This is a genomic window from Chelatococcus sp. YT9 (assembly GCF_018398315.1).
Taxonomy (GTDB): domain Bacteria; phylum Pseudomonadota; class Alphaproteobacteria; order Rhizobiales; family Beijerinckiaceae; genus Chelatococcus.
Window position 1 is genome coordinate 3,214,897 of the sequence record NZ_JAHBRW010000001.1, and the last position, 223,288, is coordinate 3,438,184.

Sequence of the window (223,288 nt, forward strand, 5' to 3'; positions counted from 1 at the left end):
CCATTCATCGCCGACGACGAGCCCTGGCGTCTGGGACACGATGTTGAATTGGCCGTTGTCCTGGATCTCGCCGATCAGCACGGGCTTCGTGATGTGGTGGTTCGGCATCATCGCCGAGAAACCGCCGGAGAGATTGGGGACAGCCACACCGACGAGCGCATCGATCACCTTGTCCGGATCCGTGGTGCCCGCCTTCTCGACGGCCTTCACCCACATGTTGAAGCCAATGTAATGGGCTTCCATCGGATCGTTGGTGACGCGCTTGTCGTTCTTGGTGAAGGCCTTCCACGCCTTGATGAACGCGGCGTTCTCCGGCACGTCGACAGACTGGAAATAGTTCCAGGCGGCGAGATGGCCGACGAGCGGCTTCGTGTCGATGCCGGCCAGTTCCTCCTCGCCGACTGAGAACGCGACGACGGGGATGTCGGTAGCCTTTATGCCCTGGTTGGCGAGTTCCTTGTAGAATGGCACGTTGGCATCGCCGTTGATCGTCGAGACAACGGCGGTCTTCTTGCCGGACGAGCCGAACTTCTTGATGTCGGCCACGATCGTCTGCCAGTCGGAATGCCCGAATGGCGTGTAGTTGATCATGATGTCTTCGGCCTTGACGCCTTTCTGCTGCAGATAAGCCTCAAGGATCTTGTTGGTCGTGCGTGGATAGACATAGTCCGTGCCAGCCAGAACCCAGCGTTGTACGCCTTCGTTCTCCATCAGATAGTCGACAGCTGGAATGGCCTGCTGGTTCGGCGCCGCGCCTGTGTAGAAGATATTGCGAGAGGATTCCTCGCCTTCGTATTGAACGGGATAGAACAGGATACCGTTCAACTCCTCGAAGACTGGAAGAACTGATTTGCGGGACACGGAGGTCCAGGCTCCGAAGACCGCAGCGACCTTATCCTTTGTCAGAAGTTCGCGCGCTTTTTCCGCGAAGAGCGGCCAGTTGGACGCCGGGTCAACAACGACGGCTTCCAGCTTCTTGCCAAGGATGCCGCCCTTCTTGTTTTGCTCTTCGATGAGCATCAGCATGACGTCCTTCAACGTCGTTTCGCTGATCGCCATCGTGCCGGACAAGGAATGAAGGACACCGACCTTGATGGTGTCGTCAGCGGCGTGAGGGGCTCCCCCGGAAATCGCCAGTCCTGCTGCCAGAGCAAGGGTGGCGCATGCACGTCTCAAGCCATTCTTCATGTTTGACGTCTCCCACCTCGGGATTGTTTGCGGGAGAAATCTCGCAAGCCCTGTGCCATGCCGCGCCAAGTGGCGGCTGCAGCCGGTGCGGCAAGAAAAATCCGGCCGCCAACCCGCCGCGCGCCGAAAGCCGACCCGAGTTTCGCTTCTCAGTGCGCCTAAATCCTAGGCAGCCTCGATCTAAGGCAGAAAATTTGCCTACGGTTTGCGCATTTAGGTCGCCGATTGGGCGGAAGCTAAGCTTTCTCCTCATTGGAGCGCGATTTTATGCGATTGCTAACTGCAAACGGGGGCCCCAAATACACGAATTTGTGAGATCGAAGTGACTAGGGGAATGCTGCCGATACCACCTGCGCAAGGAGATGGAGGTGTTTCGATCTGTCATGTAACGTAAAGTATTAATCTCAATAGTACGTGCATAACTACGTATATACGAATAACGGCCGGAGGTGATGCGCGTTTAGGCAATTTTTAGAATAAATCTAAACTAGAGTATAGTATCTTTTATTGCGTTAGACACGTTGCCTTCTCCTCCAAAGTGTGGCCATTTCCGCTCGCGCGTATAACGCTGCGAGTGCCGGCTGTGTTCGAGCCGTGGTTCGCCCAGGCGTCAGCGCGGACTGAGAGGTGGCTGTCTTCACCGGTGTTCGGGGGGAGCAGTCGTCGATCAACGGCGGAATGGGAACGGGTCAGGAGGAGTTCATGTCCATCAATCGGATCGCACGGGTTGCTTGCCTCGCCGGAATTGCGGGCCTTTCAGCAGGCTTCTCCACGGCGGTTTCGGCCGCGGAGGAAGTGACGCTCTACACAACCCGTGAGCCGGGCTTGATCAAGCCGCTGCTCGACGCCTTCACCGAGAAGAGCGGGATTCAGGTCAAGACGCTCTTCGTCAAGGATGGGCTGGCCGAACGCGTCGCGACCGAAGGTGCGAACTCGCCGGCGGACGTCCTGATGACGGTCGACTTTGGCAATCTCATTGATCTCGTCGACAAGGGCGTCGTGCAGCCTGTGAAGTCGGACGCGCTGAACGCCGCGATCCCGGCCAATTTGCGCGATGCGGATGGCCGCTGGTTCGCGCTGTCGACCCGCGCGCGCGTCCTTTATGCCTCCAAGGACCGCACGGACCTCAAGTCTTTCACTTATGAGGACCTGGCTGATCCCAAGTGGAAGGGCAAGGTCTGCATCCGCGCCGGCCAGCATCCGTACAACACAGCCCTGATCGCCAACATGATTGCCAAGGATGGCGCGGCGAAGACGGAGGAGTGGTTGAAGGGCGTGAAGGCCAATCTTGCGCGCAAGGCGGGCGGCGGCGATCGTGATGTCGCGCGCGATATCTTGGGCGGCATCTGTGACGTGGGCCTCGCCAATTCCTATTATGTCGGCTTGATGCGCTCGGGTGCTGGCGGGCCCGACCAGGTCAAGTGGGGCGAGGCCATCAACGTCATCCTGCCGACCTTCGAGAAGGGCGGCACGCATGTGAACGTGTCCGGCGCGGCTGTCGCCAAGAACGCGCCCCATGCGGCGAACGCCGTTAAGCTCATCGAGTTCCTCGCGTCGGATGACGCGCAGGAGCTCTACGCCAAGGCGAATTTCGAGTATCCGGTGAAGGCTGGCGTGAAGGCTGATCCGATCATTGCCAGCTTTGGCGAGCTTAAAATCGATCCGGCCGAACTCACCGCCATAGGCAAGAACCGCAAGGCGGCAAGCGAGCTCGCCGACAAGGTCGGCTTCGATAACTAACCGATGACGCGCCGCCCTCCTGCTTCAGGAGGGCTGTGCATATGTTCGAGCCGCGGTCCGTTACAGGACTGCGGCTTCTTGCCGTGTCAGAGCCATCTGAATGTTTCTTGGGTCGTCCGCACCTACCGATCGGACCGGCGTGACGTCCGGCCGAGCAGCCGCGCGCGGTCGCGCGCCCGGGCCGCACGGGCGCGGCTGGCTTCTTGCAGGGATTGCGGTTGCTCTTCTGGCGTTGGCCCCGATCCTGGCGATCGTGGCTGTAGCTGGCGGCGCGGCGGAAGGCGTCTGGCCACATCTTGTTGCTTATGTCTTACCCGAGGCCATGCGACAGACGGCCGTGCTCGTGGCTGGAGTCGGTATCCTTGTCGTTGTTATGGGCACCTGCCTCGCGTGGCTCGTCGTGGCTTATGATTTCCCCGGCCGCCGCTTGCTGGAATGGGCACTGCTGCTACCACTGGCGATGCCGACTTATATCGTCGCTTATGCGTATCTCGATGTGCTGCATCCGATCGGTCCCGTGCAGAGCTTCCTGCGCGCCTTATTCGGCATCACCAATCCGCGCGATCTGAGCTTTCCCGACGTGCGTTCGATGGGGGGGTGCATCCTTCTCCTCAGCATCGTGCTTTACCCTTATGTCTATGCCTCAGTGCGGGCGACCTTCCTCGTCCAGGCGGGCGGAGTGGTAGAGGCTTCCCATTCGCTCGGTGCGGGACGTTTCCGGACCTTCCTTTCCATCGCGGTTCCTCTGGCCCGCCCGGCTATCGTCGCGGGAGCAACGCTAGCGTTGCTGGAAACACTGAACGACATCGGCGCGTCGGAATTTCTCGGCGTCAGAACGCTGACAGTGTCGATCTACGCAACCTGGATCAATCGCTCCAGCCTCGCTGGCGCGGCTCAGATTGCGCTGTTCATGCTCGCCGTCGTCATTACCCTCGTCGTGATCGAGCGCATCGCTCGTCGGCACGCCGACTACGCCGATGCCGAGCCCGGCAGGCTGACTCCCAAACAGCTCAGGGGGTGGGGCGCGGTAGCGGCCACGTTCATTGCGGCCATGCCGGTTTTCGTTGGCTTTGTCATTCCGGTGCTGCACCTGTGCAACGAGGCTTACAAGCGTCTGCGCTTTGCAGGCTTCTCCCACAGCCTCCTTGATGCGATCCGCAACACCGCTTCTCTCGCACTCGTGGCAACGGCCGTGACGCTTGCGCTCGGCGCCTGCGTGATCGTCGCGCTGCGCCTTGCGGCTCACCGCGGCCCGCGGCAGGTGCGACGCGCGGGTCTCACCGCGCGCATCGCGAGCCTCGGCTATGCTGTGCCCGGCACCGTGCTTGCCATCGGCCTCATGGTGCCACTCGCCACCATCGATAACGCGGTCGACGCGGCCCTGCGCGCGAGCCTCGGTATATCAACCGGGCTGGTCCTCTCGGGAACTGTCGTCGCCCTGATCTATGCCTATGCTGTCCGCTTCCTCGCCCTCGCGGTTGGCGGGCTGGAGGCGGGACTTGGTAAGGTGCCGCTGACCCTCGATGATGCGGCGCGAACGCTCGGCGCCCATTCAGGTGGGTTGATCAGGCGCATCCATCTGCCGCTTCTGTGGCCGGCGATCGCCTCTGCCGCAATTCTGATTTTCGTCGACTGCATGAAGGAACTGCCGGCTACCCTATTGCTGCGGCCGCTTGATTTTGAGACGCTTGCCACCCAGCTCTACGCGGAGGCGTCGCGCGGGACTTATGAGGACGGGGCGATCGCCGCCTTGCTCATCGTGCTGGTCGGCTTCCTCCCGGTGGTGTGGCTGGCGCGGCTCAGCAGGCATGGCTGGGTGCGGCCACACCGCGCCACATCGGGCCGTGCCGACGATATTGATGGGGACTTGTCTGCCGGGCGACAACCTGGCTTTTGACTTATTGGCTGTTTTGAGTAGCTTGCAGCCGGCAGCAGCGGGAGAGACTCGGCTTTGTGCCGAGCGCCGAAGGAGCAACCGCCCCGGAATCTCTCAGGCAAAAGGACCGCTGCCGCACGACGACATCTGGAAAGTGAGGCCGGAGCATCGCGCTTCGTGCATCCGCCGACGGGATAACGCTCTCAGGCAAAGAAACAGATGGGGCACCACGGAGGCCGCGAGGCCGAAGGAGGTTAGCCATGGCTCCAGCGATCGCCGCGATTGCTGGTCCATGATCGGCTTTCTGAGGCGCTAAGGCCCCGGGGTAAACCATTCTGAGCCGCCTGATCCTGCGCCCGAGGTGTTATTGATGACCGATCTCGAATTTCTCCTCAGCCGGACAGGTTCCGGCTTCGCCCGCCGCCATATCGGCCCGTCCGCGGCCGATATCGCCTCGATGCTCCAAGCCGTCGGCGGCGGCAGTCTCGGCGGGCTGATTAATGAGACGCTTCCGCGCTCCATCCGCCAGGAAAAACCGCTCGATTTCGGCCGCGGGCTCACTGAGCGAGAGGCGCTGGCGGAACTCGGTCGTGTCGCGGCTCAGAACGAGGTTTTCACCTCACTGATTGGCCAAGGCTATTACGGGACGTTGCTGCCGGCTGTCATCCAGCGCAACATTCTCGAAAATCCGGCCTGGTACACAGCCTACACCCCCTACCAGCCAGAAATCAGCCAGGGCCGGCTCGAGGCGCTGGTCAATTTCCAGACTATGATCGCCGACCTGACAGGCCTTGACGTGGCCAATGCCTCGCTGCTCGACGAGGGCACGGCTGCTGCTGAAGCCATGGCTATGTCCAAGCGCGTGGCGAAATCAAAGGCCAATGCCTTCTTCGTTGATGCTGGCTGTCATCCCCAGACCATAGCCGTCATCCGCACCCGCGCCGAGCCGCTCGGCTGGGAGGTCATCGTCGGTGATCCCGAGAAGGATCTCGATCCCGCCGCCGTCTTTGGCGCCATCTTCCAGTATCCCGGCACTGACGGTCACGTGCGAGATCTCCGCCAAACGATTGCGGCGATCAAGGGCGCCGGTGGTATCGCCGTGGTGGCAACTGATCTGCTCGCCCTCACCGTCCTCGCATCTCCGGGCGACCTGGGGGCAGACCTGGCGGTCGGCACAAGCCAGCGCTTTGGGGTGCCGATGGGCTTCGGTGGCCCGCATGCCGCCTTCATGGCGACCCGCGACGCCTACAAGCGCTCGCTGCCGGGTCGGCTCGTCGGCGTCTCCGTGGATGCGCGCGGCGCAGCGGCCTATCGTCTCGCGTTGCAGACCCGCGAGCAGCATATCCGCCGTGAGAAGGCGACGTCCAATATCTGCACTGCGCAGGTGCTGCTCGCCGTCATCGCCTCCATGTATGCCGTCTATCACGGGCCTGAGGGGCTGAAGGCAATCGCCGAAAATGTCCACGCCAAAACCGCGCGCTTGGCGGCCGGCCTGTCGCAGATCGGGCATCCGGTCGAGCAGGGCACCTTTTTCGACACGGTCACCGTCAAGACCGGCAGCCGGCGGGACGAGATCATCGCCCGCGCCCGCGCGGCCCGCATCAATCTACGCGTCTATCCCGGCGACGACGGCCGCATCGGCATCAGCCTCGACGAGACCACGACCGAGGCGACCGTCGAGGCCGTATGGGCGGCCTTCGGCGGCCATATGAGCTACGGCAGCGTGCTCTCAGAGGCCAAGCTGCCGCAGGCCCTGCTCCGCCAGTCGCCTTATCTGACGCATCCTGTCTTTCATCGTTATCGCTCCGAGACGGAACTTCTGCGCTACATGCGAAAGCTCTCCGACAGGGATCTCGCGCTCGACCGCGCCATGATCCCCCTCGGATCCTGCACAATGAAGCTGAACGCCACGGCGGAGATGATCCCGATCACTTGGCCGGGCTTCTCCTCGCTTCATCCCTTCGTGCCGGCCGAGCAGGCGCGGGGGTATGCCGCGATGATCAGCGACCTAGAGGCCAAGCTCGCCGAGGTGACGGGTTATGACGCCGTCTCGCTCCAGCCGAACTCCGGCGCCCAGGGCGAGTATGCGGGGCTTCTCGCCATCCGTGCCTACCACCTGAGCCGGGGGGAAGGCCATCGCCGGGTCTGCCTCATTCCATCATCGGCACATGGCACCAATCCGGCTTCGGCACAGATGGTCGGCATGGAGGTCGTGGTCGTCGCCTGTGACGCCTCCGGCAATGTGGACCTCGCCGATCTCACGGCCAAGGCCGAGGCGCATCGTGACGACCTCGCAGCGATCATGATCACCTATCCCTCGACCCATGGCGTGTTCGAGGAGCACATCCGCGACATCTGCGACGTGGTGCATGCCAACGGCGGTCAGGTCTATCTCGACGGCGCCAATCTCAACGCCCAGGTCGGGCTGTCGCAGCCGGGCAAGTATGGCGCCGACGTCAGCCACCTCAACCTGCACAAGACCTTCTGCATCCCACATGGGGGTGGTGGCCCTGGCGTTGGCCCTATCGGCGTGAAGGCGCATCTCGCTCCGTTCCTGCCCGGACATCCGGAGCGCGCCGATCTCGGTGGGGTTGTCGGACCGGTCTCGGCAGCACCCTTCGGTTCGGCATCGATCCTGCCGATCTCCTGGACCTACATGCTGATGATGGGTGGCGAGGGGCTCGAGCTTGCGACGTCCGTCGCGATCCTCAACGCCAATTACATCGCCTCGCGCTTGGGTGAATATTATCCGGTGCTCTACTCCGGCAACAACGGCCGGGTTGCGCATGAGTGCATCCTCGACCTGCGCCCGCTCAAGGAGACATCGGGCGTCACCGTCGACGACGTCGCCAAGCGCCTGATCGACTTCGGCTTCCACGCGCCGACCATGAGCTTCCCCGTACCGGGTACGCTGATGATCGAGCCGACCGAATCCGAGTCGAAATACGAGCTGGACCGGTTCATCGATGCGATGATCGCCATTCGCGGCGAGATCCGCGCGGTGGAGGAAGGCCGTTGGCCGGTGGCGGAGAGCCCGCTGCGCAATGCGCCGCATACGGTGCATGACCTCGCCGACGACAATTGGAACCGTCCCTACACCCGGGCGGAGGGCGTGTTCCCGCTGGGCGCGCAGCGTCAGGACAAGTATTGGTCCCCGGTCAACCGCGTCGACAACGCCTACGGCGACCGCAACCTCGTCTGCTCCTGCCCTCCGATGGAGGACTATCAGCAGGCGGCGGAATAGGGACACGATTGGTTATCCCGGGACGCGCGACAAGCGCGGAGCCGGGAGTGCATGAGCACCGTCGGTGATCGATAGGCGAGCGCGGTGTTCATGGATCCCCTTCCCGACCGGCTTCGCCGGTCGTCGGGGATGACAAACTGCTCATCCACCTGCGCTTCCGTGTCATCCCCGGCGGACTGCATAGCAGCCCGGGAAGGGGATCCAGGAACCGCACGGCCTGATCGCCGACAGTGGTCATGGTGCCCGGGCCCGCCTTCGGCCGTCCCGGGATAACCTGCTTGGTTTGCCCACTTCACCCCATCGTCGGGATGGAGAACTCCGCGCCTTCCTTGACACCGGAGGGCCAGCGTGAGGTGACGGTCTTGGTCTTCGTGTAGAAGCGGACCGAGTCCGGTCCGTGCTGGTTGAGATCGCCGAAGCCCGAGCGCTTCCAGCCGCCGAAAGTATAATAGGCGATCGGCACCGGGATCGGGACATTGATACCGACCATGCCGACGTTGACCTTCGCGGCGAAATCGCGTGCCGCGTCACCGTCGCGGGTGAAGATGGCGACACCATTGCCGTATTCGTGATCGGACGGCAGACGCAGCGCCTCCCCATAATCCTTGGCGCGTACCACCGAGAGCACCGGGCCGAAGATCTCTTCCTTGTAGATGCGCATGTCCTCCGTGACGTTGTCGAAGAGGCAGCCCCCCATGTAGAAGCCGTTCTCATAACCCTGCATCTTGAAGTCGCGGCCATCGACCGCGAGCGTGGCGCCTTCCTTGAGCCCGATGTCGACGTAATTCTTGACGCGCTCCAGGGCTTCCCGCGTGACGAGCGGCCCGTAGTCGGCCGTGAGGTCGGTCGAAGGCCCGATCTTGAGGGCCTCGACCCGCGGGATCAGCTTTTCCATGAGCCGGTCGGCGGTTGCCTTGCCGACAGGCACAGCCACCGAGATCGCCATGCAGCGCTCGCCGGCCGAGCCATAACCCGCGCCGATCAATGCGTCGACGGTCTGATCCATGTCGGCATCCGGCATGATGATGGCGTGGTTCTTGGCGCCCCCGAAGCATTGGGCGCGCTTTCCTGTCGCGGCCGAGCGCTGGTAGATGTATTCCGCGATCGAGGAGGAGCCCACGAAGCCGACTGCCTTGATATCAGGGTCATCGAGGATGGCGTCGACCGCCTCCTTGTCGCCGTTCACGACATTGAGGATGCCAGCTGGCAACCCGGCCTCGATCATGAGTTCGGCAAGCCGCATCGGGACGCCCGGATCCCGCTCGGACGGCTTGAGGATGAAGGCGTTGCCACAGGCGATGGCCGGGGCGAACTTCCACATCGGGATCATCGCGGGGAAGTTGAAGGGCGTGATGCCGGCCACGACGCCGAGCGGCTGGCGCATGGAATAGATGTCGATCGACGGGCCAGCGCCCTCCGTATATTCGCCCTTCATCAAATGTGGGATGCCGATGGCGAATTCCACCACCTCGAGGCCCCGCTGGATATCGCCCTTGGCGTCGGGGATCGTCTTGCCATGCTCACGCGCCAACAGTTCCGCGAGGCTGTCGTACTCGGCCTGGGCGAGTTCCAGGAATTTCATCAGCACGCGGGCGCGGCGCTGGGGATTGGTGGCTGCCCAGGCCGGCTGGGCTGCCTTTGCGTTCTCGACGGCGGCTCGAAGCTCGGCCTTGGTGGCAAGCGCGACCTTCGCCTGCACCTCACCGGTCATCGGCTCATAGACGTCGGCGGTTCGCCCAGACGTGCCTGCCACGGTTTTCCCGCCGATGAAATGCCCGATCATACGCATAGGTTTCCTCCCGATCGCTTGTCCGTATCCTTCCGGCAGAAGGGCGATGGCCGCCAGCCTGCCAGCAATCGTGCATTGAGCTTGCTCTCTCTAGCCGCGCACAGCAATGGCGAATATTTCGCATTCAGATTGCAGAATCTGGCGTAAGGTGGAGTTCCCCTCATCCCGTCCTTCTCCCGGAGGGAAAGGGGACGCCAGCCGTTAAGCGGCGAGCGTCATAGGGCGCGGGTCACCTCTCTCCCGTGGGAAGAGGTCGGCTCGAAGAGCGGTGAGGGGGTCGACATGTGTGAAAACTTCAGGAGGCACGTGATTGGACTGGGACCATGCGCGAGTATTCCTCGCGGTTGCACGGTCAGGCCAGATGCTGGGGGCGGCGCGGCGGCTCGGGCTTGACCATGCCACTGTCAGTCGGCGACTGGCGGCTCTCGAGACCTCTTTGAAGACGAAGCTCGTCGAGCGCAGCACGCTCGGCTGCGTCCTGACCCCCGCCGGGGAGCATTTCCTCACGGCGGCCGAGCGGGTTGAGCATGAGATGGCAAATGTGCAGGCCGCGTTGGCTAATGCGGATCTAGCGCTGTCAGGCGCGGTTCGCGTCGGGGCACCCGATGGTTTCGGCACCTATTTTCTCGCCGAGCGTTTTGGGCCTTTCATCGCGCGCCATCCGGATCTCATCATCCAGCTCGTGCCGCTGCCGCGCACCTTCTCCCTCTCGAAGCGCGAGGCGGATATCGCCGTCACGTTGGAGCGCCCGGAGAAAGGCCGCCTCGTCTCGCGCAGCCTGACCGACTACGGCCTTAGCGTCTATGCAGCGCGCAGCTATCTGGACAAGGCGCCGCCGCTCGCGGCCGAGGGGGACCTCGCCGCCCATACGCTGATCACCTATGTGGACGACCTCATGTTCAGCCGCGCGCTGGACTACTCCGCCGATCTCGCCGCTGCGACCTCGCGGCGTTTCGAATGCGCGAGCGTCACCGGGCAGATGGAGGCCGTCCGCGCGGGGGTCGGCATCGGGGTGCTTCACGACTATGCGGCTCGGCGCTACCCGGAACTCGTGCGGGTCCTGCCGGATATCAGCTTCTCCCGCAGCTACTGGCTCGTGATGCATGCCGAAGGCCACAAGCTCCGCCGGGTCGCCGCCGTGGCGGACTTCATCGCGGCGGAGGTCAAGGCGAACCGGAGGCTGTTCGCCTAATCGCCGGTTCTCTGAGCGCGCACATGCTCATAGGCATCGAGCGCGCGCCTGCGCGCGGTGTCGTGGTCGACGATGGGGCGTGGATAACTCTTGCCAAGGACGACGCCGGCCTTTTCCAGCACATCCGCCGGCGCCGCCCAGGGCTTGTGCAGCCATCTGTCGGGGAGGTCCGCGAGTTCCGGCACCCAGTGCCTGACATAGGCGCCGTGGGGGTCGAAACGTTCACCCTGTAGCGTCGGGTTGAACACGCGCACATAGGGTGCCGCGTCGGCGCCACAACCGGCCACCCATTGCCAGTTGGCGGGATTGGACGCCGCATCCGCATCCACGAGGGTGTCCCAAAGCCATTCTTCGCCGTGCCGCCAATCGATACCGAGATGCTTGATGAGGAAGGACGCTATCACCATCCGCACGCGGTTATGGACGATCCCCTCGTGCCAGAGCTGCCGCATGCCGGCGTCGACGAGGGGGTAACCGGTCTCACCGCGCCGCCACGCCCTCTCTCCCTTGGCGTCGCGCCGCCAGGGCATCGCGCTGAACGCGGCGTCGAGCGGCTGGCTCGCGATATCAGGCTGGTGAAAAGCGAGACTGGCGCAGAATTCACGCCATATAAGCTCCGAGATAAACTTCTCGACATCGCGCCCCGGCACCGTCCCGGTTTCAAGCGCATGAGCCGCCGCATGCCAGATCTGGAAGGGGCTTATCTCACCGGACCTGAGATGCGGGGACAATCCCGAGACGTGACTCTTGGCCGGGAAATCCCGTCCCTCCGCATAGCCCCTGAGGCCTTCATCGATGAAGTCGCGGAGACGCGCGATCGCACCTCCCTCACCGGGAGACCAGGCGTGACGTAGCCCGCGGGCCCAGTCCGGCTCCGGATTGGGCTTTTGGCCAGGCACAAGGCCCCAGTCCCCCAACTGGTCGGAGGTAAGTCCACCAGGCGCGGGCGACAGGTGGCTGGGCGCCGGCAGCGGCGCCCTCGGCGGCCCCATGGCACGGAGGGCTTTCGCGAAGGGCGTGTAGACCTTGAAGGGCGAGCCGGACTTGCTCTTAAGGGTGAAGGGCTCCGCGAGAAGATTGGCCTGTGTGCTGACGACCTCGATGCCTGCCGTCGTGAGCGCGGCCTTGATGTCGGTGTCGACGGCCACCGCGGCCGGCTCATAGCGCCGGTTCCAGAAAACCGACGCCACTCCGGCCTTCGAACAGAGGTCGACAAGGATGTCGCGTGCCTGTCCTCGCCGCAGGATGAGGCGGCCTCCCTTGTCCGCGATAGCGGCAGCGAGGGCCGCGAGGCTGTGGTGAAGCCACCAGCGGGCGGCGGCGCCAAGCGGGCGCGGCGCGCAGGGCGCCCTTTCCAGAATATCCGAGGCCTCTTCCAGAATATAAACAGCGATGAGGGGGGCCCCCGTGTCCAGCGCCTTGCGCAGGGCCGGATTATCCGCGAGGCGCAGATCGTTGCGGAACCACAGAAGGGCAGGGGGCTTTTTGCTGGATGACTGTGTGCTGGATGGCTGTGTTCTGGACGACATGGATCAATCAATCTTCCGGCTGAGGGCAATGCCCCGCCCGGACACGCGCTGGCCGACGGCCGAAATCAGCATTTGGTTCAAGGATATGAACGAGAGGGTTGATTCATTCTGGCAAGGGCGAGGGGACGGAATCAGAATCTGAGCATTCCGTGCCAACCGACTCCACCGTTTCCGTAATCGGCTCCCGTGAATCAAATCTGAAATTGGCCGGCTTCGGCGTACCTGCTCAGTCGATGGTCGTTGTCACCGAGATACTTTAAGTATAAAATAATTGGTGTCGCAGCTTGAACGCGGGGCATCAGCCATGAAGATCACGGTAGTGGGAGGCGGGCCGGGCGGCCTGTACAGTGCGCTTCTGACCAAGAAGGCACGGCCGGACTGGACCATCGAGGTCTTCGAGCAGAACCGCGCTGATGACACCTTCGGCTTCGGTGTGGTGTTCTCGGATGACACGCTGGAGGAATTCCTTTCGCGCGATCCGGAGTCCTATGAGCGGATCCGGGACCATTTCGCCTATTGGGACGACGTCGCCATCCACTACAAGGGGAACGAGATCCGCTGCGCCGGCAACGGGTTCTGCGGCATTTCGCGGCAGGAACTGCTCAGCCTCCTGCAGCAGCGCTGCCGCGAGGAGGGTGTCGCGCTCACCTTCTCCGAGCGTATCGATCCAGCGGCACTGAAGACCCGATTTGCGGATTCCGACATCATCATCGCGGCCGACGGGATCAACTCGCCGATCCGAGAGCATTTCCGCGACTCCTTCCAGCCCAGCATGACTTTGAAGTCGAATCGCTTCTGCTGGATGGGCTCGACCCGGCCCATGGACGAGTTCAATTATTTCTTCCGGGAGACCGAGCACGGCGTCATTTGCGCCCATACCTATCAATATGAGGCTGGCCGCTCGACCTGGGTGTTCGAGATGGACGAGGCGTGCTGGCAGGGGCACGGCTTCTCGGAGTTCGACGAGGAGGGCTCCAAAGCCAAGCTCGAGGCCATTTATGCCGAGGAGCTCCAGGGCCATCCGCTCCTGCTCAACCGCTCGAACTGGCGGCGCTTCCCGCGCATCTTTTGCGAGAACTGGTGGCACGACAACATCGTCATCCTCGGCGATGCCAAGGCTTCGGCGCATTTCTCCATCGGCTCCGGCACCAAGCTCGCGATGGAATGCGCTATCGGCCTGTCGGACGCCCTTCTCGCCCATGCCGAAGAGAGCGTGGAGAAGGCGTTCAAGGCTTATGACGCCGCGCGGCGCACGCCATGCCAGATCGTGCAGCACAACGCAGATGTCTCACTCGCCTGGTTCGAGCATATGAACCGCGCCTTCGACATGGAGCCGATGCAATTCGCCATGGTGGTGATGTGCCGGGCGAAGTCGATCACCTACGACAATCTCATCGTGCGCGATCCCACTTTCGTCGAGAAGGCGGACACCGAGTTCTACGAGCGTCTTTATCGCGAGACCGGCGACGACTATCGCAAAAGCCGGCCGACGCCGATGTTCACCAAGTTCCGCCTCCGCGGCATGGAGGTGCCGAACCGGGCGGTCATGGCGCCGATGGCCCAATACTCTGCCGATGCGGACGGGAATCTCACTGACTGGCATCTCGTCCATTATACCTCGCACGCCCTAGGGGGGATGGGGCTCATCTTCGTCGAGATGACCTGTCCGTCGCCGGACGCGCGTATCACTCCCGGCTGTCCCGGCCTCTGGACAGATGCCCACGAGGCGCAGTGGAAACGGATCGTCGATTTCGTCCATGCTCATTCTGCGGCAAAGATCGTGATGCAGCTCGGCCACGCTGGCCGTAAGGGCTCGACCCAGCTGGGCTGGGAAAAGGCGGACCATCCCCTGGCGGAGGGCAACTGGCCGCTTTACTCAGCCTCGGCCCTCCCTTGGGTCCAAGGCGTCAGCCAGACGCCGGAGGCGCTCGATCGCGCCACCATGGACCGCATCAAGGCGGATTTCGTACAAGGCGCCGAGCGCGCGGCACGCGCGGGCTTCGACATGCTGGAGCTGCACTGCGCCCACGGCTATCTCTTCGCGTCCTTCCTGTCGCCGCTGACGAACCATCGCACCGACGAATATGGCGGCTCCATCGAAAACCGCCTGCGCTATCCGCTGGAGGTCTTTGCGGCCATGCGGGCGGTGTGGCCCGAGGAGCGGCCGATGTCGGTCAGGATCTCGGCGTCCGACTGGAAGGAGGGCGGCATCTCAGAGGCGGATACCTTCGCGATCGCCGAGGCGTTCCGCGATGCCGGCTGCGACCTGATCGACGTCTCGGCCGGGCAGACGGTGCCGGACCAGGAGCCGGTCTATGGCCGCATGTTCCAGGTGCAGTTTGCGGAAGCGATCCGCAACGTGCCGCAAATGGCGACGATGGCGGTCGGGGCCATCACCGAGCCCGGCCAGATCAACACGATCCTGCACACGCGGCGCGCCGACCTCGTGGCGCTGGCGCGGCCGCATCTTTGGAATCCCTATTTCACCCACCAGGCAGAGGCCTGGTACGGCGCGCGCAACCAGTACTGGCCGAAGCCTTATCTCGCCGGCAGGAACCAGGCGCATCGCGAGATGGAGAAAACCCGCGAGAAGCAGATCGCGCTGCAGATCAAGGCCCGCCCCGCTCGCCATGCGCGGCCGGAGAGCGGGGAGCGGTCGCTCGCTGCGGAGTAGGGCGCGGTTTCACCTCTCCCCGGCGGGGAGAGGTCGGCATGCAGTGCCGGGTGAGGGGGATATGGTGACTGTCGTCACCCCTCATCCTGTCCTTCTCCCCGCCGGGGAGAAGGGACGTTCACGATAGCTGTCGCGGGGATATGGACGGCAGGGCACTCACCCTTGCCAAACGCGAGAGCGCGGCGATGATGTCAGGCTGACCCCGCCGCGAAATCCGCCAGCGTCTGGCGGGCGATGATGACTTTCTGCACGTCGCTCGCGCCCTCGTAGATGCGCAGCGCGCGGATGTCGCGGTAGAGTTCTTCCACCTTCGAGCCCACCCGCACACCATCGCCGCCATGGAGCTGCACGGCCGCGTCAATGACGCGCTGGGCGTTCTCGGTGGCGACGAGCTTGGCAAGGGAGGCCTCGCGGGTGATGCGGGCGGCGCCGTTGTCCTTCGTCCAGGCCGCGCGATAGACCATCAGCGCGGCTGCCTCCACATCCGTCACCATGTCGGCGACCGTGCCCTGCACCATCTGCAGGTCCGCGAGCGGCCCGCCGAAGAGCTGACGTGTGGTCACCCGTTGCAGCGCGTCGTCGAGCGCCCTGCGCGCAAAGCCGAGCGCCGCCGCACCAACCGTGGAGCGGAATACATCGAGCGTCGCCATGGCGATCTTGAAGCCCTCGCCGGGTTTCCCAATGCGGTTAGCGACCGGTACGCGGCAGCCGTCGAAGGCAAGGCGGGCGAGTGGGTGAGGCGCGATGGTCTCCAGTCGCTCGGCGATGGTGAAGCCGGGCGTGCCTGCCTCGACCACGAAAGCCGACATTCCCTTCGTGCCGGGACCCTCGCCGGTGCGGCAGAAAACGACATACTGATCAGCAATGCCGCCGTTGGAAATCCAGGTCTTCTCGCCGGTGATCCGCACGTGGTCCGGGCCGTCCGGCTCGGCGGTCGTTGCCAGCGCCGCAACGTCGGAGCCAGCGACCGGCTCGGTCAGCGCGAAGGCGGCGATCGCCTCGCCGGTGGCGACGCGCGGCAGGTAGCGGGATTTCTGCGTGTCCGTCCCGAACAGGCAAATGGGGCCTGAGCCCAGACCCTGCATGGCGAAGGCGAAGTCCGCGAGGCCATCGGCGTGGCCCAGCGTCTCGCGGATGAGGCAGAGCGAGCGGACATCGAGTGTCGCGGCCTTGCCGCCATGGGGAGCGACGACCGCGTGGCGCAGGATGCCGGCGCGGCCGAGCGCATCCACCAGCCGGCGGCAGGACCCATCCACATCGTGATGATCGACGAGGCCGGGCACGGAGTCTCTGGCGAAGGTCGCGATCTCGTCCCGAAGCGCACGATGGATGGGCGTGAAGAATGGCCAGTCGAGAAAACGGGTGTCGACCATCTCAATCGCCCTTGAAGATCGGCTTTTCCTTCGCGACGAAGGCGTGATAGGCGCGGGCGAAATCCTCGGTCTTCATGCAGAGCGCCTGGGCGACCGCTTCCGCCTCGATGGCGTCATCCACGCTCATCGCCCATTCCATATGGAGCATGCGCTTCGTGATGCCGTTGGCGAAAGTTGGGCCCTCGACGAGGCGCTGCGCGAGCAGGGCGGCGGCCTCGGCGAGCTCTTCCGCCGGCACGATCCGGCTGAAAAACCCCCAACGCTCACCCTCGTCCGCGCCCATGGCACGGCCCGTAAAGAGAAGCTCGGACGCACGCCCCTGACCGATGATCCGGGGCAGGATTGCGCAGGCGCCCATGTCGCAGCCAGCGAGGCCGACGCGGTTGAAGAGGAAGGCGACTTTGGCCTCAGGGGCGGCGAGCCTCAGATCCGAAGCCATAGCCATGATCGCGCCGGCACCCACGCAGATGCCGTCGACCGCCGCAATGATCGGCTGGGGGCAGGCGCGCATGGCCTTGACGAGATCGCCGGTCATCTCGGTGAACCGCAAGAGATCGACCGCCTTCATGGCGACGAGCGGGCCGATGATGTCATGCACATCACCGCCGGATGAGAAATTGCCCCCCTCGCCGCTGAGAATGAAGGCCTTGACCTCGTCATCCGTGCGCGCGGCGCGGAAGATAGCCGTCAATTCAGCATAGGATTCGAAGGTCAGCGGGTTCTTGCGCTCTGGCCGGTTGAGCGTGACCCGCGCGATGCCGCCGGACACGCTGAGCAAAACATGCTCGGCTTGATAGGCAGAAAGAGGTCCGGCGACAACAGCGCCTCCGAGCATGATGCCGCTCGCCGTCATGATTCTTCTCCCCGCTTGATACCCGCCCGGACGGATGTCTTTAACTTCCCGAGCAGGCTCATCAACTGATCGATCTCGGCCGGGTCGAGATCATCAAACATCCGGCCGATCCATTCACCATGTTCATCCGCCATGGCCTTGAAGGTGCTGCGACCCTCCTCGGTCATGCGCACGATCTGCGTGCGCCTGTCCTGCGGCAGGGCGGTGCGGGTCACGTGGCCGCTGGCAAGCAGGCGTTCCACGATGGCCGTGACATTGCCGGCGGATACCATGAGGCGCTTGGAAACCTCCCCGAGAACAAGCCCATCCTCCGCCTTCTCGAGCTGAGCGAGCAGGTCGAAGCGAGGCAGCGTGAAGTCAAAATCGTCACGCAGCTTCCTGCGGATCTCGTTCTCAATCAGTGTCGTGCAGGTCAAGAGGCGAAGCCATAGGCGCAGTTCCGCTCGATGATCGGCGGGAGCCTCAGCCACCTTGGTCTCGGCGTCGATCCAGGGCTCGACATCGGTTGTGCTCACACTTCACCTCCGGCAATCACGATACACTGCCCGGTGACAGCCGCTGCACCGTCACTCGCGAGCCAGACCGCTGCACTCGCGACCTCTTCCGGTTTGATCAGCCGCCCCATCGGGTTGGATGCCGTGAAATGCGCCTTTGCCTCCTCAGGCGAGCGGTTTGTCTTTGCGACAATGCTTTTGACACTGTCCGCCACCAGATCTGTGTCCGTATAGCCGGGGCAGACGGCGTTCACGGTGACACCGGACTTTGCCATCTCCAGCGCTACCGCGCGTGTCAGCCCGACAACGGCATGTTTGGCAGCCACATAGGCGGACACATAGGCGTACCCCTTCACGCCCGCCGTGGAGGCGATATTGATGACGCGCCCGAAGCCGCGCTCCACCATGCCGGGCATCGCTGCACGCATCGCCTCGGCGGCGCTCTCAACATTGAGCGCCATCATGCGCCGGAAGAGATCGCGATCGCTTTTCAGGAACGGAGCAGTGCCGGCACCGCCGGCGTTGTTGACGAGAATATCGAAGCCGCTGCCGGCGATTGCGGTAAGCTGTCCGGCGTCGATCACGTCGATCGTTTCGCCTCGTACGGCAACGCCTTCGGCGACAGCCGCGTCGAGTGTCTCACGGTTGCGGCCCAGGATCGTGACCTCGTGGCCCGCCGCAGTTAACGCAGCGGCGATGGCCCGCCCAATGCCCCGACTTCCCCCTGTTACCAGCGCGCGCCGCGTCACCATCATGAATCCAATTTCTACCGGCGAATTGCCGCGAAGTGTAGACCGGCACCCGAATAGTTCAAGCTCAAAATAATTACGGGGCGCTTCGGTAAAGCCTGATGGAGAGCGCCCCTGCGCAGGAGAAGCGACGAGTTGCACCTTTGCTGAGATGAAGGTATAACCCTTGTCGAGCATCAGGTTGCATTTCCCTGGGGTAAGAGCATGCAGAACACGACCATTGGCGTGAAGGTCAGCGACGAGTTGAAGGCCCGGCTCAAGGCTGCCGCGGAAGCGGTTGGTCGATCCCCCCATTGGCTGATCAAGCAGTCGTTGGTCGCGACGATCGAGCGCATCGAGCGAGGGGAGCTGCGGGATTTCGGCTCCGAAGCGCCCTTCGCGCTCGATGTGCTGGATACGCCGGTGGAGGCGGAGCAGGGGCCGCGTCCCTTCATCGCCTTCGCCCAGTCCATCCAGCCGCAGAGCGTGCTGCGCGCGGCCATCACCGCTGCTTACCGTCGCCCCGAACCGGAATGTCTGCCAGCGCTGATCGCCGGTGCGACCCTGTCGCCGCAGGCGGCCGAGCTCGCCCGCGCCCGCGCGCGGGATCTCGTGCTCGCCCTGCGGGCCAAAAACGATGGCGGCGGGGTCAAGGGACTCATCAACGAATACTCGCTGTCGAGCCAGGAAGGCGTCGCCCTGATGTGCCTCGCCGAGGCCTTGCTGCGTATTCCCGACAAGCCGACCCGTGACGCGCTCATCCGGGACAAGATCTCCTCAGGCGACTGGCAGACCCATGTCGGTCAGAGCCCGTCGCTCTTCGTCAATGCAGCGACGTGGGGTCTCGTCGTTACCGGCAAGCTCACGTCGACCACCAGCGAGGGTGGCCTGTCGGCGGCGCTTACCCGCCTTATCGGCCGGGGCGGCGAGCCCCTGATCCGCAAGGGTGTCGACATGGCCATGCGCCTGATGGGCGAGCAGTTCGTCACGGGCCAGACCATCGGCGAGGCCCTTGCCAACAGCCGCTCGCTGGAGGCGCGCGGCTTCCGCTATTCCTACGACATGCTAGGCGAGGCAGCGACGACGGCTCAGGATGCAGCCCGTTATTACGCGGATTACGAGCAGGCGATCCACGCGATCGGCAAGGCTTCCAACCGGCGCGGGATTTACGAGGGGCCGGGCATTTCCATCAAGCTGTCCGCGTTGCATCCCCGCTACAGCCGCGCCCAGGCCGATCGCGTGATGACCGAGCTCCTGCCGCGCGTGAAGGCGCTCGCAGTGCTGGCGCGCGGCTATGATATCGGCCTCAATATCGACGCTGAGGAAGCGGACCGGCTGGAGCTGTCTCTGGATCTGCTGGAATCGCTCTGCTTCGATCCCGATCTCGCCGGCTGGAACGGCATCGGCTTTGTAGTGCAGGCCTATCAGAAGCGCTGCCCCTTCGTGATCGACTATTTGATCGATCTCGCCCGCCGCAGCCGCCACCGCATCATGGTGCGTCTGGTGAAGGGCGCCTATTGGGACAGCGAGATCAAGGCCGCCCAGATCAACGGCCTCGAGGGCTTCCCCGTGTTCACGCGCAAGGTGCACACGGACGTCTCCTATGTCGCTTGCGCGAAGAAGCTCCTGGCGGCACCGGATGCGGTCTTCCCGCAGTTCGCGACGCATAATGCCCGCACGCTCTCGACCATCATGGCGATGGCCGGCGAGAACTACTACGCCGGCCAGTACGAGTTCCAATGTCTGCACGGCATGGGCGAGCCTCTCTATGACGAGGTGGTCGGCCCCGGAAAGCTCAACCGGCCATGCCGCATCTATGCGCCGGTCGGCACGCACGAGACGCTGCTCGCCTATCTCGTCCGGCGCCTCCTGGAGAATGGCGCCAACACCTCGTTCGTGCACCGCATTGCCGACAAGGCTGTGCCGGTGGACGATCTCATCGCTGATCCGGTTGAAGAGGCGCGCGCCATCGAGCCGATCGGTGCGCCGCACCCGAAGATATCAGCCCCCCGCGAGCTCTATGGCCGCGAGCGGGCCAACTCGGCCGGTCTCGACCTCTCCAACGAACAACGGCTCGCCTCCCTCTCGGCGGCGTTGCTCGCCAGCGCCGAGGCAACCTGGACCGCGCAGCCGATGCTCGGCGACGGCCTCGGCGACGGTACGGCCCGGCCGGTGCTGAACCCCGCCGACCGGCGCGACCAGGTCGGCACCGTGACAGAAGCCGATGAGGCCACGGTGGCACGCGCAACAGCGCTCGCCGCCACCGCAGCGCCTATCTGGGAATCGACGCAGACTGACGAGCGCGCTGCTTGTCTGGAACGTGCAGCCGATATCATGGAAAGCCGCATGCCGACACTCATCGGCCTCATCGTGCGCGAGGCTGGTAAGTCCTTCGCGAATTCGATCGCCGAGGTGCGCGAGGCGGTGGATTTCCTGCGCTACTACGCCCTGGAGGCGCGCAGCCGGCTGAACGGTAACCACTATCGCCCGCTCGGGCCGATCGTCTGCATCAGTCCCTGGAACTTTCCGCTGGCCATCTTCACCGGCCAGGTAGCCGCGGCCCTTGCCGCTGGCAATCCCGTGCTGGCTAAGCCAGCGGAGGAGACACCGCTGATCGCGGCCGAAGCCGTTCGCATCCTGCGCGCGGCGGGAATTCCGGAAGCCGCGCTGCAGCTTGTGCCGGGCGATGGCAAGGTGGGAGCAGCGCTGGTGGCGGACGCCCAAGTGCGGGGTGTCATGTTCACCGGCTCCACCGAGGTGGCGCGCCTCATCCAGGGGCAACTGGCCGAGCGCCTGCTGCCCGACGGCCGTCCGGTGCCCCTGATCGCCGAGACCGGCGGCCAGAACGCGCTAATCGTCGATTCCTCTGCCCTCGCCGAACAGGTGGTCAACGACGTCATCCAGTCCGCCTTCGACAGCGCCGGCCAGCGCTGCTCTGCGCTGCGTATCCTGTGTCTGCAGGAGGATGGGGCAGACCGGACCCTCAGCATGCTGAAGGGCGCGCTGAAGGAGCTCACCATCGGCAATCCGGATACTCTAGCAACGGACGTCGGGCCGGTGATCACGGCAGAGGCGCGCGACACCATCCTCGCCCATGTCGACACCATGCGGCAGCGCGGCCGTCGCGTCGAGGAAAGCGCGCTCTCGGAGGAGGCGAAGCACGGCACTTTCGTGGCGCCGACGCTGATCGAGATCGACAGCATCGCCGATTGCGAGCGCGAGGTGTTCGGCCCTGTCTTGCACGTGCTTCGCTACAAGCGGGACGATATCGATCGGCTCATCGCGGACATCAACGCCACGGGCTATGGTCTCACTTTCGGCCTGCACACCCGCATCGATGAAACGATTGCCCAGGTGACGAGCCGGATCGAGGCGGGCAACCTCTACATCAACCGCAACATCATCGGCGCAGTGGTCGGTGTGCAGCCCTTCGGCGGGTGCGGCCTTTCAGGGACCGGCCCGAAGGCCGGCGGCCCACTCTATCTCGGCCGGCTGCTTGCAGTGCGGCCGGCGGAGCCGCAGCCTATCTTGCCGGTGCGCGAACCGGACGCCGGGGCGATCAGCTATCGCGATTGGCTCGTCAGCGAGGGCCTGACCACCGAAGCCGCCCGGGTGACGGCTTATATCCAGCAAGCGCAGATCGGCGGAGCCATTGAGCTGCGCGGTCCGGTCGGCGAGCGTAACGTCTACAAACTGAAGCCGCGCGGGCGCATCGCGGCGCGCGCGCAGACGGAGAGCGGATTGCTGCTGCAGCTCGGCGCCATTCTGGCAACAGGCAACAGTGCGGTCATAGCCAAGGCCGGCGAAGGAGGCAGCTCCAGTGAGGGGACCAAGCGCATTGCCAACCTGCCGGAGGCCTTGAAACGCCGCGTCTTCTTCGTGGACGACCTGGGGGCGGCAGATATGGCGGCCATGCTCTTCGAGGGCGACAGCGACGCGCTGCAGGCCGCAAACCGCACACTTGCGGGACGCGCCGGCGCTATCGTTGGCCTTCAGGGAGCCTCTCCCGCCGGCCTTGCCTCAGGGGCCGAGGACTACTGCCTGGACTGGCTGATGGAGGAAGTGTCCATCAGCACGAACACGGCGGCGGCCGGCGGCAACGCGAGCCTGATGACGATCGGCTGAGAGGCGGGTCCGGAACACCGGGGCCTGAGGTTCTCAGGTTTCGGTAGAGAGCATGAGGCCCGTTCACCCCATCTGTTTACGCAGATCAGGTGACGGGCGCGCTGGCTTTACGACCGTGAGACCGCTCTTTCCGCGGCGGTTCTCGCCGCAGCCCCTGAGCCCTTCCGGAATGAGCTCAGCTCATTTTTCGGGCTTGGCGCGAAAGTAATCTCTGAAATGCGGAACAGGTTTGTTCGACGATACCAACATGCGAAAGCGTCATTCCGCTGAGGATAATTGTTAACAAACATGGTTAACGCGTGCTCCGGCGCGACCGGACTTTGGCATCGCTTTTTTAGTAGGTAGATGTTGCCGCCCGCGAGATTTCGTGAGAAGATATCAGCGTTCTCGATACTATATTATTTAAGGATTTGCTATGGATTGTCGTCGCAGGCGTTCTCCATAACGCGCGAACATGTCAAAAATCCAGTACCATGACTGATTGGCTCGTCACGGGCGGAGCGCTGACGCGCTTTGTCGGACCAGTGACTTGCGGCGCGCCCAGCGGCGGCCCCGGCGATCGTCGCCGACCCGCAAAGTATGCCTATTTTCCTTTCTTCCAAAATAAATGGAAGTCAAAAATGAATCCGTAGATGAATTGATCTTGATTGTTTTCAGGTGCCTATAATATAAATAGATCCAAAGAATATATACTATGCCCGAATGCCGTGCATTCGCGGGACGATCCGCTACGGCATCGGATGGAGTGCACAGTAGTGGCGGCAGACCCACCGTTTTCATCGCATTTCCGCAGCCGCATGCCAATCGTTCGGTACGACTTGGCAATGTCTGACGCTGGGTGCTGAACGGCGCGTCCTGTTGTCAATGGCGTGATGTTGCCGATAGCGAAAGAAAATGGAGCTGCTGGAGCTGGAGCGCTTACGCCGCGCAGCCGCTCCGTATTTACTGTGATCAAGGTGAGAGATCTTTGCCATCTTAGGGATGTTTGAGACCGCTGAGTTTTACCTGCGTAGAGTTTGTTTGCGTGATCGCGTTATTGAAGTGTTTATTACATTGGAGATTGAAGATGAGAAAGTTCTCGTTAATCGTTGTAATATCATTGCTCGGGATCAATTCAGCGTTCGCTTATACTACTCCGGACTGTGACACTGTCGTGGCGGAGACCTCGGGCGGGCCTGGAACACTGACCGTTACTGCCAACCGGGACGCGTCTATGGGGACGAACTGGTTGATCAGCGGCGGCGGCTGTGAGATATACGACGTTCAGGCCGGCACAGGCCTTGGCGATCGGCAGACCGCTGCAATCACCGTTTCGCGGCCGATGACGAATTTGACTCAATGGCGATGCGAAGCCAAATCCGATCCTGGACGTATAGAGACTTATAAGCTGCGTGCGATCGGCATCTTCTGTCGTTTGCCATGAAGCATTGGTAGCTGTCTTGATAGGCTGAGGTGCCCCCGCCTCAGCCTATCATTGTATCGCTTACGTCGGTTCACGGCAGGGATACCGCCCTATTGGGGCGGTGGTAGCGTCAGCGAGGGAGGGGTCTCAAGTCCCTGCCGTTCGGCTGGCTGTCGCCGCTGGGGTGCGGGACGTTCCGCCACTGGCCCGCGCGGCTCGGCGCGCTCGGTCTGTTGGCGCCGCGGAACCGGCGGCTTGGCTTGCGTCGGCTTGGCGGGCTGCTTGACTGCAGGCTTTCCAGGCGCGGGGACGGGTGTCGGATCCGGATCCTTAAGCCGAAAATTGATGGGCAGGGTAACCGTGGCCGCAATGGCCTTGCCATCCTGGCTTGCAGGCGAGAAACGCCATCGACGCACGGCCAGCACAGCAGCCTCGTCGAGCAGCGCGACGTTGCTGCTGCGCGCGATGCCGATCTGTCGCGGTATGCCGCCTTCGTCGACCATCACCTGCAGCAGCACAGTGCCCTCTTGGCCGCTTTGGCGCAGTGCCTCGGGATAGGCCGGCCAGTTCTTCATCACGTCGCTGGGATTGGGGCGGGGCGGAATGACAGGCGCCACGGCAGCCGACGCAGAACCCGCGCCGGGCGGGGATTCTTGCGCCGGAACGCCAGCGGCGGTCAATGCTGCAAAGCCGAAGGCGAGTAACCCCAGGAGGGCTCGATGCGCGTGGTAAGGTATCATGCGCGGATGATTATACGGAACACCATCACAGGTCGAGACCGTAAAGAAAGATATCCAGGAAAGGGGCCTGGTTCTCTATCGAATATTGGAGGATCGACGATCTGTTCTTAAATAGAAGAATTTCAAACTGGGGTGTATCGATCAATCGCGCGGCTTGTGCTTCCCGCTCCCTGTTCGACAGGCTCCCCGCGGCATCCTGGCCGGAGCCTGCGTCGAAACCGCCGCTTGCCGTGCGAGCAAAAAGGGCGTTTCTCGATAGAGGCGAGATGGGGAGCATGTGCGGATGGAAGATCGAGGCATGGCAAGCGAAGTCGGGGCAGGGACCCTGGGAGTGCGTGACGCGGAGGAGGCCGACATGGCGGCCGTTCAGGCGATCTATGAGCATCATGTCCTCCACGGCCTCGCGACGTTCGAGGAGGTGCCGCCGGACGTCGAGGAAATGAAGCGGCGACGGCGGGAGGTGCTGAAGCTTGGTTTGCCCTATCTCGTCGCGGATATCGCGGGGAGGGTGGTGGGCTACAGCTACGCAACCACCTACCGCGCGCGCGCGGCCTATCGCTTCACTGTGGAGGATTCCATCTATGTTGCGCATGGGCTTGGGGGAAAGGGTATCGGCCGGGCGCTGCTTCGTGAGCTGATCACGCGCTGCGAGGCCGGACCATGGCGCCAGATGCTGGCGGTAATCGGTGATTCCCGCAATGCGGGCTCGGTTGGGGTCCACAGGAGCCTTGGTTTCGCCCTCATCGGCACATTGCCGGCGGTCGGCTTCAAATTCGGTGGCTGGGTCGATACGGTGCTCATGCAGCGTTCGCTCGGCCCAGGTCAGACGACGCTCCCAGAGACCCTTCACCGCTGAACTTTTTGGATATCATGGCCGCTTCCTTGTCCACGCCTACCGCCACTGCGAATTCCCCAGCCGCTCCGAATGCAGCCCAGTCCGCCTCGCCCTCCTATCGTCTCCCTGCGTTGGACCAGGATTTCCTACTGGGCGATTCCATGCGGGGGGTGCGCTTCCTGCTGGAATACGCAAAGGCGGAGGAAGCGCTGCGCGCGTGGGGTGTTCGTTCGACCATCGTGGTGTTCGGCAGCGCCCGCGTGGGCGAGAGCGGAGGAGGGCGCCACTCCGGCTGGTATGCCGCGGCGCGAGAGTTCGGCAAGATCGCTTCCGAGCGCGGCGGTGCGCTCTGCCCGAATGGAAACGAGCGAGACAACGTCATTGCGACGGGTGGCGGGCCCGGCATCATGGAGGCCGCCAATCGCGGCGCGCTGGACGCGGGGGCTCCTTCGATCGGCTTCAACATTACCCTGCCGCACGAGCAGGAGCCGAACGCCTATTCAACCCCGGATCTTACCTTCCGCTTCCACTATTTCGCGATGCGCAAGATGCACTTGGCGATGCGCGCCAACGGTCTTGTCGTCTTTCCCGGCGGCTTCGGCACGCTTGACGAACTCTTCGAGATCCTCACATTGCGACAGACGCACAAGGCTCCTCCACTGCCAATCGTCCTGTATGACAAGGCTTACTGGACTTCGGTCATCAATTTTCAGGCGATGGTGGACGAGGGAATGATCAGTGCTGCTGATTGCGAGCTGTTCGGCTTTGCCGATACGGCGGAGGCGACATGGTCGGCGCTGCTGCGGCTTGGGCTCAATGTCGTGACTGCGGCGCGCCAAACCTGACACCGAATTCGCGTTATGTAGCGGCCGCCGCTCCGTCGCACTCGACGTGTGACGGAGGCACAGGGGTGGCGACATTAAGCATTTTATGACTTGGCCATCGATTGCGCTGACCGGCAGCGTGGTGTGTGGTAGAACGGCACCGGCTAAAGCAAGATCTGCCGCTGTTCTACCTCTATGACCTGACATCGCGTGGCCGACCTATCGCCTACACTTGGATCTTAATGCTTTGGCTGTCCTCCCGCAGAGCCTGAATGGGTCTGCAAAACCGGTCTACGCCGATAGTCGCGATCCGATACCGAGAAGGAGCCGTCCAATGGCCCGAGCAACTTCGAAAGCCTCCCCGAAAGCATCAGAAAAGACCATCGCCAAGACGAAGAGCAAACCAGCGGCCGCGCGGAGCGACAATGCCGCGAGCCCCGGTTTGCATACACCCACGGATCTCTCGCAGGGTGCCGTTGCGGCTATCTCAGAGGCACTCAATGCTGTTCTCGCGGATGCTTTCGCGCTCTACCTGAAGACGAAGAACTTCCATTGGCACGTCAGCGGTCCGCATTTCCGTGACTACCATCTCCTGTTCGATGAACAGGGAGCCGAGATCATCGGCGTGACCGACGAGGTGGCCGAGCGCGTTCGCAAGATCGGCGGCACCACCCTGCGGTCCATTGGCCATATCGCGAAACTGCAGAGCATCGCGGATAACGATGCGCCATTCGTTTCGGCCGCTGACATGCTGCGCGAGCTCGTGGCTGACAATAAGGCGATGGTCACCACATTGCGCAAAGCCCACGACGTTGCGGATGAATATAAGGACGTCGCGACCGCAAGCCTGCTCGAGAACGTCATCGACGCGACCGAGAAGCGCGTATGGTTCCTGTTCGAGGCAAGCCGCTCGGGCGACAACACCGGTCACTGAGCGCCGCCCGCCGGCCTTTGGGCTGGAGCAGACCGCTTGCGCGCGCCAACGCGCCGTCATTCCGGGTTCGAGCCTGTCAGCTCGCCCTGGAATGACGACGTGGCTCCGGCACGGATCAGCGCGCGCCGGCAATTCCTCTTGAAACGCCACACTCTTGGCGGGAATCGCACGTCAAAACAGCGACTTACCTCTCCTGATCGGGTTCTCCTGACCAGAGGGCGCAAGTGCGTGTTGCATCCACGGCATGGATGAAGCGCGAGCCCTGCGCTTGCACGCGGGCCCTGAGTGTACCACCTGATCCCAATCTGATGCATGACGGTTCGTGCTGGGGAGTTGGGCTATGGCGGTTTTCTCTGTCCTTGATCTTGCGCCTGTGACGGAGGGCTCGTCTCCCGCCGAAGCGCTGCATCATTCGCTCGATCTGGCGCAGCATGCGGAACGTTGGGGTTACACGCGCTACTGGGTGGCCGAGCATCACAACATGACTGGCATCGCGAGCGCGGCCACATCGGTTGTCATCGGCTATATCGCGGGAGGCACGAAGAGCATCCGCGTTGGCGCCGGCGGCATCATGCTGCCGAACCATTCACCGATGGTGATCGCCGAGCAGTTCGGCACGCTCGAGACGCTTTATCCCGGCCGTATCGACCTCGGCCTCGGCCGCGCCCCGGGCACGGACCAGCGCACGCTGCGCGCCCTGCGCCGGGACTATTCTTCCGCCGAGAATTTCCCGCAGGATGTGCTGGAACTGCAGGCGCTGCTAGGCCCCTTGCAGCCGGGGCAGGTGGTGCAGGCGGTGCCCGGAACGGGCCTGAACGTGCCTTTATGGATCCTCGGCTCGAGCCTGTTCGGCGCGCAGCTCGCCGCCATGCTCGGGCTGCCCTATGGCTTCGCCTCCCATTTCGCTCCCGACGCGCTGATGGATGCGCTCGCCGTCTATCGCGAGCGTTACGAGCCCTCGGCGCGCAACCCGAAGCCCTACGCGATGGTCGGAGCGAATGTCTTCGCCGCCGAGACCGATGAGGAGGCGCGCCGGCTCTTCACCTCGGCCCAGCAGCGCTTCGCGGACATCTTCCGTGGCACGCGCGGCCTGTTGCCGCCGCCGATCGACGACATCGAGGCCTATTGGAGCCCGAGCGAGAAGGTACAGGCCTCGCGCATGCTCGCCTGCTCCTTTGTGGGCTCACGAGAAACGGTCCGCCGGACGCTCGGCGAATTCCTCGAGAAAACCCGCGCCGACGAGATCATGGTCTCAGCAATGATCTACGACCACGGCGCGCGGCTTCGTTCTTACGAGATCCTCGCGGAGATCGCGCGCGAGCTGGCCTAGCGCAACCTCCGCCTCAGCTCAGGCGAGCGAGTTCCGCTGCCGCCAATTCCGCGATCGCCAAATCGACTGTGCCGGGTTGATTGTCACCGATGAACCAGGCTGCGGACAGGCCGGCCCAGGCGACGATCCAGGATACGAGCCAGGTGCGATCCAGGCCCGTTTCAGCGACCGCAATGTCCAGGCGTTGGTGGAAAAATGAGGGGGCGGTCTTGATGTCCCAATCCGGATCGGGATTGCAGAAGATATTCGCGTAATCGAAGGCGCGCTCGCCGATCAGGCGTTTCGGATCGATCGCGAGCCAGCCGCGCCCCTCGAAATCAAGCACATTGTCGTGGTGAATGTCGCCATGTAGAACGACGATCTCGCGCTGGAGAGGCAATATCCTGTCCGCGATCCGCTGACATTCGCCGAGGATGCCGCCCTGCGCGCGGGCGACCGGGGCAAGATCCCGGAACCAGATATCCAACGGAACCAGGTTTCGCGGGGGAGGGAGCCTCGATGGCGGTCTGTCGGACCGACCGCTGGAATGCCCGAGGGAATGGCGATGAAGCCGCGCCACCGCTTCGCACAAGATCCGGGTTGCCTCCGCGTCGCGGCCGGACCTCGCGAACTGGGCGAGGGAGCGGGTGCCCGCGGCCCGTTCCATGAGGAGCACGCCGGCCGGATCATAGGCCAGAACAGGTGCCGCGCCCTGGCCGCTCCACCAGGCCATCACGGCACAGCCGGCCTGCTCTTCGGGCTCCAGCGCAATCTTCAGCATTGCCGGAGTTGTCCCCCGGCGCACCGGCAGGAGGCGGCTTGAATGGGTAACGACCGCCTCGCCATCCGGGACGAGATTCCAGCGCGTGAGGAAGGGGGCGAACGCCCCGTCTCCTTCCGTGGTAGCTCGTAGGCTCACGGGCGGCTCATCAAGCTCAGGCCGTCCAACCGCCATCGATCACGTGGATCTGACCCGTCGTGTAGGACGCCTCGTCGCTTGCCAGGTAAAGCACGAGCGCGGCGATTTCCTCCGGCTTGCCGATGCGGCCGATAGGCTGGCGCGCGATGAAGGCCTTGCGCGCGGCCTCGTAATCGCCCTGGGCGCGCAGGCGGTCGTCGAGCGAAGGAGACTGGACCGTGCCCGGGCAGATCGCGTTGCAGCGGATGCCGCGCGCGACGTAATCCGCCGCGACGGACTTCGTCAGGCCGATGGTGCCGGCCTTGGAGGCGCTGTAGGCAAAGCGGTTGGGCACGCCCTTCACGCTGGAGGCCACCGACGACATGTTGATGATGGAGCCGCTGCCCTTCTCCAGCATGGCCGGCAGATAGGCGCGGATGGTGCGATAGGCGGCCATCACGTTGAGCTGCAGCGCGAAGGTGAGGTCCTCGGGCGGGCACTCGAGGATCGTGCCGTTGTGCACGACGCCGGCACAATTGAAGAGAATGTCGATCGGACCGGTGCGTTCGGCGGCCGTCTGCACATCCGCGTCGTCAAGGACATTGAGCCGGAAAGGCTCGATGCCCGAATGGGCTTTTTCGAGGGCCGCGAAGGTGGTCTCGTTGATGTCGGTGGCGAAGACTTTGGCTCCCGCTTCGGCCAATGCCACTGCCGAAGCAAAGCCGATGCCCTGGCCCGCCGCCGTGATGAGTGCGGTCTTGCCGGTGAGATCGAACGCCATACCAACTCACTCCTTGTCTGCCGGCTTAAGGCCGCCGGTGGATATGCTGCATGTGCAGGGTGCTATTTAGAGCATCCTGAGCCGTGGCGATATCCGTTTGCAAGGACGCGGTAGGTACGGGTGAGGATAAAACAACCGAGCGACGAATTCTCTGCCCAGTCCTGGCAAAGCTACAAGTGAACGGACCCGCTTTCGCGGGCCCGCCGATTACGACAAGAAGAACATCAACAGCACACCGACCCGAAGGATGAGGGCCGCGACGTCGATCTTGACGGTCACGTTGACGCGAAGGTTTCGCCGCATGGGCATTTGCCTCCGGGTCGCGACCGGTCGCAGACCCGTAAGGGTTGCGAACTAGCGCCAAGTCGAACGGATAAGCCGCCGTTCACAAGAGCACCGGCCCGCCTTTGGTGTTCTAGAACCACTCCCGGCGGTCCCACGTCGTACCCCTTCTGGGGACGCGATGATCGGCGCACCGGTCGCGAAGCTAGAAGGCCGTGGGCTGCGGTTGTCCAAGCCGATGGTCCGGCTGACGAGGCCGGATTCGTTAGTGGAATCGCGCGATTAATTTATGCGAACAAAAAGTGAACGTCAACAGCCGTAGCTTTCAAACCAGCTTGTGCCGTTGTGATCGCCCCTAGCAAGACTGGCCCGCATGGCGATCACCACAATCCTTTGCTATAAGGCGCCCATCCGAATGCCGTTACGAGATGATGAAGCCTTATCGCGCTGCCCCTTTCGCCGTTGCCCCCCTCATGGATTGGACGGACCGGCACTGCCGGTTCTTCCATCGCATTTTGACGCGCCGCGCGCTGCTCTACACCGAGATGGTCACCACAGGTGCCGTCATCCATGGCGATCGCGAGCGGCTTCTCGGCTTCAGCCCGGAGGAGCATCCGGTGGCGCTGCAGCTCGGCGGCAGCGATCCGGTGGAACTTGCCGCCGCGGCGCGCATCGGTGCTGATTACGGCTATGACGAGATCAATCTGAACGTCGGCTGCCCGTCGGATCGCGTGCAGAACGGCCGCTTCGGCGCCTGCCTCATGCGCGAGCCCGCCCTGGTGGCGGATTGCGTCGCCGCGATGAAGGCAGCGGTCGCCATTCCCGTCACGGTCAAATGCCGGATCGGCGTCGATGAGCAGGACCCCGAGGAGGCCCTCGACAGCCTGACCCTCGGCCTCGTGGCGGTCGGCGTCGACGGGCTCGTCGTGCATGCCCGCAAGGCATGGCTGCAAGGCTTGTCGCCCAAGGAAAACCGGGAGATCCCGCCGCTCGACTACGGACGTGTGCATCGGCTCAAGCGGAACTACCCGGCACTGCCCATCTCGCTCAACGGCGGTCTCGCCGATGTGGAAGCCGGGCTTGTGGCTTGCGAGGGGGAGGGGGGGCGGCTCGACGGCATGATGCTCGGGCGGGCGGCCTATCAGAACCCCGAAATCCTGATGGCGGTCGATCCGCTGCTCTATGGCGAGCCGGCGCCGGTCGGTTCGGCGGAGGAGGCGATCGACGCCTATATCCCGTATGTGGAGGCCCGTCTCGTGGAGGGCTATCGCCTCAACCAGATGACACGGCATCTGCTCGGTCTCTTCCCGGGCCGGCCCGGCGCAAGGCTTTACCGGCGGCATCTCGCGACGGAGGCCGTCAAACCCGGCGCGGGTGTCGACGTCTTGCGCGCTGCGGTCGCCCATGTGACGGAGGCTACGGCGCGCCAGACCGAGCGCGCCGCGCTCGACAGCGCTGCCTGAGGCTCATGCTTCGTCGACATTCAAGAATGGTCAACGAGATAGGATTGTCATCCCCGGCGTCGCGCAGCAACGGGAAGAGGACCCATTGATTCTCGATGGATAGTTCTGGATCCCGGGCTGCTGCACAGCCCGCCGGGATGACACGGAGCGGAGAACGCACGCGTGCTTCTGATGTCGATCACCCTTAGCTCTGCGGTCGCATGATCAGCCGGTCGCCGCGGACTTCGTACGAGCCGAGGCGCTCCAGGAACGTCATGCCCAAAAGGTTCTCGAACAAGCTTCCCTTGCGGGCGACGAGGGCCGGAACGCGGCGTTCAACGATGGGTCCGACGGCCAGCGTGTCGATGGTGATGGCAGCGGCCATCGTTGACCCGTTCGCGGTACGGACAGGACGGTTGAAGGCCAGCTGGTCGACATCGAAGCCGATACGCTCCGCGGTTTCGCTGGTGAGGACTACGACGCTCGCGCCGGTGTCCAGGATGAAACGCGCGCTCCGGCCGTTGACCGTGGCTTCAAGATTGAAGCTGCCGCTGCCCGACCTGACCACCGAAATTTCGCCTGCAGGGCCGGGTACGACCCGGCCGGGCGTTAGTTCCCCCAGGATGCGGTGGCCGAACAAGGTGATGTCATCGCGGTAGCTGTAGAGGCCGACGAGGCCCACGAGCGCCACCATCCAGAAGGCAAGTCCCTGCGCGGCTCGCGACCAGTTTGAGCGAAACATGGCCGCCATCGAGCCAAGGATCACGATTCCGAAAGCAGAGAGTGCGGCGAAGCGCGCGAGCTGGTCCGGCGCCATGCCGGCAATGGTCTCCTCCCCGCTGAACAGCACGAGAAGTATGAGCGCTATGCCGATTATGGCAAGGGGAACGATCAAACGCATCAGGTGGCTCTGGCCATGGAACGTGTTACCTCCACATATGCCAAGATCTAGGTCGTCATAGCCAGCATACCAAGGAAAAAGGCCATCTCTGCTGCCTGCTGGGCGGCGCCTGCGATGTCGCCGGTGTGCCCGCCGAGCTTGGCGCGGGCGAGGCGTGCCGTGCCCCAGGCAGCAGCGAGGGCGAGGAGCGCTCCCAGGGTTGCCGCGCCTACGCCAACGCCAGCGATGATGCCCGCGAGGATGACGAGTCCGAGGCAAAGCAGCGCGGCGATGCTGAGCGCAGTGGCATCGGGCCGGCCCGCGCTCGCACTTGCACCGTCCGGTTTCGCCGGCGGCAGCACCGTCAGGGGTAGGAGGCCTGCAGTGCGCGAGATCGCAGCCGCGACGACGATGGTGGCGGCGACGGCCAAGCCGGGCACGCGGCTGGCCAGTTCGGCGAGCAGGGCTACACGAAGCAGATAGCCCAGGCAAAGCGCCGCGGCGCCGAAGGCGCCAATGCGGCTGTCGCGCATGATGTCCAGCCGTCGCTCGCGTGTCCGGGCCCCGAAAAGCCCATCGGCTGCGTCGGCCCAGCCGTCCTCGTGCAGCGCGCCGGTGATCACCGTCAGTGTGGCCACTGCGAGCACGGCAGAGGGCAGGGCACCGAGGCCGAGGGAAAGGCCGACGGCCATGATGAGGCCGCCAACGAGACCGATGATGGCACCGGCTAGCGGCAGGGCGCGGATCATGGTGCCGAAATCCGGCGCGGCCTTGCCGCTATGCGGGAGGAAACGTTGGGGGACCGGCAGGCGGGAGTAGAAGGCGAGGCAGGCGGCGGTATCGGCCGCGAAGCCGTGCCATCTGCCAGACGCGGCAACGCGGGGCGCGCCTCGATCGTTATTGGGCCCTGTCATCTGCTTCACTCGCGGCTCTGCGACCGGTATAGCTCTGGAGAATAAATCGTCTTGAAGAGGCCTTAGAGCATGTTCAGCGCTCTCGGGCGAGCCCGGCTCGCTTGTGGGAAGCATGCTTCAGATATTTGGCCGAGGAGCATGGGTAATTATGGATATGTCGGCTTCGGGCCTGCCTTTCGACGATGTGCGGCGTCTCATTCCCATGATGCCGGGGCCTGACGAGGATGCAGTCGCGACCGTGAAAGCGCGCGACCAGGACCTGACGAAACCGGCCGGCGCTCTGGGACGCCTGGAGGATATCGTGGAATGGGTGGCCGCCTGGCAGGGCAAGGGGCAGCCGGAGATCCGCCGGCCAATCGTCTGCGTCTTCGCGGGCAACCACGGTGTCGTCAAGCACGGTGTATCGCCCTATCCGCAGAGCGTGACGCGCCAGATGCTGGAGAATTTCGCGGCCGGCGGTGCTGCCATCAACCAGATCTGCGCGGCCTATGATCTCGGCTTCAAGGTGTTCGACCTGGCGCTCGACCTGCCGACCGGCGATTTCACGGAGGACGCCGCGCTCGACGAAAAGTCCTGCGTCGCGACGATGGCCTTCGGCATGGAGGCCATCGCCGGTGGTGCCGATCTGCTGTGCCTCGGCGAGATGGGCATCGGCAACACCACGAGCGCGGCCGCCATTTTCACGGCGCTCTATGGTGGCCCGGCCGCAAAATGGGTCGGCCGCGGCACGGGTGTCGACGATGCGGGCCTTGCCCGCAAGCGTGCCGTCGTCGAGCAGGCGCTGGTGACCCATGCCGGGCATCTCGACGATCCGCTGGAGGTTCTGCGCCGGCTCGGCGGGCGTGAGGTCGCGGCGATCGCAGGCGCCATTCTCGCGGCGCGTTTGCAACGCATCCCGGTGATTCTCGACGGCTATGTGGTCTGCGCGGCGGCGGCCGTGCTGAAGGCCATGGATCCCAGCGCGCTCGACCATTGCATCGCGGGACACCGATCAGCGGAAGGCGGCCACGGCGAAGTGCTGGAGCGCCTTGGTCTCGAGCCGCTGCTCGATCTCGGCATGCGGCTTGGAGAGGGCTCCGGCGCCGCGCTCGCGGCCGGCATCGTCAAGGCTGCGGTCGCGACCCACAGCGGCATGGCGACCTTTGCCCAGGCGGCGGTCTCCCGACGGCCGGACGCGTCCTGAACGCGTACCCGCGCCGCCGCCGGCCTTACCCTATCAGCGGCGGTCGTCGGAAGGGGCTGGGTCACTGGCAGCTCGTTTCGTTAGGCGCCTTGCTGCTCCTCGCCGCTGTCGGGTACTGGCAGCAGAGCGCCGAAACGGTGACCGGCATGGCCCGTGCCATCGACGGGGATTCGTTACGCCTCGGTGCGCGCGAACTGCGGCTCGCGGGCATCGACGCGCCGGAGCTTCATCAGTCCTGCGAACATGAGGCCGGCTTCTATCCTTGCGGCCGTGAGGCACAGAACTACCTTAACCGGCTGCTCGCCCGCGCCCCTATCACCTGCACGATCAGGGAGAATGACCGGTACGGCCGCGGTTTGGCGCTCTGCCGGCAGGGGGAGATGGACGTCAACGCCGAACTCGTCCGCGAGGGGCAGGCCATCGCCTACGGCCGTTTCGACGCGGAGGAGCGGCAGGCGCGCGCAAGCCGCCGAGGTGTGTGGGCCGGTCGGTTCGAGCGCCCGGCGGACTGGCGACGCGCGCACCCGCGCTGAGAACAGCGCAGCCATGTGTTTTTTCACACAGTCAAGGGTAGATTGTTAATCTAGGGTGGCTACACGGACAACCTCCGAGACCCTGGACTTCAAGCGCGGCTCCTGATTGAAGGGCCGCGTTTCTTTTTTGAGAACCTGGAAGGCCAGAGGACACGGTTGACCTTCCTGGTGGCGCGGCTCATATCCCGACCAGTGCAAGTGACGACATTGGTGCGAGGCGATGGCCGGTGAGGGGCACCGAGAGGGACCCAAGGCGCCCGGGCCTCCGAGCGAGGTAGAATGATCACGAGAGATGCAATCGTCGCGCGGCTGAACACACTGGCCGGGCCCGATGGTACGACGCCCCTCGGTCGTTCTGCCGCTCTGTCGGAAGTGGTGGTCGCGGGCGAGAAAGTCTATTTTTCCATTGCGATCGATCCAGCACGCTCACAGGAATTCGAGCCGCTGCGTCAGCGGGCGGAGGGTCTGGTACGCGAGATGCCCGGCGTTGGGAGCGTCATCGTGACCTTGACCGCGGAGGCGACTCCATCGCGTGTCGAAGGGACCCGCACCTCCCAGCGCGCAGCCGCTCCAGGAGGGGGTGAGCGCCCCCTCGGACCGAAGGCCGCGGCGCAGACGAAGGCGGGCATACCCGGTGTCAAGCACATCGTCGCGGTCGCAAGTGGCAAGGGCGGCGTGGGCAAATCCACCGTCGCCTGCAATCTCGCCCTCGCATTGGCGCGGCAGGGGCTCAAGGTGGGTCTGCTCGACGCTGATATCTACGGCCCATCACTGCCGAAGCTGCTGGCCTTGTCGGAGAAGCCGGAGATTATTCCCGGCCGCCGTATCCTCAAGCCCCTCCTGGCACATGGGCTCAGGGTCATGTCGATCGGCTTCCTTGTCGACGAGCAGGCCGCGATGATCTGGCGCGGCCCCATGGTCATGTCCGCCATCCAGCAGATGCTGCGCGAAGTCGAATGGGGCGAGCTCGACGTGCTGATCGTTGACATGCCACCCGGGACGGGTGATGCGCAATTGACCATGGCGCAGAATGCGGCCCTCGCCGGCGTCGTCATCGTCTCCACACCCCAGGACCTGGCCTTGATCGATGCCCGACGCGGCGTCGCCATGTTCCGCCGGGTCGAGGTTCCGATTCTCGGTGTCGTCGAGAACATGTCGAGCTTCATCTGCCCGCACTGCGGTGGCCGCTCCGATATCTTCGGTCACGGTGGTGCGCGGGACGAGGCGAAGGCCATGGGTGTTCCATTTCTCGGTGAAGTACCGCTGACAATGGCTCTCCGCAGAGCCTCCGACGAAGGAGACCCCATCGTTGTCCGCGATCCCCATGGTCCTGAGGCGAGCGTTTTCATGGATATCGCGGCGCAGCTCACGGAAGCGCTCGGTGGCGCGCCACGCCTGCGGGCCGCGCCGCGAATCGTGATCGAATAACGGGCGCCCGCAGGCCCGGCGTCAGAACCCCGCCAGGCATGGTACCTTTGTGCGCAGTGTTCGACGAATGGACAATCTTCGGACCGCTTGAGACTGTTGCGATCGCTAGCGGAATATGGCTCTGTGACTCCATACAAGCGCCACCTTTCCATTGAGGTATGGGCGTCCGTTTGAGCGGGAGGATAAAGAGAATGAAGCGTCGTCAGTTTCTAGCGAGCTCGGGCCTTGCGGTCGCGGGGGGCGCTGCCCTTGCCGCGCCGGCGATCGCGCAGTCCGCGCCCGAAATTAAGTGGCGTCTTGCATCGAGTTTTCCGAAGTCGCTGGACACGATCTATGCCGGTGGTGAAGTTCTGGCCAAGCAAGTTGCCGAGCTGACCGACAACAAGTTCCAGATCCAGGTCTTCGCGGCGGGTGAGATTGTGCCCGGTCTGCAGGCGCTTGATGCCACGCAGAACGGCACCGTGGAAATGTGCCATACCTGCGCCTACTACTATGTGGGCAAAGATCCGACGTTCGCCATCGGCACGGCTGTTCCCTTTGGCCTCAATGCGCGCATGCAGAATTCCTGGCTTTTCGAAGCCGGCGGTAACGAGCTTTTCAACGAATTCTTCAAGAAGTACAACGTATTCGGCATGCCTGCGGGCAATACCGGTACACAGATGGGTGGCTGGTTCCGCAAGGAGATCAAGACAGTCGGTGATCTTTCGGGCCTCAAGATGCGCATCGCCGGTATTGCCGGCCAGGTCCTGCAGAAGCTCGGGGTCGTTCCCCAGCAGATCGCCGGCGGCGACATCTATCCGGCGCTTGAAAAGGGCACGATCGACGCGGCCGAATGGGTCGGCCCCTACGACGACGAGAAGCTCGGCTTCAACAAGGTCGCGCCTTACTATTATTACCCCGGTTTCTGGGAAGGCGGACCGACCATCCATGCGATGGTCAATCTCGACAAGTGGAACGAGCTGCCGAAGAACTATCAGGCCGCGCTCATCAATGCGGCCACTTACGCCAACACCATCATGCTGGCGCGCTACGACAAGGTGAATCCCCCGGCGATCAAACGCCTTGTCGGCGCCGGCACGCAGCTGCGACCCTTCCCGCAGGAGGTCATGGAAGCCTGCCTCAAGACGACTAACGAACTCTACGCTGAAATCAGCGCCAAGAACCCGGATTTCAAGAAGATCATCGACGCCATGATTGCCTACCGCAATGAGGAATACCTCTGGTGGCAGGTGGCTGAATACACCTACGATAACTTCATGATCCGCGCCCGCGCTCGCGGATAAGATCGTCTTTCTAGATTGAGACTTGCACGGCGGCCATCTTAACGGATGGCCGCTTTTTTTAGCCGCTAGCTCGTGCCACTCGAGGCCTTAACCCACTCGGTATCTAGGATGCGGCGAACCAGAGAGAAAAAAGCCCCGGAGAAACCTCCGGGGCTTTTTTTGTCGCGGGCAAGAGCTTCTATTTGAAGTCCAGCGCGGGCGGTGGCAAGTCGCCGCCGAGGCCGGGCGGTGGAGCGAGGCCCTTGAGCTGTTCCTCGACCCGCTGCGGGTCAACCTGCACCGCACCCTTTTTGTAATGCATTACCATTTGCGGGAAGAAGATGATCAGGGCGACCATCAGCAGTTGGATGCAAACGAATGGAACCGCCCCCCAGTAGATTTGACCGGTCGTAATGGGTGCTGTGCGCTTCTTGGTGATCCGATCGATATAGGCCTCCCTGGGCGCCACCGAACGGAGGAAGAACAGGGCAAAGCCGAACGGAGGGTGCATGAAGCTGGTCTGCATGTTCACCGCCAGCATGACCCCGAACCAGATGAGGTCGATTCCGAGGTGGTCGGCGACCGGCGCGAGCAGCGGGATGATGATGAAGGCAAGCTCGAAGTAATCGAGGAAGAACGCGAGAACGAAAATCAGCAAGTTCACGAAGACGAGGAAGCCGACCTCGCCGCCGGGAAGCGCCAGCAGCAGCTCTTCCACCCACTTGTGGCCGTCGACACCATAGAAGGTCAGTGAGAACACGCGGGCGCCGATAAGAATGAAGATCACGAAAGCCGAGAGCTTTGCCGTGGATTCCGTCGCCTGTTTCAGCAATCCGAAATTGAGGCGCTTGCGGGCGAGCGCCAAGAGCACGGCGCCGGCCGCGCCCATGGCGCCACCTTCGGTCGGCGTCGCCACGCCAATGAAGATGGTGCCAAGCACAAGGAAGATGAGGCCGAGCGGCGGCACCATCACGAAGGTCACTTGTTCCGCCAGACGCGAGATGAGCCTCTTGCCGGTCGTCCGCTCGATGGCCGCGGCGATGAGAGCGTAGACCGTGCCCGCGATGAAGGCTTCCGTGAGCAGGGCCCAATAGCCGTGGTTGGAGTTCAGCAGGGCGACATAGATGCCGATGAAGACAGCGGTGATGAGGATGGTGAGGATGATACGCTGCGTGCCGAGCAGTCGGTTGAAGAGCGCTGACAGAAACGCGACGATGACGGCGACCGACATGGTCAGGACGACGAAATCAGCGCCGGCGCGAACTTCCGTCTGGCGCATCACGTAATAGGCAGCAAGCCCGGAAAATGCGACCAGCGCGCCGACCTGCCAGACACCACGATCGCCGTTGTCCTCGCGGTGGCCGATTGCCTCGTCGGGCAGGCCAGGTGCGCTGGCGGGATAGATCATGGACATGAGCCAGATGTATCCAGCATAGAGAAGCGCGAGCACGAGACCGGGGATGAAGGCGCCCTCATACATATCGCCGACCGAGCGACCGAGCTGGTCGGCCATCACGATCAGCACGAGCGACGGCGGGATGATCTGCGCCAGCGTGCCGGATGCCGCGATGACACCACTGGCGAGTCGCCTGTCATAACCGTAGCGGAGCATGATCGGCAGCGAGATGAGGCCCATCGATATGACCGAAGCGGCGACCACGCCCGTCGTCGCTGCGAGCAGTGCGCCTACGAAGACAACCGCGTAAGCCAGGCCGCCCCGGATTTTTCCGAAAAGCTGGCCTATGGTATCGAGTAGATCCTCCGCCATTCCTGATCTCTCTAGGATCAGGCCCATGAACGTGAAGAACGGGATCGCCAGCAGCACCTCGTTGTTCATGGTGCCGTAGACACGTTCCGGCAGCGCTTGCAGGAAGTTAGGATTGAACAGCCCGAGTTCTATGCCGATGAAGCCGAAGATCAGGCCATTGGCAGCCAAGGCGAAGGCGACGGGGTAGCCGAGCAGCAGCAGGACAACGAGCGCCGCAAACATGATCGGCGCCATATTGTGGACGATGAAGGCGGTCATCAGACGGTCTCCGAAACGCTCAGGCGTCGATCAGGGGCGAGAAGGGCTGTGGGGATCGATGTTCTCGAGGAGACGTTCGACCTCTGCTTCCGCTTGACCGCTACTTCCCGCGTGGGGATCGTCCATCGCACCGCGCATGATGGCGATGCGCTTGATGAGCTCCGAAACAGCTTGGAAGAACAGCAGAACGAAACCGACCAGGATAAGAAACTTCGCTGGCCATTGCGGCAACCCGCCGGCGCTGGACGATTGCTCGTTGATGAGCCAGGAGCGCTCGGCAAAGGGGGCCGTCGTCACGATCATGACGATTGTGAAAGGGAGGAGAAAGAAGACATGGCCGATGATATCGATCCAGTCGCGCACGCGCTTTGATAACTGGCCGTTGATGATATCGATGCGGATATGTTCGTTGGCGATCAGGGTCCAGGGCGCACACATCAGGAAGACGACGCCAAAAAGCACCCATTGCAGTTCGAGCCACGCATTCGAGGATGTATCGAGCAGCTTGCGCACGATAGCATTGAGCGCGGACACGACGATGGCCGCCAGGATGAGCCAGGCGCACCATTTCCCGATGCGCGTATTAATGGCGTCAATGATCCGGCTGATTGCCAGAAGTGCGGACACGTCCACCTCCCTCGAAACGTTTCTTCTTGGACCGCGATGACATGTGATGTGATGCTGGCACGGCTTGCGTCGACGCTGCAACGATTGCTGGCGACGCTATCCCACGTCACGACGCTCTTCCGCACACGCGCGAAGTGTTGCGGAATCCCGTGCTGACGCCGAGCTTGCCGGTAACGATACGGAGTTCAAATGCCATACAGGTGCAGCCCGGTGACCAAAATATGTGCGTAGCCCATCGCCAACCCGCGGACAAGCAAGGCTACAGTAACCCGGAAGGCGAATAGCGCATCCGTAGCCAAGGGACTCTCTAGACTTTGGTCGTAAATGGCCCGCTATCCGCCGGTCACGCTCATGTGGCGGCCGACCGCGGGGCGGGCCTGCCGCCGGTCGATGACGAAGTCGTGGCCCTTCGGCTTGCGCGTGATCGCTTCGGCGATTGCCTGCTCGAGCAACGCGTCGCTTTCGCTGGCACGCAGAGGCGCCCGCAGATCGGCGGCATCCTCCTGGCCTAGGCACATATAGAGGGTCCCGGTACAGGTGACGCGAACCCGGTTGCAGCTCTCACAGAAATTATGTGTCATCGGCGTGATGAAGCCGAGCCGCCCGCCAGTCTCGCGCAGCCTGACATAGCGTGCGGGTCCGCCGGTGCGATCGTCCAGATCGTCCAAGGTGTAGCGTTGCTTCAGCCCGGCCCGCACCAGCGACAGCGGCAGGAACTGATCAATACGCCCGGGCTCGATCTCGCCGAGTGGCATAACCTCGATCAAGGTGAGATCCATGCCCTGACCGTGCGCCCAGGCGATGAGATCCGGGATTTCCTGATCATTGACGCCCTTGAGCGCGACGGTATTGATCTTGATCGCGAGGCCAGCGGCGCGTGCGGCGGCCAGACCTTCGAATACCCGGTCGAGGTCACCCCAGCGTGTGATGCTGCGGAACTTCACCGGATCAAGGGTATCGAGAGATACGTTGATCCGCCGCACGCCACACGCCGCCAGGGCCTCGGCATGCCGGGCGAGCTGGGTGCCGTTGGTGGTGAGCGTCAACTCGTCGAGATCACCGGCATCCAGGTGCCGCGAGAGTGATTGAAAAAGGCTGAGAATATCGCGCCGGACGAGAGGCTCGCCGCCGGTGATGCGTAGCTTGCGCACGCCGCGTCTCACGAAGGCGCTGCACAGGCGGTCGAGTTCCTCAAGCGAGAGCAGGTCGCGCTTCGGCAGGAAATGCATGTCCTCTGCCATACAATAGACGCAGCGCAGGTCACACCGATCGGTCACAGACACCCGGAGATAGGTGATCGCGCGCCCGAACGGGTCGATGAACGGGTCTGCCCTCTCGAGGCTTGGCGACGTCGTCAGCATGGCAAGAACATTAGTCCGTTACAATACATAGCCTCTAACATGGTCTCGCCACGACGAGAATGCCAATCATTTGCCGGTGTGCAGGATGGCGCGAGTGGGCATCTCGCATGTTTGCTCACCGTGGCTTGCCGCAAGTCCCTCTTGCGCAGCCTTGCTTCGTCAGAAAATAGGCGAGCAATTCCACCGACTTGGAGGGATCGCTGATTCCATTCGAGCCGGATTTGGCCTAGAAGCTATCGGGACGTTGGAGCAGCAGGAGATGACCATGGACAACGCGCAGCATGCCGCCCCTTGGCCGACGGAACTGCGCCTTTCGTCTGACAAGCGCACGCTGACGATTGCATTCGACGATGGCCAGACCTTTGCATTGAGTGCCGAGTATCTCAGGGTCAAAAGTCCATCGGCGGAAGTGCGCGGTCATTCGCCGAGCGAACGCAAGACGGTCGGTGGCAAGATCAATGTCACCATTCTGTCGATCGAGCGCATGGGGCATTATGCCGTGCGCCTCGTCTTCGACGACATGCATGACAGCGGCATCTACACCTGGGGCTATCTCCACGAACTGGGGGCCCAGCAGCCGGAGATTTGGGCAGCCTACCTTGACGAGCTCCACCTCAAGGGTCTCAGGCGCGAGCCTACGGTTCGCGGGTAGCGCACTCCCTTAGTAAGGGAGGAGCCAACAAAAAGCCGGCCGCTCGCAGCAGATGCTCTTGGGAGCCTGAGGTGAGCCGCCGGCTTGTTATGATGATGAGAGCGGGGAACCCGCCTGTCAGATCAACGCTGAACGACGACGCGCGTTCCGACGCGCACGCGACCATAGAGGTCGATGACGTCTTCGTTCATCATGCGGAAGCATCCGGATGAGACTGCCTGGCCGATGGAGTCAGGCTCGTTCGAGCCGTGGATGCGGTACAGCGTCGAGCCAAGATAGAGCGCGCGCGCCCCCAGCGGATTGTCTGGGCCGCCAGCCATGTAACGTGGCAGGTCCGGGCGGCGCTTCAGCATTTGCGGCGGAGGCGTCCAGCCCGGCCATTCGCGTTTCTGGGTAACGGTCTTGGTTCCACCCCAGGTGAAGCCGGGGCGACCGACGCCGATGCCGTAGCGAATTGCGGTGCCGCCGGGCTGCACCAGATAGAGCCGCCGTTCGGACGTGGAAACGACGATCGTGCCTGGTCCGTAGGGGCCGTTATAGGTCACGATTTGGCGCGGGATCGCCGATGCCTGCGGCCGGAAGCTTTCCGGCTGAGCAGCAAGGGGCTGCCTGGTCAGCGGATCAATTTGGTAGGCGCTTGCGGGGGTAGCGAGAATGGCGGCACAGAAAACGCCCGCGAAAGCTACAAGCTTCGCACTCATGTTGGCCTCGAAGTTCGATGTCGCAGGAAATGAATCCGGCGACCACCTGTCCCAATTTAGGTGATTATCTGGCGGCAACTTGTCTAAAGAATGCGTAAGCTGCAACAGGGATCGGTGGTATATTTTGCTCACACCAGCGTGATCATGGCGAGCGTGTCAGGGGAGCAACAGTCTCGCTCTTCCGTGATTTTCAGTTCACGGCCCCGCATCAGCCCAGTCGTAAAACCGGTTTTTACCCTAACGTAAGAATGCCGGCCACACGGCCGGCATCATGATCGTCGATGGGGCTGACGCTCAACTCCCCTGCGTCAGCCGATCCGATTGTAGTCCGGCCGCAGGGCTAGGGCCGAGCTCCGGGAAATGGTGGCCTGCCGCCCATCGGTGGTCGTGCGGACATCGGTGGCCGGGCACCCATGGGAGGCCGCCCCGCCATGGGAGGCCGCCCCGCCATGGGCGGGCGAGCGCCCATTGCCGGGCGTCCATAAGCACCGGGCGGGCGATAGCCCGCCGCTCGGAATCCCGGCGGACGTCCTGGCCCCGGCCCCATATAGCGCGGGCCGCGGTAGCCCCTCCAGGGACCATAGCCGGGCCTCCCAGGATATACGCGGGGTGGGCCATAGGCGTAGCGGGGATAATAGCGGACAGGGTAGACCACCGGAGGCGGTGCATAGCCATAGTCCACCCACGAGCCGCTATAGTAGCCGGCGCCGCCAGAATAATAGATTGGGCCCGTGCTTCCCGAGACACAGCCGCTGAGGCCGAGAGAGCCAGCGAGCAGGAGAAATCCGGTCAGCGCTCGACGAGCGATTTTCATCGTACATGTCCCACAGCCGCGCTCAAGCCGCCCTGAGCTATTCTGCAAATGTGAGAGATATTCACGGCGAAAAAGCGTCAGCCACCCCGATTCTCCAGAGGTGGCTCGGCACGATCGAGCAGGGCTTCTATCTCGGCACGGCAGCCGAGCCGATCGGCAGCCTTGAGAATGACGGGTCGGGCGGAGCCAATCTCTATGCCGTCCCGGCTGTTGCGTGCATGCAGCGCACGGCCGCGATCGCCCGGCAAAGCGACGGGCCGGTCCGGGTCGATGGGTGCCGCGCCGCGCACCGCGGCGAAGAGATCGTCGAGGCCGGCTTGATACGACGCTGTGTCCTTCAAGCTGGCCGGATCGAAATAGATGGAGAGCATGCTGTTGGTGGGCGCTGGATCCGAGGGATCACCAGCGATGAAGCCCGCGAAGACCTCGGCGAAGACGGCGAGCCCATATCCCTTGAAACCACCGAACGCCATGAGCGCACCGGCTTTTTCCTGGAAGACACTGGGATCATCGGTCGGAAGGCCGTCGGGGCCGATGAGGCAGGCAGACGGAAGCTTCTCGCCCCGCTCCAGCGCCAGCTTGACGGTATTGCCCGAAACTTCGGCCACGGCGAAATCCAGGATGAGGTCTTCACCCGGACGCAAAGGGGCGCCCATGGCGATAGGGTTCGTCCGGAGTTTCCCCTCGCGCGCACCGAAGGGTGCGACGGGGGCCGCTCCACCGCGCCCATTGGCGAAATGCAGCGATGCTATGCCGGCGCGCGCGGCGATCTCCGGCCAACGGCCGTTGCGGCCGAGATGGCCGGAATGGGCCACGGCGACCATACTGATGCCGTGGGCCTTGGCGCGCGCTGCGCCGAGATTGGCCGCAAATTCGCCGACGACCTGCCCGAAAGCCCGGCGACCGCCGATGCGTACGACTGCGCCTGCGTCATGGACGATCTCAGGGGCCGCCACACCGTCGACCTCGCCGGCGAGTAGCCGGTCGACATACAGTCCCGCCAGCCGGACGCCATGAGAGGCGTGACCCATAAATTCCGCTTCGACGAGATGATGAGCGACTGTTTCCGCATTGATGGCCGAAGCGCCGCCGTGCGTGAGGAGCAAGGTGGCGACCCTTTCAAGCGTCGTCGCATCGTAGCGGGCTGGTGCCGCCGCCGTATCCGTGATCATCGCGCAATACCTTTGCTGTCGGACTGCCGCACCGCGCTCCCGTCCGAAATGACACCGACGCAGGTCATAATGTGATAGAGCAGACGCGCCGGCACGGTCCGCGCCAGGGTCTCGCCATGCGAACTGATCTGGTTACGCCAGAGCGGGCCGCCCGCGATGATAAAATGGTCGAAGAGCGTATGTATGAGCGCTGCAAGTGCCGACGCACTGTCATAGGCAGTGCCGTGGCCGCGTTGGCGGCTCTGGACGAAATACTTGATTGCTTCCGTCTGGGGCCATAGCAGCCTGCTGTTTCGCACCGGTGTGCCGGCCGGGTCGTGAGCTTCGATGAGAGCCGGCACATGGCCATCACCCCCATCAAAGCCGTGCTTCCAGCCGTAGGTCGCGAGGCGACGGGCGATTTCCCCCGCGCGCTTCGACTGCCTCATGTCCGCATAGGCGATGAGGAGCCATGCCCATTCGAACTGATGGCCCGGCTCACGGATGCGGCCTGCTTCCCCGGCAGAGGGCGTCCAATCCTCTGCGAAATATTCGCCGATTGCGCCGTCGCGCTCGATCAGCGGCAGAAACAGCTCCACGACCGCGTCGGACAGGGACGCTGCGTCGGCGAAGCCAGCCGCTTCGAGGGCGAGGAACGACTCGAGCAAATGCATATGCGGGTTTTGCCGCCGGGGGAGGGGCACGCCTGCGGTGCTCGGCGCGAACTCCGAATAGCCGCCATGGCGTGGCGCTGACAGGCGCCGGTCGAGCGCGACGAGCGACTTCTCGATCCATTCTGCCGCCTTCGGCTCTCCGAGACGGTGCAGCCAGGCAAGGGCTAGCAGGGCAAAACACTGGTCATAGGCGTCACAGCGCGTATCGACCGGACGGCCGTCGGGCGTCACGCTATGCAGCCATCCCCCATTGTCCCTGTCCCAGAGCAGGCTGGTCACAGCCTCGAAGCCCCTGACGGCACGGTCGCGATAGTGATCTCTGCCAGTCAGGAGTGCAGCATGCGCGAAGGTATAGACCTGTCGCGCCTGCACCCGCGTATGGAGCGCCACGATGGGGCATGGGCTTCCGGCAAAGTCCAAGTCTTCCACGAAATAGCCGGCATCTGTGACGCCGGCCTCGCTCCAGAATGGAAGAAGCACCTCGAACGCCCATCCCTTCAACCGGTTGAGCGCGGCGTCAGCGTCCGCCGATGACCGGGTGCCAGTCGGGGCGGCGGGGATCGGTGCGGAAACGGGCATAGTAGTCGCCTTTTTCTTCGTAGTAGCGCTCGTACTTGTCCATTTTCTCCGGATCAAGCTCCACGCCGAGCCCAGGACCGGTGGGGACCGCGATCGCTCCGTTCCTGTAAGGCATCAGCCCACCTGCGATGATGTCGTCGGTGAGATAATGATAATGCGCGTCCCCCGCGTAGATCATTTCAGGGATGGTGGCGGCAGTGTGCAGCATGGCCGCGAGCTCGATGCCGAATTCGCAACCGCTATGCATGGCGACGCCGAGACTGAAGGCCTTGCAGACGGCGCAGAGATCCTTCACGCCGCGTGGCCCCTCCCAATAATGCAGGTCGGTGAGGATGACATCCGCCGCGCCCATGCGAATCCCCGGGCCGAGGTCGTCGAAGCGGGCAGGGTACATGTTGGTGCCGATTGGGACGCGGATCTGCTTGCGCACGGCCGCATTGCCTTCAAGCCCCCAAGACGGATCCTCGAAATATTCGATATCGAGCGCCTCGAGACGTTTGCCGATGCGCACGGCTGTGCCCACGGACCAAGTGCCGTTGGGGTCGATACGCAGGCCGAATTCATCGCCCAGCTTCTCGCGGCAGAGTTCGAGCACGCGCGCCTCCTCGCGGGGTTCCATGACGCCCGCCTTGAGCTTCATCGCGCGTACCCCAAGCGTCTCGGCGAGCTCGACGCAATGGGACGCCACGTCCTCGGCCGTATTGTCGTCCCCGCCGCCCGGCCTGTCGTAGCGCCAGAAGAGATAGCCGATGAAGGGCACCGCATCCCGGACGCGCCCGCCCATCAGGTCGTGCATGGGCACCCCGGCGACTTTGCCCTGGATGTCGAGGCAGGCGATCTCGATCGCCGCATAGATCCGGGCATTCGATTGGAAATAAGTGTTTCGCAGGATCTTGGCCTTGATCAACTCGGTGTTGAACGGATTGAGGCCGATGATCCTGTCCTTGAGCTTGGCGAGGGCGCCGCGCTGGTCGCCACCACCAACCTCGCCAAGTCCGACGATGCCCTCATCGGTGATGAGCTCTATGATGGTGCGCATGAAATAGCCGGGATGAACCCCGGTGTTGCTCCTGAGCTGGGCATTGGTCGGAATGGCGACGCATCGCGCCTTGAGGTCGACGATCTTCATTCGGCAGGCTCCGTGATTATGGCATGGCCTTCAGCGGGACGGCCCGCCGCGACCCATCGGTTGAAACGTTCGTGGACGGCCGATGTCGGCGGGTAGATGTCGACGATCGGCTCGCCTGCGAGCACGCACATGGCGATGAACTCTTCGACCGCCTCTTTATCGACGGCCTCCTGAGCGATCTGATCGGCTTCGGCACGCGGGATAACCACGACTCCTTCGTCGTCACCAACGATGACATCGCCGGGGAAGACGCTGACGCCCCCGCAGGCGATGGGACAGTTGATCTCCACCGGGTGGTGCTTGACCATAATGGGAGGCGCGGCCGGCGCTGCGTGGAACGTCGGGATGGCGAGTTGGCCGATGGAGGGCGAGTCGCGGAAACCCCCGTCGGTTACCACGCCCGCGACACCACGCACCATCATGCGCATCATCAGGATCTCGCCGCAGGATGCAGCCTCGCTGTCACCCCGCGAATCGACCACCAGCACATGGCCGGCGGGAATGGTCTCCACCATCACCCGTTGCAGGTCGCGCCGGTTGTCCCGGTCGAAGATATTGGTTAGATCCTCGCGATTGGGGATGAGACGCATGGTCGAGGCGAGCCCGACCATGCGCCGCTTGCCGGGCGCGACGGGCTGCACCTTGCGCATGAACGTATTCTTGAAGCCGCGTCTCAGCAGCAGCGTCGTCAAGGTCGCGGTCGTCACCGCCGACAGCCGCTCTCGCGTGAGCGGATCGAGGCCTCCGGGGGAGGTGGTGCTATCCATGCGCTACTCGCTTTGTTCTGGAGAGCCTTGTTCGAAGGTACGGGAGCCAGCAACGCGGGTAGCCGCGCTGCCGGCGGCCGAGGGCCGTCAGTTGGCGATCCAGGCGCGATCGACCAGCCAGTTGCCGCTGAGCTCGCGCCGAACGCCTTTGATGTTCTTCCGCTTTACATCCTTGTTAGCGCGCCAGAAGAAGAACGTCTGATAGTATTCATCGAGCAGTTGCTTCTGGATGTCGCTGTAAAGCTTCTTCCGTTCTTCGAGGTTTGTCGTTCCGCGCGCGGCGGCGACATCGTTGAAGACCTTCTCATCCTTGATGCCGGCATAGTTCGATCCGGCGTTGCGGCTGTAGTAGGTGCTGAAGCTCATGTCCGGGTCGACGCGCGGCGTGTTGGCGCGTTGCAGGGCCATGTCGTAGTTATAGCTCAGGATCTTGTCGAGCCAGGCCTGCCGCTCCATCGTCTCGATATTGACAGTGATGCCCACATCCTTGAGCTGCGACTGGATGATCTGTGCGATCTGCGTATCGGGATCGCGCTGGATGATGGCAAGCGTAATCGGGCCGCTATGGCCGGATTTCTTGTAGTATTCCTTAGCCTTGGCGAGATCATAACTGTGTGGCTGCAGTTCCGCCGGGAAAGCCCAGGAACTCGGTGGCTCGAAGGTGGGTGCGATGACGCCCTCGCCACGCGAGACCACGCGCTCCATGGTCTGGCGGTTGATGCCATGGGCGACCGCCCGGCGGAGGTCGGGATTGTTGAAGGGCGGCTTCGTCAGGTTGAACGACATGTACTGGGCCGTGCCGACATGGTTCGGGACGAGCTCTGTATTGCCATCACGTTCGATCTGCCCATAGTCCTTGACCTGGACGAGATCGCCCAGTTGCACGTTGCCGGAGCGCAGTTCGACGATCTTGACCGTCGTGTTGGGAATGAAGCGCGTGACGACAGCGTCGAGATAAGGCAGTTGCTGGCCCTTGTCGTCCTTGCCCCAGTATTTGTCGAAGCGCTCGACAGCGATGCGGTCGCCGCCCGTCCAGCTCACGAAGCGGAAGGGACCGGTGCCGACGGGGCTGCGGGCATAGTCGGCCCCCTTGGCTTTCACCGCTGTTGGTGAGGACATCATGCCGGCTTCATTGGCGAGACCAGCCAGCACGGAGCCGGACGGCGCGGAGAAATTCACCTTCACCGTGAGTGGGTCGACTACCTCGATGGACGCCATGTCGCCGACGAATTGCCGCGCGCGTGCCTTCTGTGCCGGATCGATCACGCGATCGAGGTTGAACTTTACAGCCTCGGCGTTGAAGGGGGTGCCATCATGGAAGACAACGCCATCGCGCAGCTTGAAGACGATCGACTTCTGATCAGGCGCGATCTCCCAGCTTGTCGCAAGCTGAGGAACGAAATTGCCGGCGTCATCCTGAACAAACAGATTCTCCAGCATCTGCGTATAGACCGCCCGGTCCTTTCCGGGCGCGTTGCCATAGATCGGGTCAAGCGTCGCGGGCTCCAGATCAACGGCTTGCGTCAGTGTTCCACCCCGTTTCGGCGTGTCGTCAGCCACCGCCGGCAAAACCAGGCCACAGGCCAGGGCTGTTGAAAGCACAATCGTTCTCACGCGCTCCATGCGCTCCTCCCCACTTGTCCAAGGAATGACATCGGTTCCGGGGTTTGCCCGGGAGCCGTCACGCCCGCTTGTCTGCGGTCCATTTTTTTGCGTTGACCTTTAGTAAGATGCTCAGCATATTTCTGTCAACGGAGTTCAGACATCAACTCATCAGATCTCTTGCAGATCGATCTCGGGAAGACGGTGCGAATGGTTGATTTTGTTGGAGAGAGCCTCTTGCGCCCGCGGCTTTCGGCCGTTCTCGTCGATCGCATTACGGGCTTGATCTACAACGGCGAATTGAAGCCCGGCGACGAGCTGCCAGCGGAGGCGGAGCTGGCGCGCCGTTTTTCCGTGAGCAAGTCAGTCGTGCGGGAAGCCCTGCAGCGGCTGGCGGAGATGGGCGTTGTCGACATTCGTCACGGCCGCCCGACGATGATCCGGGAGCAGGGGCCGGAACCCCTGGCGCAGTATTTTCTCTTCGCCGTCAGGACGATGTCGGGCGGCTTGCGCGAGGTGGTCGGGCTGCGCCGGGCGCTCGAGACCTATACGGCCAGCCTGGCCGCGCAATTCATCAGCGACGAAGAACTGGACGAGTTGCGCGGCATCGTGGCGGTCATGGACAAGAACCGCACAAATTCTGAGGTCTGGATTCCCGCCAACGCGCGGTTCCACCTGCTGCTTGTGCGGGCAAGCCGCAATACGCTCGTCACCAATCTGTTCCAGGCGCTCAGCGTGCCGATCGAAGAAAGCATGCGCAAGCTGCACAGCCAGCGACATGTCCGGGAGCCGGACGAGACTTTCCGGCGCCATGCCGCCATTCTGGAGGCGATGGAAAAGCGGGATCCGAAGGCGGCTGCCGAGGCGATGCAGAAGCATTTCGATGCGACTGAACCCGCCATTCTCTCGGTGCTGTCGCGCGAGGAGGCGGACAAGGCCGGTTCTGCGGCCTGAGAGGTCCCGGCATCTAGAATAAATCGGCAAACAAAGCCGCCGTTTGATGGGAAACGCTCATGTCTTCATTCATCGTGCGGCGTCTCGTCCAGCTCGTGCCAGTGCTGCTCGTCATGTGCATCGTCGTGTTTTCCACGACCCTGATGCTGCCGGGCGATCCCACCGCGAGCATGCTGGGCGAGCACGCCACGGCCGAGGAACGCGCAGACTTGCGCAGCGAGCTCGGTCTCGACCAGCCCGTCGTCGTGCAATTTGCCAAATGGCTAGGGCGCGCGGCGACGGGTGACCTCGGCCGCTCCCTCAAAACACGGGAGCCCGTTGCCCAGATGCTGGCGGCGCGCGTGCCAGTGACCTTCGAGCTCACGCTCCTCGCCGTCGCGCTGTCGCTCGTCATCGGTGTCCCCCTCGGCATTCTCGCCGCCTTGAAGCGCAACAGCTGGATCGATACAGCGGTCAGCGCGGTGGCCATGTCGAGCATGGCGATCCCCTATTTCTGGGTCGGCATTCTGCTGATCATGTTCTTCTCCATCCGCCTCGGCTGGTTGCCCCCATCGGGTTACGTGCCGTTTCACGTGGACCCCCTTGCCAATCTCAAACTCATGCTCATGCCGGCGATCACGATAGGTACCGCTCAGGCGGCGCTCGTCATGCGGCAGACGCGCGCCGCCATGCTGGGGGTGCTTCTGCAGGACTTCATCCGCACGGCGCGCGCCAAAGGCGCCGGGGAGCGGCGCGTCATCGTCCGCCACGCCCTGCGCAATGCCATGATGCCGGTCGTTACCGTCATCGGCCTGCAGATGGGCGCCCTGATCGGCGGCGCGGTGGTCACGGAAACGGTCTTCTCGCTGCCTGGTCTTGGACGGATGATCGTCGACGGCATTTTCGAGCGCGACTTCCCGGTCGTGCAGGGCGCCATTCTCGTGGTGGTCATCGGCGTGCTCGTCATCAATATCCTGACCGATCTGAGCTACGCCATGCTCGACAAGCGGGTGCAGCTATGAGCGCCATCACCACGGCTTCCACGGACAGCCTTGCGTCTTCCGCCCCCGGCGCGTCGCGCGGCTTCTTTCTGCACACGCTGCGTACCATTTGGCGCCACCGTCTTGGGCGAGTCGCCGTGCTACTGCTGGGGGTGCTCCTGATCTGCGCCGTCACCGCGCCGTGGATCAGCCCCTACGATCCAACCGCGATCGACTATGAAGCCTTGCTCGAACCGCCGAGTGCGGCGCATTGGTTCGGTACCGACGAGCTCGGCCGCGATATCCTGTCGCGCATCATCTATGGCGCGACCGCCTCACTCCAGGTCATGGGCATGTCGATCGCGCTGGCGTTGGTCTTGGGCGTCGTCATCGGCCTCACCACGGGTTACTTCGGCGGCTGGTATGACGACATCGTCATGCGCATCATGGACGGGCTGCTCGCTTTCCCCATGATGATCCTAGCACTCGCCATCGTTGCGACGCTGGGACCAGACCTCATCAACGCGGTGATCGCGATCGCCATTGTCAACGTGCCGGGCTTCGCGCGGCTGGTGCGCGGGCAGGTGCTGGTGCTGCGCGACGCCGAATTCGTGCAGGCGGCGGAATCGATCGGCATGTCGAACCTGCGTGTCCTCGCCCGCCATATCTGGCCGAACGTTCAGAGCAACGTCATCGTTTATGCCTCGCTGAAGGCCTCGGCTGCACTCGTGACCGAAAGCGCCCTGTCGTTTCTCGGGCTCGGCGTGCAGCCGCCGACCCCGACCTGGGGCTCGATGCTAGCCATGTCTATGCAATATTGGGATGCATGGTGGATGGGCGTCTTCCCCGGCCTTGCCATCTTCTTCACCGTGCTGGCGCTGAATTTTCTCGGCGACGCGTTGCGCGACGCGCTCGATGAGCGGCTGAACGACTGACCCTTGAGCCCGAACGGGGATTTTCCGACATGACTACGATTGCCGCGTGGCCGCACGAGGTGCTCATCACGGGGGCGGCCGGCAAGATCGGGCGCGTGCTGCGAGAAGGGTTGGCGGGACGTTACCGATTGCGCCTGCTTGACCGCGCTGATCTCGGTGATGCGCGGCCGGGCGAAGCGTTGGTGCAGGCCGATATCTCAGACCAGGCCGCGATCGATGCTGCGGTGCGTGGGGTCGATGCCATCGTGCATCTCGCGGGCGTCGCGCGCATTGGTGACTGGCGGGCGATCCTCCCCGCGAATATCGCAGCGACTTATGATCTTCTGGAAGCTGCCCGCCGGCATGGCGTCAGGCGCTTCGTCTACGCATCCAGCCATCATGCCGTCGGGTTCTATGGGCGCGACGAAGTCATCGACGAGGGGGCCTTCCCCCGGCCCGATTGCGGCTATGGCCTCAGCAAGGCCTTCGGCGAGGCGGCCTGCCGGCTTTACCACGACAAGTTCGGGCTCGAAGCCGCGTGCCTACGCATCGGTACCATGAGCGAGGCCCCATACGACCGGCGGACCTTGTCTACCTGGATCAGCCCGCGTGACATGGTCCAGATCACGGCAGTGGCGCTTGAGACGCCCGATCTCGCTTATGAGATTGTCTATGGCGTGTCGGCGAACTCCCGGAGCTGGTGGCGAAATGATCGCGCCGAGGCGCTTGGCTACCGCCCCGATGACAGCGCCGACGCGTTCGCCGAGGCGATCCTCGCGAAGCCGGATGAAGAAGATGCCGTCGCCCGGCGCTTCCAGGGCGCGAGCTTTGCCGCGAGCGAATTCATGGAGCGCTAGGCAGGCCCCCGCGCCTTGAAGGACCTGTCAAATCGCCGCGGCCTTATCAGGCCGCGGCACCGATGCCGAGGTAGGCCTCCACGATCCGGGGATCATTCTGCAGATCGCGGCTGGCGCCTTGCATCACCACCTCGCCGAGTTCGAGAACATAGGCTTGGTCGGAGATGGCGAGTGCCCCGCGCGCGTTTTGCTCGACGAGCAGGATGGATACGCCGGCAGCCCGCAGGTCCTGGATGATGGTGAACATCTCCTCGACGATACGTGGGGCGAGCCCGAGGCTTGGCTCATCCATCATCAGCAGCTTCGGTGACGACATCATCGCCCGCCCGATCGCCAGCATCTGTCGCTCGCCGCCGGACAAGGTGCCGGCGAGCTGAGCGCGACGCTCCTGCAGCCGCGGGAAGCGCTCGAACACCTCCTGGAGGCTGCGGCGGACGGCTGCGCCACCTTCCCGTCGGCGGACAAAGGCGCCGAGCCGCAGATTGTCCTCGACGCTCATCGTGCCAAACAGCTCACGTTTTTCTGCGATGAGACAGAGGCCGGCCTCGAGGCGGGCCTCCGCCGGTGCCGCGCTTATGTCACGTCCCTGGAACGTCACGCGCCCTGTTGAGGGATGCAGGCCCATGAGAGCATTGAGCATCGTGGTCTTGCCCGCGCCGTTCGGCCCGACAACCGAGACGATCGATCCGGCCTCGACGACGAGGTCCACAGCATGGAGCGCCGGGACCCGACTATACCCGCACGAGAGCGACGATACTTTCAGGATCTCATTCATGCTGCGCTCGTTCCGAGATAGGCTTCGATCACGGCCGGATGCTGGCGCACGTCTGAAGGTAGTCCTTCAGTGATCTTCTGGCCGAAGTTCATCACCACGATGCGATCGCTGAGGTTCATGACGAATTGCATGTCATGCTCGACGAGCAGCACGCTTACGCCGGAAGCACGGAGTTCTCGCAGCAGCTGGGCGAGATTTTCCTTCTCCGCGTAGCGGAGACCGGCGGCTGGCTCGTCGAGGAGGATGAGGTCGGGGTCCGCGCAAAGCGCGCGGGCGATCTCGAGCACGCGTTGCTGGCCGAGCGCGAGGCTGTTGGCAGGCGCATCGAGAAGCTCACCCAGCCCCACCCGTGTCAGCTGCGTGCGCGCCTCCGCATAGAGCTTGCTCTCTTCTTCGCTCGACCGGCCGAAGGCCGCGGCAAGCGCGCCCGCATGCGTGCGGATGTGGGCGCCGAGCATCGTATTCTCGATGACGGACAGTTCCGGCACGATCTGCACGTGCTGGAAGGTGCGGGCGATGCCGAGCTGAACGATCTGCCGTGGTCCATGCTTCTCGACGGGGCGGCCATGGATCAGAATTTCGCCGGCGTCGCGATCGAGAATGCCCGTTATGCTGTTGAAGAGGGTGCTTTTGCCGGCACCGTTCGGGCCGATGAGCGAAACGATCTCCCCCCGGTTGACCTCGAAGCTGACGCCACTCAGCGCCTTCATGCCGCCGAAAGCCTTGGTGATGCCGCGCGCCGCGATGATGGGAGCCCCATTCGCAACGGCCTGTCTTTCCCGTTTGGCCAAAGGGCTGCTCGACGTGGGCAACGAGCGGCGAGCTGGCTTGGAGAAGCGCGCCAGGAGCGTTCCGAAGCCTTTGTCGCCGTTGAGCTGCAAGATGACGATGACGAGGGCGCCGAAAACGATGATCTCGTAGTTGCCGGCCTGCCCGATCAGCGAAGGAAGCGCGTCCTGCAGATATTCCTTCAGCAATGTGATGAGGCCGGCACCGATCAGAGCTCCCCAGACCTGACCCGCGCCGCCGACAACCGCCATGAAGAGGTATTCGATACCCATGTTGAGGTTGAAAGGCGAGGGATTGAGGAAGCGGAGCATGTGGGCGTAAAGCCATCCGGAAACACTCGCGAGCACCGCCGCATAGAGAAACGCGACAAAGCGCATGCGGGCCGTGTCGACGCCAAAGCTCTCGGCCGTTTCCCGGGCGTTCTTGATGGCGCGCATTGCGCGTCCGACACGCGAGTTCAACATGTTGGACAGGAGCAGGATGGCGCTGAGGGTGATCACCCAAATGAGGACATAGAACGCGCGGCCGCTTTCTATAGCCCAGGGGCCTATGGAAATGGGCGGAATGCCCGACAGGCCGGTATGACCGCCGAGTACCTCCAGGTTGCCGAACACATAGTAGGCGCTCAGCCCCCAGGCAATTGTGCTCAAGGGGAGATAATGGCCCGATAGTCGAAGGGTAACACCGCCGATGATCGCGGCAATCCCGAGGGTCAGCAGCAGCCCGGCGACAAGGCCTAGCCAGGGTGACAGGCCAAGATGCAGGCTGAGAACCGCTGACGTGTAAGCGCTCAGGCCAACGAAGGCCGCCTGTCCGAAAGATGTAATCCCGACAGCACCAGTCAACAGGACGATACCGAGCGCAACCAGGGTATACAGCCCGACATAGTTGAGAATGGTGATGTAGAACTCGGGCAGAACCCAGCCGCCGAGGGCGAGGGCCAAGCCGACCCCAAGTAGACCGGTGATTTTCATTCTCCGTCCTCCATGGGCTTCGAGGAGCTCAGCGAGCGAATGAGCAGCACGGGGATGATGAAGGAAAAGAGAATGACCTCCCTGTACGCGCTGGCCCAGAAAGCGGCGAAAGACTCGAGGATGCCCACGAAGACAGCGCCGCCAAGAGCGATGGGATAGCTCACAAGCCCGCCGATGATCGCGGCAACAAAGCCCTTGAGGGCGACGACGAAACCGGAGTCATAGTAGATCGTCGTGATCGGCGAGATCAGAATGCCGGAGAGTACGCCCGTGGCGGCGGCGATGGTGAAGCAGAGCATTCCCGCGAATTCCGGCCGGATGCCCACGATGCGCGCTCCGGCCCGGTTGATGGCCGTTGCCCGCAAGGCTTTGCCGAGGAGGGTGTTGGAGAGCGTCAACGCAAAACCCAGCATAAGGGCGAGGCTGACGATGATGACCGCGAGGCTTTGCCCGCTGATGACCATGGGCCCCAGTTCGAACGTCAGGTCGCTCAATGGCGTCGTGCGTGCGCCCTCCGGGCCGAAGGTAAGAAGGCCAATCCCAACCAGCACGAGATGGGCTGCCACGGCGGCAATCAGGAGAATGAGGATGCTGGAGCCGGCTAATGGCTGGAAGACGATGCGATAGATGATCGGGCCCAGTGGAACGACGATCGCAAAAGTCAGCAGTATTTGTGCGGCCAGGCCCATTTCTTGTAGAGGAAGAAGCCTGAGCAGCCCGAGAAGCAGAAGCGGGTAGATCAGAAAGAGCGACAGGCGCCCGAGCGAGGGGCGCTGCCGCGCCCGCACCGCCCCCAGCACCTCGTAGATCGCGGCGATACCGCCGAACACCATCAGGACATAGGCCGTTCCGGGAAACAGGCCCTGCTGCAATGTCGCGAGCGTGAGCGCGCTATAGCTGACGAATTCTCCCTGCGGCAACGAGATGACGCGCGTGACCGTGAAGACAAGGATGAGTGAGAAAGCGAGCAATGCATAGATGGCCGCGTTTATGAGGCCATCTTGCAGGAGAAAAAGGGCGATATCAGGAGACATCATCAGCACAGGCTATTGGCGCTTCAATTCAAGGAGCGACGGTGAACTTGCCGTCCTTGACGGTGATGATGACCGGCGCGTCGGCTGCGTAGCCGTTGTGGTCATCGTTTGTCATCGAAACCGGACCGGCCGTCGTGCTGACATTCTTTAGGTTTTCGATCGCGTCGCGCAGCGCCACACGGAACTGTTCGGTGCCGGGGGCCGCCGATTTCAGCGCTACAGGTGTCGCCGCCTCGAGCAGCATGACAGCATCCCACGCATAGCCCGCGAAGGCCGAGGTCGTCCCGGCGCCATGAGCGGCATCGTAGTCCTTGGTGAAGGCGAGACCAGCGGCCTTGGCCGGGTTGCTGTCAGGCAATTGCGCTGCGACGGAGAGCGGATTCGCGGCGATCAACGTTCCCTCCACGGCCTTGCCGCCCACCCGGATGAAATCCGCGTTCACAACACCGGTGGTTTGGTAGACCTTGCCCTTGAAGCCGCGTTCCGCGAGGGCGATTTGCGGCAGGGTCCCCGGAGTGCCGGAAGCGGTGATGAGAACCGCGTCAGGCCGGGCCGCCAGTACCTTCAGGATCTGGGCGGTGACCGATGTGTCTTTGGCGCCATAGAGTTCGCTGGCGACGAGCGTGATTCCTGCGGCCTCCGCGAGTGGCTTGAACTCCTTGACCCAACCTTCCCCATAGGCATCGTTGACGGCAACGGTCGCGACACGACGAATATTATTAGCGACCATGTGTTTTACAGTTGCCGCGGCAGTAATCGCGTCGTTGTAAGGCGTCTTGAACACCCATTTCTTGTTGTCATCCATCGGATAAATGATGGCGCGGCTCGCGCCGAGGCTGATCATGGGTGTTTTGCTGCGGCCCGCGACTTCGACCATGGCCAGCGAGCTTGGTGACGTGGAGGATCCGATCACGAGATCGACCTTGTCCTCGCTCGCCAACCTTTCGATGCTGCGGCGGGCCGCTGTCGGATCCGAGGCATCATCGAGCACGACGTAGCTGACGCGCTGCCCCGCGATTTCCTTGGGTGCCAGCGTGAGGGCGTTACGCTCGGGAATGCCGAGGGAGGAGGCAGGGCCGGTCGCGCTCACCACAATGCCGATTTTCATGTCCGCCAGGGCCGGCGTCGCGAAGGCCGCGAGGACAACGCCCGTCAAGATCTGTTTCATCACACCCATAACCGTCCCCTTCATTTTTGATCATAGTGGCGCCAGCAGGATCGCGGCTGCTCACCGAACGCACATGCCGGCACCGCTCTTCGAGAACGGAGGTTGCAGGGGCAACCAGAAGCGCTTCTCGTCGGGGATAGGGCGTAGAGGTGCGGCCAGTGGCATGGCCATCAAGGATGGCGATCCTGTAAAAAAATTTTTTGGATGTCCATCAAAATTTTACTGCAGAAGCGAGACGCTGGCAGCTCTCTGGGAGAGCTCACCTGAACGTCTCGATCCGCCATCATGATGTGTCGCAGCTTGCGTCGGCCAGATCAGGCGCGTGCCTCTCCAGATATCTGGAGAGCCGCAGAACACCCCTATCGTCGAACCGGCGGCCGACGATTTGCAGGCCGATTGGCTTTCCTGCGGCGTCGGTGCCCCATGGGAGGGAGGCGGCCGGCTGCTCGGTGAGATTAAAAAGGCATGTGGGTGCCCAGAGAGAAAAGGCGGTCTGTCCCTCCGGTGCCAGCCGATCGGCTTCAAAAGCGGTGTCCGCGGTGCTTGGCACCAGCAGGAAATCGACATCATCCATGAGCCGATAGGTGCGCTCGCGGAGACGCTGCGTCGCATTCCAGCTATCATAGTAGTCGGCGGCGGACAGCTCTTCTCCCCTGCGTGTCCATTCCAGGATGAATGGAGAGCGCTGTTGCAGATCTGCCCGCGCCCGCCGGAATTCGCTGAAGCAGCGGACGAGATAGTGAAGCTCGATGGGGTCAAGGTCCTCCGGCGAGAAGGGCGCCTCCGAGATTGACCGCACGTCACTGCCCGCGGTGCGAAGGACAGCAGCTGCCGCCTCGATCCCTGCCCGGACGCTCGGCGCGGTTGTCGCGCCAAGCCCGAGGTCCGGAAGCACAGCAATGCGTACACCCGCCGGATCGACGTCCTCAAGGCTCTCCGCATAGTCGTGGTGCTCCGGCGGAAGGGCCGTGAAATCCCGTGCGTCAGGATGCGCCAGAAGAGCCAGAAGCATGGCTGCGTCGTGGACATTGCGGGCGAGCGGGCCCGCGACGAGCGCCGGATGATTCGGAAAGTGGTACGGCACGCGCCCACGCGAGGGTTTGAGTCCCACAAGCCCGCAATAGGATGCTGGAATGCGAATGGAACCTACGATGTCCGTGCCGATAGAGACTGGCTCGATACCGGCCGCTACCGCCGCGGCTGCCCCTGACGAGGAAGCCCCGGTGTTCCAGTTCGTATTGCGCGGGTTTCGCGTCACGCCATGCCGCGAGCTGTTGCCGGAGGCCAGAATACCATAGTCGCACATGGTGTTCTTGCCGAGGATAACCCCGCCTGCCTCGCGAAAGCGGGCGACTGTGGGATGGTCCGTATCCGCGATGACGCCTTGCTCTGCAGCGGAACCACGATAGATCGGCATGCCGATCGCCGGCAGCGCGTCCTTGATCGACATCGGGATGCCATCGAAAGGGCTGAGCGAACTGCCCTCCCGCCAACGACGCTCGGACTCGGCCGCCGTCTTGAGAGCGCCCTCGCGATCGACGTGGTAGATCGCATTGATCTTCGGATTGATGGCTTCGATCCGGTCGAGGCTCGCTCGCACCACCTCAACGGGTGAGAGTTCACGCCGTAGATAAGCTTGCGAGATGTCACGTAGGGTCGGGAATTTCATCGGATCAGCGCGGCCAATCTCTGCGGGAAGAACGTCAGGTCTCGGTCTTCGATACGAAATAAACTTTTGCCGCGATCCGCCATTGACCCTCAAGCTTCACGAGCGTGAGATAGTCGACGAAAAAGCGCGGTTGAACCGCACATTCGACCTTCACGAAAGCAGTGCGCTCGCTCGACTGATCGATCGACAATACCCGCCCGTAGCGGGGGTGCCCCGCATCCTTCGGCGCCGTGCGCCCTGCCACCGCCTTGAGGTAGTCCTGCATGGTCATATGCGTCAGCGAGCCGTCGGGCTGCGGGCAAAACAGGCTGCATTCCGGTAGGAACATTGCGCGAGTGGCCTCAACATCACCCTCATGCAGGATCCGGAAGTAATCGCCCATGAGAGCTTCTATGGCCTGAAAGTCATTCATCTGGTCAACCTTTGCATGTCAGGCCGGAGCCGGCGGCGAATTGGTGGTATCAACTGTCCTACGCACGTGGATAGGCGGCGATGTCCATGATGTGTAAAGATCGAGGGGGCATAGGCCCGTTCATGCGGCGTGCCCGCCGTTGATGCGGGAGCGCGCGAAAATGAAATGATCGGAGATCGCTGGCTCAAGCTCCCCTCGAAGCCGGAATTCCAGAAGATCGGCGATCGTACCGATGCGCAACCCATGCTCCCGCCCAAATGTGACGAGATCGGGCAGCCGCGCCATTTCCCCATCATCGCGCATGATCTCACAAATGACGCCGGCATCGACACGCCCGGCGAGCGATGAAAGATCGACCGCCGCCTCCGTGTGTCCGGCCCGTTCGAGAACCCCTCCCGCACGGGCTATCAACGGAAACAGGTGCCCAGGTGACACGAGATCTGCGGCGGTACAGTGCGAGGACGCAAGCACCGCTACTGTTGCCGCGCGGTCGGACGCGGAAATTCCTGTCGAAATGCCGTCTCGCGCGTCGACGGATTGTGTGAAGGCGGTCGAAAAAGGGTCTGTATTCGTGGAAGTCATCGGCCGCAAGCCAAAGCGTGCGGCGCGCATCGGCGATAGGGGGAGGCAGATGAGGCCACGACCAAACTTCGCCATGAAGTTGATCACGTCCCGATTTGCCGCCGAAGCCGAAATGACCAGATCGCCCTCATTCTCGCGATCCGCGCTGTCGGCCATGATGACCATCCGGCCGTCGCGAACATCCTGCAGAATGTCCCCGATGGGGCTGATGAAGCGCTGCAACCCGATGATTGGCGGCGCGCAGGGCGGGGTAGGGCTCTCAGCCATCTCTGGATCCGGTCTTGGCGCTAAAGGGTTGACGGACCGCCGAGAATGAGCGTCGCCTGATGGGAGAGTGTTCCTCCGTTGCCATGCGCGATGGCCGTTTCGGCGCCGGCGACCTGACGCTCGCCGCCATCTCCGCGCAGCTGGGTCACGGCTTCGATGATGCAGAACAGTCCATACATGCCCGGATGCACGCAGCACAGACCCCCGCCGTTGGTATTGACCGGCAGCCCCCCACCCGGGGCGATGGCTCCGCTGGCCACAAGCCCTGACGCCTCTCCTTTCCGCGCGAACCCAAGATCTTCGAGGAACAGCAGAACGTTGAGCGTAAAGGCGTCGTAGAGTTCGACCACGTCGATGTCGGCCGGGCCAAGGCCCGCCATCGCATAGGCGCGGGATGAGGATTCCGTTGCCGCGGTGATCGTCAGGTCCGGCATCTGGGCGATTTCCCGGTGCCAGTGGGCCGCGCCACCCCCAAGCAGGTAGACCGGCTTGCGCCGCATGTCGCGTGCACGGTCGGCACGCGACACCACGATGGCCGCTCCGCCATCGCTGACGAGGCAGCAATCGTAACGGCAGAACGGAGATGCGATCAGGCGGCTGGATAGATAATCGTCCATTGAAAGCGGGTCGCGAAGCTCCGCTTCCGGATTAAGGGCAGCCCACTCGCGCGCCGCCAGGTGAACGCGGCCGAGATCTTCGCGGGTCGCACCATATTGGTGAAGATAGCGGGAGGCCGCTAGGGCGTAGCCGCTCAGGGGGACGAGAGGCTCAAAGGGGGCTTCGGTGTCCGGCGTCTCGGCCAGTCCGTTGAGATTGCGGCTCGAGCGCGCATTCGATCCGTACAAAATGAGGACGTGATTGCAGAGCCCGGCTTGAATGGCGGCCGCGGCATGCATCACGTGATTCATGAAAGAGGAGCCGCCAGCCATGTCGGCGTCGCTCCAGCGGGGGTGGACGCCCAGCATTTCCGCGGCCGTCAGCGTGGGAAAAAAGTGATAGAAGGTCGACGCGCATAACCCGTCGATATCGCCCAGCTTGAGACCGGCGTCGCCAACAGCGCGCAACGCTGCGGCCTGCATCAGTTCTGGCGCCGACCACCCAGGCGAGGCGCCTGTTCCGAAGGTCCCCACACCCGTGATTGCGACGGTACCTTTCAAACTCATGATGTCGTCACCGTCGGTATGAGCGGTCGAAACATGACCACGGCCTGGTTGCCATCTTTGAGCGGGCCGAAGTCCGGCACGCCCACGCAGGCCTGCACGCGCTGGCCGATGCGCAGTTCGGATGGGTCGACACCGACGACCCGGGACATCAGACGCGGCCCCTCATCGAGTTCGACAAGCGCGATGTTGTAGTCACCACCGCGCTCTGCGCGGCGGCCGATGATCGTCAGCGCGTAGATGTGGCCGAGGCCAGAGACCTCCTGCCATTCGAGATCGTCTGTTCCAGATCCTGGTGCTGCAACGCGCGGCGGGAAGACATAATCTCCTGTCGAGCGGCTTCTTTGGATGAGAAAGCGTCCCTGGTTGAGAGCATGCTGGAAGATGGCGAAGGGGCCAGACGTGTCAGAGGCTGTCATGGGTCACAGGCCTCATTCGCTTGGCTTTCGAGCTCGATGCACCGGTCGATGATGGCGCGCTTCTGGATCTTGCCGGTTGGTCCCTTCGGAAGCTCGTCCCAGATGAAGACCTGCTTGGGGACCTTGAAATTGGCGATCTTGCCGCGGCAGAATTCGCGAAATGCATCCGGCTCCGCGCTTTGCCCGGGCAACAGCGAAACCACCGCCACGATGCGATCGCCCCACTTTGGATCGGGGACCCCGAACACGGCCACTTCCGAGATGGCGGGGTGTTCGGCGAGGCAGTTCTCGATTTCCGTCGGGAAGATGTTGTAGCCGCCAGACTTGATACGGAACTTGGCACGGTCCTTCATATAAATGAAGCCGTCGGCATCGCGCATGGCGATGTCGCCGGTATGAAGCCATCCGTCCCGGACCGTCTCGACGTAATTCAGGTTCTGGTTCCAGTATCCGGGCGTCACATAGTCAGTCTTGATGAGCAGCTCGCCATCGTTGCCAACTGGAACTTCCTGACCGTCGTCATCGACAATCTTCGTTTCCACGTAGAACAGCGGACGGCCCGCCGAAGCAAGGCATGGATGTCCGGACTTCAGAGCCATCTCGTGGTCCGAAGCGGTCATCATCATCGCCATGCCCATCAACTCGGTTGAGCCATACATCTGCAGGAAGCTGCAGCCGAAGGCCTTCATCGCATCGCGCAGGGTCGACGGGGGCAGCGTTGAGGAACCGTAGCCGAGCTGGCGCAGCGAGCTGCAATCGAACCGCGGGATCAGGCCGGAGGCGAGAAGGTCGGAGAGCATCGTCGGCACGAGGACCGTGATGCTGCAGCGCTCCTTCTCGATGAGCGTCAATGCGCGTTCGGCATTCCATTCCCCAAGGATGGCGCATTTGGAGCCATGGAAGACGTTACGCAGCAGGTGCATGATGGGTATGCCGGCCGCCGGCATGGCATGGAACCATACATCGTCCGGCACCGCTCCTTCGCTGAGCGCAATCGCCGCCATTGATTCCATCATCTTGGCATGGGGATAGATCGCTCCCTTGGGCAGGCCGGTCGAACCTGTCGTGTAGCAGATCATGAGGGTATCGTGCGGCGTCTGTTCCAGCGGCCCCCGCGTCGCGCCCTTGGAAACGAGCGCTTCGTAGTCATGCTCCAGCGCGTGCTGGCCCGCCATTCCGACGGCTTGCGGACGACGCTTCGTTGCCCGGATCGCCGGCAGGATTGCATCCACCAAAGCGGCCTGCACGAGAACGACGTCCACGCCGGCATCGTCGATCAGAGCTGTAATCTCGGGTCCCGCGAGACGGAAGTTGAGCCCCACCCGAATGGCGCCGATCTTTGCACAGGCAATGATTGACTCGGCGACCTCGATCGCATCCTTCGAGATGATGCCGACACGGTCGCCCCTGCGGACGCCGATCTCCTTCAGCGCCCATCCCAGCGCGTCGGTGCGCTGATGGATCTCATTCCAGGTCCTTCGCCGATCGAGCTCGACGTAAGCATCATGGGAGCCCCGGCTGCGGGCTGCGCTTTCGACGAGCTTGCCAAGCGTCAGTGTCGACATCTTCGAGAATCCCGGTCCGTCAGCTGTTGACCTTGTGGATCACGCCTTCAGCGAACTCGATCAAGGCCTCCTGCTCGATGTCATCGCCGAAGTAGCCCACATGGTGCCAAAGGAAGAACTCCTCGATCTTGTAGCGCTCCGCAAGCTCCATGACGTTGTCGAGCGTTTCCTGGCGCGACCCGCCCCAGATACGACCGGTCGGAACGTGGTAGGGCGGCGCGTCATAGGCGTAAGCAAAGAGCTCGTGGAACATGTCCTGATAGCGCTTCGCCTTCTCCGGCGTTTTGCCCATCAGCAGATGAGCGCCGAGCGCAAGCACATTATTGTTGGTCGTGGATGTGCGCCCGGCCGCATGGGCCGCCTCGATGCAGTTCTCGAGGATGAGCGGCATGAAGGATTCTTTGTCAGCCGTCACGAAGGAGACCATTTTTGCGCCTTCCGCCGCCCAGAAACGGGCTGTTTCCATGGAATAGCTGAAGGGCGCATAGATCGCCGGGTAGGGGGTCTGAAGCGGCTTCGGAACAATGCCGCCGCGACGCAGAATGCCCTGCGCATCAACGGCATCAGGACCTCCCCAGTCGCGCGTCGGATTGAAGTTCCACTCCACCGGCTGGGGCATGTTCCAGAATTCGCCTTCGAAGGACGTCAGATCATCCGTCCAAAGGGATTTCACCAGGCGCCAGTTCTCATAGAGTGCGCGCCGGTTGCGCTGGTCGGCCGCCGACTTGTCGGATTCAGCGGAGGTCAGGTCGAGATGTTGCCCCATGGTCGCCGTCCAACGCGGCGTGTTCCCGCGCGAGAAGCCCGCGAAGACACGCCCACCGCTCATGTGGTCGAGCATGGCGATGTTCTCGGCGAGCACGATCGGGTTCATGGCCGTCAGGTTCATGCCGAGCTGGCCCACGAGGAAATTCTTCGTGTGCTGGGCGATATAGAGGTTCCAGAACAGCGGGTTCGTGGTGCACTCGATGCCTTCCACCTGCATGTGATGCTCGGTGAGGCAGAAGCCCTCGTAACCAAGTTCCTCCGCCAGAACCATCTGGTTTCGCAGTTTGACCATCATGGTCTGGAAGCGTTGAGGATCACGCCCGGCCAGCTGAACGTTTTCGCCATATTGGCGTGCGAAGGGGATGGCCAAAATCTTGAAGCGCACAAGTACCTCTTGCGAACGGTAGGGGCGGCAGAAGCATGCGACGGCCGCCGTGCTCAGTTGCGCCCATTGTCGATATTTTTGTTGTACATTCAACTTATTTTTTGAGGGTCACGAAGTTGGCTTCACCGCTGCTCGCGTAGCGAGATCCGCGCCCTTTTAGGGCAGGCGGCGGCTCCGCCCCCATTCCATACACCTCCGGACGGATCAATAATTTGTTGAACATTCAGAAAAAAGAATGCGATGAGTGTGGGAGGCTGGCGCGGCCGGCCCACTAACAAGATGGAGGATCATGGCAGTGCAGGCGAGTGGCGTGGCTGGCGGCGTTATTGTTTCAAGTGGGCCGTACGAGGGCTGGGAACACATTCCACACGAACCGTTCAACGATACGGCGGGACCGTTCTATCACCGCCATACCGAGGACGGGTCACTCCTATGCGGCTTCACGCCGTTGGAGAAAGCATCGAACAAGATGGGCATCGTGCACGGGGGATGTCTTTTGACGTTCGCGGACTACTGCTTGTTCCTGGCAGCTCGCGAGAAGGCGGATCCGCACGAGATCGTCACGGTTTCCATGGCCAGCGAATTCGTTGGCATGGCAAGACCGGGTGAGGCTGTCGAAGGTCGTACAGAGATCATCCGGGGCGGGCGCTCATTGATTTTCGTCCGCGGCCTGCTCAGTGGGGCAAATGGTCCGTTGCTGAATTTCTCGGGCGTCGCCAAGGTCATGCCCGACCGGAAGTAAACCCGCGAGGACGCAAGGGCCTTTCCTGCGCGAGCGAGGCGCGGGCGACGAAGCGAACTCGATCACCGGCGGCACTACGCGTCTTCGCCCAGGACGGCACGGACGAAGGCGTGGCAGCAGGCTTCGGCGCTTGCCGTGCTCACGGCCTCCGGATCGGCATTGCAGCCGATCCACAAACCCTCGACGAGTTGCGAGAAGGAGAGGGCGGTCTGCTCAACATCGATTGTCTTCTTCCGCCCTTCGGCGGCGCGCGCGAAGAGGCGTCCGACGCCGGCCCGGTAGTCGCGCCAGATCTCACGGTAGAGTGCTGCGAGCGGCGGGGACCAGCGTGCCGTACCCGTGAGCGCGACCCAGACGGCCATGTTTTCCTGCGTGCAGCCCGGCGGTGTGAAGCTCGCCGTGATCAGCGCGTGCAGGCGGTCGGAGGTGTTTGGCCCAGCCTGGTTGGCCGCATCGCGTATGGCCGAGCCGAGCTGCTCAGCCATGGCCCGGACCGCTTCCAGCAACAACGCATCCTTGCTGCTGAAATAGTGGCCGATGAGCCCTCTTGAAAAGCCAGCCTTTTCACAGATCGAGCTGACCGTAACCTTGTCGTATCCGTTCTCCGCGATGTCGCGGATCGCGGCTTCAATCAGATCCCGTCGACGCTCTTGGGCAATACGCGATGGTTTGCGGTTCTGCTTTCGCACACGACGCTGGGGCCGATGGATATCAATCTCTGTCATCGCCTGCCCTTTCTCGCTACCCGTGGGTTAGCCGATTCGGCGGCCATTATCCTGCTTTCGATTGGATGGGCAGCCAACTTTTTTGAAGCAATGGCCTTTGACCGGCCTCGCCGAGCGAAACGGCAGCCGGGAAAGCGGGCATATCCGCGGGATAAGAATGCCGCCGGATATTATAAGTACTTCTGACATCAGGTGAATGTCGGAACCGTTCGCGCGGCGTGCCATCCGATCTCAACGATGCGAGCTGGTCGCGTGGAGTGCACATGCAGAACGGGGCGGGCTATCGCGCCACCAGCTCGCTTCGTGCCGAAGAGATCATCAATTACTTGATTTTATTGGGAAAATAATGGTGGGTGCGACAGGGATTGAACCTGTGACCCCTGCCGTGTGAAGGCAGTGTATTGCGCTGTATACCTTGCCATCCCTAGCTTTTCAATACCATCCGCCACAGCTACGTTCTTATAATGTTCGTGTGAAACTGTGGCAAACTGTGGCGCCACAGCTTCGAATTACCTTCGCCCCGGTCCCGATAGAGCCTTCGAAGCGGCGGACTGGAAGTCCGGGTGATGGTGCCCATAAACGCGCTCGAACATGGCCGAGGTCATCCCGAGATAGCCAGCCGCCTCCCATACTTCCACACCGCGTTGAGCCAGCCACGTCCCGCATGTGTGTCTCAGAATGTGGGGAACGATCTCCGCCCCCAGCCCGGCATCTTCGCGGGTGCCTTCCCAGCCGGTGCGGACCTTGCTGGCGATCGCCACGCTTCCATGGTGAATGACGTGCGTGATCATGCGTCCGTCTTCTAAAGGCGCGGCACGGTCGATTTTATGCCACCTTCGAAGGTGGGCAAGCAGGCGTTGTTGCAGGCGGACAGGAGGCCTACGCTTCTTTGTCTCGCTTTCGCCCGCGCCTCGGCGGTGCATGACGCCACGCTCCAAATCAATCCATCCTGAGATTGCGGACGGCTCCCACCTGAGCCCTATCATCGCGGAATGCCGCGTTCCGGTGTAAAGGCCGATCAATATAAATCGGGCGATGTGAGCCCGGTTCGCGCGCGCGCTCTTGCCTCGCCGATGGATCGCCCCGCCTTTATCCCTATAGAAACCGAGTGCCGCGGCTAGGAGCTTGGCGGCCTGCTCGCGGTCGAGGAATGCTTGGCGAGGCTTGCTGTCTTCTGGCAGCCAAACGACCGGTAGTGCGGGCAGCGGGTGCTCAGCGTGCCAATAGTTGATCGCGGCCGATAGAACGACTAACTCGCGGCGCGCTGTTGGTTCTCTCACGGTGCGGGCACTAGTCTTGGCGTGCCGGATCCTCTGCTTTGTTCGCCATGCGACATAATCTCGACATGTCGTCCGTCTCACTTCGGAAACGGCCTTGTCTCCCCACCATTCCATGAGCTTGTCGATGCGCGCCGAGAGGATTCGCCTGTCTCCCTCCTTTTTGGGCGCAGCCTCGCTGCCATACAGGCTCAATACCTCCGCAATATAAATCGCTTCGCCTGGGCCGCGAGGTTGCCCCTTAACCTCAGAAAATTTCTTGGCTAGGTAGGAAGTGAGCGCTCTTTCAGCGCCAAGCTTGTCATCCGGGCCGCAGCCTGTGCTAACCGTAATCGGTCCATCTCTGATGACCCAGACGCCCGCGTGGGTGATTTTCCCCGACTGGTCGCGGCGTGGGGGGCGCTCATAGAGCCGTGGCCCTTTTGATCGCTGCGGCATAGCCGTAGCATCTCCTTAATTGCAGACGGCGTGACGAAGTCTTTTCCCGCCACGCGTGTGAGTGTGAGTGTGCCCTTGCGGGCCTCTGTTCGCAGGGATCGCGGCTCCAAGAGACCACCAAGAAATACTTCGCAGGCCTCTCGCAACGTCATCAGTTCGAAATCAGACCAGTCGCTCGCCAATGGACGGCTGATGCTCCTATCGGTCTTCCGCGCCATTCTCTATCGTTTCTCCTGCCAAAAGGGGTTGGGGCAAACTCTGGTACGATCGTAGCCATGAGGGCCGCAGTTGCATGAATCCTGGCTGCAGCCAGGAAACGATGGATCAAAGTCGGTAACGATACTTATCAGTTCGTCGGCTGTCTTCGAGGCCACATAAGCTCGGAGCTTTTTCCCGTGCGGGGTAAGCCACGCGTAGCGCGGTGATGTGCCATACTCTAGCGTGTCGTTTCCGCATAGGATGTTGATCAGGAGCCACGCGACTGTCGCTCCTAGCGCGTTCTCCAGTTCTTGGTAATCGTAGCCGCCTGTCTCAGGGATTAACTCCAAAAACGCCTTAAGAGCCAGGATCGTATGGGGCTCGCCTGTCCCGTAGCCGAACCCGAACGCGTCGCTCTCCCAATCCCTGAAGTAGTCGTCTAAGGATCGAAGATGCTCGGTATCCTCTGTTGTGCTAATCTCTGTCATGCCTCGTCTCTGGTTTGAACCGGTTGATATCTGGATCTCTGACAGCACGCGACGAACGGTCACGAGCGTGGAAGAAGCGGCACGGATGTTGATGGAGAAATGGCCTGAGGAATTCGCGACCTCCAAGAAACACCTCGCGGCTCGCAAGGCCTGCCTTGCGGCCCTTGCTGATCCGTCGCCTGCATCCGCCGCCAAAGCTCGCGCAGCCCTTATCAAGGCTGCTGAGGAAGCGGGGATGGGGTGAGCACGGGATCAATGTCGTCATTCCCACATCCATCGCAGTCAGGGCACACGGCGACCGCCTCGTCGCCAATGTCACCAGGCGATGGATCGAGGTATCGATCCCAATCCGTAACTATCTCGCCGTTGCCACAGCATCTCTCGCATTGGATCCGGTGGCTCATCTCACTCTCCCTTGAGGGCGGCGCGGTTGCGGATCTCAGCGAGTAGATCCTTGTAGGCCGCGTACCATTTGGTCTCGTGCTCTGGATCGAGGCTGATCTCCGCGTCCCAGAGCGCCTTCTCTGCCTTATCGGCGCGGGCTCTCGCTGCAATATAGCGCTCGCATTGCCAGTTGGCATTGCGCTGCGTTTCCGATTGGAACATCATCGCTTCGTTGAGTTGTTCCTTCATCCTGTCGGCGCGGGCTTTCTCTGCCGCCGCGGCGCGACGGGAGACCAGCAACTCAACCGCCATATCGTGCGTCTCATCCGAGGATGGTGTGCCGCGACAGATCAATTCTTCAAGGCGGGCATCTGTTACCAGCCGGTATCCGGGCGCGGTCATGGGCGGGGCTCCTTTGCGCGTGTGCGCTTGTTCCATTCCCGCGTCGCATTGCGTTCGCCGCGATGGTTCTCGGAGCTCGGATCGCAACCGTCGCCTTCGCCCGAGGGACCACGCGCCAAGCATGAGTTGCAAATGACGGCGAAGTCGCCGTAGTCCATGCACTCAACGAAACTGTCAGATGTTCCGCAGAACGGGCACGGCTTGCGTTTCGCGATCCGGGCCATTACTTCCCCTCCGGCTTGCTAAGGGCGGCGATAGATTTAGAGACGGTTTCTTGCCAACCACGATCAAGTGCGGCTGACGCATTTGTACGAATGACAGAGAGAACACCAGGATAGTCATTCTTGGTTTGTGCCAAGATATATTCGAGCGTTCCGCGTAGCTGTCTATTCTCTGCCTCCACATCCGGCGACGGATCGGGCTTGTTCTTGTACAGCGGGACGATATGCCGAGGATCAAACTCATCAGCTTCGTGCTTGTCCATAGTAACGCTAGACATGCGCCCTGTGTTGCTAGCGATTATCCCCCAAGCAATCGGCTCCGCATCCGTCACAGCCTCGGCGCGTTCCGTCTCGCGGCCGGCCTTGAACCAATATTCAGCGCGGTCCTTGTCCGATGTGGGCTTGAGCAGCCAAGGCCGCTCTTTCCACGCTGCCTCAAAATCAGCGCGCTCCTTGTCTGTGTTGGTCATGGCTTAACCTCGCGATTTGGCTTGAGGGTGCGCGGCAACGGATACGGCTCACTGCTGTTTTTGCTCGGGTTCCAGCATGTCGTCTCGCCCACGCTGGCGCGTTCGGCGCCACCCAGGAAAATTGCCGTGTCAGGGTATTTCGCTTGCAAGTCTTCCGGCAGCGTAGACCCGGACCAGAGATCAAAGGTCGTGATCCGCTGGCCTGCATAAATCGACGGCTCGATGTACTCGATATCGAACCTTCGACCGGCCATGCCTCGGAACGATCCGCTTGTACGATCGCCGGGGCGGTAGACGTGCCCCTCTATAATCGTCATTTGGCGATGCTCTTTTGCAAGCCGTTCAGCGAAGTCGCGCCAGTAGTCGCAGCCAAAGCAAAGGCGTCGTTCCAACATGTTCGTGCGATGCGGTTCGCAATATGTATTCCGAGCTTCTTTCCCGCATTGGACGCACGTGAACTCGTGATAGACGACATCAGTCTTAAAGGTCGGCGTGATAACCCTCGGCTCGCTCATGGCTTCTTCTCCGCGAGGGCTTCGATGCCAGCGAATGGCGGAAGTTTCTTCTCGATATTGTCCATCACCAAGCGCATCAGTTCGCCATACGCCTCGCGCTTTGCCTGTTCGCAGAGACGGGTGAAGGCCCACAGAAGAATAGGGCGAAGCTCTTCAGCGGTGACGCCCATCTGTTCCGGGTCGTCATCAGGGCTGGTTCTGTCCGAAAGCTCAGCTATCTCGCGGATAACCTCATCAGCAAGTTTCTCATCCCCCACATCAGGAGCGGCGGGAAGGGCGCGGGAGGCGAGGGCTCTTTCTACTTCGGCGGCAATCGTGCTGACCTTGAAAGGCGCTGTGATATCGTCGCGGTAACATTGCCGCTTTATCCATTGGAGTGCTTCCACCACGCGCCGCAACTCCGCGATCTCATCGGGGGTCATCTGGATTTTCCTTGTATGGGGAGGCGGCGAGCACTGCGTCATACGACGCATGGTCGATCGCGACCTGATAAGGGTCAGCCACGCGCTGGCGGGATAGCAAATCGGCATCCCCGTCAGAACCGCCGCGTGATTTGTATTGGACGAACCAACTCACGTAGCGGACATCGTCCGTTAGATCCTTCGGCACCACCACCCCCTCACCATCCATCAGCGCAAGTGCTGCGGCGTCGGTGAGGTGGAGGGCTTTGAGGATGGCGTCGGCCTTTCGCAAGGCGTCCGCTTTGCTTTGCGCAACAATGTCGGACGCCCATACATCATCCGAGCTTCCATCACCGACATAGGGAATGAATGAATGCGGGTCGATAAGCCTCGCCAGCCGCTCACGCGCTTCCATGGCTGGCCTCCAGCTTGGAGAGGAGGGCGCGGGCCTCGTCGCGTGTCCGCTCTATGTCCGCTCGCCCGCAAACGTGCCCGCCCTCACACTCGCATTCGTTGCTGTCGAGCCAGAAAGTTAGGTGCTTATCCACACGATGGAGGAAGGCGGCACCAACGGAAAGCTGGGGCTTTTTGGCACGCCTCGGCGTGGCCTCGCGTGTGTCAGTCGGCATGCTCAGCCTCCATCTGATCGATGTTGCAGCGGTGCGCGGAGAAGGTGTAGGCGGCAACCCAGGGGTTGGCTTCCCATGAGCCAGGACCGTTGATCTCGGTCCAAAGCGCGGCATAGGCCATTCGTGGCGTGGGGTATCGCCAACCTTCGCGGCGCCACGTCCATGTGTCGTGCATGGGGTCATCGCCGATCGCCGATCGTTCAAAGATCCCCTCCGCGATCGCGTCTTCCTCGCTGATGTCCTGGAGACGTTGGACGCGGACGTCCGTGGCGACCAGTGTCAGGCGCGATGCCCAGCGGGGCATGTGGATAGATGGCTTCCACCTGGCCTTGCCAAATTCTGGATGCTCATGGGCGTTGGTCGCGGCATAGACAATGCCGTCGCCAACCGGGCAGGCGAAACCGCCATTGGCCGCGCAGCATTCATCGACTGTTCTGCCCAACGTCTCGCCAGGAGCCAGATCCTTGATGAACGTCCAGTTCCAGCTCTCGCGGACATAGAGCCGGTCGCCCTCGTTGATCCGCTGCCGGACCTTGAAAGGCCCGATCGGCGTGTTGAAGAAGTGGCTATCCGGCTCGTCCGAGGCGTAGTGGATGCCCGCGTACCGCGCACCCTCGGGCGGCTGCGGCTTAATAATCCGCCGCGTCTGCGTCTTCCGGCCTTCAAGCAGAGCGCGGACCATCGGCCCGCTGAACAGGATAGGACGATCAGCCATCCGCCTTCTCCATCTGCGCTATCAAAGCCCTGAAGAGTGCGGTGAGGAGGGCGAGGGGTTCGGTTTTACTGGTGGCTGTTACCTTGTTGCTTTTAGAGCCGTGCCATCCCTCGCGGTCGCACTCCCACAAGGATGCCCGCGCAAGGTTGCCCCATAACGAGACCTCACGCGCCCAACCCGGCAACACCCGCTCCACGAGCGCAATGGCGGCGTCGAGGGATGAGGTGTATGGAAACGCCTTCTCTTGCTCTATCGACTTCCCGGCCTCGTCGTATCCCCATCCGCGCCAATCCACGGACCAGTCCCAAGGCTGATCCAAGGCAATGGATACGGCCCTATCGAGCCAAATATCCGCCCCGCCCGCCTTCTCAAGATCCGCGAGGACAGAGCGGTAGGCGATCAGCTTTTCTTTGACTTCGGCGCTCATCTGCTGCTGCCTCTTATAAGTTAACAATTTTACGTCAGCCGTTAACTTTCCTGTGGAAAGCAAATTTGGCTTTGCTACACTCCCGCCACGGGCGCTGGGAGCGCCTTTTCTCTTGGGGGAGAGAGATGATCTGCAATGCGGATGGACCTATTACAGTTACAACGTGGGAAATAGTTTCCGAGATTGACGGAAGCGTTGCTTTGTTTCTGCTTTCATCACGCGGAAAGTGTATTCTGAGGCCCAACAGCCCGACCGGTATCGAATGGTCGATGACCAGGGAACAAGCCTTGCGGCTTAGCGCTGATCTTGAAGCGGCGGCATCCCGCGATCCGATTGCCCTGCTTGATTGGGCTGAGGCAAGCTGATCCGGCGCTGCTTTTGTTCTTTGCGACATAGGTGTTCCTCTTTGTCGAGGATGTCCGCCTGTTCTTTGATCTTCGCCGCTATGTAAAGATCCTCAGATTTCTCGGGGTCCTGTGATTTCTTGGCGCGGTTCCAAAAGAACTTAGCGGCGTAGTGTAGGTGGTATGCCCTTGTTCCGGAGGGGCGTTTCATGACGATCTCCGAACTGGCAAGTCTGTATCCCGATGGACCAGCTGCCCGTTGACTTTCCGCTTGGTTGGGGAGTTCCTGCCATTTGGCATGGAACGCGACGATTTTTTCCACGCGCCTGTATGCTTGTCGCGCTGTCTATCGGCCTTGCGTGTGCGGCGGATATCGTCCGCAGTCTTTGCACGATGGCAGACTCGGCAGAGGAGCTGGGCGTTCTCGATAGTCGGTTCGCCTCCAAGGACGTCGGGGAGGATGTGGTCCACCTCTCCTTCGCCCGCCTTGAGTTTCGCTCTACAGCCTTCGCAGCAACCATTGGCTCGTAGGAAGACTGCGGCGCGGGTTTTCCGGCTGAACTCGGCTCGGCTCATCCCACGCCTCCAGCCTTTTTCAGCGCATCCCACACCGCCCGCTTCTCATCTTTAGGAAGCCCGGACAGGATCGCCTTATTGATCTCTATGAACTCGCGCATGGATGGCTCGTCCTTGACGAAATGTCTGATTGCCGCGGTGATGAAGCGGGCTTCGGGGGTCACGCGGCTTGGGCATCGTCACGGAAGACCACGCCGTGCTTTGCGCCGAACGCGAAGATCAGTTCGATTAGGTCCGTCATCTCGTTCTTGCTGAGATCCGACGACGAACGCCCAAGGCTCACGATCCCGTTGCCATCCAGGTTGGGCACCATCCGAACCTCTCGCTTAAGGGCGTCGAGGAACAGGAGCTTCCAGTCATCCGGTGATAACTTGATGCCGTGGTGCTTTGTCTGTGCCGCCACGTCCGTCAGCATCGCCCACATACGATCGTTCTGGGGCAGCGATCGCTTGGCTTCCTTGAACTCGATGCGGCAGCCGTAGGGGGCTTTCGTTGCCCAATTGGCGGCCTTCCTGCGATCGATGTCGCTGTGGATGACGACTAGAGCGCGGCTCATATCACACCCCTCAGAACGGAATTTCTTGGTCTGCGAAGTCATCGCGTGCAGGTGCTGAACGCTCTGTTACGCGCTCGCGAGGCTGATCGCTGGCGCCGTCGGACTTCCTGCTTTCGAGAATGACCAGATCGCCACGGAACTTCTGCAGCACGATCTCGGTAATATACCGGTCATTGCCGTCGCGATCCTGGTACTTTCTGCTCTGGATCGCACCTTCGATGTGGACAAGATCGCCCTTGTGAAGATACGCCTGAGCAACTTTCGCCAAGTTTTCATTGTAGATGACGATATTATGCCAGAACGTATTCTCCTTGCGCTCGCCCGTAGCTTTGTCTTTCCATACATCGGACGTGGCGACGTTCAGATTGGCGACGATATCGCCGTTCTGCTTGTGCTTGATCTCTGGATCGCGACCGAGGCGGCCTGTAATGAGCGCTTTATTCACTGAGCCAGCCATCTAAGCGGCCTCCCTTGTCACGGATCCATAGGAGCGGATGCGCTCGACTATGGTGTTGAGTTCGTCGTTGAATGCATCGACCGCGGCAGACATCTCAGCGATGTAGGCCTCGTCTCGATATGCTCGCTTGATCAGCGGCGGCATCTTGGGCCAGTAGACGCAGATATCGATCCACTCGCGTTCTGCTACCCATAGCGCGCCTTGGCATTGGGCCTTGTGCTCTGGTGGGAAATCGTCGCGGATCAGCGCTTCCACCATAAGCGCGGGCAGCTTGGTTTTGATCTCCAGCATGCCGCTCTCCCCGATTAAGCTGTCGGGGCTGCAGCCTTTCTGCCCGTTGCGTATGAATCCGACTTGTACCGGGTCCGCATCCTTCATGAAGGCGTACAAGTCACGAGCCTCCGGTTCCATGACCTTCCCACGTTCTGTATGGATATTCGAAATAGAGTCCGCCGGGTCTCCAGTGATTATCTCGCCGGCGAGCCTACAAAGATAGGATTTCCGGGTCTTTCCCTCGCCCTTGGCGAGGATGGCGTGGAACATGCTGGCGGTCGGGATACCGCAACGTACAGCATGCCACTCAGGAGTTCCTTGCTGAATGTCTGTGTATACGATCATTGGCCGCTCCTTATACGTGGACATGACGCCATGTTGCGCGCCGCAGAATCATGGAAACGTTTGCTGACGTAATATCCAGTTCGAGCGCGATATCCTTCAAAAGGGCGCCAGCGCGCCGCATCGAGAACGCGCGGCGGATGTCTGACTCGGTAAGCTTCGCGAGGGCATTCTTCTCGCCGACAAGCAGCGTCCCATGGCGGGATTTGTCGGCATGATTCCCCTTACGGGTATCCCACCGGAGGTTGCTAACCCTGTTGTCGGATGGGTCGCCGTTGTTATGGGCGCACTCCATGCTCGGGGGACATGGCCCAACAAACGCCTCGATAACCAGGCGGTGTACAGAAAAATACAAGTGGCGACCGTTTCGGCACAGGCGAACTCTCTTGTGGCCGCTCTTGCTCGTGGATTGGGCGAGAACCGCGCCGCGCCAGACGCGGCCATCCGTTAGCGTTCGCGTGACACCGCGAACTCGACCTTGGTCCGACACCTCGTAGAACCCTTCTAGCCCGACAACAGGCGCCCATAGCTCGGTCACGGGCGCGCCCTCTTTGCGATGAGCAGCCCACGAGCGCGGTCGAAATCGCGAGCCTTGAGATCCGACACGCTTTCGGCCTTGAAGTAGGCTAGGAACTTGTTGATGTCGGCGCCGGTATCGGAAATGAGCTTGTGGATCTGCTCGGCTTGATCGTCGGTGATCAGAACTGGGGCGCCCGCAGATGCGCCGTCGTCATCCCGATCGGCCTTCGCGCGGCTAGTAATGTTGAGTAGCGCCTTAGCCGTATAGCGCTGGCCGTAGCTCGTCGTGGAGCCAACGGCCTGAACGGCATTCTTGCTCCCGCTGGTGTCGATCGGCAGGTGGATGCTCGTTTCCTCGCTGTGGCCCTCCCGATGACTGAGGATCCCCGTGACGACGATCTTTCCGGCGTCCTGTCCGATGCGAAATCGCAGGGAAAAGCCATGCTGGGCGAGGACCGGCTTTATGGCCTCGTTGATATCTTCCCACTTGGCGTACGTGCTTTGGACCTTATCGTCCTTGTTCTTGATCCCCCCGTTCTCGTTGATGATCGGTAATTCCGGCTGCATCTGCGAAAACGCGGCATCAAATGAGGCCTTCGCCTCGCGAGCCAAGATGCGCTCCTGCATGTCCAAGAGGCGCTGCATCTTGTCGATATCGACGTTGGGGTTGAGCGCGGCACGCTCGATCACTTGGATGATTGCGGCTGGCTCGCGCTGAACCTGCCGAGGTTCAATCTCGTGCGGAGCCTGGTATGTCTCAACTGCTGTGCTCATCGGCTGATGCTCCGTTCAAGAGCGGCATTGGTAACGCGCTGTTTCTCGCGTTCGATTGGTCTGGTGGCCTTATGGCGGGCTCGCTGGGCTTGGATCTGAGCGTCCAAGGCCACGATCTTAGGCCGCTTCGGTGGTGGTGCCCACTCACGCTTGAAGAGCTGGAGTAGGGCGCATTGAACGCGAGATACGAAGCTCATGGCTGACGATCTCGACGGTAGGAGGAGGCTTCGCCGTAGGGCTCGTCATCTTCCTCGGAGAAGGGAGGCGCTGAGATAAGCCCGTGCCACGCCCACAATCCCAAGGCCACTGAGCCCCAGACTGGCGAGTACTTCAGGATGAAATAGAGGATATCCATCACGCGGCCTCGGCAACGTCTTGGATCTGATCAAGACGGCGAACGGCCGAGATGTGCTGCTGGCAGGTGCCGTCTGCGCCCCGATCAAGCCAGAGCATTTCGCCGTGCATGGCGATAACGGTGGCTTCTTCGGTTTCCGTTGCGAATGAAATCCTGACGCGTTCCCCCGGCTGAAAATTGGGGCGAACCATCTTCATCTCATCGGACGAGAAGAATAGAGGGGAACCGCCGACGCGAACGATGTAACGCTCGAACCCGATTGAAGGAGTCTGCTCAATCGTTCCGATAATGGATACATAATCTCCGCAACGAAACGTGCTCATCACGCAGCCCTCTCCTGTCCCTCGGAAAGCTCACGGGCGTAAGCCATGGCGTCGTCGAGGTATCGATCTATTTCGGAATGTGAGTGGCCAAGTTCTCGTAAGATACCCCAGCACTCTTGCCAGTCGGATAGGTTGGCGAAGTTGCTTTTCAGCTCATCAGCCATAGACGCCACAGGCGTATCGAGCTTGTTCATGCGTCTGCCTCTGCTACATTTATAAGCGCCGTGACAACGCGGTCGTAACTGGCATCGCATCTGTCCATTGTTATTGAGATCAGAAATTCAGTCGATATGTCGTCCCCGAATTCCTCCCACGCGTCTTGAAATTCTCTCTCGATTTCGCGGTCGCGTTTTGATACACGTGCCATCACGCAGCCTCCCGGCTCAGACGATCGTCACGGGCGAAGTCCGCCGCTGTCGCCGCATGAAATTCTTCCGGCTCCATGCCGTCGTACGCGTCGATCTTGTTGTCTTTCCAGAGCAATTCGATCGCTCGGCGGCACAGGCAATACCAGTCATCTTTTTGACGGAGTTCGGCGCGATTGCCTTCCTCGTCGTCGATCTCGATCTCCACGTCGTAGATCTCGGGCTCGTCGTACATCGTTGTGATGTGGATCTGCGCCTTGCCATCGACACGTGCGATCACACGCCCGTCTGTCGTAAGAAGCTTCAGTTCTTCAAAGTCGTAGATGATTGAGTGGGACATGATGTCCTCCACATAGGCCACCTACTGCAGCACTGGTTTGGGGACAGTGCTGGGGTAGGGGGTCAGACAGTTTTCCCGCCGCTCGCGATGTGTTGCTTGATCAATCCATCAAGCTCTCTCTGAGCGAATATCCCTCGCGACTTCTGAATTTCGTAGTTCAGACGGCTCTCAGCCGCGACGATTGAGTCTGTCGGTGTCCTCGACACCAAGTAGCAGCGGACGTAAGTGTCGCACTCTGTGATAGTCGCGGAGAGTTCTTTCATCCGCTCCGTGCGCTCTACCGACATCTCATCTCTCCGTTACTGGGTATGGTCAGGATTTCTTGGAGCGCTCTGCGAGCATGGCCTGCCAAGACGCGGCGATACGCTTCTCAATGGCGTCGTAGAGCGAGGCGCGGTACTTCTTTGCCAACGCGTACAGCCGCGCCATAGGCTCGCTCACCCATGGCTGAAACTCTGCGGCCGGAACTCCAGGCCCGCTCCACACTCTCAGAACAAGCCCGTGCTGGGCGTACACTGCATACGCCCCCGCCGGGTGAGAGGCGGCATAAGCATCCAGTTCGTCAAGGAAGACCTGAAGGGGCTTGGCCATCTCGTCTCTCCATCAAGCAGTGGCTGATGCATTACGTATATGCGGCGGCGCATAATCAGTCAATACGGTATTATGCGTCGGTGCATAATTTTTTATGCGTGGTGATTCGCGCCCATTGACTCTCAGGCTGCGATGTTCTTCATTTGTTCATCATATGTGGGGAGGACGTGGGGCCATGCTGGACTACAAGCAATCGCGAGCGATAGCGGTCCATGTGCTGGGGCTTATGGCGCGCGATAAGGAGGCGCTGACGCGCTTCTTCAACGTGACGGGCGCCAGTCCCGAGACCATCAGTGCCTGCGCGCAGTCACCCGGATTTTTTGAAGCGGTCCTGGATTTTTCAGTCTCGGACGCCGCTTTCCTCAATCACATTGAGGCGCAGCTGCGCTTGCCTGCGTCCGCGATAGACAGCGCCAGGGCGTGCTTTAAGGCCGAGTCAGAGGCCGATACGCGCGTGGTATCCATATCCGGATGGGCTGATCGGCAAGAGCCGCCTCGCAAGAGCCGCAAGGCTGCCCTGCCGTCTCTCCCTCCTCGGGCGCTATACGCTAGGGCGTGAAGATGGATCCGACGACGACGTGAACGCTCTCAACCTGGTCGCGGTCGAACTCGAACCTGCGTGGCGGGTTGAACTGTTCCACGATAAGGGCTTGCGGTGTCCAAGCGACGAAGCGTTTGATAAAGCCGTCTGGCGGGTCTCCGAGCCCATCCCCCTTCAACTGCACAACCACGTCATTGCCAGCATGTGGCGGGCGGCTCGGGTGAACCCACACCTGCTCACCGGGATTGAATCGCGGCATCATACTGGTGCCGGACACGAACACCCCGTAGGCGTTGGGTACTCCCTGCAGTTGCGGCGGCATGGCTACATACTCGATGACTTCCCCATTGAAGACGAACCGGCCGTCCTCTCCTCCGACCGCCCGGCCCAAAATAGGTAGCGTCTTTTCGCCGAATGTTGGAGGGGGAATCGTTACCGATGCATTTGGTTCCGGCCGAGGTGGCGCTGGTATCGGGATGTTGCCCCGCACAATAGCTTCCAGCTTCGCTTGCGCGGCCGGATCTGGCGTCTGACCACCAAGCCAGCGCGACACAGTCGACTGTTTCACTCCGACCCGACCGGCTAGGTCGGACTGGGTCCAAGAGTGTGCCGCCATGAGCGCGCGGATTTCGTCACTTGTAATCATGGTAACGATCATACGCATACGCATAAAAAAAGCACGCATATGCATCTTGACGAGATAATGCGTCTGCGCATATGATGCATGCATGTCTCCAATGGCGCATATCCGCAAGTCGGTTTTCGGTGTCTCGCAAGCGCACTTCGCTGCGATAGCCGGGGTGTCTCAAGCGACCGTTTCCCGTTGGGAGCGGTTCGAGTGGGAACCAAACCGCGATGAGCTGGCTCGCATCCGCGAGGAAGCCATGCGGCGCGGCATCAAGTGGAGCGATGCCCTTTTCTTCCAGAATGCTCTGAGGGACGAAGCAGCATGACCGCCCTCATATCCTTCTCACTCGCATGCCTAGCCATATGGCTATCCACTTACAACGCAATTGCGGGCGACCTCGTGACAGCCGCCTTTGGCTACACGTTGGCCGCCCTGCTGGTAGCGATTGAGATTGTCGCCGCGCTCCAATCGGAGGCGCAGGCTTGATCTCAGAGCCTTCTATTCCCCTTCGTCGCAGTGCGCCCCCTCGAGCTGTGACGATTGGTGCCCGGAGCATGGTTCCCCCCGAGTGCTCCGGGCACCTTCCCCCGATCGCGTGCGGTTCCTCCCGGACACATTGCCGCGCGCCACTTGCCGGGGGCCTCTTTGGTCCTCGGTCCTTTATTCCCCCGTCCGCCAATTCGAGTTCGCACCTCGATATCGCGGATTATCTCACTGGTGACGTCTCCAAGCGTTCTGAAAGTAAAGACGTCATCCCCGTCCATTCGTAACCCTCGTCTCTGCCCTGTTGCCTCAACAGAGGACAACGGAATGACGAGACCGTTCATCCACAAATCGTGGATAAATCATCCATCTGAGGCGACGATGACCACCGTCACTCTTATCGACAGAGCAAGGCAGGTAGCGGACGACCTTGAGGCGCGTGAACAGCGTCGCAACGGCGGGTCGCGATCAGAAGCAAGGGCGCGCTTAGCGCGTCGCCTGCGGGTCCTGCCCGGGACGCTCTACAACTTGGCGCGCAACCGCCTCAAGAAGCTGGACGCAGAACTACGCGACCGGCTGACGGCCGCAGCTGTGCGTGACCTGCAATCGGAAATTGCGAGTCTGAACAATGCCTTGGACGTGGCTCATCAAATGGGGCTGGCGGAAGATCATCCGAATATTTCGAAGATCAAAGGCCATCTTGCGTCTGCTCAGGCGCTCTTCGGCGAAGCTTATGAGAAGGGACGCGCATGAGTGCCATACCTGATGATTTGGCTCGCGAGGTCGCGGACCTTATTGATGCCTATGACCAGCAAATCGATGATGCGAATTCCGGCAAGCGCGATGCCTTTCAACGTATCCGCGAAGCACTAGAGACCTCAGGTCTTCGAAAAGCGGAGATTGCAATTGAAATGGCCGCGTTCAAGGACGCGATCAAAGAGCGCCGTGTGCGTCGGCAGGACCCAGAGAAGGCGGACGCACTAGACCAGCGCGAGGCTTCGGCAGCGGAATATCTCGACGTGATCCAGTCTCGCACGCGTAGCGCGCGACACGCGCGCGAGGAAAGGCAGCGCCGCAGAACCTCCGAGTCGATGGCAGATCACAAGGAATTCTCGGCAGAGCTAGCAGCGGCTGGGCTGATCAGCCCCCAAGCCCATGCAGAAAACGTACAGATAGCCGATGCAGTGGCCGCTCGTTACGGGAACGGCCCGAAGAATACACCCCAGCCCGCACAACCACCCTCAGTGCAGGACGAAGCAGAGGGCAACCAAGGCTTGGATCAGGCAGCGCAAAAAGCAGAGAGCGTACACTCTCTGTCGGCTGGGGCCGCGCAGGCGGGCTCGAAGAAGCCAGATCCGAGCAATTTCGTCACGGACACCGGGGAGGGGGAGGAGGCGCTTGCCTCCGTTGATCCCGCCCCGGTACCGGACGCAACCAAGCCAGTGCAGCCGCTCGAGGATGACCCGTGGCTGCGGAAGCGCTTCCCCGAAAAATACCAAGAGGCAACGCCATGAGCGAACCACGGTACATCGACAATGACGAGGCCGCTCGCTTGTTTCGCGTGCGCCTTCCAGCGATCCCCATGTCCGGCATCGACGCCCACCCGCTGAGTGAAGACATTCGCTATCGCAGCCTGGTCGCAGCCGCCCAGCTCGTCATCTGGGATCTACTCGCGGCAGGACACCACTACGGTCAGGGAGAGCTTGCCTTGCCTGATGGACGTCTCCCTATCCGGATCGATAGCGATGTTGTCCGAAGCTCCTCGGGATCGCCAGCGATGATGTGCGCTGAGCACGGCCGTGGCGCGGGGTCTGGAGGCTCAAGCTCTCCTTCTCGCCGGTCGGTGTCGCTCCCGCATGTCTCGATACTTGCGGAGGTTCAGCCGTGAACGTCCATGCTACCGGGTTCGCCAACGACAAGGCGATATGGTCCGACGCGACGGTTGAAGTGCTGATCTCGATGCTCGCTGCCGGTCGATCATCTCGGGATATCGCCTCCGCTATCGGTACGACGCGAAACGCTGTCATCGGCAAGGCCAACCGTCTACGCGCGCAAGGTCTTGTGCCCACCTACGAGCGCTCTCCGGCTCAGAAGCCGGGGGGAGTGGCGTCGCCTCGATCTCGAGAAAAGAAGAAGGCTGCGGTTGTTGTAGCCTCTGTGCCAAGGGTGACGCAAGGGATCCAGATCCGCCCTCTGTTGGGTTCATCCGAAATCACGACTGTCGGCATGCCGGTCGCTGAAGTGATGGGCCGGGCAGGGCGCTGCAAATATGGATTGTGGGGCGTGCGCGACTATCCAGAGCTTGAAAACAAGCTCGTCTGCGCGCAGCCGGCCATCCCCGGCAAGTCGTGGTGCCGGCACTGTTACAAGCTGGTTTATTCGCCGCGGGAACAGCGCGCTCGTCGGAGGGCTGCTTGACCGATACTGTCGTCATACAGCTCCCTGTTCCGCCCTCGGCTAATCGCATCTGGCGCATTGCCGGAACGCGTTTGACGAAAAGCGGCAAGCGCGCCCCGAACGTGATTAAGAGCCCAGCCTATCGGGCTTGGCAGGACGAGGCGGGATGGATTCTCCGGTCGCAAAGGCCGGGGCACATTTCCGGGGCTTATGACCTGACGATCACCCTTCCCAAGGTTCGCATCGATCCCGACAACGCGGTCAAGGGCGCCAGCGACATCCTCGTGAAGCACAATGTCATCGATGACGACAAGTTAGCCCGCCGGATCACGATCGAGCGTGATGACGCAGCCGAGGCGATGGTCGTAACTGTGAGGTCCGCAGCATGACAACACAGCTGCTCAATCCCGATTCCCTCGTAACGATCCCTGTCTACCAGCCTGACAAGCGTATCGTGTCGGTGCATGTTCTTCGCTCTGAAGCCGAGGCTCTTGGGCGTATCCGCGTCTTCGCGGCGTCAAGGCCTCTGGAGGAGAATTGCCCCAAGCCCATCATCCTCCCGCCGCACGAAGGGGCTATCACCCGACGCCGCTGCATCCAGATCGCAGCATGGGCGAGCCAGATTGACCGTGAGACGATCTTAAGCCCCGTGCGAAAAGGCGGTGCGGCAAAGGCTCGTCAGATTGCCTATTGGCTCATCCGCCGGTTCTGCGGCTCCACGCTCAATGAGATTGGCCAAGCCTTCGGCGGCAAGGACCACACAGCCGTTCTGCATGGTGTTCGGCGGGTCAATGCCGTTATCGCCCACATGGATCTCGACGGGCTGTCTCCAGAAGACATTGCGCGGGCTCTATGGACCGCAGACTGGAGTACCGCACGATGAACGATTGCGGTCATTCCAACGTCATCGATCTTGAGGCAGAGCGGCGCCGCCGCGAGGAACGCCCTCTGTCCCAAGACAAGGAAGATCCTCTCCCGCTAGGGGATATAGCCCGTATCGTCGTCGATCGGGCTCGTCGAGCCATGGCAGCCAAGCGCAATGCGGAGGCCAGCCGATGAATATGGCTGCTCCCGCGCCGCTCGCTTCCGACAACCAGGCTCTTGACGCTGAGCAAGCCCTTTTGGGCGCGATCCTGATGGACACATCAGCCCTGGAAAAGGCCAGATCCATCGTTGAGGCCAGCGACTTTTCAGAAGAGGTACACGCAAAGATTTTCGAAGCGATGTGCCATCAGCAGGACGAAGGCGGCGTCATCACCGCCGGGCTCGTCAGAATGGTCACGGGCAATGCCGATCTCGGCGGCGTCACAATCACCGAATACCTGACGAAGCTCTACGAAAACGCATCCTCGGTAGCGAACGCAGGGCAATACGCCAAGGCTATCAAGCGGGCGTCTCTCTTCCGTAAGATGGCAGCAGCTGGCGCCGATCTCCTCGAGAGGGCTCGCGTAGCATCCGTCATCGACGACCCGGCGGAAGTTGCTTCCGACACGATCGATATTCTTGATGGGGTAGCGTCGGCTTCCATGCCGGATTCCCTCAGGCGCGTTTCCCTTGGCGAGGCGGCCGTAGAGGCCATCGACGCTGCATGGGACGCACGAAGCGGAAAGGTTGTTCGCGGCGCTCCCTACGGCATTCCAAGCCTTGATCGCAAGACTATGGGCATGAGGCCCGGACAGTTGATCATTGTCGCAGCAAGGCCCGGCATGGGCAAGACAACCGCTGGCGTTGCCTTCGCCCTCAATTCTGCGAAGGTCGGGCACGGCGTGTTCTTCTTCAGCCTCGAGATGGTCGCCAAAGAGCTAGGCGAGCGGGCCTTGGCTGCCATGTGCTATTCGCCACAACGTGAGATGATCACCTATCGCGGCATAGCAGAGGGCTCCAGTCTTTCCGAGGAAGCCTTTAGCCGCCTCAAGAGTGCTGCGGAGCGATACAGCAAGCTTCCATTCATCATCGAACAGGAGGCAGGCCTCACCGTCTCTCAGATAGCCGCCAGAGCGCGTAGGGCGAAGGCCCAGATGGCCCAGAAGGGGCAGAAGCTATCTGTGCTCGTCGTGGACCATATCGGGCTTCTACGGGCCTCTACGCGCTATGCCGGCAACAAGGTGCAGGAAGTCACCGAGATAACCGGAGCGCTGAAGGTGCTCGCCAAGGAGCTTGGCGTGGCAGTCGTGGCATTGTCGCAGCTCTCCCGCGAGGTGGAGAAGCGCAACGGCAACGACAAGCGTCCGCAGCTTTCTGATCTCAGGGATAGCGGCTCTATCGAGCAGGACGCTGACATGGTGATGGCCCTCTATCGAGAGGCCTACTACCTGGAGCGCAAGCCGAACCTTTCTGAAGAGGAAACGCTGCGCCTGCGTGAATCTCTGGATGTGATGGAGGTGGAGATCCTGAAGCAGCGGCAGGGGCCCACGGGGCGCATTCGCCTCTATTGCAACATCTCGTGCAACGCTATTGCGGAGCTTCATCAATGACGGATTGGTTTCGCTCGTGGCACGGTGCCCCGACGGACAACAAGTGGATACTGATTGGTCGACGCGCTGGCGTAGCCCCTGGTGTCGTTTCTGCAATCTTCTGGGCGTTACTGGACCATGCTTCGCAACATGTAACGCGTGGTAACGCAGACGATTTCGACGTGGAAACCTACGCCGCTTTTTCCGGCTTCTCGGAAGAAGACATCCAGTCCGTTCTGCGAGAGCTGCGAGCAAAGGACGTCATCGTTGATGACAAGCTGGCCGGCTGGGAGAAAAGGCAGCCGAGACGCGAAGACGTTTCTAATCAACGCGTTAGGGAGCATCGCGAGAAAAAGAGAGCGCAACATGTAACGCAGTGTAACGCAGATGTATCCGGCGACACAGACGACGATCGTTCTCGACTACTACGCCAAGGTCCCGGCTCTGAGCGCATCAAATCCGACGAATTGGCTGCTCTCCAAGGCGCCGAATGCCTATCTGTACGGCTCACTGCTGGAATCAGCCTCCATGTCCGGCCCTGATGGCAGAATTCAGATCTGGGGCACGCAGTTTGACAGGGCTATGGCAGGCCTGCGCAACCAGGATCGTGGCGCACGGTATGCCCGAGGCAATGCTCGTATCATGGGGCCGACTCCATGAGTGTCACAAACTATACCGAACTCCAGGCACGTGTGGCGAACGAACTGGACAGGGACGACCTCGCCTCGCGTATCCCCGAATGGATCGTTGAGTGTGAAGCGCGGCTCAATCGCGAACTGCGCTGCCCTGAAATGGAGACGACCTCCTCTCTGACGCAGACGGCGGGCGTCTGCCCATTGCCGGCGAACTATCTCGAATATCTGTCGGTGACGATCGCGGGCAAAGGGGAGCTAAAGCCCCTATCGGCCGGGCAGGCGAACTCATTCTTCGGCGGATCGCCTCCCAGTGGAACGCCGCGGTATTTCTCGGCTGACAAGGCCACCTCGACACTGAGGGTTTACCCGACCAGTTCCGACGCCGTTGATGTCAGGATGTATGTGGCGCTCCCTCCGTTGGCGTCGAGCACGACCAACTGGCTGCTCACGAAATATCCCGAGGTCTACATCTACGGGTCGCTCCTGCCGAGTGCTTCATATCTGCTCGATGACGCGCGCATTGCGACTTGGGGCACCCTTCTGGACAAGTCGCTCTCAGAGATAGCGGGCAAGATGACGGGGTCGCGTTGGGGTGTTGCGTCCCGGACAGAGAAGCGGGTGGAGCCGTCGTGATCGCCCGCCCGATTGTAGTCGATGCCAGCGCTCCAGAATGGGTGAGCGGGGTGATCGTGGCGGTTGAGGCCGGCGACGTCGCGACAGCGCCTGCAGGTGCGCCTGATTGGGCGCAAAGCCTTGTTGATCAGATCAATAGAGACGGAAACGTGATCGCGGACGGCAGTGCCCCGCTGTGGGCCCATGATCTCGCCCTCCAGATTACCCTGTCTCGCGCCGAAGGGGCCTGATATGGCGGACGAATACTTCTCTCGGCCGGGTATGCCTGTCGACAACAAATATCGCCCTGAGAACATTCCCGGCTATCTGCGTTACAGCGACCCGCTAACGCTCGAAAAGCTGCCAGGTGGGCAGCTCGTGCCTACCGCGGACATAAGGTTTTCGAGCAACAGCGCGATCGACCAGAACATCCGCAAGAGGTTCGGGCAGAACCTTGGGGCGGCGCTTGGGCCGAAGCTGAACACTGATATTTTCGAGCGATATGATTGGGCCAATCAGCCGCGCCAGGATAGGATGAACATCGACGGGACCTACGGTTCCACGCCGATCCTGACCGAGAAAGAGAAAGAAAGCCTGCAGAAGCAGCAGCAGGCGATGCTCATCAACCAGTTCCGGGCGCAGACCTCGTTTGCTGATGCTTATGCGGAAATTGCTCGCGATCTGTTCGGGGATCAGGGTGGTGAGGGGTACGACCCGACGTATGCGGATCTTGCCTCTGTTGATCCGATGTCAATCAAGGCGTTGATGCAAGACCCGACGCAATCCAACGGGCTGCGCCAGGAAACCCTCGATCTCATCAGCCGCGTCCAGCCCTTTTTAGATCCTGCACGGTCCGCTGACATCGGGATGAATTTCTCGGATGCCTACTACAAGATCAACCCTCTCGGCTTCGTCTCGTCCGGCCTCGACCCGAACTGGAATACGACCAGCAACTACATGTTCCCCGAATATGGCCAGGCGTCCAGCAACATGGGCGATTTCTTCATGGCTGATCGGAGCGCGCAGCTTGAGGCGGATGCACGCAATCAGCAGGCCTATGACGCCTATACCATGTCCAGCGATTATGCCGGCGGATTGATGCCTGAAGGGGGCTACAAGGGTTATTCCACGGCCGCGCCCTATGAGGGGACGAATCCCTTCACCTGGGGCAATGCGCCGGAAATGCCGGCCCAAAGCACGCCCTATCAGGTCCCAGGCCAGCATCATTGGCAGAATTTCTGGCAGGGCAGTGGGCCCGGGTGGAACGGCACCGGCGGGCGCAATGCGGCCGGTGTCAAGAACGCGACCCTCAATTGGGGTGGGCCCTTCGACTTCAAAAACCCGTGGTCAGCAGCATGATTTCTTCCCCCCTCATGACCGATGACGAGATGGTCGCTGCATTCAACGCTTGGCTTGCATCCCAGGTATTCGAGGGAACGGAGGAGGAGCAGGCCGCGTCACGAGACGCGCTGATCGCGAAGCACGAGGCCGAAATGCAAGCGCGTCGGGAAGCGAGGGCCGCGGCGCAGCGCGACTACGACCGCAGGAACGGCCTCCGCTAGATGGATCAGAAAAAGATCGACTTCAGGCCGGGCGTCGTCAAGGACGATTCCCCGCTCGCCAGCGAAGGGACATACAGCGACAGCAACTGGATCCGCTCGCGCCGGGGACGGCCCGAGAATGTGAAGGGCTTCGCGAAATACATCCCGACGCAATTCACCGGCAAGGCGCGCGGGGTCAAGGCGTGGTCAACCCTGGATGGCGTCCCTTGGTTCGCGTTCGGCACGTCATCGAAGCTCTATGCCGTGCGGGATACGGCGCTGATCGATATCACGCCGCGGCGGGCGGAAGGGTCGCTTGATAACCCGTTCAAGACCACAAGCGGCTCTCCGATCGTCAAGGTCCGGCACTATGGCCATGGCCTGAAAGCCGGGCAGAGCATCACGTTTTCCAACGCGATGCCGAGCGGTGGCATCACCATCAATGGCGCGTATACGGTCACGACGGTCCTCAGCAACGACTATTACACGATCACACATTCCGCGAACGCGTCGAGCACGAACGACTACCCGGCGCCCGATCCGCTTGACCCACCCGAGGATCAGGTGTGGCCGAACTACACGCCCGTGTCTGCCGGTGGCCGTGTGGACTATGTGGTTCCCTTCGTTGCGGGCGCTGAAAACGGCTCATCCTCGACGCCTGCCACCACATGGGACCTCGACAATATCGGCGAAGTCTTGTTCGCGAACAGGACCGGCGATCCGATCTATATGTTCCAGCCGGCGCCGAACTATAACGAGATCCTGATCGACACTGGTTTCACGAGCATCGGCAGCACCGGGACGACCAGTTGGGCGACCGGCGGAACAGCCTGGACCAGCCAATCAGGCGGGGTAGCGCGCTTCGTTCGTGTCTCCGGCAACAACCCGAGCAACCTGTCCCAGAATATCCAGGGCAAGTGCAAGCCTGGCTACGTCTATGAATTCAGCGTCCAGGTAAGCACATTTACCGGCCCTGGTGAGTTTGACCTGCGGACGAGCCTGAAGATCCGCATCAATGCGGGCGATCCGGTCCCGTCGCTGATCGAGGTGGGGTCGGCGAGCCTCCCGATCACGAAGGCCGGGACATACAGCATGTTGTTCGTGTGCCCGGATAACCCGATCGATATCGTGATCACGGGCAGGGCTGGGGAGGACACGACACAGGTCAACCTCACAGCGCCAAGCCTGAAGCTTCTTGGCCGCGCGACCTACATCTCACAGGCTCCGCAGACTGTGGACCACATGTTTGCATCCCCACATGGGGATCAACCCCGCGTACACCGAGCTGTGGTGGTTCTACCCCGATGCGCGGGATTCTGGCGGGGCGAACACGGAATGCTCCCGCGCTTATGCCTATAACTGGGCGGAAAACCATTTCCATCCGCATCTGATCGGGCGATCGTCCTGGTTGCCTGATGGGATCTTCGCCAATCCGATCGCCTTTGGCACGGACGGCTATATCTATCGGCATGAATATGGCGGGACCTTCGACGGGACCGCGATGTCCGGGTTTCTCGAGACGGCCTATTTCGACATCGAGGACGGCGCCAATCTTATGCGTCTTGACCGTTACGTGGCCGATTTCACAACGCGAAAGGGCTCGGCGCCATTCGTCGGAACGGTCACGTTGAAGGGCAAGCGCAAGATGCGCCCGCACGGGTCTGAGACGACCGACACGCTTGGCACCATCACGTCATCTACGCAGAAGAACGACTTTATCTTCAAGGAATGCCGACAGATGAAGTTGCGCTGGGAATTCGCCGGGACGGTCAGCAACTGTGATCTTCGCTGGGGTGTCATGTCGGTGAGTATCAAGAAAAGCGGATCGCAGCGGTAGCTCTGCTCCACACCAATTCTATTCTATCATCCTGAGAGGCCGCGATGGCGACGACATCACAGTCCACTTATTACTATCCGTGGATGAACCAGGCGACCCAGGACGTCTACAACTGGGGCAAGGGCATGGTCAGCCCGTGGCTCCAGAACGCCCCGTCCAACGTTGTCGCCGGCATCAACCCCGACATGGAGATGGCCTATGGCTTGACCCGTGACCTTGCCCAGTCGGCTTTCGGGCGGCCGGGCGGCAGCCCCTTCGACTTCAGGACCGATAGCCAAACGACGTTCAATCCACAGGCCAGCTTGGGGCAAGCCGCGCTCGCGAGCGCAGCGACCACCAGCATGGACGATATCACTGGCATGATGTCGCCCTATATGAAGGCAGTGACGGACGTTGCCCTCGGCCGGCTGAAGGACAACAGGGCGGATGCGAATGCCGAGATCGGCGCCCGTTCCGCCGCGGAAAGCCCTTTCGGCGGGACGGGAGAGGTTCTGCGCAAGGCACAGCTCGATAAGAACTATCTGAAGCAGGTCGCGGAAACGACGGCTCAGGGGCGGCAGGATGCGTTCAACGCAGCGCAGAGCGTAGCGACCCAGAATACCGCCAACGAGCAGCAGACGAACCTGTCGAACGCCAATTCGCAGAATGCCATGACGACTGCGAATATGGGCGCTGCAAATTCAATGGAGCAGCTACGGGCCAACATGGCGGGCGATAATGTGTCCCGTCTCCTCCAGGCGTTCGGTCTGCAGAGCTCCTCTGATACCGCCTCGCAGAACCGCCAACTGCAGGCCCTGCAGGCTTTGATCGGCATCGGCAACCAGCAGCGCGGCATTTCTCAAGAGGCGCTGAATATCCCGTGGTCCATGCTTGAACGCCTCATGGCCCTTACGCCCAAGACTTACGACTCGCTCACGACGCAGACGGGAAGCGGCAACACTGCATCGACCGGGCAGCAGGCGCTCGGCGGCCTTCTTTCCGTTCTTGGGCTGGGGACCGGCGGCGGAAGCACGCTTGGTGGCTCGCTTATCACGGGGCTCGGGTCTGTGCTCGGGTTGTCCGACGAGCGGGAGAAGACCGACATCAAAAAGCTCGGCAAAGACGACGAAACGGGCCTCGATCTCTATGCCTATCGCTACAAAGACGACCCGAAGACGTATCCGAAGGTCGTGGGACCGATGGCACAGGATATCGAGAAGAAGTTCCCGCGCGCGGTGTCTGAGGTCGGCGGCAAGAAAGTCGTCAACACCAGCGGCAACAGCAATCTTGCCCGACTTCTGAAGGTGGCGTGATGGCGACATTGCTCGATCAAACCGTGCTCGGACCACAGGCGGCGCAGACCTCCACCTCTCCGCTCGCCGGGATCCTTGGCGTCAATCCAGGGGAAACGATCGGCAGCGTCCTTGGCGCTATCGGTCAGTCCCTGCTGACATCGCCATCCAAGAACCCGCTCCAGAACCTTCCTGTTGCGCTCAACAATGCGAACGCGCAGCGCCAGCAACAGGAACAACAGGTAAAGCAGAAGGCCGCGCTGAAGGCTGCCATTCTGGCTACAGGTGAGGTTAATGAGGCCATGGCCGAAACCATGGCGCAATCACCGCAGGCCGCGCAGATCTGGCTAGAAGAGCAGCGCCGGAAGCAACAGCAGGCAAACGCAGATCGTGATTATAATCTCCGAGTTCGCCAGCTTGATACGCAACAAGAGAGTATCAATCGAACCGACACCTATAAGGATCTCGTGAACGAAGGGCTTCAGCCCGGCACGCCTCAATTCCAGGAGGAATACAAGAAGCGCATCAATGGCGGCGCGGGCGGCAAGTTTGGTCTCAACCCCGTGTACGGCACTGATGCTCAGGGCAACACAGTTCTGATGCAAATCGGCCCGAATGGCCAAGCCACGCAGACGAAACTGCCGGATGGTGTCAAGGTATCCAGCGGCGTCGAGAAGATCGACCTCGGCACGCAGTGGGGTCTGCTCGATAAGCGCTCCGGCCAAATGGTTGGTTTTCAGCCAAAGGACCTTGCTGGGGCGGCACGGGAAACTGCGGTCGGGAAGGCTCAAGGCGAGGCTGTTGTTGATCTCCCGAAGGCGCAAGGGCAAGCGGACCGGGCCCTAGCCCTTATCGACGACATCGAGAAGGACCCGAACCTCTCTTGGGGAACGGGCAAGACCTCCTGGACAACTGCTATTCCTGGAACCGGGATGTACGACTTCGGCCAGAAGGTTGCGCAGCTCCAGGGTCAGACCTTCATGGAAGCTTATCAGTCGCTCAAGGGCGGTGGACAGATCACCGAGGTTGAAGGTCAGAAGGCAGAGGCCGCTATAGCACGGCTGAACACGGCTCAGACCGAAGCGGGCTTCCGCAAGGCGCTCGCAGATCTCCGAGAGGTCATAATTGCCGGCCGTGCTCGTGCAGAAGCGCGCGCTGGCAAAACGGCGGGCCCGGGTGCGCTCCCTGCAGCGGCAGGGGCGGCCTCGGGCGGGGCGCCGGCCAAGCGCCTACGCTTCAATGCCCAGACGGGAGACTTTGAATGATCGAAGTCGAGGCACCAGATGGCACGATCGTCGAGTTTCCGGATGGGACCTCGATAGATGTCATGCGCGCTGCAATGCAGAAGCGTTTTGGGGCACCGAACAACGAGCCGGTCCCGCAAGCGATTCAGGATTACGCCTCTGACGTGCTTTCAGGGGATAAGGGCCGCGCGCGGCCTGCCATCATCCGGGATCAGTTTGAGCGTATGCCCGCGGCGCAGAAGGCGCTGGTCGCTGCTGATGATATTGCGCGGCTTGCCGCTGACGGGTTGTCTCAGGGGTTCGTGGACAACGTCGGAGGCAAGATCAGCGAAGCCATCGGGATTGGGCCCACAACAGATGAGCGGCGCCAGAACACCGAGGATGCAAGATCACGGGCTGAAGCAGCCGGAACGATCGCTGAAATTGGCGGGGCTGTGTTGCCCGCCGCTAGCCTTGCCAAGGCAGGGCTTTCGACGATGCGTTTAGCGCCACAGGCCACTGCAGCCGCGAGTGCATTGCTTCCTGGCGGCTTGGCCGGTGCTGGGGGGCTCGCGGCTCGGTCTGGGCTCATGGCTGCCGAGGGTGCCGGTTGGGGCGCTCTGAATGCCCTTGGTCACGGCGAAGATGTATCAGACGGCGCCCGAACAGGCGCCATCGCAGGAGCGGCTGGCAACGTGCTCGGCGAAGGCGCGTCGAAGGCATTGGGCGCAATCGCCGGACGATTCAACAAGACACCCGACGTGCCCTCGCTTGATGCGCTGCGTGCCGGGGCCGATGATGCATATAGGGCATCGGAGAAGGCGGGCGTCGTCGTGAAGCCCGAAGCAGTGCAGCGCCTGTCTAGCGAGATCAAAGGCGCGCTGGCAGAGAAGGGCTATCTGCCGCGGCTCCAGCCTAAGGTCGCGGCCGTTCTCGACGAGTTGGATAAGGTTGCCGAGGGCAACGTAACCCTGAAGGGCGTTGACGTCCTGCGCCGCGTAGCCAATGCGGCTAAGACAGACGTGGACCCGAGCACTAAGATGCTGGGTGGCGATATCGTAGCGAAGATCGACGGGTTTCTGGACAATCTCAACCTCAACGACGTCCTCACCGGAAACAGGACCGAGGGCGTGAAGGCGCTTCAGGAAGGGCGCAAGCTCTGGTCGCAGGTTCGCAAGTCGGAGATGATCGACGAAGCCATGGAGAAGGCCGCACTTCAGGCGGCATCGAGCGGATCAGGCGCCAATGTGGACAACGCCATTCGTCAGCAGTTCAAGTCCATCCTGAACTCAAAGAAGGGTCGCAATCTGACCGCGGACGAGCGCGCCGCGATGATGGAAGTCGTCAAGGGCGGATCCATGCAGAACCTGCTGCGCTTGTTCGGCAAGCTTGCGCCCACGGGTGTTGTCTCGACGGGCCTTTCGACCGGCATTGGGTCGTTGCTTGGTGGGGCCATCGGTGCTGCTGCGGTGCCGGTTGCCGGCATGGCAGCAAAGACAGCGGCCGACGCGATCACGCCGCGGAATGTGGATCAGCTATCGCGCATCGTTCGCTCAGGGGGAAGCGCTGCGGCGACCCAAGCTGCGCCAAATGCCGTTCAACGCCTTGCCAGCTCGGAACGCGAGGCTCTTTCGCGTCTGCTCACGCAGATCGGCATCCGTGTCCCCGACATGCTTGCGCTTCCGTGAGATCCACCAAAGCATCAGCAGCAGCGTTGGGAACGCTACGTAGTCCCATCCACCGATATCCGGCATCCCGTTGGCACCAATCTTGATGCCGGCCATCATGACAATGGTGGCAATCCACCATGCCGGGCTCAGTGAGTTTGGTTCGTTGGATATGGTGTCCCCCGTGGTTGGCTGAACCATACCACAATTGATAGGAGTTCACATGCGCATAGCTATCGTAGACCTTGTGGCCAAGATCCTTCGGATCACCGTCTACATCGGCGGAGTTCGTCGGGGCGCAAAATACGGCGCTCGCGGAGGAGACTCTATGCCTCAGGAGGATTTTTCTCCATCCAAGCATTAGTACCGGAAATAGCGTTGCCGTAGTCATATTGCCCCCGGCGAATTCTTGTTACCCAAATTCTGTCATCGCTATCTACAAGTTTCTGAAAGTGTTCCCGAATTTCCTTTGCAGTGTTGTTCACGTTAAGTAAATACAGCGAGTATTGGGTCTTCTGCGCCCCCAGTTTATCCATCGCATCCCACAGCGGCTGATAATCGTGGGTGCCCTTGCCTTCGTTCACGAGGTCGTACGAAACTAAGAAAACAGCCATATCCCCCTCCCGTAGCACTTCAGCTACAGCCTAGCAGGGCAAGGGAGAGAGTCTAGGGCTCGGTCATCTCAATGGGCCAATGCTGATTTTCGTAGGCCTCGATAATGTCCGTAAGCGCCGAAAAACGTTCCGCCTCTGCGCTACCGGGCTCAGGCTCATTTATAAAATAGCGCTCTACCTCGACGAGGGCCTTATCGTAATCGGCCTCGGTGGTGATAGCTTTTATATCCATGCGTATCAGCCCCTGCGGGGGCCTATTTTTTTTGGAGCGATTTCTCCAACGCAGGGGCGTTGAACCGCTAAGAGCTGTTCTTCGGCGCGAAAACCGTGGAATTCGAGGACGCGCGCATAATATCTACGGAATACCGACAGTTTTGCTTGCTCGTGTAGCTTTCGCTGCTGACAGCGATCTCCTCGCCGTTTTTGGCGTAATAAACCCACCGCCATTCGCCGCGGTTGTCTTTGTACATGTAGTAACACGGATAGGTCAGATCAGAAGGACGAACGACCATGGATAGCTCCCCCCATTCCCTGTACGGAGTTCGCTATCGCCACAACGGCAAGACCTTTTTGGTCGCGTTCCCCGCCGAGTCCAAAGAAGACGCGGAGTCACGTCTTGAGTCAATTGCGGAAGGCGAATGCCTCGGTGAAATGATCCCGGAGGTGTCCGATTCGGAGCAGGAGAGAGTCTAGGGCCGCGACGTCGTGGAAAACTGATCGTCACCGCCCAGGCCGTACGTGATTGTATAGGCGCCGTTCGCAAGGCCGATATCGTGCGTCGAAGTCCCTCTAAACTCGGTAAGATTGATCGTAGCCATTTCCCCCTCCCAAAAGCCCTAGATCTGCCTCGATCTTAGGCATAAAGCGGGGGTCGAGGGAATGCTGTATGTTGAGAGCCGCTGCTATGCCGCAGACGATCAGATACCAAGCGATCGTGGCCTCAGTGCCCGGTAGGAGGTACCAGGAAAACGCTAACGTTAGGGCCCAAGGCCACGGGCTTGGGGAGTAACGCAATTACCAGCAGGTTCTGGCATATCCGGTGCCGATACAGCCCCTACCGTTGCTGTTCATGTAGCTACCGGTGTTGTGGTTTCCGGAAAAAGAATTCCCGCTTGAATCGAAGCCATTGTACGACCCGTCATGGTTCTGTTGGACGTTCCAAGATGATCCGGTGTTCAAGTTGTTCCCATAGACATGGGTGCCGCCGGAATTTCTCTGAACGCTGTAGCTGTTGCCTGACCGGTAATCGTAGTGGTAGCTCGATTGAGCGAGAGCGGTTCCAGCTAGGCAGCCGAGAACGGCTGATAATGCGACGGCCCTGATCATTTGTGTCCCCCTTAGAAAGGTAACCCAAGGTACACCCCGCCTCTATTGCGGGGCAAGAGGACTCGCTGTACCGCTTATCGTATCCTCGGCCCCATCACCATCGCCAAGCCAGTGTTATAGGCGTTGTTCGGGTTCGCCATGTACGCCGCGCCGTACTGGGCATTCGTCACTTCGCGCGTTGATGAGACCTGCACGCGGCAATTTATGTAGGCGTCGGTGCCTGGAACAGCGCCATAGCGGCGGCATGCGGCGTCGTCCTGAGCATCGACCTTGGCTGTAGCGGCTGCTTGCTGTCGGGCACGGTATTCCGGGTTCAAGCCGCAACCGGCAATCGCAGCGCAGGTCATCAACAATATGGCTAGGCGCATCATTCCCCCCTTGGCACCGCCGGAACCTTAAGCCTAAACTGGAGTAGGGGGAACACTGTATGGCAAAAATCTATGGTTCCGTATGGTTGGCTGGGCTGGTCGCTATCGGCTTCGCAAGCAGCGCTGCCGCGGCAGATTGCAAGTCACTCCACCAGCTCACTGATAGCGCGTGTGGGAAGTTCTCATCTCTCAATGATGCGAGCCGAACCATGAGGCCGGTACCAAAGCCGCATGTGTGCGCTACGTACAAGGCTCTCCTGGACTGCATGCATATCCAAAGTGGCTACTTCGCTCAGTGCGCGGCTGCTCATACTACGACGACTCGGGCGCGACAGGCGGAAGACTCTAAGGGTCTACAGGCGAAGTATCAGGCGACCTGCGGGGCTAAGTGGGGTCCGCCTAAGATCTGATCACTTGCTGCAAGCAGCGAGGCGCCATTCACCGGAAGCGCCCTCGGCATCAACAAGGCGGAACCAGTCAAGGCCTTCGCCGTTGCTGGTCCATTTAACGGATGGGAGCTTGTCCATATCGGCCACGTAGAAGTACGAGGCCGTTGATCCTACTGCTGCGAGCTTCTGCGCCTTCCCTTGGAAGACTAGCGCTGTGAATGGCACGCCATCCTTTGAGAAGGTTCCGATCTTCTCGCCCTTGATCTCTGTCCCGGTAGTTTCGTGACGATAGACAGCCTTGTCCTGCGGGCAGGCTGCTAGCGCCGCTACGGGCGTCGCCAAGAACCCCAGAACGAAAGCTAATCTAAACATGACCCAGGTCTCTCTTTCGGATCGGGACATAGATGCTATTGCGCGGACTGTTCAGAGTGAAGTCGGGCATTGGGCATCTGCTGATCCGAGGGGCGTTGCGGCTGTCGTCGACACTATCGTAAACCGCGCAGCTTCTCCAGCGTTCCCCGATACCATCCCTGGCGTTGTTAATCAGCGTGGCCAGTTCTCCGCCATATCAGGCAATAGGAATGCAGCGGGATCGTGGCAGAACCTGCCGGCAGCCTCGCCTGCTATTCAGAATATCGTCGAGCAGCATCTAACCGCCCGGTCGCTTGGCGCACCTAGCGTTGTGGGGACAAACCTCAACTTCGCCAACCCGAACTATTCGAGCCGAAACGCCCTATCCGGGTGGCTCGGGCAGATGATAACTGACCCTCTCTCGACGGTGTTCGGACGTCGGGGAACGGATGATGTCCACTACCACGGTACGCCGTTTGCCTTGCAGGGTGCGCGGCCGGAATCCGTCGAGATCGGTGTTCCGCAAGATGTTCTTACGGCTTGGGCCGGTCAGATTGCGCTCGGCAACACGGCCATTCCTTATGGCAACCTATTCGACACGCCACGCGAAACAATAGACCAAGAGCAGCGAAACGCTCTCTACGAGACGCTGACAAACCGAACGCAGCCAAATGTCCTCGGACAAAACCTAGCCCCGGAATTGACCGGGGCTTTTTCATTTATGGGGGATCCGGCGCTTGCTGGTTATGACTTCATGCCGGCGCCTTCGTTTGTCGATCCGGTGGAATTTGGCGGCTTCCTCCCTGACATCACGCCTTATGACGTGCCTGCAAACCTCGGACTTGCAGCGCCCGCACAGACACCGGGCACGCTTGCCGGATTTGAAGGGCTGATCAGCAGCCTTGGCCTTGCTGCCCCAGAAGTGCCGGGAGCGCTCTATGGCCTCGATGCCCCTCAAGGCTTCCAGCCGAACATGGATTACGGCGTCGGGTTCAACTTCGGCGTCCCGTCCTTCGACTGGAGCGACGTGACCTCACTGACGGCGCCTCCCTCCAACCTTGGGGTGAGCATCCCTGAAGCTCCGGCTGCGCTCAGCATGAATGATTTCGGGGGAACGGGAATCGACTGGGGAGGTCTTCTGGCGGATTCGTCCCTCGGCAATTATTCCATTGATGGCTTTGACATGTCCGGTGCTGTCCAAGATCTCGGATTGGGTGTGCCGGATGCGCCATCAGCGCTGACCGCTGCGGACTTCGGTGGGGGCACGTCGTCCTATGACTGGGGCGGCATGCTGGCTGATGCGTCGCTTGGCGACTATAGCGCCGACTTCGGCGGATATTCTGCGCCGGCATCGTCTTCTGGGCGGGGGGCGTCCACCTCAACGGCGCCCGGCTATGGTGATGTTGGCGCGAATATCTCTGCGGCGCAGGCCGCGGCGAACAACAATCTCGGGCTGTCGGCCCCGGAGGCGCCGGGCGCTCTTACGGGTCTTGATGTTGCGGCGCCCAGCGTGTCGCTCGGCTATGGCCCGCAAACGGGTGCGAGCACAGCCACGTCACCCGGTAAGGGAGACATGACGATCGGCGCGGTGAATACGGCCGCGTCTCCTGGCATGACAACGTTTGGAGCGATGAGCCCCGCGCTGTCTGGGGTTGTGACCGATGCGCCGCTGGAGTCGCGGGACTATAACAAGGATCCCCGCGCCGCTGTCGAAGCCTCAATAGCCAAGACGGCCGCTGTTGAACCGCCATCGGTCGCCAAGGCCCCGACCTTTGCGGCTATGACACCCGTTGCGCCCGCGCCAGTTGCTCCCACGCCAGCGCCTTCCATCGCGAAGGCACCGACACCCGCCCCGACAGTGACAAGGGCACCAACGGTTGCCCCGGTCACTCCGGTTGTAACCCCGGTCGTTGCACCATCTCTCGCGGCACCGATCAGCGTCCCGACCATCGACTATCCGGGAGTGACATCCTTCGATCCGGCATGGGGTGTGACGGGCCTTGCGCCTTCGGTGATGGACAACCTGTCTGCTCTTGGCGTTGGCGCGCCTCCGGATGGCTACAGCTATGGCTACAGCCCGTTCGGAGACTACTCACTCGTTCATGCGGGGGCGCCAGAATACGCGCAAATCGCGGCGTCGGGTCCAGGTCTGTTCGGTCCTCGCGGCGCGCTTCAAGCCCTCATGGATGAGATCGCCGGCCGCACGTCGGGATCCGGTGGTGGCTTCGACTATTCCGGCCCCTTCGGCTCCCAGTACGGCGGGGGCTGGTCAAGCAATGACCTAAGCGACGCGATCCAGTCCGGTGACTACGGCGGATGGGGTGGTGATAGCGGCGGGTACGGAGGAGGGGGCTACGGAGGTGGCTACGGCGACTCCGGCGGATATGGCGGGGCAGACCCCGCTGGCAACAACGGCAACTAAGACGATGCGGCGCCTAAGGGGCGCTTTTTTTATGAGGTAGCGATGGCTGGCCTTTCAGATTTTGGCGACGGAACAGAAATCCCGCCGCAGTACGGCCCTGTGCCCGGCCATCAGTGGGATGGGACCAAGCTGCGGTTGCTCAACCCGGACGGAACGCCGGGCGTGTGGACCGATCTTGAGGGACCCGAAGGGCCTGAAGGTGGAGTGGGGCCTGCTGGTCCATCCGGAGAGACAGGCCCAAAGGGTGACAAGGGCGACAAAGGCGATCCGGGTGCGACAGGCGCGACGGGCGCAAAAGGAGACACTGGCGATACCGGGCCGAAGGGCGATAAAGGCGACAAGGGAGACCAGGGCAACCAAGGCATTCAGGGCACTGCTGGCAACAAAGGCTGGTCTCCGGTCTTTGCCGGTGTCAGCGACGGCGCGCGCCGCGTCCTCCAAGTATATGATTGGACTGGTGGAGAAGGAACAAAGCCGGCGACGGGCAGCTATGTCGGGGCATCCGGCCTCACAAACACGATTGGCGATGCCGTCGATATCCGGGGCCCGCAGGGAGCGGGCGCGGGTGACGTCACAACGTCAGGGGCTGTTACGGCCGGGCATATCGCCGTCTATGCGGATACGAGCGGTGATGTCATTCAGGATGGCGGTGCGCCGTTCTCCGGCGACTACGACGATCTCTCGAATAAGCCTAGCCTCGCTCCTGTGGCGACATCTGGCGATTATGCAGATCTAGCGGGAGCGCCGTCGCTTGCGCCGGTTGCCACTTCGGGCTCCTACGGCGACCTTTCCGGGAGGCCAACGCTGGCACCCGTCGCTACTAGCGGTGCTTATTCCGATTTGTCCGGAACACCTACGCTTGGCTCCTTGGCCGCCAAATCGGCCGTCAACAACGCGGATTGGTCCGGCACCGATCTCTCTGTTGCCAACGGCGGGACGGGCGGGTCGGATGCCGCTACCGCGAGGACAAATCTCGGTCTGGTCATCGGCACCAACGTCCAAGCCTATGACGCAGACACTGCCAAAACCGACGTTGCGCAGACATGGAGTGCCGCGCAGCAGTTCGGTCAAATCGCAGGCACCACGACGGCGGTGGCTGCTTCTGCCATTGACTGCTCCCTCGGAAACGTCTTCACCAAGACGACATCCAGCAATACGACCTTCACCGTGTCGAATGTGCCGTCTTCAAAGGCTTACGGCTTCACACTGGTCCTGACCTATACCTCAGGAACGATCACGTGGTTCACGGGCGTCCAGTGGCGCGATGGGACGGCACCGACGTTCACAGGCGGCAAGGTCTATTTCGTCATCTTCGAAACTACGAATGGCGGCTCGACCTGGCGCGGTGCAGCGCTCGAATTCAATGGGTGAGCCATGGATCCGATGACGCGCTCACTGTTCATGGCGGCTGCGAGAAAAAAGCCGCCGGTGATTGTTGCTGGCGCTCCAAGCAACTACATCGTCCGCTCCGAGGATGGCGTTAATTGGAGCGCCGTCTATAATTCGGGAAGCTCTGGCCAGTACATCCAGCAGATTATTTGGGCCGGCGGGATGTTCGTTGCTGTTAGTTACGGCGGCGGCATTATCACGTCCCCCGACGGCACCAACTGGACCCAAAGGATCGGCGGTAACTTCTACAGCGTGGCCTACGGCAACGGCATGTTTATTGCCATGGGCGAGGTCTATTATTCGTCGCCCGACGGGATAACCTGGACCTCACGCAATCTGTCTACGCTGACGGGAACTCAAGGGCCGGACTTCGTGACCGCGGTGGCCTTCAACGGCAACACCTGGGTCTGCATGGGCGTTACCGGCGCGACAAGCCGCCCCTACACGAAGACGGGTTCGCCCATTTCCGGGGGCTGGACAGCGCAAGCCACCCTGACGGGGACCGATAATTTTGGGCGCATGAAGTATACGGCCGGCGCATACTACATGCTGAGGCAAAGCTCGAGCGGTGTACTGTATCGCTCGACCAATGACGGCGTGAATTTCAGCAACGCGGGCATCTCGACCGCTAGCAACTGCGGTGCGGACTGGGCATATAATGGAAGTCTGTGGGCGGCGGTCGGCACGAACGGCACGACGCCTCAACTCAAGACTTCCTCCGATATCAGCGCCTCGTGGACGACGGTCAATACATCATTCTTCACCAGCGCCGCGATCGCTGCCGTCGAGTGGGTCCCTGGCCTCGACCTTTGGATAATCGGCGGAACAGATGGCCTGATGGCCTACTCGCCTGACGGGATCAACTGGACCCTCGGCAGCGTCACAGGGCTCGGCACGCGAGCCATCCAAGCCATTGCATATGGATACATCTGATGCACGCACTCATCCAAGCAGGCGAGGTTGTCGCCTATCCCTACACAGACTGGCAATTACGGCAGGACAACCCCAACACCAGCTTTCCCTCTGCAATGGATGACACGGTGCGGGCTGGCTTTGGGATGTACCCCGTCACGGCAACTCCAGTTCCTGCTGGCAAACGTGCGATCGGCACGACGGCCGGCTATGTCGAAGGTGAGCTTGTCGAGATCCACACGCTCGAGGACATCCCGCTTGCGGAACTGAAAGCGGAGAAGCTAGCCGCACTGGCGCAACGCCGCTGGGAAGCGGAAACAGGTGGCGTCACGGTCGAGGGAGCAGTCATCCGCACAGACGCAACCAGCCAGGCCAAGATCACAGGCGCCGTCTCGCTGTTTCAAGCTGACCAGACGCTGACCTCCATGGACTGGGAGGCGCAACCGGGCGTGTACGTCGAGGTTGACGCAGCAGACATGACCGCAATCGGCATTGCCGTTGGGCGCCATGTCCAGGCGTGCTTCAGCCATGCACGCAGCTTCGCGGAAGCGATCAACGCGGCGCAAGACTTCGCCACCTTGGACAGCATCGACATCCACTCTGGCTGGCCTTCGTAGGCCTCACACAACATCACAGCAAGAAGCCGCCTCCGGGCGGCATTTTTATTTGGAGGCCAGGAATGGCAATCGCTTACGTTGAATTCGGTCAGGCAGCCTCATCGGGCATATCTAGCGGCCTTCACCTTGGTCTGCCCACATCATCCGAGAAAATCACGATCTCTGCTTCAAACGCTGTCTCGACCGGCGCGGTGGCCAATGACGCCAAGGGCGCGGGCGTCGTTCGCGTCACGGTCGATGTCGATGTGTGGATTGCGAGCGGCCTTTCTCCAGATGCTGGGGCGGCTCCGCGTCGTGTGCTCTTGGCCGGCAGTTCGATCGACCTCCTTGTACCGGCTGGCCACAAGATCGCAGTGAAGGCGCTCGACTAATGCCGGGCCTTTCGCTCTCGCTTGGCTTGGGCGTCGGGAAGCCAGGGCGATCCGGTGGGCCCAGCTATGACGCTCGCGCGAAGGCAGTCTTCGACTTCTGGGAGAGTGTTGGGGCGGCCCCGTCCGCCGGCGTGAAGTCGCTCCTCAACGAGACGATCGTTGCCCTGCAGGACTTCGGTCTCTGGTCGGAAGCCGATCTCCTCGCCTTCACCGCTGCGACCAACATGATCCATGGCGTGACGGATTTGAAGAACCCAGACGCTTCAAAGATCTTCTCTCTGTCGAACTCACCGACATGGACGGATCGGTATGGGTGGACCGGCAATGGGACTTCCAGCTACGTCGGCACGTGGCTTAATCCGGCGAGCAACGGTGTGCGCTGGACGGTCAACGATGCCGGTGTCTGGTCGTACACGGACACCGATTTGGCGGTATCAGTGCCGGATGTCGGGGCTGGCGAAACCTACGCGGCGTTCTGTATCTCGCGTGGTTCGACGGGCTCCATGGGCGGTCAGATCAATCGCGTCAGCGGTGCAACCACGCTCGCGACTGTTGCGTCGTCTGCCGGTGTGACGGGGATCTCCCGCATCGACGCGAATACCGAACGGATTTGGCGTGATGGCGTCCAACAAGCGGAGGCCACCGTCTCTGCTGTCGGACGGCCTACAGGGCAGTTCCGCATCTGCGGTCGATCACCTTCCACCTTCAGCACGCGACGGGTGGGCTTCGTGATGGCTGGCGCGTCCTGCGTCGGTAAGGAAGCGAACCTCAACACCGTGGTCCAGAACTACATCACCAAAATCAAGGTCGTTGCAGCATGAGCGTCGAGAACAAATTCATCATCACCGCCGCGCAGAAAGTTGCCCTCGAAGCGCTGAGCAACCCGACGAGCATACCCCCCGTGTACATCGCGCCTCGCGCCATCGACACGGCGTCACCGGGCGTCGGGATCAACCTGAACCCGGATGCGATCGAATTCGAGGCGGGCGCCGTCGTCGATCTCGTCGGCAAGTTCGTGGCGCCGAAGCGCATCATCGACGATCCGGCTTACATCGCCAATGCGGCGGCGATGGTGGCCTACCTGCGCGATCTGCCTTTCGCCCTCCTGGAAGACGAGACGGTACACGCGCCTGAACCGCCGATCGATATCTAAGCCCGCCCCCGGCTGCTGGCCTGAGCCGGGGAAAATGGCAGCCGAGGACGGTACCTCATCGCCGGGGGAGCGGTTTTGAGGTCGCCCCATCGGAACACGGCCTAGACCGCGCCGCAAGCTGATCTGATCTTCGGAGACACCCAAATGAAACTTTTGCTGATCGTGGCGCTAGTCGCCGCGGCCGTGAGCGCGTGCGCGTCTCGTGAGAGCAGCTACTGGGCTGGTGTTGCTCAAGGCGCAAAGCACGTCGTTGAAGGCGGGAACCGGTGAGGCTCGTCCCGAACTGGAGACGAGTGCTCCGGTACGCGTGGTCTGTCCGGCTGCTGACGATCGCGTTCTTTCTATCAGGCCTTGAGGCGGCAGTTCCGTTCCTTGATGGCGTCCTTCCCATTCCGCGCGGTGCCTTTGCGTTGCTCGCCTTCGTGGCGACCGGCGGGGCGTTCGTTGCGCGCTTGATTGCTCAGCAGAGCGTTTCCGGAGCAAATGAATGAACAGCCGTCTTAAGAAGGCGGGCGCTGGCGTCGGTGTCGTCACCGCTGCTGGCTTGCTCGCTATTCAAGTCGTGGGGGGCTTGGAAGGCCTTCGCCTCTACGCCTACCGAGATGTGATAGGTGTGTTAACAGCGTGCTATGGCGAGACGAAGGGCATTAAGCCCGGCATGAGATTCAGCAAGGCGACTTGCGACAATATGCTGATCGATAGCCTTGTCGAGCACGAGGCGGGAATGCGGCGCTGCCTCAGGGATCCTGACAGCCTGCCCACTGAAGTCTACGTCGCGAACCTCTCTCTTGCCTACAACATCGGGGTTGGCGGCTTCTGCAAATCGACGCTGGTCCGCAGGCAGAATGCGGGTGACATCCGGGGCTCCTGCGATGAATTCCGCAAGTTCGTCTATGCCGGCGGCAAGGTTGTAAAGGGTCTGCAGAACCGTCGTGAGACCGAGCGCAACCTTTGCCTGAAGGGTGCGGCATGAACGCTATCGCCTCAGCCCTCGGCATCCCCCCGATAGCCGTCTATGCCGTCCTTGCGATCCTCGCGGCTGGTGGGTTTTGGGGCTACGGCGCTCTCAAATATCACGACGGCTATGTCGCCGGAAAAGCCGAGGCATCAAATGCCGCGGAGGCCGCTCGTCTCGTCGAGCGTGAACGGCAAGACAGGATCAATGCGGACGCTCGTGAAGCCGCCCGCAAGCGCGAGGAATGGCTCGCCAAAGAAAACACCCGCCTCCAATCCCTCCTCGACGAGAACGCCAATGCGGCTGATCAAGATCCTCGCCGCGACGAGCCTGCTTTGTCCTCTGATGGCGTGCAGCGCCTCAACAAGGTTCGTCGCCTCTCCCCCAAGCCTATCTCCCCCACCGGGGAGCTTTGAAATGGATTGCCCGGATCCGGTCCAGCTTCCGAGCGGCCCGATGAAGCAACGGGACGTTGAGCGCTACTGGAGCCGGGATCGTGTCTCGCTGATTGAATGCGGCGATCGGCATGCAGCATTGCGTGACTTCTACCGGCAGCGCGACGGCGGCCTGAGGGCGAAGCCATGAGTGACGCCATCACAATCAGCAAGGATGAGCTGCGGGCAATCGTGCAGGAGGCCGTCAAGGACGCTCTCCATGACATGGGCCTTCGCGCCGATGAGCCCGCTCATATCGATGAAGCCCGTGAGGACTTCCGTTTTATTCGTCGGTTGCGCAAGGCGATCGACAGTGCTGCCGGCAAGATCGGGATGGCCATCATCCTAGCGATAATGGGCGGCCTCGGCTGGCTCATCATCTCCGGCGGCAAAGCCTTCCTCGGCAAATAATTCCCCCTCCCACATAAAGGACATCTCATGTCCCGCTGGATCGCAGCGGCGCTGGCCACTATCGGCTTTGCGCTGGCAGCTGCTTATTGCCTCGCGTCTTACGCAACGGCTACTCCCGCCCCCAAGGCCGGCTCAGTCGTCAAAGTCATCAATGGTCCCGGCCATGGTTCGGGCACCCACATTGGAAATGGATACATCCTCACAGCAGCCCATGTCATACGGGAGGCTGATTCCGTCGACATCCTTTCAGACCAGGGGCTGACGACGAAAGCCGAGGTTCTTTGGGTCAACAAGGCTTATGATGTTGCGCTAATCCGCGATGAGGCGATGCAGGCTGCGATATCCCCGCTTGCTTGCAAGCCATTGGCGGAAGGCGCTTCCGTCACGCTGATCGGTAATCCCGCAGACGTTGAATTCGTGAAGGTTCAGGCCTCGATAGCAGGCAAGTCTAGGCCATACGCCAGATGGCGTAACGTCTCTGTCGTAAGCGGGCCAATCGTGCCGGGCATGTCTGGCGGTGGGATGTTCGATAGGGCAGGGAATCTCAGGGGAATTGTTGTCGGCGTGATGCTGGCACCCACAGGAATGTTTGCCTCATCCATGGTTGGGATTGGCTATGCCGTGCCATCCTCTGCGGTATGCGCTCTGATGGGCCGGGCGGTGCCGGCATGAATCCGGGTCTGTCCGCCGCACAGATGAAAGAAGCCCTCGCGGCATACGCTGCCCATGGCAACAATATGGTTGCGGCAGCTCGATCGCTTGGCCTTCCGAGAGGAACACTCGCCAACCGCATTCGACGGGCACGCGACCTGATCAGCAACAATCCAGATATGACGGATAAACCGCCCGAAGTGGTCAGACGTGAAGTCCACGATGCTGCATTCTGGCGCAAGCGATGGAATGAAACATCCAAGGATCTGGCCAAGGCCGAAAGGCTGGTTGCGGAGATGGGTGGGATTGCAGGGCGTCCCGTCGAATCGGTGCCTTGGCTTGCCCCTTCTCGTGAAAAAACGGGGAGGGCGGCTGGCCTGATCCATATTTCAGATCTCCACCTTGGCGAGGTTGTCGACCCTGACGAAATCCTTGGTCTCAATGCCTATGACACGAGCATCGCCAAGCGACGGCTGCAGCGCCTGTTCGACGCGGCGATAGAGATCCTGCCGAGGTGGTCGACAGATTGCCAGATGGCCGGGGTTGTGGTCGCACTCAATGGCGATCTGATATCAGGCGATATCCACGACGAGCTTCGCCGGACGAACGCCCTTACGAGCCAAGAGCAAGTCTGGATGGCGACTGATTTGCTGGCAGCCGGCCTCACCAAGCTCGCGGGTGAATTCGGCGCCGTGTTCGTCGCGGTGACCCCAGGAAACCACGGAAGGACCACGCACAAGCCGGAAGCCAAGCAGGTCACGAAGCTTTCCTATGACATGATGATCGGAGAGTGCCTCCGGCGTCATTTCGAGGGGGATGGCCGCGTGACGGTTCATCTCGCGACGGGGCGCGATGCGGTCTATCCGATTTTCGCTTGGACAGTCTTCCAATCCCATGGCGATGCCATCGGGACAAAAGGCGGAATGGGCTTCGCCGGCCCCATGCTCCCGATCGTACGCGGCACGAAGCTGGTGGAGCTCCAGGGCGCCCGGGCGTCCCGGCAGTACGATCTCATTCTCACCGGGCATTATCACACGTCTGGAAACCCGGGACGAACGCTCGCGAATGGTTCGGTCGTCGGTTACGCCGAATACCCGAACGGACTTCGCTGCGCCCTCGAACCTCCCCAGCAGTGGCTTGCCCTAATGACCGAGAGATGGGGCCTGAGAGAACGCTGCGAGATCAAGCTGGAAGATCCAGTCCCGCCGCCTCTCCCTCGGGTCCGCGTTCCCGCAACCATGGCGAGGTCGGCATGATCGTCACTCGCTATGCCAAACCCACTTTAACAGCGGCCAACGCTAATAAAGCCTCAGGCGATTCGTTTTACCAAGTGGCCCCGAAACTCGACGATCTCCGCGATCTGCCGGGGTTCGTCTATCTAGGCCAGCCATTCACGATGTATCAGCATGGTCACCGAGCCGCCGCCTATGACGGGTCGCGTGCCGCCGCGAAGCTAATCGAACGGGGGTTCCGTGTCTTTGCCCCCATACCGCATTCCCACCGGATCGCAGAGGTCGGCAACCTCTCCCAGACCGATCAAACCCTGTGGGAATACCAGGACAAGCCGTTTGTCGACGCGGCCTCCTCACTGATTGTTCTGATGCTTCCCGGCTGGGACAGGTCCAAGGGCCTCGCTCATGAGATCGATCAGTTTGAGAAAGCCGGGAAACCCGTAGTTTACCTCAGCCTTTCGGATCTGGATTAAACCGATGAAAGCAGGATGCATCGCATCAACCGCTGCCGAGCTTGTGTCTGGAGACAGGGACAGACAGCACGGACAGAAGCGGGATAATTTCGAGAGGATCGCCACCCTCTGGAACGGCTATCTTCAGATCCGCCGCGATCCGGAGGCGCCGCTTGATCCGGTGGACGTTGGGCACCTTATGGTGCTGATGAAGCTGGCACGGACGCAGAGCGGTTCGTACAACCTAGACGATCACCTCGATATGGTTGGCTATGCGAGCTGCGCCGGGGAGATCGCCTCGGAACCCTTCACGCCTATCGCGTGAACCGTACCATTTAGGAACCGGCTTGACTCATCCGTTCTTATTTTGTTCCATAGCGGCGGGGCTATGGAGATCGAGCCATGAAGATCACATTAACCATGGACGTGCCTGGCGCCACCAAAGAAGAAGTCAGGCGCGGCCTGCACGCTGCGGCTGCGGTGTTCCAAAAGCACAATGTGTCACCGCTGGACTCGCTGGACGGCTTCTTTGCGCTAGAAGGATGGACAGATACCCACGGGCTTATCCCTTATAGTGAGGAAGACGACCGGGCTATTGATGTCTGGCATGAAGCGGATCGAGCCGCAATCGAGGCGATATGCGCAAACTGGCCAGCCGATCGAGAACGTCCGGAGACGTCCGGAATGGATGTCGTGAAGCCCGAAGGTGGCTGGCCCGATCAAGGTCCTGAGGGTGAGGATGACCCTGACGACGACGGGCAAAGCCAGTATGACTACGAGAGCCACCGCCGCTTCAAAGAACAGTACGACGAGGCCGTCAAAGAGACGGAAGCGCCTCGTCGGTCTTGACGCCTCGCGCCACGATTTGCAGCGAGCCGTCCGGGAGCGGGCGCTGTAGGTCCTTGGCCTCGCTCCACGGCGCCCGCATCCAGATTTCCCGCTCCGCCTCGGTGGTGAGGATGACGGGCATGGCCTTCGGGTGGACCGCTCCGACCTCAGCATTCGGGTCCGTGGTCAGGAAGGCGTAGAGGTCGGCAACCTCCATCCCGGTCTTGACCTTGCGGACGCTCGGCCAACGCTCCGTCCAGATACCGGCGAAGAAGGCGAGAGGGCGCTCATCATTGAACGCGAACCAGATGTCGCCGCCGGCCTCTCTGTTGAACTCGCTGAATGAGGTGAAGGGCACGAGGCACCGATTGTCTGGCCCAAGCCAGCGCTGCCAGTGCTTGCTATCCGTATTGCGGACATTGGTCGTGCCGCTGTCCGGCTCCATCTTCAGCAATTCCTTGAAGTCGACCGCCAGGCCCTTGGCCTCGAGCTTCTCGGCGCGCTTCTTCGCGGCTTGCATCAGTGCGAACTGGGACGACGGCATCCCCCATCGTGCTAGAGCCAAGGCCCGCCCGTTTGGCCCATGGCGCACGATCGGCGCTGAATAGTCGGGGAAGACGCCCGGCATGCGCTGCAGGTTGCCCGTGTAATCCTCGAACGCCTTCGCCAGCTCGCGGATAGCCTGCTGGCCTTTGGTCACGGAATAAAGATTGCACACATCAGCCTCGCCGCTTTGGTTTTGCCGTTCCCTTCTTCCACTGCGCCCATGCGTGCCCCCGGCCACGTTCGCGAGGGTCGCAAATCTCGCCCCCGAACCTGTGCGCGAACACAAGAGCATGGGCCTCATCTGCGAAGCAAAAGACATTGTACCACTCGTCTTGATAGCAGACGGAATGGCCGCGCGGTGGGCAATTTTTATCCTCGCGGAAGGCCTGGATTTCATTGTAGCGGCGACGCGTCACGAGATGATGCAAGGCCACCTGATGGGGCCAATCCCGGTCGATCGTGCTCGCCGACAGTTCGCCTTTACGCTTAGTCATCCTGGCCCTCGTCACCGATCATTTTCATCATCGGCGAGATACGGTGAAACTGCCGTGTCCGGCGCAGATGCCAGACCCACGGCTTGGTCTCGGCGCTGACGCTCATCCCGCCGCGACGCAGGCACGTCTGACAGCGAAAGCGGCTCGTTAGCTCCTTGATGTCGAGACTGTCAGGGCCGGGCACTCTGGTCGGGTCGACACTAGCGCGGTGGCTGCACAGGGGGCAGCTGACGGAAAGGGGGACGCTCGCCTTTCGTAGTTCGCCAAGTCTCACGGGCGGGAGGTCGACCATTTCTACACCGGGTTTCGCGACCCCATGGCCGCCTCTCGGCGCAGTCTCGCGGAGGTGGAGCGCTCTGTCTGTGCGGAGAGTCACACCGTGAACGGAACGGGAACGTGCAGCGCCTCAGGTCAGCAAACTGTGGCGCAAACTGTGGCGGACCCAATTTGCTGATTCGGGGGTGCCGTCTTAACGAATTGAAATCATTGGGAAAATAATGGTGGGTGCGACAGGGATTGAACCTGTGACCCCTGCCGTGTGAAGGCAGTGCTCTCCCGCTGAGCTACGCACCCATCAATAGGCGACACCAAAAGCATAGGCGCTGGCTGAAGGCAAGCCCTATGGTCCCTTCACGTCAAAAAAGGTGGGGACGCTCACGCCGCTGTGAGGTGCGATAGAGTGGCTGGCGCCTGCAACCTTGCGGGCGCGGCATAGGCAATGAGAATTGTCTGCATCACTTGCCAGCCAAGCGATCTTTGTAGCATTGAGGCAGAGCGTTTGCGCGGGGTAGCTAGGACTGTATCCCTACTTTCAAAGGATGCACCGTGGTTGTTGATGAGACCGTTCGAAAAATGGGGCGTTTCGGCGGGGCAATATTTCAAGATGCCAAGCGGATGGATCTCGCCGTTTTCATTTCCACGGCAATAGCAACCATTCTCATTTATCTCAGCGCTTATCGCCACAGTCCGATAAAGCCGCGCGCGGCCATGGAAGGGAGTGGCTGGTGGGCCTGGCATGATCAGTGGAAGTATCTGCAGTCTACGCTCGCCTTTTCGCAGGGGAATCTGGAAGCTGGGCATCATTGGTATCTGCCGGGTTATTCTCTCGTGGGCGTGCCTTTTGTCCATCTGACGCCCGCAAATCCTTTCCTGGTCCCCAATCTGCTCTGCCTGCTTGCGGCGCTTTGGCTGTCGGGGGCGTTGCTCGCCGCCATTCTGCCAAGCTGGCGTTGGGCGCGTATCACCGGATGGCTGACGTTTTTTGCGACGACTGTCCTGTACCCCATCAGCCTGAACGCCTGGGTGATCCCTTGGACGACGACGCTTGCGGTGCCGTTGGTGTTGTTGTGCCTTTGGGCCCTCGTAAGGGTAGCGAGCGGAGGACGCCCCGCGGTCCTCGGTGCCATCGCTGGCGTATCCGGGTCCCTGATCGCCGCCGCGCGTCCTGTCGATGCGCTCGTGGTGCTGGGTGTGGCCGGCACCGTGACCTGCATGAGCCTCCTGTGGCAACGTGCTCCTATTCGGTCGGGGGCCGCTTTTATCCTTGGCGGCATTGCCGGAAGCGTGGTTGGCGCTGTGCTTCTCGCGGTTCCCTATCTGCTGATCTATGGTTTCCGGCTGAGCGACTATGTGGCGATGAGTGATCGCATCGGCTTTGAATGGCGCCTCCTGCCGGTGCGCTGGGTGACCTTGGTCATCAGCCCGTATCCGCTCTTTCCCGACGCTCTCGGAAAGGGGCTGGCGGAGCGTTTCCCCTGGATCATCTCAGGTTTTGCCGGAATGATTGCGTGCATCATAGTCACGCCTGGAGCGGCTGCACGCTTCCGCCATCTCATCGTCATTGGAGCGACTGTCGCGTACTTTCTCCTGTATTTGACATATAGAGATCTTCTTCCGGGCGGGATATGGCATTATGGGAATTATCACTATTTCAAATGGACACTCGTTATACTTGGGATATACAGCGTAGTACTAGTTCGCGAACTTTTTGCGCGACCATTGCGGCAGGGGCTCACCGTCGGAGTGATCGCCCTGATCTCGGTCGTGCTCCTGTTCGGTTGGCGCGCTTCGATCAAAACCATCGGCAATTTTGAGACTTCGATCAAAGAGCCGCGTTGGATCGACTTTCCCAAGGGCCTCGTGAGCGTTCACGAGGGGCTTGCTATTCCGGCCGTCGGCACCTGGCTCAGCTTCTACAACGGGCCTCATGCGATCTATCAGGGAGATCGCCATTGGCTGTTCGGCGACTATAAGGCGATGCCTTATCCGGGTGGCTTCGTAATCCTGCCACTGCGTCCATTGCCCCTGGAGCCAGCCTTCCTGCATTTTGGCGTGGATGTCACCTTGCTCAAGCGCGCAGCTGTCAAAGTGTGTCAGCGCTTAACCTTTGGTCTGCCGTGCTGGTTCGGCCGGTGGTCGCGCGCTTGTGCGGTTGCGTTGCCCCTCGTGCCCGATACCGCGCGAATTGGCGAGACACTCTCTGTCGTTGATTCCAGGGCAAGTGTCTTCACGTTCGATTCCTGGGATGAGCCCGAGGCCGCCGGCCGATGGACGAACGGCGGAGAGGCGTCCCTTGTCTTCAATGTGGATGTGCCGGAGGGACAGGGTCTCAAGATCGAGATGGAAAGCCAGGCTTTCGTGCCTGAGGGGCAACCCCCAACATCCGTTGCGGTGGCAGTCAACGGCAAAGCGTTGACGGACTGGGCGATCGATCGCGGCGAACCGGAGTGGTTTTCAGTGGATGTACCGGCGCATCTTCTAAGGCAAGACGGCATTGTCATCGTCCGTTTGACGATTGCCAATCCGCGCATACCCCTGGTCTTTGACCGCACGAGCGCCGACACCCGTGAGCTCGGCATGTTCTTGCGCAACGTGCGATTCAAGCCGCTGCCGCCGGAGGCGCTTGCCCGAACCCGCGAATAGCGAATGCGTCCTCGTTCGCCCAATCAGCCGGCGGCACGACCCAGTGTCAGACGCACTAGGACGCGGTCACCTGGATGGGCAGGCTGGCGACTGCGTCCCAGAGTTCGTCGAAATGATGGATGATGCGATCGGGCCCGAGCTGGTCCACAGGCACCTCCGTGTAGCCGAAAGGAACGGCAATGACGGGAATACCTGCGGCCTTCGCGGTCTTGATGTCGGTAAGCGAGTCGCCCACCATCACCGCCGTCGCGGGATCGCCACCAGCCCGCGCGATGGTTGCAGTCAGATGGCGGGGGTCTGGCTTGTAGACGTCAAACGTATCCCGTCCGCAGATGGCCGCGAAACGATCGGCGACGCCGAGCAGCTCCAGAAGCTTGATGGACTGTGCTTCGAACTTGTTCGTGCACACCGCGAGCGCCCAGCCTGCGTCCGAGAACCGCTTCAGGGAAGCTTCGACGCCGGGAAACAGCTGGCTCATGTCGGCGAGGTGATCGCTGTAATGGACGATGAAATCGGAGAAAAGCCGCTCGAGCTCTTCGGGACTCGCTGTGCGGCCGCTGGCTGCGAGGCCGCGCTCGAGCAGCGCGCGGGCGCCGGCGCCAATCAGATCGCGGGCCTGCTCGAGGGGCAGGGGCGGCAAGTCCTCCCGGGCGAGGATGACGTTGAGCGTCCCGATGAGATCGGGCGCGGTGTCGGCCAACGTGCCGTCGAGGTCGAAAGCCAGAACGCGGGGCGTGAGCTTGTGCATGCCGCGCAGCTAGCCGAAACAGGAGGTTCGCGCAAGGGTGCATATGCGCGAGTATGGACGCCGATACGCCCTTCAGTGAGCGGCTATCCCAATGAGGCCATGGTCATGGGAATGGTGCGGGGGAGGATGGTAGAGTGAGGCGAAGCGATTCGGCGCCGGAGCAGGCGGCCGAACCGTCATGGTCTTCAACGGAATTGAACTGCACGCGTCAGGAAGCGCCTATGATCACATCACCGTTCTTGCTAGCGAAGCGCATCGGCATCGGCCTTTTTGCCGGGGTCGCCCTAGCGGGCGCGGCTCCCTTCGAATTCGTCCCGGCTCCGCAAACCGATCTCAACCGCGTCTATCGGATCGACCGTGTTACGGGGGAAGTGGGAGCGTGCCAGTATGGCCTGAAGGAGGGCACCATCGGCGTCACCTTCTGCTATGCTCCCGGTGAAGGGGCGGGGAAGCAGGTGCCAGGCGAGTACGGTCTGGTTGCATCGCGTCACGAGCGTGAAGGCGGCGTCTTCCGCGTGAACCTCCGCACCGGAGAAATGAGCGTCTGCTACGTGTTCAACGATCAGGTGGTCTGCACGCCGCAGGCAACAACCACGAGCGGTCCGGCGGTTGTTCCCCCGTCCTCTCAGTCCGAGGGGCAGAGCCCGCGCTGATCGCGCGGGTTCTCGGGTGCTCGGCAAGATCAGATTTTTATAGCCATATCAACGCCAGCTGAGCGGGGATCACAGGTCCCTCGCTCCACCTCGTCCATGATGATACGGCGGGTCATTTCCTTGAATGCGCCCCATTCGCCCAGTTCGGCGCCGCAGCCGGAACATCTGACAGAGCTGTGATCGGTGAGGGTTTCGGGAAGCATGATCGCTGAACAATTGCAGGTTTCGCAGGCGTAGTTTGACGTCAGGGCAAAGCCGCTCATCGCTCAGGTCCGTTTTGTGCTGGTCCGTAGTCACTGATGCCACGGTAACCTGCCAAGTCCGCGATGGTTCCCGCAGAGGGCGAGATAACAAGGGCCGCCGGAACGCCTTCTGATTTCTGATGTCCGCTGGAGAAGCAACAGCGGCGCTTTGCGTGCCGGACAGCGCATGCTAGAGGACGGGCTCGTTTATTGAAGACCAGGGAGGCTTCGTCATGCAGCTCAAAGATTCATCCCTACTTGTCGAAGCCTGTTTCGTGAATGGAGCCTGGATCGGCGAGGCGCAGACCCCCGTTACCAATCCCGTGAACGGCTCTGTCATTGCCAAGGTCCCGCATTTCGGTGCCGAGGAGACCACACGGGCCGTCGAGGCGGCCGGCGCGGCGCAGGCTGGATGGGCAAAGCGCACGGCGAAGGAACGGGCTGCCATCCTGCGCCGGTGGTTCGATCTGATCATCGCCAACCGTGACGATCTTGCGCTGATTATGACCTCCGAGCAGGGCAAGCCTCTTGCCGAGGCCCGCGGCGAGATCGACTATGCCGCGGCTTTCATCGAGTTCTATGCCGAAGAGGCCAAGCGCCTCTATGGCGAAACAATCCCCTCGCCATGGCCGAACGCCCGCATGGTCGTTATCCGCCAGCCGGTCGGCGTCATCGCGGCGATCACGCCCTGGAACTTCCCTGCCGCCATGATTACCCGCAAGGTCGGCCCGGCGCTGGCCGCCGGCTGCACGGCCGTGGTCAAGCCTGCCGGCGAGACGCCGCTGACGGCCCTGGCACTTGGGGTCCTCGCCGAACGTGCGGGTCTGCCGGCCGGCGTTCTCAACATCGTTACGGGTTCCGCGCGGGACATCGGCAAGGTGATGACCGAGCATCCGCTGGTCAAACTCATCAGCTTCACTGGTTCCACGGAGGTCGGGAAGCTCCTGATGCGGCAAGCGGCTTCCACCGTGAAGAAGGTGGGCCTCGAACTCGGCGGCAACGCGCCCTTCATCGTGTTCGACGATGCGGATGTCGATGCTGCCGTTGAAGGCGCCATGGCGTCGAAGTTCCGCAACATGGGCCAGACCTGCGTCTGCGCGAACCGCCTCTATGTGCAGGCGGGCATCCATGATGCTTTCGTCGAGAAGCTCACCGCGCGTGTTGGCGCTCTGAAGGTGGGCGACGGCACTCAGGCCGGTATCGAGCAAGGTCCGCTCATCACTGCGGCGGCCGTGTCGAAAGTCGAGGAGCATATCGCCGATGCGTTGTCTAAGGGCGCGGAGGTTCGCGTCGGCGGCAAGCGCCACGCCCTCGGACAAACCTTCTTCGAGCCGACGGTGCTCACTAACGTCAAGAAGGACATGATGATCGCGCGCGAGGAGACCTTCGGACCGCTCGCGCCAGTCTTCCGTTTCGAGACCGAGGCGGACGTCATCGCCCAGTCCAACGACACCGAGTTCGGCCTCGCAGCCTATTTCTTCTCGCGCGACATCGGGCGCATCTTCCGCGTCGCGGAGGCATTGGAATACGGCATTGTCGGCGTCAACTCGGGTCTCATCTCGACTGAGGTCGCACCGTTCGGCGGCATCAAGGAATCCGGGATCGGCCGCGAGGGCTCTCGTCACGGTATCGAGGAGTTCACGGAGCTGAAATACATGCTGCTCGCGGGGCTCGACAAGTGAGCAACGAGGACGCCAAGCGCCAGGCTGCGGCACAGGCCGTCGCCCTTGTGGAAGATGGCATGCGCCTGGGCCTTGGCACAGGATCCACGGCGAAGCACTTTGTCGCTCTCTTGGGAGAGCGCGTGCGTGGCGGCCTCAAGGTGATCGGCGTGCCGACGTCGGAGCGCACGCGCGCTCAGGCCGAGTCCGAGGGTATCCCCTTGTCGGATCTCGATGCGACGCCGGAGCTCGACCTGACGGTCGATGGAGCTGACGAGATCGACGAGGATCTGCGCCTCATCAAGGGCGGGGGCGGCGCTCTCCTGCGTGAGAAGATCGTGGCGGCCGCAAGCGCGCGCATGATCGTCATAGCCGACGACAGCAAGCGCGTGGCCGTGCTCGGCCGCTTTCCACTGCCGGTTGAGGTTGTGCCCTTTGGCCTCGCTGCAACGACGCTCGCCGTGCGCGATGCTGCGGCCGCCGCCGGATGCCGTGGCGATCTCCGGCTCCGCAAGCAGGCAGATGGCACTCCGTTCATCACCGACGGCGGGCATTATATTCTCGATGGATCATTCGGTGCGATCACCGAGCCGGAGCGGCTTAGCCAAGCTCTGCTTTCAGTTCCCGGCGTCGTGGATCACGGGTTGTTCATCCGCCTGGCGACCGGCGCGATCGTTGCGTCGCCCCACGGCGTCTCCACTTATGGGGATCTTACAAAAACGCGCATGGTGCCAAGGAGTTAGAAAGTCATGATACGCGCTTTCAGCCGCATTTCGTTCGCCGCGCTGGCCTTGGCGCTGACAACCGCTACAGCGGCCATCGCACAGCAGCCGGCACCGCAGGCCCCCGCCCAGGCGGCCCCGCAGGTGACGCAGAGCCATATTGCCGTCGCGCGCGACGTCATTATCGGATCAGGCATGGCGCGCTCGTTCGAAGCGCTCGTCCCGACCTTTGGTGAGCAGATCAAGCAGCTGTTCGTAACGCGGCCAGAGCTGGCCAAGGATATCGATGCAGCGCTTGTGCAGATCCGGCCGGAGATCGAGGCTCGCAAGCAGGAGCTGATCACGAATTCCGCACGCATGCTGGCCACACACCTTAGCGAGGCGGACCTGCAGCAAATCAATACGTTCTTCAGTTCGCCGGCGGGCAAGAAGTATGTTGAAGTGCAGCCGCTGCTGTTGAACGATATTTTCGATGCGATGCGCGAATGGGCCAACGAGACCGCCGACTTCGCCTTGCAGCGCGTCCGTGCGGAGCTGCAGAAGAAGGGCCACACGCTCTAAAGTGCTTTCCCTCGGATCGCGCGGCCGGCCCGGCGCCCGGATTGGGGTAATCACAGAGATTTGCGGCATGTTCGGCGGATACCGCTGACCCGCGTGCTCCAGGCCCGTTACGGGTTGTGTACGCCACGTGCAACGCGCCCGGGGCGTCGCCCTTAGGTGCTGATGGATCCATCGTGACAGAATAAAATCTATAACAGCCGCGCCCCTGCGCGGCTGTTCGCGTTTCATGCATTGATCATCTGCGCCATTTGCCAGTCTTTTGCTGCATTCGGAAGCGCGCTATGTGAAGACGCGATGGTAGATATATTTTGCGTATCGCGCAGATATATCCTATCAGTTTCACCGAGGTTAGCGTGAGTTCACAAGTATATTCTCAAAATTATGTTGGCAAAGGTGGTCGATTGGTCTCGGTCATCACCAGTGATCCGTCCCGGTATTCCGTGCCCGTGTCTTGCTTGGCTGGCGTATTTGAAGAGGCTCAGGTTCATCTGCCATACGGCTTCGTCAAGCCTACCATTTCTGGATGCAAGGATGTCGGCGTCGCCGGCACGGGTCGTGAGCAGAGCACAGGCCGACCTCTATTTTGGGCGCTCTCGGGAGACCGGCCCTTTTTCTGGGCCACGCCAGCCACAAAATCGACGACCTTCGATCTTGGAGCAAGCGCAGGGGTGGAAATACTCAAGGTCGGGCATTACCCGGGTGAGTTGATCCTCCGAAACATGCCGACCTCGACGCGTCTGGGAATTGTCGGCACCACGCATCGCCTGGAAGTACAAGTAAAGCCGGAAGATACGGACAATATGCTCGACGTCGTCATTGCGGGTATCAATCAAACCGTTGCCCTGAGCGGTATCAGCAACGTCCATATGCTGGTATGGTCTGCCTCCAAGGTGACGTTGGACAGTCGCAGCTTGAAATTCCTGTCGATCGAGGGAGCGCGGGACCTCGATCTCTCCATTCCCCAAGGTGGAATGGAGCGTCTTGAAGATATCTCGGCCGCGCGCGCCACGGGGCAACTCAAGTTCTCCGCGGAGCAGACGCGACCCCTGACGATGGCAGGTTCTCAAGGTCCGAACGTGATCAAGCTCGGTGGGGAGGGGGATGTCATTCTGGTCACCGGAGATGTCGATGATGTGGTCTATACGGGTGCCGGTAATGACTATGTCCGGACCGGCAAAGGCGACGACGTCATCTCACCCGGCGCGGGCCGCAATTTTGTTGAGACTGGGACGGGTCACGATGTCGTGGTGATCGCACGCGCCGAACATTCTGTGCTCCCCAGCGTCAAGGAGAAAATGCTCACGACGATCACAGATTTTGATCCGGCAAATGACATCCTCCGCTTCGCCTTCTTACGCGAAGGGCGGCTTCTCGACCATGATCGGACTTTGACATTAGAGCAAGAAGTAGCCACCAGTAACGCGACAACTCTCGAAGACGCTGCTGCGACGATGCGAGCCCACATGAATACAAATGAAGTCGCTGCGCTTCATTGGGATGGAATAACCTATGTGCTCGTCGACAACGCGGAACAAACGACCGTTCGGCTCCATGGTGTCGTAGACATACAACCTGACTCGATCACGTTTGGTTAGAAGCTGAAGCTTGGCAAAGGCCGCTAACGGCGCGAACGCCACCTTTGCTGTGATGTGAGGCTTCTGCCTTATAGAGGCGCTTGCAAGTTTTGCGCCTCCGCGAAGCTCGGTGGAGTCCGGCTCACATCGCAGCTTCAGTCCTCATCAGCCTTGAAGCGATCGAGGCCCTTCAGCACGAAGGGAGCGATGAGCGCCAGAAAGGCGAGACCGAGGAGAGCCGCGGCGAGAGGACTCTCGACCAGCGCGATGGGATCGCCGAGGCTGATCGCCAGCGCGCGCCGCAACTGCTGCTCCGCCATGGGGCCGAGGATGAGCCCGATGACCACCGGCGCGACCGGATAGTCGTATCGGCGCATGAGAAAGCCCAGGATTCCGAAGACGAGCAACATCGACAGCTCGACGACGGACGGCTTGGCGGCGATCGTGCCCATGGTGGCGAACACGAGAATGCCCGCATAGAGCCAATGCTGGGGAATGGCGAGAAGCCTGACCCAGAGGCCGACCAGCGGGAGGTTGAGGACCAGCAGCATCGTGTTCGCAATGAACAGGCTGGCGATGAGCCCCCACACGAGTTCCGGACGCTCGGCGAAGAGGAGCGGGCCGGGGTTCAGATTGTACTGCTGGAAGCCGGCGAGCATCATCGCCGCCGTTGCGGAGGTCGGCAGGCCGAGGGTCAGCAGCGGCACAAGCGTGCCAGCGGCGGATGCATTATTCGCGGCCTCCGGACCGGCGACGCCCTCGATTGCGCCCCGGCCGAATTCCTCCGGATGTTTGGATAGCCGCTTCTCCGTCGCATAGGAGAGAAAGGTTGGGATTTCCGCACCCCCGGCGGGGAGCGCGCCGATGGGGAAGCCGAAGGCGGTTCCGCGCAGCCACGGCTTCCAGGAGCGCTTCCAGTCCTGAAGGGTCATCCAGAGCGAGCCGCGGACCGGCTCCAACGTCTCCGGCGCATGTTTGTGTTTGGAGGCAACATAGAGTGCTTCGCCCACCGCGAAGAGCCCGACCGCCAGGGTCGTTACCTCGATCCCGTCGAGAAGGTCAGGCACGCCATAGTGCAGGCGGGCTTGGCCGGACAGCTCGTCGATGCCAACGAGCCCGAGCGCCAGCCCGATGAACAGGCTGGTGAGGCCCCGCAACGGCGAGGCGCCGAAGGTTGCCGACACGGTGACAAACGCGAGCACCATCAGCGCGAAATAGTCCGCCGGACCGAAATTGATGGCGATCTCAACGAGCCACGGCGCGAGGAAGGCAATGCCCAATGTCGCGATGGTGCCAGCGACGAACGAGCCGATTGCGGCCGTGGCGAGCGCCGGCCCGCCGCGCCCGGCCTTCGCCATTTTGTTGCCCTCGATCGCCGTCGCGAGGGAGGCGCTTTCACCCGGCGTGTTGATCAGGATCGCCGTTGTCGAGCCGCCGTACATGCCGCCGTAATAGATGCCGGCGAACATGATCAGCGATCCCGCCGGATCGAGCTTGTAGGTGACGGGCAGGAGCAGCGCGACCGTCAAAGCCGGGCCGATGCCGGGCAATACGCCGACGGCCGTGCCCAGAAACACGCCGATCAACGCGAATACAAGATTCATGGGCTGGATGGCGACACTGAGCCCATGCAGTAGGGAGGGGAAGGCTTCCATCGATCCGCTCTTAGAAGAGATGTTCGAGCGGCCCGCTCGGCAGGGTAAGGGTCAGGAGTTTGGCGAACACGAGATAGGCGCCGAGCCCGAGAGCAAATCCCACGGCGAAGTCGACGGCAAGGGCGCGACGCCCAAAGGCGCGCGACGTCATCGCGAACAGGACGGCGCTGGCCAGAATAAAGCCGCCACCGAGCCCGATGATCCCGATCACGGCCACGAAAGCCAGCGTGATAAGCGCGACCGGCCCCCAGTCCGCAGCTTCCGGTTCCACTCCTCCACCGCGCCAGGCGGTGTATGCGGTTGCAAGCCCCAGAACAAGGATGCCGAGGGCCACGACGTTGGTTGCCGCCTCCGGGCCGATGCGCGCATAGGCGGGCGCGGCCGGCATGTTGCCGGCATCAAGACGCAAAAGGATGGCGATGCCGAGCAAACCGAGCGCTATGAGCAGGCCGCTGATGTCGAGGCGTCGCCTGTGCTTGTCGTTCATGCCGACGATCCTGAGAGGCGGGGGGAGGCGAAGCCGAGGCGAGACGTGTCGATCTTCCGGCGAGATCCTGTGGGAGATGGTCGGCCGGCGTTGCCGGGGAACAAGAACCGCTGGCGGGCGATCCTGCCAACGTTGACGGCGGCCGGCACACCGCGCGAGGGGCGCGGCGTGCCCGCAGGCCCTATTGCGTGAGCCCGATCGTCTTCAGTACGTCGGCGATGCGGGTTTGTTCGTTCTTGAGGAAGCTGGCGAAGGCGTCCCCGGCGAGATACGAGTCATCCCACCCCTTCGCCTTCAAGGTGTCCTGCCAGGCTTGGGATTTCACCATCTTGTCAATGGTGGACACAAGGTTCGCCGTCTGCTCCTTGGTGAGGCCGGGAGGCGCGACGACGGAGCGCCAGTTGATGAGTTCCAGATCGACGCCCTGTTCCTTGAGCGTTGGTCCGTCGATATAGGCGACGCGTGCCGGCGCCGCGATGCCGATCAGCCGCAGCTTGCCTGCCTTGATCTGGCCCTCGAATTCCCCATAGCCGGAAACGCCCGCTGTCACCTTCGAGCCGAGAATGGCGGCAAGGGCTTCACCACCGCCGGAGAAGGGAATGTAGTTGATCTTGGTGGGATCAACCCCGACCGCCTTCGCGAATAGTCCCACCAGAATGTGGTCGGTGCCGCCGGCCGAGCCGCCTGCCCACGTCACCTTGGCCGGATCTGCCTTCAGCGCGGCAACAAGGTCCTGCGCGTTCTTGATCGGAGAATTTGCCGGTACGACGATGGCCTGATTCTCAGCCGTGAGACGGGCGATCGGCGTGACCTGGTCGAGGGTGACCGGTGATTTGTTGGTGAGGATCGCACCGACCATCACGAGGCCGTTCACCATGAGCTGGGAGCCGTCTCCCTTGCCGCTATTGACGAATTGCGCGAGCCCGACGATGCCGCCGGCGCCGGGGACATTGACGACCTGCGCGCCCTTCACGATCCCTGAGGTCGTCAGCGCCGACTGCACCGCGCGAGCCGTCTGGTCCCAACCTCCGCCCGGAGCCGCCGGAGCCATGATCTTCAGTTCGGCATTCTGCGCCGAAGCCGTTCCGCCTAGAGCTAGGCCCCCCGCCACAAAGGCCATGCTGGCCACTGCTGCCATGACGGCAAGCGAGCGCCGGTTGATCCGCGTGCGTGCAGCACTGCCGGTTCCGACCATGACATCCTCCCAATTCCGTGTTGGCAACTTCCTGTTGCGCGTAAAGTGACGGTAAAGCCGCTGCATTTTACGAGCAAGATGCAGCTTTATTCGCCTTAAGGCTATGGTCATCCTGTCCGGCTCGATAACTGGAAGGGTACGGCCATGCGTGCGCTAGCGCATGGGCACGGCGAGCGCTCTCGTTTATAGGACAGGGGGGCATCGTCGCGGCTGCGTGGGGCGCTGCCTCGGCCACAAGGATGCGCTGGATTGGAGCTTACGATGACGACCGGTGATTTCGATGTCGATCTCTTCGTTATTGGCGCGGGCTCGGGCGGCGTCCGGGCAGGCCGCATAGCGGCGGGCTATGGCGCGCGCGTGATGATCGCCGAGGAATCACGTGTTGGCGGTACCTGCGTCATCCGGGGCTGCGTGCCCAAGAAGCTTTATGTCTACGCCAGCCGCTTTCAGGATGCTTTCGCGGATGCCGCCGGCTTCGGCTGGAACGTGCCCGAGGCGAGCTTCCATTGGCCGACGCTGGTCGCCAACAAGGAAACAGAGATTACCCGCCTCGAGGGCATCTACCGCCGCAACCTCGCCAATGCCGGCGTCGAGATCATCGACAGCCGCGCGGTCGTTGAAGGGCCCCATACCGTGCGTGTCCTGGCCACTGGGGAGCGCATATCGGCCAAGATCATCCTGATCGCCACCGGCGCGCGTCCGTCGATGGAACCGGCGGTGCCAGGTGGCGAACTCGGCCTCGTTTCCGACCAGATCTTTGATTTGCCGGAATTGCCGCGCCGGCTGCTCATTATCGGCGGCGGCTATATCGCCGTGGAGTTCGCGGGAATCTTCGCCGGGCTCGGTGTGGAGACCACGCTCCTGCACCGCGGTTCGCGGCTTTTGCGCGGGTTCGACCATGATCTCGCCGAGGGGCTCGCCGCGGCTTATCAGGGGCGGGGCATCGAGCTCCTGCTGGAACGGCGGGTCGAGAGATTGGATCGGGCAGGCACTGATATCACGGCCACCCTGTCCGACGGCACGACGCGCCGGTTCGATCAGGTGCTGGTGGCGACCGGTCGCAAGCCGCATACCTCCGGCCTCGGCCTCGAAACCGTGGGCGTCGCCATGAATGAAAAGGGTGCTGTCATCGTCGATGGGGACGGCCGCACCAACGTGCCGTCGATCTATGCGGTCGGCGATGTGACCGACCGCGCCAACCTCACACCGGTCGCCATACGCGAGGGCCATGCCTTCGCCGACACCGTGTTCGGTAACAAGCCGACCGGCGTCGATTATTCCCTCGTCCCGACCGCGGTCTTTTCGACGCCGGAACTCGGCACGATCGGGCCGAGCGAGGAGGCAGCGCGGGCGCTTTGCCCCAAGCTCGTCGTCTACCGCACGCGGTTCCGCGCGATGAAGGCCACCCTGTCCGGTCGCGGCGAGCCGGTGATGATGAAGGTCCTCGTCGATGGCGAGACCGACAAGGTTATAGGCGTCCACATCATGGGAGAGGCCGCGGGCGAGATGATCCAGCTCGTCGGCATCGCGGTGACGATGGGCGCCACCAAGGCGGATTTCGACCGAACGATTGCCGTTCATCCGACGGCGGCCGAGGAGCTTGTGACTCTCCGCACTCCGGTCAGCTAACGGAAAAGCGCGCGTGGATCAAGGCGATCCAGCGCTTTGCGGAATCAATTTCGGAGGCGGACGGCAGTCGTCATGTCGTCTGCGGCTCGATCTGTCCAAGCGGCTGCCCAAGCGGCTGCACCTCGGTATCGACAGGTGGAGGCGCCTTGCGGGAGATGCGCCACAGCACGTAAAGGCCGAGCACGCAGTGCACCACCGCGTTGTGCATGAACAGTGCACCGTCCCCGAAGCGTGCCATCAGGAACGAGGCGAGGGAAGGGCCGACGATCGCGCCAAAGCAATAGAGGAAGAGCAGCGTGCTCGACATATGCATGGCGCCGCCCTCGATGTTGCGATCATTGGCATGCGCGGCGATCAGCGGATAGATCACCGGCACGAAAAAGCCCATGCCGAGCGCCAACCCATAGAGGGGCCAGACCGAAGGGCTTTGGGACACGAACACGAGCGCAACCTCGACGGCGACCGCGCAACCGCAAACGATTGCGATCATCCACCGACGGTCCATGCGGTCGGAGAGACGCCCGAGCGGAAAGGGACTCGCGGCCGAGCCAAGGATGAGTATCGTCATGAAGGTCGCCAGCACGGTTGTGCCAAGTCCCGTGCGTTCAATGACCGCGGGCACCAGACTCCACAGACTGCCATTGGCGAGGCCGACGCAGATCACCCCCATCACGGCAATCGGGCTGCGGCGCGCGAGCCCGAGAATGTCCAGCTTCGCCTTCACCGGCAACGGCGGGGGCTCGGCGCGAGTCAGCGCCATCGGCACCAGCGCCAGCACGATCGACATGGCAGAGACGGAAAAAAGGGTGAAGGACTGGGCGGGAGCGATATTCAGGAACTGCTGGCCCGTCGCCGAGCCGCCGAAATTCATCACATTGTAGAGGCCGAGCATGCTCCCGCGATTTCGGTCGGTCGCCTTGGCATTCACCCAGCCCTCGACAAGCGCGTAAAGGCCGCCAAAGCAGAAACCGATGATGCAGCGCAAGACCATCCACATCAGAGGTTCGACGATGATGGCAAAGCCGAGGACGGCGCTCGCTGCAATGGCCGCCAGCGCCGCGAAGGCCCGGATATGCCCGGCGCGCCTGACGATGCTCGGTGCAAGCCAGGTTCCGCCGAGCATTCCCACGAAGTAGGTCGAACCAATTGCCCCGATCTCGGCTGGAGAGAAGTTCTCCAAGACCCCTCGCAGGGGCACGAGTGTGGTGACGAGGCCATTGCCGACGACGAGAATGAAGACGGCAATCAGAACAGGCGCGACGGAGGCAAGAGAGGCTGGCACGGAATCGGACGCCGTAAGGGGGCTGGAACGCTCACATCACATCCGATCACGGCGAAGTTACGGCTGCAACCATAAGCGGCGCCTTAATTCGCATGGAATTGCCTAACAGATTGGCCTACGAGCCATGCTCCAAGCGCACATCATCTCGGATTGCCTGCCGAGAGGTCATGAATAGGCAAATTCCACCCCTGAATTCTGCCCTCCCGGACGGCCGTGCAGCCCGTGGGATGGGTCCGTTCCGACGTCACGATGGCCTGCTCTAAAGTCATCTGGCCGGGCTGACGCCCTGGATGCGCTTGAGGGCGGGGAAATGTTCCGCGAGTGGCGCGGCGTCTTGGTGCTCGCTTTTCCGGGCATTGTGCGTATATAAGCCGCAGATTCCCCGGCGAGGTCGGGGGATTTTTGCAACAACGGTCCCAGGATTGGGCGTCGGGAGTTTGGAGAGATGAGCGAGCGTTGGACACCGTCGAGCTGGAGATCAATGCCGATCCAGCAGGTGCCGCTCTTTACGGATGCTGCGGCCCTCGCCAGCGTCGAAGATCAACTCGCCAGCTTTCCCCCCCTCGTTTTTGCGGGCGAGGCGCGCAAGCTCAAACGGGCGTTGGGCAAGGTTGCCGCCGGTGAGGCATTCCTGTTGCAGGGTGGTGATTGCGCGGAGAGTTTCGCCGAGCATTCTGCCGACAATATCCGGGACTTCTTCCGCCTCTTCCTGCAGATGGCGGTGGTGTTGACCTTCGCCGGCTCCTCGCCGGTGGTAAAGGTCGGCCGCGTCGCCGGCCAGTTCGCAAAGCCCCGTTCGGCACCGACCGAGACGGTGGATGGCGTCGAGCTGCCGAGCTATCGCGGCGACATCATCAACGGCATCGATTTCACCGAGGCGAGCCGCGAGCCGGATCCTCGCCGCCAGCTTATGGCCTACCGGCAATCCGCTGCGACGCTTAACCTGCTGCGGGCCTTCGCTTCGGGTGGCTATGCCAATCTCGACAACGCGCATCGGTGGATGCTCGGCTTCGTCAAGGATAGTCCGCAGTCGGGACGCTATCAGGAGTTGGCGGACCGGATCACCGAAGCGCTTGATTTCATGCGCGCCTGCGGAATTGATCCGGAGTCCCATCCGGAAATGCGCACCACGGATTTCTACACGAGCCATGAGGCGCTCCTGCTCGGCTACGAGCAGGCGATGACCCGTGTCGATTCCACGTCCGGTGACTGGTACGCCACCTCCGGCCATATGATTTGGATCGGTGACCGTACGCGCCAGCTCGACCATGCCCATGTCGAGTATTTCCGCGGCATCAAGAACCCGATTGGCCTGAAATGCGGCCCGTCCCTGAAGCCGCAGGACCTCGTGAAGCTTGTCTCCGCGCTCAATCCTGAGAATGAACCCGGCCGGCTTACCCTCATATGCCGCTTCGGTGCGGACAAGGTGGCTGACCATCTTCCCGGGCTCATTCAGGCGGTGAAGGCAGAAGGGCAGACGGTCGTGTGGTCGTGCGATCCGATGCACGGGAATACGGTCAAGGCGGGCTCCGGGTACAAGACACGGCCGGTAGATCTGATCCTCTCGGAGGTGAAGCAGTTCTTCGGAATTCACAAGTCTGAAGGCACCTACGCTGGCGGCGTCCACCTTGAGATGACGGGCAAGAACGTCACCGAATGCACGGGCGGCGCCCGCGCCATCACCGACGAGGACCTGCATGATCGCTACCACACGCATTGCGATCCGCGTCTGAACGCCGAGCAGGCGATCGAGCTGTCTTTCATGGTGGCTGAACTTTTGAAGGACGAGCGGACCCCGAAGCTGCGTGAACGTCAGGCCGACGCGGCAGAGTAGGCGAGCTGGGGGGGCCGGCTTTGCTGACACCCCATTGATCATCGAAGGCCCGTGCGCAGGAGCACGGGCCTTTTTCAATTGAGGGCGGCATTGCCCGGTCGCCTGCCGCCAACATCGCCTTTCCCTTTTCAAAATCATGGTCTAGACCGTGATCATGAGCGCATCGTCCGATCTTCTCCGCATTGCCCTCGCGCAGCTCAACCCAACGGTTGGCGACGTCAGCGGCAATCTCGCCAAGGCCCGCGCGGCGCGTGCAGAGGCAGCGCGGCTTGGCGCTGACGCGGTGATGTTCCCCGAACTCTTCCTCGCCGGCTATCCGCCGGAGGATCTCGTCCTGAAGCCGGCGTTCCTGGATGCCTGCCGTGATGCATGCGAGGAATTGGCGACAGACACCGGAGACGGCGGTCCGGCGGTGCTCATCGGCTTGCCATGGGCCGAAAACGATACCGTCTACAACGCCTATGCCATTCTCGACGGTGGCATCGTGAGCGCCGTGCGCTTCAAGGTCGACCTGCCGAACTACGGCGTATTCGACGAGAAGCGCGTCTTTGCGGCGGGGCCTTTGCCAGGACCAGCCTCATTGCGCGGTGTGCGCGTCGGCTTGCCGATCTGTGAGGATATATGGGGCGAGGATGTGGTGGAATGCATCGCTGACACCGGCGGTGAGATCCTGCTTGTCCCCAACGGCTCTCCCTATGCCCGCGACAAGATGGACGTGCGTTTCAACATCGCCGCCGCGCGGGTCGCGGAGAGCGGGCTGCCCCTGGTTTATCTCAACCAGGTCTGCGGGCAGGATGAACTCGTCTTTGACGGAGCCTCCTTCGTCCTCAACGGTGACGGTTCGCTCGCCATTCAGATGCCTGCTTTTGTCGAGGCCATGTCGCTTGTCACCTTCGAGCGCACGGCCGATGGCTGGCGCTGCAAGCCGGGCGAAAAGGCTCTGCTGGAGGAAGACGACGAAGCCGACTACGCGGCCTGCGTTTTCGGGCTCCGCGACTATGTTCGCAAGAACGGCTTTCCCGGCGTGGTGCTCGGCCTGTCCGGTGGCATCGATTCGGCGATCTGCGCGGCGATGGCCGTCGATGCGCTCGGCCCGGAACATGTGCATTGCGTCATGCTGCCGTACCGCTACACGTCCGGCGAGAGCCTCGCCGACGCATCGGCCTGCGTGAAGGCGCTCGGTATCCGCTATGACATTCTGTCGATCGCCGATGCGGTCGAGGGGCTGACAAGGGTGCTCAAGCCTCTCTTCGCGGGTCTCAATGCCGACACCACCGAGGAAAACCTGCAGAGCCGCGCGCGCGGCACGCTGCTGATGTCGATTTCGAACAAGTTTGGAGCGATGGTCGTGACCACCGGCAACAAGTCGGAAATGTCGGTCGGCTACGCCACGCTGTATGGCGACATGAACGGTGGGTTCAATCCGATCAAGGACCTTTATAAAACTCAGGTCTACCGTCTGTCCGCGCTGCGGAACCGCTGGAAGCCCGCGGGCGCGCTCGGACCGGACGGTGTCGTAATTCCCGACAACATCATCACCAAGGCGCCGACCGCGGAACTCCGGGACAACCAGACAGATCAGGATTCGCTGCCTCCCTATGATGTGCTCGATGACATCCTCGTCGGGCTTGTAGAGGAAGAGTTGCGCGTGGCCGAGATCGTCGCCCGAGGCCATGATCTTGCAACCGTGAAGAAGGTTGAGCGGCTGCTTTATCTCGCCGAATATAAGCGCCGTCAGGCGCCGCCTGGCGTCAAGGTCACCGCCAAGAACTTCGGGCGTGATCGTCGCTATCCGATTACCAATCGCTTTCGTGACAGCGGGACCGTTGGTCCGCAACGACGAAGCTCCATCGTCGTGACGACGTCAGCCAGTCAGGCTGATATCTGAACGCCGCGCCTTCACGCGCGACCCTTCCCTGGAGGCCCCACGGGCCGACCAGGGGACCGGCCAGCGCCGACTGACATCGACAGCCTGAATGGCCCATCAATGACTGCGCATTCTACTCCCGTCGTCCGCTTCGCCCCGTCACCCACGGGCTTTCTCCATATCGGCAACGCCCGCCCCGCGCTGCTCAATTGGCTCTTCGCGCTCAACCACGGCGGGCGCTTCGTGCTGCGCCTGGACGATACCGATCTGGCGCGCTCCACGAAGGAATATGCCGACGCGGTGGCTGAAGACCTCGCCTGGCTTGGAATCGAGCCCGACGTGTTCGTCCGGCAGTCCGATCGTCTCGACATCTATGACCGCGCGGTCGAGAAGCTCAAGGCGAAGGGTGTGCTCTATCCCTGCTACGAGACCCCGGACGAGCTCGATCGCCGCCGCAAGCGCCAGCTCGCCCGTGGCAAGCCGCCGATTTATGACCGGGCTGCGCTCAACCTCACGGCAGAGCAGCGCGCCGCCCTCGAGGCCGAGGGGCGTACGCCGCATTGGCGTTTCCTGCTCGATCATCGTGTCGTGCGATGGACCGATCTCGCGCGTGGGGTCATAGAGGTCGATACGGCTTCGCTGTCGGACCCCGTCCTCGTGCGCGCAGATGGCACCTATCTCTACACCCTTCCGTCCGTGGTCGATGATCTTGACCTCGGCATCACCCATGTGATCCGGGGAGAGGATCATATCACCAACACCGCCGTGCAGATCGCGCTGATCGAGGCTCTCGATGGCGCGGTGCCGACCTTCGCCCATACCAATCTCCTCACCACCGCCAGTGGTGAAGGGCTGTCGAAGCGTCTCGGACATCTCTCGCTGAGGGGCCTGCGGGAACAGGGCATCGAGGCGATGGCGGTTGCCTCGCTGGCCGTGCTGGTAGGCTCGGCCGAGGCCGTGCGGCCGGTCGCATCAATGGAGGAACTGGCGAAGCTCGTCGATCTCGCGCGTCTCTCCCACGCGCCCGCGAAATTCGATGAGGCCGAGCTCGCCTCCCTCAATGCCAAGCTGCTGCACAGCTTCTCGTATGGAGCTGTGCAGCGGCGTCTCAGGCTCCTCGGCGTCGAGGGCGGGGAAACCTTCTGGCTCGCGGTGCGGGGCAATCTGGAGCGGCTGGCCGATGCGCGGGAATGGTGGCGGGTGGTTGCCGGCCCGATCGATCCCATTATCGAGGATCACGCTTTCACCGCGACGGCCGCGGACCTGCTGCCGCCGGAGCCCTGGAATGCCACGACGTGGAAGGATTGGACGACCGCCCTGAAGGCCGCGACGGGCGTTGGCGGACGATCGCTGTTCATGCCGCTCAGGTTGGCCCTGACAGCCCATGACCACGGGCCTGAACTGGCGGCATTGCTGCCTTTGATCGGTGGTGCCAAAGCGGCCGCGCGACTGCGGGGCGAACGCGCCTGAGGCCGGCAGACCTCCGAGGGTCGTTGAGAACGCTGTTCTCGTCAGCGCGCTTGCCCCGGTGATCCTCCGATGGAGAAGACCCTACGCCTCTTCGGTCGGGCGCGGGAACACGCCCGGCTGACAAGAGGTCTCACCGATCCAGCGCGACCGTCGGGGACTATCGCGGGTTGATCAGGACGGAGTTTTGCGGGCTGGCGACGAGGTAGGGCGCGACGATGCGCACCTTGCGCCGCTGACCGTCCGGCCCCACTTCCTCGCGCAGCGTGCCGTCATCCTGATCGACGGTGGTCACCTCCGCGATGGATTGTGGACCGATGCCGGACGATGCTGCGCTCGCGGTCGGAACAACAGAAGGATCGTTCGCGGCGGCATTGTCGGCGGCATCCTCGTCATCGTCCGCCTTCGCCGTTGCGGCGGCCTTGGCCGCGGCAGCCGCTTGGCGTTCGTTGGCACGCTGAGCAGCGGTGGTCTTGGGGCGTGATAGTTCCTCGGCCTTTTCAGCGGTCACGATGATATCGCTCTTGCGCCGCTCCAGCATGAATTCCGCAGGCTGGAGCGCTTGCGCCCAGCTCTCTCCCATGGGGCGGCAGGAAACCTCGGGATTGAGGGTCCGCTCGTATTGCAGAGCGCTGGGGAGATCGGAATAGGGCCGTCCGGTGGCGCTGACAGCCTGGGCGACATTGCCGCCCTGGGCCATGAAGAAGAGTTCTGTCGGTGAAGCGGGGCATTGCGCCTGGCAGAGCTCCTGGGCGCTGCTTCGGCCGGAGGCGGGGCCGCCCAAGGGGAAGAAATAGCCATCGGCCAGCCGCACGCAAACGGCACGCGAGCCGCCCAGGCGTTTTTCGCCGCCCCCTTCACCATGGCTGGGAGGCGCCTGACCGTCGAGATCAGCCTGTGAGGGTTCTTGTTCGGGCTGGCCGCCGCCAAAGAGCATCTCGAAGAAGCCACGCTGGCGCGGAGCCGCCGCTGTGCGAGGGGCACAGGCTTCCGCCGCCGCCGCGCTCAGTTCGCGCCGCCGCGCCTCCGTCTGCGCGTCGCCGCCGCCGGCGCGCGAGCGAAGGAGGTCGTAATTGGCCTGCATCTGCGACATACGTGCTTGCAAGCCGCCGCACTCTGCCGGTCGCTGCCAACCGAACAGTCCGCCACCGCGGTCGCAGCCGAGCTGCTGATAATACCCACGAGTCCGTTCGAGTTCCGAGCGCTGGCGCTGTGCGGCCGCCGCATATTGCTGGCCCTGCCCTCCGCCGCGGGGGAGGGAGGCGAGTTCCGCGCGGTAACGCTGGCACGCGGCGGGCGACACCACTTCCTGCGCATAAGCATGACCCGTGAACAGGGTGCAGACAAATGTGGCTGCGATGGCATATGCCGCGCGGCGGCTGATCATGATGCGTCCTGTCATTGCCCTCAGCGGTAGCGGCATGAGGATGTATCTGTGTGGAGATTGACTAAAGTGTGTCGCTACGATCGAAAAGGGGTAAGCGGCGAATTCGCGAACACAAGGGATTGAGGTCGAGCGCACCTTGCCTAGCTCGCGTTGGCTCGCGCTGTCGCCCGAGGCGGTGTCGCGCCTACATATCCATCTCGGGAGGCGCATCCACCGGGATGCCGGAACGCTGCATCAGAACTTCGATGACCCGATCGAAGGCTGCCAGCTCTTCAGGGGGAATGTCTTTAGTCAATTGTTCCGCATAGCTTATTGCGAGCGGAATGATCTCCGTATAAAGCGCGCGTCCCTGATCCGTCAGAGACAGGAATGCTTCCCGGCGATCCCGCTCGTTCGCCCTGCGTTCCAGCAGTCCGCGATCTTCCAGGGCCGCTGTGGCGCGCGACACCTTCGTCTTGTGCATGCGGGTATGCGCGCCGATGTCGCGCGCTGTCATTTCGCCGAGTTCCCCAAGCAGCGCGATCGTACGCCATTCCGGCAAGCCAAAACCGAATCGCTTTTCGTAGATGCGGCCGAGACCTTCCGCGACGACCTGCGCCAGCACGTTGAGACGGTAGGGAATGAACCGGCTTAGCGTCAGCGTCAATGGCGCGGTCTCTTCATTCGAGCTCGCTCCGGAGGCAGTGCTAGCAGAAGGGGGAACGCCACGAGATACTGGGGAGGACATGGAACTCGATTACCGTTGGTCGGGTGGAACGGGGGCAGTTAACAACTTTTAGCACAGCAACGGATGCCAAGGTCCAGCGGACCCTGCCTGAAATCTGTGCGACGCGGGCCGAAGTGTTGTGCGCCTGTGCCCGCTCGACTCAGCGATGGCGCCAGGGAAACCGGAGAGGAAAACCATCTCCAGTGCCGCAAACCCGTTGATAGCTCCCGAGCTGCCGCTTTGGACGGGCCTCCGCATGTGCGGTCGTCGGCCTACCGATACCCGCGATATCGTGATTCCCGGAGCGGCGGCCGCCGGGGCGGTCATCGGCTTCCGGGCAAATGCTCGGTGGCCGGAGAACGCTGCGGTGAAGAGCCATCCTGTCCCGACAGAGCCAACGCGAGAGACATCGGCTTGGCCCGTATCGCTTGAGAGGGGCCGATCACCTGCGTCATGCTGAGAATGGCAACCAGGCTCACCCCCAGACAAAGCCCCAATTCGACGGGAGCAACGTGCCTGATACGATGTCCCTGAGCTACGATGCGCATGTCGGTCTCGCCTGTATCCAAGGGCCCGCTATCAGCGGACCGGCCGGAATACTGAACGCCACGGAGCTCTCGCATGGCGCGCATGCGTGTCCCGAGGAACGATGATTGAACAACTCTCGCGATCCTAGCGTCTGACAGATAAAAGTCAATTGCGGCAATAGTTTAGATGTATTCTCAATCAATGGTGGGCGCGAATGGGCTCAGGATAGATCACTGGCCGCTTCTGGCGCTGTACCCTGTGCCGGAGCGCTTGCAATCACAGCCGCTTGCAAAAAGGCCGGGAAAGACAGACATGCGGACAGTGCGGTCGTTGACCGGATCATGCCCACCATTTTCGGCTTGGCGCCACGAGGAGTGTTCGCGATGAAACGTCGCAGAAGAGACGGAACCGGCAGCTCGGGTTGGTTGTTTGCGCTCGGCCTCGGGGCGTTGAGCCTGCTCGTGCCCGCAGCACCGGGCGTTATGGCGCAGAACGGACCGGATCTGATTTTCCGCAAGTCGACCGTCTGGAAGATGCTGACACCGGACGATACGCTCGCGGTCTATGGCATTGATGATCCGGTGGTGGAGGGGGTGGCGTGCCACTATACGCTGCCGGAGCGCGGCGGAATCAAAGGCATGTTCGGTGTCGCGGAGGAAGTTTCCGACGTCTCACTCTCTTGCCGGCAAGTCGGCCCGATCACCATCAAGCAGAAGTTCGAGCAGGGCGAGGTTGTCTTCAGCGAAAGACGCTCGCTCGTCTTCAAGCGAATGCAGATCGTTCGTGGTTGCGATACCAAGCGTAATGTACTGGTCTATCTCGTTTATTCGGACAAGCTGATCGACGGTTCGCCGCAGAACTCCACATCGAGCGTCCCAATCATGCCTTGGGGCGCCAATGTCAATGTGCAGGCCTGCGCGGAATGGCTGAAGAAATAACGCCGAGCCCAATCCGCCGTATGCTGCTTTCCAAACGATATCAGCGCGTTGCACGGCTGTTCTGAATCGAACTCGGAAGATCGAACTCGGAAGCAAGTGGGGTTGAGCAGAGGCTGCGTGGCCTGCCTCGCTTCATCGTGGGCGGCCGGAACCGCTTGGCAACGGACCAAGCGGCGAAGCTGCTGTATTCGGAAGCCGTGCGAGGACTGAGAGGGCTCTAATTGTCGCAGGTGATGGCCATGGCCGCTGCGGTCGAACGCGACGCGCCCGTCGAGCTCGTGATGTCGCTCGCCGGCCCGAAGGCACTTGCCGCCCGATAGCCCTGGGCGACGCACCAGGCATTGGCGACCCCGGTGGCGCAATCGCCGCCGGTCGCGAGGCAATCCGCGACGCCGTAGCCATCATTGGCGGGAATGATAAAGGTTGCCGCTGCTGTCGCCGCACTCGCGGGCTTCGGCTGGGGCAAGAACGACACCGCCGCGACAAGAGCAGCGGCTGATCCGGCGAGGAGAAGGACGCGACGCATGGCCTGCAACATTCAAGGGTTAGGAGATTGGCAGAGCAATCTCATTCATTTGCGTAAATAAATTTTGAAACCGTAGGTTCCGCAGTGTGTCTGCACACATGCTCGTAAGGAGCGCACGCTCTTGACGGATTCGCGGGAAAAAGGCAATTATCCCGGCCATGATGGCGAGCGTCCGCACAACCCGGATTTCGATTATTTGCAGCTAGCGTAACCGCTGGCTGTTGCCGTCTTTGTCTTTCCCTTGAGATCGATCAGAGCGCGCCGATGGCCAGGGCAACCGGTGGCATGTGGCGTTCCTCATCTGGAAATGGGGTTGCGTTGGCGAAAGCCTGGGCTTCCGTCGATCGTCGCAATGCGCGCGAGCCTGTATCTTTGTTGTGGATGACGTGAGCTGAGGTGGCCTTTGATCCGGCGAGTTTCGACGGAGCGGGCGGAAGAGGGAACGGACATGGTGGCGGCCTTGGGCAGCGGCGAAGCCTTCGACAAGGGCTTGACGCTCTACAACACGCTGACGCGCGCGAAGGGAGCATTCGCGCCCATCGACCCAACGAATGTGCGGCTCTATGTCTGCGGCCCGACGGTCTACGACTACGCTCACATTGGCAACGCCCGGCCGGTTATCGTCTTCGACCTCCTCTTCCGGCTGCTGCGCCACCATTATGGCGCCGATCGCGTGACCTATGTCCGCAACATCACGGACGTCGATGACAAGATCAACGCCCGTGCCGCGCGCGATTATCCCGACCTGCCGCTGAACGACGCGATCGCCAAGGTCACGGCGCTGACGGAAGAGCAATTCCATCGCGACATTGCCGCGCTTGGCGTGCTTCCCCCAACTGAGGAGCCGCGCGCCACGGCGCATATCCCTGAGATGCGGGGCCTGATCGAGCGGTTGATCGCTCGGGAGGTCGCCTATGTCGCCGAGGATCATGTGCTTTTTGCCGTCGCCGCGATGGAGCACCTGCCGAAGGCTCCGCGTTACGGCGCGCTCGCCCGTCGTTCGCTCGACGAAATGCTGGCGGGCGCCCGCGTCGATGTGGCGCCCTATAAGCGCGACCCGATGGACTTCGTGCTGTGGAAGCCCTCGAAGCCAGGCGAGCCGGGGTGGGAGAGCCCGGGCGGCATCGCCGTTCCCGGCCGTCCTGGCTGGCATATCGAATGCTCGGCCATGTCGATGGCAAAGCTCCTGACGCCCTTCGGCGGCGGGCTCACCTGCGATGATCCGGCGAAGAACACCTTCGACATCCATGGCGGTGGCATCGATCTCGTCTTTCCGCACCACGAGAACGAGATCGCCCAGTCCTGCTGCGCCTTTGACAGCGGCCGCATGGCCAATGTCTGGATGCATAATGGCTTCCTGATGGTGGAAGGCGAGAAGATGTCGAAGTCGCTCGGCAATTTCATCACCATCAATCAACTCCTGGAAACCGACAGCTTCGGCGGCCGCCAATGGCCGGGGGCGGTGCTGCGTTTCGCGATGCTCAAGACCCATTATCGCCAGCCCATCGATTGGACGGTGAAGGCGCTGGAGGAGAGCGAGGCCGTGCTGACCGAGTGGTGGCAGGCGGGCAGAGGAAGCAGGCCGGCGGACCGCGTGCCGGCCGAAGTCGTCACGGCGCTCAGTGACGACCTCAACATGGCAGAGGTCATCGCAAGCCTTCATCGCATGAAGCGTGCTGGGCAGTTCGAGGACATGAGGGCAGCGATGCGCTTCCTCGGCTTCGAGCGCGTCATCGAGGCCATGATCGCGCTGCGGGGCCAGGCGACTGTTGCGATCAACAACAGCCCCGAGGTGCAAGAGCTTCTGGCGGAACGCGCTGCCGCGCGCGCCGCCAGGAACTGGGCCGAATCCGACCGTATTCGTGATGCGTTGGCGGCAAAGGGCATCCTGGTGAAGGACAATAAGGACGGTACCTACACGCTGGAGGCAAAACGCTGATGGGCACGACCAGACCCACTCCCGCATTGCGGCCCTTCCTGCCGTCGGACCTCGCCGTCGTCACGGCGATCTTCCAGGACAGCATCGAGGAGCTGACGGAGGACGATTATAGCGAGGCGCAGCGCGCCGCCTGGGCGGAAAGGGCGGACGAGCAGGATTTCGCGGCGCGTCTGACCGCTTCGCTCACGCTCGTCGCGACCATTGATGGGTCGGTCGTCGGTTTCGCCTCGCTCAAGGACAACAAGCACATCGACATGCTCTATGTGCATCCGGGTTTCGCGCGGCAAGGCATTGCGACGCTGCTCTGCGATGCCTTGGAGAAGCTCGCCGGCGGGCGCGGCGCGTCCGCCCTCACGGTGGATGCGAGCGATACCGCCCGGCCATTCTTCGATGGCAGGGGCTATGTGGGTGAGAGCCGGAACACGGTGCCCGTGGGCGAGGAATGGCTCGGCAACACCACGATGAAAAAGACGCTCGTCGCGTCCGACGGATCACTATCATGAGCACTTCAGCCGACGGCCGCGAGCGCCTCTATCTCTACGACACGACGCTACGTGACGGAGCCCAGACCACCGACGTCAACTTCTCGCTCGCCGACAAGCAGCTGATCGCCGGCATGCTGGACGAGCTCGGCATCGACTATGTCGAGGGCGGCTATCCCGGTGCCAACCCGCTCGATACGACCTTTTTCGCCGAAAAGGCGACCAAGAAGGCGCATTTTGCCGCCTTCGGCATGACGAAGCGGGCAGGGCGCTCGGCGGCCAACGACCCCGGTGTGGCTAGCTTGCTCGATTCGGCGGCCGACGTCATCTGTTTCGTCGCCAAGTCCTGGGACGAGCAGGTGAAGGTCGCGCTTGAGATCAGCCTTGACGATAATCTCGCCGGTATCCGCGAGAGCCTCGAGGCGGCCCGCGAGAGCGGCCGGGAGGCGATGCTCGACTGCGAGCACTTCTTTGACGGCTACAAGGCCAACCCGACCTATGCCTTGTCCTGCGTCAAGGCGGCCTACGAGGCCGGCGCCCGCTGGGTCGTGCTCTGTGACACCAATGGTGGCACGCTCCCGGATGAGGTCGAGGCCATTGTCCGCGAGGTTGCGCGACATGTGCCCGGCGACCACCTCGGCATTCACGCGCACGACGACACTGGTTGTGCGGTCGCCAATTCGCTGGCGGCAGTGCGCGCGGGCGCCCGGCAGATCCAAGGCACGCTCAACGGCCTCGGCGAGCGCTGCGGCAACGCCAATCTCGTCAGCCTCATCCCGACACTGGCGCTGAAATCGCCCTATGCGGAAACCCTCGCGATCGGTGTTGATGCGGAGGGCCTGCGTGGGTTGACCCCGGTGTCGCGGGCACTGGACGAGATCTTGAACCGGGCGCCGAACCGCCACGCGCCCTATGTCGGCGCCAGTGCCTTCGCCACCAAGGCGGGCATCCATGCCTCAGCCCTGCTGAAAGATCCCCACAGCTACGAGCATGTGGAGCCCGAGGCTGTCGGCAACCAGCGGCAACTCCTGGTCTCGGACCAGGCTGGCCGCTCGAATCTTATCGCCGGTCTCGCCCGCGTCGGCATCACCGTCGACAAGGATGACCGCCGGCTGACGCGCCTGCTCGCGGTGGTGAAGGAAAAGGAGGCGCAGGGCTATTCCTATGAAGCCGCCGACGCCTCGTTCTTTCTGCTGGCGAAGGGCGTGCTGGGTGGGGTGCCGACCTTCTTCAATGTTGATCGCTTCAGTGTGAATGTGGAGCGGCGCTATAACGCGGTCGGCGAGCTGACGACGGTGGCGGAGGCCATCGTCAAGGTCGAGGTCGACGGCGAGGTGCTGATTTCGGCGGCCGAAGGCAATGGGCCAGTGAATGCGCTCGACGTCGCCTTGCGCAAGGATCTCGGCAAGTACCAGCGCTTCATCGAGGGCATTCACCTCCTGGACTTCAAGGTGCGTGTCTTTCAAGGCGGCACGGACGCCGTCACCCGCGTGCTCGTGGAATTCGGTGACGAGACCGGCGCGCGCTGGTGCACCGTCGGTGTATCACCCAATATCATCGACGCGTCGTTCCAGGCGCTCAACGATTCCATCGTCTACAAGCTGGTGACAAGCGGGGCTTGAGCCGCCGCTGGTCCCTCCCCCAAGGGGGAGGGTGGCCTCGCGCCAGCGAGGTCGGGTGGGGTCAATGATGCTTCCGGGGCTATGCAGGTGCTGACGGACAACCCGGCAGCTCCAGGACGCACCCCACCCGGCGCCTGCGGCGCCACCCTCCCCTGAAGGGGAGGGATCGGCACGGCGTCGAACCGCTTACCCCGCTTGTTCCGAGAGTGATGGTGATTGTCTCCGAAGCGGGGTTCCCCCTCACCCGCGCCTGCGGCGCGGCCTCTCCCGATGGGAAGAGGTGAGGGGGCGTTGATCGTTCAGAATTGGGTGACGATCGCGGCGTCTTCGCGCGGGCTCGTAGTCGACACCGCTGTCTCCAGCTGCACGATGGCATCGCGTGCACTATCGGCCACGAGATAGCGGACCTCGAGCCCCGGGCGGATGAAGCCGGATTGGCTCATATGGGCGAACAGATCGAGCAGAGGTTGCCAGAAATTCTGCGTATTCAGCAGAAGGATCGGCTTGGTATGGCGTCCCAGTTGGGACCAGGTCAACTGCTCGACTAGCTCTTCGAGCGTGCCGATGCCGCCTGGCAGGGCGATGAAGGCGTCGGCGCGTTCATACATGATCTGCTTGCGCGAATGCATGTCGGGCACGACGATCGTTTCCTGGGCGTCCTCCAGCAGGATCTCGCGATCCTTCAGAAAGGTTGGGATGACGCCCGTCACTTCGCCCCCGGCCTCAAGCACCGCGCGGGCGACTGTACCCATCAGTCCGATATTGCCGCCTCCATAGATGAGCCGGATTCCCGCATGCGCCATCGCCTGCCCCAACGCAGTGGCGTCCGAGGCGAATGCGGGATCAATTCCTGAGGCTGAGCCACAATAGACACAGATAGAGCGAATTGCAGTCATATCAAACGATGTGGCTGCCGCGGCGACGGTCGTCAAGCCCATCATCGCCAGCTCTCTCCATGGAACCGCCGCGAATGGCGATTAAGGTGTTTTTTCCGCCACGTGGGTGGAATAATGAGCTTGCTGCCATGAGAAAGTCGTTATCCGTGGAGCGAGGCTCTGGAAGCCGCCTATCTAAATGGATAGCGTCACAACAGAGGGTCATACGAGGTTCGGGGGTCTAGGGACAGAATGGCGCGCTCTCGCGGGATTCAGGTTGCTGTAGCCATCGGCGCCGCAGTAATTCTGGCGGTGCTCATCTATGTCTGGGGCGTACCCCGCCGCGCGGCGGAACCGACCGCACCCGCGCCGGTCGCTTCAGCACCCGCCGCCCCGTCCACGACGGCGACGCCTGCTCCTCAAGGAAGCGCCGGTCCGCCGGGGCAAGCCGTCTCGCCCGCGGGCGCCGGTGCTCCCCAGCAGGCATCCGCACCCCAGGCACCTGGCTCTCGGGGGCTTGGCTCTCCGGCACCCGGCTCTCGGGCACCCGGCCCTGAGATACCTGCGTCCCAATCGCCCGGCCAGGGCCAAGCCTCGACGCGGCCACAGCCTTCTGCCACCGCCCTGTCCTTCGATGTGGTGCGTGTTGAGCCCGATGGCTCGTCGGTAATCGCGGGGCGTGCCCCTCCCGGCTCCAAGGTCGAGCTTCTGCGCAACGGTCAGCCGATAGGCACCGTCGTCGCCGACGCAAGCGGGGCTTTCGCGATGGTGCCGCCCCCGCTGGAGCCGGGCACGCACGAGCTTTCGCTCCGCTGCAGCCTCGACGGCAAAACGCTGGAATCTGGCGATACCGTCTCGGTTGTCATCGCCGATGATCGCAAGACGGCACCTATGGTCGCGCTGCTATCGCCGAACAAGCCGGCCCAGGTCCTATCGCGCCCAAGCGGACAAGCAGCAGCGGCCATGACGTCTGCAGGAACCCGGACCAACGCTGCTGCGCCTCTGCCGTCCCCGGCAGCTACGGGAGCACGGCCTCAACCGGCGGCGCCGACCGCTGCTGCCGCACCCGCCGCCGGCGCATCACGGAGCGGGGTTGTCGTGGACACAGTCGAGGCGGAGGACGGTCGGATGTTTGTCTCCGGCCGCGCCGCGCCGTCGGCCACTGTCCGCCTTTATCTCAACGATAGCTACGTCGGCTCTGCCGTCACCGGGCCGGCCGGTCAGCTCTCCTTCACCATCGAGCGCGGGCTCGCGCCGGGCGAGTACCGCGTCCGACTGGACGATGTCGAGCCAACGAGCGGAGCCGTCAACTCCCGCGCGGAAGTCGCGTTCACGATGCCGGCACCGGCGGTCGTGGGAGCGGTCTCGGCACCCGCACCGGGACTCGGGGGGCCGGTGGCAACGGCGCCGTCGGTCGCGGGCACAGCTCAGCCCTCGGCAGCAGGCGGGTCTGTTATCGCTAAGGCTCCGGCAGAGAATGCGGCGTCATCGGCCGTCGTCATTCCCGAGGTAAATACGACGACAGTTGTGCGTGGTGACAACCTTTGGCGCATCAGTCGACGCGTTTACGGGCGCGGGGCCCGCTATACGGTGATCTACGACGCCAATCACAACCAGATCCGCAATCATCACCTCATCTATCCCGGCCAGGTTTTCGTGCTGCCACGCGGTTGAACGGCGAAGACCAGCGGTGCGTGCGGCCCTCGTAGACGGCGCGCGCGTCTTCGGGGCTGCATAGGCGGCCCTTTGCGCCTATATAGGGGCCGACTTAAACTTTTGGATTGTCGATCATGTTAGCGCCTACAGCCGGCGGGGCCGACCAGCAGCCCCAGTCGGGCAAACGTGCTTCCTCCGCCTTTGCGGCTACCGCCCAGCGGCTCTGGCCCTATCTCTGGCCGCATGATCGCGCGGATCTGCGCGTCCGCATCTACCTAGCGGTCGGTCTGCTTGTGATCGCCAAGCTCGTCACCATCCTGATGCCTTACAGCTTCAAATGGGCGATCGATGCGCTGACGCTTGATGCGAAGGCTGTTGAGGCAGGTGAGGCGACCCCGCTGTGGGGCAGTGCGATCGCTCTCACCGTGCTTTATGGGGCCCTGCGCATCGCCATGGCGGTGCTGACCCAGGCGCGCGACGGGCTGTTCGCCTCTGTCGCGATGAATGCTGTGCGACGTCTTGCTCTGCAGACCTTCGAACACATGCACAGGCTGTCCCTGCGCTTTCACCTCGAGCGGAAGACGGGGGGCCTGACGCGTGTACTCGAACGTGGTCGCAACGGTATCGAGGAACTCGTTCGGCTAACGGTTCTGCAACTGCTGCCGACGATCCTCGAATTCGTGCTGGTTGTCGCCATTCTCTGGCTTCAGTTCGACTGGCGCTTCGCCGCCGTCGTCGTCGCGATGATCGCCTGTTATCTCTACTATACCTACAAGGCGACCCAGTGGCGCATCAGCATACGCCGCCGCATGAACGACTCGGATTCGGACGCCAATACAAAGGCCATCGACTCCCTGCTCAACTATGAGACGGTGAAATATTTCGGCGCCGAGAAACGCGAGACTGCGCGCTACGACGTCTCCATGGAACGCTACGAGCACGCCAGCACGCAGACCTATACGTCGCTTGCCGTGCTCAATGCCGGGCAGGCCACCATTTTCACCATCGGTCTGACGCTCGTCATGGTGATGGCGGCCATCGACGTGAAGCAGGGACAGGCGACCATCGGCGATTTCGTGATGGTCAACGCCATGCTGATCCAGCTCTATATGCCCCTCAACTTCATGGGCATGCTGTATCGCGAGATCAAACAGGCGCTGATCGATATCGCGGAGATCTTTGAGATTCTCTCCCGCAGCCCCGAGATTCAGGATGTGCCGGGCGCGCAGCCGCTCGTCGTCAAAAAAGGCGAGGTGACGTTCGAGGACGTGCATTTCGCCTATCATCCCGAGAGGCCAATCCTGCAGGGCGTGTCGTTCAGCATCCCCGCGGGGCATACCGTCGCGATCGTCGGCTCGTCGGGCGCGGGCAAGTCGACGTTGTCGCGCCTTCTGTTCCGCTTCTATGCACCGTCTAAGGGGCGCATCCTCATCGATGGGCAGAACATAGCCGAGATCCAGCAGACGTCGCTCCGGGCGGCGATCGGCATGGTCCCGCAGGATACCGTGCTGTTCAACGACACCATCGGCTATAACATCCGCTACGGCCGCTGGGACGCCACGAAGGAGGAGCTCATCGCCGCCGCGCGCGACGCGCGGATCGACGGCTTCATCAGCAGCTTGCCGGAAGGCTACGACACGCCTGTCGGCGAGCGCGGGCTGAAGCTCTCGGGCGGCGAGAAACAACGCGTGGCCATTGCACGAACCATCCTGAAGGCGCCGCCCATCCTGGTTCTCGACGAGGCGACATCGGCCCTCGACAGTTTCACAGAGCGTGATATCCAATCGGCCCTGGAACGCGTCAGCCGGGGCCGCGCGACGCTGGTCATCGCCCATCGCCTGTCCACTATAGTTGCGGCCGATGAGATCCTCGTGTTGGATCAAGGCCGTATTGTCGAACGCGGCCGACATCTCGACCTGCTCGCCAGGAATGGCCTCTATGCCGCGCTGTGGAACCAGCAGCGCGAGGCCGAGGAAGCGCGCGAACGGCTGAAACGCGTCTCGGACGCTGAGGCGATGGAGGCGGCTGCCGCCGAAAGTCTGCCGGTGCCGCAGGCCTGACGGCGTTTCGGCTTCATACGTTTTGGATTGCGCTGCAATGCAGGTTTCGCCTGACAGGCGGCATGCTTAATGTGCGGCAAGGCCGTGAATTGCGGTTTTGCCTGACCAATGTGATAAAGCGCGCGAACTGGAGACATACCTTGTCCGTCTACGATTCGATCCGCAGCGGGCTCGCGCCCATTCATAAGGAAGGTTATCCCTTCATCGCCATCGCGGCGGTCGCCTCCCTTGTTCTCGGGCATCTTTGGACGCCCTTTGGGTGGATTGGCGCGTTGATCACGCTGTGGATCTGCTATTTCTTCAGAGATCCGGAGCGCGTGACCCCAGTCAGCCCAGGCCTAGTCATCGCGCCCGCGGACGGGCGTGTGAGTGCCATCGCCACTGTGCTGCCGCCGGCCGAGCTTGGGCTGTCGGAAGTTCCGATGACCCGTGTTTCGATCTTCATGAACGTCTTCGACTGCCACGTGAACCGCAGCCCCGTCGACGGACGCATCGAGCGCATCGTTTACACGCCGGGCATCTTCATCAACGCCGATCTCGACAAGGCGAGCGAGGATAACGAGCGCAACGGCCTCGTGATCTCGCACGGGGACCTGCGTATCGGCGTGGTGCAGATCGCGGGCCTTGTCGCGCGGCGGATCGTTTCCTTCGTGCGCGAGGGGGACACGCTGGCTGCGGGCGAGCGCTTCGGCCTCATCCGCTTCGGATCCCGGGTCGACGTCTATCTGCCGCAGACAGTCGCGCCGCTGGTCGGCGTCGGCCAGCGGTCCGTTGCCGGTGAGACTGTGATCGCCGACCTCGGCGTCCGTGGCGAGCCGCGCCTGTATCGCCAGAGCTGAATGCCAGCGCCATTTCCAGCCAACGCCGGGAGACCCTGGGAAGCCGATGAGTGATCTGTTCCCGCCCTTCGCGCCGGATCCGGACGAGCCCAAGCGACGGCTGTTCAAGCCGATCCCGCTGCGTCTGCTCGTGCCGAACCTGATCACGCTGCTTGCGCTGTGCCTGGGGCTGACGGCAATCCGTCTCGCGATTGAGGAGCGCCTCGAGCTGGCGATCTTCGCCATTGCCGTTGCGGCCGTGCTCGACGGGCTGGATGGACGCATCGCGCGGCTGCTCAAGGGCACCTCGCGCTTCGGCGCCGAACTCGATTCCCTTTCGGATTTCGTGAACTTCGGCGTCGCGCCGCCGATGCTGCTCTACGTCTTCATCCTGCACGACATGCGCTCGCTCGGCTGGATCGCGGCACTCGTCTTCGCCATTGCGGCCGCCCTGAGGCTCGCGCGCTTCAACGTCATGCTCGACGATCCCAATCGTCCTGAATGGCAGAAGCAGTTCTTCGTTGGCATGGCCGCCCCCGCGGGCGCGGTCACGGTGATGCTGCCGCTCTATCTCAATTTCGTCGGCATTCCCGGCGGCGGGTTGCCGGCGCCGGTTGTCGGGGTCTACGTGATCCTCATCGCTTTCCTGATGGTGAGCCGGATCCCGACGTTCTCCGGCAAGACATTCGGCAGTCGCGTGCCGCGCGAACTTGTGCTGCCGCTCTTCGTCTTGGTGGTCCTCTTCGCGGCCCTGTTCGTCAGCTTTACGTTCGAGGTGCTGGCGGTCTGTACGCTTGCCTATCTCGGCGCGCTACCCTTCGGATTCATGCGCTATCGGGCCCTTGAGAAGGCGGACAGGCTTGAGAAATCAGCGCTGCGTGCCGATGGCGTGAAAACGTCGTCGGGCCCTGATGGTGCACCGCCCGCCGTGTGATCGCGTGGCCCCAGTCAGTGAGTTTTGCACGACCGAAGTGCGGCGGCGGTTGCATTCGTCGGCCGGGCGGTCCACTGAAAGATGATGTTGAGCTGACAAATATGTCGATTCGCGTTGAAATCGGCTATACCTCTGCGCTCAGCATCCCAGGTTCACAATATGTCGCGTATCGAGTAGGGTCCGCGCCGTCCCATTGTGACCAATAGTGACCGCAAGGAATCGAATGTCGAAAGAAGAGCTCCTCGAGTTCCCGGGAGTTGTGACGGAACTGCTCCCCAATGCGATGTTTCGCGTCAAGCTCGAGAACGACCATGAGATCGTGGCCCATACCGCCGGCAAGATGCGCAAGAACCGCATCCGCGTGCTGACGGGCGACCGCGTTCTCGTTGAGATGACGCCTTATGATCTGACCAAGGGCCGGATCACCTACCGTTTCAAATAGTTTATTGCCTGACTGCAGCGCATTTGGCCCGGGAGAGCTACGCCTTGGTTTCCACCCTCGACGCATCCTTGTCGGCGAGTTGGCGTCCTAAGCTCATATTGGCCTCGGCTTCGCCGCGCAGGCTGGCTCTTTTGCAGCAGGTCGGCGTCGAGCCGGACGCGTTGATGCCCGCCGATGTCGACGAGACCCCGCTGCGCGGCGAGAAGCCGCGCGACGTCGCCCGCCGGCTGGCGCGCGACAAGGCGGAGGCCACCCGCCGCTTGGCAGAGCGGCAGCAGGAGCTTGCGAGCGCCTTCATCCTCGCGGCCGACACGGTCGTTGCCGTCGGCCGGCGTATTCTTCCCAAGGCTGAAACCGTTGAGGACGCCGCCCAGTGCCTGCGCATGGTGTCGGGGCGCGGACATCGCGTCTATTCTGCGGTGCACCTCATCACCCCGCAGGGCAAAAGCCGCCAGCGGATTGTGGAGACGCGCGTGCGCTTCAAGAACCTGTCACAGGACGAGATGGAGAGCTATCTCGCCTCGGGCGAATGGCGCGGCAAGGCGGGTGGCTACGCCATTCAGGGGCTCGCCGGTGCCTTTGCCGTGAAGCTCGTTGGCTCCTACACGGCCGTGGTCGGCCTGCCACTCTATGAAAGCGTCAACCTGCTGGCCGGCGAGGGGTATCCCGTTCGCCTGTCATGGCTGAACGCGGCGTGAGGCAATGGTGCCGATCGCTGACAACGACAATGCAAGCGGCGCGGACCACCCTGGCGGCAGCGGGGCTGACGATACCAAGCCCTGCCCGATTTGCGGGAAGGCCTCGACATTGCGGTGGCGGCCGTTCTGCTCCAAGCGCTGCGCAGATATCGATCTCAACCGATGGTTGTCGGGGGGGTATGTGATCCCCGCGCGCGACGACGACCCCCTCGACGACGAGAGCGATGAAGGACCAACGACCGAACGTTGAGTCCGGTTATCCCCTCAGGAGCTGATATAGCGCGGCACCTTCTTCATGAGCAGCGCGATCAACAGCGGGTCCATGAAGTCGTAGTGGTCGGGAATGTCGAGGCTCGCTACGCGCTTGCCTTTGAGATGCTTGCCAAATCGCGCGGTCAGCTGGGCCTTATGCGCCCGCTCCATGACGAGAATCGTGTCCGCCCATTCAATATGCTCTGGCGACACTCTTTCGTCCGCGTCCGGACTGAGACCCGCTGAGGCTGTCTCGATGCCGGGCTTCTCTGCACTGGGCCAAGAGGCGAATATCTGCTCAGCGGTGGGGCTGCGCAGCCTGTTACGCCGACAGATGAAAAGTACGCGCTTCATAAGGGTCCGTTGGAGGGAATAGCGCCATCGATAGGCAGGCGTGAGCTTGGCTGATATAGACACCGTGCCTTCGGGATGGAACGTCTTTCGGAATGGAACGCTATGGTCGACCCGCTGCCAATTTACGGCATCAAGAACTGCGACACGATGAAAAAAGCACGCTCCTGGCTTGAGGGCCACGGCATCGCTTATACCTTCCACGACTACAAGGCCGAAGGCATAGACGCAGGGCATCTTAAGGCCTGGGTTAAGGCGGTCGGTTGGGAAAAGCTCCTGAATCGGGCGGGTACGACATTCCGCAAGCTGCCAGACGGTGACCGCGCGGATCTCACGGAAGAAAAGGCCATAGCGCTGATGCTCGCTCAGCCGTCGATGATCAAGCGCCCGGTGCTGTTGGTCGGCGGGAGCCCGCTCGTCGGCTTCAAGCCCGAGGAATATGAGAAGCGGCTCCTATAGGGCGGCTTCCATCGAATTCGCGGAGCGCCAGGATGATGCCCGACTTGCACCCGCTCGGTCTGCGATGGCTGGCCGGTGTTCCCGCATCAGCAGATCCTGTTTTTCACGGCTTCGGGGCGACGACGTTGATGTTGACGCCAAAAACATTCACGCGGTCCCCGGATGTCACCGTATAGCTCGCGCTATCGGTCGCGCCCACCCGGGCCGGTGCCTGATAAAGAACGATACGCGCGGGAAATTCCTTCCCGGCGCAGTTGCCGTTGCGTACCCGCACTTTCGCGTCGCGGACCGCCAGCGTGCCGGCGGATGGAATTTTGTCGACCCGGATGTCGACGAGGGGCTTGGGACTGCAATCCGGAAAGGCGCCGGAATGAACCGACAGCTGGCTGGTCTTGCCAGCCGGCACGTCGATTGTTCGCAGTGTCTGGTCCTGCGCGAGAGATGGCGTGCCCGTTGCTAAGCTGATGTACAGGGCGGCAGACAGGATCGGTATGCAAATCTTCATGGCGGTACCTCCCGCATCGATCATAGCAAGTCTTGCGATTTCCGACAGGCGACCACCGCGGAAGGGCCGTTATCGCGCCGTCATATCCGCTGCCTAGGGTGCGCGGACGTCCTGGAGGATCCGTCCATGCTGCGCCTGTCACTGCTCGCTGCTACCGCTATCGTTACCGCCTTTGCCACGCCCGCGCCATCGCTGGCGCAGGGTGCGGCCGCGACCGCCACCGTGATCGCGCATCGCGGTGCGAGCGGCTACCGGCCCGATCACACCATCGAAGGCTATAAGCTTGCGATCGAGCAGGGGGCGGATTTCATCGAGCCGGACGTGGTGTCGACCAAGGACGGCGTGCTCATCGTCCGCCATGAGCCCATGCTCTCGGGCACCACAGACGTTGCCGATCGTACGGAGTTCGCGAGCCGCAAAACGACGAAGAAGCTTGACGGCGTGGATGTCACGGACTGGTTCGTCGGCGATTTCACTCTCGCCGAGATCAAAACCCTCTTCGCGAAGCAGCCGATGGCCGGCCGCGACACGAGCTTCGACGGCAAGTTCCGCATTCCCACCCTCCAGGAGGTCATCGACCTCGCCAAGGCCGAGAGTACCCGCCTCGGGCGGCCGATCGGCATCGCGCCGGAAACCAAGCATCCTACCTTCCATCAGCAGGCTGGCCTTCCGCTGGAGGACAAGCTCCTCGCCATGTTGGCCGCCGCTGGATGGACATCGAAGGACGCGCCCGTCGTCATTCAGAGCTTCGAGGTCGGCAACCTCAAGTATCTGCGCGGCAAGACCAATGTCCGCCTCGCGCAGCTTGTCGATGCCGACAACGTCGGGCCGGACGGCGAGATCGTCCTCGCCGTGCCGCTGGCGCAGCCCTACAACTTCGTGGTCGCCGGCGACAAGCGCACCTTCAAGGATCTCGTCACCCCGGAAGGGCTGAAGGAGATCGCCACCTATGCCGATATCGTCGCGCCCTGGAAGCCTTACATCCTCTCGGCGAAATATTCGGACGTCAATGGCGACGGCAAGCCGGACGATCTCAACGGCGACGGCAAGCTCGACTGGGCCGACCGCACGCTCCTGCCGCCGACCGAAGTGGTGAAGAACGCCCATGCACAGGGCCTCAAGGTCTTCACCTGGACATTCCGCGCGGAGCCGCGCAACCTGGCCTCGAACTTCAAGGGCGATCCGGTCGCCGAAATCCGCGCCTATATCGACCTTGGTGTTGATGGCGTGTTCAGTGACTTCCCGGATGTGGCGGTGAAGGCCGCACGTGGCCACTAGCCCGGTCGTTGCCGGCGCATCTGGTATTTTCCGGCGGCCTGCGCCGATGTGCGGGCCGGCCTTGCCTCCTGGTAACCATTGGCGATATGGCCCCTGAATGTCTCGCGCGATGCCGTGCGCGTCCGGGGCGCGCTGGGGTAGGCGTTGCGGCAACCGTCTGGTAGTATTTTTTATTACCATAGGGACCGGAGGCGACCGTGGTTGATTTCACCGAATATTTCAAGACATCTGCCCATGATGTGGTTGATATCGGCGTGCCGAACTCCATTACATACGGTTTGGGAGGGAATGATCGGCTGAAGGGTAATACAGACGCGGTCTTCGTCGTAGCTGCGGGGGGCTGGGGAGACGATATCTACACGTCCGCCAAAGGTCTCATGGTTGTGGCCGACCACGGCGGGGGCTATGATAAGATTGATCTCAGCGATTTCCTATCATCAGGTGATAATACGAAGGCCGGGACGATTGACGGCGGCAAGCACTTGATATTGATCAACGAAACTACAGTGTCTGCCGTTATCATCGCCAACTGGCGGGATGCGAACTACAAGGTCGAAGAGCTTCACGCTGCCGGACAGGTGACCTATATCGACCAGTTCATACAGATCGTCGACCAAGATCCGACCATTTTCCCCGACATGAAGTTTTCCGACCTCGCGACCGCTTACGATGGGAAGTTTGCCGCAGTGGCTGACAAGGCCAAGTTCGAGTCGATGCTCGGCCTCATAGAAAGCCATGACCTCGCGGCGACATTGCAGGCTGAGGCGCAGGGCGTCGGCCGCCTCTACGAGGCTGGTCTCAACCGGATGGCGGATATCGGGGGGCTCAACTTCTGGTACGATGCCTACATGGAGTGGGGACGCGACAAGATAACACTTGCAAGGGCAATAATCGAAAGCGCTGAGTTCCAGCAGAATTTTGGGAATGCTTACACGCAATCCGCGGAAAGCTATATCAACGTGCTTTATCTGAACGTTCTCGGAAGAAAGAGCGATGCAGCTGGTGCCTTTTACTGGACGGAGCTGTTGAATACGGGCGGCATTTCGCGAGAGGGCGTGCTGATGGCCTTTGCTGACAGTGCCGAGAACATGGCTCAGAGCACCTATCTCGCCGGCATCGTCGATGCGGGCGGCGGCGAATGGGCGTTTAGCTGACGCGTCGAGACGCTCGGGCGCTTATGGATGCGCTGGCGCCTTCGCCGTCGTCCGCACGGTGACGGGCTGGTTGCGGCCTCGGATCGGCACCTCGATGACTTCGGGAAAGTTGTCGATCGTGCCGCTTCGGCTTGCGGCCCGCACGATGTCGTCGGTGACGACAGTCGTCACGTTGAGGCTCTTGGCGACCTCCTGCAGGCGGCTTGCCACATTGACCGTATCCCCCGTCGCCGTGACCTGCTGATGGCTATGTCCGCCGAGGCGCGAGACGATGACGGGTCCAAAATGCGCGGTGAGCCGGGCGAGAGGCTTCCCGCGCGCTTCGCTCGCGGTGGGCATGACCCATGTTCCGAGCTTCTCCCGGAGGTCGTCCAGCGCGCGCAAGGCCCGCGCTGCGTCATCGTCGTGACGCTCGGGAAACCCGAAAAGGATCATCGCGCCGTCACCCATGAAGGTTGCGACGAAGCCACCGTGGGAATCGACCACCTCATCGACAAGCATATGGAAGCTTTTCAGCACCTCCCGCGTGCGCTCGGCCCCCAAAGCTTCCGACAACCCGGTGTAGCCGGCCAGATCCACAAAGATCACTGCCGCATCCTGTGCTATGGGTTCGGCGAGGAAGGCTGGGTCCTGCGTCAGCCGTGCGGCTATCGGACGGGGCTGAAATGGCATCAGACGCTCCTCAACGCCGACGAGATAGCGCACGGTTCTGCGTTCCTGCCACAGCCGTAGTGCCCCATACGCCATGGCGACGGGCAGCATCGCGACCAGGGGCAGCGTTGTGCTGAGCCAATAGCCGTGGGCGAAGGCGGCAAGGGTGAGTGCTATCCAGGCGGCGGCCAGCAGCACGCAAAGCCCAAGACCCGCCACCGGCCGGCGCGTGCCCATGAGGATCACGGCCGCCACCGCAAGCATCACGGACATGGCCGCATCGAACCAGCGTATTGCCTGGCTGCGGAGCAGCCCATCGCCGGCGAGAAGGTTGCCGATTGCTGTCGCCAGCACCTCCACCCCAGGCACGACGGGTGAGAAAGGGGTTGGGAAAGTGTCACCACTGCCCGTCGCCGTCGTGCCCACGACCACGGTCCGGCCAGCGACGTCCGGCGGCGAAGAGCTCATGAATTTCGTGGCGCTTATGGTTGGTATCGTGCCGCGCGGCCCATAGAAGCGCAGCGTGAGATGCTGACCCAAATCGAGTGCAATGCTGTGAGCGCCGAGGTTCAGGCTTTCGCCTTCAAGGCGCGGCGTCGTGCTGGTCGCGAGGGCCGCGGCAAGCAGGACGAAGGAGGGGATCACGCCGTCTCGTCCGCGATAGATCATCGGCAGGTGGCGGGGCATGCCGCCGACATCCGTGGCGACATTGACGAGGCCGACCTCCGCCGCGTTTGCGAGCGGAGCGACGGGCCACATGATGCTGCGCGGGCGCGGGACGGGGGCCGTCACACTGCCGGTGAACGGCCGTTTCGCTTCTGCGGCATCGAACAAGGCTGCCGCAGCGATGACGGCGGGCACGCGGGCAAGTGCCTCTGCCAGAGCCTTGTCCTGTGCGGGGGTGCTGCTATCGACAAACAGGAGATCGACGGCAACTGCTTTCGGATTGCGCCGCGCAATTGCATCGATCAGGGAGGCAAGCTTTTCGCGGGGCAGGGGGTACGCCCCCATCTGCCTGACTGCCTCGTCGTCAATGGCGACGACGATCACCTCCGGGGGAGGGGCCTTGCCGGGTGTCATCAATGCACGGAGATCAAGCGTTACTGCCTCGATCCGGTCGAACACGCTGGCACGCCCGGCCACATGCCAGTGCACGACATATGCAGCCCAGCTGATCGCCAGCCCGATCGCGAGCGCGAAGGACAGCTGCGCGACGTGGCGGCGGCGCATGGCGTCAACGCCCGAAGCGTGCGAGCAAAGCAGCCACGCGGGCGGCACCCCAACGGTTGACGACGAGCGGCGCGCGGCCGGGGGCGACGTCGACACCTTCACCAGCGGTCAGAACCACGCCGCGCCCACCTCGGGCGCGTGTGACCCCGACGCGGCCCTCCTGTACGAAGACGGCACTTTGCGCAGGCGTGACATCGACAGCCCAGGTTGTGCCGCGCACCGATGCGACGGCATGCGGGGTCTGCACCTGGAAGCGCCTTTGGCCGGAACGTTGATACACGATATAGATCGCGCCAGCGCTGACTTCCACTGCATCGGGCTCATCATCGCCATTGTCGTCGACGAGCCCGGCGCTTGCGCCGCTGGCGACCTCGATGGTGACGCTGCGGCAGCGCAGGACGGTTTGGCCAGCGGAGCCGGCGCTCGTCGCGCAACCGGCCGACTGGGCGTGGACCGGGCCGGGACTCGCGATACCGATGCAGGCGGCGAGCGATGCCCCGAGAAGCCCCGTTGCGCGCGTGATGCTCGCCGCTTGCCGCAAGGGGCCGTAGCGAAGGATAATCATTAACGCTACTCCATGGCCGTCTGGAAAACCTCGACGGCCCGTTGTAAATCTTCGGCAGCCGCCTCACGCGCTGTGAACGGAGGTGCTGCGGAAGCATCATGATCTTCTCATGAAAAGGCTGGCCTTTCACGTATATCCGGCGAAAGCTGTAGTGTCTGGTACATTCCCCCTGTGGGTGAGCGATGCAGAGAAACGATCATGATCGTTGGCTCGCTTCTTCTGCCATTTTCGGCGGGCTCGATGAGGCTTGCCTGACGCGGATCGCGCAGGAGGTGCAGGTGCTGCGCTTCCCCGCCGGGACTTGTCTGTTTCGGCAGGATGATGAAGCCGACGGCCTGTACATCCTCTCCGAGGGACTGGTGAGAATTCATATAGGCCATCGCGACGGACGCGAACTGACGTTAGCCTTGCTGGATCCCGGCGACGTAATCGGCGAGATCGCACTTCTGGACGGGCTACCCCGTACGGCGACGGCTACTGCACTCGCGCCGACGCGTACCGTCTTCGTCGGACGGAAGGCTTTCCTCCGGCTGTTGGAGGAAATCCCTCAGATCGCGATCCACGTAATTCTGGTTCTGTGCGACCGGCTCCGGCAGAACACCGAGCAACTCACGGCAAACGCATTTCTCGACCTGCGTCAGAGATTGCTGAAACTGTTGCATGATCTCGCGGTTGCCCACGGTCATATCGATGCGCAGCGCGCGACCGTTCCCACACGCTTTACCCAGACGGATATCGCGCAGATGCTCGGTGTCACGCGAGAGGCGGTCAACAAGCAGTTCCGCGCCCTCTCGCGTGACGGCGTGATCGAGATTTCTGCGGGGGCGATCGTCCTGGCTCGTGGCCGGGAGGGATAAGCCGCCCGAGCCCCGAATTGTGGACCATGTGCCCACTGCGGGCAACTTCAGGAAACCCGGGCGATGAAATAGGCATTCATCGGATCATGCGGCAGGCGATGTACGACGATGTCGGAGAAGCCGGCCTCCCGGAGCATCTGCTCGGCGAGTTCCACGCCCCACATGGCGCCGAGGCCTGCCCCGCCTTGCCCAAGCGAAACCGCCATGCAGTGCATGCAGGAAATTGTGTAGAGGAAGGCTCCGAGCGGGCGCCCGCCGTTTCGTTCGAGGTGACTTGAACCATCGATGTCCTGCATCAGATAGATGCCTCCGGGCTTCAGCGCTCGCGCAAAACCGGACAACATGCCTGCGGGATCCTTCTGGTCATGAACCGCGTCGAAAGTCGTTATGAGATCGAAGCGTCCGGCCTCCTCATAGGCGGTCATATCCCGAACATCGAACCGGATGTTGTCGAGCCCCAGGGCTGCGGCCGCCGCGCGCCCGGCAGCCAGCGCATCGTCGTTGAGATCGTAACCGACGAAACGCGAACGGGGAAAGTGCTGGGCCATGGCCACAAGCGCGCGGCCGGAGCCACATCCGGCATCGAGTACGTCAATGCCCGCTTCGAGCCTCTCCGGGAGCTCAGGCGCGAGCGGCAGAATGTGCTCGAACAGCGGCGCCACGACGGTCTGCGCGCTCTCTTCCGCCATCAGGGCGTGAAAACCGGCATATTCGCAGTAACGGGTACCGCCGCCCCGCCGGAAGTGTTCAATGATGGCATCTTCCGAGCGCGACAGCATAGGGACCCATTGCGCGGACACAGCAAGATTGTTCGGGCTTGCCGCTCGTGTCAGCCAAGCCGCATGCTCAGGGGGAAGACTGTAAAGCTTCTTGAATGGATTATAGGCCGCTATTCCAGCAGTCACCATGGCGCCGAGCCATTCCCGGACATAGCGCTCGTCAAGGCCGGCTGCCGTGGCTATTGCGTTGGAGCTAGCCGGCTTCATCGATGCCATGACATCGAAGAGGCCGGTACGATGGCCGACCGATGTCATAAGTGTCACAGCTGCTTCGTTGATGGTGTTCATCATCCGCTCGGCAAAGGCTTCCGAGCGGGCGCTGTCGAATGCTGCCCCCGCGGATTGTGCGGCGTTCTCTTGCATACTCACTGTCGCGCTCCCTATGCGTGAGCCGGCCGAGGACAGGCCGGCTGCTCGAAGGGAAAGCTACGCGGATCAGGCGGAATGCGCTGTGAACGCGTTCACGCCGAAGCGGCCCCAGCCACATGGTCGATCCTGGGGGGAGGGATCGTGCAGCTGGAGCCTACCCTCGGGGGAGGGTGTGCGAACCTAGCATGGCTTGCTGAATGCGACCTGAATATGGTCGGGTTCAAGTTGTGAAAACCGGTCCCGCGGGACTGTCTTAGGAGGCGCGGCCCGAGAGCCAAATACCAGAGCAAATCGGCCGGCCGGGGCCTTCATACCGGCGCTCAGGATTTCAATGCGATGCTTGAGCCGGGGAACGACGGCGTCCCGGGTGCGCCCTGTTCCCGGGCATCATCCGAAACACGCTCGATACTGCCGATCTGATCCAGCTTTCGCAGCGCGTGCACAAACAAATCATCAAGATCGGTATTGCATTGCAGGGCAATTCTTAGCGCATCGCCTGCGCCTTTTAAAATCGGGTCATCCATACGCAATAGGCTTTCGAATTTAAAAGGTTCGCTATCCTCCAGCTAGCTACAACTTCAAGCGCGCACATTTGTTCCGCGCGACAGGCCGGCCATGTGGAGTTTTCCGGCGGTTACTGCGGTGCCGTTTCGCTCACGTTCGCCATCTTGGTTGCAAGTTCATAGCGAAAACCCCCCGGTTCATACCGCAGCAGGACTTCACCTCCGAAGTCTTGCGCGACGATCCGCTCGAGGAGACGAGATCCGAAGCCGGTACGCCGGGGTGTCTCGACCGGAGAGCCATCCTCCTCAACCCATCGGAACATAATAGATCATCACTGCTCGGCCGCCCGATCTTCCACGACACATGGACGCGGCCATCGGGAACGGACAGGCGCCGGCATTGCGCTCGGCGAGTACGCGCGAGGTCGTTTCGATCACCGTATCCATGATGCCGGCAATATGACCCTGCTCATCCCGGAACGGGCTGTAGCAGAATGTGAACCAGGCTTGCTCAGGGTAGGCGTCGCGTTCAAGGACAAGTGGAAAATCCTCAACGAATATGGCTTCCCCCGCGTAGGCGTTGTCGATGAGGAGACCGATCTCCGACCACGCTTCAGACCAGATGGCGCTGAGTGAGCGTCCGAGGCAATCGCCCTTGTCGCGGAGGTCGGGCGAAAGGCATCATTGAAGAGAGCGGTATAATCCGGTCTCGAGACGATGCATTTCGGGAAGCGCGAGTTCACCATCATACCAACGGCGGTTTTGAGGGCGGTCGGCCACCCTTGGATCGGGCCAGGCGACGTTGCGCTCCAGTCAAAGGAGCGGATCGCCTCGCCCACCTCGTCACCGCCGTTCAGAAATTTTGTTGGCAACAGCATCGCTCCCGATTGCAGTTCGCAATTAGGATGAACGCCGGCCATATGGAAGATTGAGCCTCAGGAGCGTCGCCGCACGCGAGTCTGATCCGCTGAACGCTGTGCTGACAGACCAATGTGCCCTCGACGGCGGATGCCAGAGAACATGACGATGTTGCCGGCGAGCGAACCAGCCTCGGCGTCACTCCGCGGTGTCTCGATGGTCATGGGCTCCTCGGTAGCGGCCTCACCGGAAACGATCTCTCCGGGACCTCCGGCGGGGTCGCTTACCTCCCGTTCGAGGGGAGCGATTAGCTGCTCAGCGTATCATCTTGGAGAAATCCCTCCTGAACACCGACCTTAGCCACGGGGGCGCCACTAGCGGCGGGGTTAACCTCAAGCGTTAGCTGCGAGATCGGCACCTGCCTCGGTTCTAGCCAGCCTTCGAGCTGAAGCTCGACCGTTTCTGTGATGGGATCTGGTGCGGCGGACTGCAGCTTGCGGAGGTCTATGGTTTCGCCGCCCGCGAACTCAATCAGTTCGACGTTCGTGATCTTCTTGTGCTCCATAGACCCGGCGTCCAGCTGGCGCTTGATATGCCATTCGGCCGATCGACCATCTCCGGTTACCGTGTATTCCGCGCGGGTGAGTGGCAGCCTGATGGTGTCCACGTTACCGCCGCCGTCGAACTTGTCATCGCCTCCCTTCGCCACAAAGTAGTCCTTGCCCTCGTAGCCGCGGATCATGTCCGGGCCGTCGCTACCCAGAAAGGTATAGTTGTGGTCCTGATCGACCCCGTAGGGCGTCGCGTAGCCATTGAAGCGCGCGATCGTCGTTTTGACAGAGTGCTGGCCAGGCTCGGGATCATCCTCTCCATACTTCACAAACCCCAAGGTGTCGCCGACATCCGTGAGAAATGCGGCTCCGAGCATTCCCGAAGTCGAAATCTCTTGGCCGTTGAGGGTCTGTCCATCGTAATGCAGGACAGGCTGAAGAATCGCGATCGCCTTGTCTAGGACGTCGCCGAACGCTTTGCCCTGGGCGTCCGGGGAGGCGAGAAACTGCTCCTTGCTGGTAATGCCGTACTTGCCGGTCCAGCCGCTGCTGTAATCATTATCCGTAGCATCGTGGTCTGGACGGACCATTCCGATCAGCTCGAGCCACAGCTCATCGAGCGCGAACCGGCCCAACCGGTTGGAGGCATCTACGGCCTTGTAATCGTTGGATGACCGATATTGGCCGATCGTATTGATGAAGTCATTGAATTGCCCGCGGTTCATATGAATATAATCCATCTATGTAAAATACAAGTACAGATAATATTTATACGTTCCATAATATGCATCTCATATTGTGCATTGTGTCGTGCGCTATCGGCGCGCGACTGGAGCGCGGTGAGAGCGATGCGCATGGGGGCTTTGCGCTCGCCGAGGGTGCCAGCGCCGGAAGGCAGGGTCTGATAGGCGGACTGTCAAATAGCGGCGTTCGTATCCCGGTCTGCGGCGCTGCGAGCACTCTGCGTGCATCGCGGGTTGCCGCCAGCGCACATATCCCCGCGCGGAGGGAAACGGCAGAGGTCAGTCGCGCGCCTATTCTGATCGTTGGCCCGGATCCTCGGTCGCGGCTTGGCCGGAAGCGATCCCATCGGGGCTTCTGGCCGCTTACGAGATCTAGCCCCTAAAACGCCATGACGTTCACAGCGATTCAGAGGCCGATAAACGGGTCCTCTTGTCCATCGCTGCTCCCGACGCCGACCGGTGTACCGCGCATGTCCCAGCCTCCAGATAGTATGGCGGGATGACCCGGGAGATCGCTTTTTGCTGCACGTTCCAATCGGCCTCGATGCTTATTTTTGGTAGTTGGCATGGAAGGCGGCAGTCCGCGCAAGTCGATGCTTTCAGGGAGCTCGAACGTAATCAATTCGACATTCCTGATAACCTTATGTTCCTTGAACGAATGCTCTGAGCCCTGTGAACGTCAGCGTGACGGATTTCTGCGCGCAAAATTCTCGAAATGGCTGTATCTCAGGCTGGCCGCGGTAGCCCGCGTGCGACGGGAGGTGCCAAAGCGCTCTCTATCAACAGGGAATGCGCTTATCCGGAGAGACTTGTGTGAAGATCCAATTCTGCCTCTGGACAGAGCGGAAGAGCCTCTCTATAAGCCCCCCTACGTTCTGCGGTTCGATCCATTCGAACGGCAGCAGCGCCCGGGTAGCTCAGTTGGTAGAGCATGCGACTGAAAATCGCAGTGTCGGTGGTTCGATTCCGCCCCCGGGCACCACTTGCCCCTCCCCAGCTCGTTTCAGCCTAGCTCAATTGGTGGCAACGCGCCCCTGAAACCCTTCCCGCGCAAAGGCTTTGCCGTCCCTAACGGTGTTCAGGTCGTTTCAGCCATGCCTAGCTGAAGGCAGCCCAGCTCACGCATTTGACGGTACTTTTCGACCAGAATACCGTCACCCTGATTTTCAAATACCGTCAGGGGGTCCATTCAATGTCGTTGACAGACACCGCGGTTCGCAACGCCAAGCCAACCGGTAAGGCGATCAAGCTCACGGACAGCGGCGGCCTCTACCTCTATGTCTCGCCAACCGGTGGCAGACTGTGGCGGATGGACTACCGTCACCTTGGCAAGCGCCAAACCGCATCGTTCGGCGCATATCCGGCGGTTGGACTGGCGGACGCGCGTCGGCGACGCGACGAACTCAAGCAGCAGCTTGAACAAGGGATTGATCCAGCCGCTGCGAAACGAGCGGCGGAGCTCGCAGAGCGACATTCCGCCGCTAACACCTTCGAGGTGATTGCCGACGAGTACCTGGCAAAGCTCGCCCGGGAAGGACGAGCCGACACCACCATGAACAAGGTCACCTGGCTCCTTGATTTTGCGCGTCCGGCGCTGGGTCGGCGGCCGATCACCCAAATCAGCGCTGCGGAAGTCCTCGAGGTGCTCCGCAAGGTGGAAAGCCGTGGGCGTTTCGAGACGGCCAAGCGCCTGCGAAGCACCATTGGCAGCGTGTTTCGCTATGCGGTCGCGACATCGAGAGCCGATAACGACCCAACGTTCGCGTTGCAAGGCGCCCTCGCCTCGCCTCCGCCGAAGCCGAGAGCCGCTGTCACAGATCCGAAGGCATTTGGCGGCCTGCTGCGCGCGATCGATGCCTTTGACGGCCAGGCCACGACCCATGCAGCCCTGAAACTGATGGCAGTGCTGTTTCCTCGACCAGGCGAACTTCGCATGGCCGAATGGGCTGAGTTCGACCTGGCAAAGGCAATCTGGACCGTGCCGGAGAAGCGCATGAAAATGCGGCGACCTCATCGCGTTCCGTTGCCTACGCAAGCCGTGACAACACTGACCGAGCTGCAAAAAGCTACCGGCAACGGCAAGCTCCTCTTTCCGTCCGTCAGAACGGTCCGCCGCCCGATCTCCGAGAACACGCTCAACGCCGCTCTTCGGCGGCTTGGCTACGACAAGGATCAGGCGACAGCCCACGGCTTCCGCGCCACCGCGTCCACCCTGCTCAATGAGAGCGGACTTTGGAACCCGGACGCGATCGAGCGCCAGCTGGCGCATATCGAAAACAACGACGTGCGCCGCGCCTATGCGCGCGGCGAGCATTGGGACGAGCGGGTGAGAATGATGCAGTGGTGGGCCGATCGTTTGGACGATCTGCGCGCTGCTGTTTAAGGTGGTGACGGGCGCAGGAACCCGATGTTCAAGACACAGCGTCCCAACTATGGGGCATCGCCGTCACCGCTGATAGGAGGATGGGCCGATGCCCAAACGAAGGACCGAGAGCATCGAGGACCCCGACAATCCCGAATGGACCGACGCGATGTTCGCGCGCTCGAAGCCTGCGAGCGCGCTTCCGCCGGCGATCCGGAGCGCCTTTCCAAAGACCCTGCGTATGCGCCCTTTAAGCAAGAGGACGACAGAGACGGTCACGCTCGACCTCGACAAAGAGCTCCTGGACTTCTACCGCTCCGGCGGAGAGGACTGGCAAACCCGGATCAATGACGCGCTTGTCGAGGTTATGCGCGCGGCGAGGAAGCGCGGACGGCCTCCCAGGGAATAGCGGTCGCTACCTCTCCCGCAACAGCCGCCTGCACGATCGGCTCCCGCTCATCCGGCGGCATCTGCGCCAGCGCGTCCAGCTCGACGCCCTTGTCGAGGCTCGTCCCGGCAATCCGCTGGAGGGTGTCGGGGCCGAGCGCCTTGCCGCGGCGCGCGGCTCGCTCGACCGTGTCACGGCTTTTCCCGGTAGCCCTTGCGGTGGACGTGGTGAACGCAGGTTTCAAATCCGCAATTTGCGGTTTTGATCTCCGGTCCCCACCAGCCCTTACCTCCGGATGCTCCTCCTCATACAGCCCCTTCCGGCGCGCCATGAGCCGCGCCTGGAGCGCGGGCATGAGCTTCCTGAGCGCTTGGTTCTCGTCGATCTCACTGTTTTCAGCCCAGCGACGAACGTCTGGTGGTCGGCGTTCTCTAATTGACTTTGCCGTTGCCTCGCGATTGCCTCTGAGTGGGGTATCGGGGGGTAGCGCATGCGTGCCGCAGCTATTGCAATCACAATCGCGATCACTATTGCCGGTTGCGGAGCCCAACAAAAACGCATCTCGACAACCGCGCCTCCCGTTCAGCCCGCGGCGGCAGTTGTTCAAACACCATCTCGTCCTTTAGGGCCTGCGGCGGGTGACATGTTCTCCGTCTCTTTCCAAAGCGGGGCGGCGAACTGCTATGGCTCCTATCAAACCCTGAACGGCGTCTCGGATCTTATCGCCCGCCTTGTCTGCGACGATGGCACTAGAGGCGTGGCAGTGGCATCGCCTCGGGGGGGCACCACAGCGCTCCTCTTCGTCGGAAATTCGACGGTGGAGGCCAAAGTGGATGGGCACCCAAGAGGGACGGGGTATATCACGTCGCTGGCGGGAGAGGATCTGGCGGATCTGGAGCGTGTCAATGCCGCCCTGGAAAGATCAAACTTGGCACCGACGTCAAGCTCTCCTCCAGTGCAGGGCGCGTCAGTCGCAGCGGCAGAACCTACTGTGATACCTGCGCCGGCAGCCGCTACGGCGGCGCCATCGACTTACGTTCCCCCTACGACCTACGGTAGCCGGCCCAGCTCGAGCAACGGCTGCGAAAGCCTTGGATGCTATGGCCAAATCAGTACCGTTACAGGTTTGCCTCGTACTAACTACGTAAGCGGGTACACAAGGAGAGACGGCACCTATGTGCGCCCGTACTATCGTTCAAGGCGATAGTGGGTTCTCGCATTCTTTTAGATGATGGATCCGGCATCTGATGGCGCCGTAAACGTGCGCTCGACCCAACTCTTCAGGGATTATCGATCGCTACCGGCTTTCAACAAGGCAAAAGCTTTCTTCGCTTGCGGATCGCGAAAGGTTGATGTTTTGCTGATGCATCTCTGAGATGGTGCCGGCCCATTGCAAAAGCTCTTTCCGAATTTTCCTAAGTTTTTTCAGCGACGCTTGAAAGATGTTGGGTCCCAGTGGGGCGCGGCACCTGCCAAAATTCCATTGGACGAACTGACGGCGGCCTTCCTTCGCTTTTATCGACGGAGGCTAAAGAAGGGCGCAGTAAGTGGTGTTTATGCCAAAGTGGCGCGTGTTGGACGGAAAAGGTATGCACGCCGGAAAACCCGCGAAATAGCAAAACGATTACGGCGCGGTGCGAGGGTACCACTGCCCAGGGCATTGCTCCTATCGAGATACAGACCTTCTCCACTGCTTACTGGATTGTATCCCGATCGTGAGGCTAACTGGCGGCCGGTCACAAAGCGTCGTGGCAAATTAGGCTATCAAGATCTTTCGCTTAGTAATTTCTCATTGATTGACTACCCGGCCGAGACCCTGAAAGCTATTAAGAAGCTAGCAGCCATCGAATGCGAAGCAGCGACCGCTCATCTGCACTTCGACGACGATCATTGCATAGACATTGCGCCGTATCTCGTCCTAGCGGAAATTTGGGACGATATGGCCCATGTTTTTCATGGGGGCCGTATGTCGATGCCGGTGCAGAAGGTCGTTGAAGCCGTCGGGCTGCGAAAGCCACTCGGGATGCGCCTCGAGCTTGCTAGCGACTTGAGCGACGTTTGGGCGTTTCCATTGCGGAGGAGGCGACCACCGCGGACATCCAAATCCCCGGATCGCGATCTGGCTCCTCAGCCGAGGGAGAAGGTTTCGGACGATTTTTGCGACGCCATTGATGAGTGGCTGCTCGAGGCGGCCGAGCTTGGGCTAACCACGAGCGGCAAATCACAATTCTCAAACATTATCGGGGAACTGTTAGATAATGCTGAGCGACACAGTGATCCAGTTTCCAAGGATGGGAGCTGGTCTGTGGCCGCCTTTATGGCCAGAAGGCGCGAAGGTGGTGAAGAGGTCTTTCGTTGCCACATGGCATTCCTGTCAGTCGGAGCTTCGATTGCAGAAAGCTTGGACACGGCCGAGAAGAGAACTCAAGACGACATAGTTGCCTATGCGACGCGACATAAGCGCACCGGACAGTCAGCCGCAACTTTGGCCACATTGATCGCATTGCAAGACGGCGTTACCCGTGACGCTGACGCCTCCGCTCATTCTAGGGGGGGCGTTGGATTTCAGGACGTTTTCGAATTTGTAAGTGGTCTTGGGGCTACGACCGAGCCGAACAGGGAGCCGCGCATAACGATTGTGTCAGGCTCCTCTTGCATTCAGCTCCGCCCCCCGTACCTACTAGGAAGGCGAGGTGACGCGTTCAGGCCTCGTGTGTTATGGTGCAACGCGAACAATAGCCCGGATGAGCCGCCCGATCGCCAGTTCGTGTTCGACCTGGAAGATCGTTTCGCGGGGACCGTCATTGGGGTGTCTTTTGTGCTGGATGTAGAGTTTTTGAAGGCGGCGGTCGATGTTGGAGATCAAGCTGAGCGAACTGACGGGCAACGGTGAGGTTCGGAACCTATCGGGTCACGAGCGCGGTCTCGCTGCGCGCAAAAAGTTTCAGCTCGAGGCAGCAGACGAGCGTGGTGAAGAGGTGCTCGTAGTCGTACCCCATGAGGTCTATACGCTTACCCCCTCCTTCTTCCAGGGTATGTTTGCTGAGAGCGTGCGCCGTGCTGCATCTCGTGAAAAATTTTTAGCTCGATATCGCTTTGATGCCGATCCTGTTGTCTTGCGGCAAGTCGAGAGCGGCATAAGTGCGTCGCTGATGCGTAGAGGCTCCATTCTAGCTGCATGACGTCCGGCGCCCCTGAAACTCACTCGCTCTGGTTGCAAGCTATCCCTTGGGCGGCGACATGGCTTGGATTGATTGTTACGTTCATTTTCAACGTAATAAATTACAGGCGGACGAGTAAAATCAGGGACGATAGCGTTAAGCTTGATGAGTTCAAGAGGATGCGAACGCCAGTGGACTTGGCACTCGGCCTGCTCGGTGAGTGCCGCCTAACACTTCGGAGCCTTGAGGCCTCCGGAGCGCTAGTAGATGCTGTAAGAGACACAGCTGGTGATATCAATCGAGAGGTTTCAGTCGCATATAACCGCCTGGAACATGCCTTCACAAGATTTGATGAAAGCGAATTCGCCCTAGGATGCGATTGGGTACAGTCTCTCCAAGATCCTTGGGAAGCTTTTGTAGCTGAAATGGATCGGGTATATGCCCCTCACAAATCTCTTGATCAAACTAAGGAAGTTATCCGAAAGGCGGCTGATCAGCTCGGCGTATTTATTTCCACCGTCAATAACCGTCTAGACAAAGAGCTGAAGAGATATACTGGTTAGTAGGTCGTTCCGGCCCGTTTCTTCTAAGCCGTTTCACACCCCACTGGGCCTCGGCTGGCGGTGGCGCTCGGTCGCTAGGCCATGGTAGGCAGCATTATGAGCCGCCATTTCAGTCCCGAAGCTTGAGCATGATCCGCGCCATCCCCGCCAGCATGGACCCCGCGACCGTCGCGCTGATCTAGGACGATCTGCGCGAGAAGCCGGGCGGTCTAATAGGCAGATAGCCGGTGAACTCGGCGTCGACGATAAGACCGTAGGTAGCGCCAGGGCGCGGCTACAAGGACGTGCGGAAATTCCGCACGTCGCGACCGTCACCGACACCAAAGGCAGGAGGCAGCCGGCGCGAAAACCCAAGCCTCCGGCTCCTCCGACCAACGTCACCGCATTCCCCGCGCGCAGCTCGGGCGAGCGCCCGATAGAGGAGAGAGCGCCGCGTCATGACAAACGGCTCGACGATGGTAATATCCCGCCGTCCTCGCTCCCCCGAGGGCAGGCCCCGGCCGCGAGATCGCTTCCCCGATCAAGCTAGAAGGCCGGGGCCATCCTTTTGCAAAGCCAATCCGACAGGAGGAGGAGCTACCTAAAGCGCTCAATTACGCGCACATGCGTGAGCCGTCGTCGATCCACGACGAATTCCTGCTCATGCGAACCAGCCCAATGATCATCGCGGGCGTAGAGGATGGCTTCCGGTTCGGCGAGTTCCTGTAGGACCACAGAACCGGAACCTGCGCGGATCCTACGCGTATCCAACGCAAAGGCTCGAGCCACGTCGAGGCTCAAACCTAAGCTGGCGCGAGCAACGGCACAGCCCTTCCAGTATGGATCGCCACTGCGCACATTGTTTCAGGCGCGCCGCGCGAAGCAGTTTTGCACAGCGCGCCGCGTCCCTCACTCCATATATCTGGCCAGGCTGCCTTTGACCTCGATGCGGTAGGGCTGGTACGCGACCGTCCTGTGGACGATCACGGACCCGACGAGATCGCGTATCCTTTGGACAATCACTTCATTGACCGTCCCTGGAGCGTGGATGAGCTGATCGAGAGATCTGAGGCTTTCCGCATACCTTTGCTGGGTCGGATCCGTCGCCGGCGGCTTCATGGTCGCCGCGCCAGAACCTCGCTTTGATTTCGCGGCCTCCGCGCTGGCGCGGCGGCGGCGCAGGTCGGCCATCTCTGCCGCCACGTCCTCGTCCGACATGGCACCGGCCGCCACCACCTTGACCAACCGCGCGATCGCAGCCTTGATGTCTGCTATCTCGCGATCGAGCTCAGCCTCGGCACGCTTGGGCGCAAAGCCCACACGCCGGTATTCTGCCGCATAGGCAGCCTCGAACGTTGGACCGAGCGCAAGATCGAACAAGGCTGCGCGCAGCGCATCGAGCACAGGGCGTTCGATCTTCTCGATATAGTAGCGACGGCTGTTCGTGCAGGTCCGGCTCTCCTTGTGGGTGGAACAGAAGACGCGCGGGCCGCCACGGTCGGGACCGGCTGCGGCCAACCCGCCGCCGCACTCCGCGCAGCGGAGCAGCCCAGAGAGGAAGCGGGCGTTCTTGGGCGTCGGCTGCCCATGAGCCCAGCCACGCTTTTTCTTCCGATCGGTGGCAACGGCCGCGGTTGCCTCATCCACGATCCGCAGATGCGGCACGTCAGCGGTCTGCCATTCAGCCTCGGGATTGACCCGGGAGACGCGCCTGCCCGTCTCCGGGTCGCGGACCATGCGGACGCGGTTCCAGATCAGGCGCCCCTGATAGATCGGGTTCTGAATGATCCCATTCCCGCGCTTCGTGTTGCCGTTGATCGTGGACGAGTTCCACCGGGCGCCGCGTGGCGGTGGTACGTCCTCGTCATTGAGCATGCCGGCGATCGCGCGCGGCGAGATCCCATCTCGATACAGAGCAAAGATCCGCCGGATGACCTCGGCTTCCTCCTCGACGATCTGGAGCTCTCCGGGCTTTCCCGAAACAGGCCGATATCCGTATGACCTGCCGCCGGCGTTTCGGCCGTCCCGGATCACGCCGGACATGCCGCGGCGCACCTTGCGCGCGTTGTCCTCACGATAGAGCTGGCCGACAAGGCCGCGCAGGCCGACGGTTACGGTATCGGCGCGACCGTCATGGACCGCGAGGATATCCACACCGGCGAATGTCAGCCGCTTGTGGATGGCAGAGAGGTCTTCCATATCGCGAGAGATGCGGTCCAGGGCTTCGACGACCAGCACGTCGAACTGGCCAGCTCTCGCCGCCTCCATCATCGCGAACAGGCCGTCCCGGCCGATGACAGATCCGCCAGATCGAGCGCGGTCGGCGTATTCGGCCACGACCGTGAGACCGTTTTTCGAAGCGTACTCTCGACAAAGCGCCTGCTGATCCTCAATCGACCTTTCGGTCTGAAGCTCGGTCGAGAACCGGCTGTACGTCACCGCGCGGGCGTGGGTCGTCGTAGTTCCTGTCACTGGGTACCTCCATTCCGGCCGTTCTTGCGTCGATGCGCGCCTGCCTACGGGCGAGCGCTTCCACCAATTCGGCGAAAGCAGGAGGTGGCTTTTCTCGTTCCAGGGTCATGTCGTCTCCAGTCCATAAGAAATGGACCGGAACCTTCCCAGCCGCCGACAATCTGTCCAGCCCGGGCGCGATTGCACGGCGCGCAAAAAAAAGGGCCCGGCCGCCATAGCGGACCGGGCCCATCACAGGATCGCTGGAAGAGACAGCGGCAGGGTCGCCGCTGGGCGCGCTACGTCAGTGCGGCGGACGGCTGGCGCCGCTCCTCTTCCCTCAACCGCGCCGCATCGCGAGCCGCGCTCTCGATTAGGCGGAAGTCGCGCTGGTCAACCCATTCACCGCCCAGGAGATCGATGGCGTGGATCAATTTCTCTGCCAGTTCATCGACCGACACCGCCGGCGTGGCGACTAGCCGGTCGATGACCGCTCCTTTCCGATCGGCGATCATACGAAACACGGGGCTCTCTTGATCCCGTTGCGCTGCCTTGGCAATCGGCTCGTCGAAGGCCGCATCGTCCCAATACGCGTAGCGATCCAGAAGCGCGGCCACGGTCGTTTCATCGGCGACAGCTGGGGGCAGCAGGCGCGCGGCAAGCGCGGCCTGCTCGGACCGTGAGAGCGACGGAAGGTCGAATGGATCGGACGGCGGTTCGTTGGGGGGAAGCGATATCGACATGGAAGGCCTCGGTCATCAGGGCGAGCGAAAGCGTTTGCCGCGCACAGGGGTCGCGGCAGCGGTGAAGGCAAGCAACGTTTTCCGTTGTTTCTAAAAGTTAACCACGAAGCTGATCGCGGTCCATCTTTTTTCGTTGGTTCTGGCTACTATTTCGCAATGCGCATATTGTGCGCGCATGATGACAGCATCCCAATGCCGCGCCGCCAGGGCGCTCCTCAATTGGTCGCAGGTCGACCTCGCAAACACCGCGCAGGTCGGCATCTCGACCGTGCGGACCTTCGAGGCCGATACGGCGATCCCCCGGCGGGCGACGCTCGCCATGATGGTGCAAGCGTTCGAGAAGCACGGCATCGTCTTTCTCGCAGCCGGCGACCCGGCGCTTGGCGAAGGCGTCAGCCTGCGCCAGAGTGCCGATGAGGGACTGAAGCCTGAACAGCTCAACGCTGAGAACGACGGGTGAGCAAGCGCCTGGAGCAGATGCGCCGCAACCCGCAATCCGACTGGTCGATCGCCGATGTCGAGGCGGTCTGCCGGGAGCATGGTATAATCTGTGCGCCATCGCGATCAGGCAGCTCTCACTACAAGGTGACGCATGATGCGATGCCGGAGATCCTGACCGTGCCTTTCAAGCGACCAATCAAGCCGGTATATATATGAAAGCTCCGTCGCATTCATCGACGCGGTAAGGAGGTCCCAATGACCCGTCTTGAATACCCGGTCGTTGTCGAGCCACTTTCCGCTGAGGACGGTGGGGGCTTCGCGGCGATCGTCCCGGATCTGCCAGGCTGCATGAGCGATGGTGAGACGCCGGAAGAGGCGATCGTCAACGTGCAGGACGCAATCCTGACCTGGATCGAAGCTGCACGCGGCATGGGCAGACCTATTCCCCGGCCATCGCGGCATCTGGCGATAGCCTGATCCCCTCGATCCGATCTCTTGAGCAGCGCCCCGCCCAAGGCGAGGCGCTGTGGGGACTTGTTAGGCTGCGTCGTCGATGATGTTGTCGAACAGAACCGGGTCCGCGATACACGCCCGCAGCACCGCCGTCGCCAATTGCTCAGGCGACACGTCGCGGCGGTCGGCAGCCGTTTCCAGGGCTGACAGCTCCCGTCGCCGGAGCACGAGCGGCAGCGGCCGATCGTCAGCGGTGGACGGCATCGCCAGTCCGGCCTTGCGCAGCATGGCGCGCACTTTATGGCTGCTTGTCCCGCCCAGCGCCGTCGCGATCTCTGTGCCCGAGCGGCCGGCGCCGGCCATGAAGGCAGCGCGCATTTTTTCAGGGCCGTAGTAAAGCCGGCGCGGCGTCGAGCGACGCGTTTTCTTTTCCATGCCTCTCCTCCTTAAAGAATGGCCCTGCCGCGGTGGGCACGGTCAGCGCGAGCTTGCGCCAGCGTGACGAGCGGCGATTTCCCAACCTGTCCGTCAGAGCCCTGCCGGGTTGCGGCGGCTGCGGCGCTGGAGCGCGCCAGGGTCACGATGGCGGCCTCACCGGTCTTCGCTCCGTTGGCGAGCCCGGTTGCGGCAAGCCTGGCGCGAAGATCGGCGGCGGATGCGCCGGCGCGAACCTCCGCTTCGATGTCAATTCCGGCGGCAACCGCCGCCGGCGTCATGGCAATGAATTCGTGGGCTTCAGAAACAGAAATGGTGTCGGAAGTCATCGTCGATCCCCGGGTTGATGAGATTGATGTGGAGCGGACGCTGGCACGGCCCAACCGGCTGGGCTTCGCGTCGATGACCTCCTCTAGTGTCCCGAGATCGTCGGCAAGACCGCGCCGAACGGCCTCGCGACCGAGAAAGGTCTCCGCCTCCGTTGAGCGGATGGCGGCGGCTGACAGGCCCTTGCGGCCAGCCGCGACGCACTGGACGAACAGGGAATAGAAGGCGTCAATGTCTTTCTGGAACCTCGCGCGAACAGCATCAGGCAGCCGCCCGTAAGGGTTCCCATCCACCTTGTGCGCGCCAGCGAAGATGAGGGTGGGCTTGACGCCTTCGGCCGCGAGATATTCCGAGATATCGATGTGCAGCATGATGACGCCGATCGAGCCAGCGAGACCCGTCGGGATGCTGATGATCCGCGAGGCGCCGGAGGCGATGGCATAGGCGGCCGATGCCGCCATGCCATTCACCATCGCGATGACGGGCTTTTCCTCGCGCACCTTGCGGACGAGAGCGGCCGTCTCGAAAGCGCCGCCAGCCTCGCCGCCCGGGCTTTCCAGATCGAGCAGGATCGCGCTGACTTGCGGATCGCGAGCGGCGGTGCGCAGCGAATGCGACAGGCCTTCGTAGGATACGAGGCCCGAGCTTGCCCCGACCCAGGCGCCGCGGTTCACCAGCTCGCGAATAATCGAAATGATTGCGGTACCGTCCGCCGTTACACGATAGGGCGTCGGGCGGCCATCAGGACCGGTGCGGTAATCGCCGATAAAGCGGCTGGCTCGCGGAGAATGGTATTCCACGCTGCCATCAGGCTTCTGCTGCGCATTGAACGCCTGCCGCGTCGTGCCGGCGTCGTCGTCGCCGCCCGCACCGCGGCGCATCTCAAAGCGCGAGAGAAGGAACGAGCTGATTGTCCGGGCGGAAACCTCTGTGAGAAGCAGCGGCCGGTTAAAGAACTGGCCGGCGATGCGGTGGGGCGCGATCACCGGTCAGAGCTCCCAGCATCGGCTGAGCGGCGAGCCATCTCCACGAGCGCGGAGCGCTTGGGTCTAGGCGGACCGGCGGCGAGGGCTGGCGCTTCGGGCGGGGCGGCGACGACGACGGTGGCGTCGCTCCGCGCTGCGGCGGCGTCTAGGACCGCCAATTGGAGGCCACGCGGGTCAATCCCCAACTCGAGGGCAGCGGCAACATCAATGGAGATGCCGAGACGCCGGGCCTGCGCGCCCACGCTATGGATCTCGACAGCGCGGCGACGTTCCGCCGCCGCATCCGCCGGCTTGGGAAGTCTCGCCAGGGCGGCAATATCGATTGCGCCAACCGGAAGCTCGGTCGTGTCAGGTTGGTCGTAGTTGTGCATAGGAATTCCTCCTCTGACTTCCGTCAGCGCGCCTCAATTCCGATATCTGCGTGAATGCCGCGGATTTTCTGAGCGAGCCTGTCTTGAGCAGCGCGGCCGACTGACTGCGCCAAAGCCCCTGTCCGGCTCAGCTCCGAGTTAATCTGACGGGCGAGGTCCAGCGTCTTTGTCAGGTCGGAGGTATCCACCTTCGGCTTCGCGGTCACGTCGAGGGCCGACTTTATGCCGGCGCCGGTCTCCTGCGCTTCCGCCTTCGCGGCGCCAAGCGCCGAGGTGTCGACCTGCGCCTTCACATTGGGACCGCCAAGCCGAATATGGTCCGGGCTCAGCTCGGGCTGGCGGACTTCATCGGGACGCGGGGCATTCAGGCCCGTCGGGACCTGCGCCACGCGCCGCGTGTCCCAGTCCGACAGGTAGCCTTGGTTCGACCTAGGCTGGCTCTTGCCAATGCGGCTGAGCCCATTCGACCCAAGCGTGAAGTCGCGCGCATTCATTTCGGTGCTGGGCGGCACCTTAAAGACCTGCGACTTCTTCGACTTCAGCTTTTCCCGATCCTCAAGGAGGCGACGGACGTAGTCAGCGTCGTTCTCATCCTCACTGTCGAGTGACCGGCGCGCATACCAAGGCTGATACCTTTTGCGGGCCTCTGCCAGCGTCGCGTCGCCATGCTCACGCCGAACGTCCTGGCTGGTCTTCTTCGCTCGCTGAAGGCGCTCGTTCTCATCAGGAGTTGTCGTATTCGCCAATTCCACGGCAGCCAGCATCGGCGCTGAGCTGAGCAGGGTTCGCCAGAGAGCAGCCACGACACCGAGCTTCTCTGCGCCCGCATTCTTCGGCAGGTCCGCGAGAGTTTCGCCTTTGGACCCAGCGAGGACAGCGGCGGCGCGCGTCAGCGCGACCGCGGAACCATCTAGTTTTAAGGCTGAGCCCTTGAGCGCGATGTCGGATCCACCGAGACCGAGGACGCCACCGAGAAGCTTGGCACCTTTCCACATCGCCGCAAGGGTCGCCGTGCTGACGACGAGCACACCAAGGGCAGATGCGGCCTGAAGGGCCTTGCTGTCCATTTCGGAGATGCCGTCGAACATGTTCCCGAGTTTGTCCATCGAGAACTTGAGGACCCCTTCGTTGGCCTTGCCAATCGACAGCGTCAGATTTTCGACGGACCCCTTCAGGTTCTCGAGAGAGCCACCGAGACCGGACATGATATTCGTGGCCATGTTCTTGGCCATGTCCTCGTCATCGCCGGCATTCTTGATCTGAAGCCACATCGCCTTGAAGTCATCCCAGCCGGCCTGCGTGATCGCGCCGCGGCCGCCCTGACGATCCGTGAAGATCGCGTTGAGCTGGGCCAGCGTCATGCTCGATGACATGATGGCATCGAGCAGGCGCTCAGCATCGACCGTCTGCGCCGACAGCGCATGAAAGGTGTTCGCGACCTTGGCGATGTTCTGCCGGTCCGCCGGACGCATCGTTCCCTTTTTGGTCGTCGGAAACTGCTGCTCCACCGCGCCGGTGACCTCTTCGACGAACCGGGCGCGGTCCTTGATGATGTCCTTGTCGGACATGATCTTGCTCAGGCGCCGCTTCGACGCGTCCGTGAGCTTGACGCCCATGTTCTGCTTAAATTGGCCTTCCAGACGGTCCGTGCTGAGCGTGTCAGGCATGCCGACGTAGTCGGAATAGTTGATGCCGCCGGCATTAAGCGCCGCCAGGCCCTTCTTTGTGGGAGAGGCGAGCTTGGCGGATGCGGACCTGATGAAGACGCCGGCCTCGTCGCCGCGCAGTCCGCTGCGCCTGGCGAGCGCGCCCATTGCCATGGTCGTATTCGTCGAAAGCCCTAGAGCGGTCGCCGCAGCCGCGCCATACTTGAAGAACTGCTGGACATCTTCATCGTCCATGCCGCCCAGCTTCGCCATTTTGACGATCTGGTTGACGGCTTTACCGGCCTCGTGAAGCGCCTTTTCCTTCGTGGAAATATCCTTGCGCGTCGCAAGCAAATAGGAGCGGACGGCCTCAGCAGATGTCTCGAGATCGGCCTCCATGATGAGCGCGTAATTCTTGACATGCTCCATCAAGCCTTGGGCAATCTCAGCTCGCATTCCTGGTGAGATGGGCCCTAGCCCCTGCATAGCCTTTGTTTGCGCGCGGACAACATCGAGGTTCGTAAATGGCGTTTCTTGACCGATTTTCTTTGCCTGCGCGATGAGCGGTGCCTGCTCCTCATCCGAAAGGTGCTGAAAGTTCTGCTGATATTTGATGCCGAGATCGAACTCAGCGGCGCTCACGATCGCCTTCTGGCCGAAACGCCGCGCCTGGTAGCCCATGTAAAGCGCGCCGGCAGCTCCCATGCCGCCAAGGCCGCGAAGCGCGTCCGCGCGCTGCGCGCGGCGCTGGAGCGCAGCATTCGTGCGATCTATCGCGTTGCGGAGCTTTGCCTCTTCGCCGGCCAGTCGGCGAACCGATCCACCTGACTGCTCAAGGGCGGTGCGCGCCTGGCGCGCAGCCTGCCCCTGATCCATGAACGCCTTCTTGGCACTCGCCGCCGCACGCTCGGCTGCCTTCAGCGCGCTCTGCAATTTCCGCGATGGGCTGTCCGTCCCAGCGAGCTCGGTCTTTAGCCGCCGGACTTGTTCCTGCGCGTTCTTGAAGGCGGCCGACGCGTCCTTCATGGAGCGCATTGCCTCGCGGAAGGCGTTTATCTTCCCGAGCTTCTCGAGATCCTTTGTCGCGGAGGCGAGACCCTTGAGCGAGCCGGCCGCACCCTTCGCCGGCCCACTCATCTGGTCGACAAGCTTCAAAATCAGGGAGGAAGTTACCGTCGCCATGGAGGCCTCAGTTCAATTGGCCTGATCGGCCAGCTTCGATCCGCTCGTCAATGGCGTGAGCCAGCCCGTTCATCTCAGCGGCACTCTCGTTGAGCGCGCGAGCGAGCGCATCGCGCATGCGGTCGAGGGTGGATACGTCCCCGCCCACCTCGGCGGGGACCCGGATGAGCCTCAGCGCCAGGCGCTCGACCAGACCCTGAAAATTTGCACCGACCATTGCCACGGCCATGGCCGTCTCCGCAGAGGCGGCCGGTGGTGCAGCGTGGGCGAGAATTTCCAGCGCTCGACGGCTGAAGTCTCCCTCTGCCTCACCGACATGAGGCTCGATCGTAACGCCATACTGCCGGCCTAGGGCCGCAATGCGCGCACCAAACTCGGGGTCGATCATTCGGACGCTCCGATCGAGGTAAGATATCGCCGGACCTCCGTCCACACAGGCTGCGGTGGCGATGCGCAATTGATGGGGTCCGCCTTGGCCGCCTCCGCTGCGATCCAATCCAGATGTTGCAGGACGCTATCCGGCGAGGCGTGCAGTTCATGCAACGGCTTCCAGGCGGCCGGCTCCCCGTAGGCGTGGCGAACGGGTGGCAGTGCGATCGACGACGCCAGGGGCGTCGGCGTGTACGCAGCCTTCTCGTTGGCGAACTCAATGACCTCGTACACATCGGTCAGCACAAATTTTTGGACCGCAGTGTTGAAACCGTGACTGAAATCCGAATTGGGCGCTGGCTCGAAAGAATACGGGCGAGGCGAATTGAAGTTCAACTTACGACCCGACCCGGACACATACCCAATTGTGGGGTCATCGGGATCGACTTGGAGGCCAGGAACCTCCCTCCCTCGGACGTGGCCGCTGCTAACTTCCACCCACGCTTTCACTTTGCGGCGCTCAGATCTGAAGGGCTTCTCCAGTACGGACCTGCCGCGGAGCTCCACCCCAGTGAGGTATCCTGCACCATCGGGAAGGTCGGCGTTCACGGCGTCGACCGCGCGCTGGGCGGTCGCGACGTCGCGCAATAGCGCTTGAGTTTCCCGGGCAATCTTCGCGAGCCGACCGTCGATCGACGCGGCGATCTCGTTGGCGCGGGCATCAGCTTCGGCATACCGACGCTTGCGTTCTACGGTTGCCTCGGCGGCTTGAGCGTCGGCAAGACGCTCCTGCAACTCCGCAATCACACGGTCGAAGCGCAGCACTTCCCTTTCAGCATCCGCAATCGCCGCCCCGTTCGCCTTCCACTTGCTGTCATCAAGTGCAACTTCGGCATCGGCGTCGCGGAGGCTTTCTAACCGCCGGCGGGCGGCGTCGCGTTCGGACGCGGCCTGCGCGATCAACTTACCCAATTCCACTGATGGCGTCGGCGTTTTGCTCGCCAATGCCCGTTTCAAGCTCTGAAATACGTTCATGATGTCCCGTCAGGAATGGCGGCCGCCGATGGGAGCGACGGCCGCCGGCGCTGGGCTCAGTCCGGCAGGAGCGGGCGGACGGCAGGTCAAAGGTAGTCCTAAAAGGCGCCTCGCACAATAAAAAAAGTTTCACTACAAATACATAGTCCGCAGTTGCTCGTAGTTGCTCAAGCGTAGACGCAGTTAGTCGCAGTATGAATGCGCGCGAGTGGCGTCGAATACAATTGTCCAGGAAAGATAAGCGGCCATCGGCGTCAACGCAGCGCACGGCCTGCGCCGGACCAATGACGACAAACGTCGTGCCGTGATGCGGCTCCTTGAGGATGCCGAATGGTCAACTTGGAGCGATCAGGAAATTTCCCGACGCTGCGCGGTCAGCCCCACGACGGTAGGAACCATCCGGAAGTCACTATCCAATTTGGATAGTGAGCCTCGATCGTTCCGCACCAAGCACGGCACCATCGCCACGATGGATACCAAGCGGATCGGCCGGCGGCCGGATCCGCCGCCATCTCCGGAGCCTGTCTCTACCTCTCAGCGGCCGGGCATCATCTGCACGTTTGAGGCAGGCCAGTCGGCCCCTTCATCGGGCTTTCTGGGGGTGGATTTCGGCATGAGGCGATCCCAAAACAAAACGGCGATTGCGAATTTTCAAAAACGTTCATTTTTAGCGCTGGCACCGCAGCGCGGCACCCGCCCCGGCACAGGAGAACCTAGTGCCGGGGGCCAGCCCGCCCGCACATCCTCGCGGATGCCCCATAGGATGCCCAGGGAAGGCCCAGGAGCGGCCTCGGCTCAGTTCCGCTTGTCCGGCGTTGATAAATCGCTCGTGCGTCTCTACGGCCTCGTAAGAGGCTTACGGCATGAGGCGCGTTATGCGGCGTAGAATAGACGGCTCGACGATGGTCTGGACGGACTTACCGAACACGTCCGGGCGATTGTCGGCTGGGATGCACTCAACCATCAGCCTCATCCACGATGAGTGGCGCGGACTTCGCGTACTCCTGAAACCGAGCACGGGTGGACACGGTGGCCAGGTCCCACGCCGCGGTCAGCGTGGCCAGGATTTCGGCCTGGGACGCATGCAACGATGCCGCCCTATCATCGCCGTCAGCTTGCGGTTTCCTCGCCGGCGCCGGCCGCTCCTGCGCAGGCGCATCCGGCTTGCGCTCGTCCTTCACGCCCCTGGCGCGAGCGATCGCCTGGTTGACGCGGCGCTTCGATACGCCGAGCGCCTTCGCAGTCTCGGTCGCGGTACCCTTTGGCTGTCCGCGACCTTTACGAATAGTGGGAACAGCTTTCCCACTATTCGCCTCCCGCTCCGCCAGCGCCTCGGCATACGCGACGATCAGTCGGTCACGGTCGTCCTGGCTCAAGTGCTTTCGGTGCAGGTTCTCCGCGAGCTCCGCCAGAGCCGGACGCGCAACGGCGCGCCGGCCCTTGGAATGCTGGACCTCGGCCAGGAGCCATGCGCCGGGATGGTATGAGCGGCACTGCCTGGCGCTAGCGCGAACGGGCTAGAGGCGCCGAGATGATGACGATCTCACCGACTGGCCAGGCCGGGCCGCGCTCCGCGCGCGGACCGGCTAGCTTAGGAGCAGGAGAGCGCTGACCTGCGGCGCCATGCTCAAAAAGGGTAATTTATATAATGGGGGGTCTGGGGGGCGTTGGATGACCGTTGTCCGCCACCCGTTGGAAGGGTTGGAAAGGGGTTGGCGGATGGTTGGAATGGGCGTTGGAATGCGGTTGGACGTCGCTGCCCGGACTTTTTACGTGCGTTGGAAGCAGGTTGGAAGCGTTGGAAGTCAAGCGATGACCAAACTCCTGCGGGGTTTGGAGCTCGAGCCGACTTTGCGCATGACTACATCCCCCGCTCCGATAAGCCGCTTCATCGCCTTCTCAAGGGGCAGTTTACCTATGTGTTCTGCATCTGGCTCTCTCGCAAAAACGGCCGGAGCATAGTTTTTGGATGGTGTGTCAGACACGACCTGACCTATCGCGTTGAATTTTTTGAGCATCCGCAGAAATACCGCGTCGGCTTCGGCGTCATAGCTGTTATCGGGCATTCTTGATGTTGCCTCGTCATCGCGCTCGAACGTCCCATCATCCCAGAAGATCCTAATTGCCCGTCCTTTGCGCGAGTAGTTTGCCTTCGGGACAGTGAGGATGCGGACATCATCACTGTCGTCCTTCCTTCCGGCCTGTAGGTGCAGCCGCGACCGAACAGAGTTGTTCCATGCCGTCGATCCCGAGATACCCGAACCATTCATCTTTCCGGCATTCGACGGATGCGTGAGCAGAACAACAGCGAGATCATTCTCGATCGCCAGGGTCCGAAAGATCGATATGAAGCTTCGGACCTGCACACGATCGATTTCATTTCCGCCAAAGATGTCGGCCAGAGCATCGAGGACGAGAAGTTTCGGCCGAAAGGTGTCACAAAAGGCCTTCAGCTCCTCGAAAAGTGGCGTCGGTTTGAGCTCGCCACGATCTGGGATCGCCAAGACTGAACTTCCGGAAGATTGATCAAGTATGTGTAACCCAGAAAGGTCATCCCGCTCGATTTTGTGCCTCCGACTGATGCAATCCAAGCGCCTTCGGATTTCGTCAATTGGATCTTCCGCAGAAAGATACAGTGCAGGGCCTGCCGCCACCTCCATACCGAGCCACGGCCGCCCCGTCGCTACCGCGACAGCAAGCTGAAGGGCGATCTGGCTCTTGCCAAGTCCGCCGTCCCCACCGATCGACGACACGGTTCGGTCTGGGATCAGCTCCGGAACGATCCAAGACCGAGGTAGAGCGGCGCGGTTCATGATGTCGGCACCGCAGTAAAGTTGCTTGAGGGGAGCGAGAACCGCGGGCTTCTTTATACCTGTGTTTTGCCGGACGGCGAGGCGCTCAGCGCTCATCAGGCGATCCTCTCAAAGACGGAACGCCACAGCTCAGCCCTAATCGCACCTTCCAGCGCCGCGCCTTCCGCTGCTGCGATCCGTGGTTCAATTCCGAAGGCCGTCAGGGCGTTTATGTGGCCCCTGCACGTTTGCGCGATCGAGCGGTTTGCCGCCTGGGTCGGTAAGTCGGTTGCTCGCCTGACGTTTTGACGGATTATGCCGATGAGGCTCGTCGCGGGGAATGGAACAACATGCGCCATAAGATACCTCCATCAAGTTGATTGCCGAGTGTGCTCAATAAGCCACCGAGTAACGTCCTCGTCGCGGTATCGGACCCGCGAGCCAACCTTCACGAACCTCGGGCCTCGTCCCTTGCTCCGCCACGAATTGAGCGTCGAGATGGACAACCCGAGCCGGGTGCCGACTTCGGAGACGGTTCGAAGGTCGCTCGCGTCACGAAGGTCCTGCTCAGGAAGTTGCGAGGATGCAATATTACTCACTGGCGTCCTCCTGTTTGCCGTCGCGTTCAGCGACGCGCGCGTCGATGTATTTGGCCAGATCTTCGCGGCGCCAGCGCCGCGTCTGAGCCGACAGCGCGATGGGCCGCGGAAACACGCCGTCTCGCACCAATCGCCAAAGCGATGATCTCGAAATACCTAGAACTCGACACACCTCCGCTCCGTCAATAAGTTCACTAGCAGTAACCAAGCCTTGTTCCGACACGTAGTTGCTCGCAGTGAGCATGAAACGCTCCTGTTTAAAATAGACATCGATTTTGGGGCACAGCAGCGCTCCGTAGTCGGGCGCAATAAATTCAATGGTTAACAGGACTTGAAAGTCAAGACCGTTTCGACGAGTTGGGCGTATTTGCGCCCCGCAGCAACGCGTAGAGCAGAAAAAGCGTCAGAACGTGTACGTTTTTCCAACTCTACCTGCCGCAAGAACTCCTGCCGGGTAGCCTCATCAGCCTTCGCCCAGGCGTCGAGCAGCATCTGGAGTATCGAGGGCGTCTCAGCCGGCGGCGGAGCGATCCGCTCCTCGGTACCGCGGCGGATCGCGGACACCTGCAATTCCGGCGTAGGCTCTCTGGCGGCGGCGAGAAGTACCGTCTGATTACCGGCCACCCCGCGCTTCCGCGCCTCGGCTTTCGCCTCCGGCGCAAGCGCGGCGACCTTGACGGCGCGTTCGACGGTTTGCCGGGTCATGCCGAGATCTTTGGCGGCTGCTCTGATGCCCTTATTGCGCGGTTGCTTCCCGCCAGGAGGTGGCCCAACTTGGGCCACCTTATCCGCCAGCGTCCGTTTGCGCTCATCACGCAACGCGATCCATGATGCGATCAGCTCCCCGCGTTCGATATCATCGATCTGCCGGCGGTGCAGGTTCTCGGCGATCTCGGCGAGCTTGCCGATGGTCGATGCGTCGGGCGCATCGCCATCCAGCGGCGGCAAGAGTATAGCCGGGATCTCAGGCCATCCCAGCTCAATCGCTGCCCATAGGCGCCTTTCTTCCGGTCACAGGTGCCGTCAGGCTGCCGCACTGGATCTAGCGCTTTTATGGCCCGCAGGTATGCTGGTGGGTAGGGGGAAAGCGCACATGACGGCAATCGAGCCATTGCCCTGGAGGCATCATTTCGTACCGGCGTTCTATTTGCGACGCTGGGCCAATAAGGACGGAAAGCTCGTTGAGTTCAGCAAGCCCTATGGCGATCAAGTTAAAGCCAAAAGACGACATCCTGAAGAGACCGGCTTTGATGCGCACGTCTACAATGTCCGCACCGATAGCGGCGATATCGTGCTTTGCCTTGAGAATGATTTTTTCAAAGAACTGGATACTCTCGCCAGCGACGCTCTTCGTCTCATTGAAGATGACTTCCATAAAACAAGCAGCAACTATAAACTTAGAAGCGCTTGGTCGAGATTTATATTGTCGATGATATCGCGACACCCCGAAGATGTTACAGAGATGGGCAATCGCTGGCTGGACCGCATGCTAGATGTTTCCGATAAGTTTCAGATTGAATACAGCGCAGAGAGATCACCCACGGATCCTGGCGAGTTTCGCGAGTGGATTGCAGGCTTGGAGAAAAGCGAACACGCTCGGCACGCGCTTGAGTTGCAGGCAGAGATGATCGACAGCCCTGTACTCGGCACGATCCTCAATGACATGGAATGGTCGGTCATCGAGACCACCGGAGCCGCACACCCCCTTCTGACAAGCGATCGGCCGGTCTCTCGCGTAGGCGCTCTTACCAGCCGAGACGCCTTGATCGTATTGCCCATTGGCCCCAGCAGGTTCTTCGTAGCAACTAATGATGCTCGCCACGGACGTTCTATCCGGCAGCTGGGAGCATCAGGCAAAGTTAGGGACTTAAATCGAGAGACAGTGCAGCGAGCGGTTCGGTTTGTGTATGGCCCCGATGACGCACAACTCGTTTTTGTGCAAAGGCACATGGGGACCTTTCAGCTGCCGTCACGCTTCGTAGGAGCGCCAAGTCACGCGAGCCGGCGAAGCGCTCGCTAGACCATGGACTTATCAACAGCAAGCGCCTAGCGTCCTAAAACCAAGGGCCAGGCCGTGACGGTATTTCTGACGGTATCCGCCCAAATCGTTGTGATAATTCTCTTTTTAAATCAGCATGATAGGACGCGAATTAGACGCCGCCCCCGGCACCACTTGCCCCTTCCCAGCTCGTTTCAGCCTAGCTCAGTTTGGCGCAATGCGCCTTTAAAGCCTTTGCGCGCAAGGCCTTTTGGATCTTGATGTGTTCAGGCTGTTCCCGCGATGACAATCCTGAGGAAGTCAAGCTCACGCATTTGACGAGGCCCCGGGAAGCTCCTGCTTTCGCTCGTGGACAAGCCTCTCCGCAATCAACGCCGCCGATCGTTCGATATTTCGACACGCGTTCCGGATGGTTGCGTCGCGGCTCGCATTTGGATTACCCGGATTGAGGGGGCGCGGACTTGGCGAGAAATCTTGAGGTAAGCTTGGTCCCTGCTTTTTTTACCCGGCTTGAGGGATCCGATCGCGCCCCCGCGCATTAACTATCCATGGTGAACACACCGGGGGTGTCGCGCGTTCAGCGCCGGGAAACTCATGCCATGAGCACAGCGATAGACGGTTCCACGCCAACATTTCTGCCTCGTCCTGTCCACAATGCATTTTCCACCGCGAGCAAGCCTCTCAGAATTGCCCAGATCGCTCCCCTTGCCGAATGTTGTCCGCCACGTCTCTATGGCGGCACCGAGCGGATCGTGTCGTTTCTGACCGAGGAACTGGTGCGATTGGGGCACGATGTCACACTGTTCGCCAGTGGGGACTCCCGCACGAAGGCGAAGCTCGTGCCTTGCGCTGAGATGGCGCTGCGGTTGAATCCCGCGGTACGCGACCCCATCCCATATCATATGATCATGCTCGATCAGGTGCGGCGCCGGGCCGAAGAGTTCGACGTCCTTCATTTCCATGTGGATCTCCTGCATGCGCCCCTGATCAATGGTATCGCCAAACGCACGCTTACTACGCTGCATGGGCGGCTCGACCTTCCGGATCTGGAGCCTTTCTATCGGGCTTTCCCGGAGATCCCGCTTGTGTCTATTTCCGATAATCAGCGCCGGCCGATGCCTCCGGTGAATTGGGTCGGGACGGTGCCGCATGGGTTGCCTGCCGATTTGTTGCCATTCGTGTCTGAACCACAGGGCGACTATCTCGCCTTCCTGGGGCGCATATCCCCGGAAAAACGGCCCGATCGCGCTATCGCTATCGCCGCGCGCTCGGGAATGCCGCTCAAGATCGCAGCCAAGGTCGACAAAGTTGACCAGGCCTACTGGGATGAAGTGATCTCGCCGTTGATAGCATCGCATCCCAACGTGACCTTCATCGGTGAAATCAACGACGCGCAGAAGCCGGCGTTCCTGGGCAATGCCCGGGCGCTACTCTTTCCCATCGATTGGCCAGAGCCCTTCGGTCTAGTGATGATCGAGGCGATGGCTTGTGGCACGCCCGTCATTGCTTTTGGCAGCGGCTCCGTGCCGGAGGTGATTGACGATGGTGTCAGTGGGTTTATCGTGCATGATGTGGATGAGGCCGTTGAAGCGGTCAGCCGCATCGATGACCTGAGCCGACGCCGGGTTCGGGAGACCTTCATGCGCCGCTTCACGGTGGAACAAATGGCCCGTGCCTATCTGGCAATCTACCGGGATCTGGTGGAAAGCCGCTCCGGCGAGGCGGAGCGGTCCTTGCCATCCAGGGATGTCCCGTTGCAGGTGGTTGCCTGACCGTGGCAGTGCCACGAGATCCTCGTCGTGCTGCTGCATCAGCTATGCCGACGCAGGCACTGGCCTCAGGATGGATGACGACAGCGGACTGACACGATGCAGACACGGACGGCTGAGGCTGCGGCGCATGCGCCTGCGCCGCTGAATGTGGGCGATGCGCCACTTGCCCAGTTCTTCATCCCAGCGGCCGCGTCGCTCCAGGAGCGACGGCCGCGAACGTTGAAGCATGGCGATACTTTTGCCGTTTTCGATCACAATGGCGATGCGCTCGCGGGTCCGGGCAGTCCGGAAGGCATCTATCATCGCGATACGCGCCACCTGTCCCATTTCTTTCTGACTGTGGGCGGCGTCAGGCCGATGCTTTTGTCGTCGACCTTGCGTGACGACAATGCTTCGCTGACCTGCGATCTCACAAACCCGGATCTCTATGACGACACTGGCAAGCTCGTGTTGGGCCATGACCTTGTCCATATCAGGCGGTCGCGCTTTCTATGGAATGGTGCATGCTTCGAGCGTCTCTCCGTTCGCAATTTCGACGAGCGCCATCGCAAGGTGCGTATCGAGATCGCATTCGCGGCGGATTTCGCGGATATTTTCGAAGTGCGGGGGACCCGCCGCGAGAGGCGCGGCCGTGATCACGCGGCGGAGATCACACCGCATTCCGTAACGCTTGCATATACCGGCCTTGATGCCCAAAGGCGCGAGACCTGCCTCCATTTCGATCCCGCCCCCGCCGAACTCACGCCTTCGGAAGCCGTGTTCGAATTTTCGCTGGCGCCACGCGAGGCTCAGCTCGCCTTCGTCGAGATCCGTTGCGACGCCGGTGGCCGCAGGGAGCCGTCGGCCCGTCATCATGATACTCGCCGCGCCTTCTTCGTTGCCTTGCGCGATTCGCGGCGGGCTCTCAGGGCTTCATCGTCCCGAGCCGCCACGGTCGCGACTTCCAACGAGATCTGCAACGAGGCGGTGCGTCGCAGCGTCTCCGATCTCTATATGCTTGTAACCGACACGCCGGAGGGGCCCTATCCCTATGCGGGCATCCCCTGGTTCAGCACTGTATTCGGGCGTGATGCGCTGATCACGGCACTCGAGATGCTCTGGCTCGATCCTAATATCGCCCGCGGGGTGCTCTGCCATCTGGCTGCCAACCAGGCGACGCGACACGATCCCGTCGCGGATGCCGAGCCGGGCAAGATCCTGCATGAACTGCGTCAGGGCGAGATGGCAGAGCTCGGCGAGGTCCCGTTCCGGCGCTATTATGGCAGCGTTGATTCCACGCCGCTTTTCGTGATGCTCGCCGGCGCTTATTTCGAGCGAACGGGTGATCTCGGTATCATGACGAAGCTGTGGCCGCATATCGACGCGGCGCTCAAGTGGATCGAGACCGACGGTGATCGCGACGGGGACGGTTTCGTCGAATATGGTCGTCGCACCGCGGATGGGCTGATCAATCAGGGCTGGAAGGACAGCCATGATTCCGTCTTCCACGCCGATGGCACATTGGCCGCGGGGCCTATCGCGCTGGTGGAGGTGCAAGCTTATGTCTACGGCGCCTGGCAGGCTGCCGCGGGCGTCGCGCGCGCTCTGGGATACGGGCGTCGCGCGCAGGAGTTCAACGACAAGGCGCGTATGCTGCGCAAGCGGTTTGACGAGGCCTTCTTCGACGAGGAGCTCTCGACCTATGTCCTTGCGCTCGACGGGCACAAGAAGCCTTGCCGTATCCGCGCTTCCAATGCTGGCCATGCGCTGTTCACAGGCATTGCCTTTCCCGAGCGGGCACCCGTCGTCGTCGAGACCCTGATGGCGCGTTCGTCATTTTCCGGCTGGGGGGTGCGCACCATCGCTTCCACCGAGGCGCGCTACAATCCCATGAGCTACCACAATGGCTCTGTCTGGCCCCATGACAATGCGATCATCGCGGCTGGATTTGCCCGTTATGGCTTCCGCACGCAGGCTGCTCGTATTTTCGAGGGGCTCTTTTCCACCTCGCTGTACATCGATCACCGTCGACTGCCCGAATTGTTCTGCGGCTTCCCGCGTCAACGCAGCCGCGGACCCACATTCTACCCCGTGGCCTGTATTCCCCAAGCCTGGGCCGCAGCCGCGCCTTTGTCGCTGATCCAGTCCTGTCTCGGGCTCGGCTTCAACATGGCCGAGCGCGAGACGGTCTTTAATGAGCCAGCGTTGCCTGACTTTCTCGACGAGGTCACGTTGCGCCGGCTGGCGGTCGGCGACGGGTCCGTAGATGTCGCCTTGCGCCGGGCCGGCCATCAGGTGGTGGTCAATGTGCTCTCGCGGCGGGGAGACGTTCGGGTGCTGACGCGCAACTGAGAGCTCGACGTCTTTGGGCCTCCACAACGAAAGATCTGCGGCGATGGTAGCAAATCACCCCGCGTGCCCAAGATGAGCCCGCGTGAAACCGTTGCGCTCTCCGCTATACAGTCGAAATCATGACCGTTTGCGTGCAATTGCCGCAGTGATGCTACTAGTCTTCGCGAATTGACACGGAGCGATCGCTGTCCTGTGTAGAAGGCGTGGGACGCTGGCTCAATCGCCGGCACCCGGCTCGAACGCACAGGAGGAACGCCATGATCGATCGTGGGCGTATCGCAAGTGAGCGGCTGCGGACTAAGATTGCGACCGCCGAGGAGGCGGCATCGCTCATTGCCTCCGGCACGACGATTGGCATGAGCGGGTTCACCGGCGCTGGTTATCCGAAAGCTGTGCCCATGGCGCTCGCTGCCCGCATCGAGGCGGCCCATGCCGCAGGCGACCCGTTCCGCGTCCGTATCTGGACCGGGGCCTCAACCGGTCCGGAACTTGATGGCGCCTTGGCGAAGGCTGACGGCATTGAGTTTCGCTTGCCCTATAACTCCGATCCGGTCGCACGCGAGAAGATAAACCGCGGCGAGATGGATTATTTTGACATGCATCTGAGCCAGGTCGCGCCCATGGCCTGGCAAGGTTTCCTCGGGCCGCTCGACACCGCCGTCATCGAAGTCGCGGGTATTCGCGCCGATGGCAGCCTTATTCCCTCGTCGTCGGTTGGTAACAACAAGACCTGGATCGAGCAGGCGAGCCAAGTGATCCTTGAGGTCAACAGTTGGCAGAATGCCGCGCTTGAGGGCATGCACGACATTTACTATGGAACTGCCTTGCCTCCGAACCGGGTGCCCATTCCGCTCGTGAGGCCGGATGATCGCATCGGTGAGACGATCCTGCGCTGCAACCCGGACAAGATCGTCGCGATCGTGGAGACTGATGCGCCCGACCGCAACCTGCCATTCTCACCGCCCGACGAAGCCGCACGTGCGATCGCCGGCCACCTCCTGGAGTTCCTCAAGCACGAGGTCGCCCGGGGCCGTCTGCCGCCGTCGCTGCTGCCCCTGCAATCGGGCGTTGGCAATATCGCCAATGCGGTGCTCGCGGGCCTGCTCGACAGCCCTTTCGAGAATATGACGGCCTATACAGAAGTCATTCAGGACGGGATGCTTGATCTCCTTGCCGCGGGCAAGCTGAGGATGGCTTCCGCTACGAGCTTTTCGCTTAGTCCCGAGGCAGCCGCTGCGCTTAATGCGGACATGGATCGCTTCCGAAATAGCATTATCCTGCGCCCCCAGGAGATCAGCAATCACCCGGAGCTCATCCGTCGGCTCGGCTGCATCGCCATGAACGGCCTGATCGAGGCTGACATCTACGGCAATGTCAATTCGACCCACGTGATGGGTTCTCGCATCCAGAACGGCATCGGCGGTTCGGGGGACTTCGCCCGCAATGCTTATGTCTCGATCTTCGTGACGCCATCGACTGCAAAGAAGGGGCAGATCTCGGCGATCGTGCCCATGGCGAGCCATGTCGACCACATCAACCAGGATGTGCAGGTCATCGTGACGGAGCAGGGGCTCGCGGACCTGCGCGGCCTCTCGCCCAAACAGCGCGCCAAGGTGATCATCGAGAACTGCGCCCACCCGGATTTTCGCCCGGCGCTCGCGGACTACTTCCGGCGCGCGCGCGAGCACTCCTATGGCCAGCAGTCGCCCTGCCTCCCGGGAGAAGCCCTGTCCTGGCATCAACGCTTCATCGAGACGGGCACGATGCGGTTTTGAGGAGGCCTCGCCGGGCCCGGGGTTCGCCGTGGCTTACCCCACCCCTTCCCCCTCCCCGCATGGGGGAGGCGGAAGGGGTGGGGGCGAACACTCACCACAGGACAGGCAAATAAAAAGGCCCGGGCGAGCCGGGCCTTCGCATGCGCCTGGCGGGAGCCGCTCATATCTCCTTCAGGATCTCGCGCTTGCCGGCGTGGTTCGCCGGCCCTACGATGCCCTCGTTCTCCATGCGCTCCATGATTGAGGCGGCGCGGTTGTAGCCGATCTGCAGACGGCGCTGGATATAGGAGGTCGAGGCCTTCTTGTCCCTCAGCACGATCATGACGGCCTGGTCGTAGAGGTCGCCGCCCTCCTCGCCGAACGAACCCATGCCGGTTTTGTCGAAGACCGCGCCGTCCTCGCCGTCGCCGGCTGCCTCGGGCGCGGGCTGCTCGTCGTCGTCGCTCGTCGTCACGGCATCGAGATAGTCGGGCCGGCCCTGCAGCTTGAGGTGATCGACGACCTTCTCGACCTCGCGGTCGGAGACGAAGGGGCCGTGCACGCGGGTGAGGCGGCCGCCGCCGGCCATATAGAGCATGTCGCCCTGGCCGAGGAGCTGTTCGGCCCCCTGTTCTCCCAGGATGGTGCGGCTGTCGATCTTCGATGTCACCTGGAAGGAGATGCGGGTCGGGAAGTTGGCCTTGATCGTGCCGGTGATGACATCGACCGACGGGCGCTGCGTTGCCATGATCAGGTGGATGCCGGCGGCGCGCGCCATCTGGGCGAGGCGCTGGATGGCGCCTTCGATGTCCTTGCCCGCGACCATCATCAGGTCGGCCATCTCATCGACCACCACCACGATATAGGGCAGGGGGGTCATGTCGATGGGCTCGCCGTCGCTGTCGAGGAAGTCGTCCTGGGTGCCCTGGGCGCGCGCCTCGACGGCGCGGGCGTTGAAGCCGTCGATGTTGCGCACACCGAGCTTCGACATCTTCTTGTAGCGGTCCTCCATCTCGCGCACCGCCCATTTCAGGGCGACGACCGCCTTGCGCGGGTCGGTCACGACAGGCGTCAGGAGATGCGGGATGCCCTCGTAGATGGAGAGTTCCAGCATCTTCGGATCGATCATGATGAGCCGGCAGGCTTCCGGAGAATGCCGGTAGAGCAGGCTCAGGATCATGGTGTTGATGGCGACCGACTTGCCCGAGCCGGTGGTGCCGGCGACGAGGAGGTGCGGCATGCGCGCGAGATCGACGATGATCGGCTCGCCGCCGATGGTCTTGCCGAGGCACAGGCCGAGCTTCATCTGCGCCGTCTCGAAATCACGGCTCGACAGAAGCTCCCTCAGCCACACGGTCTCGCGCGTCTTGTTCGGCAGCTCGATGCCGATGACGTTGCGGCCCGGCACCACGGCGACGCGGGCCGAGATCGCGCTCATGGAACGGGCGATGTCGTCGGCGAGCCCGATGACGCGGGAGGACTTGGTGCCGGGCGCGGGCTCCAGCTCGTAGAGCGTCACCACCGGGCCGGGGTTGGCGTCGATGATTTCGCCGCGGATGCCGAAGTCATGCAGGATCTGCTGTAGGCCAACCGAGTTCTTCTCGAGCAGTTCTTCCGAATGCTCGAGATTGGGCTCGCTCGCCGATGGTTCCGTGAGCAACTCGAGCGAAGGCAGCTCGAAGCCGGCGCCGAGAAGGCGCGGCGCCGGGCTCGGTTCCGGCGCCTGCTCGGTTTCAGCCGCGGAGACGGAAACTTCGGCTTTCGTCTCGGTTGGCGCCCTGCCGGTCATGGACATGGCGGAGGCCGCGTCCTCGGCAGCCTCGGTGACAACAGGCTCGACGACGCTCTCTTCGTCTGCCGTCGCCACGGGTGCAACGTCCGTCGCCGTATCCGTGCCTGGTTCCAGAGCAGGTCCCATGGCGGGCGGCAGCCATCCGAAGGACACGTGGACCGAGACGGAGGGTGTCAGCGGAGCTGGGGCTGCAGCGACGGGGGCTGTTGGCATTTCAGTTGGCTGCTGCCGCACCGCCTTTTGACGAGCGATCAGCGGCGGCGGACGGTGTGCGGGCGCCTCGCTAGAACCGGGCAACGGTTCGGCCGGCACGGGCGCGCTGTCGGCGGCGAGAGCCGCCGGGGGCTCGGCGCGCTGCCTAGCCGCCGGATCATTGTCCTGCAGTGCATCCCCGCGTGGCAGGGACGTGAGGCCGATCTGGATGATTTCGGCGAGACTCTGCAGCCGCGAGACACGGCCGGGCGCAACCGAGGCATCGGTCTCCTCGCCATCGTCCACAATGACCTGGAAGGGATCTGCGTCCGGCCATTCCTGTTCGGACATGTCCCAGACGCCATCTGGCCAAGGCCCGCCGGCATCTTCTGCAACCCCGCCGCTTTGGAAGTCTCCGGTCTGCGGCTTCTCGTCCATTCCATCAGCCTCATAGGCTTCATGAGCGGCGGTAAAGTTGGAGACAGGTGACGAAAGATCCGCGATAGGGGGCGTCTGCTGCGCGGGTTGTTCCGACGCGGGCGGTGCGCTCGCACTCAGCTGCCGTGGCGCCTCTCGCCAGACATATTGCTTGTCCGCGGTCGGGGCGGCCGGGCTTGACACGGCATGGGGCGGCATCAACGACGGTGGAGGAAGCGTCGTTGGCGGCAGCCGCGTTTCCATGGCGGCACGGTCTTCCCGGTAGAGCGCGTCGGCGATGTCACTGGCTGCCGGCATGAGCCGCTCACTGTCGCTCGCATCGGCCGCCGAATCATAGTCGGTGCGCAGCAGGTAATCCGGTGTACGGGTGAAACGGGCGTTGGAGCCCATGGCGAAGAACTGCAGCCAGCTCGGTGCAGGCGGGCCATCCAGTGGATCAGGCCTGAGCCCTGCAGGTGCATAGCTTGCCCGCTCATGGGCATCCGAAGCCGTAGCTGGTCTATGCCCACGCTCCCCGCCCTTGGCGAGGTAGGAATCACCACGCGAGTTGTTCAGTTTCGGAGGCTGTGCCGGAGATTGCATGTGCCGTCGACTACCCTGTTACGCCTACGCTCAACGCTCTGAGCGGTGACCTTGGCAGGGAATATGAATTACATCCTTAACGAAGGATGGGTTTGTCGCGCTATTCTGTGCGTACATGCACCGCATCGTACTCTCGCAGGCTTCCAGCGCCTGCCTGTGTGCCGGCGCCGCAAGTCTCGGAAAGGGGAAAACGGACATGCTCGTGGATCTGAACGCCGATATGGGCGAGGGCTTCGGTCCTTGGAGCATGGGGGATGATTCGGCGATGCTCGACATCATCACGTCGGCCAACCTCGCTTGCGGTTTCCATGCGGGGGACCCGCTTATTATGGCGAATGTTGCACGTGAGGCACAGGCCAAGGGCGTCTCCATCGGTGCCCACCCCGGATTCAACGACCTCTGGGGCTTCGGCCGACGGGCGATAAGGGGTGATCGCCCGTCCGACACGGCGATGATGGTCGCTTATCAGGTCGGCGCCTTCCAGGCCGTGGCAGCACTCGTGGGCCATAAGGTGACCCACGTGAAGCTCCACGGCGCGCTTTCCAATATCGCGGCCGAGGACGACGAGCTCGCACGCGCCCTGGCTGCCGCAATCCGCGCGGTCGATCGGGATCTGGTCTTCCTCGTCATGCCTGGCACGGCTCTGGAACGGGCGGGAGAAGCTGTTGGCCTGCCGCTGGCGAGAGAAATTTTTGCCGACCGGACCTACGACGACAGTTTCAATCTCACCAGCCGCAAGGTCGCTGGGGCGGTCCTGCACCAGCCTGAGGCGATCGTCGCTCATGTCATGCGCATGGTGGAGGAGGGAGCCATCATCACCACCTCGGGCAAGCGCCTGAAGGTGGGGATCGATTCCATCTGCGTGCATGGTGACAATCCCCAGGCCGTTGCAGCGGCCGCCGCGGTGCGTGCCGCGTTGACGAAGGCTGGCATCGCGGTGAGGCCCTTCGCGTCCGGCGAAACTCGCTGAGACGTCAACCGACTCTGCCAAAAAATTGCCGCTGCCCCCATCCTGGTCATGGCCGTCGGGCGGGTATCACTTTAGAGTGGTTCAACCGGACCGCTGCGAAGCCGTGCTTTTCAGGAGGTAAGGGATAATCAAAACGGAATGCGGTGAGGACACGGATATGGCCCGCGGGCTGCGCAAGGGTTTGACCAGCTACGGCGACGACGGATTTTCGCTGTTTCTCCGCAAAGCCTTCATCAAGGCCATGGGCTATTCCGACGATGCCCTCGATCGCCCGATCGTCGGTATCACCAATACCTATAGCGACTATAACCCGTGCCACGGCAACGTGCCGCAACTGGTTGAGGCCGTGAAGCGCGGCGTCATGCTGGCGGGTGCCATGCCGATGGTGTTCCCGACCATCTCCATCCACGAGAGCTTCGCGCATCCAACATCCATGTTCCTGCGCAATCTTATGGCGATGGACACCGAGGAGATGATCCGCGCTCAGCCCATGGACGCCGTCGTGGTCATAGGAGGCTGCGACAAGACGCTGCCCGCGCAGATCATGGCGGCGGCCAGCGTCAATCTGCCGACGGTGGTCGTACCGGTGGGCCCGATGGTCGTCGGCCACCACAAGGGCGAGGTGCTCGGGGCCTGTACCGATTGCCGACGCCTGTGGAGCGCCCATCGCGCTGGCGAGATGGACGCAGCCGAGATCGAGGTGGTGAACGGACGCCTCGCGCCGTCAGTGGGCACCTGCATGGTGATGGGCACCGCCAGTACCATGGCCTGCGTAACCGAGGCCATGGGGCTCGCCTTACCGATGAGCGGCACCATTCCCGCGCCTCACGCGGAACGTGTGCGCCTCGCCGAAGCCAGCGGACGACGCGCGGCCGAAATCGCGGTGGCTGGCGGACCTAAGCCGAGCGATCTGCTGACGCCGGCCGCCTTCCGCAACGCAGCAGTCGTCCTACAGGCCATCGGCGGGTCGACTAATGGCGTCGTTCACCTCGCGGCGATCGCCAACCGAACACCGCATGCTTTCTCATTGGACGAACTCGACGAGATTGGCCGGGAAGCACCGGTTCTGGTCGATCTCAAGCCGTCGGGCCAGCATTACATGGAGCATTTCCATCATGCCGGCGGCGTCCCCAAGCTCCTCGCCAATCTCGGCGATCTCATCGATCTCGACGCCGCGACGGTCGCGGGTGGCACATTGCGCGACGTCGTGGCCGCGGCGGAGGACGTGCCCGGCCAGGATGTCATCCGGGCGCGCGACAAGCCGATCAAGGATGTCGGCTCCATGGCGGTTCTCTATGGTAATCTCGCGCCTCGTGGTGCCATCATCAAGCAGGCGGCGGCAAGCCCGGCTTTGCTGAAGCATACTGGCCGCGCCGTTGTGTTCGAGAATGTCGCCGACATGGGCGCCCGCATCGACGACCCGGACCTCGACGTCAGCGCGGACGATGTCCTCGTGCTGCGCAACACCGGCCCGAAGGGTGCCCCGGGCATGCCTGAGGCCGGCTATCTGCCAATTCCAAAGAAGCTCGGCCGCCAGGGCGTCAAGGACATGGTGCGCATCTCCGATGCGCGCATGAGCGGCACGGCCTTCGGTACCATCGTGCTGCATATCACCCCGGAATCAGCGGTCGGCGGCCCCCTGGCCCTCGTGCGAACGGGCGATCGCATCCGTCTCGACGTCGGCGCCCGGCGCATCGATCTCCTCATCGACGAGGCCGAGATGGCCGCGCGGAAGGCGGCACTCGCGGCCGAGCCGCCGCAACCCGTCCCGGAGCGGGGCTACGCCAGGCTCTACCATGACAGCGTGACCCAGGCCGACGAGGGCTGCGATTTCGACTTCATGGCACGGTCGCCAGGGAAATAAGGCTGCCTTCGTGGCTGTGGATGCGTGCCGCGGCGCGTCCCCGTCCCTTGGCCGGCAGGCGGGGGTAAGGGATGGAGGAACGCGAGATTGGATCAGCTGCCCAATGTTCAACCCTTGTAGGTCTTGACGAGCGCGTCCGTCTGCCGTGCCAGTATCCCGGCATCGATGCCGACGGCAACGAAGGTGAAGCCGGCGGCGATGACATCGCGGCAGTCAGCCTCCGAGGCCGAGAGGAAGCCAGCCGCTTTTCCGGCTGCCTTGATGCGTCGGCCGCCCTCGATGATCGCGCTCCAGATCTCCGGTTCACGCCATTTGCCGGCTTTCCCGAAATCGGCGGAAAGGTCGGCCGGACCGATGAAGAGGCCATCGACCCCATCGATCGCAGCGATGTCCTCGATGGCGTCGAGGCCCCGGCGGGTCTCGACCTGCACCAGAACGCAGATCTCGTCGGCCGCTCGCCCGAAGTAGTCGGGAACACGACCGTAACGGTTGGCGCGGCTGAGGCCGCTCAGTCCGCGTATCCCGTGCGGGGGGTAGCGGGTGGCGGCGACTGCCTGTCGCGCTTCTTCCGCCGATTGCACATAGGGAAAGAGCAGCGTGCGCGCACCCAGATCGAGCAGACGTTTCACCAGGACCGGCTCGTTCCACGGCACCCGGACGATCGGTTCAGCGACACCGCCTTCCGCGGCGCGCAAATGATGGCCGATATCCGGCAGCTCGTTCGGCGAATGCTCCATGTCAATGAGCAGCCAATCGAAGCCTGCACCGGCAGCGATCTCCGTCGACGTCGGGCTTGCCGTCGTCAGCCAGAAGCCGATCAACGGGTTGCCCGCCTGTAGTCTGGACTTGAAGGAATTGGCGGGGAGATCGGTTCGCATCACGCTGTCCTGTTCGTTGTGTCGTCACAGTGGCGCGCAGGATCAACCTAAAGGTCGGCCGGGGCAAGGGTCTTGCTGGACGCCTCGCCTCGGCCGTCTGGCTCGTCATGTCAGCCCGGCAGGTCTGCTAAATGTTCGTCTTCACCGGGCGATGCGGCAGGCAGTAGTCGCGGAGATGATTGGCCAGCAACAGATAGTCGCCGCGCCGGGCGGCGCCCGTACGCCAGACGAGCGCGAGGCTTCGCTTGGCGCGTGTGTTCGCATAAGGCAAAAGCTGAAGGCGCGCCCCCCGCGTCGCGCCAGCTTCCACTGCAATGTCGGGCAACAGCGTCACGCCCATGCCGAACTCGACCATTTGCACGAGAGTCATGATGCTGGCCGCGCGGACATCCTCTGCCTCGGGCAAATCGTCGAGGCCTATGGCTGCAATGACATGCTCGCGCAGACAGTGCCCGGCCTCGAGCAGCAAAAGCCGTTCGCCTCTGAGTTCTCCGAACTCCACGGTCTCGCGATTGGCAAAGGGGTGGTCGAGCGGCACCGCGAGGTGGAACAGATCGTCACCCAGTATTTCGCAGTCCAGTCCCTCGATGGCGTATGGCGTAGCGATGAGCGCGGCATCGAGGCCGCCATTGCGTAAGGCTTCGAGAAGCGAGCGGGTGAGCCCTTCGCGGACAAAGAGATGCAGCTCCGGATAGGCGTCTCGCAAGCTGGGAACGACCTTCGGCAGGATGAAGGGTGCTACTGATGGAATGACCCCCAGGCGCAATGGCGTGGTTAGCGGGCGCAACGCTCCCGCCACATGGTCCGGCAATTCTTCCACGAGGCCGATGATCGACTTGGCTCGCCTCGTAATGGCCTCACCGGCCGGCAGAAGCTGGATGGCCCTGGCGGAGCGGTCGACAAGTTCGGTGCCGAGCTCGGCTTCAAGTGCGCGTATGGCGGCGCTCAGGGTCGATTGCGTCACTCCGACCCGTTCTGCGGCGCGCGAGAAGGACATGGTTTCGGCCAGCGCCACAAGATAGTGCAACTGGCGAAAGCTGACGTTCAACACGCTTGACCCAATCACAATTCAGGTTCGCCAGCATGCTCAAGGCCGGCGTCGAGGAAACTAACACCTATCGATATTGCCGATAGTTCGCATTTGCACAATCGGTTTGATTGCGCTGCACCTAAGGGGCTATGCCAAAGCCCACAGGGAATCATGTCTAGGCATTTCGGGCCTGCGACATGAACCCGCATCAATCTTTGGCACGAGGATTCCCAACATGCTCGGTATCGGCGAAAAGCTGCCCACATTCCAGGTCACCGGCGTGAAGCCGGGGTTCAACAACCACGAGGAAGGCGGGGTTTCGGCCTTCGAGGCGATCACCGAGGCAAGCTTCCCGGGCAAGTGGAAGATCATCTTCTTCTATCCGAAGGACTTCACCTTCGTCTGCCCCACCGAGATCGCCGAGTTTGCCAGGCTTGCCGATGACTTTTCCGACCGCGACGCGGTCGTTCTCGGTGGCTCGACGGACAACGAGTTCGTCAAGCTCGCATGGCGCCGCGACCACAAGGATCTGAACAAGCTGCCGATCTGGTCCTTCGCCGATACCAACGGATCACTTGTCGACGGCCTCGGCGTGCGTTCCCCGGATGGCGTCGCCTATCGCTACACCTTCATCGTCGATCCCGACAACGTCATCCAGCACGTCTACGCGACCAATCTCAACGTCGGCCGCGCCCCCAAGGACACGCTGCGTGTACTCGACGCGCTGCAGACGGACGAACTCTGCCCCTGCAACCGCGAGGTTGGCGGCGAGACGCTGAAGGCGGCGTGATCTTCTTTCCAATGTAAAGCCATTGGCGGGCTCCCCCAAGGGCCCGCCACTTGTCTGTCCCGGCCGCGTCGCCGGTTTTTTGCGTCGAGGATGCCGATGTCGATTGATACGCTCAAGTCCCAGATCCCGGATTTCGCCAAGGATGTTCGCCTCAACCTCTCGTCCATGGGGAGCGACGAAAGCCTGACACCGGCACAGAAATACGGGCTCTTCGTTGCCTGCGGCATCGCATCGCGGAATGAGGTCGTACGCAAGGCCCTCGTCGCCGAGGCTGCGGCGCATATCGACGCGGCGACCCTGGGAGCAGCAAAGGCCGCCGCCGCGATCATGGGCATGAACAACGTCTACTATCGCTTCGTGCATCTGGCGGCGAACAAGGATTACAAGACACTTCCGGCGAAGCTGCGCATGAACGTCATCGGCAATCCGGGCGTGCCGAAGTTGGACTTCGAGCTGTGGTCGCTCGCTGTTTCGGCCATCAACGGCTGCGGCATGTGCATCGACGCCCACGAGGACGTTCTGCGCAAGGGCGGCGTGACGACGGAAGCGATCCAGACGGCTGTGCGCTTCGCCGCGATCATTCAGTCCGCGGCGATCGCGGTGGAAGCCGCCGACGTCGGCTGACGTCCTGCGAACCAGCGGCCGAGATTGTCTTTAAGCGCCGCATCCGCTTCAAGCACGAGCTTGGTGCGGCGTTCAAGAATATCGTCCGGGCTCCGTGCCCATTCATGAGCCACGAGGTAGTCGGCCTCGCGGGCATAAAGCCCGGAGCCGAAATGCTCGCCCAGATCGGCCAGAGATCGCGCGTCGCCGACCAGCGTTGCCGCCAGCGTCCCGTAGCTATGGACATAGCGGGATGCGAGATCGGCGGGCAGCCAAGCATGGCGTGCGGCGAAATCACGGGCGAAGCTCTCGATACTGACCTGGCCGAGGTCGCCCCCGGGTAGGGGGGCGGCTTTTGTCCACCCCGTGACCGGTGCGTCGAGGAACGGCGCCAGCTTTTCGAGCGCATGCTCGGCGAGCCTGCGGTAGGTCGTGAGCTTGCCGCCGAAGACCGACAGCAACGGCGCTGTTCCATCACCCCCGCCGGAGACATCAAACACGTAATCGCGCGTGACCGTCGAGGGATTGTCGGATGACGTGTTTTGAGCGGCATCGTCATAGAGCGGCCGCACGCCGGAATAGCTCCACACCACATCGTCGGGTTCTACTTGGCGTGCGAAGTAGCGACTGACCGATGCGCAGAGATAGAGGGTCTCGGCGGGTGAGATCGCCGCGACGGCGGGATCGCCGTCATAAGGCACGTCCGTGGTCCCGATAAGCGTATAAGCGTCGTGATAGGGTATGACGAAGACGATGCGCTCGTCCGGGTTCTGCAGGATATAGGCGTGGTCGCCTTCATAGAGGCGCGGCACGACGATATGGCTGCCCTGGACAAGCCTCAGATGATCCCTGGAATTGGCGTGCAGGACATGCTGGAGCACATCGGTCACCCAGGGCCCCGCCGCGTTCACCAGCGCGCGCGCCTTTATGTGCCGGGTGCGGCCATCTTCGCCCGCCAGCGTCGCGCGCCATAGCGCTCCCTCGCGCCGCGCATCGGTACAGGCGGTGCGGGTCAAGATTTCTGCGCCGCGTTGGGCTGCATCCATGGCGTTCAGCACCACGAGGCGGGAATCATCGACGGCGCAGTCCGAATAGACGAACCCTTTTGTCAGCTCCTTCTTCAGCGGTGCCCCTTCCGCGCCTTGCCGCAGGTTGACCCCACGGGAGCCTGGCAGGCGTGAGCGCTTGGCGAGGTGATCGTAGAGAAAAAGGCCGACACGGATCATCCAAGCTGGCCGTAGCGTGGCATTATGTGGCAGCACAAAACGCAACGGCCGTACGATGTGGGGCGCGATGCCGAGCAGCACTTCCCGCTCGGCCAGTGCCTCGCGCACCAGCCGGAATTCATATTGCTCGAGATAGCGCAAGCCGCCGTGGATGAGCTTGCTGGAGGCTGACGACGTTGCGGAGGCGAGGTCGTCACGTTCGCAGAGGATGACTTTCAGGCCGCGGCCGACAGCGTCCCGGGCGATGCCAACACCGTTGACGCCGCCCCCGATAACCAGCAGGTCGAAGACTTCGCCAGGCTGATCTGTTGCTTGCTGCTGGACCACCGCGTCTCCAGGCCATCATCAGTGCGTGCCGGCACGCTAGGATGCGCGCCGACGGATATCAAACGGAAAAGTGACAGCTTGGCAGAAGGTTCAATCGGCGACGACCTCGATCGGCGCGGGGAGATCGAAGAAGAGGTTGTCGCGACCGTCGCCCGTCTGCGCCATGACCACCGCGAACTGCGACGGGGCTTCGAGGGCGGTGACACTCCGGTGCCAGACGTTGCGCTTGTAGGTGATGCCTTCGCGCTTCTCGCTGATGAACGCCTTCGTCGATGCAATATCTGGCGAACCGTCGGTGGCCGTATCACAGACGATGATCAGGCAGCGTCCACCTTCTGTTGGGATGAAGCTCTGCGCCGAGAACGGATGCCGCTCAAGCCGATCGATCACCACCGGTAACGCGTTGGCCGCGTCGATGCGCAGCAGCGCCAGCGACGGCACAGGGGCGTCATCGGTGCGGTCAAATGCGCCAGGCACGGGCTGCTGCTTGGTCTCGCCCTTATGCGCGAGCACTTCTCCGTAGGGTGCAAAGGCTTCAGCGGTCAGCGGTACGGCTTTGAAACGTTGCATGGGAGCTCCAAGAGGTAAGACGCGCTCTTTTAGACCCGTCAGGCCCCCGCGAACAGAGGACGATCTGCGGCTTTTCGGATGACCGCGATGCGCGCTGCATGTGGCGCGGATCCCTCCCCTGAAGGAGAGGGATCTCGGGGAGAAGTTGTGAAGCTGCTTGACACGACTGATCCAAAGCGCCGGGGTGGTATCCAAATCGCGCGTGCTGTTCCGCCCTAGAGGACGGATGCCATGCCTCCGTCCACGAAAATCAGCTGGCCATTGACATAGCTTGATGCCGGCGCGGCGAGATAGACGACGGTGCTGATCAGCTCCTCGGGGCGTCCCCAGCGCCGGGCCGGGGTACGAGCCTTGACCCAGGCATCGAATGCCGGATTGTCGATGAGCGCCTGGTTCATGTCGGTGATCATGTAGCCCGGCCCGATGGCATTGGCCTGGATGCCGTGCTCTCCCCATTCGGCGGCCATGCCGCGCGTCAGCATCTTGATGCCGCCCTTGGCGACCGTGTAGGGGGTCACGGTGGCGCGGGCGAGTTCGCTCGTCAGGGAGCCAATATTGATGACCTTGCCGCGGCCGCGGGGGATCATGCGTTTAGCCGCCTCCCGGCCGATGATGAAGGCGCTGGTGAGGTTCGTCTCGATGACCTTCCGCCATTCGTCGCTTGCGAGCTCCACCATCGGCTTCCGCAGCTGGATGCCGGCGTTGTTGACGAGGATGTCGACGCCGACCCCTTGGGCATCCAGCTTGGCGAAGGCGGCCTTGATGGCTTCTTCGTCGGTGACGTCGAAGGGGGCTTCATGCACGGTGAAGCCTTCACTGCGCATCTCGTCAGCCGCTGTTTTGAGGCGCGCCGGGTCGACGCCGTTGAGCACAATCGCGGCGCCCGCTTCGGCGAGTCCCTGCGCCATGGCGCGGCCGAGACCGCGCGAGGAGCCGGTGACGAGGGCGGTCTGGCCGGTGAGATCGAACAGGTTCTTGGCCATGGACGGGCTCCTCAAACGGCCGAGCGGCGGACAATCAGGTCGGTACGGTCGAATACGGCAGGCAGAAGGTCAAGGCCGAGGCCTGGCCCCTCCATGGGATAGACATAACCATCCTTGATGGTCGGTGTCACGGTGACAAGCTCCTTGTACCAGCCGGTATAGAACGCGCGCACCGATTCCTGGATCAGCGTGTTGGGCTGGCTGAAGGAGGTGTGCACGGCCGCCGCGAAACCGACGGGGCCGATGCAGTCATGCGGCGCGAACGGGCGATGCCAGGTTTCCGCGAGTGCGGCGATCTTGCGCCCTTCAGTGAGACCGCCCGACCAGCACAGATCCACCATCACGACATGTGTGGCGTCGCGATCGAGCATGTCCTTATACGGCCAGCGCGAGCCGAGCGTCTCGCTGGCACAGACCCAGACGTCAGTCGAGCGGGCATATTCCCCAAGAGCCTGCGGCGAATTCATGCGGATCGGGTCCTCGAACCACATGGGCTTGTAGGGCTCCAGCGCCTTCGCGATCTGCTTGGCGGTGGGCAGGTTCCACAGGGAGTGGAACTCCACCATGATGTCGATCTTGTCGCCAACCGCTTTGCGAATCTTCTCGAAGGGCTCGATAGCCTTCTTGAGCTGGGCTGCGGTGATGTAAAGGCCCTGGTTCTCGATGGCGGGGGGATCGAACGGCCAGATCTTCATGGCCGTGATGCCATTCTCGAGCAGGTTCTCGGCGAGCGCGCCGGCGTCCGTCATGAAGGCTTCGAGGTCCTCATAGGGACCGGCGGCTTCGCTCTGGCCGAAATTCCAGTTCGAGACCGGCCTGATGTTGTTGGAGCGCACATAGCCGTAGCCGGCGCAGGTGTTGTAGATGCGCAGCTTGTCACGGCACAATCCGCCGAGCATCTGGTGGACGGGCAGATCGCAGACCTTGCCGAACAGATCCCAGAGCGCGATGTCGATGGCGGATGCGGAGCGGTACTCGACACCGGTCGACGACTGCGCCATCGGCAGGTTCACCATGTCGCGATGGATGGCCTCGATATGCAGGGGATCGCGGCCGAGGAGGCGGCCCGCGAGCGTGTCATGGATATGAGCCTCGACCGCGCCGGCGCCATAGAAGGTCTCGCCAAGGCCGATCAAGCCCGAATCGGTGTGGACGCGCACCCAGAGAACGTTGGCGAATTCCTCTGTGCGCAGGGTCTCGATGGACGTGATCTTCATCGGTTGGTTTCCTCCTGAAACATTTTGTCCCCGCTGAATCGTTCCAGTCGTTTCTTGACGGAGACGAACCTCGTCGTCTGGCTACGTGCGTGCCAGTCGGGCAAAAGTCGTGACGGCGCGCCATCGGATGGATGTCTTGCCGCGGATCGTAAGGATGTTGCTGGGCGGCATTCCTCGCAGAACACGCGCGGCGCTGCCGTAGTCCATGCTGACAGGATCAGCCATGGCGCCCATGGCGCTCCGGCCCTTGTGCTCGGATGTGAAGGGGCTGCATTGAGAACGCATAGACAACATTGCCGATGATCACGTCATGCCGTCGCTGTTGCCCGAGTCCTCAAAGGCTGAAGCCATAGCCGCAACAGCCCCGCTCCCGATCGAACCGCGTTGATGCTGGTTATATTCTGTTTGTAAAATATTACAACATGTTTTAAAATGCAGTTGCAACGGGGACGAATAACGCCCGTCACGACTGCTGCTGTTGTTGCACCGGCAAGCAGTCGCGCAAAGCTCAGCTGGGATTCCGGCCGCTTTTCCGCGGCGGGGAGGGACGAGGGAACGCTTGATGACGCAGACACGCAGCCGGTCGATGCTGACGGCAGATGACGCTGCCGAGCCTGCTGCGCCGCGCCGCCGCAACCGCGTCAATCTCTTCGACCTTGCTTATGAGCGGCTTGAAGACCTCATCATTAATTGCGAACTCAAGCCTGGACGTTTTCTGGCTATCCAGGACCTGCAGGATGTCAGTGGCTTCGGGCGCACGCCGGTGCACCAGGCGGTCAGTCGGCTGGCGGCGGACACACTGGTTATCGTGCGACCGCGTCACGGCGTGCAGATCGCCCCGATCGATCTCGCCCGGGAACGTGTGCTGCTGAGGTTGCGTCGGGATCTCGAGCGCTTCGTCATCAGGCTCGCCACCGAGAAATCGGGACCTTCCCATCGCAACCAGCTACTGCATCTCGCACGCGCGCTACGGGAGCATCGTGAGACCCTGACGCTCAGCGAATTCAACACTTTCGACCGCCGCATCGACCAGTTGATTCTCACGGCAGCGGGTGAGCCATTCCTCGAACATACGCTGCGCCCGCTGCACACGCTATTCAGGCGGATCGGCTGGATCTTCCATAATGTGATCGCCTCGGACGAGAACCTCAACGCGACGATCGATAGCCATCTCGCCATTCTGGATGCGGTGGCAAGCCGGCAGGTCGAGGCGGCGGTCGCCGCCTCGGATGCCCTGATGGATTTCGTCGACAGCATGTTCGACATCATGGAGCGGGAGGTTGATCCCTCTCTGCTCGATTGCAACCTCACGCCCTTCGTGGCCTCTCATTCAACCCGATAAACCCACAACAGGGCAGGGCGCGTCATCTTCGCCTGCCTGAAGTTCGGATCTTCGTCATGCGCATTGTCTTTCATGGTGAGAACGCCGCGTCCTTCAGCCACGGTTTCGCTGATCTTGTCGGGCCGGCAGACATCGCTGTCCTGCCCGATGTCCTCGCGAGTGAGGCTGACCGTGCTACCTATGCGGCTGCGGACGTTGTGGTGGGTACACGCTACAACAGTTCGCTGCCGCGCCCTGAAGGCTTGAAGCTATTCCATGTGCCAGGCGCGGGCTATGATGCTGTCGATCTAACGCTGTTGCCGGCATCAGCCACCGTCTGCAATTGCTTCGGCCATGAGCAGGCCATTGCCGAATATGTGATGGCGGGAATCCTGGCCCGTCATGTTCCGCTCGCCGACGCAGATGCTAAGCTTCGCAATAAGGACTGGTCCTATTGGGCGGGAGCGCCGGAGCGTGTCCACGACGAACTGGCGGAAAAGACGATCGGCCTCCTCGGTTTCGGCCATATCGGCAAGGCTATTGCCGCGCGCGCGAAGGCCTTCGAAATGAAGGTTCATGTCGCCAATCGCTCACCTGTGCCGACCTCGGCGCTGGTGGACAGGTCTTTCCCCCTTGATCGGCTGGATGAATTCTGGGGATCAGCCGACTTCATCGTGGTGTCAGTGCCGCTGACCGACGAAACCACAGGAATTGTCAGCGATGATGCCTTCGATGCGATGCGCCCGTCTGCCGTCGTCTTCAATGTTGGGCGCGGGCCGACCATAGACGAGCGGGCGCTATACGAGGCTTTGCGGGACAACAAGATCGCGGGTGCGGTGATCGATACATGGTACGTCTATCCCTCGCCGGATAAGTCGGCCGTGCTGCCGTCAATTCTACCTTTTCATGAATTGCCCAATATCGTGATGACCCCGCATATGTCCGGCTGGACGAGCGGGACCATTCGCCGGAGACAAAAGACCATTGCCGACAACGTTCTGAGCCGGGCCGCCGGGCGGCCCTGCACAAACGTCGTTCGTGAGGGAGGGGAGAGCTGATCGACAGGTGCGAGACGCATCCCCGGGATCCAACGAAGAACCCCAGGTTGACGAACGAAGCGGATCATCCGCGCATAGGGAGAGAGTCTATGGTGTCTTTCAAAGCCTTCAAATATGCGATCGCGGCGCTCGCGCTAGGCGTGGCGGCCGTTGGCGCAACGAGCCAAGCCTCTGCGCAAACGGTGCAGGACATCGTCAAGCGCGGCAAGGCCCGCATCGGCGTTCTCATCGGCGCTCCGCCCTACGGTTCCGTCGATGCCCAGGGCAATGCGGTTGGCTACGACGCTGACGTAACCGCGCTCGTCGGCAAGTATCTCGGGGTGCCGGTCGAGATCGTGCAACTCACCCCGCCTTCACGTATCCCGGCACTCGAATCCGGCAAGGTGGACTTTCTCATCGCCACGCTCGCCCCGACGCCCGAGCGCGCCAAGTCCGTGCTCTTCACGATTCCCTACAGCATGTTCCAGCCGGGCATCTACGCTCACAAGGACGCCAATATCACCAAGTGGGAAGACCTCAAGGGCAAGAAGGTCGGCGTCAACCGCGGCTCGAGCGTCGAGCATGAGCTGACGAGCCGTGAGAAGGACCTCAACCTCCAGATCATGCGCTTCGAGGACGATGCGACCGTCATGATGGCGCTGTTCACCGGCCAGGTCGACGCCATTGCCGGCCCGGATGCCCAGGCCAACGCTGCCATGAAGGCGCGCAACGTGACGGACTACGAGCAGAAGTTCATCTTCGCCCGGCAGCCGAACTCGATGACCGTGCGCAAGGACCAGACCGACCTGCGCGACTGGCTCAACAACGTCATCTACTACATCAAGCTGAACGGCGAGCTTGATGCGGTCTCCCGCAAGTGGGTCGGCACGCCGCTGCCCGAGTTGCCGGTGTTCTAACACCGCTGCCATCGACTTCCCGGAGCTGCTTCAGTTCCAGGAGGCACTCCAGTCGACAGGCGTCCGAAATGGCCGCCTGTCGCCCGCACTGCGCGCGTTGATGACGAGAGGCCAGTGGCGAAACGATGCAGTATCAATTCCAATTCAACAGCGTTCTGGCCGAATCCGGCTTCATCCTGCAGGGCATCCTGCTGACGATCTATTTGTCGGTCGGCGCCATAGTCCTCGGGTCGATCCTTGCGATCCTCTTCTCGGCGGCGCGGAGCAACGGCCCCCGCTGGATGGGCATCGTCGTCGATGTCTACGTTGAGCTTCTGCGCAATACCCCCTTTCTTGTGCAGCTTTTCATCATCTTCTTCGGCCTGCCGGCCATGGGCGTGCGCCTTACAGCAACCCAAGCGGCCCTGCTGGCCATGACACTTAACTTGGCAGCCTACTCGACCGAGATCATCCGGGCGGGCATCGACTCGATTCACCGTTCTCAAATCGAGGCGGGCTTGTCGCTCGCCATGACCAAACGGCAGATTTTCCAGCACGTCATCATCGTGCCAGCCATTGCCAAGGTGTGGCCGGCGCTTTCCAGCCAGTTCGTGCTCATGCTGCTTGCCTCCTCGATCTGCTCCTTCATCTCGGTGCAGGAACTCTCTGGCGTGACCGCCATCATCGAGCAGCGCACCTTCCGCAGTTTCGAGAGCTATATCGTCGCGACGCTTCTATACCTCGTGCTCGCGCTAACCCTGAAAGTGGGCCTCCTCGGCCTTGGGCGGCTCATCTTCCCGCGTGTATCCGGGCTCTCCCGCGTGCAGGTGAAGGGAGAAGCGGCATGATCGAGTCCTTCGGCTGGCCCGAATTCATGTTCCTTGTCCGGGCGACCGGCTGGACATTGGTGCTCACGGTCATCGCCTTCGCTTTCGGCGGCATCGTCGGCGGCGCCTTTGCCATCATGCGCTTGTCGCAGAGCAGCCTTCTGCGCCGGATCGCATCGGTCTATATCCTGGTGATCCAGTCCGTGCCCGTACTGATGGTGCTGTTCCTGTCCTACTACGGACTGTCGCTGGCCGGCTTCGATATTCCTCCGCTGATCGCCGCTTCGCTCTCGCTCGGAATTTATGTGAGCGCCTATCTCGCAGAGATCTGGCGCGGATCCATAGAGGCCGTGCCTTTCCAGCAATGGGAAGCCTCCTCCTCGCTCGCGATGACGCGAGGCCAGCAGTATCGTTACGTAATCCTGCCCCAAGCGCTCCGGATCTCGGTGCCGCCAACGGTCGGCTTCCTCGTGCAGCTGGTCAAGAATACATCGATCGTGTCGGTGGTCGGCTTCGTCGATCTGGCCCGTGCCGGCCAGCTCATCAACAATGCGACGTTCCAGCCGTTTCAGGTCTTTGGCTCGGTAGCGGTGATCTACTTCCTGATCTGCTTCCCGCTGTCGCGTCTCAGCAAACATCTTGAGAAGGTGCTCCATGTCGGCCGTACAAATTGAAAACGTCCATAAGAGCTTCGGGAAACTCGAGGTCCTGAAGGGAGTTTCTCTGGCGGTCGAGGCGGGGCAGGTCGTGGCCATCATCGGCCGCAGCGGATCTGGCAAGTCGACGCTGCTGCGCTGCATCAACGGCCTGGAGACGATTCAGTCGGGGCGGATCGAGGTGGTTGGCCACACCGTGACCTATACCGACGAGAAGCTGCGCGAACTCCGCAAGGACGTCGGCATCGTCTTCCAGAGCTACAATCTTTTCCCCCATCTCACGGTGGGCCAGAACATCATGCTCGCGCCCCGCATCACGAAGGGCGTGGCGAAGGACGCGGCCAGGGCGCAGGCTGAGAAAGTGCTTGCGCAGGTCGGCCTGTCGGAGAAATTCGACGTGTATCCTGACAATCTGTCCGGCGGCCAGCAGCAGCGCGTCGCGATCGCCCGATCGCTCGCCATGCAGCCAAAGGTCATGCTGTTCGACGAGGTAACCTCCGCGCTTGATCCAGAGCTCACCGGCGAAGTGCTGCTCGTCATGGAGGAGCTTGCCCGAGGCGGCATGACCATGCTGCTCGTGACGCATGAAATGAACTTCGCGCGGAGCGTCGCCGACATCACGGTCTTCATGCATCAGGGCAAAGTGTGGGAGATGGGCCCCTCGGAAGAGCTATTCGCGTCTCCCAAGACCCCTGAGCTTGCCGCCTTCGTCAAGAGCAGCCTCAAGTAAACTAACCCGCGCCGCCGGCGTGCGACGTCTGACGCAAGCCCGCCATGGAGCCCGTGGCGGGCTTTGCCGTCTGCGACGCATGAAGGCGCAACTTGCGACGGGAGCCGTAGCCCGCGTTCAAGGGCGCCGGCGTTCGCCATGTACCGTGAGAGGCCTCAAGGGAGAGTGGGGTGAACGGGCTCGTTTGCGGTTTGCGCGCTTAAGCCGCGCGATTTGACATGAGTGGTCCAGGGGGACGCACAAGCACCGGGCCGCGAGCGGCGTGGTCACCTTCTTCGGCAAGAGAATAAACATTGAGACACAATGACATGCGGGAGAGCGTGTCGCCCAGTGCTTCGGACGGCCTTTCGGAGCCTCCGCGTCTCGCCTCTGTAGCATTGCATTCTACGCATGGTGCACGCTATCCGCGCAATAATTGAAATTCCTCATCTTTTTTCCGGAACGGTGTGGTAAATTGAAGCATTGCTTACAGAACGACAGACCTTGGGAGGAGCGCATGGCAACCATCATTTCCCTTACGGAAAAGGCCTCAGGTCACCGCGTCCTGATCAATGCGGACCACATTCTGATGGTCCGGCCGATATCCCACGGCGGCTGCAACGTCTATCTCGATAGCGCCAGCATCCATGCTCCCGATATTCTCACGGTTGCCGACGAATTGGACGAGCTAGTCCGCCGCTGGACTGGCGATGAGAGGATGCGGAGCGAACCAGTAACCGAGCCGATCCATACGCCCCACTAAAAGACGAGGTCGATGCTCCGGACGGGTGTGTCGGTGAGATTCCGCAGTCGCCCGGTTCGTTGGTCCCGGCGTTTTCTTGGGAACCAGTCCCGCGCGCGTTCCGCGGTGCCTGCTCTTGTCAGGTGTGCGAAGGGTGCGTCCCTGTGGTGAGAGTTTTCAACATTCTCACGATCGGTCAGCGCGCCTGCTCGCCGCCAAAGGCGCGACTTGTCAATCGCGGCAGCTATGAATGCGTAGCTTTTCTACATTCAGGATGCAGGCCGACATAGCGTTGGAGAAACCCGCAGAGTCTTGGGAAGAAAGGGATTGGCGCCGGAAGGGGGGAGCTTCCGGCGCCTCGTAGGCATAGCCTACGACTCCGGCCCGTCGCCCGCCGGGGGAGCGGAGGGCAAACGCGGCGACAGAGCTCGTTGTCGCAACAGGCTTGGCAAATAGCAGTTTTCTAGCCGGTTGCGATAAAAAATATCCAGTTTCCCCGCAATTTGCCTGTCAGGAACATTCTTAACACCTGCCTGTGGGAAAATTACGGTATATAATTACCGCTCTCAGGTCGGCGGACGTGAGATGCAAATATATGAAGGTCCCAGTGCGAACGCGCGGGTCTTTGCGCGGAGTATGCACCACGGCGGGGGCAACGGCGACATCCTCTTTCGGCGGGTGCGGGAGATCCATCACCGGGATGCGAGGCGGCGTGCCTGGGGCAGGATGAAGGGCATCGGCGCGGCGGGCACTGCGCGGACGGCTAGGTCGACGCCGAAAGTTTCCGTAAGCAGACGGTCCGTCAGGACATTGGCGGGGGTCCCGCGTGCCACTTGCCGGCCAGATTGCAGCACGATCAGCTCGTCGGCATAGGCGGCGGCGAGATTGAGGTCGTGGAGGATAGCGAAAACGCCGGTTCCTGCAGCTGCAAGCTGCCGCGCGGTGTCGAGAACGGCGATCTGATGTTCGAGATCAAGGCTGGACACAGGCTCGTCGAGAAACAGCATCTGGCGCGGCTCATGGGCTCGTCCGGCCTCCAGCTGGCACAGCACCCGCGCGAATTGGACGCGCTGCTGCTCACCGCCGGACAGGGTGGGGAACTGCCTCTCCGCCAGATGTGCCACATCGGCCTGCCGGAGAGCTGCGGCTACCTTCGCTTCTGCAGCACGGCCCGTGACGGAGCGACCAGCGCCATCGAGGCCAAGCGCCACGACCTCGTATACGGTGAAGGGGAAGGCAAGGCTGCCCGATTGCGGAAGGACCGCGCGTTTGGAAGCGAGCTTCCAGTGCGGCAGGTCTTTCATGGCGACGCCATCGTAGGCGACGCTGCCGGTGGTTGGCGAAAGCTCTCCAACGAGGAGACGCAGCAGCGTCGATTTCCCGGCTCCGTTCGGGCCGAGCACGACGGTGATGCGTCCCGGCTGCAGCGCCAGCGAGACATCATCCAGGATTGTGGTACGGCGCGTCGTAAATCCGACGCCCTTGGCTTCGACGAGCGCGCTCATGTCACCATTTTCCGCCGGGCGAGCAGGAGCCACAGAAAGAACGGTGCGCCGATCGCCGCGGTCAAGATGCCGATGGGGAGCTCGGCGGGGGATACGATCAGGCGCGCGAGAACGTCCGAGGCGAGAAGCAGAGCCGCGCCCAGCAGGGCGCTTGCGGGCAGGAGCACCTTGTGGTTTGCGCCGATAGCCAGCCGCAGCAGATGCGGCACCACGATCCCGACGAAGCCGATGACGCCGGCCGACGCGACGGCCGCGCCGACCGCTAGCGCCACGACAACGATCACGATGCGCTTGATGCGCTCCACGGGTAGCCCAAGGTGAAAGGCCTCAGCCTCGCCAAGCGAAAGCGCATTGAGGCTGCGCCCGAGGAAGGGCAGGGCGATCGCCAGCGGAATGAACGCGGGCAGGATCGTGGTGACCTTCGTCCATGTCGCGCCCCCCAGGCTGCCGAGGGACCAGAAAGTGAGGTCCCGCAGCTGCTGGTCATTGCTCAGGAAGGTCAGAAGCCCGGTGATAGCGCCAGCCATCGCCCCAAGCGCGACGCCCGCGAGCAGGAGCGTGGCGACGGAGGTTCGCCCTGAGCCGGAGGAGAGGACGTAGAGCACATAGGTGAAGAGGAGGCCGCCCAGAAACGCGGCGATCGGAAGCGCGACGAAGGGCAATGTCGTGAAGGGCAGATAAGGCAGGAACCGTTCGCCGAGGACGATGACGATGGCAGCGGCAAGCGCTGCGCCGCTCGATACGCCGACGAGGCCGGGATCAGCCAGCGGGTTGCGGAACAATCCCTGCATCAACGCGCCGCATACGGCAAGGGACGCGCCGACCATCAGCCCGAGCAAAGTCCGTGGAAGGCGGATGTTGAGGATAACCAGACTGTCACGCGCGGCATTCGCGTCGGCGGGCCAACCCGTGAGGCCGCTCCAGAGCGCCCCCAAGGTTCGGCCCGGCGGGATGGAGACGGCGCCGACGCCGAGCGATACGATGCTGCTAGCCACGAGGAGAAGCACAAGCAGGGCAAAGACGAACGCGGTACGTTGGCGCCGCCGCTGGAGCGTGGCAGCGAGCGTCTCGCCAGCACTGTCGGCGAAAGCACCCATTGGCGATGTGCTCATCGACCTTTAATCCATTGTCTCGCCATTCACCTAGCATCCCCCAGTGGCTGAAGTCGGCATTTCACACTATCGATGACGAAGCGAATTTCGGAAGCAGAAGGCCACGGATAACCTTCGGTCTCCCGGAAGGGCTTGGATTTCGGAGTTCGCCGAAGCCGTCTATCAAACTCGTGCAAATTTCAACATCACGACCTTGCCAGCTCTCGAAATGTCCTCGGCCTCCGCAGCGTGGCGCGTCTCGACAAGCCGGCGGTCAATCCAGCCTCGCCACTGTGCTACTTGCCCGCCTCGGTGGGCAGATTCGGGCTCGCGGAAAGCGCTTTGACCTGGGGCATATCCGGATAGAAGGCTTGCATCAGGTAAGCCACCGCCTCGGGTGTGCGAGGACCAAAGCCTAGGAGCCAATGACCATCGGCCGTCACGAGCCGTCGTGCGGCCCCCGCGGGGGTGGCGGAGAGTGCCGCATTGGCGAACACCGTATCGGGATCGGCATGCAGGCCCTCGCGCGCCATCATCACGACCACGTCGGGTGCCGCTGTGATGATGGCCTCGTCGGTCATTGCCTTGTAGCCGTTGAAGCCCGCGCCGATATTCGTCGCCCCTGCCAGACCGATCATACCATCGGCCGCCGTGCCAGTGCCGGCTACGAGTGGCCTGCCGCTCTGCATGGCGAGAACGAAGAGCACTTTGACGGGGCGTGACACGCTTTCGCGGGCCTTGGCCACAGCGGCAAAGCGCTTCTCGACATCGTTTGCCAGTGCGGAGGCCTTCGCCTCCAAGCCGATCGCGCGACCAATCGCTTGAATTTTCTCGATGGCGCCTGCTGCGGTGGGCGTGTCGGGGACCGTCACGAGGCGGACACCGGCTTCCTCGAGCAGCTTGAGGGCCGGAGGCGGCCCTGAGCCTGCCGAGACCAGCACGAGATCGGGCGACAACGACAGCACACCTTCCGCGGACAACTGGCGCATATAGCCGACGTTCGGCTTGTCCTTCAGCGCGGAAGGCGGGTAGAGGCTCGTCGTGTCTATCCCGACGATCCGATCCTGCGTGCCAAGTGCATAGAGGATTTCCGTTACAGCGCCGCCGACGGCGACGATGCGCTTTGGCGACCCGTCCTGGGCAATAAGGCTCGTCGACGCAAAGGCGATGATCGCGGCCGATGATCCGGCAACTTGCAACAAGGAGCGCCGGGATAAGCGCCGAGCGGTGATATCGGTCATTTTGTCAGGATCAGTTTGTCGTTGGCTGTGATGCGCAGGCGGTAGCGTTCGCCATTATGGACGATGACCAGCTCGCGCTTGTCGCCGAAGAGCTGTTGGGCGTTCACGACCGGCTGCTCCGCGGAATGTTTTGCGGAGGCGGGCGGCGCAGGCGGAGACGTTTCGTGCGAGCTCATCTTATTCGAACTATTCAAATGTGAAACTAATGCTGGATGGTCCCGTAATCCCAGTTTAGAAAAAGATTAAACTGGGTCTAGCACCAATATTGACACCTCTAAAATAGGTATTTACGAAACGCAAACGTCGCATGCATCTCGCATTCGACCTTCTGACGCCAGCCAGCCTCCAGGCCCGCGACGCGGGACCTCGCCAGCCAGCATAAAAACTCGTATTTCAAGGACGTTGCGATGTTTCGTGCGACCAGGCTGCAGGCTTTGGCTTTCGTATCCCTTTCGGCCATGATGGCGGCGACGGCTGCCCAAGCCCAATCGCCAGCGAATCAGCCGGTGACTTCAATGAGCGCGCCGGAAGATGTGATCACGCTCGACGCGATCACCATCACGGCAACGAAGACGGTCGAGACGGTGGTCGATACGCTGGCGGGTGCCAGCGTCGTGACCCGTACGGACATGGACAGGTTCCAGGCCTCGACGATTTCGGACGCTCTCATCGGTGTTCCCGGCGTTGTCGCGCCGATGGCCGTGAACGATCCCGGCCAATCCATCAACATCCGCGGCATGCAGGACTTTGGTCGTGTGAACGTGCTGGTGGATGGGGCGCGCCAGAATTTCCAGATTTCCGGTCACAACTCGAACGGCACGTTCTATCTGGATCCTGAACTCGTCGGCCAGATCGACGTGGTGCGTGGCCCGGTGTCGACGATTTATGGATCGGGCGCCATCGGCGGCGTCGCCTCCTTCCGGACGCGTTCCATCGACGATCTTCTGAAGCCAGACGAAAAATTCGGTATGGAACAGAAGTTCGGCGTCGGCACGAATGGCGCAGGCTTCCTCAACAGCACCTCTGGCGCGGTGCGCCTCGGCACGAATGCGGACCTGTTCGGCCAATTCGTGTACCGCAACACGAACACCTACAAGGACGGTAACGGCGACAAGGTTTCTGATACCGGCAGCGAGTTGGTGGCGGGGTTGATGAAGTTCAACGTTCGGCCAGCCGACGGGCACCAGATCAGCGCGACGGCTCTGCGCCAAGACTATGACTATACCAACAATGGCACAAGCGGCGCGGGCACACGCTGGCGCAACGAGGTCGAGACCGGGACCTACACGCTTGGCTATACCTTCAGCCGTCCGGACGTGCCGTGGCTCGACCTCAGCATCAAGGGCTATTACACCGAGACCAAGCTCCAGCAGACGACGATCTCGCCCACCTCCGCCTATGCGGCGCTCGGTGTCGAGCCGGGTGACAGGGCGTCTGATCGCATCCGAACCCATGGCTTTGACATCAACAACACCTCCCGGTTCACGACAGGCCCGCTCGAACATGCGTTGACCTATGGTTTTGACAGTTCATGGGACCGCGTGAAAACGATCGACAACGCGGGCGGATATGTCACGGCTCTCACGCCCTCGGGCAACCGTCGTCTCACGGGTGCGTTCATCCAGGATGAGCTGAAGTACAGCGACTGGCTGCGTGTGCTCGGTGCGCTGCGTTATGACGAGTACAAGTTGAACGGTGGCGGCTACGAGTCGGACGGCAGCCGCGTTTCGCCGAAGTTCACGGTGGGCGTGACACCGGTGAAGGGCATCGAGCTCTATGGTACTTACGCGGAGGGCTACCGCGCCCCTTCGATCACCGAGACGCTGATCGCAGGCACGCATCCATTCCCGGCCTTCAACATCCTGCCCAACCCCTATCTGAAGCCGGAAGTGGCGCGTAACCTCGAGGCGGGTGTCAACGTGAAATACAACGACGTCCTGAAGGACGGCGACACGTTCCGCGCCAAGGTGAATGTGTTTCGTAACAAGATCGATGACTACATCGATATGGAAGAGACAGGTTCGCCCTATCTCGTGCCCTTCATTCCCGGCATGCCGTCGAGCGTCTGCAACCGCGCACCGCAACTCTGCATGCCGATGTACTCCTACCAGTATGTCAACGTCGCTCGGGCCAAGATCACAGGTCTGGAGCTCGAGGCGGCTTACGACTGGAACTGGGGCTTCATGACGGTCGCAGGCACTGTTCTCAATGGCAAGAATGAGATCACGGGCGGTCCCCTCAACAGCGTGTCGCCAGATCGCATTTCCTCGACCCTCGGCTTCCGCTTCTTCGACGATAAGCTGACCCTCGGCACGCGCCTGACGCTGGTGGACAAGACCAAGAAGAATGTGACCAATCCTGAGGGCGGCTACGGGCTGGTCGACCTGTTCGCGTCGTATCAGTACAACGAAGACATCCGCGGCGATGTGGTGATCCAGAACCTCTTTGATCGCCAGTACACGCAATACCTGAACACCGAGGCGAGCCCGGGCTTGACGGCGAAGTTCGCGCTGACGGTGCGCTTCGCCAGCAAATAGCGAGGGTGATGGCGGGCCTGAAGAGCGCGCGTGCCCTTTGGTCCCGGTGACCCTGACCAACTGATCTGCCATGCTCTTCGTCGCATAGCGGCGGAGAGCTTTTCTTCAATAAAGGACCGAGCCCATGTTTATTGCGATGAACCGCTTCAAGGTAGCCTTCGGCTCTGAGGAAGCTTTCGAGAACGTCTGGCTGTCGCGCGAAACCCATCTGGAAGATCTTCCGGGCTTCGTGGAGTTCCATCTGCTGCGCGGTCCGCGTGGCGAGGACCATGTGCTCTATTCCTCGCACACCATTTGGCGCAGCAAGGCCGACTTCGAGGCCTGGACCAAGTCGGAGGCCTTCCGGCTCGCCCACAAGGGCGCGGGCTCAAGCGGCGCGCTCTACGTCGGCCATCCGCAATTCGAGGGTTTCGAGGTTCTCCAGACCGTGAAACCGAGCGGCGCAACCGCGGCCTGACAAAACGCCTGATGGTCTCTGATCCCGGTGTCCGATACGCTGGCCCGTGATCAGCGGTTCAAGGGCACAGAATTGTCGGACATGAGCCAAGCGACGCGATCGATGCTCCCGGTCGCAGCGATCGTTTACAACAAGCGAGGCGACGCGGATGGCATCCTCGCCGCGCTCGCCGGACGCCTACGGCAGGAGGGCATCCCTCTCGCCGGGCTCGTCCAGCACAACCGTTTCGGCGATGGGGCGACGGTCCCAGCCCGGATGGTTGCTGAGGATCTGGCGAGCGGCCGCCTCATAGGCATCTCACAGCCCGTGGGCGCCGCCGCGAGCGGTTGCCGCCTGGACAGCCGGGGACTTGCTGAAGCGGCGGCCCTCGCCGCCCGGTCGCTTCCGTCCGCGGCCTTCGCCATTCTCTCAAAATTCGGGAAGGCCGAGGTCGATGGGGGCGGGCTGCGGGCGGAGTTCATCGCCACCCTGACGCATGGCATACCTCTTGTCACTTCGGTTCCGACGAGCCGGCTCTCGGACTGGGATGCCTTTCTAGGGAGTGCGTGGCATCGCGCGGGCGATGTCCCGGCGGAAGCAGCTGCACGCGAGCGCCTCGTGGATGCACTCGTCGTCTGGAGCCTCGCGCAGCTGGAAGGCGTCTCCCTTCCATTGTCCGTCGAGGGTGGCCTATGACAACCAGCGGTGGAAGCCCGGCAACGGCTGGGCTCGTGCTCGCTGGCGGGCGCAGCCGGCGCATGGGCACCGACAAGGCTCGGCTCGTGCTGGCTGGCAAGCCATTGCTTGCCCACGTCCTTGATCGCCTCGTCCCGCAATGCGTCGTGATTGCCGTCAATACTGGCGGCGACGCCCTGCAAGGGGAAAACGCAGGGCATGACATTGTCAAGGATAGTATTCCGGGCCAGATCGGCCCCCTCGCGGGTATTCTTGCCGGTCTGTCCTGGTGCGCGTCCAATCACCCGGACGTGGCGTGGATGGTGAGCAGCACCGTCGATACGCCGTTCTTGCCCCATGATCTGGTGAGACGGTTGCATCAGGCGCGTGCGCATGCCGGCGCCGATCTCGCCTGCGCCGCGTCGCACGGTCGACGCCACCACGCGACAACACTCTGGCCGGTCGCGCTCGCAGCAGAACTGCAGGACGCGTTGACGGCGGATGCTATTCGATCCGTGGCGGCATTCACCGGTCGTTACCGCATCGCCGTGGCGGAATGGCCCAGTGCGGTCGTGGACCCGTTCTTCAATGTGAATACGCCAGCCGACCGTGACGAGGCCGAGCGGCTCGCTGGGCTTGCCGGATGAAGCGCCGCCTTGCGCCGCATAGGGGCGAGGCGCTCAGGGGCTGCGGCGCTCGACCGTGAAGATTAGCGTGTCGCCGTTGCGCTGCTGCGATACCAGGCGATCACCACGCTGCTGCAGGAGATGGGGAATGTCGATCGCGGCCATAGGGTCGGTGCAGGTGATCACAAGTTCGGTGCCGACGGCAGCCCGCTGAAGAGCTTTGCGCGTGTGCAGCACCGGCAGGGGGCATTTCAGACCGCGCAGGTCGAGGTTTATCGCCATCGTGCAAATTCCACGCGCGAAAATTTTCGAGCGCGGTTCCTGTTCTCTTCGGTCGCTGCTTCCTGCCGGAGGCGCGGCCGCCGGTCAAGCTGTCTGGCATCTGGCAGTCCCGCCGGTATGCTATCTCGAGGCGGAGACGGAGCGGACCATGACGACACCAATCGACACGACCGGTGAGCAACGGCTCATGCGCATGTCGATCATCGTGACGCTCGTCGTTGCGTCAATCGGCGTGTTGTTCGGTCTCCTGTCCGGGTCGATGTCGATTCTCTTTGATGGGGTGTTCTCTGCGATTGATGCCGCGATGTCGCTGCTCTCCCTCGGCACCATGCGTCTCATCAGCCGCGAGACGAGCAGACGCTTCCAGTTTGGCTACTGGCACATCGAACCGATGGTCCTAGCGCTCAACGGCGGCGTCCTCATGCTGCTGTGCTTCTATGCCTTTTTGAACGCCATCAGCGATATCGTTGCCGGCGGGCGGGTGCTCAACTTCGATCTCGCGCTGGTTTACGCGACCATCGTTGCCATTGCCTGTTTCAGCATGGTCTTCGTCGAGCGTCGGAAGAACAGGAAGCTCCAATCGGAATTCATCCGCATCGACACGCAAAGCTGGCTGATGTCAGGCCTTATCACTTTGGCACTGCTCGTTGCCTTCGTGACGGCGTTGGCGATTGAGGGCACACAGTTCTCGCCCTTCATTCCCTATATCGATCCGCTTGTTTTGGCTGTGCTCACAGCTTGCCTGATCTTTGTTCCAGTCAAGATTGTCCGGAACGCGCTCAGCAGCATTTTTCAGATTGCGCCTGCCGGCCTTGATGAGAAGGTCAGAGGGATCGTCGCGGATGTCGTCGCACGCAACGGGTTTCTCACCTATTCGAGCTATGTCGCGAAGATCGGGCGAGCGCTGTTCGTAGAAATCCACATCGTCGTGCCGAAGGATTTTCCGGTTGGGAGTATCGGCACGCTGGATGTAATCCGGAGGGAGATTGGGGACAAGGTCGGCGGCGGTGGGCCACAGCGCTGGCTCACCATCGCCTTCACAACCGACGAGACGCTGATCTGAAAGCGACCTTCAAGGACGCAGCGCAATCGCGAGATCTGGGCGGTCGGTCGTGAAAGCCGAAACGCCTGCCGCGAAAGCGCGGGAGATGGCCGGCTCGTCATGCGCGGCAAAAACACCGAAGCGCACACCTTCCTCCGCGCAGATCGCCAGGTCGTCGTCCTGCATCTGGGAGGCTCGCAAGGCGATTTCACCGATGCCGGCGGCGCGTGCCTTGCGCGCAAGGGCGCGGACGTCGCGGCCATGTGTGGCGAAATACGATTCCTTGACGAGAAAGATCAGCGGTCGTCCGGGGGCCGCTACCGCCAGGTCCCTCAAAGTGTCGAGATCAAAGGATGTGAAGGTCGTGCGCTCCATGAGGCTGCGCGCGGCAAGCACCGCGACAACTTCGGCCTCAAGGCCCGGATAGCGGCTGCCATCCGCGCGATTCTTCAATTCGATGCGCAGTTTGAGCGGGCTCTGGGCCAGAATGTCGAGAACCTCAGTGAAGGTCGGAATGGTCTCCTCATCGGTGCCAACGAGCCGCACCTGCTTCAGCGCGTCCCAGTCCATGTCGGCGATCGCCCCCGTGCCCTCAGCCGTACGGCCGAGCTTCGCATCGTGGTGCACCACGAGCACGCCATCACGGCTGCGGTGAATGTCGAACTCCACGAACTCCACCGGTAGAACAGCGGATTGGCGGAAGGCGAGCCGGCTGTTTTCCGGCCAGCATTGCGCACCACCGCGGTGCGAGGCGATCTCTGTCATGGATTTCCGTTCCCGAAGCTATGGGCCTGCTTCAATGTCCCCTCCTGACCTATCGTTGGTTTGTGCAACTTTTATTGCGACAAGGCGTGCTGCGCAATTAAACTTGCATGAGGCGTTGCACTTCGTCTACCGTCACGGTCAGGGGAGGGGCCATGAGCCTGGCAGAGATCATCGCAGCGCAGCAGGACAAGCTGTCGGACGCAGATCGACGGCTGGTCGATGTCCTACTTGCGGACAAGGCTGCGGGCAGCTTTCTGCCCGCCCACCTCGTTGCCTTGAAGGCCGGCGTCCATGCCTCGACGGCGGGTCGGCTTGCCCGCAAGCTCGGTTTTTCGTCTTACCGTGATATGCGCGGTGCGTTGCAGGATACGATCCTGGCGGATCTCGACGCGTCGGTGCGCGTGCGCCGGCGTTTGAAGCGCGCGGAGGGGCATTCGCTGCTCGCATCCGTGGTCGAGGGTGAGATCAGCGCATTGGCCGCGCTGCCGTCTCAGGTCTCTGACGCGGATATCGTGCATGCGGCGCGCCTGCTGCGTGACGCCAACACCATTCTGGCCTTTGGGGAGGGGCACGCCAGCAGTCTCGCCGAAATCTTCGTGCGTAGGCTCGTGCGCTCTGGCTATGGGGCGCGACATGTTGGCCATGCCGACTGGCAGGCAGCGGACGCGCTCCTGAGTCTGACCACCGAGGATATCGTGGTTGTGTTCGTCTTCCGCCATGCCAGCCCCGGCGCATCACGTGTGGTGGACTATGCCAGGACCATCGGTGCGACGACGCTTCTCGTGACGGACCGCCACACCGGCATGCCTACCTGTGACATGCAGCTCGTCGCGGCCCGTGGCAATGAGGGCGAATTCCATTCGCTCTCAGTTCCGATGGCAATCTGCAACACGCTGATCCTTGAGCTGTCGCGGACGGATCATGGCCGTTCGCTCGCCAAGCTAGCGAAGGTCGATACGTTACAACGCATGTTTCGAGAAAAACAAGATTAGTGTGTCGCACGTCATCGGTGTGGCCCGCGTATTAAAAAGCCTCGCGAGAGGGGCGGTTGACTGGGAGGAATAGAGATGAAATCAAGGCTCTCCATCACGACATCATGGGCTGCTCTTGCTGCTGTCCTCGCTGTCCTGCCAAGCCTTTCTGCAAGAGCAGCCGAGCGGCCGGATGTGACCGTCGCGGTCAATGAGCTGGCGCGCGCGCTCGATCCCGGTGAGCGCACCGGCAATGTGGATGTTCGCGCCTATTACTCCATCTTCGATACACTCATCCGGCGTGATTTCGCTCATCCGACCGCCGACGGCGGCGCCAATCTCGTACCGGGTCTGGCGGAGAGCTGGTCCTGGACCACGCCGACAACCTTCGACGTCAAGCTCAGGCGCGGCGTCAAATGCCACGACGGCAGTCCCTTCGACGCTAACGATGTTCTGGCGACCTTCTCTCCGGATCGTCTGTGGGGCGAGAAGCCATACTACCCCGACGGCCGCGTCTATTTCGGCAATTTTACCGGCGTCGACAAGCTCGACGACTTCACCGTGCGATTTACTGTTGCGCAGCACGATCCGATCATGGCGCATCGTCTGTCGAGCTACATGTCTTTCATCATCTGTGACGAGCCGTGGAACGCCTTCAAGAAGGACGGTGTCGAGGCCAAGGTCTGGATGGACGAGGCCGCGAAGGCTCTGCGCTGGAAACCGGTCGGCACCGGTCCCTACAAGTTTTCGGAGTATCAGAGAAACGATCGCATCAAGCTCGTTGCCTTTGATGAGTATTATGAGGGTGCCCCCGCCGCCAAGTCGATCACTTTCCGCTCTGTGCCTGAAGTCGCGGCGCGGGTCGCCGGCCTTGTCGCCGGGGATTTCGACATTGCTGTCGAGATCCCGCCCGATCAGTGGGACAGCCTCAAGAAGTACAATGACATCGTGCTGAAGACCGAGCCGCTGGAAAACAGCCACGTGCTTCAGTTCAACACGAACGACCCGGTGCTCTCGGACAAGAAGCTGCGCCATGCGATGAGCCTTGCCATTGACCGCAAGGCGCTCATCGACGCCCTGTGGAAGGGACAGACCTATGCGCCCAATGGGCATCAGCTGCCGAGCTTCGGACCGCTCTACATTAAGGACAATCCCGGTTACGACTATAATCCCGAACTTGCCAAGAAGCTCGTTGGGGAAAGCTCCTACAAGGGGCAGGAAATATCCTATCGCCTGATCCCAAACTACTATCTCTATAACGTAGAGGCCGCGCAGATCATACAGGAAATGTGGCGCGCCGTGGGCATCAATGCTCGGATCGACTTCCTGGAAAGCTTCAACGAGGTCCGCAAACCTGGCGCACAGGTCTTTGCCTGGTCGAACACCTATCGTGTGCCGGATCCGACCGGTTCTATTCTGGCACTCTGGGGACCGGACACCGACAACCAGAAGAGCTGGAAATTCTATGGGGCAAGCGAGGCTTTCAACACCGCCGCGCGGGAACTGCAGGCCGAGAGCGAGGAGGCCAAGCGCAAGGCGATTTTTGCGAGGTTGCTGACGGCCTTCCAGGACGACATGCCGATGACGATGCTTTACAACCCCGTTACCGGCTACGCCATGAAGAAGACCATCAACTGGACGCCCTATAGCCAGTATTACATGGACTTTCGCCCATCGAACTTCTCAATCGTCGCGAAGTGACCGGGGTGACCAGGGAACGCCCGCGTGAAGATGGCGGTCCGCTCCTCGCCGTCGAAGATCTGACCGTCGGCTTTCGCACGACGCGCGGCTATGCCGATGTTCTCCATGCGGTGTCCTTCCGTGTGGAGCAAGGTCGGACCACGTGCGTCGTTGGCGAAAGCGGCAGCGGCAAGAGCGTGACCTGCCAGGCTATCCTCGGCCTCCTGCCGCGGAATGGCCGCCGCACCGGCGGTCGCATCCTGTTCGAGGGCAGGGACCTCGCGGCCGCTGACGAGGCGAGCCTTGAGCGCATTCGCGGTCGCGGCATCGGCATGGTCTTCCAGGACCCGCTCGGATCGCTCAACCCATTGCACACGGTCGGGGCCCAGTTGCGGGAGACATTGCGGCTGCACACCGCGCTCAGCGAACTCCAGCGCCAGAAGCGGGCGCTGGAGCTCCTGGCGATGGTCGGAATTCCCGAGCCTGAGCAGAGGCTCGCGTCCTATGTCCACCAATTCTCCGGCGGTATGGCGCAGCGCATCATGATCGCCATGGCGCTGGCCTGCGAGCCGCAGCTGCTTATCGCCGACGAGCCGACTACGGCGCTGGATGTCACCATCCAGGCGCAGATCCTGGATCTCCTGAACCGCCTCAAGGCCGAACTCGGCATGGCGATCCTGTTCATCACGCATGACCTCGGTGTCGTCGCTGAGATGGCAGATACCGTGGTGGTCATGCGGCACGGCCGCGTGGTCGAGACGGGGCCAGCCACGCGTGTGCTCGGCGCGCCAGAGGCGCCTTACACGCAGACGCTCCTCGCTGCCATGCCTCGCCTCGATGTCGCCGCGCCAGTCTATCGCCAGCGGAGCACAAGATGAGCGATACGCAAGCGGGGGACACCTCCGATGCATTGCTTGCGGTCATGCATCTGCGCCGTCATTTCGGAGCGCGGCGGTCGCTGCTGCGGCGTGAGCGCACGATCCGGGCCGTCGAGGATGTATCGCTGACGTTGCGGGTCGGAGAGACCCTTGGCCTCGTCGGCGAATCCGGCTGCGGCAAGTCGACGACCGGGCGCATGATCGTTGGGCTGGAGAAGCCGAGCGGCGGCGCCATCACGTTCAAGGGAAGAGACCTCACGCAGCTGACGCCGAGGGAGTGGCAGAGCCAGCGGCGCGACGTGCAGATGATCTTCCAGAACCCGCAGTCGGCGCTTGACCCGCGTCTTACCATCGCGCGCCAGATCCGCGAGCCGCTTGATCTCCATGATATTGGGGAGCGGGCTGGGCGCGATATGGAGGTGATCCGGCTCATGGGGGCGGTGGCGCTGCCCGCCGAATTGGCCGATCGCTATCCCCACCAGATCAGCGGCGGACAGGCGCAGCGCGTCGTGATCGCCCGCGCGCTTGCCCTGCGGCCGAGCCTGATCGTCTGCGACGAACCGGTCTCGGCGCTCGACGTGTCCGTGCAGGCGACGGTGACGGATCTTTTGCAAGAGCTGCAGGAGCGCTTCGACATCGCCTATCTCTTCATCTCCCACGACCTCAGGGTGGTGAAGAAGCTCTCCCATCGGGTTGCCGTGATGTATCTCGGGCAGATCGTTGAGGAAGGCGAGACCGATCCGCTCTACCGACAGCCATTGCACCCGTACACGATGGCGTTGCTCGCGGCGATTCCGGACCTCTCGTCCGTCAAAGGCGAGCCAAGGACCCGGCTTGTCGGTGATCCGCCGTCGCCCGCGAATCCGCCATCGGGCTGCCATTTCCATACCCGCTGTCCCTACGCGCAACCGCGCTGCTCCGCGGATAAGCCTGAGTTGCGAGTCATCGGGGACCGGCGTGTCCGTTGTCATTTCGCCGAAGATTTCAGGACCGCATCATGACCCGGCCGCTCGCCATCGCGCATCGTGGCTACTCTGCTCGCTTCCCCGAGAACACGCTCGAGGCCTATCGCGCGGCTATCGAGGCCGGCGCCGATATCATCGAGACTGATGCGCGCCTTGCCGCCGACGGCGTCGTCGTTGCCTGCCATGACGCCACATTGGCGCGCTTGGCCGGCCGTGAAGACGCCGTGGCCGACCTTCCGAGCCATGCGCTGCTCGGCATCGAGCTGCCACGCGGCGCGCTGACGACCCTTGGCGAGGCGTTGGCGACCATCTGCCCCCATAGGCCGGCGCTGATCGATGTTAAGACGCAGGATCTTGCGATCATCGATGCGATCGCCGCGACCATAGAGCGGGCGGGTGTCCGATCGCGCGTCTGGATCGGCGTGCGTGACCATCGCCAGGCGGCTGAGGCGAGCCGTCTTTTGCCGAGCGTCAATATTCTGGCCTTCCTGCCCGAGGGCGCGGATATCGAAGCCTTCGCGAAGGCCGGGGCCCGTGCCTTCCGGGTGTGGGAGGCCGATTTGGGGGGCGAAGAGGCCGAGCGCCTCCTCGCACAGCGCCCGGTGTGGGTGACTGCGGGGGGAGCCCGCACCGGCCGCGACGCCGGTGACATTGATGCGATCAGCCTCGCGGGCGTTGTCGCTCGTGCGCCGAAGGCCGTGCTCGTCAACGATCCGACGCTGCTGACCGCATCGTCTGCCGCCGGAGCCGCATGATGCTCGGCCGCCATTTTCTCACGAAAGTCGTTCGCGGTATCCTGACCGTCTGGATCATCGTGACCTTCACCTTCGTTGCCTTGAATCTCTCAGGAGATCCTATCGATGCGTTGGTCGGCGACCAGGCCTCGCCCGAGGTTATCGCGCACTATCGCGAGAAGTTCGGCCTCGATCGGCCGTTATGGCAGCAGTATCTCGCGTATATCGGGGGTATTGCGCAGGGGGATTTCGGCCTGTCGCTGTCGGATCAACAGCCGGCGATCGAGCTGATCGCGGCCGCCTTGCCGCACACGTTGCGGCTCGGCCTTCTGGCCTTTTCTCTCGGTCTCGTGCTCGGTATCGGCCTTGGCATCGTCGCGGCGCTCAATCGCAACCGCCCGATCGACCGCTTCGTGATGAGCTTCGCCGTGCTCGGCTTCAGCCTGCCGAACTTTTTCCTCGGCATTCTGCTCATACTCTTGTTTTCGCTCCATTGGCGGCTCTTGCCGAGTTCCGGTGATGCAACGATCTGGCACCTGATCCTGCCGGCTGTCACGCTCGGCACGCATTTCGCCGGCACGTTCGCGCGCTTCACGCGCTCCGCGATGCTGGAGGTTCTCAACAAGCAGTATGTGACCGCGGCGCGCGCAAAGGGCGTGCCGCGCCCGCGGCGGGTGCTATGGCATGCGCTGCCCAATGCAGCGATCCCCATTATCACGATTGTCGGGTTGAAGCTTGGCGATCTCGTCGCCGGCTCGATCATCGTGGAGACAGTCTTCGCTGTTCCCGGTGTTGGGCGTCTGTTGGTCAATGCCGTGACGTCCCGAGACTTCGCGCTGGTCCAGGCGATCCTGATCATGGTGTCGATCACCATGATCCTGGCCAACCTCGCCGTCGACGTCATCTACACTCTGATCGACCCCCGCATGCGTGCGGCGCGGGCCGGGAACTGAGCGCGGAGCATCGAGATGGCGTTGTTCTGGCCAACCCGTCGAACCGAAACCGCTCCGGTCAAAGCCGAGGCGCGTTATCCTGCGCTGGTTGTCGCTGCTCTGATCTTTGTGGCGCTGATCTTCGTCGTATTCCTGTTCGCCGACATCCTCGCGCCCTATGACTACCGCACGCAATCCTTGATCAACCGCCTGAAGCCCCCCGTCTTTCTCGGCGGGACCTGGGCGCATGTGCTCGGGACCGACGAGCTTGGGCGCGATGTCCTCAGCCGGCTCATTTACGCCATCCGTTTCAGCGTGCTCGTCGCGCTCGGGGGCACCATGATCGGCGCCTTCATAGGTACGCTCCTTGGCTTCCTGGCGGCTCACTTCCGCGGCTGGGTAGAAGAAGCCATCATGATGATGGCTGACGTGCAGGCTTCGCTGCCGTTCATGCTGATCGCGCTGGCGCTGATCGCCCTTTTCGGCGGCAGCTTTACGTTGTTCATCGTCATCATGGGGTTCTACGGCTGGGAGGTCTTTGCGCGCCTCACCCGGGGCGTGGTCATCGCAGCGAATACGCAGGGCTATGCCACGGCTGTCGTGGCGCTCGGCGCGCCGGCCTGGCACGTCTATGCTCGGCATATCCTCCCCAATATCCTGAGCGTGCTGATCGTCCAGTTCACCCTGA

General features: G+C 62.0%; 233 protein-coding genes, 2 tRNA genes, 1 pseudogene and 1 riboswitch (2 of these 237 running past the window's edge). Of the genes and pseudogenes, 125 read left to right on the forward strand and 111 right to left on the reverse strand.

The genetic code is table 11. The annotated features are described in order from the left end of the window. Positions 1-1,188: the 5' portion of an urea ABC transporter substrate-binding protein gene (gene urtA / locus KIO76_RS14700; RefSeq protein WP_213323963.1), read on the reverse strand. 123 nt of this gene lie to the left of the window's left edge; 1,188 of the gene's 1,311 nt are visible here — the first part of the coding sequence; the start codon lies at positions 1,186-1,188; its stop codon lies beyond the left edge, outside the window. Between the two features lie 702 nt (positions 1,189-1,890). Between urtA and KIO76_RS14705 the strand changes: the two genes are divergently transcribed. From KIO76_RS14705 to gcvP, 3 genes are all read left to right on the forward strand, one after another. Beyond that, positions 1,891-2,928, forward strand: a complete 1,038-nt coding sequence (locus tag KIO76_RS14705; RefSeq protein ID WP_213323964.1) for a Fe(3+) ABC transporter substrate-binding protein — start codon at positions 1,891-1,893, stop codon at positions 2,926-2,928. A 100-nt stretch (positions 2,929-3,028) separates the two neighbouring features. Further along, entirely contained in the window at positions 3,029-4,825 is a 1,797-nt protein-coding gene (locus KIO76_RS14710) for an ABC transporter permease (protein ID WP_213323965.1), read from the forward strand. A gap of 28 nt (positions 4,826-4,853) precedes the next feature. Further along, positions 4,854-4,944, forward strand: a riboswitch (glycine riboswitch). 230 nt (positions 4,945-5,174) lie between these two features. Next, positions 5,175-8,048, forward strand: a complete 2,874-nt coding sequence (gene gcvP, locus KIO76_RS14715) for an aminomethyl-transferring glycine dehydrogenase (protein ID WP_213323966.1) — start codon at positions 5,175-5,177, stop codon at positions 8,046-8,048. Between the two features lie 292 nt (positions 8,049-8,340). Here gcvP and KIO76_RS14720 read toward each other — a convergent pair whose 3' ends face one another. Continuing rightward, complete coding sequence (locus tag KIO76_RS14720) at positions 8,341-9,837, reverse strand: CoA-acylating methylmalonate-semialdehyde dehydrogenase (RefSeq protein ID WP_213323967.1); 1,497 nt, start codon at positions 9,835-9,837, stop codon at positions 8,341-8,343. Between the two features lie 310 nt (positions 9,838-10,147). Here KIO76_RS14720 and KIO76_RS14725 point away from each other — a divergent pair, with 310 nt between their 5' ends. Beyond that, positions 10,148-11,029, forward strand: a complete 882-nt coding sequence (locus KIO76_RS14725) for a LysR family transcriptional regulator (RefSeq protein WP_213323968.1) — start codon at positions 10,148-10,150, stop codon at positions 11,027-11,029. Here the strand turns inward: KIO76_RS14725 and KIO76_RS14730 are convergent. Then, the gene (locus KIO76_RS14730) at positions 11,026-12,558 is read right to left on the reverse strand and encodes a cryptochrome/photolyase family protein (RefSeq protein WP_213323969.1); all 1,533 of its coding nucleotides are present in this window, start codon (positions 12,556-12,558) and stop codon (positions 11,026-11,028) included. The two genes, KIO76_RS14725 and KIO76_RS14730, sit on opposite strands and share 4 nt — an antisense overlap. A gap of 304 nt (positions 12,559-12,862) precedes the next feature. On the opposite strand from KIO76_RS14730, the gene KIO76_RS14735 reads away from it, so the two are divergent. Next, positions 12,863-15,232 (forward strand): oxidoreductase, encoded by a 2,370-nt coding sequence (locus KIO76_RS14735; RefSeq protein ID WP_213323970.1) that lies wholly within the window; start codon positions 12,863-12,865, stop codon positions 15,230-15,232. A 191-nt stretch (positions 15,233-15,423) separates the two neighbouring features. On the opposite strand, the gene KIO76_RS14740 is transcribed toward KIO76_RS14735, so the two are convergent. Genes KIO76_RS14740 through KIO76_RS14755 form a run of 4 tightly spaced genes read right to left on the reverse strand, consistent with a single transcriptional unit; the run spans position 15,424 to position 18,707 of the window. Continuing rightward, positions 15,424-16,605 carry an acyl-CoA dehydrogenase family protein gene (locus KIO76_RS14740; protein ID WP_213323971.1) on the reverse strand — a complete coding sequence of 394 codons (1,182 nt, stop codon included), beginning with the start codon at positions 16,603-16,605 and terminating at the stop codon, positions 15,424-15,426. Position 16,606: 1 nt separating this feature from the next. Continuing rightward, positions 16,607-17,440, reverse strand: a complete 834-nt coding sequence (locus KIO76_RS14745) for an enoyl-CoA hydratase family protein (RefSeq protein ID WP_213325275.1) — start codon at positions 17,438-17,440, stop codon at positions 16,607-16,609. 14 nt (positions 17,441-17,454) lie between these two features. Continuing rightward, a complete protein-coding gene (locus KIO76_RS14750; protein ID WP_213323972.1) occupies positions 17,455-17,973 on the reverse strand; it encodes a MarR family winged helix-turn-helix transcriptional regulator in 519 nt (172 codons plus the stop codon). Continuing rightward, the gene (locus KIO76_RS14755) at positions 17,970-18,707 is read right to left on the reverse strand and encodes an SDR family NAD(P)-dependent oxidoreductase (protein ID WP_213325276.1); all 738 of its coding nucleotides are present in this window, start codon (positions 18,705-18,707) and stop codon (positions 17,970-17,972) included. The genes KIO76_RS14750 and KIO76_RS14755 overlap by 4 nt, the downstream gene beginning before the upstream one ends. 198 nt (positions 18,708-18,905) lie before the next feature. Here KIO76_RS14755 and putA point away from each other — a divergent pair, with 198 nt between their 5' ends. Continuing rightward, entirely contained in the window at positions 18,906-22,805 is a 3,900-nt protein-coding gene (gene putA, locus KIO76_RS14760; protein ID WP_213323973.1) for a trifunctional transcriptional regulator/proline dehydrogenase/L-glutamate gamma-semialdehyde dehydrogenase, read from the forward strand. A 1,066-nt stretch (positions 22,806-23,871) separates the two neighbouring features. After that, positions 23,872-24,228 carry a hypothetical protein gene (locus KIO76_RS14765; protein ID WP_213323974.1) on the forward strand — a complete coding sequence of 119 codons (357 nt, stop codon included), beginning with the start codon at positions 23,872-23,874 and terminating at the stop codon, positions 24,226-24,228. Positions 24,229-24,317: 89 nt separating this feature from the next. Here the strand turns inward: KIO76_RS14765 and KIO76_RS14770 are convergent, their stop codons facing one another. After that, positions 24,318-24,947, reverse strand: coding sequence for a TonB family protein (locus KIO76_RS14770; RefSeq protein WP_213323975.1), 630 nt, complete (start codon positions 24,945-24,947; stop codon positions 24,318-24,320). A 298-nt stretch (positions 24,948-25,245) separates the two neighbouring features. On the opposite strand from KIO76_RS14770, the gene KIO76_RS14775 reads away from it, so the two are divergent. From KIO76_RS14775 to KIO76_RS14790, 4 genes are all read left to right on the forward strand, one after another. After that, positions 25,246-25,803, forward strand: coding sequence for a GNAT family N-acetyltransferase (locus KIO76_RS14775; protein WP_213323976.1), 558 nt, complete (start codon positions 25,246-25,248; stop codon positions 25,801-25,803). A gap of 14 nt (positions 25,804-25,817) precedes the next feature. Further along, positions 25,818-26,627, forward strand: coding sequence for an LOG family protein (locus KIO76_RS14780; protein WP_213323977.1), 810 nt, complete (start codon positions 25,818-25,820; stop codon positions 26,625-26,627). Between the two features lie 313 nt (positions 26,628-26,940). Further along, positions 26,941-27,540 carry a Dps family protein gene (locus KIO76_RS14785; protein WP_213323978.1) on the forward strand — a complete coding sequence of 200 codons (600 nt, stop codon included), beginning with the start codon at positions 26,941-26,943 and terminating at the stop codon, positions 27,538-27,540. A 340-nt stretch (positions 27,541-27,880) separates the two neighbouring features. Beyond that, positions 27,881-28,870: an LLM class flavin-dependent oxidoreductase gene (locus KIO76_RS14790; RefSeq protein WP_213323979.1), complete on the forward strand. Its 990-nt coding sequence runs from the start codon at positions 27,881-27,883 to the stop codon at positions 28,868-28,870. Positions 28,871-28,883: 13 nt separating this feature from the next. Here KIO76_RS14790 and KIO76_RS14795 read toward each other — a convergent pair whose 3' ends face one another. Together KIO76_RS14795 and KIO76_RS14800 are read right to left on the reverse strand one after the other, a co-directional pair. Then, positions 28,884-29,768, reverse strand: a complete 885-nt coding sequence (locus KIO76_RS14795) for an aminoglycoside phosphotransferase family protein (protein ID WP_291975388.1) — start codon at positions 29,766-29,768, stop codon at positions 28,884-28,886. Positions 29,769-29,784: 16 nt separating this feature from the next. Next, complete coding sequence (locus KIO76_RS14800) at positions 29,785-30,528, reverse strand: SDR family oxidoreductase (RefSeq protein WP_213323981.1); 744 nt, start codon at positions 30,526-30,528, stop codon at positions 29,785-29,787. A gap of 713 nt (positions 30,529-31,241) precedes the next feature. On the opposite strand from KIO76_RS14800, the gene dusA reads away from it, so the two are divergent. Then, the gene (dusA, locus tag KIO76_RS14805; RefSeq protein WP_213325277.1) at positions 31,242-32,273 is read left to right on the forward strand and encodes a tRNA dihydrouridine(20/20a) synthase DusA; all 1,032 of its coding nucleotides are present in this window, start codon (positions 31,242-31,244) and stop codon (positions 32,271-32,273) included. A 184-nt stretch (positions 32,274-32,457) separates the two neighbouring features. Here dusA and KIO76_RS14810 read toward each other — a convergent pair whose 3' ends face one another. Both KIO76_RS14810 and cobS read right to left on the reverse strand, forming a co-directional pair. After that, positions 32,458-33,153, reverse strand: coding sequence for a retropepsin-like aspartic protease family protein (locus KIO76_RS14810; protein ID WP_213323982.1), 696 nt, complete (start codon positions 33,151-33,153; stop codon positions 32,458-32,460). A 47-nt stretch (positions 33,154-33,200) separates the two neighbouring features. After that, the gene (cobS, locus tag KIO76_RS14815) at positions 33,201-34,046 is read right to left on the reverse strand and encodes an adenosylcobinamide-GDP ribazoletransferase (RefSeq protein ID WP_213323983.1); all 846 of its coding nucleotides are present in this window, start codon (positions 34,044-34,046) and stop codon (positions 33,201-33,203) included. A gap of 148 nt (positions 34,047-34,194) precedes the next feature. On the opposite strand from cobS, the gene cobT reads away from it, so the two are divergent. The 4 genes from cobT to KIO76_RS14835 all read left to right on the forward strand — a co-directional run bounded on the left by cobT (position 34,195) and on the right by KIO76_RS14835 (position 38,473). After that, complete coding sequence (gene cobT / locus KIO76_RS14820; protein ID WP_213323984.1) at positions 34,195-35,229, forward strand: nicotinate-nucleotide--dimethylbenzimidazole phosphoribosyltransferase; 1,035 nt, start codon at positions 34,195-34,197, stop codon at positions 35,227-35,229. Between the two features lie 89 nt (positions 35,230-35,318). Then, the gene (locus KIO76_RS14825; RefSeq protein WP_213323985.1) at positions 35,319-35,762 is read left to right on the forward strand and encodes a thermonuclease family protein; all 444 of its coding nucleotides are present in this window, start codon (positions 35,319-35,321) and stop codon (positions 35,760-35,762) included. 279 nt (positions 35,763-36,041) lie between these two features. Next, positions 36,042-37,190 (forward strand): Mrp/NBP35 family ATP-binding protein, encoded by a 1,149-nt coding sequence (locus KIO76_RS14830; protein ID WP_213323986.1) that lies wholly within the window; start codon positions 36,042-36,044, stop codon positions 37,188-37,190. Between the two features lie 191 nt (positions 37,191-37,381). After that, entirely contained in the window at positions 37,382-38,473 is a 1,092-nt protein-coding gene (locus KIO76_RS14835) for a TRAP transporter substrate-binding protein (protein WP_213323987.1), read from the forward strand. A gap of 178 nt (positions 38,474-38,651) precedes the next feature. Here KIO76_RS14835 and KIO76_RS14840 read toward each other — a convergent pair whose 3' ends face one another. From KIO76_RS14840 to moaA, 3 genes are all read right to left on the reverse strand, one after another. Beyond that, a complete protein-coding gene (locus tag KIO76_RS14840) occupies positions 38,652-40,478 on the reverse strand; it encodes a TRAP transporter large permease (RefSeq protein WP_213323988.1) in 1,827 nt (608 codons plus the stop codon). A 30-nt stretch (positions 40,479-40,508) separates the two neighbouring features. Further along, the gene (locus KIO76_RS14845; protein WP_213323989.1) at positions 40,509-41,105 is read right to left on the reverse strand and encodes a TRAP transporter small permease subunit; all 597 of its coding nucleotides are present in this window, start codon (positions 41,103-41,105) and stop codon (positions 40,509-40,511) included. Positions 41,106-41,437: 332 nt separating this feature from the next. After that, a complete protein-coding gene (moaA, locus tag KIO76_RS14850) occupies positions 41,438-42,466 on the reverse strand; it encodes a GTP 3',8-cyclase MoaA (protein ID WP_213323990.1) in 1,029 nt (342 codons plus the stop codon). A 265-nt stretch (positions 42,467-42,731) separates the two neighbouring features. Between moaA and KIO76_RS14855 the strand changes: the two genes are divergently transcribed. Further along, on the forward strand, positions 42,732-43,118 hold the full coding sequence (locus tag KIO76_RS14855; RefSeq protein WP_213323991.1) for a gamma-butyrobetaine hydroxylase family protein: 387 nt from the start codon (positions 42,732-42,734) through the stop codon (positions 43,116-43,118). A 122-nt stretch (positions 43,119-43,240) separates the two neighbouring features. Here the strand turns inward: KIO76_RS14855 and KIO76_RS14860 are convergent, their stop codons facing one another. From KIO76_RS14860 to KIO76_RS14885, 6 genes are all read right to left on the reverse strand, one after another. Continuing rightward, positions 43,241-43,819: a L,D-transpeptidase family protein gene (locus KIO76_RS14860; RefSeq protein WP_213323992.1), complete on the reverse strand. Its 579-nt coding sequence runs from the start codon at positions 43,817-43,819 to the stop codon at positions 43,241-43,243. A gap of 891 nt (positions 43,820-44,710) precedes the next feature. Next, on the reverse strand, positions 44,711-45,805 hold the full coding sequence (locus KIO76_RS14865; RefSeq protein ID WP_213323993.1) for an Ldh family oxidoreductase: 1,095 nt from the start codon (positions 45,803-45,805) through the stop codon (positions 44,711-44,713). Beyond that, on the reverse strand, positions 45,802-47,037 hold the full coding sequence (locus KIO76_RS14870; RefSeq protein ID WP_213323994.1) for an AGE family epimerase/isomerase: 1,236 nt from the start codon (positions 47,035-47,037) through the stop codon (positions 45,802-45,804). The genes KIO76_RS14865 and KIO76_RS14870 overlap by 4 nt, the downstream gene beginning before the upstream one ends. Then, on the reverse strand, positions 46,976-48,166 hold the full coding sequence (locus KIO76_RS14875; RefSeq protein WP_213323995.1) for an enolase C-terminal domain-like protein: 1,191 nt from the start codon (positions 48,164-48,166) through the stop codon (positions 46,976-46,978). Before KIO76_RS14875 ends, KIO76_RS14870 begins: the two co-directional genes overlap by 62 nt. After that, on the reverse strand, positions 48,163-48,933 hold the full coding sequence (locus tag KIO76_RS14880) for an RraA family protein (RefSeq protein WP_213323996.1): 771 nt from the start codon (positions 48,931-48,933) through the stop codon (positions 48,163-48,165). The genes KIO76_RS14875 and KIO76_RS14880 overlap by 4 nt, the downstream gene beginning before the upstream one ends. 87 nt (positions 48,934-49,020) lie before the next feature. Next, positions 49,021-50,556 (reverse strand): ABC transporter substrate-binding protein, encoded by a 1,536-nt coding sequence (locus tag KIO76_RS14885; protein WP_213323997.1) that lies wholly within the window; start codon positions 50,554-50,556, stop codon positions 49,021-49,023. A gap of 189 nt (positions 50,557-50,745) precedes the next feature. Between KIO76_RS14885 and KIO76_RS14890 the strand changes: the two genes are divergently transcribed. Genes KIO76_RS14890 through KIO76_RS14905 form a run of 4 tightly spaced genes read left to right on the forward strand, consistent with a single transcriptional unit; the run spans position 50,746 to position 54,219 of the window. After that, positions 50,746-51,489 carry a FadR/GntR family transcriptional regulator gene (locus tag KIO76_RS14890; RefSeq protein WP_213323998.1) on the forward strand — a complete coding sequence of 248 codons (744 nt, stop codon included), beginning with the start codon at positions 50,746-50,748 and terminating at the stop codon, positions 51,487-51,489. Positions 51,490-51,548: 59 nt separating this feature from the next. After that, positions 51,549-52,490: an ABC transporter permease gene (locus tag KIO76_RS14895; protein ID WP_213323999.1), complete on the forward strand. Its 942-nt coding sequence runs from the start codon at positions 51,549-51,551 to the stop codon at positions 52,488-52,490. Continuing rightward, complete coding sequence (locus KIO76_RS14900; RefSeq protein ID WP_213324000.1) at positions 52,487-53,383, forward strand: ABC transporter permease; 897 nt, start codon at positions 52,487-52,489, stop codon at positions 53,381-53,383. The genes KIO76_RS14895 and KIO76_RS14900 overlap by 4 nt, the downstream gene beginning before the upstream one ends. Before the next feature lie 29 nt (positions 53,384-53,412). Then, positions 53,413-54,219 (forward strand): NAD-dependent epimerase/dehydratase family protein, encoded by an 807-nt coding sequence (locus KIO76_RS14905; RefSeq protein ID WP_213324001.1) that lies wholly within the window; start codon positions 53,413-53,415, stop codon positions 54,217-54,219. Between the two features lie 46 nt (positions 54,220-54,265). Here the strand turns inward: KIO76_RS14905 and KIO76_RS14910 are convergent, their stop codons facing one another. From KIO76_RS14910 to KIO76_RS14960, 11 genes are all read right to left on the reverse strand, one after another. Then, positions 54,266-54,994 (reverse strand): ABC transporter ATP-binding protein, encoded by a 729-nt coding sequence (locus KIO76_RS14910; RefSeq protein WP_213324002.1) that lies wholly within the window; start codon positions 54,992-54,994, stop codon positions 54,266-54,268. Continuing rightward, positions 54,991-56,757, reverse strand: a complete 1,767-nt coding sequence (locus tag KIO76_RS14915) for a branched-chain amino acid ABC transporter ATP-binding protein/permease (protein ID WP_213324003.1) — start codon at positions 56,755-56,757, stop codon at positions 54,991-54,993. The genes KIO76_RS14910 and KIO76_RS14915 overlap by 4 nt, the downstream gene beginning before the upstream one ends. Then, positions 56,754-57,794, reverse strand: a complete 1,041-nt coding sequence (locus KIO76_RS14920; protein ID WP_349629388.1) for a branched-chain amino acid ABC transporter permease — start codon at positions 57,792-57,794, stop codon at positions 56,754-56,756. The genes KIO76_RS14915 and KIO76_RS14920 overlap by 4 nt, the downstream gene beginning before the upstream one ends. Before the next feature lie 25 nt (positions 57,795-57,819). Continuing rightward, a complete protein-coding gene (locus tag KIO76_RS14925) occupies positions 57,820-58,983 on the reverse strand; it encodes an ABC transporter substrate-binding protein (protein WP_213324004.1) in 1,164 nt (387 codons plus the stop codon). 259 nt (positions 58,984-59,242) lie between these two features. Then, positions 59,243-60,628: an amidase family protein gene (locus KIO76_RS14930; protein WP_213324005.1), complete on the reverse strand. Its 1,386-nt coding sequence runs from the start codon at positions 60,626-60,628 to the stop codon at positions 59,243-59,245. A gap of 34 nt (positions 60,629-60,662) precedes the next feature. Then, complete coding sequence (locus KIO76_RS14935; protein ID WP_213324006.1) at positions 60,663-61,040, reverse strand: nuclear transport factor 2 family protein; 378 nt, start codon at positions 61,038-61,040, stop codon at positions 60,663-60,665. Between the two features lie 120 nt (positions 61,041-61,160). Continuing rightward, on the reverse strand, positions 61,161-61,889 hold the full coding sequence (gene ribB, locus KIO76_RS14940) for a 3,4-dihydroxy-2-butanone-4-phosphate synthase (RefSeq protein ID WP_213324007.1): 729 nt from the start codon (positions 61,887-61,889) through the stop codon (positions 61,161-61,163). Between the two features lie 20 nt (positions 61,890-61,909). After that, positions 61,910-63,052, reverse strand: a complete 1,143-nt coding sequence (locus tag KIO76_RS14945; RefSeq protein ID WP_213324008.1) for an acetyl-CoA acetyltransferase — start codon at positions 63,050-63,052, stop codon at positions 61,910-61,912. After that, the gene (locus KIO76_RS14950) at positions 63,049-63,468 is read right to left on the reverse strand and encodes a Zn-ribbon domain-containing OB-fold protein (protein WP_213324009.1); all 420 of its coding nucleotides are present in this window, start codon (positions 63,466-63,468) and stop codon (positions 63,049-63,051) included. The genes KIO76_RS14945 and KIO76_RS14950 overlap by 4 nt, the downstream gene beginning before the upstream one ends. Continuing rightward, a complete protein-coding gene (locus KIO76_RS14955; RefSeq protein ID WP_213324010.1) occupies positions 63,465-65,033 on the reverse strand; it encodes a class I adenylate-forming enzyme family protein in 1,569 nt (522 codons plus the stop codon). Before KIO76_RS14955 ends, KIO76_RS14950 begins: the two co-directional genes overlap by 4 nt. A 19-nt stretch (positions 65,034-65,052) precedes the next feature. Then, positions 65,053-66,186, reverse strand: a complete 1,134-nt coding sequence (locus KIO76_RS14960) for an LLM class flavin-dependent oxidoreductase (RefSeq protein ID WP_213324011.1) — start codon at positions 66,184-66,186, stop codon at positions 65,053-65,055. Between the two features lie 289 nt (positions 66,187-66,475). Here KIO76_RS14960 and KIO76_RS14965 point away from each other — a divergent pair, with 289 nt between their 5' ends. Beyond that, the gene (locus KIO76_RS14965) at positions 66,476-66,928 is read left to right on the forward strand and encodes a PaaI family thioesterase (protein ID WP_213324012.1); all 453 of its coding nucleotides are present in this window, start codon (positions 66,476-66,478) and stop codon (positions 66,926-66,928) included. Between the two features lie 74 nt (positions 66,929-67,002). Here the strand turns inward: KIO76_RS14965 and KIO76_RS14970 are convergent, their stop codons facing one another. The 3 genes from KIO76_RS14970 to KIO76_RS14980 form a co-directional block, all read right to left on the reverse strand. Beyond that, positions 67,003-67,653: a TetR family transcriptional regulator C-terminal domain-containing protein gene (locus KIO76_RS14970; RefSeq protein WP_213324013.1), complete on the reverse strand. Its 651-nt coding sequence runs from the start codon at positions 67,651-67,653 to the stop codon at positions 67,003-67,005. A gap of 509 nt (positions 67,654-68,162) precedes the next feature. Then, on the reverse strand, positions 68,163-69,368 hold the full coding sequence (locus KIO76_RS14975) for a site-specific integrase (protein ID WP_213324014.1): 1,206 nt from the start codon (positions 69,366-69,368) through the stop codon (positions 68,163-68,165). Between the two features lie 221 nt (positions 69,369-69,589). Beyond that, positions 69,590-70,054 (reverse strand): hypothetical protein, encoded by a 465-nt coding sequence (locus KIO76_RS14980; RefSeq protein ID WP_213324015.1) that lies wholly within the window; start codon positions 70,052-70,054, stop codon positions 69,590-69,592. Here KIO76_RS14980 and KIO76_RS14985 point away from each other — a divergent pair. Further along, entirely contained in the window at positions 70,053-70,298 is a 246-nt protein-coding gene (locus tag KIO76_RS14985) for a DUF982 domain-containing protein (protein ID WP_213323351.1), read from the forward strand. The two genes, KIO76_RS14980 and KIO76_RS14985, sit on opposite strands and share 2 nt — an antisense overlap. Before the next feature lie 161 nt (positions 70,299-70,459). Here KIO76_RS14985 and KIO76_RS14990 read toward each other — a convergent pair whose 3' ends face one another. The 20 genes from KIO76_RS14990 to KIO76_RS15090 all read right to left on the reverse strand — a co-directional run bounded on the left by KIO76_RS14990 (position 70,460) and on the right by KIO76_RS15090 (position 80,033). Next, a complete protein-coding gene (locus tag KIO76_RS14990) occupies positions 70,460-70,840 on the reverse strand; it encodes a hypothetical protein (RefSeq protein ID WP_213323352.1) in 381 nt (126 codons plus the stop codon). A 223-nt stretch (positions 70,841-71,063) separates the two neighbouring features. Next, positions 71,064-71,531 carry a hypothetical protein gene (locus tag KIO76_RS15000; RefSeq protein ID WP_213323354.1) on the reverse strand — a complete coding sequence of 156 codons (468 nt, stop codon included), beginning with the start codon at positions 71,529-71,531 and terminating at the stop codon, positions 71,064-71,066. Then, on the reverse strand, positions 71,528-72,046 hold the full coding sequence (locus KIO76_RS15005) for a hypothetical protein (protein ID WP_213323355.1): 519 nt from the start codon (positions 72,044-72,046) through the stop codon (positions 71,528-71,530). The genes KIO76_RS15000 and KIO76_RS15005 overlap by 4 nt, the downstream gene beginning before the upstream one ends. Then, positions 72,043-72,468, reverse strand: coding sequence for a hypothetical protein (locus KIO76_RS15010; RefSeq protein ID WP_213323356.1), 426 nt, complete (start codon positions 72,466-72,468; stop codon positions 72,043-72,045). Before KIO76_RS15010 ends, KIO76_RS15005 begins: the two co-directional genes overlap by 4 nt. After that, on the reverse strand, positions 72,455-72,862 hold the full coding sequence (locus KIO76_RS15015) for a hypothetical protein (protein WP_213323357.1): 408 nt from the start codon (positions 72,860-72,862) through the stop codon (positions 72,455-72,457). The genes KIO76_RS15010 and KIO76_RS15015 overlap by 14 nt, the downstream gene beginning before the upstream one ends. Positions 72,863-73,065: 203 nt before the next feature. Beyond that, a complete protein-coding gene (locus tag KIO76_RS15020) occupies positions 73,066-73,791 on the reverse strand; it encodes a hypothetical protein (RefSeq protein ID WP_213323358.1) in 726 nt (241 codons plus the stop codon). Next, positions 73,784-74,218: a hypothetical protein gene (locus KIO76_RS15025; RefSeq protein WP_213323359.1), complete on the reverse strand. Its 435-nt coding sequence runs from the start codon at positions 74,216-74,218 to the stop codon at positions 73,784-73,786. Before KIO76_RS15025 ends, KIO76_RS15020 begins: the two co-directional genes overlap by 8 nt. A 294-nt stretch (positions 74,219-74,512) precedes the next feature. Further along, the gene (locus tag KIO76_RS15030; protein WP_213325376.1) at positions 74,513-74,884 is read right to left on the reverse strand and encodes a hypothetical protein; all 372 of its coding nucleotides are present in this window, start codon (positions 74,882-74,884) and stop codon (positions 74,513-74,515) included. Next, positions 74,770-75,138 carry an HNH endonuclease gene (locus tag KIO76_RS15035; protein ID WP_213324016.1) on the reverse strand — a complete coding sequence of 123 codons (369 nt, stop codon included), beginning with the start codon at positions 75,136-75,138 and terminating at the stop codon, positions 74,770-74,772. The genes KIO76_RS15030 and KIO76_RS15035 overlap by 115 nt, the downstream gene beginning before the upstream one ends. Next, a complete protein-coding gene (locus KIO76_RS15040; protein WP_213324017.1) occupies positions 75,135-75,302 on the reverse strand; it encodes a hypothetical protein in 168 nt (55 codons plus the stop codon). Before KIO76_RS15040 ends, KIO76_RS15035 begins: the two co-directional genes overlap by 4 nt. Next, positions 75,299-75,694, reverse strand: a complete 396-nt coding sequence (locus tag KIO76_RS15045) for a recombination protein NinB (protein WP_213324018.1) — start codon at positions 75,692-75,694, stop codon at positions 75,299-75,301. Before KIO76_RS15045 ends, KIO76_RS15040 begins: the two co-directional genes overlap by 4 nt. A 10-nt stretch (positions 75,695-75,704) precedes the next feature. After that, a complete protein-coding gene (ssb, locus tag KIO76_RS15050; RefSeq protein ID WP_213324019.1) occupies positions 75,705-76,151 on the reverse strand; it encodes a single-stranded DNA-binding protein in 447 nt (148 codons plus the stop codon). Continuing rightward, positions 76,152-76,769, reverse strand: a complete 618-nt coding sequence (locus KIO76_RS15055) for a lambda exonuclease family protein (RefSeq protein WP_213324020.1) — start codon at positions 76,767-76,769, stop codon at positions 76,152-76,154. It lies immediately after the preceding gene. Positions 76,770-76,779: 10 nt separating this feature from the next. Then, positions 76,780-77,304 (reverse strand): HNH endonuclease, encoded by a 525-nt coding sequence (locus KIO76_RS31750; protein WP_213324021.1) that lies wholly within the window; start codon positions 77,302-77,304, stop codon positions 76,780-76,782. Further along, positions 77,301-78,059: an ERF family protein gene (locus KIO76_RS15065; RefSeq protein ID WP_249729608.1), complete on the reverse strand. Its 759-nt coding sequence runs from the start codon at positions 78,057-78,059 to the stop codon at positions 77,301-77,303. Before KIO76_RS15065 ends, KIO76_RS31750 begins: the two co-directional genes overlap by 4 nt. A gap of 193 nt (positions 78,060-78,252) precedes the next feature. Beyond that, complete coding sequence (locus tag KIO76_RS15070; RefSeq protein WP_213324022.1) at positions 78,253-78,414, reverse strand: hypothetical protein; 162 nt, start codon at positions 78,412-78,414, stop codon at positions 78,253-78,255. Next, the gene (locus tag KIO76_RS15075; RefSeq protein WP_213324023.1) at positions 78,414-78,740 is read right to left on the reverse strand and encodes a hypothetical protein; all 327 of its coding nucleotides are present in this window, start codon (positions 78,738-78,740) and stop codon (positions 78,414-78,416) included. The genes KIO76_RS15070 and KIO76_RS15075 overlap by 1 nt, the downstream gene beginning before the upstream one ends. Then, entirely contained in the window at positions 78,737-78,931 is a 195-nt protein-coding gene (locus KIO76_RS15080) for a hypothetical protein (protein WP_213324024.1), read from the reverse strand. Before KIO76_RS15080 ends, KIO76_RS15075 begins: the two co-directional genes overlap by 4 nt. 172 nt (positions 78,932-79,103) lie before the next feature. Further along, positions 79,104-79,442 (reverse strand): hypothetical protein, encoded by a 339-nt coding sequence (locus KIO76_RS15085; protein ID WP_213324025.1) that lies wholly within the window; start codon positions 79,440-79,442, stop codon positions 79,104-79,106. A 312-nt stretch (positions 79,443-79,754) separates the two neighbouring features. Beyond that, entirely contained in the window at positions 79,755-80,033 is a 279-nt protein-coding gene (locus tag KIO76_RS15090) for a hypothetical protein (RefSeq protein ID WP_213324026.1), read from the reverse strand. Positions 80,034-80,208: 175 nt separating this feature from the next. On the opposite strand from KIO76_RS15090, the gene KIO76_RS15095 reads away from it, so the two are divergent. Next, positions 80,209-80,592: a DUF3572 family protein gene (locus tag KIO76_RS15095; protein WP_213324027.1), complete on the forward strand. Its 384-nt coding sequence runs from the start codon at positions 80,209-80,211 to the stop codon at positions 80,590-80,592. Here KIO76_RS15095 and KIO76_RS15100 read toward each other — a convergent pair. Next, complete coding sequence (locus tag KIO76_RS15100; RefSeq protein ID WP_213324028.1) at positions 80,582-81,259, reverse strand: helix-turn-helix domain-containing protein; 678 nt, start codon at positions 81,257-81,259, stop codon at positions 80,582-80,584. The genes KIO76_RS15095 and KIO76_RS15100 overlap by 11 nt on opposite strands. Positions 81,260-81,311: 52 nt before the next feature. On the opposite strand from KIO76_RS15100, the gene KIO76_RS15105 reads away from it, so the two are divergent. The 21 genes from KIO76_RS15105 to KIO76_RS15200 all read left to right on the forward strand — a co-directional run bounded on the left by KIO76_RS15105 (position 81,312) and on the right by KIO76_RS15200 (position 95,342). Beyond that, the gene (locus tag KIO76_RS15105) at positions 81,312-81,527 is read left to right on the forward strand and encodes a hypothetical protein (RefSeq protein ID WP_213324029.1); all 216 of its coding nucleotides are present in this window, start codon (positions 81,312-81,314) and stop codon (positions 81,525-81,527) included. Then, on the forward strand, positions 81,524-81,688 hold the full coding sequence (locus KIO76_RS15110; protein ID WP_213324030.1) for a hypothetical protein: 165 nt from the start codon (positions 81,524-81,526) through the stop codon (positions 81,686-81,688). Before KIO76_RS15105 ends, KIO76_RS15110 begins: the two co-directional genes overlap by 4 nt. Positions 81,689-82,066: 378 nt before the next feature. Continuing rightward, the gene (locus KIO76_RS15115) at positions 82,067-82,438 is read left to right on the forward strand and encodes a hypothetical protein (protein ID WP_213324031.1); all 372 of its coding nucleotides are present in this window, start codon (positions 82,067-82,069) and stop codon (positions 82,436-82,438) included. Continuing rightward, on the forward strand, positions 82,435-83,199 hold the full coding sequence (locus tag KIO76_RS15120) for a hypothetical protein (RefSeq protein WP_213324032.1): 765 nt from the start codon (positions 82,435-82,437) through the stop codon (positions 83,197-83,199). Before KIO76_RS15115 ends, KIO76_RS15120 begins: the two co-directional genes overlap by 4 nt. Beyond that, positions 83,196-83,573 carry a hypothetical protein gene (locus tag KIO76_RS15125; RefSeq protein ID WP_213324033.1) on the forward strand — a complete coding sequence of 126 codons (378 nt, stop codon included), beginning with the start codon at positions 83,196-83,198 and terminating at the stop codon, positions 83,571-83,573. The genes KIO76_RS15120 and KIO76_RS15125 overlap by 4 nt, the downstream gene beginning before the upstream one ends. Next, positions 83,570-84,103, forward strand: a complete 534-nt coding sequence (locus KIO76_RS15130) for a GcrA family cell cycle regulator (RefSeq protein ID WP_213324034.1) — start codon at positions 83,570-83,572, stop codon at positions 84,101-84,103. The genes KIO76_RS15125 and KIO76_RS15130 overlap by 4 nt, the downstream gene beginning before the upstream one ends. Further along, positions 84,100-84,471 carry a RusA family crossover junction endodeoxyribonuclease gene (locus KIO76_RS15135; protein ID WP_213324035.1) on the forward strand — a complete coding sequence of 124 codons (372 nt, stop codon included), beginning with the start codon at positions 84,100-84,102 and terminating at the stop codon, positions 84,469-84,471. The genes KIO76_RS15130 and KIO76_RS15135 overlap by 4 nt, the downstream gene beginning before the upstream one ends. Then, positions 84,468-84,965, forward strand: a complete 498-nt coding sequence (locus KIO76_RS15140; protein ID WP_213324036.1) for a helix-turn-helix domain-containing protein — start codon at positions 84,468-84,470, stop codon at positions 84,963-84,965. The genes KIO76_RS15135 and KIO76_RS15140 overlap by 4 nt, the downstream gene beginning before the upstream one ends. Next, a complete protein-coding gene (locus KIO76_RS15145; protein ID WP_213324037.1) occupies positions 84,962-85,141 on the forward strand; it encodes a hypothetical protein in 180 nt (59 codons plus the stop codon). Before KIO76_RS15140 ends, KIO76_RS15145 begins: the two co-directional genes overlap by 4 nt. Then, positions 85,138-86,556 (forward strand): replicative DNA helicase, encoded by a 1,419-nt coding sequence (locus KIO76_RS15150; RefSeq protein WP_213324038.1) that lies wholly within the window; start codon positions 85,138-85,140, stop codon positions 86,554-86,556. The genes KIO76_RS15145 and KIO76_RS15150 overlap by 4 nt, the downstream gene beginning before the upstream one ends. Continuing rightward, entirely contained in the window at positions 86,553-87,077 is a 525-nt protein-coding gene (locus tag KIO76_RS15155; protein ID WP_213324039.1) for a hypothetical protein, read from the forward strand. The genes KIO76_RS15150 and KIO76_RS15155 overlap by 4 nt, the downstream gene beginning before the upstream one ends. Further along, complete coding sequence (locus KIO76_RS31755) at positions 86,980-87,195, forward strand: phage adaptor protein (protein ID WP_502761888.1); 216 nt, start codon at positions 86,980-86,982, stop codon at positions 87,193-87,195. The genes KIO76_RS15155 and KIO76_RS31755 overlap by 98 nt, the downstream gene beginning before the upstream one ends. Next, the gene (locus KIO76_RS15160; protein ID WP_213324040.1) at positions 87,192-87,803 is read left to right on the forward strand and encodes a phage adaptor protein; all 612 of its coding nucleotides are present in this window, start codon (positions 87,192-87,194) and stop codon (positions 87,801-87,803) included. Before KIO76_RS31755 ends, KIO76_RS15160 begins: the two co-directional genes overlap by 4 nt. Next, a complete protein-coding gene (locus KIO76_RS15165; protein ID WP_213324041.1) occupies positions 87,800-88,033 on the forward strand; it encodes a hypothetical protein in 234 nt (77 codons plus the stop codon). Before KIO76_RS15160 ends, KIO76_RS15165 begins: the two co-directional genes overlap by 4 nt. A 1-nt stretch (position 88,034) precedes the next feature. Beyond that, entirely contained in the window at positions 88,035-89,141 is a 1,107-nt protein-coding gene (locus KIO76_RS15170; RefSeq protein WP_213324042.1) for a hypothetical protein, read from the forward strand. Then, positions 89,138-89,344, forward strand: a complete 207-nt coding sequence (locus tag KIO76_RS15175) for a hypothetical protein (protein WP_213324043.1) — start codon at positions 89,138-89,140, stop codon at positions 89,342-89,344. Before KIO76_RS15170 ends, KIO76_RS15175 begins: the two co-directional genes overlap by 4 nt. Continuing rightward, positions 89,345-90,682, forward strand: a complete 1,338-nt coding sequence (locus KIO76_RS15180; RefSeq protein WP_213324044.1) for a hypothetical protein — start codon at positions 89,345-89,347, stop codon at positions 90,680-90,682. A gap of 49 nt (positions 90,683-90,731) precedes the next feature. After that, the gene (locus KIO76_RS15185; RefSeq protein ID WP_213324045.1) at positions 90,732-91,160 is read left to right on the forward strand and encodes a hypothetical protein; all 429 of its coding nucleotides are present in this window, start codon (positions 90,732-90,734) and stop codon (positions 91,158-91,160) included. Positions 91,161-91,204: 44 nt separating this feature from the next. Then, complete coding sequence (locus tag KIO76_RS15190) at positions 91,205-92,452, forward strand: tail fiber domain-containing protein (RefSeq protein WP_213324046.1); 1,248 nt, start codon at positions 91,205-91,207, stop codon at positions 92,450-92,452. After that, complete coding sequence (locus tag KIO76_RS15195; RefSeq protein WP_213324047.1) at positions 92,452-93,696, forward strand: hypothetical protein; 1,245 nt, start codon at positions 92,452-92,454, stop codon at positions 93,694-93,696. The genes KIO76_RS15190 and KIO76_RS15195 overlap by 1 nt, the downstream gene beginning before the upstream one ends. Next, entirely contained in the window at positions 93,693-95,342 is a 1,650-nt protein-coding gene (locus KIO76_RS15200) for a hypothetical protein (protein WP_213324048.1), read from the forward strand. Before KIO76_RS15195 ends, KIO76_RS15200 begins: the two co-directional genes overlap by 4 nt. A 305-nt stretch (positions 95,343-95,647) precedes the next feature. Here the strand turns inward: KIO76_RS15200 and cas2 are convergent, their stop codons facing one another. From cas2 to KIO76_RS15225, 5 genes are all read right to left on the reverse strand, one after another. After that, positions 95,648-95,935: a CRISPR-associated endonuclease Cas2 gene (gene cas2 / locus KIO76_RS15205; protein WP_213324049.1), complete on the reverse strand. Its 288-nt coding sequence runs from the start codon at positions 95,933-95,935 to the stop codon at positions 95,648-95,650. Positions 95,936-95,987: 52 nt separating this feature from the next. After that, on the reverse strand, positions 95,988-96,167 hold the full coding sequence (locus KIO76_RS15210) for a transcriptional regulator (RefSeq protein ID WP_213324050.1): 180 nt from the start codon (positions 96,165-96,167) through the stop codon (positions 95,988-95,990). 67 nt (positions 96,168-96,234) lie between these two features. Continuing rightward, complete coding sequence (locus tag KIO76_RS15215) at positions 96,235-96,447, reverse strand: YegP family protein (RefSeq protein WP_213324051.1); 213 nt, start codon at positions 96,445-96,447, stop codon at positions 96,235-96,237. Between the two features lie 888 nt (positions 96,448-97,335). Further along, on the reverse strand, positions 97,336-97,632 hold the full coding sequence (locus tag KIO76_RS15220; RefSeq protein ID WP_213324052.1) for a hypothetical protein: 297 nt from the start codon (positions 97,630-97,632) through the stop codon (positions 97,336-97,338). Between the two features lie 407 nt (positions 97,633-98,039). Beyond that, positions 98,040-98,390, reverse strand: a complete 351-nt coding sequence (locus KIO76_RS15225) for a hypothetical protein (protein WP_213324053.1) — start codon at positions 98,388-98,390, stop codon at positions 98,040-98,042. Here KIO76_RS15225 and KIO76_RS31760 point away from each other — a divergent pair. The 18 genes and pseudogenes from KIO76_RS31760 to KIO76_RS15305 all read left to right on the forward strand — a co-directional run. Then, positions 98,389-98,727: pseudogene (locus KIO76_RS31760) on the forward strand (cell wall hydrolase); the annotation flags it as partial. The gene KIO76_RS15225 and the pseudogene KIO76_RS31760 sit on opposite strands and share 2 nt — an antisense overlap. Positions 98,728-98,772: 45 nt before the next feature. Beyond that, entirely contained in the window at positions 98,773-100,791 is a 2,019-nt protein-coding gene (locus tag KIO76_RS15230) for a hypothetical protein (RefSeq protein ID WP_249729609.1), read from the forward strand. A gap of 42 nt (positions 100,792-100,833) precedes the next feature. Further along, entirely contained in the window at positions 100,834-102,162 is a 1,329-nt protein-coding gene (locus KIO76_RS15235; protein WP_213324055.1) for a collagen-like domain-containing protein, read from the forward strand. Between the two features lie 3 nt (positions 102,163-102,165). Further along, positions 102,166-103,113 carry a beta propeller repeat protein gene (locus KIO76_RS15240; protein ID WP_213324056.1) on the forward strand — a complete coding sequence of 316 codons (948 nt, stop codon included), beginning with the start codon at positions 102,166-102,168 and terminating at the stop codon, positions 103,111-103,113. Continuing rightward, positions 103,113-103,709 (forward strand): DUF4376 domain-containing protein, encoded by a 597-nt coding sequence (locus KIO76_RS15245; protein WP_213324057.1) that lies wholly within the window; start codon positions 103,113-103,115, stop codon positions 103,707-103,709. The genes KIO76_RS15240 and KIO76_RS15245 overlap by 1 nt, the downstream gene beginning before the upstream one ends. 62 nt (positions 103,710-103,771) lie before the next feature. Further along, positions 103,772-104,080, forward strand: a complete 309-nt coding sequence (locus tag KIO76_RS15250) for a hypothetical protein (RefSeq protein ID WP_213324058.1) — start codon at positions 103,772-103,774, stop codon at positions 104,078-104,080. Beyond that, a complete protein-coding gene (locus tag KIO76_RS15255; protein ID WP_213324059.1) occupies positions 104,080-104,901 on the forward strand; it encodes a hypothetical protein in 822 nt (273 codons plus the stop codon). Before KIO76_RS15250 ends, KIO76_RS15255 begins: the two co-directional genes overlap by 1 nt. After that, positions 104,898-105,233: a hypothetical protein gene (locus KIO76_RS15260; RefSeq protein WP_213324060.1), complete on the forward strand. Its 336-nt coding sequence runs from the start codon at positions 104,898-104,900 to the stop codon at positions 105,231-105,233. The genes KIO76_RS15255 and KIO76_RS15260 overlap by 4 nt, the downstream gene beginning before the upstream one ends. Before the next feature lie 266 nt (positions 105,234-105,499). After that, the gene (locus tag KIO76_RS31765) at positions 105,500-105,724 is read left to right on the forward strand and encodes a DUF7940 domain-containing protein (RefSeq protein WP_502761857.1); all 225 of its coding nucleotides are present in this window, start codon (positions 105,500-105,502) and stop codon (positions 105,722-105,724) included. Then, complete coding sequence (locus KIO76_RS15265) at positions 105,721-106,206, forward strand: lysozyme (protein WP_213324061.1); 486 nt, start codon at positions 105,721-105,723, stop codon at positions 106,204-106,206. The genes KIO76_RS31765 and KIO76_RS15265 overlap by 4 nt, the downstream gene beginning before the upstream one ends. Beyond that, positions 106,203-106,604, forward strand: a complete 402-nt coding sequence (locus tag KIO76_RS15270; RefSeq protein ID WP_213324062.1) for a hypothetical protein — start codon at positions 106,203-106,205, stop codon at positions 106,602-106,604. The genes KIO76_RS15265 and KIO76_RS15270 overlap by 4 nt, the downstream gene beginning before the upstream one ends. A gap of 40 nt (positions 106,605-106,644) precedes the next feature. Continuing rightward, complete coding sequence (locus KIO76_RS31375; RefSeq protein WP_283771440.1) at positions 106,645-106,773, forward strand: hypothetical protein; 129 nt, start codon at positions 106,645-106,647, stop codon at positions 106,771-106,773. Further along, entirely contained in the window at positions 106,770-107,033 is a 264-nt protein-coding gene (locus tag KIO76_RS15280; RefSeq protein WP_213324064.1) for a hypothetical protein, read from the forward strand. Before KIO76_RS31375 ends, KIO76_RS15280 begins: the two co-directional genes overlap by 4 nt. Positions 107,034-107,060: 27 nt before the next feature. Continuing rightward, complete coding sequence (locus KIO76_RS15285; protein ID WP_213324065.1) at positions 107,061-107,705, forward strand: S1 family peptidase; 645 nt, start codon at positions 107,061-107,063, stop codon at positions 107,703-107,705. Beyond that, positions 107,702-108,940 carry a helix-turn-helix domain-containing protein gene (locus KIO76_RS15290; RefSeq protein ID WP_213324066.1) on the forward strand — a complete coding sequence of 413 codons (1,239 nt, stop codon included), beginning with the start codon at positions 107,702-107,704 and terminating at the stop codon, positions 108,938-108,940. Before KIO76_RS15285 ends, KIO76_RS15290 begins: the two co-directional genes overlap by 4 nt. Continuing rightward, positions 108,937-109,389 carry a DUF1937 family protein gene (locus tag KIO76_RS15295; protein WP_213324067.1) on the forward strand — a complete coding sequence of 151 codons (453 nt, stop codon included), beginning with the start codon at positions 108,937-108,939 and terminating at the stop codon, positions 109,387-109,389. The genes KIO76_RS15290 and KIO76_RS15295 overlap by 4 nt, the downstream gene beginning before the upstream one ends. A gap of 4 nt (positions 109,390-109,393) precedes the next feature. Further along, entirely contained in the window at positions 109,394-109,693 is a 300-nt protein-coding gene (locus KIO76_RS15300; RefSeq protein ID WP_213324068.1) for a DUF6378 domain-containing protein, read from the forward strand. A gap of 77 nt (positions 109,694-109,770) precedes the next feature. Further along, positions 109,771-110,217, forward strand: a complete 447-nt coding sequence (locus KIO76_RS15305; RefSeq protein WP_213324069.1) for a hypothetical protein — start codon at positions 109,771-109,773, stop codon at positions 110,215-110,217. On the opposite strand, the gene KIO76_RS15310 is transcribed toward KIO76_RS15305, so the two are convergent. The 3 genes from KIO76_RS15310 to KIO76_RS15320 form a co-directional block, all read right to left on the reverse strand. Next, complete coding sequence (locus KIO76_RS15310; RefSeq protein WP_213324070.1) at positions 110,186-110,914, reverse strand: SOS response-associated peptidase; 729 nt, start codon at positions 110,912-110,914, stop codon at positions 110,186-110,188. The genes KIO76_RS15305 and KIO76_RS15310 overlap by 32 nt on opposite strands. 1 nt (position 110,915) lies before the next feature. Next, positions 110,916-111,236 carry a hypothetical protein gene (locus tag KIO76_RS15315; protein WP_213324071.1) on the reverse strand — a complete coding sequence of 107 codons (321 nt, stop codon included), beginning with the start codon at positions 111,234-111,236 and terminating at the stop codon, positions 110,916-110,918. Positions 111,237-111,734: 498 nt separating this feature from the next. Continuing rightward, positions 111,735-111,809: transfer RNA gene (locus KIO76_RS15320), tRNA-Val, on the reverse strand. A gap of 321 nt (positions 111,810-112,130) precedes the next feature. Here KIO76_RS15320 and KIO76_RS15325 point away from each other — a divergent pair. Next, entirely contained in the window at positions 112,131-114,158 is a 2,028-nt protein-coding gene (locus tag KIO76_RS15325) for a hypothetical protein (RefSeq protein ID WP_213324072.1), read from the forward strand. Between the two features lie 55 nt (positions 114,159-114,213). Here the strand turns inward: KIO76_RS15325 and gph are convergent, their stop codons facing one another. Further along, complete coding sequence (gene gph, locus KIO76_RS15330; RefSeq protein WP_213324073.1) at positions 114,214-114,906, reverse strand: phosphoglycolate phosphatase; 693 nt, start codon at positions 114,904-114,906, stop codon at positions 114,214-114,216. A 221-nt stretch (positions 114,907-115,127) separates the two neighbouring features. On the opposite strand from gph, the gene KIO76_RS15335 reads away from it, so the two are divergent. After that, positions 115,128-115,559 carry a hypothetical protein gene (locus KIO76_RS15335; RefSeq protein WP_249729610.1) on the forward strand — a complete coding sequence of 144 codons (432 nt, stop codon included), beginning with the start codon at positions 115,128-115,130 and terminating at the stop codon, positions 115,557-115,559. Positions 115,560-115,588: 29 nt separating this feature from the next. Here the strand turns inward: KIO76_RS15335 and KIO76_RS15340 are convergent, their stop codons facing one another. Beyond that, positions 115,589-115,822, reverse strand: coding sequence for a hypothetical protein (locus KIO76_RS15340; protein WP_213324074.1), 234 nt, complete (start codon positions 115,820-115,822; stop codon positions 115,589-115,591). A 212-nt stretch (positions 115,823-116,034) separates the two neighbouring features. Between KIO76_RS15340 and KIO76_RS15345 the strand changes: the two genes are divergently transcribed. From KIO76_RS15345 to KIO76_RS31605, 4 genes are all read left to right on the forward strand, one after another. Beyond that, the gene (locus KIO76_RS15345; protein WP_213324075.1) at positions 116,035-117,483 is read left to right on the forward strand and encodes an NAD-dependent succinate-semialdehyde dehydrogenase; all 1,449 of its coding nucleotides are present in this window, start codon (positions 116,035-116,037) and stop codon (positions 117,481-117,483) included. Further along, a complete protein-coding gene (rpiA, locus tag KIO76_RS15350) occupies positions 117,480-118,205 on the forward strand; it encodes a ribose-5-phosphate isomerase RpiA (RefSeq protein ID WP_213324076.1) in 726 nt (241 codons plus the stop codon). Before KIO76_RS15345 ends, rpiA begins: the two co-directional genes overlap by 4 nt. 48 nt (positions 118,206-118,253) lie before the next feature. Continuing rightward, positions 118,254-118,745, forward strand: a complete 492-nt coding sequence (locus tag KIO76_RS15355) for a DUF2059 domain-containing protein (RefSeq protein WP_213324077.1) — start codon at positions 118,254-118,256, stop codon at positions 118,743-118,745. 353 nt (positions 118,746-119,098) lie between these two features. Continuing rightward, positions 119,099-120,340, forward strand: a complete 1,242-nt coding sequence (locus tag KIO76_RS31605; protein ID WP_213324078.1) for a calcium-binding protein — start codon at positions 119,099-119,101, stop codon at positions 120,338-120,340. Positions 120,341-120,474: 134 nt separating this feature from the next. Here KIO76_RS31605 and KIO76_RS15365 read toward each other — a convergent pair whose 3' ends face one another. The 3 genes from KIO76_RS15365 to KIO76_RS15375 all read right to left on the reverse strand — a co-directional run bounded on the left by KIO76_RS15365 (position 120,475) and on the right by KIO76_RS15375 (position 123,599). Further along, positions 120,475-121,974, reverse strand: coding sequence for a tripartite tricarboxylate transporter permease (locus KIO76_RS15365; protein WP_213324079.1), 1,500 nt, complete (start codon positions 121,972-121,974; stop codon positions 120,475-120,477). Between the two features lie 10 nt (positions 121,975-121,984). Then, entirely contained in the window at positions 121,985-122,461 is a 477-nt protein-coding gene (locus KIO76_RS15370; RefSeq protein WP_213324080.1) for a tripartite tricarboxylate transporter TctB family protein, read from the reverse strand. Between the two features lie 181 nt (positions 122,462-122,642). Further along, the gene (locus KIO76_RS15375) at positions 122,643-123,599 is read right to left on the reverse strand and encodes a Bug family tripartite tricarboxylate transporter substrate binding protein (protein WP_249729915.1); all 957 of its coding nucleotides are present in this window, start codon (positions 123,597-123,599) and stop codon (positions 122,643-122,645) included. A 318-nt stretch (positions 123,600-123,917) separates the two neighbouring features. Here KIO76_RS15375 and gor point away from each other — a divergent pair, with 318 nt between their 5' ends. Continuing rightward, positions 123,918-125,285, forward strand: coding sequence for a glutathione-disulfide reductase (gor, locus tag KIO76_RS15380; protein WP_213324081.1), 1,368 nt, complete (start codon positions 123,918-123,920; stop codon positions 125,283-125,285). A 70-nt stretch (positions 125,286-125,355) separates the two neighbouring features. On the opposite strand, the gene KIO76_RS15385 is transcribed toward gor, so the two are convergent. Further along, the gene (locus KIO76_RS15385; RefSeq protein ID WP_213324082.1) at positions 125,356-126,567 is read right to left on the reverse strand and encodes an MFS transporter; all 1,212 of its coding nucleotides are present in this window, start codon (positions 126,565-126,567) and stop codon (positions 125,356-125,358) included. A 445-nt stretch (positions 126,568-127,012) separates the two neighbouring features. Here KIO76_RS15385 and KIO76_RS15390 point away from each other — a divergent pair, with 445 nt between their 5' ends. The 3 genes from KIO76_RS15390 (at position 127,013) to gltX (ending at position 131,738) form a co-directional block, all read left to right on the forward strand. Beyond that, positions 127,013-128,401: a class II 3-deoxy-7-phosphoheptulonate synthase gene (locus tag KIO76_RS15390; protein ID WP_213324083.1), complete on the forward strand. Its 1,389-nt coding sequence runs from the start codon at positions 127,013-127,015 to the stop codon at positions 128,399-128,401. A gap of 154 nt (positions 128,402-128,555) precedes the next feature. Beyond that, positions 128,556-130,289: an NAD+ synthase gene (locus KIO76_RS15395; protein WP_213324084.1), complete on the forward strand. Its 1,734-nt coding sequence runs from the start codon at positions 128,556-128,558 to the stop codon at positions 130,287-130,289. A gap of 99 nt (positions 130,290-130,388) precedes the next feature. Then, entirely contained in the window at positions 130,389-131,738 is a 1,350-nt protein-coding gene (gltX, locus tag KIO76_RS15400) for a glutamate--tRNA ligase (RefSeq protein WP_213324085.1), read from the forward strand. Between the two features lie 157 nt (positions 131,739-131,895). Here gltX and KIO76_RS15405 read toward each other — a convergent pair whose 3' ends face one another. Continuing rightward, positions 131,896-133,122 (reverse strand): DUF2865 domain-containing protein, encoded by a 1,227-nt coding sequence (locus tag KIO76_RS15405; protein ID WP_213324086.1) that lies wholly within the window; start codon positions 133,120-133,122, stop codon positions 131,896-131,898. Positions 133,123-133,306: 184 nt separating this feature from the next. Beyond that, a complete protein-coding gene (locus KIO76_RS15410; RefSeq protein WP_249729611.1) occupies positions 133,307-133,768 on the reverse strand; it encodes a MarR family winged helix-turn-helix transcriptional regulator in 462 nt (153 codons plus the stop codon). A gap of 1,070 nt (positions 133,769-134,838) precedes the next feature. Between KIO76_RS15410 and KIO76_RS15415 the strand changes: the two genes are divergently transcribed. After that, positions 134,839-135,294 (forward strand): CreA family protein, encoded by a 456-nt coding sequence (locus KIO76_RS15415; protein ID WP_249729917.1) that lies wholly within the window; start codon positions 134,839-134,841, stop codon positions 135,292-135,294. A 217-nt stretch (positions 135,295-135,511) separates the two neighbouring features. Here the strand turns inward: KIO76_RS15415 and KIO76_RS15420 are convergent, their stop codons facing one another. Continuing rightward, entirely contained in the window at positions 135,512-135,820 is a 309-nt protein-coding gene (locus KIO76_RS15420) for a hypothetical protein (protein ID WP_213324089.1), read from the reverse strand. Positions 135,821-136,268: 448 nt separating this feature from the next. On the opposite strand from KIO76_RS15420, the gene cysS reads away from it, so the two are divergent. The 3 genes from cysS to cimA are packed head-to-tail and all read left to right on the forward strand — an operon-like array spanning position 136,269 to position 139,863. Next, complete coding sequence (cysS, locus tag KIO76_RS15425; RefSeq protein ID WP_213325282.1) at positions 136,269-137,759, forward strand: cysteine--tRNA ligase; 1,491 nt, start codon at positions 136,269-136,271, stop codon at positions 137,757-137,759. After that, on the forward strand, positions 137,759-138,262 hold the full coding sequence (locus tag KIO76_RS15430) for a GNAT family N-acetyltransferase (protein ID WP_213324090.1): 504 nt from the start codon (positions 137,759-137,761) through the stop codon (positions 138,260-138,262). Before cysS ends, KIO76_RS15430 begins: the two co-directional genes overlap by 1 nt. Continuing rightward, positions 138,259-139,863 (forward strand): citramalate synthase, encoded by a 1,605-nt coding sequence (cimA, locus tag KIO76_RS15435; RefSeq protein WP_213324091.1) that lies wholly within the window; start codon positions 138,259-138,261, stop codon positions 139,861-139,863. The genes KIO76_RS15430 and cimA overlap by 4 nt, the downstream gene beginning before the upstream one ends. A 299-nt stretch (positions 139,864-140,162) precedes the next feature. Here the strand turns inward: cimA and KIO76_RS15440 are convergent, their stop codons facing one another. Next, positions 140,163-140,759 (reverse strand): LOG family protein, encoded by a 597-nt coding sequence (locus KIO76_RS15440; protein ID WP_213325283.1) that lies wholly within the window; start codon positions 140,757-140,759, stop codon positions 140,163-140,165. A gap of 231 nt (positions 140,760-140,990) precedes the next feature. On the opposite strand from KIO76_RS15440, the gene KIO76_RS15445 reads away from it, so the two are divergent. From KIO76_RS15445 to yacG, 7 genes are all read left to right on the forward strand, one after another. Continuing rightward, positions 140,991-142,412: a LysM peptidoglycan-binding domain-containing protein gene (locus KIO76_RS15445; protein WP_213324092.1), complete on the forward strand. Its 1,422-nt coding sequence runs from the start codon at positions 140,991-140,993 to the stop codon at positions 142,410-142,412. 116 nt (positions 142,413-142,528) lie between these two features. Further along, entirely contained in the window at positions 142,529-144,454 is a 1,926-nt protein-coding gene (locus KIO76_RS15450) for an ABCB family ABC transporter ATP-binding protein/permease (RefSeq protein WP_213324093.1), read from the forward strand. 140 nt (positions 144,455-144,594) lie between these two features. Further along, entirely contained in the window at positions 144,595-145,293 is a 699-nt protein-coding gene (locus KIO76_RS15455; RefSeq protein ID WP_213324094.1) for a phosphatidylserine decarboxylase, read from the forward strand. Between the two features lie 46 nt (positions 145,294-145,339). Beyond that, positions 145,340-146,206, forward strand: coding sequence for a CDP-diacylglycerol--serine O-phosphatidyltransferase (pssA, locus tag KIO76_RS15460; protein WP_213324095.1), 867 nt, complete (start codon positions 145,340-145,342; stop codon positions 146,204-146,206). A 223-nt stretch (positions 146,207-146,429) separates the two neighbouring features. After that, the gene (gene infA / locus KIO76_RS15465) at positions 146,430-146,648 is read left to right on the forward strand and encodes a translation initiation factor IF-1 (protein ID WP_110378125.1); all 219 of its coding nucleotides are present in this window, start codon (positions 146,430-146,432) and stop codon (positions 146,646-146,648) included. Positions 146,649-146,716: 68 nt separating this feature from the next. After that, positions 146,717-147,346 carry a Maf-like protein gene (locus KIO76_RS15470; RefSeq protein ID WP_249729918.1) on the forward strand — a complete coding sequence of 210 codons (630 nt, stop codon included), beginning with the start codon at positions 146,717-146,719 and terminating at the stop codon, positions 147,344-147,346. 4 nt (positions 147,347-147,350) lie between these two features. Next, on the forward strand, positions 147,351-147,596 hold the full coding sequence (yacG, locus tag KIO76_RS31380; protein WP_213324097.1) for a DNA gyrase inhibitor YacG: 246 nt from the start codon (positions 147,351-147,353) through the stop codon (positions 147,594-147,596). 14 nt (positions 147,597-147,610) lie between these two features. Here yacG and KIO76_RS15480 read toward each other — a convergent pair whose 3' ends face one another. Further along, positions 147,611-147,952, reverse strand: coding sequence for a low molecular weight protein tyrosine phosphatase family protein (locus KIO76_RS15480; protein WP_213325284.1), 342 nt, complete (start codon positions 147,950-147,952; stop codon positions 147,611-147,613). Between the two features lie 102 nt (positions 147,953-148,054). Here KIO76_RS15480 and KIO76_RS15485 point away from each other — a divergent pair, with 102 nt between their 5' ends. Beyond that, positions 148,055-148,408, forward strand: coding sequence for an ArsC family reductase (locus tag KIO76_RS15485; RefSeq protein WP_213324098.1), 354 nt, complete (start codon positions 148,055-148,057; stop codon positions 148,406-148,408). Between the two features lie 103 nt (positions 148,409-148,511). On the opposite strand, the gene KIO76_RS15490 is transcribed toward KIO76_RS15485, so the two are convergent. Next, the gene (locus KIO76_RS15490) at positions 148,512-148,913 is read right to left on the reverse strand and encodes a hypothetical protein (RefSeq protein ID WP_213324099.1); all 402 of its coding nucleotides are present in this window, start codon (positions 148,911-148,913) and stop codon (positions 148,512-148,514) included. Positions 148,914-149,039: 126 nt separating this feature from the next. Between KIO76_RS15490 and KIO76_RS15495 the strand changes: the two genes are divergently transcribed. Both KIO76_RS15495 and KIO76_RS31610 read left to right on the forward strand, forming a co-directional pair. After that, positions 149,040-150,191: a glycerophosphodiester phosphodiesterase gene (locus tag KIO76_RS15495; RefSeq protein ID WP_213324100.1), complete on the forward strand. Its 1,152-nt coding sequence runs from the start codon at positions 149,040-149,042 to the stop codon at positions 150,189-150,191. A 197-nt stretch (positions 150,192-150,388) separates the two neighbouring features. Beyond that, entirely contained in the window at positions 150,389-151,345 is a 957-nt protein-coding gene (locus KIO76_RS31610) for a DUF4214 domain-containing protein (RefSeq protein ID WP_213324101.1), read from the forward strand. 21 nt (positions 151,346-151,366) lie between these two features. Here the strand turns inward: KIO76_RS31610 and KIO76_RS15505 are convergent, their stop codons facing one another. Both KIO76_RS15505 and KIO76_RS15510 read right to left on the reverse strand, forming a co-directional pair. Continuing rightward, complete coding sequence (locus tag KIO76_RS15505) at positions 151,367-153,226, reverse strand: CHASE2 domain-containing protein (RefSeq protein WP_213324102.1); 1,860 nt, start codon at positions 153,224-153,226, stop codon at positions 151,367-151,369. 4 nt (positions 153,227-153,230) lie between these two features. Next, complete coding sequence (locus KIO76_RS15510) at positions 153,231-153,791, reverse strand: FecR domain-containing protein (RefSeq protein WP_213324103.1); 561 nt, start codon at positions 153,789-153,791, stop codon at positions 153,231-153,233. Between the two features lie 182 nt (positions 153,792-153,973). On the opposite strand from KIO76_RS15510, the gene KIO76_RS15515 reads away from it, so the two are divergent. Beyond that, positions 153,974-154,648 carry a Crp/Fnr family transcriptional regulator gene (locus KIO76_RS15515; protein ID WP_213324104.1) on the forward strand — a complete coding sequence of 225 codons (675 nt, stop codon included), beginning with the start codon at positions 153,974-153,976 and terminating at the stop codon, positions 154,646-154,648. Positions 154,649-154,695: 47 nt separating this feature from the next. On the opposite strand, the gene KIO76_RS15520 is transcribed toward KIO76_RS15515, so the two are convergent. The 3 genes from KIO76_RS15520 to KIO76_RS31030 all read right to left on the reverse strand — a co-directional run bounded on the left by KIO76_RS15520 (position 154,696) and on the right by KIO76_RS31030 (position 156,622). Then, positions 154,696-155,790, reverse strand: a complete 1,095-nt coding sequence (locus KIO76_RS15520; RefSeq protein ID WP_213325285.1) for a class I SAM-dependent methyltransferase — start codon at positions 155,788-155,790, stop codon at positions 154,696-154,698. A 326-nt stretch (positions 155,791-156,116) separates the two neighbouring features. After that, entirely contained in the window at positions 156,117-156,320 is a 204-nt protein-coding gene (locus KIO76_RS15525) for a hypothetical protein (RefSeq protein ID WP_213324105.1), read from the reverse strand. 110 nt (positions 156,321-156,430) lie between these two features. Beyond that, on the reverse strand, positions 156,431-156,622 hold the full coding sequence (locus KIO76_RS31030) for a hypothetical protein (RefSeq protein ID WP_249729612.1): 192 nt from the start codon (positions 156,620-156,622) through the stop codon (positions 156,431-156,433). Positions 156,623-156,758: 136 nt separating this feature from the next. Between KIO76_RS31030 and KIO76_RS31035 the strand changes: the two genes are divergently transcribed. Continuing rightward, the gene (locus tag KIO76_RS31035; RefSeq protein ID WP_249729613.1) at positions 156,759-156,935 is read left to right on the forward strand and encodes a hypothetical protein; all 177 of its coding nucleotides are present in this window, start codon (positions 156,759-156,761) and stop codon (positions 156,933-156,935) included. A 529-nt stretch (positions 156,936-157,464) separates the two neighbouring features. Here the strand turns inward: KIO76_RS31035 and KIO76_RS15535 are convergent. Next, entirely contained in the window at positions 157,465-158,433 is a 969-nt protein-coding gene (locus KIO76_RS15535) for a hypothetical protein (protein ID WP_213324106.1), read from the reverse strand. Positions 158,434-159,357: 924 nt separating this feature from the next. Between KIO76_RS15535 and KIO76_RS15540 the strand changes: the two genes are divergently transcribed. From KIO76_RS15540 to KIO76_RS15550, 3 genes are all read left to right on the forward strand, one after another. Continuing rightward, positions 159,358-159,433, forward strand: a tRNA-Phe gene (locus tag KIO76_RS15540). 210 nt (positions 159,434-159,643) lie between these two features. Beyond that, positions 159,644-160,834: a tyrosine-type recombinase/integrase gene (locus KIO76_RS15545; protein WP_213324107.1), complete on the forward strand. Its 1,191-nt coding sequence runs from the start codon at positions 159,644-159,646 to the stop codon at positions 160,832-160,834. A gap of 88 nt (positions 160,835-160,922) precedes the next feature. Beyond that, entirely contained in the window at positions 160,923-161,222 is a 300-nt protein-coding gene (locus KIO76_RS15550; RefSeq protein WP_213324108.1) for a BrnA antitoxin family protein, read from the forward strand. Here KIO76_RS15550 and KIO76_RS15555 read toward each other — a convergent pair. Next, positions 161,179-161,556, reverse strand: coding sequence for a hypothetical protein (locus KIO76_RS15555; RefSeq protein ID WP_213324109.1), 378 nt, complete (start codon positions 161,554-161,556; stop codon positions 161,179-161,181). The two genes, KIO76_RS15550 and KIO76_RS15555, sit on opposite strands and share 44 nt — an antisense overlap. Before the next feature lie 1,035 nt (positions 161,557-162,591). On the opposite strand from KIO76_RS15555, the gene KIO76_RS15560 reads away from it, so the two are divergent. From KIO76_RS15560 to KIO76_RS15570, 3 genes are all read left to right on the forward strand, one after another. Further along, a complete protein-coding gene (locus KIO76_RS15560; protein WP_213324110.1) occupies positions 162,592-164,094 on the forward strand; it encodes a hypothetical protein in 1,503 nt (500 codons plus the stop codon). Beyond that, entirely contained in the window at positions 164,054-164,383 is a 330-nt protein-coding gene (locus KIO76_RS15565) for a hypothetical protein (protein ID WP_213324111.1), read from the forward strand. Before KIO76_RS15560 ends, KIO76_RS15565 begins: the two co-directional genes overlap by 41 nt. A gap of 68 nt (positions 164,384-164,451) precedes the next feature. After that, entirely contained in the window at positions 164,452-164,925 is a 474-nt protein-coding gene (locus tag KIO76_RS15570; protein ID WP_213324112.1) for a preprotein translocase subunit SecD, read from the forward strand. A gap of 888 nt (positions 164,926-165,813) precedes the next feature. On the opposite strand, the gene KIO76_RS15575 is transcribed toward KIO76_RS15570, so the two are convergent. Together KIO76_RS15575 and KIO76_RS15580 are read right to left on the reverse strand one after the other, a co-directional pair. Next, a complete protein-coding gene (locus tag KIO76_RS15575; protein ID WP_213324113.1) occupies positions 165,814-167,376 on the reverse strand; it encodes a recombinase family protein in 1,563 nt (520 codons plus the stop codon). Positions 167,377-167,654: 278 nt separating this feature from the next. Beyond that, positions 167,655-168,098, reverse strand: coding sequence for a hypothetical protein (locus tag KIO76_RS15580; protein ID WP_213324114.1), 444 nt, complete (start codon positions 168,096-168,098; stop codon positions 167,655-167,657). Between the two features lie 175 nt (positions 168,099-168,273). Here KIO76_RS15580 and KIO76_RS15585 point away from each other — a divergent pair, with 175 nt between their 5' ends. Genes KIO76_RS15585 through KIO76_RS15595 form a run of 3 tightly spaced genes read left to right on the forward strand, consistent with a single transcriptional unit; the run spans position 168,274 to position 169,016 of the window. Next, positions 168,274-168,558 carry a helix-turn-helix domain-containing protein gene (locus tag KIO76_RS15585; RefSeq protein WP_213324115.1) on the forward strand — a complete coding sequence of 95 codons (285 nt, stop codon included), beginning with the start codon at positions 168,274-168,276 and terminating at the stop codon, positions 168,556-168,558. Continuing rightward, on the forward strand, positions 168,555-168,755 hold the full coding sequence (locus tag KIO76_RS15590; RefSeq protein WP_213324116.1) for a type II toxin-antitoxin system HicA family toxin: 201 nt from the start codon (positions 168,555-168,557) through the stop codon (positions 168,753-168,755). Before KIO76_RS15585 ends, KIO76_RS15590 begins: the two co-directional genes overlap by 4 nt. Positions 168,756-168,794: 39 nt before the next feature. Then, positions 168,795-169,016, forward strand: a complete 222-nt coding sequence (locus KIO76_RS15595) for a type II toxin-antitoxin system HicB family antitoxin (RefSeq protein ID WP_213324117.1) — start codon at positions 168,795-168,797, stop codon at positions 169,014-169,016. Positions 169,017-169,076: 60 nt separating this feature from the next. On the opposite strand, the gene KIO76_RS15600 is transcribed toward KIO76_RS15595, so the two are convergent. The 12 genes from KIO76_RS15600 to KIO76_RS15650 form a co-directional block, all read right to left on the reverse strand. Further along, complete coding sequence (locus tag KIO76_RS15600) at positions 169,077-169,427, reverse strand: hypothetical protein (RefSeq protein WP_213324118.1); 351 nt, start codon at positions 169,425-169,427, stop codon at positions 169,077-169,079. Between the two features lie 11 nt (positions 169,428-169,438). Then, positions 169,439-170,740 carry a S49 family peptidase gene (locus KIO76_RS31385; protein ID WP_213324119.1) on the reverse strand — a complete coding sequence of 434 codons (1,302 nt, stop codon included), beginning with the start codon at positions 170,738-170,740 and terminating at the stop codon, positions 169,439-169,441. Then, entirely contained in the window at positions 170,737-171,111 is a 375-nt protein-coding gene (locus tag KIO76_RS15610) for a hypothetical protein (protein WP_213324120.1), read from the reverse strand. Before KIO76_RS15610 ends, KIO76_RS31385 begins: the two co-directional genes overlap by 4 nt. A gap of 23 nt (positions 171,112-171,134) precedes the next feature. Continuing rightward, positions 171,135-173,939, reverse strand: coding sequence for a phage tail tape measure protein (locus KIO76_RS15615; RefSeq protein ID WP_213324121.1), 2,805 nt, complete (start codon positions 173,937-173,939; stop codon positions 171,135-171,137). A gap of 7 nt (positions 173,940-173,946) precedes the next feature. Next, the gene (locus KIO76_RS15620; protein WP_213324122.1) at positions 173,947-174,327 is read right to left on the reverse strand and encodes a hypothetical protein; all 381 of its coding nucleotides are present in this window, start codon (positions 174,325-174,327) and stop codon (positions 173,947-173,949) included. Then, positions 174,324-175,343 carry a hypothetical protein gene (locus KIO76_RS15625; protein ID WP_213324123.1) on the reverse strand — a complete coding sequence of 340 codons (1,020 nt, stop codon included), beginning with the start codon at positions 175,341-175,343 and terminating at the stop codon, positions 174,324-174,326. The genes KIO76_RS15620 and KIO76_RS15625 overlap by 4 nt, the downstream gene beginning before the upstream one ends. 956 nt (positions 175,344-176,299) lie before the next feature. Next, positions 176,300-176,719, reverse strand: coding sequence for a hypothetical protein (locus KIO76_RS15630; protein ID WP_213324124.1), 420 nt, complete (start codon positions 176,717-176,719; stop codon positions 176,300-176,302). Between the two features lie 429 nt (positions 176,720-177,148). After that, positions 177,149-178,252 carry an AAA family ATPase gene (locus tag KIO76_RS15635; RefSeq protein ID WP_213324125.1) on the reverse strand — a complete coding sequence of 368 codons (1,104 nt, stop codon included), beginning with the start codon at positions 178,250-178,252 and terminating at the stop codon, positions 177,149-177,151. Continuing rightward, positions 178,252-178,494, reverse strand: coding sequence for a DUF6074 family protein (locus KIO76_RS31770; protein WP_363316796.1), 243 nt, complete (start codon positions 178,492-178,494; stop codon positions 178,252-178,254). Before KIO76_RS31770 ends, KIO76_RS15635 begins: the two co-directional genes overlap by 1 nt. A gap of 12 nt (positions 178,495-178,506) precedes the next feature. Then, positions 178,507-178,734 (reverse strand): helix-turn-helix transcriptional regulator, encoded by a 228-nt coding sequence (locus tag KIO76_RS31390; protein WP_291975331.1) that lies wholly within the window; start codon positions 178,732-178,734, stop codon positions 178,507-178,509. After that, positions 178,727-178,978, reverse strand: coding sequence for a helix-turn-helix transcriptional regulator (locus KIO76_RS15645; RefSeq protein ID WP_213324126.1), 252 nt, complete (start codon positions 178,976-178,978; stop codon positions 178,727-178,729). Before KIO76_RS15645 ends, KIO76_RS31390 begins: the two co-directional genes overlap by 8 nt. A gap of 77 nt (positions 178,979-179,055) precedes the next feature. Then, entirely contained in the window at positions 179,056-179,682 is a 627-nt protein-coding gene (locus KIO76_RS15650) for a ParB/RepB/Spo0J family partition protein (RefSeq protein ID WP_213324127.1), read from the reverse strand. A gap of 145 nt (positions 179,683-179,827) precedes the next feature. On the opposite strand from KIO76_RS15650, the gene KIO76_RS15655 reads away from it, so the two are divergent. From KIO76_RS15655 to scpC, 4 genes are all read left to right on the forward strand, one after another. Continuing rightward, on the forward strand, positions 179,828-180,754 hold the full coding sequence (locus KIO76_RS15655; RefSeq protein WP_213324128.1) for a DUF4238 domain-containing protein: 927 nt from the start codon (positions 179,828-179,830) through the stop codon (positions 180,752-180,754). A gap of 578 nt (positions 180,755-181,332) precedes the next feature. After that, entirely contained in the window at positions 181,333-182,505 is a 1,173-nt protein-coding gene (locus KIO76_RS15660; RefSeq protein WP_213324129.1) for a glycosyltransferase family 4 protein, read from the forward strand. A gap of 96 nt (positions 182,506-182,601) precedes the next feature. Next, the gene (locus KIO76_RS15665) at positions 182,602-184,836 is read left to right on the forward strand and encodes an amylo-alpha-1,6-glucosidase (RefSeq protein ID WP_213324130.1); all 2,235 of its coding nucleotides are present in this window, start codon (positions 182,602-182,604) and stop codon (positions 184,834-184,836) included. A 257-nt stretch (positions 184,837-185,093) separates the two neighbouring features. After that, positions 185,094-186,611, forward strand: a complete 1,518-nt coding sequence (gene scpC / locus KIO76_RS15670; RefSeq protein ID WP_213324131.1) for a succinyl-CoA:acetate CoA-transferase ScpC — start codon at positions 185,094-185,096, stop codon at positions 186,609-186,611. Between the two features lie 160 nt (positions 186,612-186,771). On the opposite strand, the gene KIO76_RS31050 is transcribed toward scpC, so the two are convergent. After that, entirely contained in the window at positions 186,772-189,594 is a 2,823-nt protein-coding gene (locus KIO76_RS31050; RefSeq protein WP_249729614.1) for a DNA translocase FtsK, read from the reverse strand. 196 nt (positions 189,595-189,790) lie between these two features. Between KIO76_RS31050 and KIO76_RS15680 the strand changes: the two genes are divergently transcribed. Next, entirely contained in the window at positions 189,791-190,564 is a 774-nt protein-coding gene (locus tag KIO76_RS15680) for a LamB/YcsF family protein (protein ID WP_213324132.1), read from the forward strand. A gap of 157 nt (positions 190,565-190,721) precedes the next feature. After that, positions 190,722-192,428 carry an IlvD/Edd family dehydratase gene (locus KIO76_RS15685; protein ID WP_213324133.1) on the forward strand — a complete coding sequence of 569 codons (1,707 nt, stop codon included), beginning with the start codon at positions 190,722-190,724 and terminating at the stop codon, positions 192,426-192,428. Between the two features lie 107 nt (positions 192,429-192,535). Here the strand turns inward: KIO76_RS15685 and KIO76_RS15690 are convergent, their stop codons facing one another. Further along, positions 192,536-193,306, reverse strand: a complete 771-nt coding sequence (locus KIO76_RS15690) for an HpcH/HpaI aldolase family protein (RefSeq protein WP_213324134.1) — start codon at positions 193,304-193,306, stop codon at positions 192,536-192,538. 127 nt (positions 193,307-193,433) lie between these two features. After that, positions 193,434-194,357: a hydrogen peroxide-inducible genes activator gene (locus KIO76_RS15695; RefSeq protein ID WP_213324135.1), complete on the reverse strand. Its 924-nt coding sequence runs from the start codon at positions 194,355-194,357 to the stop codon at positions 193,434-193,436. A gap of 214 nt (positions 194,358-194,571) precedes the next feature. Between KIO76_RS15695 and KIO76_RS15700 the strand changes: the two genes are divergently transcribed. Continuing rightward, positions 194,572-195,126, forward strand: coding sequence for a peroxiredoxin (locus KIO76_RS15700; RefSeq protein WP_213324136.1), 555 nt, complete (start codon positions 194,572-194,574; stop codon positions 195,124-195,126). Between the two features lie 96 nt (positions 195,127-195,222). Further along, the gene (gene ahpD, locus KIO76_RS15705; RefSeq protein ID WP_213324137.1) at positions 195,223-195,750 is read left to right on the forward strand and encodes an alkylhydroperoxidase, AhpD family; all 528 of its coding nucleotides are present in this window, start codon (positions 195,223-195,225) and stop codon (positions 195,748-195,750) included. Here the strand turns inward: ahpD and glpD are convergent. The 5 genes from glpD to KIO76_RS15730 form a co-directional block, all read right to left on the reverse strand. Further along, on the reverse strand, positions 195,708-197,282 hold the full coding sequence (glpD, locus tag KIO76_RS15710) for a glycerol-3-phosphate dehydrogenase (RefSeq protein ID WP_213324138.1): 1,575 nt from the start codon (positions 197,280-197,282) through the stop codon (positions 195,708-195,710). The genes ahpD and glpD overlap by 43 nt on opposite strands. Before the next feature lie 90 nt (positions 197,283-197,372). Continuing rightward, positions 197,373-197,852, reverse strand: coding sequence for an ureidoglycolate lyase (locus KIO76_RS15715; RefSeq protein ID WP_213324139.1), 480 nt, complete (start codon positions 197,850-197,852; stop codon positions 197,373-197,375). A gap of 215 nt (positions 197,853-198,067) precedes the next feature. Then, a complete protein-coding gene (locus KIO76_RS15720; protein ID WP_213324140.1) occupies positions 198,068-198,835 on the reverse strand; it encodes an SDR family oxidoreductase in 768 nt (255 codons plus the stop codon). An 11-nt stretch (positions 198,836-198,846) separates the two neighbouring features. Then, complete coding sequence (locus KIO76_RS15725; protein WP_213324141.1) at positions 198,847-200,052, reverse strand: mandelate racemase/muconate lactonizing enzyme family protein; 1,206 nt, start codon at positions 200,050-200,052, stop codon at positions 198,847-198,849. An 81-nt stretch (positions 200,053-200,133) separates the two neighbouring features. Further along, entirely contained in the window at positions 200,134-200,277 is a 144-nt protein-coding gene (locus KIO76_RS15730; RefSeq protein WP_213324142.1) for a hypothetical protein, read from the reverse strand. Between the two features lie 334 nt (positions 200,278-200,611). Between KIO76_RS15730 and KIO76_RS15735 the strand changes: the two genes are divergently transcribed. From KIO76_RS15735 to KIO76_RS15765, 7 genes are all read left to right on the forward strand, one after another. Beyond that, positions 200,612-201,394 (forward strand): GntR family transcriptional regulator, encoded by a 783-nt coding sequence (locus KIO76_RS15735; protein WP_502761858.1) that lies wholly within the window; start codon positions 200,612-200,614, stop codon positions 201,392-201,394. A gap of 56 nt (positions 201,395-201,450) precedes the next feature. Continuing rightward, the gene (locus KIO76_RS15740) at positions 201,451-202,431 is read left to right on the forward strand and encodes a 2-hydroxyacid dehydrogenase (protein WP_213324143.1); all 981 of its coding nucleotides are present in this window, start codon (positions 201,451-201,453) and stop codon (positions 202,429-202,431) included. A gap of 89 nt (positions 202,432-202,520) precedes the next feature. Next, complete coding sequence (locus KIO76_RS15745) at positions 202,521-203,327, forward strand: transporter substrate-binding domain-containing protein (RefSeq protein WP_213324144.1); 807 nt, start codon at positions 202,521-202,523, stop codon at positions 203,325-203,327. 125 nt (positions 203,328-203,452) lie between these two features. Further along, the gene (locus tag KIO76_RS15750) at positions 203,453-204,154 is read left to right on the forward strand and encodes an amino acid ABC transporter permease (RefSeq protein WP_213324145.1); all 702 of its coding nucleotides are present in this window, start codon (positions 203,453-203,455) and stop codon (positions 204,152-204,154) included. Beyond that, entirely contained in the window at positions 204,151-204,807 is a 657-nt protein-coding gene (locus KIO76_RS15755; RefSeq protein WP_213324146.1) for an amino acid ABC transporter permease, read from the forward strand. Before KIO76_RS15750 ends, KIO76_RS15755 begins: the two co-directional genes overlap by 4 nt. Next, positions 204,788-205,519 carry an amino acid ABC transporter ATP-binding protein gene (locus KIO76_RS15760; RefSeq protein WP_213324147.1) on the forward strand — a complete coding sequence of 244 codons (732 nt, stop codon included), beginning with the start codon at positions 204,788-204,790 and terminating at the stop codon, positions 205,517-205,519. The genes KIO76_RS15755 and KIO76_RS15760 overlap by 20 nt, the downstream gene beginning before the upstream one ends. 496 nt (positions 205,520-206,015) lie before the next feature. Then, positions 206,016-206,261: a hypothetical protein gene (locus tag KIO76_RS15765; protein WP_213324148.1), complete on the forward strand. Its 246-nt coding sequence runs from the start codon at positions 206,016-206,018 to the stop codon at positions 206,259-206,261. 671 nt (positions 206,262-206,932) lie between these two features. On the opposite strand, the gene KIO76_RS15770 is transcribed toward KIO76_RS15765, so the two are convergent. The 4 genes from KIO76_RS15770 to hemP all read right to left on the reverse strand — a co-directional run bounded on the left by KIO76_RS15770 (position 206,933) and on the right by hemP (position 210,184). Further along, positions 206,933-207,745 (reverse strand): heme ABC transporter ATP-binding protein, encoded by an 813-nt coding sequence (locus tag KIO76_RS15770; protein ID WP_213324149.1) that lies wholly within the window; start codon positions 207,743-207,745, stop codon positions 206,933-206,935. Then, positions 207,742-208,857 (reverse strand): FecCD family ABC transporter permease, encoded by a 1,116-nt coding sequence (locus tag KIO76_RS15775; RefSeq protein WP_249729616.1) that lies wholly within the window; start codon positions 208,855-208,857, stop codon positions 207,742-207,744. Before KIO76_RS15775 ends, KIO76_RS15770 begins: the two co-directional genes overlap by 4 nt. Positions 208,858-209,132: 275 nt before the next feature. Further along, a complete protein-coding gene (locus KIO76_RS15780; protein WP_213324150.1) occupies positions 209,133-210,077 on the reverse strand; it encodes a heme/hemin ABC transporter substrate-binding protein in 945 nt (314 codons plus the stop codon). Then, complete coding sequence (hemP, locus tag KIO76_RS31055) at positions 210,074-210,184, reverse strand: hemin uptake protein HemP (RefSeq protein ID WP_245449853.1); 111 nt, start codon at positions 210,182-210,184, stop codon at positions 210,074-210,076. The genes KIO76_RS15780 and hemP overlap by 4 nt, the downstream gene beginning before the upstream one ends. Positions 210,185-210,484: 300 nt before the next feature. Here hemP and KIO76_RS15790 point away from each other — a divergent pair, with 300 nt between their 5' ends. The 4 genes from KIO76_RS15790 (at position 210,485) to mobA (ending at position 214,372) form a co-directional block, all read left to right on the forward strand. Further along, positions 210,485-212,614, forward strand: coding sequence for a TonB-dependent hemoglobin/transferrin/lactoferrin family receptor (locus KIO76_RS15790; protein WP_213324152.1), 2,130 nt, complete (start codon positions 210,485-210,487; stop codon positions 212,612-212,614). A gap of 124 nt (positions 212,615-212,738) precedes the next feature. Further along, on the forward strand, positions 212,739-213,071 hold the full coding sequence (gene hmuQ / locus KIO76_RS15795) for a heme-degrading protein HmuQ (RefSeq protein ID WP_213324153.1): 333 nt from the start codon (positions 212,739-212,741) through the stop codon (positions 213,069-213,071). An 81-nt stretch (positions 213,072-213,152) separates the two neighbouring features. Beyond that, positions 213,153-213,746: a DUF2478 domain-containing protein gene (locus KIO76_RS15800; RefSeq protein WP_213324154.1), complete on the forward strand. Its 594-nt coding sequence runs from the start codon at positions 213,153-213,155 to the stop codon at positions 213,744-213,746. Then, a complete protein-coding gene (mobA, locus tag KIO76_RS15805) occupies positions 213,743-214,372 on the forward strand; it encodes a molybdenum cofactor guanylyltransferase MobA (protein WP_213324155.1) in 630 nt (209 codons plus the stop codon). The genes KIO76_RS15800 and mobA overlap by 4 nt, the downstream gene beginning before the upstream one ends. A 33-nt stretch (positions 214,373-214,405) precedes the next feature. Here the strand turns inward: mobA and KIO76_RS15810 are convergent, their stop codons facing one another. Next, positions 214,406-214,633 (reverse strand): sulfurtransferase TusA family protein, encoded by a 228-nt coding sequence (locus KIO76_RS15810; protein ID WP_213324156.1) that lies wholly within the window; start codon positions 214,631-214,633, stop codon positions 214,406-214,408. A 148-nt stretch (positions 214,634-214,781) separates the two neighbouring features. On the opposite strand from KIO76_RS15810, the gene KIO76_RS15815 reads away from it, so the two are divergent. Next, complete coding sequence (locus KIO76_RS15815; protein ID WP_213324157.1) at positions 214,782-215,696, forward strand: cation diffusion facilitator family transporter; 915 nt, start codon at positions 214,782-214,784, stop codon at positions 215,694-215,696. Positions 215,697-215,705: 9 nt separating this feature from the next. Here the strand turns inward: KIO76_RS15815 and KIO76_RS15820 are convergent, their stop codons facing one another. After that, positions 215,706-216,440 carry a glycerophosphodiester phosphodiesterase family protein gene (locus KIO76_RS15820; RefSeq protein ID WP_213324158.1) on the reverse strand — a complete coding sequence of 245 codons (735 nt, stop codon included), beginning with the start codon at positions 216,438-216,440 and terminating at the stop codon, positions 215,706-215,708. Positions 216,441-216,592: 152 nt separating this feature from the next. On the opposite strand from KIO76_RS15820, the gene KIO76_RS15825 reads away from it, so the two are divergent. From KIO76_RS15825 to KIO76_RS15855, 7 genes are all read left to right on the forward strand, one after another. Beyond that, positions 216,593-217,432: a MurR/RpiR family transcriptional regulator gene (locus tag KIO76_RS15825; RefSeq protein ID WP_213324159.1), complete on the forward strand. Its 840-nt coding sequence runs from the start codon at positions 216,593-216,595 to the stop codon at positions 217,430-217,432. 75 nt (positions 217,433-217,507) lie between these two features. Beyond that, positions 217,508-219,112: an ABC transporter substrate-binding protein gene (locus tag KIO76_RS15830; RefSeq protein ID WP_213324160.1), complete on the forward strand. Its 1,605-nt coding sequence runs from the start codon at positions 217,508-217,510 to the stop codon at positions 219,110-219,112. Positions 219,113-219,117: 5 nt separating this feature from the next. Continuing rightward, positions 219,118-219,969, forward strand: coding sequence for an ATP-binding cassette domain-containing protein (locus tag KIO76_RS15835; protein ID WP_291975300.1), 852 nt, complete (start codon positions 219,118-219,120; stop codon positions 219,967-219,969). Then, positions 219,966-220,970, forward strand: a complete 1,005-nt coding sequence (locus KIO76_RS15840) for an ABC transporter ATP-binding protein (protein WP_213324161.1) — start codon at positions 219,966-219,968, stop codon at positions 220,968-220,970. Before KIO76_RS15835 ends, KIO76_RS15840 begins: the two co-directional genes overlap by 4 nt. Beyond that, positions 220,967-221,689, forward strand: coding sequence for a glycerophosphodiester phosphodiesterase (locus tag KIO76_RS15845; protein ID WP_213324162.1), 723 nt, complete (start codon positions 220,967-220,969; stop codon positions 221,687-221,689). The genes KIO76_RS15840 and KIO76_RS15845 overlap by 4 nt, the downstream gene beginning before the upstream one ends. Continuing rightward, the gene (locus KIO76_RS15850) at positions 221,689-222,621 is read left to right on the forward strand and encodes an ABC transporter permease (RefSeq protein WP_213324163.1); all 933 of its coding nucleotides are present in this window, start codon (positions 221,689-221,691) and stop codon (positions 222,619-222,621) included. The genes KIO76_RS15845 and KIO76_RS15850 overlap by 1 nt, the downstream gene beginning before the upstream one ends. A gap of 15 nt (positions 222,622-222,636) precedes the next feature. Then, positions 222,637-223,288, forward strand: partial view of an ABC transporter permease gene (locus KIO76_RS15855; protein WP_213324164.1) — the 5' portion only. It continues 230 nt past the right edge of the window; only the first 652 of its 882 coding nucleotides appear in the window; its start codon is at positions 222,637-222,639; the stop codon falls past the right edge of the window.

Bases quoted from the DNA above. Each gene is read 5' to 3' on its own strand.
- KIO76_RS14705 (WP_213323964.1), top strand. From the start codon at position 1,891: ATGTCCATCAATCGGATCGCACGGGTTGCTTGCCTCGCCGGAATTGCG.
- KIO76_RS14710 (WP_213323965.1), top strand. From the start codon at position 3,029: ATGTTTCTTGGGTCGTCCGCACCTACCGATCGGACCGGCGTGACGTCC.
- gcvP (WP_213323966.1), top strand. From the start codon at position 5,175: ATGACCGATCTCGAATTTCTCCTCAGCCGGACAGGTTCCGGCTTCGCC.
- KIO76_RS14720 (WP_213323967.1), bottom strand. From the start codon at position 9,837: ATGCGTATGATCGGGCATTTCATCGGCGGGAAAACCGTGGCAGGCACG.
- KIO76_RS14730 (WP_213323969.1), bottom strand. From the start codon at position 12,558: ATGTCGTCCAGAACACAGCCATCCAGCACACAGTCATCCAGCAAAAAG.
- KIO76_RS14735 (WP_213323970.1), top strand. From the start codon at position 12,863: ATGAAGATCACGGTAGTGGGAGGCGGGCCGGGCGGCCTGTACAGTGCG.
- KIO76_RS14740 (WP_213323971.1), bottom strand. From the start codon at position 16,605: ATGGTCGACACCCGTTTTCTCGACTGGCCATTCTTCACGCCCATCCAT.
- KIO76_RS14745 (WP_213325275.1), bottom strand. From the start codon at position 17,440: ATGCTCGGAGGCGCTGTTGTCGCCGGACCTCTTTCTGCCTATCAAGCC.
- KIO76_RS14755 (WP_213325276.1), bottom strand. From the start codon at position 18,707: ATGATGGTGACGCGGCGCGCGCTGGTAACAGGGGGAAGTCGGGGCATT.
- putA (WP_213323973.1), top strand. From the start codon at position 18,906: ATGCAGAACACGACCATTGGCGTGAAGGTCAGCGACGAGTTGAAGGCC.
- KIO76_RS14765 (WP_213323974.1), top strand. From the start codon at position 23,872: ATGAGAAAGTTCTCGTTAATCGTTGTAATATCATTGCTCGGGATCAAT.
- KIO76_RS14770 (WP_213323975.1), bottom strand. From the start codon at position 24,947: ATGATACCTTACCACGCGCATCGAGCCCTCCTGGGGTTACTCGCCTTC.
- KIO76_RS14775 (WP_213323976.1), top strand. From the start codon at position 25,246: ATGGCAAGCGAAGTCGGGGCAGGGACCCTGGGAGTGCGTGACGCGGAG.
- KIO76_RS14780 (WP_213323977.1), top strand. From the start codon at position 25,818: ATGGCCGCTTCCTTGTCCACGCCTACCGCCACTGCGAATTCCCCAGCC.
- KIO76_RS14785 (WP_213323978.1), top strand. From the start codon at position 26,941: ATGGCCCGAGCAACTTCGAAAGCCTCCCCGAAAGCATCAGAAAAGACC.
- KIO76_RS14790 (WP_213323979.1), top strand. From the start codon at position 27,881: ATGGCGGTTTTCTCTGTCCTTGATCTTGCGCCTGTGACGGAGGGCTCG.
- KIO76_RS14800 (WP_213323981.1), bottom strand. From the start codon at position 30,528: ATGGCGTTCGATCTCACCGGCAAGACCGCACTCATCACGGCGGCGGGC.
- dusA (WP_213325277.1), top strand. From the start codon at position 31,242: ATGAAGCCTTATCGCGCTGCCCCTTTCGCCGTTGCCCCCCTCATGGAT.
- KIO76_RS14810 (WP_213323982.1), bottom strand. From the start codon at position 33,153: ATGCGTTTGATCGTTCCCCTTGCCATAATCGGCATAGCGCTCATACTT.
- cobS (WP_213323983.1), bottom strand. From the start codon at position 34,046: ATGACAGGGCCCAATAACGATCGAGGCGCGCCCCGCGTTGCCGCGTCT.
- cobT (WP_213323984.1), top strand. From the start codon at position 34,195: ATGGATATGTCGGCTTCGGGCCTGCCTTTCGACGATGTGCGGCGTCTC.
- KIO76_RS14830 (WP_213323986.1), top strand. From the start codon at position 36,042: ATGATCACGAGAGATGCAATCGTCGCGCGGCTGAACACACTGGCCGGG.
- KIO76_RS14835 (WP_213323987.1), top strand. From the start codon at position 37,382: ATGAAGCGTCGTCAGTTTCTAGCGAGCTCGGGCCTTGCGGTCGCGGGG.
- KIO76_RS14840 (WP_213323988.1), bottom strand. From the start codon at position 40,478: ATGACCGCCTTCATCGTCCACAATATGGCGCCGATCATGTTTGCGGCG.
- moaA (WP_213323990.1), bottom strand. From the start codon at position 42,466: ATGCTGACGACGTCGCCAAGCCTCGAGAGGGCAGACCCGTTCATCGAC.
- KIO76_RS14855 (WP_213323991.1), top strand. From the start codon at position 42,732: ATGGACAACGCGCAGCATGCCGCCCCTTGGCCGACGGAACTGCGCCTT.
- KIO76_RS14860 (WP_213323992.1), bottom strand. From the start codon at position 43,819: ATGAGTGCGAAGCTTGTAGCTTTCGCGGGCGTTTTCTGTGCCGCCATT.
- KIO76_RS14865 (WP_213323993.1), bottom strand. From the start codon at position 45,805: ATGATCACGGATACGGCGGCGGCACCAGCCCGCTACGATGCGACGACG.
- KIO76_RS14870 (WP_213323994.1), bottom strand. From the start codon at position 47,037: ATGCCCGTTTCCGCACCGATCCCCGCCGCCCCGACTGGCACCCGGTCA.
- KIO76_RS14875 (WP_213323995.1), bottom strand. From the start codon at position 48,166: ATGAAGATCGTCGACCTCAAGGCGCGATGCGTCGCCATTCCGACCAAT.
- KIO76_RS14880 (WP_213323996.1), bottom strand. From the start codon at position 48,933: ATGGATAGCACCACCTCCCCCGGAGGCCTCGATCCGCTCACGCGAGAG.
- KIO76_RS14885 (WP_213323997.1), bottom strand. From the start codon at position 50,556: ATGGAGCGCGTGAGAACGATTGTGCTTTCAACAGCCCTGGCCTGTGGC.
- KIO76_RS14890 (WP_213323998.1), top strand. From the start codon at position 50,746: ATGGTTGATTTTGTTGGAGAGAGCCTCTTGCGCCCGCGGCTTTCGGCC.
- KIO76_RS14895 (WP_213323999.1), top strand. From the start codon at position 51,549: ATGTCTTCATTCATCGTGCGGCGTCTCGTCCAGCTCGTGCCAGTGCTG.
- KIO76_RS14900 (WP_213324000.1), top strand. From the start codon at position 52,487: ATGAGCGCCATCACCACGGCTTCCACGGACAGCCTTGCGTCTTCCGCC.
- KIO76_RS14905 (WP_213324001.1), top strand. From the start codon at position 53,413: ATGACTACGATTGCCGCGTGGCCGCACGAGGTGCTCATCACGGGGGCG.
- KIO76_RS14910 (WP_213324002.1), bottom strand. From the start codon at position 54,994: ATGAATGAGATCCTGAAAGTATCGTCGCTCTCGTGCGGGTATAGTCGG.
- KIO76_RS14915 (WP_213324003.1), bottom strand. From the start codon at position 56,757: ATGAAAATCACCGGTCTACTTGGGGTCGGCTTGGCCCTCGCCCTCGGC.
- KIO76_RS14920 (WP_349629388.1), bottom strand. From the start codon at position 57,794: ATGATGTCTCCTGATATCGCCCTTTTTCTCCTGCAAGATGGCCTCATA.
- KIO76_RS14925 (WP_213324004.1), bottom strand. From the start codon at position 58,983: ATGAAGGGGACGGTTATGGGTGTGATGAAACAGATCTTGACGGGCGTT.
- KIO76_RS14930 (WP_213324005.1), bottom strand. From the start codon at position 60,628: ATGAAATTCCCGACCCTACGTGACATCTCGCAAGCTTATCTACGGCGT.
- KIO76_RS14935 (WP_213324006.1), bottom strand. From the start codon at position 61,040: ATGAATGACTTTCAGGCCATAGAAGCTCTCATGGGCGATTACTTCCGG.
- ribB (WP_213324007.1), bottom strand. From the start codon at position 61,889: ATGGCTGAGAGCCCTACCCCGCCCTGCGCGCCGCCAATCATCGGGTTG.
- KIO76_RS14945 (WP_213324008.1), bottom strand. From the start codon at position 63,052: ATGAGTTTGAAAGGTACCGTCGCAATCACGGGTGTGGGGACCTTCGGA.
- KIO76_RS14950 (WP_213324009.1), bottom strand. From the start codon at position 63,468: ATGACAGCCTCTGACACGTCTGGCCCCTTCGCCATCTTCCAGCATGCT.
- KIO76_RS14955 (WP_213324010.1), bottom strand. From the start codon at position 65,033: ATGTCGACACTGACGCTTGGCAAGCTCGTCGAAAGCGCAGCCCGCAGC.
- KIO76_RS14965 (WP_213324012.1), top strand. From the start codon at position 66,476: ATGGCAGTGCAGGCGAGTGGCGTGGCTGGCGGCGTTATTGTTTCAAGT.
- KIO76_RS14970 (WP_213324013.1), bottom strand. From the start codon at position 67,653: ATGACAGAGATTGATATCCATCGGCCCCAGCGTCGTGTGCGAAAGCAG.
- KIO76_RS14975 (WP_213324014.1), bottom strand. From the start codon at position 69,368: ATGCCGCAGCGATCAAAAGGGCCACGGCTCTATGAGCGCCCCCCACGC.
- KIO76_RS14985 (WP_213323351.1), top strand. From the start codon at position 70,053: ATGCCTCGTCTCTGGTTTGAACCGGTTGATATCTGGATCTCTGACAGC.
- KIO76_RS14980 (WP_213324015.1), bottom strand. From the start codon at position 70,054: ATGACAGAGATTAGCACAACAGAGGATACCGAGCATCTTCGATCCTTA.
- KIO76_RS14990 (WP_213323352.1), bottom strand. From the start codon at position 70,840: ATGACCGCGCCCGGATACCGGCTGGTAACAGATGCCCGCCTTGAAGAA.
- KIO76_RS15000 (WP_213323354.1), bottom strand. From the start codon at position 71,531: ATGACCAACACAGACAAGGAGCGCGCTGATTTTGAGGCAGCGTGGAAA.
- KIO76_RS15005 (WP_213323355.1), bottom strand. From the start codon at position 72,046: ATGAGCGAGCCGAGGGTTATCACGCCGACCTTTAAGACTGATGTCGTC.
- KIO76_RS15010 (WP_213323356.1), bottom strand. From the start codon at position 72,468: ATGACCCCCGATGAGATCGCGGAGTTGCGGCGCGTGGTGGAAGCACTC.
- KIO76_RS15015 (WP_213323357.1), bottom strand. From the start codon at position 72,862: ATGGAAGCGCGTGAGCGGCTGGCGAGGCTTATCGACCCGCATTCATTC.
- KIO76_RS15020 (WP_213323358.1), bottom strand. From the start codon at position 73,791: ATGGCTGATCGTCCTATCCTGTTCAGCGGGCCGATGGTCCGCGCTCTG.
- KIO76_RS15025 (WP_213323359.1), bottom strand. From the start codon at position 74,218: ATGAGCGCCGAAGTCAAAGAAAAGCTGATCGCCTACCGCTCTGTCCTC.
- KIO76_RS15035 (WP_213324016.1), bottom strand. From the start codon at position 75,138: ATGAGCCGAGCCGAGTTCAGCCGGAAAACCCGCGCCGCAGTCTTCCTA.
- KIO76_RS15045 (WP_213324018.1), bottom strand. From the start codon at position 75,694: ATGAGCCGCGCTCTAGTCGTCATCCACAGCGACATCGATCGCAGGAAG.
- ssb (WP_213324019.1), bottom strand. From the start codon at position 76,151: ATGGCTGGCTCAGTGAATAAAGCGCTCATTACAGGCCGCCTCGGTCGC.
- KIO76_RS15055 (WP_213324020.1), bottom strand. From the start codon at position 76,769: ATGATCGTATACACAGACATTCAGCAAGGAACTCCTGAGTGGCATGCT.
- KIO76_RS15065 (WP_249729608.1), bottom strand. From the start codon at position 78,059: ATGAGCACAGCAGTTGAGACATACCAGGCTCCGCACGAGATTGAACCT.
- KIO76_RS15070 (WP_213324022.1), bottom strand. From the start codon at position 78,414: ATGGATATCCTCTATTTCATCCTGAAGTACTCGCCAGTCTGGGGCTCA.
- KIO76_RS15080 (WP_213324024.1), bottom strand. From the start codon at position 78,931: ATGAACAAGCTCGATACGCCTGTGGCGTCTATGGCTGATGAGCTGAAA.
- KIO76_RS15085 (WP_213324025.1), bottom strand. From the start codon at position 79,442: ATGTCCCACTCAATCATCTACGACTTTGAAGAACTGAAGCTTCTTACG.
- KIO76_RS15090 (WP_213324026.1), bottom strand. From the start codon at position 80,033: ATGGCCAAGCCCCTTCAGGTCTTCCTTGACGAACTGGATGCTTATGCC.
- KIO76_RS15095 (WP_213324027.1), top strand. From the start codon at position 80,209: ATGCTGGACTACAAGCAATCGCGAGCGATAGCGGTCCATGTGCTGGGG.
- KIO76_RS15100 (WP_213324028.1), bottom strand. From the start codon at position 81,259: ATGCGTGCTTTTTTTATGCGTATGCGTATGATCGTTACCATGATTACA.
- KIO76_RS15105 (WP_213324029.1), top strand. From the start codon at position 81,312: ATGGCGCATATCCGCAAGTCGGTTTTCGGTGTCTCGCAAGCGCACTTC.
- KIO76_RS15110 (WP_213324030.1), top strand. From the start codon at position 81,524: ATGACCGCCCTCATATCCTTCTCACTCGCATGCCTAGCCATATGGCTA.
- KIO76_RS15115 (WP_213324031.1), top strand. From the start codon at position 82,067: ATGACCACCGTCACTCTTATCGACAGAGCAAGGCAGGTAGCGGACGAC.
- KIO76_RS15120 (WP_213324032.1), top strand. From the start codon at position 82,435: ATGAGTGCCATACCTGATGATTTGGCTCGCGAGGTCGCGGACCTTATT.
- KIO76_RS15125 (WP_213324033.1), top strand. From the start codon at position 83,196: ATGAGCGAACCACGGTACATCGACAATGACGAGGCCGCTCGCTTGTTT.
- KIO76_RS15140 (WP_213324036.1), top strand. From the start codon at position 84,468: ATGACAACACAGCTGCTCAATCCCGATTCCCTCGTAACGATCCCTGTC.
- KIO76_RS15145 (WP_213324037.1), top strand. From the start codon at position 84,962: ATGAACGATTGCGGTCATTCCAACGTCATCGATCTTGAGGCAGAGCGG.
- KIO76_RS15150 (WP_213324038.1), top strand. From the start codon at position 85,138: ATGAATATGGCTGCTCCCGCGCCGCTCGCTTCCGACAACCAGGCTCTT.
- KIO76_RS15155 (WP_213324039.1), top strand. From the start codon at position 86,553: ATGACGGATTGGTTTCGCTCGTGGCACGGTGCCCCGACGGACAACAAG.
- KIO76_RS15160 (WP_213324040.1), top strand. From the start codon at position 87,192: ATGAGTGTCACAAACTATACCGAACTCCAGGCACGTGTGGCGAACGAA.
- KIO76_RS15170 (WP_213324042.1), top strand. From the start codon at position 88,035: ATGGCGGACGAATACTTCTCTCGGCCGGGTATGCCTGTCGACAACAAA.
- KIO76_RS15175 (WP_213324043.1), top strand. From the start codon at position 89,138: ATGATTTCTTCCCCCCTCATGACCGATGACGAGATGGTCGCTGCATTC.
- KIO76_RS15180 (WP_213324044.1), top strand. From the start codon at position 89,345: ATGGATCAGAAAAAGATCGACTTCAGGCCGGGCGTCGTCAAGGACGAT.
- KIO76_RS15190 (WP_213324046.1), top strand. From the start codon at position 91,205: ATGGCGACGACATCACAGTCCACTTATTACTATCCGTGGATGAACCAG.
- KIO76_RS15195 (WP_213324047.1), top strand. From the start codon at position 92,452: ATGGCGACATTGCTCGATCAAACCGTGCTCGGACCACAGGCGGCGCAG.
- KIO76_RS15200 (WP_213324048.1), top strand. From the start codon at position 93,693: ATGATCGAAGTCGAGGCACCAGATGGCACGATCGTCGAGTTTCCGGAT.
- cas2 (WP_213324049.1), bottom strand. From the start codon at position 95,935: ATGGCTGTTTTCTTAGTTTCGTACGACCTCGTGAACGAAGGCAAGGGC.
- KIO76_RS15210 (WP_213324050.1), bottom strand. From the start codon at position 96,167: ATGGATATAAAAGCTATCACCACCGAGGCCGATTACGATAAGGCCCTC.
- KIO76_RS15215 (WP_213324051.1), bottom strand. From the start codon at position 96,447: ATGGTCGTTCGTCCTTCTGATCTGACCTATCCGTGTTACTACATGTAC.
- KIO76_RS15220 (WP_213324052.1), bottom strand. From the start codon at position 97,632: ATGATGCGCCTAGCCATATTGTTGATGACCTGCGCTGCGATTGCCGGT.
- KIO76_RS15225 (WP_213324053.1), bottom strand. From the start codon at position 98,390: ATGTTTAGATTAGCTTTCGTTCTGGGGTTCTTGGCGACGCCCGTAGCG.
- KIO76_RS15230 (WP_249729609.1), top strand. From the start codon at position 98,773: ATGATAACTGACCCTCTCTCGACGGTGTTCGGACGTCGGGGAACGGAT.
- KIO76_RS15235 (WP_213324055.1), top strand. From the start codon at position 100,834: ATGGCTGGCCTTTCAGATTTTGGCGACGGAACAGAAATCCCGCCGCAG.
- KIO76_RS15240 (WP_213324056.1), top strand. From the start codon at position 102,166: ATGGATCCGATGACGCGCTCACTGTTCATGGCGGCTGCGAGAAAAAAG.
- KIO76_RS15245 (WP_213324057.1), top strand. From the start codon at position 103,113: ATGCACGCACTCATCCAAGCAGGCGAGGTTGTCGCCTATCCCTACACA.
- KIO76_RS15250 (WP_213324058.1), top strand. From the start codon at position 103,772: ATGGCAATCGCTTACGTTGAATTCGGTCAGGCAGCCTCATCGGGCATA.
- KIO76_RS15255 (WP_213324059.1), top strand. From the start codon at position 104,080: ATGCCGGGCCTTTCGCTCTCGCTTGGCTTGGGCGTCGGGAAGCCAGGG.
- KIO76_RS15260 (WP_213324060.1), top strand. From the start codon at position 104,898: ATGAGCGTCGAGAACAAATTCATCATCACCGCCGCGCAGAAAGTTGCC.
- KIO76_RS15265 (WP_213324061.1), top strand. From the start codon at position 105,721: ATGAACAGCCGTCTTAAGAAGGCGGGCGCTGGCGTCGGTGTCGTCACC.
- KIO76_RS15270 (WP_213324062.1), top strand. From the start codon at position 106,203: ATGAACGCTATCGCCTCAGCCCTCGGCATCCCCCCGATAGCCGTCTAT.
- KIO76_RS31375 (WP_283771440.1), top strand. From the start codon at position 106,645: ATGAAGCAACGGGACGTTGAGCGCTACTGGAGCCGGGATCGTGTCTCG.
- KIO76_RS15280 (WP_213324064.1), top strand. From the start codon at position 106,770: ATGAGTGACGCCATCACAATCAGCAAGGATGAGCTGCGGGCAATCGTG.
- KIO76_RS15285 (WP_213324065.1), top strand. From the start codon at position 107,061: ATGTCCCGCTGGATCGCAGCGGCGCTGGCCACTATCGGCTTTGCGCTG.
- KIO76_RS15290 (WP_213324066.1), top strand. From the start codon at position 107,702: ATGAATCCGGGTCTGTCCGCCGCACAGATGAAAGAAGCCCTCGCGGCA.
- KIO76_RS15295 (WP_213324067.1), top strand. From the start codon at position 108,937: ATGATCGTCACTCGCTATGCCAAACCCACTTTAACAGCGGCCAACGCT.
- KIO76_RS15300 (WP_213324068.1), top strand. From the start codon at position 109,394: ATGAAAGCAGGATGCATCGCATCAACCGCTGCCGAGCTTGTGTCTGGA.
- KIO76_RS15305 (WP_213324069.1), top strand. From the start codon at position 109,771: ATGAAGATCACATTAACCATGGACGTGCCTGGCGCCACCAAAGAAGAA.
- KIO76_RS15315 (WP_213324071.1), bottom strand. From the start codon at position 111,236: ATGACTAAGCGTAAAGGCGAACTGTCGGCGAGCACGATCGACCGGGAT.
- KIO76_RS15325 (WP_213324072.1), top strand. From the start codon at position 112,131: ATGGATCTCGCCGTTTTCATTTCCACGGCAATAGCAACCATTCTCATT.
- gph (WP_213324073.1), bottom strand. From the start codon at position 114,906: ATGCACAAGCTCACGCCCCGCGTTCTGGCTTTCGACCTCGACGGCACG.
- KIO76_RS15335 (WP_249729610.1), top strand. From the start codon at position 115,128: ATGATCACATCACCGTTCTTGCTAGCGAAGCGCATCGGCATCGGCCTT.
- KIO76_RS15340 (WP_213324074.1), bottom strand. From the start codon at position 115,822: ATGAGCGGCTTTGCCCTGACGTCAAACTACGCCTGCGAAACCTGCAAT.
- KIO76_RS15345 (WP_213324075.1), top strand. From the start codon at position 116,035: ATGCAGCTCAAAGATTCATCCCTACTTGTCGAAGCCTGTTTCGTGAAT.
- KIO76_RS15365 (WP_213324079.1), bottom strand. From the start codon at position 121,974: ATGGAAGCCTTCCCCTCCCTACTGCATGGGCTCAGTGTCGCCATCCAG.
- KIO76_RS15370 (WP_213324080.1), bottom strand. From the start codon at position 122,461: ATGAACGACAAGCACAGGCGACGCCTCGACATCAGCGGCCTGCTCATA.
- KIO76_RS15375 (WP_249729915.1), bottom strand. From the start codon at position 123,599: ATGGCAGCAGTGGCCAGCATGGCCTTTGTGGCGGGGGGCCTAGCTCTA.
- gor (WP_213324081.1), top strand. From the start codon at position 123,918: ATGACGACCGGTGATTTCGATGTCGATCTCTTCGTTATTGGCGCGGGC.
- KIO76_RS15390 (WP_213324083.1), top strand. From the start codon at position 127,013: ATGAGCGAGCGTTGGACACCGTCGAGCTGGAGATCAATGCCGATCCAG.
- KIO76_RS15395 (WP_213324084.1), top strand. From the start codon at position 128,556: ATGAGCGCATCGTCCGATCTTCTCCGCATTGCCCTCGCGCAGCTCAAC.
- gltX (WP_213324085.1), top strand. From the start codon at position 130,389: ATGACTGCGCATTCTACTCCCGTCGTCCGCTTCGCCCCGTCACCCACG.
- KIO76_RS15405 (WP_213324086.1), bottom strand. From the start codon at position 133,122: ATGATCAGCCGCCGCGCGGCATATGCCATCGCAGCCACATTTGTCTGC.
- KIO76_RS15415 (WP_249729917.1), top strand. From the start codon at position 134,839: ATGGCGCAGAACGGACCGGATCTGATTTTCCGCAAGTCGACCGTCTGG.
- KIO76_RS15420 (WP_213324089.1), bottom strand. From the start codon at position 135,820: ATGCGTCGCGTCCTTCTCCTCGCCGGATCAGCCGCTGCTCTTGTCGCG.
- cysS (WP_213325282.1), top strand. From the start codon at position 136,269: ATGGTGGCGGCCTTGGGCAGCGGCGAAGCCTTCGACAAGGGCTTGACG.
- KIO76_RS15430 (WP_213324090.1), top strand. From the start codon at position 137,759: ATGGGCACGACCAGACCCACTCCCGCATTGCGGCCCTTCCTGCCGTCG.
- cimA (WP_213324091.1), top strand. From the start codon at position 138,259: ATGAGCACTTCAGCCGACGGCCGCGAGCGCCTCTATCTCTACGACACG.
- KIO76_RS15440 (WP_213325283.1), bottom strand. From the start codon at position 140,759: ATGACTGCAATTCGCTCTATCTGTGTCTATTGTGGCTCAGCCTCAGGA.
- KIO76_RS15445 (WP_213324092.1), top strand. From the start codon at position 140,991: ATGGCGCGCTCTCGCGGGATTCAGGTTGCTGTAGCCATCGGCGCCGCA.
- KIO76_RS15450 (WP_213324093.1), top strand. From the start codon at position 142,529: ATGTTAGCGCCTACAGCCGGCGGGGCCGACCAGCAGCCCCAGTCGGGC.
- pssA (WP_213324095.1), top strand. From the start codon at position 145,340: ATGAGTGATCTGTTCCCGCCCTTCGCGCCGGATCCGGACGAGCCCAAG.
- infA (WP_110378125.1), top strand. From the start codon at position 146,430: ATGTCGAAAGAAGAGCTCCTCGAGTTCCCGGGAGTTGTGACGGAACTG.
- yacG (WP_213324097.1), top strand. From the start codon at position 147,351: ATGGTGCCGATCGCTGACAACGACAATGCAAGCGGCGCGGACCACCCT.
- KIO76_RS15480 (WP_213325284.1), bottom strand. From the start codon at position 147,952: ATGAAGCGCGTACTTTTCATCTGTCGGCGTAACAGGCTGCGCAGCCCC.
- KIO76_RS15485 (WP_213324098.1), top strand. From the start codon at position 148,055: ATGGTCGACCCGCTGCCAATTTACGGCATCAAGAACTGCGACACGATG.
- KIO76_RS15490 (WP_213324099.1), bottom strand. From the start codon at position 148,913: ATGAAGATTTGCATACCGATCCTGTCTGCCGCCCTGTACATCAGCTTA.
- KIO76_RS15495 (WP_213324100.1), top strand. From the start codon at position 149,040: ATGCTGCGCCTGTCACTGCTCGCTGCTACCGCTATCGTTACCGCCTTT.
- KIO76_RS15505 (WP_213324102.1), bottom strand. From the start codon at position 153,226: ATGCGCCGCCGCCACGTCGCGCAGCTGTCCTTCGCGCTCGCGATCGGG.
- KIO76_RS15510 (WP_213324103.1), bottom strand. From the start codon at position 153,791: ATGATTATCCTTCGCTACGGCCCCTTGCGGCAAGCGGCGAGCATCACG.
- KIO76_RS15515 (WP_213324104.1), top strand. From the start codon at position 153,974: ATGCAGAGAAACGATCATGATCGTTGGCTCGCTTCTTCTGCCATTTTC.
- KIO76_RS15520 (WP_213325285.1), bottom strand. From the start codon at position 155,790: ATGCAAGAGAACGCCGCACAATCCGCGGGGGCAGCATTCGACAGCGCC.
- KIO76_RS15525 (WP_213324105.1), bottom strand. From the start codon at position 156,320: ATGGATGACCCGATTTTAAAAGGCGCAGGCGATGCGCTAAGAATTGCC.
- KIO76_RS31030 (WP_249729612.1), bottom strand. From the start codon at position 156,622: ATGTTCCGATGGGTTGAGGAGGATGGCTCTCCGGTCGAGACACCCCGG.
- KIO76_RS31035 (WP_249729613.1), top strand. From the start codon at position 156,759: ATGACCCTGCTCATCCCGGAACGGGCTGTAGCAGAATGTGAACCAGGC.
- KIO76_RS15535 (WP_213324106.1), bottom strand. From the start codon at position 158,433: ATGAACCGCGGGCAATTCAATGACTTCATCAATACGATCGGCCAATAT.
- KIO76_RS15545 (WP_213324107.1), top strand. From the start codon at position 159,644: ATGTCGTTGACAGACACCGCGGTTCGCAACGCCAAGCCAACCGGTAAG.
- KIO76_RS15550 (WP_213324108.1), top strand. From the start codon at position 160,923: ATGCCCAAACGAAGGACCGAGAGCATCGAGGACCCCGACAATCCCGAA.
- KIO76_RS15555 (WP_213324109.1), bottom strand. From the start codon at position 161,556: ATGCCCGCGCTCCAGGCGCGGCTCATGGCGCGCCGGAAGGGGCTGTAT.
- KIO76_RS15565 (WP_213324111.1), top strand. From the start codon at position 164,054: ATGTTGGAGATCAAGCTGAGCGAACTGACGGGCAACGGTGAGGTTCGG.
- KIO76_RS15580 (WP_213324114.1), bottom strand. From the start codon at position 168,098: ATGTCGATATCGCTTCCCCCCAACGAACCGCCGTCCGATCCATTCGAC.
- KIO76_RS15585 (WP_213324115.1), top strand. From the start codon at position 168,274: ATGATGACAGCATCCCAATGCCGCGCCGCCAGGGCGCTCCTCAATTGG.
- KIO76_RS15595 (WP_213324117.1), top strand. From the start codon at position 168,795: ATGACCCGTCTTGAATACCCGGTCGTTGTCGAGCCACTTTCCGCTGAG.
- KIO76_RS15600 (WP_213324118.1), bottom strand. From the start codon at position 169,427: ATGGAAAAGAAAACGCGTCGCTCGACGCCGCGCCGGCTTTACTACGGC.
- KIO76_RS15610 (WP_213324120.1), bottom strand. From the start codon at position 171,111: ATGCACAACTACGACCAACCTGACACGACCGAGCTTCCGGTTGGCGCA.
- KIO76_RS15615 (WP_213324121.1), bottom strand. From the start codon at position 173,939: ATGGCGACGGTAACTTCCTCCCTGATTTTGAAGCTTGTCGACCAGATG.
- KIO76_RS15620 (WP_213324122.1), bottom strand. From the start codon at position 174,327: ATGATCGACCCCGAGTTTGGTGCGCGCATTGCGGCCCTAGGCCGGCAG.
- KIO76_RS15625 (WP_213324123.1), bottom strand. From the start codon at position 175,343: ATGAACGTATTTCAGAGCTTGAAACGGGCATTGGCGAGCAAAACGCCG.
- KIO76_RS15635 (WP_213324125.1), bottom strand. From the start codon at position 178,252: ATGAGCGCTGAGCGCCTCGCCGTCCGGCAAAACACAGGTATAAAGAAG.
- KIO76_RS31770 (WP_363316796.1), bottom strand. From the start codon at position 178,494: ATGGCGCATGTTGTTCCATTCCCCGCGACGAGCCTCATCGGCATAATC.
- KIO76_RS15645 (WP_213324126.1), bottom strand. From the start codon at position 178,978: ATGCTCACTGCGAGCAACTACGTGTCGGAACAAGGCTTGGTTACTGCT.
- KIO76_RS15655 (WP_213324128.1), top strand. From the start codon at position 179,828: ATGACGGCAATCGAGCCATTGCCCTGGAGGCATCATTTCGTACCGGCG.
- KIO76_RS15660 (WP_213324129.1), top strand. From the start codon at position 181,333: ATGAGCACAGCGATAGACGGTTCCACGCCAACATTTCTGCCTCGTCCT.
- KIO76_RS15665 (WP_213324130.1), top strand. From the start codon at position 182,602: ATGCAGACACGGACGGCTGAGGCTGCGGCGCATGCGCCTGCGCCGCTG.
- scpC (WP_213324131.1), top strand. From the start codon at position 185,094: ATGATCGATCGTGGGCGTATCGCAAGTGAGCGGCTGCGGACTAAGATT.
- KIO76_RS31050 (WP_249729614.1), bottom strand. From the start codon at position 189,594: ATGCAATCTCCGGCACAGCCTCCGAAACTGAACAACTCGCGTGGTGAT.
- KIO76_RS15680 (WP_213324132.1), top strand. From the start codon at position 189,791: ATGCTCGTGGATCTGAACGCCGATATGGGCGAGGGCTTCGGTCCTTGG.
- KIO76_RS15685 (WP_213324133.1), top strand. From the start codon at position 190,722: ATGGCCCGCGGGCTGCGCAAGGGTTTGACCAGCTACGGCGACGACGGA.
- KIO76_RS15690 (WP_213324134.1), bottom strand. From the start codon at position 193,306: ATGCGAACCGATCTCCCCGCCAATTCCTTCAAGTCCAGACTACAGGCG.
- KIO76_RS15700 (WP_213324136.1), top strand. From the start codon at position 194,572: ATGCTCGGTATCGGCGAAAAGCTGCCCACATTCCAGGTCACCGGCGTG.
- ahpD (WP_213324137.1), top strand. From the start codon at position 195,223: ATGTCGATTGATACGCTCAAGTCCCAGATCCCGGATTTCGCCAAGGAT.
- KIO76_RS15715 (WP_213324139.1), bottom strand. From the start codon at position 197,852: ATGCAACGTTTCAAAGCCGTACCGCTGACCGCTGAAGCCTTTGCACCC.
- KIO76_RS15720 (WP_213324140.1), bottom strand. From the start codon at position 198,835: ATGGCCAAGAACCTGTTCGATCTCACCGGCCAGACCGCCCTCGTCACC.
- KIO76_RS15725 (WP_213324141.1), bottom strand. From the start codon at position 200,052: ATGAAGATCACGTCCATCGAGACCCTGCGCACAGAGGAATTCGCCAAC.
- KIO76_RS15730 (WP_213324142.1), bottom strand. From the start codon at position 200,277: ATGGCTGATCCTGTCAGCATGGACTACGGCAGCGCCGCGCGTGTTCTG.
- KIO76_RS15740 (WP_213324143.1), top strand. From the start codon at position 201,451: ATGCGCATTGTCTTTCATGGTGAGAACGCCGCGTCCTTCAGCCACGGT.
- KIO76_RS15745 (WP_213324144.1), top strand. From the start codon at position 202,521: ATGGTGTCTTTCAAAGCCTTCAAATATGCGATCGCGGCGCTCGCGCTA.
- KIO76_RS15750 (WP_213324145.1), top strand. From the start codon at position 203,453: ATGCAGTATCAATTCCAATTCAACAGCGTTCTGGCCGAATCCGGCTTC.
- KIO76_RS15755 (WP_213324146.1), top strand. From the start codon at position 204,151: ATGATCGAGTCCTTCGGCTGGCCCGAATTCATGTTCCTTGTCCGGGCG.
- KIO76_RS15760 (WP_213324147.1), top strand. From the start codon at position 204,788: ATGTCGGCCGTACAAATTGAAAACGTCCATAAGAGCTTCGGGAAACTC.
- KIO76_RS15765 (WP_213324148.1), top strand. From the start codon at position 206,016: ATGGCAACCATCATTTCCCTTACGGAAAAGGCCTCAGGTCACCGCGTC.
- KIO76_RS15770 (WP_213324149.1), bottom strand. From the start codon at position 207,745: ATGAGCGCGCTCGTCGAAGCCAAGGGCGTCGGATTTACGACGCGCCGT.
- KIO76_RS15775 (WP_249729616.1), bottom strand. From the start codon at position 208,857: ATGAGCACATCGCCAATGGGTGCTTTCGCCGACAGTGCTGGCGAGACG.
- KIO76_RS15780 (WP_213324150.1), bottom strand. From the start codon at position 210,077: ATGACCGATATCACCGCTCGGCGCTTATCCCGGCGCTCCTTGTTGCAA.
- KIO76_RS15790 (WP_213324152.1), top strand. From the start codon at position 210,485: ATGTTTCGTGCGACCAGGCTGCAGGCTTTGGCTTTCGTATCCCTTTCG.
- hmuQ (WP_213324153.1), top strand. From the start codon at position 212,739: ATGTTTATTGCGATGAACCGCTTCAAGGTAGCCTTCGGCTCTGAGGAA.
- KIO76_RS15800 (WP_213324154.1), top strand. From the start codon at position 213,153: ATGAGCCAAGCGACGCGATCGATGCTCCCGGTCGCAGCGATCGTTTAC.
- mobA (WP_213324155.1), top strand. From the start codon at position 213,743: ATGACAACCAGCGGTGGAAGCCCGGCAACGGCTGGGCTCGTGCTCGCT.
- KIO76_RS15810 (WP_213324156.1), bottom strand. From the start codon at position 214,633: ATGGCGATAAACCTCGACCTGCGCGGTCTGAAATGCCCCCTGCCGGTG.
- KIO76_RS15815 (WP_213324157.1), top strand. From the start codon at position 214,782: ATGACGACACCAATCGACACGACCGGTGAGCAACGGCTCATGCGCATG.
- KIO76_RS15820 (WP_213324158.1), bottom strand. From the start codon at position 216,440: ATGACAGAGATCGCCTCGCACCGCGGTGGTGCGCAATGCTGGCCGGAA.
- KIO76_RS15825 (WP_213324159.1), top strand. From the start codon at position 216,593: ATGAGCCTGGCAGAGATCATCGCAGCGCAGCAGGACAAGCTGTCGGAC.
- KIO76_RS15830 (WP_213324160.1), top strand. From the start codon at position 217,508: ATGAAATCAAGGCTCTCCATCACGACATCATGGGCTGCTCTTGCTGCT.
- KIO76_RS15840 (WP_213324161.1), top strand. From the start codon at position 219,966: ATGAGCGATACGCAAGCGGGGGACACCTCCGATGCATTGCTTGCGGTC.
- KIO76_RS15845 (WP_213324162.1), top strand. From the start codon at position 220,967: ATGACCCGGCCGCTCGCCATCGCGCATCGTGGCTACTCTGCTCGCTTC.
- KIO76_RS15850 (WP_213324163.1), top strand. From the start codon at position 221,689: ATGCTCGGCCGCCATTTTCTCACGAAAGTCGTTCGCGGTATCCTGACC.